194 protein-coding genes, 2 pseudogenes and 2 riboswitches (1 of these 198 running past the window's edge) are annotated in these 227,600 nt (G+C 70.9%); of the genes and pseudogenes, 109 read left to right on the plus strand and 87 right to left on the minus strand.

The window, feature by feature from the left end; translation table 11 throughout:
• Positions 1-142: 142 nt before the first annotated feature.
• Positions 143-1,021: a helix-turn-helix domain-containing protein gene (locus DEIMA_RS00625; protein WP_013555291.1), complete on the plus strand. Its 879-nt coding sequence runs from the start codon at positions 143-145 to the stop codon at positions 1,019-1,021.
• Between the two features lie 87 nt (positions 1,022-1,108).
• Positions 1,109-2,356, plus strand: a complete 1,248-nt coding sequence (locus tag DEIMA_RS00630; RefSeq protein WP_013555292.1) for a tetracycline resistance MFS efflux pump — start codon at positions 1,109-1,111, stop codon at positions 2,354-2,356.
• A gap of 167 nt (positions 2,357-2,523) precedes the next feature.
• On the opposite strand, the gene DEIMA_RS00635 is transcribed toward DEIMA_RS00630, so the two are convergent.
• From DEIMA_RS00635 to DEIMA_RS00645, 3 genes are all read right to left on the minus strand, one after another.
• Positions 2,524-2,934 (minus strand): VOC family protein, encoded by a 411-nt coding sequence (locus tag DEIMA_RS00635; RefSeq protein WP_013555293.1) that lies wholly within the window; start codon positions 2,932-2,934, stop codon positions 2,524-2,526.
• A 4-nt stretch (positions 2,935-2,938) separates the two neighbouring features.
• Positions 2,939-3,385: a helix-turn-helix transcriptional regulator gene (locus tag DEIMA_RS00640; RefSeq protein WP_013555294.1), complete on the minus strand. Its 447-nt coding sequence runs from the start codon at positions 3,383-3,385 to the stop codon at positions 2,939-2,941.
• A gap of 264 nt (positions 3,386-3,649) precedes the next feature.
• The gene (locus DEIMA_RS00645) at positions 3,650-5,275 is read right to left on the minus strand and encodes a long-chain-fatty-acid--CoA ligase (protein ID WP_013555295.1); all 1,626 of its coding nucleotides are present in this window, start codon (positions 5,273-5,275) and stop codon (positions 3,650-3,652) included.
• A gap of 185 nt (positions 5,276-5,460) precedes the next feature.
• Here DEIMA_RS00645 and DEIMA_RS00650 point away from each other — a divergent pair, with 185 nt between their 5' ends.
• From DEIMA_RS00650 to DEIMA_RS00660, 4 genes are all read left to right on the plus strand, one after another.
• Positions 5,461-6,279, plus strand: a complete 819-nt coding sequence (locus DEIMA_RS00650) for a DODA-type extradiol aromatic ring-opening family dioxygenase (protein ID WP_013555296.1) — start codon at positions 5,461-5,463, stop codon at positions 6,277-6,279.
• A 173-nt stretch (positions 6,280-6,452) separates the two neighbouring features.
• Positions 6,453-6,608: an Imm32 family immunity protein gene (locus DEIMA_RS18915; protein WP_425358170.1), complete on the plus strand. Its 156-nt coding sequence runs from the start codon at positions 6,453-6,455 to the stop codon at positions 6,606-6,608.
• Positions 6,609-6,900: 292 nt separating this feature from the next.
• A complete protein-coding gene (locus DEIMA_RS00655; RefSeq protein ID WP_013555297.1) occupies positions 6,901-7,602 on the plus strand; it encodes a hypothetical protein in 702 nt (233 codons plus the stop codon).
• A 212-nt stretch (positions 7,603-7,814) separates the two neighbouring features.
• The gene (locus DEIMA_RS00660) at positions 7,815-8,021 is read left to right on the plus strand and encodes a hypothetical protein (protein ID WP_013555298.1); all 207 of its coding nucleotides are present in this window, start codon (positions 7,815-7,817) and stop codon (positions 8,019-8,021) included.
• Positions 8,022-8,101: 80 nt separating this feature from the next.
• On the opposite strand, the gene DEIMA_RS18790 is transcribed toward DEIMA_RS00660, so the two are convergent.
• The 3 genes from DEIMA_RS18790 to DEIMA_RS18110 all read right to left on the minus strand — a co-directional run bounded on the left by DEIMA_RS18790 (position 8,102) and on the right by DEIMA_RS18110 (position 13,500).
• Positions 8,102-11,362 (minus strand): glycosyl hydrolase, encoded by a 3,261-nt coding sequence (locus DEIMA_RS18790; RefSeq protein ID WP_013555299.1) that lies wholly within the window; start codon positions 11,360-11,362, stop codon positions 8,102-8,104.
• 246 nt (positions 11,363-11,608) lie between these two features.
• Positions 11,609-13,009, minus strand: a complete 1,401-nt coding sequence (locus DEIMA_RS18795) for a sensor histidine kinase (protein ID WP_013555300.1) — start codon at positions 13,007-13,009, stop codon at positions 11,609-11,611.
• 89 nt (positions 13,010-13,098) lie between these two features.
• Positions 13,099-13,500 (minus strand): response regulator, encoded by a 402-nt coding sequence (locus tag DEIMA_RS18110; RefSeq protein ID WP_013555301.1) that lies wholly within the window; start codon positions 13,498-13,500, stop codon positions 13,099-13,101.
• 123 nt (positions 13,501-13,623) lie between these two features.
• Between DEIMA_RS18110 and DEIMA_RS18115 the strand changes: the two genes are divergently transcribed.
• Together DEIMA_RS18115 and DEIMA_RS00685 are read left to right on the plus strand one after the other, a co-directional pair.
• Positions 13,624-14,475 (plus strand): ribonuclease H family protein, encoded by an 852-nt coding sequence (locus DEIMA_RS18115; RefSeq protein WP_013555302.1) that lies wholly within the window; start codon positions 13,624-13,626, stop codon positions 14,473-14,475.
• 80 nt (positions 14,476-14,555) lie between these two features.
• Positions 14,556-14,987: a hypothetical protein gene (locus DEIMA_RS00685; protein ID WP_013555303.1), complete on the plus strand. Its 432-nt coding sequence runs from the start codon at positions 14,556-14,558 to the stop codon at positions 14,985-14,987.
• Between the two features lie 79 nt (positions 14,988-15,066).
• On the opposite strand, the gene DEIMA_RS00690 is transcribed toward DEIMA_RS00685, so the two are convergent.
• The 3 genes from DEIMA_RS00690 to DEIMA_RS00700 all read right to left on the minus strand — a co-directional run bounded on the left by DEIMA_RS00690 (position 15,067) and on the right by DEIMA_RS00700 (position 17,602).
• Positions 15,067-16,362, minus strand: a complete 1,296-nt coding sequence (locus DEIMA_RS00690) for a sensor histidine kinase (RefSeq protein WP_013555304.1) — start codon at positions 16,360-16,362, stop codon at positions 15,067-15,069.
• A gap of 208 nt (positions 16,363-16,570) precedes the next feature.
• A complete protein-coding gene (locus DEIMA_RS00695; protein WP_013555305.1) occupies positions 16,571-17,032 on the minus strand; it encodes a hypothetical protein in 462 nt (153 codons plus the stop codon).
• 138 nt (positions 17,033-17,170) lie between these two features.
• Positions 17,171-17,602, minus strand: coding sequence for an Ohr family peroxiredoxin (locus DEIMA_RS00700; protein ID WP_013555306.1), 432 nt, complete (start codon positions 17,600-17,602; stop codon positions 17,171-17,173).
• Between the two features lie 112 nt (positions 17,603-17,714).
• Here DEIMA_RS00700 and DEIMA_RS00705 point away from each other — a divergent pair, with 112 nt between their 5' ends.
• The 3 genes from DEIMA_RS00705 to DEIMA_RS00715 all read left to right on the plus strand — a co-directional run bounded on the left by DEIMA_RS00705 (position 17,715) and on the right by DEIMA_RS00715 (position 20,091).
• A complete protein-coding gene (locus DEIMA_RS00705; RefSeq protein WP_013555307.1) occupies positions 17,715-18,584 on the plus strand; it encodes a LysR substrate-binding domain-containing protein in 870 nt (289 codons plus the stop codon).
• 26 nt (positions 18,585-18,610) lie between these two features.
• The gene (locus DEIMA_RS00710; protein WP_013555308.1) at positions 18,611-19,051 is read left to right on the plus strand and encodes a hypothetical protein; all 441 of its coding nucleotides are present in this window, start codon (positions 18,611-18,613) and stop codon (positions 19,049-19,051) included.
• Between the two features lie 140 nt (positions 19,052-19,191).
• A complete protein-coding gene (locus tag DEIMA_RS00715; RefSeq protein WP_013555309.1) occupies positions 19,192-20,091 on the plus strand; it encodes a glycoside hydrolase family 43 protein in 900 nt (299 codons plus the stop codon).
• Between the two features lie 77 nt (positions 20,092-20,168).
• Here DEIMA_RS00715 and DEIMA_RS00720 read toward each other — a convergent pair whose 3' ends face one another.
• Together DEIMA_RS00720 and DEIMA_RS00725 are read right to left on the minus strand one after the other, a co-directional pair.
• Positions 20,169-20,411, minus strand: coding sequence for a hypothetical protein (locus DEIMA_RS00720; protein ID WP_043816323.1), 243 nt, complete (start codon positions 20,409-20,411; stop codon positions 20,169-20,171).
• 77 nt (positions 20,412-20,488) lie between these two features.
• Positions 20,489-21,673 carry a S8 family peptidase gene (locus tag DEIMA_RS00725; protein WP_013555311.1) on the minus strand — a complete coding sequence of 395 codons (1,185 nt, stop codon included), beginning with the start codon at positions 21,671-21,673 and terminating at the stop codon, positions 20,489-20,491.
• A 201-nt stretch (positions 21,674-21,874) separates the two neighbouring features.
• Between DEIMA_RS00725 and DEIMA_RS18120 the strand changes: the two genes are divergently transcribed.
• Positions 21,875-22,858, plus strand: a complete 984-nt coding sequence (locus DEIMA_RS18120) for a LysM peptidoglycan-binding domain-containing protein (RefSeq protein WP_013555312.1) — start codon at positions 21,875-21,877, stop codon at positions 22,856-22,858.
• Positions 22,859-22,912: 54 nt separating this feature from the next.
• Here DEIMA_RS18120 and DEIMA_RS00735 read toward each other — a convergent pair whose 3' ends face one another.
• Positions 22,913-24,703: a putative bifunctional diguanylate cyclase/phosphodiesterase gene (locus DEIMA_RS00735; RefSeq protein ID WP_013555313.1), complete on the minus strand. Its 1,791-nt coding sequence runs from the start codon at positions 24,701-24,703 to the stop codon at positions 22,913-22,915.
• A 32-nt stretch (positions 24,704-24,735) separates the two neighbouring features.
• Entirely contained in the window at positions 24,736-26,004 is a 1,269-nt protein-coding gene (locus DEIMA_RS00740) for a LacI family DNA-binding transcriptional regulator (protein ID WP_013555314.1), read from the minus strand.
• Positions 26,005-26,468: 464 nt separating this feature from the next.
• On the opposite strand from DEIMA_RS00740, the gene DEIMA_RS18800 reads away from it, so the two are divergent.
• The 6 genes from DEIMA_RS18800 to DEIMA_RS00770 all read left to right on the plus strand — a co-directional run bounded on the left by DEIMA_RS18800 (position 26,469) and on the right by DEIMA_RS00770 (position 34,954).
• A complete protein-coding gene (locus tag DEIMA_RS18800) occupies positions 26,469-28,124 on the plus strand; it encodes a polysaccharide biosynthesis tyrosine autokinase (RefSeq protein ID WP_013555315.1) in 1,656 nt (551 codons plus the stop codon).
• Positions 28,125-28,134: 10 nt separating this feature from the next.
• The gene (locus tag DEIMA_RS00750) at positions 28,135-29,391 is read left to right on the plus strand and encodes an oligosaccharide flippase family protein (RefSeq protein WP_013555316.1); all 1,257 of its coding nucleotides are present in this window, start codon (positions 28,135-28,137) and stop codon (positions 29,389-29,391) included.
• The gene (locus DEIMA_RS00755; protein WP_043816324.1) at positions 29,388-30,710 is read left to right on the plus strand and encodes an O-antigen ligase family protein; all 1,323 of its coding nucleotides are present in this window, start codon (positions 29,388-29,390) and stop codon (positions 30,708-30,710) included. The genes DEIMA_RS00750 and DEIMA_RS00755 overlap by 4 nt, the downstream gene beginning before the upstream one ends.
• Positions 30,703-31,623, plus strand: a complete 921-nt coding sequence (locus DEIMA_RS00760; RefSeq protein WP_013555318.1) for a glycosyltransferase family 2 protein — start codon at positions 30,703-30,705, stop codon at positions 31,621-31,623. The genes DEIMA_RS00755 and DEIMA_RS00760 overlap by 8 nt, the downstream gene beginning before the upstream one ends.
• Positions 31,620-32,354: a serine O-acetyltransferase gene (locus DEIMA_RS16595; RefSeq protein ID WP_013555319.1), complete on the plus strand. Its 735-nt coding sequence runs from the start codon at positions 31,620-31,622 to the stop codon at positions 32,352-32,354. Before DEIMA_RS00760 ends, DEIMA_RS16595 begins: the two co-directional genes overlap by 4 nt.
• A gap of 365 nt (positions 32,355-32,719) precedes the next feature.
• Entirely contained in the window at positions 32,720-34,954 is a 2,235-nt protein-coding gene (locus DEIMA_RS00770; protein ID WP_013555320.1) for an ATP-binding cassette domain-containing protein, read from the plus strand.
• 134 nt (positions 34,955-35,088) lie between these two features.
• Here DEIMA_RS00770 and DEIMA_RS00775 read toward each other — a convergent pair whose 3' ends face one another.
• The 4 genes from DEIMA_RS00775 to DEIMA_RS00790 form a co-directional block, all read right to left on the minus strand.
• Positions 35,089-37,023 carry a right-handed parallel beta-helix repeat-containing protein gene (locus DEIMA_RS00775; RefSeq protein ID WP_013555321.1) on the minus strand — a complete coding sequence of 645 codons (1,935 nt, stop codon included), beginning with the start codon at positions 37,021-37,023 and terminating at the stop codon, positions 35,089-35,091.
• Positions 37,024-37,381: 358 nt separating this feature from the next.
• Complete coding sequence (locus tag DEIMA_RS00780) at positions 37,382-38,815, minus strand: exopolysaccharide biosynthesis polyprenyl glycosylphosphotransferase (protein ID WP_013555322.1); 1,434 nt, start codon at positions 38,813-38,815, stop codon at positions 37,382-37,384.
• Positions 38,816-38,892: 77 nt separating this feature from the next.
• Positions 38,893-39,864 (minus strand): UDP-glucuronic acid decarboxylase family protein, encoded by a 972-nt coding sequence (locus DEIMA_RS00785; protein WP_013555323.1) that lies wholly within the window; start codon positions 39,862-39,864, stop codon positions 38,893-38,895.
• Positions 39,861-41,243, minus strand: a complete 1,383-nt coding sequence (locus DEIMA_RS00790) for a UDP-glucose dehydrogenase family protein (RefSeq protein ID WP_013555324.1) — start codon at positions 41,241-41,243, stop codon at positions 39,861-39,863. Before DEIMA_RS00790 ends, DEIMA_RS00785 begins: the two co-directional genes overlap by 4 nt.
• Before the next feature lie 454 nt (positions 41,244-41,697).
• Here DEIMA_RS00790 and DEIMA_RS16600 point away from each other — a divergent pair, with 454 nt between their 5' ends.
• The 5 genes from DEIMA_RS16600 to DEIMA_RS00815 are packed head-to-tail and all read left to right on the plus strand — an operon-like array spanning position 41,698 to position 48,529.
• A complete protein-coding gene (locus tag DEIMA_RS16600; RefSeq protein ID WP_013555325.1) occupies positions 41,698-42,897 on the plus strand; it encodes a glycosyltransferase in 1,200 nt (399 codons plus the stop codon).
• A gap of 22 nt (positions 42,898-42,919) precedes the next feature.
• Complete coding sequence (asnB, locus tag DEIMA_RS00800) at positions 42,920-44,737, plus strand: asparagine synthase (glutamine-hydrolyzing) (protein ID WP_043816325.1); 1,818 nt, start codon at positions 42,920-42,922, stop codon at positions 44,735-44,737.
• Positions 44,734-45,837: a glycosyltransferase family 4 protein gene (locus DEIMA_RS00805; protein ID WP_013555327.1), complete on the plus strand. Its 1,104-nt coding sequence runs from the start codon at positions 44,734-44,736 to the stop codon at positions 45,835-45,837. The genes asnB and DEIMA_RS00805 overlap by 4 nt, the downstream gene beginning before the upstream one ends.
• Positions 45,834-47,078: a glycosyltransferase family 4 protein gene (locus DEIMA_RS00810; protein WP_013555328.1), complete on the plus strand. Its 1,245-nt coding sequence runs from the start codon at positions 45,834-45,836 to the stop codon at positions 47,076-47,078. Before DEIMA_RS00805 ends, DEIMA_RS00810 begins: the two co-directional genes overlap by 4 nt.
• Positions 47,075-48,529, plus strand: coding sequence for a right-handed parallel beta-helix repeat-containing protein (locus tag DEIMA_RS00815; protein ID WP_013555329.1), 1,455 nt, complete (start codon positions 47,075-47,077; stop codon positions 48,527-48,529). The genes DEIMA_RS00810 and DEIMA_RS00815 overlap by 4 nt, the downstream gene beginning before the upstream one ends.
• Before the next feature lie 149 nt (positions 48,530-48,678).
• Here the strand turns inward: DEIMA_RS00815 and DEIMA_RS00820 are convergent, their stop codons facing one another.
• The 8 genes from DEIMA_RS00820 to DEIMA_RS00855 form a co-directional block, all read right to left on the minus strand.
• Positions 48,679-49,191 (minus strand): hypothetical protein, encoded by a 513-nt coding sequence (locus DEIMA_RS00820; protein WP_013555330.1) that lies wholly within the window; start codon positions 49,189-49,191, stop codon positions 48,679-48,681.
• 137 nt (positions 49,192-49,328) lie between these two features.
• Positions 49,329-50,951 carry a carbohydrate-binding domain-containing protein gene (locus tag DEIMA_RS00825; RefSeq protein ID WP_013555331.1) on the minus strand — a complete coding sequence of 541 codons (1,623 nt, stop codon included), beginning with the start codon at positions 50,949-50,951 and terminating at the stop codon, positions 49,329-49,331.
• 188 nt (positions 50,952-51,139) lie between these two features.
• A complete protein-coding gene (locus DEIMA_RS00830; protein ID WP_013555332.1) occupies positions 51,140-52,444 on the minus strand; it encodes an NAD(P)H-dependent oxidoreductase in 1,305 nt (434 codons plus the stop codon).
• Positions 52,441-52,998 carry a dTDP-4-dehydrorhamnose 3,5-epimerase gene (rfbC, locus tag DEIMA_RS00835; protein ID WP_013555333.1) on the minus strand — a complete coding sequence of 186 codons (558 nt, stop codon included), beginning with the start codon at positions 52,996-52,998 and terminating at the stop codon, positions 52,441-52,443. The genes DEIMA_RS00830 and rfbC overlap by 4 nt, the downstream gene beginning before the upstream one ends.
• Positions 52,995-54,068, minus strand: coding sequence for an NAD-dependent epimerase/dehydratase family protein (locus DEIMA_RS00840; protein WP_013555334.1), 1,074 nt, complete (start codon positions 54,066-54,068; stop codon positions 52,995-52,997). Before DEIMA_RS00840 ends, rfbC begins: the two co-directional genes overlap by 4 nt.
• Entirely contained in the window at positions 54,065-55,300 is a 1,236-nt protein-coding gene (lhgO, locus tag DEIMA_RS00845; RefSeq protein ID WP_013555335.1) for an L-2-hydroxyglutarate oxidase, read from the minus strand. Before lhgO ends, DEIMA_RS00840 begins: the two co-directional genes overlap by 4 nt.
• A gap of 4 nt (positions 55,301-55,304) precedes the next feature.
• Positions 55,305-56,075 carry a glucose-1-phosphate cytidylyltransferase gene (gene rfbF, locus DEIMA_RS00850; protein ID WP_043816327.1) on the minus strand — a complete coding sequence of 257 codons (771 nt, stop codon included), beginning with the start codon at positions 56,073-56,075 and terminating at the stop codon, positions 55,305-55,307.
• Positions 56,076-56,326: 251 nt separating this feature from the next.
• Positions 56,327-58,174: a putative bifunctional diguanylate cyclase/phosphodiesterase gene (locus tag DEIMA_RS00855; protein WP_013555337.1), complete on the minus strand. Its 1,848-nt coding sequence runs from the start codon at positions 58,172-58,174 to the stop codon at positions 56,327-56,329.
• A gap of 437 nt (positions 58,175-58,611) precedes the next feature.
• On the opposite strand from DEIMA_RS00855, the gene DEIMA_RS00860 reads away from it, so the two are divergent.
• Positions 58,612-59,082: a peroxiredoxin gene (locus tag DEIMA_RS00860; protein ID WP_013555338.1), complete on the plus strand. Its 471-nt coding sequence runs from the start codon at positions 58,612-58,614 to the stop codon at positions 59,080-59,082.
• A gap of 52 nt (positions 59,083-59,134) precedes the next feature.
• Here the strand turns inward: DEIMA_RS00860 and DEIMA_RS00865 are convergent, their stop codons facing one another.
• The gene (locus tag DEIMA_RS00865; protein ID WP_013555339.1) at positions 59,135-60,298 is read right to left on the minus strand and encodes a trans-sulfuration enzyme family protein; all 1,164 of its coding nucleotides are present in this window, start codon (positions 60,296-60,298) and stop codon (positions 59,135-59,137) included.
• A 171-nt stretch (positions 60,299-60,469) separates the two neighbouring features.
• Between DEIMA_RS00865 and DEIMA_RS00870 the strand changes: the two genes are divergently transcribed.
• The gene (locus DEIMA_RS00870) at positions 60,470-62,401 is read left to right on the plus strand and encodes a putative bifunctional diguanylate cyclase/phosphodiesterase (RefSeq protein ID WP_013555340.1); all 1,932 of its coding nucleotides are present in this window, start codon (positions 60,470-60,472) and stop codon (positions 62,399-62,401) included.
• Between the two features lie 622 nt (positions 62,402-63,023).
• On the opposite strand, the gene DEIMA_RS00875 is transcribed toward DEIMA_RS00870, so the two are convergent.
• From DEIMA_RS00875 to DEIMA_RS00910, 8 genes are all read right to left on the minus strand, one after another.
• Positions 63,024-63,896: a tyrosine-type recombinase/integrase gene (locus DEIMA_RS00875; RefSeq protein ID WP_013555341.1), complete on the minus strand. Its 873-nt coding sequence runs from the start codon at positions 63,894-63,896 to the stop codon at positions 63,024-63,026.
• 224 nt (positions 63,897-64,120) lie between these two features.
• A complete protein-coding gene (locus tag DEIMA_RS00880) occupies positions 64,121-64,888 on the minus strand; it encodes a sugar phosphate isomerase/epimerase family protein (RefSeq protein WP_013555342.1) in 768 nt (255 codons plus the stop codon).
• Positions 64,885-65,991: a Gfo/Idh/MocA family protein gene (locus DEIMA_RS00885; RefSeq protein ID WP_013555343.1), complete on the minus strand. Its 1,107-nt coding sequence runs from the start codon at positions 65,989-65,991 to the stop codon at positions 64,885-64,887. Before DEIMA_RS00885 ends, DEIMA_RS00880 begins: the two co-directional genes overlap by 4 nt.
• Positions 65,992-66,028: 37 nt before the next feature.
• Entirely contained in the window at positions 66,029-66,994 is a 966-nt protein-coding gene (locus DEIMA_RS00890; protein WP_013555344.1) for a sugar phosphate isomerase/epimerase family protein, read from the minus strand.
• Entirely contained in the window at positions 66,991-68,124 is a 1,134-nt protein-coding gene (locus DEIMA_RS00895) for a Gfo/Idh/MocA family protein (protein WP_013555345.1), read from the minus strand. The genes DEIMA_RS00890 and DEIMA_RS00895 overlap by 4 nt, the downstream gene beginning before the upstream one ends.
• A complete protein-coding gene (locus tag DEIMA_RS00900; protein ID WP_013555346.1) occupies positions 68,121-69,335 on the minus strand; it encodes an ROK family protein in 1,215 nt (404 codons plus the stop codon). The genes DEIMA_RS00895 and DEIMA_RS00900 overlap by 4 nt, the downstream gene beginning before the upstream one ends.
• 759 nt (positions 69,336-70,094) lie before the next feature.
• Positions 70,095-70,490 (minus strand): hypothetical protein, encoded by a 396-nt coding sequence (locus DEIMA_RS00905; protein WP_148234853.1) that lies wholly within the window; start codon positions 70,488-70,490, stop codon positions 70,095-70,097.
• An 82-nt stretch (positions 70,491-70,572) separates the two neighbouring features.
• On the minus strand, positions 70,573-70,818 hold the full coding sequence (locus tag DEIMA_RS00910; RefSeq protein WP_013555348.1) for a hypothetical protein: 246 nt from the start codon (positions 70,816-70,818) through the stop codon (positions 70,573-70,575).
• 102 nt (positions 70,819-70,920) lie between these two features.
• Between DEIMA_RS00910 and DEIMA_RS17650 the strand changes: the two genes are divergently transcribed.
• The 7 genes from DEIMA_RS17650 to DEIMA_RS00945 all read left to right on the plus strand — a co-directional run bounded on the left by DEIMA_RS17650 (position 70,921) and on the right by DEIMA_RS00945 (position 78,475).
• Complete coding sequence (locus DEIMA_RS17650; protein ID WP_013555349.1) at positions 70,921-71,601, plus strand: hypothetical protein; 681 nt, start codon at positions 70,921-70,923, stop codon at positions 71,599-71,601.
• Between the two features lie 111 nt (positions 71,602-71,712).
• Positions 71,713-72,906 carry an isochorismate synthase gene (locus DEIMA_RS00920; protein ID WP_013555350.1) on the plus strand — a complete coding sequence of 398 codons (1,194 nt, stop codon included), beginning with the start codon at positions 71,713-71,715 and terminating at the stop codon, positions 72,904-72,906.
• Complete coding sequence (locus DEIMA_RS00925) at positions 72,903-74,516, plus strand: (2,3-dihydroxybenzoyl)adenylate synthase (protein WP_013555351.1); 1,614 nt, start codon at positions 72,903-72,905, stop codon at positions 74,514-74,516. The genes DEIMA_RS00920 and DEIMA_RS00925 overlap by 4 nt, the downstream gene beginning before the upstream one ends.
• Positions 74,513-75,385, plus strand: coding sequence for an isochorismatase family protein (locus DEIMA_RS00930; protein WP_013555352.1), 873 nt, complete (start codon positions 74,513-74,515; stop codon positions 75,383-75,385). The genes DEIMA_RS00925 and DEIMA_RS00930 overlap by 4 nt, the downstream gene beginning before the upstream one ends.
• Complete coding sequence (locus DEIMA_RS00935) at positions 75,382-76,665, plus strand: condensation domain-containing protein (protein WP_013555353.1); 1,284 nt, start codon at positions 75,382-75,384, stop codon at positions 76,663-76,665. Before DEIMA_RS00930 ends, DEIMA_RS00935 begins: the two co-directional genes overlap by 4 nt.
• Positions 76,662-77,417 (plus strand): 2,3-dihydro-2,3-dihydroxybenzoate dehydrogenase, encoded by a 756-nt coding sequence (gene dhbA, locus DEIMA_RS00940; RefSeq protein WP_013555354.1) that lies wholly within the window; start codon positions 76,662-76,664, stop codon positions 77,415-77,417. Before DEIMA_RS00935 ends, dhbA begins: the two co-directional genes overlap by 4 nt.
• 2 nt (positions 77,418-77,419) lie before the next feature.
• Entirely contained in the window at positions 77,420-78,475 is a 1,056-nt protein-coding gene (locus DEIMA_RS00945) for a 3-deoxy-7-phosphoheptulonate synthase (protein ID WP_013555355.1), read from the plus strand.
• On the opposite strand, the gene DEIMA_RS00950 is transcribed toward DEIMA_RS00945, so the two are convergent.
• Complete coding sequence (locus DEIMA_RS00950; protein ID WP_043816332.1) at positions 78,459-78,725, minus strand: metal-sensitive transcriptional regulator; 267 nt, start codon at positions 78,723-78,725, stop codon at positions 78,459-78,461. The two genes, DEIMA_RS00945 and DEIMA_RS00950, sit on opposite strands and share 17 nt — an antisense overlap.
• A gap of 60 nt (positions 78,726-78,785) precedes the next feature.
• Here DEIMA_RS00950 and DEIMA_RS00955 point away from each other — a divergent pair, with 60 nt between their 5' ends.
• Both DEIMA_RS00955 and DEIMA_RS00960 read left to right on the plus strand, forming a co-directional pair.
• Positions 78,786-80,138, plus strand: a complete 1,353-nt coding sequence (locus DEIMA_RS00955; protein ID WP_013555357.1) for an MBL fold metallo-hydrolase — start codon at positions 78,786-78,788, stop codon at positions 80,136-80,138.
• Positions 80,135-80,902 carry a sulfite exporter TauE/SafE family protein gene (locus DEIMA_RS00960; protein WP_013555358.1) on the plus strand — a complete coding sequence of 256 codons (768 nt, stop codon included), beginning with the start codon at positions 80,135-80,137 and terminating at the stop codon, positions 80,900-80,902. The genes DEIMA_RS00955 and DEIMA_RS00960 overlap by 4 nt, the downstream gene beginning before the upstream one ends.
• Positions 80,903-80,943: 41 nt before the next feature.
• Here DEIMA_RS00960 and DEIMA_RS00965 read toward each other — a convergent pair whose 3' ends face one another.
• The gene (locus tag DEIMA_RS00965) at positions 80,944-83,481 is read right to left on the minus strand and encodes an excinuclease ABC subunit UvrA (RefSeq protein WP_013555359.1); all 2,538 of its coding nucleotides are present in this window, start codon (positions 83,479-83,481) and stop codon (positions 80,944-80,946) included.
• A gap of 223 nt (positions 83,482-83,704) precedes the next feature.
• Between DEIMA_RS00965 and acs the strand changes: the two genes are divergently transcribed.
• On the plus strand, positions 83,705-85,639 hold the full coding sequence (acs, locus tag DEIMA_RS00970) for an acetate--CoA ligase (RefSeq protein WP_013555360.1): 1,935 nt from the start codon (positions 83,705-83,707) through the stop codon (positions 85,637-85,639).
• A gap of 773 nt (positions 85,640-86,412) precedes the next feature.
• Here acs and DEIMA_RS17655 read toward each other — a convergent pair.
• On the minus strand, positions 86,413-86,763 hold the full coding sequence (locus DEIMA_RS17655) for a hypothetical protein (RefSeq protein WP_148234854.1): 351 nt from the start codon (positions 86,761-86,763) through the stop codon (positions 86,413-86,415).
• Between the two features lie 264 nt (positions 86,764-87,027).
• Between DEIMA_RS17655 and DEIMA_RS00980 the strand changes: the two genes are divergently transcribed.
• A complete protein-coding gene (locus DEIMA_RS00980; protein ID WP_013555362.1) occupies positions 87,028-87,570 on the plus strand; it encodes a dihydrofolate reductase family protein in 543 nt (180 codons plus the stop codon).
• A gap of 96 nt (positions 87,571-87,666) precedes the next feature.
• On the opposite strand, the gene DEIMA_RS00985 is transcribed toward DEIMA_RS00980, so the two are convergent.
• The 4 genes from DEIMA_RS00985 to DEIMA_RS01000 all read right to left on the minus strand — a co-directional run bounded on the left by DEIMA_RS00985 (position 87,667) and on the right by DEIMA_RS01000 (position 91,494).
• Positions 87,667-88,395 carry an ABC transporter ATP-binding protein gene (locus DEIMA_RS00985; RefSeq protein WP_013555363.1) on the minus strand — a complete coding sequence of 243 codons (729 nt, stop codon included), beginning with the start codon at positions 88,393-88,395 and terminating at the stop codon, positions 87,667-87,669.
• Complete coding sequence (locus DEIMA_RS00990; protein ID WP_013555364.1) at positions 88,392-89,282, minus strand: ABC transporter permease subunit; 891 nt, start codon at positions 89,280-89,282, stop codon at positions 88,392-88,394. The genes DEIMA_RS00985 and DEIMA_RS00990 overlap by 4 nt, the downstream gene beginning before the upstream one ends.
• The gene (locus DEIMA_RS00995) at positions 89,279-90,244 is read right to left on the minus strand and encodes an aliphatic sulfonate ABC transporter substrate-binding protein (RefSeq protein ID WP_013555365.1); all 966 of its coding nucleotides are present in this window, start codon (positions 90,242-90,244) and stop codon (positions 89,279-89,281) included. Before DEIMA_RS00995 ends, DEIMA_RS00990 begins: the two co-directional genes overlap by 4 nt.
• A 98-nt stretch (positions 90,245-90,342) precedes the next feature.
• A complete protein-coding gene (locus DEIMA_RS01000; RefSeq protein ID WP_013555366.1) occupies positions 90,343-91,494 on the minus strand; it encodes an LLM class flavin-dependent oxidoreductase in 1,152 nt (383 codons plus the stop codon).
• Between the two features lie 564 nt (positions 91,495-92,058).
• On the opposite strand from DEIMA_RS01000, the gene DEIMA_RS01005 reads away from it, so the two are divergent.
• The 14 genes from DEIMA_RS01005 to DEIMA_RS17660 all read left to right on the plus strand — a co-directional run bounded on the left by DEIMA_RS01005 (position 92,059) and on the right by DEIMA_RS17660 (position 109,073).
• The gene (locus DEIMA_RS01005) at positions 92,059-92,745 is read left to right on the plus strand and encodes an ArsR/SmtB family transcription factor (RefSeq protein WP_013555367.1); all 687 of its coding nucleotides are present in this window, start codon (positions 92,059-92,061) and stop codon (positions 92,743-92,745) included.
• A 254-nt stretch (positions 92,746-92,999) separates the two neighbouring features.
• Positions 93,000-93,140, plus strand: a riboswitch (cobalamin riboswitch).
• Between the two features lie 123 nt (positions 93,141-93,263).
• Positions 93,264-93,461: a hypothetical protein gene (locus DEIMA_RS01010; RefSeq protein ID WP_013555368.1), complete on the plus strand. Its 198-nt coding sequence runs from the start codon at positions 93,264-93,266 to the stop codon at positions 93,459-93,461.
• Complete coding sequence (locus tag DEIMA_RS01015; protein WP_013555369.1) at positions 93,461-94,141, plus strand: HoxN/HupN/NixA family nickel/cobalt transporter; 681 nt, start codon at positions 93,461-93,463, stop codon at positions 94,139-94,141. Before DEIMA_RS01010 ends, DEIMA_RS01015 begins: the two co-directional genes overlap by 1 nt.
• Positions 94,138-94,824 (plus strand): cobalt-precorrin-7 (C(5))-methyltransferase, encoded by a 687-nt coding sequence (locus tag DEIMA_RS01020; protein ID WP_013555370.1) that lies wholly within the window; start codon positions 94,138-94,140, stop codon positions 94,822-94,824. The genes DEIMA_RS01015 and DEIMA_RS01020 overlap by 4 nt, the downstream gene beginning before the upstream one ends.
• On the plus strand, positions 94,824-96,413 hold the full coding sequence (locus DEIMA_RS01025) for a precorrin-8X methylmutase (protein ID WP_013555371.1): 1,590 nt from the start codon (positions 94,824-94,826) through the stop codon (positions 96,411-96,413). Before DEIMA_RS01020 ends, DEIMA_RS01025 begins: the two co-directional genes overlap by 1 nt.
• On the plus strand, positions 96,410-97,540 hold the full coding sequence (gene cbiD / locus DEIMA_RS01030; RefSeq protein ID WP_013555372.1) for a cobalt-precorrin-5B (C(1))-methyltransferase CbiD: 1,131 nt from the start codon (positions 96,410-96,412) through the stop codon (positions 97,538-97,540). Before DEIMA_RS01025 ends, cbiD begins: the two co-directional genes overlap by 4 nt.
• Positions 97,537-98,289, plus strand: a complete 753-nt coding sequence (cobI, locus tag DEIMA_RS01035) for a precorrin-2 C(20)-methyltransferase (protein ID WP_013555373.1) — start codon at positions 97,537-97,539, stop codon at positions 98,287-98,289. The genes cbiD and cobI overlap by 4 nt, the downstream gene beginning before the upstream one ends.
• Positions 98,286-99,056 carry a precorrin-4 C(11)-methyltransferase gene (cobM, locus tag DEIMA_RS01040; RefSeq protein ID WP_013555374.1) on the plus strand — a complete coding sequence of 257 codons (771 nt, stop codon included), beginning with the start codon at positions 98,286-98,288 and terminating at the stop codon, positions 99,054-99,056. The genes cobI and cobM overlap by 4 nt, the downstream gene beginning before the upstream one ends.
• Complete coding sequence (locus DEIMA_RS01045) at positions 99,053-99,799, plus strand: cobalamin biosynthesis protein (RefSeq protein ID WP_013555375.1); 747 nt, start codon at positions 99,053-99,055, stop codon at positions 99,797-99,799. The genes cobM and DEIMA_RS01045 overlap by 4 nt, the downstream gene beginning before the upstream one ends.
• Positions 99,796-101,367, plus strand: coding sequence for a precorrin-3B C(17)-methyltransferase (cobJ, locus tag DEIMA_RS01050; RefSeq protein ID WP_013555376.1), 1,572 nt, complete (start codon positions 99,796-99,798; stop codon positions 101,365-101,367). Before DEIMA_RS01045 ends, cobJ begins: the two co-directional genes overlap by 4 nt.
• Positions 101,364-102,455: a CobW family GTP-binding protein gene (locus DEIMA_RS01055; RefSeq protein ID WP_013555377.1), complete on the plus strand. Its 1,092-nt coding sequence runs from the start codon at positions 101,364-101,366 to the stop codon at positions 102,453-102,455. The genes cobJ and DEIMA_RS01055 overlap by 4 nt, the downstream gene beginning before the upstream one ends.
• A 104-nt stretch (positions 102,456-102,559) precedes the next feature.
• Positions 102,560-106,900: a cobaltochelatase subunit CobN gene (gene cobN / locus DEIMA_RS01060; RefSeq protein WP_013555378.1), complete on the plus strand. Its 4,341-nt coding sequence runs from the start codon at positions 102,560-102,562 to the stop codon at positions 106,898-106,900.
• The gene (locus DEIMA_RS01065) at positions 106,897-108,729 is read left to right on the plus strand and encodes a VWA domain-containing protein (protein WP_013555379.1); all 1,833 of its coding nucleotides are present in this window, start codon (positions 106,897-106,899) and stop codon (positions 108,727-108,729) included. The genes cobN and DEIMA_RS01065 overlap by 4 nt, the downstream gene beginning before the upstream one ends.
• A gap of 104 nt (positions 108,730-108,833) precedes the next feature.
• Positions 108,834-109,073 carry a hypothetical protein gene (locus tag DEIMA_RS17660; RefSeq protein WP_013555380.1) on the plus strand — a complete coding sequence of 80 codons (240 nt, stop codon included), beginning with the start codon at positions 108,834-108,836 and terminating at the stop codon, positions 109,071-109,073.
• A gap of 59 nt (positions 109,074-109,132) precedes the next feature.
• On the opposite strand, the gene DEIMA_RS01070 is transcribed toward DEIMA_RS17660, so the two are convergent.
• Positions 109,133-109,603, minus strand: coding sequence for a universal stress protein (locus DEIMA_RS01070; RefSeq protein WP_013555381.1), 471 nt, complete (start codon positions 109,601-109,603; stop codon positions 109,133-109,135).
• Between the two features lie 84 nt (positions 109,604-109,687).
• Here DEIMA_RS01070 and DEIMA_RS16610 point away from each other — a divergent pair, with 84 nt between their 5' ends.
• Together DEIMA_RS16610 and DEIMA_RS01080 are read left to right on the plus strand one after the other, a co-directional pair.
• Complete coding sequence (locus tag DEIMA_RS16610; protein ID WP_013555382.1) at positions 109,688-110,134, plus strand: MarR family winged helix-turn-helix transcriptional regulator; 447 nt, start codon at positions 109,688-109,690, stop codon at positions 110,132-110,134.
• Complete coding sequence (locus DEIMA_RS01080) at positions 110,135-111,709, plus strand: MDR family MFS transporter (protein WP_013555383.1); 1,575 nt, start codon at positions 110,135-110,137, stop codon at positions 111,707-111,709.
• 58 nt (positions 111,710-111,767) lie between these two features.
• Here the strand turns inward: DEIMA_RS01080 and DEIMA_RS01085 are convergent, their stop codons facing one another.
• Positions 111,768-112,751: an AraC family transcriptional regulator gene (locus tag DEIMA_RS01085; RefSeq protein ID WP_013555384.1), complete on the minus strand. Its 984-nt coding sequence runs from the start codon at positions 112,749-112,751 to the stop codon at positions 111,768-111,770.
• Between the two features lie 160 nt (positions 112,752-112,911).
• Here DEIMA_RS01085 and DEIMA_RS01090 point away from each other — a divergent pair, with 160 nt between their 5' ends.
• From DEIMA_RS01090 to DEIMA_RS01120, 7 genes are all read left to right on the plus strand, one after another.
• Complete coding sequence (locus DEIMA_RS01090; RefSeq protein ID WP_043816934.1) at positions 112,912-114,330, plus strand: MFS transporter; 1,419 nt, start codon at positions 112,912-112,914, stop codon at positions 114,328-114,330.
• On the plus strand, positions 114,327-115,088 hold the full coding sequence (locus DEIMA_RS01095; RefSeq protein WP_013555386.1) for a c-type cytochrome: 762 nt from the start codon (positions 114,327-114,329) through the stop codon (positions 115,086-115,088). The genes DEIMA_RS01090 and DEIMA_RS01095 overlap by 4 nt, the downstream gene beginning before the upstream one ends.
• Positions 115,085-116,284 carry a monodechloroaminopyrrolnitrin synthase PrnB family protein gene (locus tag DEIMA_RS01100; RefSeq protein WP_218915636.1) on the plus strand — a complete coding sequence of 400 codons (1,200 nt, stop codon included), beginning with the start codon at positions 115,085-115,087 and terminating at the stop codon, positions 116,282-116,284. Before DEIMA_RS01095 ends, DEIMA_RS01100 begins: the two co-directional genes overlap by 4 nt.
• Complete coding sequence (locus DEIMA_RS01105) at positions 116,284-117,555, plus strand: FAD-dependent monooxygenase (RefSeq protein ID WP_013555388.1); 1,272 nt, start codon at positions 116,284-116,286, stop codon at positions 117,553-117,555. Before DEIMA_RS01100 ends, DEIMA_RS01105 begins: the two co-directional genes overlap by 1 nt.
• The gene (locus DEIMA_RS01110; RefSeq protein WP_013555389.1) at positions 117,552-119,027 is read left to right on the plus strand and encodes a 4-hydroxyphenylacetate 3-hydroxylase family protein; all 1,476 of its coding nucleotides are present in this window, start codon (positions 117,552-117,554) and stop codon (positions 119,025-119,027) included. The genes DEIMA_RS01105 and DEIMA_RS01110 overlap by 4 nt, the downstream gene beginning before the upstream one ends.
• 30 nt (positions 119,028-119,057) lie before the next feature.
• On the plus strand, positions 119,058-119,906 hold the full coding sequence (locus tag DEIMA_RS01115) for a Rossmann-fold NAD(P)-binding domain-containing protein (RefSeq protein ID WP_013555390.1): 849 nt from the start codon (positions 119,058-119,060) through the stop codon (positions 119,904-119,906).
• Between the two features lie 262 nt (positions 119,907-120,168).
• Positions 120,169-120,474 carry a WGxxGxxG family protein gene (locus DEIMA_RS01120; RefSeq protein ID WP_013555391.1) on the plus strand — a complete coding sequence of 102 codons (306 nt, stop codon included), beginning with the start codon at positions 120,169-120,171 and terminating at the stop codon, positions 120,472-120,474.
• Between the two features lie 218 nt (positions 120,475-120,692).
• Here the strand turns inward: DEIMA_RS01120 and DEIMA_RS01125 are convergent, their stop codons facing one another.
• The 3 genes from DEIMA_RS01125 to DEIMA_RS01135 all read right to left on the minus strand — a co-directional run bounded on the left by DEIMA_RS01125 (position 120,693) and on the right by DEIMA_RS01135 (position 123,259).
• Positions 120,693-121,133: a GNAT family N-acetyltransferase gene (locus DEIMA_RS01125; RefSeq protein WP_013555392.1), complete on the minus strand. Its 441-nt coding sequence runs from the start codon at positions 121,131-121,133 to the stop codon at positions 120,693-120,695.
• A 1,107-nt stretch (positions 121,134-122,240) separates the two neighbouring features.
• Entirely contained in the window at positions 122,241-122,576 is a 336-nt protein-coding gene (locus DEIMA_RS16615; RefSeq protein WP_052303263.1) for a Rossmann-fold NAD(P)-binding domain-containing protein, read from the minus strand.
• On the minus strand, positions 122,471-123,259 hold the full coding sequence (locus tag DEIMA_RS01135; protein WP_013555394.1) for an NAD-dependent epimerase/dehydratase family protein: 789 nt from the start codon (positions 123,257-123,259) through the stop codon (positions 122,471-122,473). Before DEIMA_RS01135 ends, DEIMA_RS16615 begins: the two co-directional genes overlap by 106 nt.
• A gap of 204 nt (positions 123,260-123,463) precedes the next feature.
• On the opposite strand from DEIMA_RS01135, the pseudogene DEIMA_RS18920 reads away from it, so the two are divergent.
• The 3 genes and pseudogenes from DEIMA_RS18920 to DEIMA_RS01140 form a co-directional block, all read left to right on the plus strand.
• Positions 123,464-124,486: pseudogene (locus DEIMA_RS18920) on the plus strand (flavin monoamine oxidase family protein); the annotation flags it as partial.
• 143 nt (positions 124,487-124,629) lie between these two features.
• Entirely contained in the window at positions 124,630-124,767 is a 138-nt protein-coding gene (locus DEIMA_RS18810) for an FAD-dependent oxidoreductase (protein WP_148234857.1), read from the plus strand.
• Between the two features lie 53 nt (positions 124,768-124,820).
• Positions 124,821-126,566, plus strand: a complete 1,746-nt coding sequence (locus tag DEIMA_RS01140) for an ABC transporter ATP-binding protein (RefSeq protein ID WP_013555395.1) — start codon at positions 124,821-124,823, stop codon at positions 126,564-126,566.
• Between the two features lie 278 nt (positions 126,567-126,844).
• Here DEIMA_RS01140 and DEIMA_RS01145 read toward each other — a convergent pair whose 3' ends face one another.
• From DEIMA_RS01145 to DEIMA_RS01160, 4 genes are all read right to left on the minus strand, one after another.
• The gene (locus DEIMA_RS01145) at positions 126,845-127,630 is read right to left on the minus strand and encodes an isocitrate lyase/PEP mutase family protein (RefSeq protein WP_013555396.1); all 786 of its coding nucleotides are present in this window, start codon (positions 127,628-127,630) and stop codon (positions 126,845-126,847) included.
• 23 nt (positions 127,631-127,653) lie between these two features.
• Positions 127,654-128,232: a TetR/AcrR family transcriptional regulator gene (locus DEIMA_RS01150; protein ID WP_013555397.1), complete on the minus strand. Its 579-nt coding sequence runs from the start codon at positions 128,230-128,232 to the stop codon at positions 127,654-127,656.
• A gap of 164 nt (positions 128,233-128,396) precedes the next feature.
• Positions 128,397-128,819 (minus strand): META domain-containing protein, encoded by a 423-nt coding sequence (locus DEIMA_RS01155; protein ID WP_148234858.1) that lies wholly within the window; start codon positions 128,817-128,819, stop codon positions 128,397-128,399.
• Positions 128,820-129,036: 217 nt separating this feature from the next.
• Positions 129,037-131,460: an EAL domain-containing protein gene (locus tag DEIMA_RS01160; protein ID WP_245528339.1), complete on the minus strand. Its 2,424-nt coding sequence runs from the start codon at positions 131,458-131,460 to the stop codon at positions 129,037-129,039.
• A gap of 166 nt (positions 131,461-131,626) precedes the next feature.
• Here DEIMA_RS01160 and DEIMA_RS01165 point away from each other — a divergent pair, with 166 nt between their 5' ends.
• From DEIMA_RS01165 to DEIMA_RS01210, 10 genes are all read left to right on the plus strand, one after another.
• Entirely contained in the window at positions 131,627-132,310 is a 684-nt protein-coding gene (locus DEIMA_RS01165) for a response regulator transcription factor (protein ID WP_013555400.1), read from the plus strand.
• Positions 132,307-133,695: a sensor histidine kinase gene (locus DEIMA_RS01170; RefSeq protein ID WP_013555401.1), complete on the plus strand. Its 1,389-nt coding sequence runs from the start codon at positions 132,307-132,309 to the stop codon at positions 133,693-133,695. Before DEIMA_RS01165 ends, DEIMA_RS01170 begins: the two co-directional genes overlap by 4 nt.
• A 163-nt stretch (positions 133,696-133,858) precedes the next feature.
• Positions 133,859-134,878 (plus strand): LacI family DNA-binding transcriptional regulator, encoded by a 1,020-nt coding sequence (locus tag DEIMA_RS01175; RefSeq protein WP_013555402.1) that lies wholly within the window; start codon positions 133,859-133,861, stop codon positions 134,876-134,878.
• A 161-nt stretch (positions 134,879-135,039) separates the two neighbouring features.
• Complete coding sequence (locus DEIMA_RS01180) at positions 135,040-136,926, plus strand: carbohydrate-binding protein (RefSeq protein ID WP_013555403.1); 1,887 nt, start codon at positions 135,040-135,042, stop codon at positions 136,924-136,926.
• A 31-nt stretch (positions 136,927-136,957) separates the two neighbouring features.
• Positions 136,958-138,598, plus strand: a complete 1,641-nt coding sequence (locus tag DEIMA_RS01185) for an ABC transporter substrate-binding protein (RefSeq protein ID WP_013555404.1) — start codon at positions 136,958-136,960, stop codon at positions 138,596-138,598.
• Positions 138,599-138,652: 54 nt separating this feature from the next.
• Positions 138,653-139,639, plus strand: coding sequence for an ABC transporter permease (locus DEIMA_RS01190; protein ID WP_013555405.1), 987 nt, complete (start codon positions 138,653-138,655; stop codon positions 139,637-139,639).
• Entirely contained in the window at positions 139,636-141,534 is a 1,899-nt protein-coding gene (locus DEIMA_RS01195) for a dipeptide/oligopeptide/nickel ABC transporter permease/ATP-binding protein (RefSeq protein ID WP_013555406.1), read from the plus strand. The genes DEIMA_RS01190 and DEIMA_RS01195 overlap by 4 nt, the downstream gene beginning before the upstream one ends.
• Positions 141,512-142,540 carry an ABC transporter ATP-binding protein gene (locus tag DEIMA_RS01200; protein WP_013555407.1) on the plus strand — a complete coding sequence of 343 codons (1,029 nt, stop codon included), beginning with the start codon at positions 141,512-141,514 and terminating at the stop codon, positions 142,538-142,540. The genes DEIMA_RS01195 and DEIMA_RS01200 overlap by 23 nt, the downstream gene beginning before the upstream one ends.
• A gap of 38 nt (positions 142,541-142,578) precedes the next feature.
• Positions 142,579-144,405: a glycoside hydrolase family 3 protein gene (locus DEIMA_RS01205; RefSeq protein WP_052303264.1), complete on the plus strand. Its 1,827-nt coding sequence runs from the start codon at positions 142,579-142,581 to the stop codon at positions 144,403-144,405.
• 76 nt (positions 144,406-144,481) lie between these two features.
• A complete protein-coding gene (locus tag DEIMA_RS01210) occupies positions 144,482-145,846 on the plus strand; it encodes a glycoside hydrolase family 30 protein (protein WP_013555409.1) in 1,365 nt (454 codons plus the stop codon).
• Between the two features lie 92 nt (positions 145,847-145,938).
• Here DEIMA_RS01210 and DEIMA_RS01215 read toward each other — a convergent pair whose 3' ends face one another.
• From DEIMA_RS01215 to DEIMA_RS16620, 3 genes are all read right to left on the minus strand, one after another.
• Positions 145,939-146,730 carry a heme ABC transporter ATP-binding protein gene (locus tag DEIMA_RS01215; protein ID WP_013555410.1) on the minus strand — a complete coding sequence of 264 codons (792 nt, stop codon included), beginning with the start codon at positions 146,728-146,730 and terminating at the stop codon, positions 145,939-145,941.
• Positions 146,727-147,803 carry a FecCD family ABC transporter permease gene (locus DEIMA_RS01220; RefSeq protein WP_169311913.1) on the minus strand — a complete coding sequence of 359 codons (1,077 nt, stop codon included), beginning with the start codon at positions 147,801-147,803 and terminating at the stop codon, positions 146,727-146,729. Before DEIMA_RS01220 ends, DEIMA_RS01215 begins: the two co-directional genes overlap by 4 nt.
• A gap of 68 nt (positions 147,804-147,871) precedes the next feature.
• Positions 147,872-148,867, minus strand: a complete 996-nt coding sequence (locus DEIMA_RS16620) for an SIP domain-containing protein (protein WP_013555412.1) — start codon at positions 148,865-148,867, stop codon at positions 147,872-147,874.
• Positions 148,868-149,002: 135 nt separating this feature from the next.
• On the opposite strand from DEIMA_RS16620, the gene DEIMA_RS01230 reads away from it, so the two are divergent.
• The 4 genes from DEIMA_RS01230 to DEIMA_RS01240 all read left to right on the plus strand — a co-directional run bounded on the left by DEIMA_RS01230 (position 149,003) and on the right by DEIMA_RS01240 (position 151,657).
• Positions 149,003-149,362 carry an antibiotic biosynthesis monooxygenase family protein gene (locus tag DEIMA_RS01230; RefSeq protein ID WP_013555413.1) on the plus strand — a complete coding sequence of 120 codons (360 nt, stop codon included), beginning with the start codon at positions 149,003-149,005 and terminating at the stop codon, positions 149,360-149,362.
• A 318-nt stretch (positions 149,363-149,680) separates the two neighbouring features.
• Positions 149,681-150,664 (plus strand): arabinan endo-1,5-alpha-L-arabinosidase, encoded by a 984-nt coding sequence (locus DEIMA_RS01235; protein WP_013555414.1) that lies wholly within the window; start codon positions 149,681-149,683, stop codon positions 150,662-150,664.
• A 128-nt stretch (positions 150,665-150,792) separates the two neighbouring features.
• Positions 150,793-151,110 carry a hypothetical protein gene (locus DEIMA_RS17675; RefSeq protein ID WP_148234859.1) on the plus strand — a complete coding sequence of 106 codons (318 nt, stop codon included), beginning with the start codon at positions 150,793-150,795 and terminating at the stop codon, positions 151,108-151,110.
• Entirely contained in the window at positions 151,103-151,657 is a 555-nt protein-coding gene (locus DEIMA_RS01240; protein WP_148234860.1) for a hypothetical protein, read from the plus strand. Before DEIMA_RS17675 ends, DEIMA_RS01240 begins: the two co-directional genes overlap by 8 nt.
• A gap of 47 nt (positions 151,658-151,704) precedes the next feature.
• On the opposite strand, the gene DEIMA_RS01245 is transcribed toward DEIMA_RS01240, so the two are convergent.
• Genes DEIMA_RS01245 through DEIMA_RS01265 form a run of 5 tightly spaced genes read right to left on the minus strand, consistent with a single transcriptional unit; the run spans position 151,705 to position 157,683 of the window.
• A complete protein-coding gene (locus DEIMA_RS01245; RefSeq protein WP_013555416.1) occupies positions 151,705-152,742 on the minus strand; it encodes a zinc-dependent alcohol dehydrogenase in 1,038 nt (345 codons plus the stop codon).
• Between the two features lies 1 nt (position 152,743).
• Positions 152,744-153,736: an arabinan endo-1,5-alpha-L-arabinosidase gene (locus DEIMA_RS01250; protein ID WP_013555417.1), complete on the minus strand. Its 993-nt coding sequence runs from the start codon at positions 153,734-153,736 to the stop codon at positions 152,744-152,746.
• A 4-nt stretch (positions 153,737-153,740) separates the two neighbouring features.
• Positions 153,741-155,288 carry an L-arabinose isomerase gene (araA, locus tag DEIMA_RS01255; RefSeq protein ID WP_013555418.1) on the minus strand — a complete coding sequence of 516 codons (1,548 nt, stop codon included), beginning with the start codon at positions 155,286-155,288 and terminating at the stop codon, positions 153,741-153,743.
• On the minus strand, positions 155,285-155,992 hold the full coding sequence (locus tag DEIMA_RS01260) for an L-ribulose-5-phosphate 4-epimerase (RefSeq protein WP_013555419.1): 708 nt from the start codon (positions 155,990-155,992) through the stop codon (positions 155,285-155,287). Before DEIMA_RS01260 ends, araA begins: the two co-directional genes overlap by 4 nt.
• Positions 155,989-157,683 (minus strand): ribulokinase, encoded by a 1,695-nt coding sequence (locus tag DEIMA_RS01265; protein WP_013555420.1) that lies wholly within the window; start codon positions 157,681-157,683, stop codon positions 155,989-155,991. Before DEIMA_RS01265 ends, DEIMA_RS01260 begins: the two co-directional genes overlap by 4 nt.
• A 647-nt stretch (positions 157,684-158,330) precedes the next feature.
• On the opposite strand from DEIMA_RS01265, the gene DEIMA_RS01270 reads away from it, so the two are divergent.
• The 9 genes from DEIMA_RS01270 (at position 158,331) to DEIMA_RS01310 (ending at position 169,166) form a co-directional block, all read left to right on the plus strand.
• The gene (locus DEIMA_RS01270; RefSeq protein WP_013555421.1) at positions 158,331-159,296 is read left to right on the plus strand and encodes an ABC transporter substrate-binding protein; all 966 of its coding nucleotides are present in this window, start codon (positions 158,331-158,333) and stop codon (positions 159,294-159,296) included.
• A gap of 128 nt (positions 159,297-159,424) precedes the next feature.
• A complete protein-coding gene (locus DEIMA_RS01275) occupies positions 159,425-160,966 on the plus strand; it encodes a sugar ABC transporter ATP-binding protein (protein WP_013555422.1) in 1,542 nt (513 codons plus the stop codon).
• The gene (locus DEIMA_RS01280) at positions 160,950-161,918 is read left to right on the plus strand and encodes an ABC transporter permease (protein ID WP_013555423.1); all 969 of its coding nucleotides are present in this window, start codon (positions 160,950-160,952) and stop codon (positions 161,916-161,918) included. Before DEIMA_RS01275 ends, DEIMA_RS01280 begins: the two co-directional genes overlap by 17 nt.
• Position 161,919: 1 nt before the next feature.
• The gene (locus DEIMA_RS01285) at positions 161,920-162,897 is read left to right on the plus strand and encodes an ABC transporter permease (RefSeq protein WP_013555424.1); all 978 of its coding nucleotides are present in this window, start codon (positions 161,920-161,922) and stop codon (positions 162,895-162,897) included.
• Positions 162,898-163,075: 178 nt separating this feature from the next.
• Positions 163,076-164,635: an alpha-N-arabinofuranosidase gene (locus DEIMA_RS01290; RefSeq protein ID WP_013555425.1), complete on the plus strand. Its 1,560-nt coding sequence runs from the start codon at positions 163,076-163,078 to the stop codon at positions 164,633-164,635.
• Between the two features lie 245 nt (positions 164,636-164,880).
• Positions 164,881-166,179, plus strand: a complete 1,299-nt coding sequence (locus tag DEIMA_RS01295) for an extracellular solute-binding protein (RefSeq protein WP_013555426.1) — start codon at positions 164,881-164,883, stop codon at positions 166,177-166,179.
• A gap of 77 nt (positions 166,180-166,256) precedes the next feature.
• Complete coding sequence (locus tag DEIMA_RS01300; protein ID WP_013555427.1) at positions 166,257-167,156, plus strand: carbohydrate ABC transporter permease; 900 nt, start codon at positions 166,257-166,259, stop codon at positions 167,154-167,156.
• Positions 167,153-167,995, plus strand: coding sequence for a carbohydrate ABC transporter permease (locus DEIMA_RS01305; protein ID WP_013555428.1), 843 nt, complete (start codon positions 167,153-167,155; stop codon positions 167,993-167,995). The genes DEIMA_RS01300 and DEIMA_RS01305 overlap by 4 nt, the downstream gene beginning before the upstream one ends.
• Before the next feature lie 154 nt (positions 167,996-168,149).
• Positions 168,150-169,166, plus strand: coding sequence for a LacI family DNA-binding transcriptional regulator (locus DEIMA_RS01310; protein WP_013555429.1), 1,017 nt, complete (start codon positions 168,150-168,152; stop codon positions 169,164-169,166).
• A gap of 57 nt (positions 169,167-169,223) precedes the next feature.
• Here the strand turns inward: DEIMA_RS01310 and DEIMA_RS01315 are convergent, their stop codons facing one another.
• Both DEIMA_RS01315 and DEIMA_RS01320 read right to left on the minus strand, forming a co-directional pair.
• Positions 169,224-169,487, minus strand: coding sequence for a metal-sensitive transcriptional regulator (locus DEIMA_RS01315; protein ID WP_043816948.1), 264 nt, complete (start codon positions 169,485-169,487; stop codon positions 169,224-169,226).
• 61 nt (positions 169,488-169,548) lie between these two features.
• On the minus strand, positions 169,549-169,752 hold the full coding sequence (locus tag DEIMA_RS01320) for a CopZ family metallochaperone (protein WP_013555431.1): 204 nt from the start codon (positions 169,750-169,752) through the stop codon (positions 169,549-169,551).
• A gap of 223 nt (positions 169,753-169,975) precedes the next feature.
• On the opposite strand from DEIMA_RS01320, the gene DEIMA_RS01325 reads away from it, so the two are divergent.
• From DEIMA_RS01325 to DEIMA_RS01335, 3 genes are all read left to right on the plus strand, one after another.
• Complete coding sequence (locus DEIMA_RS01325) at positions 169,976-172,492, plus strand: heavy metal translocating P-type ATPase (protein WP_013555432.1); 2,517 nt, start codon at positions 169,976-169,978, stop codon at positions 172,490-172,492.
• A 35-nt stretch (positions 172,493-172,527) separates the two neighbouring features.
• Positions 172,528-172,941, plus strand: coding sequence for a hypothetical protein (locus tag DEIMA_RS01330; RefSeq protein ID WP_013555433.1), 414 nt, complete (start codon positions 172,528-172,530; stop codon positions 172,939-172,941).
• Between the two features lie 468 nt (positions 172,942-173,409).
• The gene (locus tag DEIMA_RS01335) at positions 173,410-173,640 is read left to right on the plus strand and encodes a hypothetical protein (protein ID WP_013555434.1); all 231 of its coding nucleotides are present in this window, start codon (positions 173,410-173,412) and stop codon (positions 173,638-173,640) included.
• A gap of 98 nt (positions 173,641-173,738) precedes the next feature.
• Here the strand turns inward: DEIMA_RS01335 and DEIMA_RS17680 are convergent, their stop codons facing one another.
• The 4 genes from DEIMA_RS17680 to DEIMA_RS01355 form a co-directional block, all read right to left on the minus strand.
• Positions 173,739-174,383 (minus strand): hypothetical protein, encoded by a 645-nt coding sequence (locus DEIMA_RS17680; RefSeq protein WP_148234861.1) that lies wholly within the window; start codon positions 174,381-174,383, stop codon positions 173,739-173,741.
• Between the two features lie 557 nt (positions 174,384-174,940).
• Positions 174,941-176,116 carry an MFS transporter gene (locus DEIMA_RS01345; protein ID WP_013555435.1) on the minus strand — a complete coding sequence of 392 codons (1,176 nt, stop codon included), beginning with the start codon at positions 176,114-176,116 and terminating at the stop codon, positions 174,941-174,943.
• A gap of 91 nt (positions 176,117-176,207) precedes the next feature.
• Positions 176,208-177,545: an MFS transporter gene (locus tag DEIMA_RS01350; RefSeq protein ID WP_013555436.1), complete on the minus strand. Its 1,338-nt coding sequence runs from the start codon at positions 177,543-177,545 to the stop codon at positions 176,208-176,210.
• Positions 177,546-177,762: 217 nt separating this feature from the next.
• The gene (locus DEIMA_RS01355; protein ID WP_013555437.1) at positions 177,763-178,188 is read right to left on the minus strand and encodes a response regulator; all 426 of its coding nucleotides are present in this window, start codon (positions 178,186-178,188) and stop codon (positions 177,763-177,765) included.
• Between the two features lie 261 nt (positions 178,189-178,449).
• Positions 178,450-178,534: riboswitch (cyclic di-GMP riboswitch) on the plus strand.
• Positions 178,535-178,586: 52 nt separating this feature from the next.
• On the opposite strand from DEIMA_RS01355, the gene DEIMA_RS01360 reads away from it, so the two are divergent.
• The 3 genes from DEIMA_RS01360 (at position 178,587) to DEIMA_RS01370 (ending at position 182,458) form a co-directional block, all read left to right on the plus strand.
• Complete coding sequence (locus DEIMA_RS01360; protein ID WP_148234862.1) at positions 178,587-179,090, plus strand: hypothetical protein; 504 nt, start codon at positions 178,587-178,589, stop codon at positions 179,088-179,090.
• An 85-nt stretch (positions 179,091-179,175) separates the two neighbouring features.
• Positions 179,176-179,973, plus strand: coding sequence for a hypothetical protein (locus DEIMA_RS01365; protein ID WP_013555439.1), 798 nt, complete (start codon positions 179,176-179,178; stop codon positions 179,971-179,973).
• A gap of 7 nt (positions 179,974-179,980) precedes the next feature.
• Positions 179,981-182,458, plus strand: coding sequence for a carboxypeptidase-like regulatory domain-containing protein (locus DEIMA_RS01370; RefSeq protein ID WP_013555440.1), 2,478 nt, complete (start codon positions 179,981-179,983; stop codon positions 182,456-182,458).
• Between the two features lie 5 nt (positions 182,459-182,463).
• Here the strand turns inward: DEIMA_RS01370 and DEIMA_RS01375 are convergent, their stop codons facing one another.
• The 3 genes from DEIMA_RS01375 to DEIMA_RS01385 all read right to left on the minus strand — a co-directional run bounded on the left by DEIMA_RS01375 (position 182,464) and on the right by DEIMA_RS01385 (position 184,321).
• The gene (locus tag DEIMA_RS01375) at positions 182,464-182,847 is read right to left on the minus strand and encodes a potassium transporter TrkG (protein WP_043816349.1); all 384 of its coding nucleotides are present in this window, start codon (positions 182,845-182,847) and stop codon (positions 182,464-182,466) included.
• 155 nt (positions 182,848-183,002) lie between these two features.
• Positions 183,003-184,013, minus strand: coding sequence for a ribosome small subunit-dependent GTPase A (rsgA, locus tag DEIMA_RS01380; protein WP_013555441.1), 1,011 nt, complete (start codon positions 184,011-184,013; stop codon positions 183,003-183,005).
• A 71-nt stretch (positions 184,014-184,084) separates the two neighbouring features.
• Positions 184,085-184,321, minus strand: a complete 237-nt coding sequence (locus DEIMA_RS01385; RefSeq protein ID WP_013555442.1) for a hypothetical protein — start codon at positions 184,319-184,321, stop codon at positions 184,085-184,087.
• A 277-nt stretch (positions 184,322-184,598) separates the two neighbouring features.
• On the opposite strand from DEIMA_RS01385, the gene DEIMA_RS01390 reads away from it, so the two are divergent.
• Genes DEIMA_RS01390 through DEIMA_RS01400 form a run of 3 tightly spaced genes read left to right on the plus strand, consistent with a single transcriptional unit; the run spans position 184,599 to position 188,122 of the window.
• Complete coding sequence (locus DEIMA_RS01390) at positions 184,599-185,738, plus strand: HD-GYP domain-containing protein (protein ID WP_013555443.1); 1,140 nt, start codon at positions 184,599-184,601, stop codon at positions 185,736-185,738.
• 15 nt (positions 185,739-185,753) lie between these two features.
• Entirely contained in the window at positions 185,754-187,688 is a 1,935-nt protein-coding gene (locus DEIMA_RS16625) for a GGDEF domain-containing protein (protein WP_013555444.1), read from the plus strand.
• Between the two features lie 38 nt (positions 187,689-187,726).
• A complete protein-coding gene (locus tag DEIMA_RS01400; RefSeq protein WP_013555445.1) occupies positions 187,727-188,122 on the plus strand; it encodes a YbaY family lipoprotein in 396 nt (131 codons plus the stop codon).
• Positions 188,123-188,149: 27 nt separating this feature from the next.
• Here the strand turns inward: DEIMA_RS01400 and DEIMA_RS01405 are convergent, their stop codons facing one another.
• Positions 188,150-189,067 carry a metallophosphoesterase family protein gene (locus DEIMA_RS01405; RefSeq protein ID WP_076736831.1) on the minus strand — a complete coding sequence of 306 codons (918 nt, stop codon included), beginning with the start codon at positions 189,065-189,067 and terminating at the stop codon, positions 188,150-188,152.
• Between the two features lie 103 nt (positions 189,068-189,170).
• Complete coding sequence (locus DEIMA_RS01410; protein WP_148234863.1) at positions 189,171-190,820, minus strand: hypothetical protein; 1,650 nt, start codon at positions 190,818-190,820, stop codon at positions 189,171-189,173.
• Between the two features lie 205 nt (positions 190,821-191,025).
• On the opposite strand from DEIMA_RS01410, the gene DEIMA_RS01415 reads away from it, so the two are divergent.
• Both DEIMA_RS01415 and DEIMA_RS01420 read left to right on the plus strand, forming a co-directional pair.
• Positions 191,026-193,053 (plus strand): transglycosylase domain-containing protein, encoded by a 2,028-nt coding sequence (locus DEIMA_RS01415; protein ID WP_013555448.1) that lies wholly within the window; start codon positions 191,026-191,028, stop codon positions 193,051-193,053.
• A 188-nt stretch (positions 193,054-193,241) separates the two neighbouring features.
• Positions 193,242-193,841: an HD domain-containing protein gene (locus DEIMA_RS01420; protein ID WP_013555449.1), complete on the plus strand. Its 600-nt coding sequence runs from the start codon at positions 193,242-193,244 to the stop codon at positions 193,839-193,841.
• Between the two features lie 88 nt (positions 193,842-193,929).
• On the opposite strand, the pseudogene DEIMA_RS18925 reads toward DEIMA_RS01420, so the two are convergent.
• The 4 genes and pseudogenes from DEIMA_RS18925 to DEIMA_RS01435 all read right to left on the minus strand — a co-directional run.
• Positions 193,930-194,088: pseudogene (locus tag DEIMA_RS18925) on the minus strand (ATP-binding protein); the annotation flags it as partial.
• Complete coding sequence (locus tag DEIMA_RS01425) at positions 194,069-194,626, minus strand: sensor histidine kinase (RefSeq protein WP_052303268.1); 558 nt, start codon at positions 194,624-194,626, stop codon at positions 194,069-194,071. The pseudogene DEIMA_RS18925 and the gene DEIMA_RS01425, both read right to left, overlap by 20 nt.
• A 214-nt stretch (positions 194,627-194,840) precedes the next feature.
• Positions 194,841-195,086 (minus strand): hypothetical protein, encoded by a 246-nt coding sequence (locus DEIMA_RS01430; protein ID WP_043816351.1) that lies wholly within the window; start codon positions 195,084-195,086, stop codon positions 194,841-194,843.
• Between the two features lie 361 nt (positions 195,087-195,447).
• On the minus strand, positions 195,448-196,311 hold the full coding sequence (locus DEIMA_RS01435; protein ID WP_013555450.1) for a hypothetical protein: 864 nt from the start codon (positions 196,309-196,311) through the stop codon (positions 195,448-195,450).
• Positions 196,312-196,501: 190 nt separating this feature from the next.
• Here DEIMA_RS01435 and DEIMA_RS01440 point away from each other — a divergent pair, with 190 nt between their 5' ends.
• The 5 genes from DEIMA_RS01440 to DEIMA_RS01460 are packed head-to-tail and all read left to right on the plus strand — an operon-like array spanning position 196,502 to position 201,301.
• Complete coding sequence (locus tag DEIMA_RS01440; RefSeq protein ID WP_013555451.1) at positions 196,502-197,452, plus strand: sucrase ferredoxin; 951 nt, start codon at positions 196,502-196,504, stop codon at positions 197,450-197,452.
• A gap of 15 nt (positions 197,453-197,467) precedes the next feature.
• Complete coding sequence (locus DEIMA_RS01445) at positions 197,468-198,484, plus strand: FecCD family ABC transporter permease (protein ID WP_013555452.1); 1,017 nt, start codon at positions 197,468-197,470, stop codon at positions 198,482-198,484.
• Positions 198,485-198,492: 8 nt separating this feature from the next.
• On the plus strand, positions 198,493-199,422 hold the full coding sequence (locus tag DEIMA_RS01450) for an ABC transporter substrate-binding protein (protein WP_013555453.1): 930 nt from the start codon (positions 198,493-198,495) through the stop codon (positions 199,420-199,422).
• A gap of 11 nt (positions 199,423-199,433) precedes the next feature.
• A complete protein-coding gene (locus tag DEIMA_RS01455; RefSeq protein ID WP_043816964.1) occupies positions 199,434-200,450 on the plus strand; it encodes a FecCD family ABC transporter permease in 1,017 nt (338 codons plus the stop codon).
• Positions 200,447-201,301, plus strand: coding sequence for an ABC transporter ATP-binding protein (locus DEIMA_RS01460; protein ID WP_013555455.1), 855 nt, complete (start codon positions 200,447-200,449; stop codon positions 201,299-201,301). Before DEIMA_RS01455 ends, DEIMA_RS01460 begins: the two co-directional genes overlap by 4 nt.
• Before the next feature lie 54 nt (positions 201,302-201,355).
• On the opposite strand, the gene DEIMA_RS01465 is transcribed toward DEIMA_RS01460, so the two are convergent.
• Complete coding sequence (locus DEIMA_RS01465; protein ID WP_013555456.1) at positions 201,356-201,889, minus strand: hypothetical protein; 534 nt, start codon at positions 201,887-201,889, stop codon at positions 201,356-201,358.
• Between the two features lie 168 nt (positions 201,890-202,057).
• On the opposite strand from DEIMA_RS01465, the gene DEIMA_RS01470 reads away from it, so the two are divergent.
• Positions 202,058-204,631, plus strand: coding sequence for an ATP-binding protein (locus DEIMA_RS01470; protein WP_013555457.1), 2,574 nt, complete (start codon positions 202,058-202,060; stop codon positions 204,629-204,631).
• Positions 204,632-204,690: 59 nt separating this feature from the next.
• Here DEIMA_RS01470 and DEIMA_RS01475 read toward each other — a convergent pair whose 3' ends face one another.
• Together DEIMA_RS01475 and DEIMA_RS01480 are read right to left on the minus strand one after the other, a co-directional pair.
• The gene (locus DEIMA_RS01475; RefSeq protein ID WP_013555458.1) at positions 204,691-205,764 is read right to left on the minus strand and encodes an SGNH/GDSL hydrolase family protein; all 1,074 of its coding nucleotides are present in this window, start codon (positions 205,762-205,764) and stop codon (positions 204,691-204,693) included.
• 163 nt (positions 205,765-205,927) lie between these two features.
• Entirely contained in the window at positions 205,928-207,193 is a 1,266-nt protein-coding gene (locus DEIMA_RS01480; protein WP_013555459.1) for an AAA family ATPase, read from the minus strand.
• Positions 207,194-207,383: 190 nt separating this feature from the next.
• On the opposite strand from DEIMA_RS01480, the gene DEIMA_RS01485 reads away from it, so the two are divergent.
• The 4 genes from DEIMA_RS01485 to DEIMA_RS01500 all read left to right on the plus strand — a co-directional run bounded on the left by DEIMA_RS01485 (position 207,384) and on the right by DEIMA_RS01500 (position 211,824).
• Positions 207,384-208,157, plus strand: coding sequence for a hypothetical protein (locus tag DEIMA_RS01485; RefSeq protein ID WP_013555460.1), 774 nt, complete (start codon positions 207,384-207,386; stop codon positions 208,155-208,157).
• A 227-nt stretch (positions 208,158-208,384) separates the two neighbouring features.
• Positions 208,385-208,801, plus strand: a complete 417-nt coding sequence (locus DEIMA_RS01490; RefSeq protein ID WP_013555461.1) for an Rrf2 family transcriptional regulator — start codon at positions 208,385-208,387, stop codon at positions 208,799-208,801.
• Positions 208,802-208,864: 63 nt separating this feature from the next.
• Positions 208,865-209,725 carry an SDR family oxidoreductase gene (locus DEIMA_RS01495; protein ID WP_013555462.1) on the plus strand — a complete coding sequence of 287 codons (861 nt, stop codon included), beginning with the start codon at positions 208,865-208,867 and terminating at the stop codon, positions 209,723-209,725.
• Between the two features lie 188 nt (positions 209,726-209,913).
• Positions 209,914-211,824: an acetate--CoA ligase gene (locus tag DEIMA_RS01500; protein ID WP_013555463.1), complete on the plus strand. Its 1,911-nt coding sequence runs from the start codon at positions 209,914-209,916 to the stop codon at positions 211,822-211,824.
• Positions 211,825-211,861: 37 nt separating this feature from the next.
• Here DEIMA_RS01500 and DEIMA_RS01505 read toward each other — a convergent pair whose 3' ends face one another.
• The 5 genes from DEIMA_RS01505 to DEIMA_RS18125 all read right to left on the minus strand — a co-directional run bounded on the left by DEIMA_RS01505 (position 211,862) and on the right by DEIMA_RS18125 (position 214,587).
• Positions 211,862-212,434 (minus strand): peroxidase-related enzyme, encoded by a 573-nt coding sequence (locus DEIMA_RS01505; RefSeq protein ID WP_013555464.1) that lies wholly within the window; start codon positions 212,432-212,434, stop codon positions 211,862-211,864.
• A 29-nt stretch (positions 212,435-212,463) separates the two neighbouring features.
• On the minus strand, positions 212,464-212,709 hold the full coding sequence (locus tag DEIMA_RS01510) for a DUF2171 domain-containing protein (protein ID WP_013555465.1): 246 nt from the start codon (positions 212,707-212,709) through the stop codon (positions 212,464-212,466).
• 369 nt (positions 212,710-213,078) lie between these two features.
• The gene (locus DEIMA_RS01515) at positions 213,079-213,333 is read right to left on the minus strand and encodes a hypothetical protein (RefSeq protein WP_013555466.1); all 255 of its coding nucleotides are present in this window, start codon (positions 213,331-213,333) and stop codon (positions 213,079-213,081) included.
• 227 nt (positions 213,334-213,560) lie between these two features.
• Positions 213,561-214,346 (minus strand): hypothetical protein, encoded by a 786-nt coding sequence (locus DEIMA_RS01520; protein WP_013555467.1) that lies wholly within the window; start codon positions 214,344-214,346, stop codon positions 213,561-213,563.
• 82 nt (positions 214,347-214,428) lie between these two features.
• Complete coding sequence (locus DEIMA_RS18125; protein WP_169311914.1) at positions 214,429-214,587, minus strand: hypothetical protein; 159 nt, start codon at positions 214,585-214,587, stop codon at positions 214,429-214,431.
• A gap of 51 nt (positions 214,588-214,638) precedes the next feature.
• Between DEIMA_RS18125 and DEIMA_RS01525 the strand changes: the two genes are divergently transcribed.
• The 3 genes from DEIMA_RS01525 to DEIMA_RS01535 all read left to right on the plus strand — a co-directional run bounded on the left by DEIMA_RS01525 (position 214,639) and on the right by DEIMA_RS01535 (position 217,002).
• Positions 214,639-215,535, plus strand: coding sequence for a heme/hemin ABC transporter substrate-binding protein (locus DEIMA_RS01525; protein WP_013555468.1), 897 nt, complete (start codon positions 214,639-214,641; stop codon positions 215,533-215,535).
• A 61-nt stretch (positions 215,536-215,596) separates the two neighbouring features.
• Positions 215,597-216,421, plus strand: coding sequence for a siderophore-interacting protein (locus tag DEIMA_RS01530; protein WP_013555469.1), 825 nt, complete (start codon positions 215,597-215,599; stop codon positions 216,419-216,421).
• 131 nt (positions 216,422-216,552) lie between these two features.
• Complete coding sequence (locus DEIMA_RS01535) at positions 216,553-217,002, plus strand: hypothetical protein (protein WP_013555470.1); 450 nt, start codon at positions 216,553-216,555, stop codon at positions 217,000-217,002.
• A 96-nt stretch (positions 217,003-217,098) separates the two neighbouring features.
• On the opposite strand, the gene DEIMA_RS01540 is transcribed toward DEIMA_RS01535, so the two are convergent.
• From DEIMA_RS01540 to DEIMA_RS01565, 6 genes are all read right to left on the minus strand, one after another.
• A complete protein-coding gene (locus tag DEIMA_RS01540) occupies positions 217,099-220,161 on the minus strand; it encodes a PAS domain-containing protein (RefSeq protein ID WP_013555471.1) in 3,063 nt (1,020 codons plus the stop codon).
• A 627-nt stretch (positions 220,162-220,788) separates the two neighbouring features.
• Positions 220,789-221,007, minus strand: a complete 219-nt coding sequence (locus DEIMA_RS01545; RefSeq protein ID WP_013555472.1) for a hypothetical protein — start codon at positions 221,005-221,007, stop codon at positions 220,789-220,791.
• 256 nt (positions 221,008-221,263) lie between these two features.
• A complete protein-coding gene (locus tag DEIMA_RS01550) occupies positions 221,264-221,734 on the minus strand; it encodes a response regulator (protein ID WP_013555473.1) in 471 nt (156 codons plus the stop codon).
• 55 nt (positions 221,735-221,789) lie between these two features.
• Positions 221,790-224,702, minus strand: coding sequence for a PAS domain-containing protein (locus DEIMA_RS01555; protein WP_148234865.1), 2,913 nt, complete (start codon positions 224,700-224,702; stop codon positions 221,790-221,792).
• A 110-nt stretch (positions 224,703-224,812) separates the two neighbouring features.
• Positions 224,813-226,237: an amidase gene (locus tag DEIMA_RS01560; protein ID WP_013555475.1), complete on the minus strand. Its 1,425-nt coding sequence runs from the start codon at positions 226,235-226,237 to the stop codon at positions 224,813-224,815.
• A gap of 74 nt (positions 226,238-226,311) precedes the next feature.
• Positions 226,312-227,600 carry the 3' portion of a family 1 glycosylhydrolase gene (locus DEIMA_RS01565; RefSeq protein ID WP_013555476.1) on the minus strand. It continues 877 nt past the right edge of the window, so the window shows 1,289 of its 2,166 coding nt (coding positions 878-2,166); its start codon lies beyond the right edge, outside the window; the stop codon is at positions 226,312-226,314.

Genomic DNA, 227,600 nt, shown 5'->3' on the forward strand with positions numbered 1-227,600 from the left:
CCTGCGTGCGCTGAACCTCCACGGCCCGGACGATCACCCGCGCCGCCGTGACCTCCGCGTAGCGTTGTCTTGAAGAAAAGCGACATGCCCGCCGGAGTGGACAGCGGATGCGCGTCCGCCGCTAATCTGCCACAGTGAGGGCATGGCCCGCCGCCTGACCCTGCCCTCACCCGCGTTGAGGTCACTGGTGCAGGTCTACTGGCTGATGGACGAGGACCACCCGCAGGCTGAGCAGCACGTCTTCCTGCCGGAACAGCTGGCGCACCTGACCTTCTACGCCGGACGCTCGTGGACGATCGGCGTCAGTGGCGCGCTGACGCTCATGCCGCAGGCGACGCTGGAAGGTCTCGTCACGACGCCCGCGCATTTCTACTCGGAGGGGCCAGTGCGGGCCATCCGCGCTGAACTGTACCCGTGGGCGGCCCGGCAGCTGTTCGGGTGGACGTACCCGGACGCTGCACTGGACCTGCTGGCCGGGGACGCGGGCGACCGCGCGGCGCGCGCCGCCCACGCCATCCGCGCGGCCCTGACCGCCCACGACGATGAGACGGCGCTGGGTCTGCTGGATGACTGGCTGCTGGCGCTCGCCTCTGGTCGGCAGGCCGCGGGCCGAGCGGGGCGGGAGTGGACGGTCGGCACGGGCGTGCGGGCGGCCGTGCAGCTCTACCACAGCGGCGGGCAGCGGCGCATGGCGGACCTCGCCGAAGAACTCGACGTGAGCCCGCGCACGCTCGAACGGCAGTTCGTGCAGGAAGTCGGCATCGGCGCGAAGACCCTGGCGCGCCTCATCCGGTTCGAAACGGCGCACAACCTGATCACCATCGACCCACAAACGCCACTGGCCACCCTCGCGTACGACCTGGGCTTCTCCGATCAGGCGCACCTGACCCGTGAATTCCGCGCGCTGGGCGGCCTGACGCCCGGCACGTTCGCGCGCCTCAGCGAGCAGCGGCACCAAGGCGACTGGCTGGACGCCCTGCAGTACGACCCCCGCACGCTGCTGCCCGAATTGCCCGACTGACCCCACCCTCACGCGCCGCCCGGCCCCGCAGGGCGGCTGTCGCTTTTGTTCAATCGTTCTCCCGGCCTGCCCCTCTAGGCTGTGCGCATGACTGACCCTGCTGCACGCAACCCGTCTGCGCCGAAGCGCCCCCCCATCCTGTTTCTGCTGGCCACCGCCTTCCTCTTCTCCATGGGTATGTCCCTTGTGTTCCCGGTGCTGCCGTTCGTGGTTGCCAAGTACGTCCCCGACGTGCACCTGCAACCCACCGTGATCGGCTGGCTCGGCGCCATCTACGCGCTCCTCACGTTCTTCTCGTCGCCGGTGCTGGGCGCGCTCAGTGACGCGTACGGGCGCCGGCCCGTCCTGATGATTTCGCTGCTCGGCTCCGCCATCGGCTACGTGATCTTCGGCATTGGCGGCAGCCTCGCCATGCTGTTCCTCGGACGCGGCATTGACGGCCTCACCGCCGGCGGCCTCAGCGCCCTGTTCGGGTACGTGGCCGACACCACCCCGGAAGAGGACCGCGGGAAGGTGTTCGGGCAGATTGGCGCGACCGTCGGCGCGGGCTTCATCATCGGCCCGGCCATCGGCGGGCTCCTGTCGCACCTCGGCCTGAATGCGCCTTTCTACGCCGCCGCGATCGTGTGCGTCCTGAACCTCCTGTGGGGGTACTTCATCCTGCCGGAAAGCCTCAGCTCCGAGCGCCGCACCCGTCACTTCGACGCAGCGCACCTCAACCCCCTCAAGCAACTCCGCGGCGCCCTCGAACTGCCCGCCGTGCGCCGCCTCGTGACGGTCAGCGTGCTGTTCATCCTGCCGTTCTCGCTGATGCAGGTGGCGCTGTCCCTCATGGCCCGCGACACCCTCCACTGGGGGCCCGGAGAAGTCAGCACCGTCTTCATGGTGGTCGGCGTGTGCGACATCGTGGCGCAGGGCATGCTGCTGCCCATCTTGCTGAACCGCTTCGGGGACCGCCGCGTATCGCAGCTCGGCCTCACCATGGGCGTCATCGGCATGGCCCTGCTGGCGCTCGTCGCGGTGACCGGGCAGGCGGCCCTGCTGTACGCCGGCGTGATCCTGTTCGCCTCCGGCGAGGGCATCTTCAACGCCACGCTGGCCTCGCTGCTCTCGGCCTCCGCTTCCGAGGAGGCGCAGGGACGCGTGCAGGGCGGCGCGCAGGGCGTGCAGTCGCTCGCGAACGTGGCGGGACCGCTGGCGGGCGGCGCGATGTACTCCCGCCTGGGCGGCACCCCCACGTTCGCCGCGGGCGCCGTGGTGGTCGCGCTGGCACTCGCCGTCCTGACCGGCACCCGCACGCCCGGCGGGGAACTGCACCCAGAAGCGACCAGCTGAAGACCAGGCGGCGCAGCAGGCCGGGGCGAACGCTCCGGCCTGCTGCTGAATAACGCGCCAATCATGACGGCTCTGGAGCGCGCCGCGTGCTGGCCGCTCAGCGGAGCGGGGCGACGGGCTGGAACGCAGAAATCAAGGCGCGCGTTCGGCCGGGCGGCGCGGTCCGGTCAGCGGCGCTCCTGAATGCGGATCAGCGTCCCTGACGGGTCGCGGAACGCACAGTCCCGCACGCCGTACGGCTGCTGCGTCGGCTCCTGCACCAGTTCCACGTTCCGGCCCTGCAGACGCTCGAATGTCCCGTCCAGATCCGCGGTCGCCAGAATGAGCGTGGCGTAGCTGCCCTTAGCCATCAGTTCCTCGATGGTGCGGCGCTCGTCGGCCGTGAGGCCCGGCGTCGCGGCGGGCGGGTACAGCACGATGGACGTGCCGGGCTGATCGGCGGGCCCGACGGTGATCCAGCGCAGCCCGTGATAACCGACGTCGTTGCGGACCTCGAACCCGAGGGTGTCGCGGTAGAAGCTGAGGGCGGCGTCCGGGTCGTGGTGCGGGAGGAACGTCTGGTGAATGGTGAGGTCCATGCCGTCACTGTAGGCGCGCGGCCTCGGTGGTCGCTTCTCGATTCCTGACGGGCCGGGTGACCTGCTTCGCGATGCAGGCGGGCAGGCCGGCGGTGGCCGCGTCCATGCGGGCGCGGTAGACGCTGGGCGGCACGCCGACCAGTTCGGTGAAGCGCGTACTGAACGTCCCGAGGGACGCGCAGCCGACCGCGAAACAGACGTCCGTGACGCTCAGGTCGCCGCGCAGCAGCAGCGCCATGGCCCGCTCGATGCGGCGCGCCATCAGGTACGCGTAGGGGGACTCGCCGTACGCGCGCCGGAACTGGCGACTGAGGTGCCCGGCGGACATGTTCACGCTGCGGGCGAGCGCCTCGACGTCCAGCGGCTGGTCGTACTCCCAGTCCATGCGGTCACGGACGCGCCGGAGCCGCGCGAGGTCACGCAGGGGCAGCGGAGGAGCCTTCCGGGTCATAGCCTGATTGTGGCAGGTGCCGCGTGAAGCGCGCCACCCGGAGGGCATGGGGGCCGGTTGAGGTTCGCCTGCCCGCAGGCGTGCGCTGCGTGTCGCTGAGCGGGGCGCCACTTGCTGGGCCGCCCTGGAGCCGAGGCGCTCGCCGGAGAGCGCTGCCTTGCTTCAGCCTCTCGCTCAGCGGGCCGCGCTGCGCCTGCGCCTCACGCAGGTGTCGGGGGCGGCTCATGAGGGCCGGGCCGCACGGCGCGGTCCGGCCCTGACCGTTCAGGGGGCCTGCATCTGCGCGCGGGCCTGCTCCTGCAGCGCCCGCCAGTTCACCTTGCCGGTCCCGCCGATCGGCAGGGCGTCCACGAACTGCCAGTCACGCGGAATCTTGTACGCCGCGAGGTGCTCACGCGCCCACGCCTCGATCTCCTCCCCGGTGGCGCTCGCGCCGGCCTTCAGGACGATCAGCGCGCGGGCCCGTTCGCCCGTGCGGGCGTCCGGCACGCCAATCACGCACGCCTGCTGCACCGCCGGGTGCTGGAACAGCGCGCTCTCCACCTCTGCCGGCCACACCTTCATGCCGGACACGTTCACCATGCGTTTCAGGCGGTCCGTGAAGAAGTAGTACCCCTCGGCGTCCCGGTACCCCAGGTCGCCCGTACGGAAGTACCGCTGCCCCTCCCGCTCCAGGAAGGCCTCCGCGGTCGCGTCCGGCCGCTGCCAGTACCCCTGGAACACCTGCGGGCCGCTCACGACGATCTCGCCCGTCTGCCCGTCCGGCACGTCCTCCAGCGTGTCCGGGTTGAGGATGCGCGCGGACGTGCCGAACACCGGGATGCCCAGGCACTGCAGTTTCGGGCGGCCCGCGGGGTTCGTGTGCGTCTGCGCCATGGTTTCCGTCAGGCCGTACCCCTCCGCGTACCGCAGGCCCGTGAGGTTCTCGAGGTGCGCGCCCACCGCTGCTGGCAGGGCCGCGCCGCCACCCGTGATGAACCGCAGCGTGCGCAGCTGCTCCGGCCGCAGGTTCGGGTTGGCGAGCAGGTCAATGACCATCGTGGCCGTGTTCGTCCACAGCGTCACGCCGTACCGCTCCATCAGGTCCGCCGCGACCTGCCGGTCCCAGCGGTTCATGACGACCGCTGCGCTCCCCCCGTAGATGGGCGCGAGCATGCTGTTCACCATGCCGGTCACGTGGAAGTACGGCAGCGTGGCCAGCTGCACGTCACTGCTGGTGGCGTGCACCCACGCGCCGCCCGCGACGACGTTCGCTTGAACACTCCCGTGCGTGTGCATGCACCCTTTGGGGCGGCCCGTCGTGCCGCTCGTGTACGGGAGCACCGCCAGGTCCTCCGCGCCGACCGGCACCACCACGCCCGGCTCACCCGCGAGCGCGTCCGCCCACGTGACGTCGTCCCCTTCCGCCACGGCGGGGACAGCGAGCGCCGCAGGCGCGTCGGGAATTCCCTCGCCGTAACTGCCGACGACGATACGCCCCAGTCCCGCTGCGCGCGCCTTCGCGTACAGCTCCGCGCCGACCACGCCCACCGTGATGCCCGCATCCGCCAGGAAGAACCGCAGTTCGTCCGGCACGAGCATCGGGCTGAGCGGCACGACCACGCCGCCCGCGCGCCACACGGCGTGCGCGGCCACCACGAACTGCGGGCTGTTCTGGAACCACACGAGCACCCGGTCGCCGCGCCCCACCCCGGCGCGCTGCAGCTGCCCGCTCAGGCGCGCCGTCTGCTCCAGCAGCTCGCGGTACGTGACCTCCCGCCCATAAAAGTGCAGCGCGGTCTTCTCGGGGTACCGCGCGGCGCTCACATCGAGGTTGTGGTACAGGCTGGTGCGGGGAACGTCGAGGGTGCGGGGGAGGTTGGCGGGCCAGTAGGGGGCGGGGTTCGTCATGCGCACGTCCATTCAAGGGGAGGGCGATGGGCGCGCAGCGCGCCCGGGAACCAGCGGCGAACAGGGGAGAAGGGGCGCGCCGTTCAGGGCAGGTGAGCCTGGAAGGGCGTGCACGTCGAGTTGCGGACGCCTTGAGGGTAGCACTGACGACCACACGCGCGCCCGTATGCCATGCTGGGGCGCACATGACACAACTGGTGTTCGCCTGCATCGCCCCGCACGGGTCGGAAATCCTCGAGGAACTCAGCGGCGGGAACCTGTCCCTTATGGCGCGGACGCGGGCCAGCATGGTGGAACTCGGGCGGCGCATGACCAGCGCCGCCCCGGATGTGCTGGTGGTGCTCACCCCCCACGGGACGCGCGCGGAAGGCCAATTCGCGGTCGCCAACCCGGAACGCGTGCGCGGCGAGGTGCAGGACCACGGCGGAACCGTGACGCTCGAACGCCGCGTGGACCGCGCCCTCGCGCAGCGCATCGCGGCGGAAGCGGCCACGGACGGCGTGCCCGTCGCGCTCCTGAACTACGCCACCAGTGAAGGGCCGCTGAGCGTCATGCCGCTCGACTGGGGCGCCCTGATTCCCCTGTGGTTCATGCCGGACGTGCCCGTCGTCGTGATCAACCCGCCGCGCGGCATGGACTTCGCCGGGCACGTGCAGTTCGGACGGGCGCTCGCGCGGGCCGCGAGCGCCGCAGGGCGGCGCGTGGGCCTCATCGCGAGCGCCGACTGGTCGCACACGCACGCGGCGTCCGGACCGTACGGGTTCCACCCGACCGCCGCGCAGGTCGACGCGACGGTGGAGGCGTACGTGCGCGCCGGGGACCTGGAAGCCCTCGCGACACTGAGCGCCGACCTGGTGAAAAGCGCCAAACCGGATGGGCTGTGGCAGGTGCTGGTGCTGGCGGGCGCCCTGCCGCCCACGGAGCGGCAGGTGGAGCTGCTGTCGTACGAGGCGCCCACCTACTTCGGGCTGCTGTGCGCAGCGGTGACGCCCACGTGTGTTTAGAGCGTGTGTTGACGGGAGATAAAGGGCTATCCGTATGCGCGCTGTGATGAGCGACGAAGATCGACTGAGGCCGTGCCGAAGCTGACACTGGATGTGCCCGACTACACGCCTGTAAGCGGATTGCACGCCGCCTGGGACGCTGGTTTCAGCATCGTTGTCTTGAGCATGGCGAAGTGCACCTTCAAGCCAATAACGCAGGCCTGCGCTCACTCGTACGCCTCCTGGTCGGGCTAGGGGTACAGGAAGGGCATCATTGGCATCTGGAGGACCTGACCAACCTCGAAGAAGATTCAGGGCCGCTCACGATCTCGAAACTCCCAGACCTTTGATCATGCCCATAAGGACCGGCCATGATCGAAGGCTCGCTTTCCGGGGCGACCTTCACGGGTAAAGCGATGCTCAGGCCCCGACGCCCGGAGGGAGCCGTGGGCTTGAGGCGCGATCAGACAGCCCAGGGGGCGCCTCTGGACGAAGTGATTCACGCCGTCCGGCATCTTTTAGGCTGTAGGGTGCCACGGCACGAAGCGGCGCGGGCCGTTGCTCGCGCCCCTGACACGCCTTCCACCCGACCGGACACTCAAGGACGCTCCGCCACGTGGTGGGCGCTGCAAGGATGACCTCATGTTGAACAGAGAACAGATCATCGCCTGGAACGACCAGGTCATCGCCGCCGACCCGGAAGGTGACGGCGACTTCGAGCTCGTTTTCGCGGCGCCGGACGTCGTGGATGACGTCGCGCAGCTCGAAGCCCTCATCGGGGCGCCGCTCCCCGCTGACCTGCGGGCGTTGTACCTGCAGGTGGGCGCGTTCAAGCACGTGCATTATGCGCTTGCCTGGCAGACCCTGCGCATCGAGTCGGTCAGCACCCAGCTGCATTGGCTGACGAGGCCCGAGAACCGGGCGTTCAGCCGCCCGTACTCGCTGGGGCTGGTGGCTGCCATTCACGCCGCCTGGGGTGAACGCGAGGAGTTCAACGACGCTCTGGAGGCAGAGGCTGAGCAGCTCGTCAACGCGAACTACGTTGTGTTCGGCTCGCGGCATATCGACGATAACGTGATCGACTACTGGTATTTCGACCGGCAGGGCCTGTTCGGCAATTTCCGCTTCGATCAGGATGAAGCCGCGTACAACGTGGGGCGCATCGAGCAGCTGGCCGATATCCTGCCGCGGGCGAACGCCGACCTCAGCCCGGCAGAGCGGCGCGCGTACGTTTTGGCCGAGGCCGAATCGTACGGGACTGAGGACACCTTCCCGCGGTACACGCTGAACCAGTTGTTGCGGGCCCAGTTCGACGCCATTACGCTTCACCTTGCCGAACAGTGACGTCCGCGTGAGGTCCGTCCGCTGGGGACGGGGGAGACATCACTCCCCGTCCTGAGTGCTGACGGGTCAGTTCCCCGAGCTGCTCCGCGGGGCGGTGCGGGCGTCGGGAGGGCTGGGTATGGGTTGGTTTGCTGCTCCGTGGGCTCCGGGTCATGAGCTTCTGCTCACACTCTCCTCAGCTTGCGGAAGGTCCACCGCGTATCCTGCCCGGCATGGCGTTCCTCACCCTCACGGGCATTCGCGACAGTCGGTCCATCATCGTGAACTTCAACAGGGTGACTGATGTCCGCCACATTCCCGACCAGAACTTCCCGAGCGGCAGCCGCCTGTACCTGGATGTCCTCAACAGCCGCGATGAGCAGTTGTACATCGACGTGCGCGAAACCCTCGCCAGCATTCAGGAGCTCCTGCAGGCGTAGGCCGCGCGGGTTTGCCGCTGGCCGCGTCGGCAGAAGCAGGGAGGGCCGAGGGAAGCACCCCTCGACCCTCCCTGTTGCCTTCAGCGGCCGAACTGCAGCCAGTTGATGTTCGTGAAGTCGGCGGCCTGCCCGCTCTTGAAGTTGACGTACACGTCGTGCACGCCGGTCACGGCGGCGGTGTTGTACGGGATGGTGCGCCACGCGTCCCAGCCGCCGGTGTCACCAACGCTGGGGTTCGCGAGGACCGGGCCGGTGAGGCTGTCAATGCGCACCTCGACGATGCCGCTCACGGTGGCGCCCGCGCCGCTCGCGACGCGCAGGTTCACGGTGCGGGCGGGGGTGCTGCCGAAGTTCACGTTGCGGAACACCAGCCAGTCGCCGTTCGCGATGTACCCGACCGCTTCGCAGCCGGCGCCGTCCGAGCAGCTGACTTTCTGCGTGCCGCTCTGCGCGTCGGCGGTGGCGGCGCGGATGGTGGCGTACGCGTCGCGCGAGGTGACCGCGCCGGGGTTGGTGGTGACGCTTACGGCGTTGCTGTTCGCGGAGGCGTTCCCGGCGGCGTCGCGGGCGCGGACGGCAAAGGTGTACGCGGTGTTCGCGGTGAGGCCCGTGATGTTCGCGGTGAGGCCGCTGACGACGGCGACCTGCGCGCCGTTCTGCAGGACTTCGTACTGCTTCACGCCGACGTTGTCGCTGCTCGCGCCCCACGTGAGGGACACGCTGGTGTCGGTCCTGCCGTTGCTGACGAGGCCGGTGGGCGTGGTGGGCGCCTGCGTGTCGCCGGTGGTGCCGCCGATGTTCACGGTGACGGTGGCGTTGCCGCTGGTGGTGGACTGGCCGGCGGTGTCGTACGCGCGGGCGCTGTAGGTGTACGTGCCGTTCTGCCCGCTCGCGTAACTCTGCGTCGCGCTGTATGGCGCGGTGGTGTCGGTGGCGAACACGGCGCCGTTACGCAGGAACTCCACTTTCGTGACGCCTTTGTCGTCGCTGGCGCTGGCGTTCACGGTGACGGTGCCGGCGCTTGTGAGCGTGCTGGGCGTGGCGGTGACGCTGACGGTGGGCGGCGCGTCGGTGGGCGTGGTGCCCGGGCCGGAGGTGCCCACGGTGCGGGGCGCGACGCTCATGGTCTTGCCGTCCGTGAACGTGACCGTGATGGTGCTGCCGCTGGGGTTGTACGCCACGTACGTGCGCGTGCCGGCCTTGTTGAACACGACGGACGTGGGGATGTTGCCGGTGACGCCGGTGTCGAGGCGACCCATGGCGTTGAGGTTGTGAATCCAGTGGTACGTGTGCGCTTTGCTTTCCCCTTCTTCGGGGGTGTAGCTGCCGCTGCCGAATTTCGCGACGGCGCCGGCGGCGTCGTACAGGGCGTACATTTCCCAGAAGATGTCACGCCACGCCTGCGGTTCGCGGCCGAGGTGGTCGTAGTTCGCTTTGAGATAGTCGGGGTTGCGGCCGAGGTACAGGGAGCCGGCGCTGATGGGCAGGAAGTTGATGCCCTGGATCATTTCGGGCTCGCCGCTGAACCACGTGGCGTAGTCGGCGCCGTCGCCCCAGACCATGCCGACGGCGGGGTGCGTGTACCCGGCGGGGAAGGTCTGTTTGTTCACGTCGAACCAGTATTGTTCGATGGCGTTCGCTTCGTTGGTGTAGAGGTACACGCCGAGGTCGCGGGTGGCGGCGTCGCCGGTGACGCTGCCCCACAGGATGAGGGCGTTGGCGAAGTGCATGTCCTCGCTGCTGCTTTCCTGGTTGTTGCCGGCGGCGAAGCCGGCGTGGCCGGACGCCCAGGAGTGCCCGGCGTAAGCGTCGAAGCTGCGGAGGCGCGGGTAGCGTTTGTTGGCGTCGTCGGTGTTGGCGACGTCGCGGATGAGTTCGTTGATGGTGTTCTTCCAGTCGCCGCCGTTCGCGGTGAGCCACGCCGGGTCGTACTGCGCGACGATGGCGGCCGCCTGAATGAAGTACCCCCAGTGGAAGTGGTGGTCGTTGAGTTCCTCTTCGGACCCGAAGCCTTTGGGGTAGCCGATCAGGGTGCCCCAGGTGGGGTTGTAGTAGAAGTTGTTGGGGCTCTGGCCGTCGAGCCAGTCCTGCAGGTACGCTTTGAGGGCGTTCAGGAAGGCGTCGCGGGCGGCGGTGTCGCCGAGCTGCTCGGCGATGGGGATGACTTCCGCGAGGCGGCCCATGCTCTTGCCGGCCCAGTAGGAGTCGCCGCGGTAGGGGAGCAGGTCGGGGGCGTTGCGGACTTCGTTCACGTACGCGCGCAGCTGGTTCTTGTCGTACGTGCCTTTGTCGGGCAGCCAGGGGAGGGTGCCGTTGAACTTCATGGTGGTGCTGAAGCTGCTGCCGCGCACAACGCGCATCTCGCCGCGCGCGGAGGCGTACTTGTAGGTGGTGTTCACGCTGCTGCTGTTGAGCCACTGGTGGCGGTACAGGGCGCTGAGGGTGCCGGTGCCGGTGCCTTCTTTGGCGGTGGTGGTGAGGGTGTAGGTGGTGGTGACGTTGCCGGCGGCGGCGTTGTAGTTCCAGCTGACGCGCGTGCCGGTCACGAAGTTGAACGCGTACTGCTTGAAGTCGTTCAGGGTGGTGGTGGTGGCGTCGGGCAAGACGGCGACGCTGTAGTAGTCCTTGCCGCCGAGGGTGGACGTGAAGACGTTCCCGGCCTGCGTCCAGGTGGCGCCGGTGGGGGCGAACAGGGCGTAGTGGTGGCCGTTCACGGTGACGCCGAGGGCGTTGCCGCTGTTGCTCCAGACGTTGACGGGCGCGTTGAAGCGCAATTCGGCGTTCCCGCCGGTTTTGGTGGCGTACACGAAGGGGAGGCCGTGCCCGAAGGTGGTTTTGAGGCTGCGGGTGCCGTCGTTCCAGGCGGCGGTGGCGGTCCAGTCGCTCCAGTCGTCGGCGCGGGTGTCGGGGGCGTTGAGGCCGCTGACGCCGAGCGTGAAGTCGGGCGTGAAGGTGTACTCGTATTTGCTGGTGCCGCCGCCGCCCGTGAAGCGCGGGGTGTTCGGGTACCCGAGGCTGAGGCCGCTTGCGCCGGCCTTCATGGCGAAGGGGTGCGCGTACATGTTCTCGGAGTACATGCTGTTCGGCTTGTAGCGTTTGAACACCAGGGACGACCAGAATTTGTTGGTGGGGACGGCGCCTTTCGCCTGGGCGTTCGCGGTGACGTAGGGCGTGAGCAGTTCGCCGGTCTGGCTGATGGGGCCGCCGGCGGCGCCGGCAGGCACGGTGGTGCTGACGGCCTGGGTGTCCAGGGTGGGCGTGCTGGGGGCGGTGTTGGTGGGTGGGGCGCCGCAGCCGGCGAGCAGCAGGGCGGCGGACAGGAGCAGGTACCGTGGGTTCATGGGTGGCCTCCGTGGCGCCGCGTGCGCGGCGGGTGAGCGTTGGAGTACAGTAGGTCCTCTGAAAACGCTTTCAAAAGCTGGTCGCATCTGAAGACGACAGGGTGCCCCTAACACCAGCGCGAGTCGCGCAGCGCAGCGTCAACATGGCCGATGCTCCAGACAGATGAGGGCGAATTGGGGGAGGACGCGCTTACCGTACTTCCTCGGTGAAAGCGCTGTCAAGCGCGCGTCATGAGAGTTGCCCGTTCAGGCGCCCAGCGGCAACGTGAAAAAGAAGGTCGCCCCCTCGCCCGGACGCCCCTCCGCCCACACCCGCCCACCATGCCGCGCAATCACGCGCCGCACATTCGCCAGCCCCAACCCCGCCCCCTCGAACGTCTCGTTCAGACGCACGAACAGCCCGAACGCCTCCTCCGCCCGCTCCGGCGCGAACCCCACCCCGTTGTCCCGCACGCTCACGACCACCTCGTTCGGCCGCACGAGCGCCTGCACCGCAATGACGGCCTCCGGCTCGTCCTGCGTGAACTTGATCGCGTTATGCAGCAGGTTCGTGACCGCCAGGCGCAACAGCATCCAGTCGCCCGGCACCGTCGGCAACGCGTCAATCCGCCACGTGATGCGCCGGTTCACCATCAGCGGCGCCAGGTCGCTCCGCACCTGCATCACCAGCTGTCCCAGCGGCACGTCCTGCACCTGCATCTCGGCCTTGCCCGCGTGCGACAACGCCACCAGGTCCTCCACCAGCTGATTCAGCCGGCTCGTCTCATCCCGGATCACCTCGAAGTACCGCTCCGTGCGCTCGTCGGTCACGCCCGCCAGCCGCTTGCGCGCCAGCGTCAGGAACCCGTCGATGCGGCGCAGCGGCTCCCGCAGATCCCGCGACAACGACAGCCCGTACGCCGTCAGCTCCGCATTCAACTCCACGATGCGCGCCGTGCGCGCCTCCATGCGCCGCTCCAGCTGCGTGTACGCACGCCTCAGCGCGCGCGCCTGTTGCCGGTCCGTCCAGTCCGTGAGCGTCACCACCGCCGCGCGCACCGCCCCGTCCGTCCACAGCGGCGCCGCCGCCAGGCGCACATGCCGCGCCTCATCGCCCACCCACACCTGCACCTCCTGCGTGAGCCGCTCCCCGCGCAGGGCCCGCTGCACCGGCTGCGCGCCCGGCGGGAACACCTCGCCCGTGCGGGCGTCCCGGTACAGGGGCGGCGTCAGCACGTCGGCGGCCGCGCCGGTCGGTACGCCGAACAGCGTGCGCGCCGCCGCGTTCAGGCGCTGCACGCCGCTGCGCCCCTGAACGTACAGCGGGTCGGGCAGGCTGTCGAGCATGACGGCAAACGCGTCCCCGGACGGCGCCTCGCTCACCTCGCGGACCTGGACGCTGCGCCCGCCCGGCAGGGCCTGCGCGCGCCACTGCAGCACCTGCGCGCGGGCCGCGCAGAACCACACGCACCCGTCCTCCGGGTCGTGGGGCAGGTCGGCATGCCGCGCGAGCGTCTCGGTCAGCAGCGCACCCGGCGTGACTTCCGGGAACGCGCGCGCCGCGGCGCCGTTCATGTACGTGACGCGGTCGGCGGCGTCCAGCAGAAACAGCGCGTCGCTCAGCGCGTCCAGCGCCGCGTGCGCGAGAGCGGGAGACGGCGCGTCCACAGGTAAATCTTACGTGAAGGCCATAACAGCATCATGTCCTCAACGTTTCAAGCTTTCCTCACCTGTAACTCATCCGCCCAAAGACGAGGTCAGCTCGGCGACTCCACGCCCTCGCCGGCCACCAGCCCGGCGATCAGCAGCCGCAGCCCGTCATACGTCGCGGGCTTCTCCACGTACGTCTGCGCGCCCCGCTCCTGCGCTGCCCGCACGTCCATGGGGGCTCCCGACGTACTCCACACCACCACCCGCGCCGACGTGAACGCCGGGTCCGCCCGCAACGCCTCCAGCACCTGCAGCCCGGTCACACGCGGCATGTTCACGTCCAGAAGCACCAGGTCCGGCACGCGCCCCTCCCGCAACTGCAGCAACGCGTCCGCGCCGTCACGCACCACATCCAGGTGCACGTCAGGCGCCACGTCAGCCAGCACTTCACGCATCAGGAGAACGTCGGCCAGATTGTCTTCCACCAGCAGCAGGGTCCGTACGCTCACGCGAACCTGCCCAGGTGGGGGGGGATCAAGAACATTCCCTGAGTGTACCCTCAAGGTTCCACCCCTGCCTTCAGCGGACGTAAAGCGTCCCTGAACATCCCCGTCACCCCGTATGCTGCGCGCATGCCCGCCCGCCCCTGGCCCACCCCCCACGCGTACGTGGACGCCGCCACCTGCGGCGTGGCCCTCGGGTACGTCCTGGACGGGGCGCCCTACGCCCTCGCGCGGCCACCCGGCGTGCCCGACGCGCTGCTCATCGCGCGGCACGCCCACACCCTCGGCTACACGCACGTGCACCTGCGCGGCCTGCCAACCGAACCCCTCCCGCTCACCCTGCCGGCGCCCGTCACGTGGCTGCCCGGCCCCCCTGCGGACCGCGCCGCGCACCTCGCGCGCCTCGCGGACGCCCTCGCCACCATCGTGCACGGCCAGCCTCTCACACCCGAGCAGCACCACGCCCTCCAGGCCAGCCACACCCCCAGCGCGGACGGACGCACGCTCATCCATGTGGACGGCAGCTTCGCGCTCACCGACGACCTCACCGGCATCGGCTACACCCTGAACGGCGTTCCGTTCGCCATCACCGCTGCCCGCGCCGAGCACCCCAACGGCGCGCACGCCGAACGCGAAGCCATCCGCGTGGCCCTCATGCACGCCGCCACGCACCCCCACGCGACCCTGCACGTCCAGAGCGACCACGTCTTCCACGTCCGCCGGTACGCCGAGGACCTCGTGCACCGCGGACGCCGCAAATCTTCGTCCCTGGAGCGCCTCGACGCGCTCGCGGACGCCCTCAGGCCACGCCTGCACTTCATGTACGCGCCCACCCTGGACCTGCACGCCCCGCACCGCCTCGCCGTGCACGCCCGCGCCCTCGCCACCCTCGCGCGCGGCGCGCCCCTCACCCGCGCGCAGCAGGTCGCCGTGCGCCGCGTGCACTTCGCCCTGCGCTCCGCCACGCCCGTCCCGTACTGACCTGCGCCCCTGAGGCGCGCGTGAAGCGCCGCTCAGCCCCGCCCGCTGGACGCACGCGGCCACCCCCGCTAGCGTGAAGCATGCGGCCACCGAAGAAACCTTCCTTCCGACTGCCCGCGCACCTCGCGCACACCCGCCCGGCCCCCGCCCGCGCGGGCCGCCCCGAGCGCGACGCCCCCGACCCGGCTCGCCCAGCCCCGGCCGCGCAGGCCGAGCCGCCGGACCGCATCGGGCAGCTGCTCCCGGAATTGCTGCGCGCCATGGTTGGCATGGACACCGAACACACCTGGGCCCGGGAAGCCGGGACCATCGTGCTCGACCGCGCGCAGATCCTCGCGGCCCTCGCCCCGTACGACCGGCCGAACAGCCGCTTCAACCAGCTGGTCGTGCGCCGCCTCGTCGGGGAGGGATACCTCAAGCCGCGCGGCGGCCTGGAGAAACAGGGCCTGAGCGGGCAGTACGCCCTCACGCCCAGGGGCGAGCGGCTGCTCAACCTGCGCCGCAACAGCTGAACGCCCAGCAGCGACGGTCGCGCTGACGCGACCCGCGCCACCGGAGGGCGGCCACCGGGTGGGACGACCGCCCCCGGCGTCAGGTGCGCGTGCCGGGCTGACGCGGCAGGCTCAGCCAGAACGTGGCGCCTTGACCGGGTTTGCCTTCGGCCCAGACGCGCCCGCCGTGGCGAAGCACGATGCGGCGCACCAGCGCGAGGCCCATGCCCGTGCCCGCGTACTCGCGGGAGCTGTGCAGACGCTGGAACAGCCCGAACAGCCGGTCCTTCTGGCGCATGTTGAACCCCACGCCGTTGTCGCGGACGCACACCTGGTACTCGCGGTCGGTGGCGCGCACGCACACGTGAATGTGCGCGTCCTCGCGCGTGCGCGTGAACTTCAGGGCGTTCCCGATGAGGTGCGCGAACGCCAGCTGCAGCGCCTGACTGTCCCCGGTGACGCTGGGAAGGTCCTCCAGGTGGAACTGCACGTGGCGGCCCGTCAGGTCGGCGCGCAGGTCCTTGCGCACCTCGTGCAGCACGCGGTTGAGGTCCACGGTGCGGAATTGCAGGCGCTGCTGGCCGCTGCGGAAGAACGTGAGCAGCGCCTGCAGCAGCTGCTCCACGTGCGTGACGGCGTGCTCGACTTTCAGCGCGTGCTCGGCCTGCTCCGCCTGCGGGGCGCGGGCGAGGCGGGTGGTGAAGCCGCGGATGTGCCGCAAGGGCGTCTGCAGGTCATGCGTGACGGCCACCACGAACGATTCCAGTTCGTCGTTCAGGTCGCGGATGTGTTGCGTGCGGGCCTCGGCGCGTTCCTCCAGGGTGGCGTTCAGGCGGAGCACTTCGTCCTGCGCGAGCCGGTGCGCGGTGATGTCCGTGACGGTGCAGCGGCAGTGGGCGGGTTGCGCGTCGGAGGCGGGCACGAACGTCCCCTCTACCTGGACGACGAGGGCGTCGTCGTGGTGGGTACGCAGGCGCAGCTCCATGCTGCGTTTGCTGCTGCCCTCGAACACGCGCCGCAGGAACAGCGCGAAGCTGGTGGCGTCGGCTGCGTCCACGTAGGCGGAGAGGCGTTTGCGCTGCAGGGCCGGGCGGTTCACGCCGAGGGCGCGGGCGAGGGTGAGGTTCGCGCGCAGGATGACGCCGGACGCGTCGAGGGTCGCGTAGCCGACGGGCGCCTCGTCGAACAGTGCCTGCTCGTCCTGGTGGGCGCGCTCCAGGGCCGCGTTCGTTTGGAGGAGCTGCTCGTTGTGCAGCTGCAGTTCGATGTACCGCACCTGCAGTTCGCGGTGTTGGCGTTCCAGGTCGTCGGGGGTGGGGCGCGGCGCCGGGTGCTCGCGCAGGCGCCGCGCCGCAGGGTCGCGCAGGGGCGTCGTTTGGTGATCCGGGGCGTTCATCAGGCTTCCTCTCCGTTGGAACGTTGACTCCACATCAAGCTTTGTAAGAGGAATTACAACTGCCCCAGTGTACTCGAGAACGCTCCTGCACCCCTTCAGCAGGCCCTCAACGCCTCCCGCCCCACGCCACTCCCCGCGCGGACGACCGGCCGAGCGAATCCACAATGCGGGCGGGGCCGAGCATGCTCGGCCCAGCCCGCACGGACAATCAGTCCTGCGCGTCCGGCTGCGCGAGGCGGCGCATGGTCTTCATGGCGCGCTCGCCCAGGCCGTCCTCCATGGCCTTCAGAAGGTCCGCCGCCACTTCCCGCGCCAGCGGCGCGAGTTCCTCCGTCGGGAGCTTCAGCACGACCGCGTACAGGCTGCGGGCCTGCTCCGGCAGGCGCGCGCGCACCATCGGCGCGAGCTTCTCTGGCATGATGTCCAGCAGGTGCCGCGCCTGCGCCACCGTCGGCTCCTTGCTGTTCACGGCGTACAGGATCGCGGCGCCTGCCACCTGCAGCTTCCGGGAGTACGACGACTCCTCGCTGGGCGCCTCCTGCAGCTGCTCCGGGTACAACAGCAGGTTCGCGAGCAGCAGGGCCTGACGGCCGTCACGCTGGCCGAGCGTGGCCATCATCTGAATAGGGTCGTGGGCGGCGGGCGACGGGGCTTCATTGGGTTGCGACATGAATGTCCTTTCGGGCGTGGGAACGGCATGAACGAAGTGGTACTCCCGATGCTAGCGGTTCCGCCCCCCGGACCGTGTGGAAATTCCATGAAACGCGGGCGAGCGGACCATCACGGTCCGCTCGCTCCCGCTGACGATTCAGCTCAGGGGCGCGTCCGCAGCGACGAGCGTCACCTCAATGTTGCCGCGCACCGCGTGGCTGTACGGGCACACGGCGTGCGCCGCGCGCATCAGGTCGAGCGCCTCGTCGTGCGCCACGTCCGGGAGGTACACGTGCAGGGCCACGCTCAGGATGTACTCGCCGGCGTCCGTGACGTTGAGCGTCACCTGCCCGAGCGCCTGCGCGCCGCTCACGCGCACGCGCCGCGCGTCCGCGACCTCGTTGAGCGCGCTCAGGTAGCACGCGGCGTACCCCGCCGCGAACAGCTCTTCGGGGTCAGTGCCGGCGCGGCGCGTCCGTGCGGGCCGCAACGTGAGCGGCGTGCGGTCGCGGCCGAGCTGCAGATCGCCGCTGCGCCCGCCCGTCACGAGGCTGGTGGCCGTGAACAGCGGTTTCAGTTCCTGCGTCATGGGGTCCTCCTTGGGCGTCACGCGCCCTGAACGGACCGGAGCGTACCGCCAGCATCACCTCGCATCAAGATCAGGATTTGACTGAACCGGAACCAAAAGCGAACATGATCCCATGGAGTTCCGGCACCTGCGCGTCTTTCTGGCGGTCGCGGACGAACTGCACTTCGGGCGCGCCGCGGCGCGCCTCGGCATGGCGCAGCAGCACGTGGGGCGCGCCGTCCGGCAGCTCGAAGCGCACATCGGCACGCCCCTGTTCGAGCGCACGTCCCGCCGTGTGGCGCTCACGCCCGCCGGGCATGCCCTGCGCACCGACGCGGCGCGTCTCCTCGCGGACGCCGACCGCGCCGTCGACACGGCCCGCCGCACCGCCGCCGGGGAAGCCGGGGACCTGCGCGTCGCGTACGTCGGCGCCGCGCAGACGCGCCTGATGCCCGCCCTCACGCGCGCCTTCCGCGCCGCGCACCCCCGCGTGCACCTGCACCTGCGCGAGATGTGCACCGCCGATCAGGCGCGCGCCCTCGCGGACGGCACCCTCGACGTGGGCCTCGCGGTGCTGCCCGTCACGCACGCGGCCCTGCGGGTGCGCGCGCTGCACCAGGAGCCGCTGGTCGCTGCCCTGCCCGAGGATCACGCGCTCGCGCAGGCGCCGCAGGTGTCCGTCGCGGCCCTCGCGCGCGAGACGCTCATCACGTGCACGCCGCACGGTACGACGTTCCTGAGCGAGCAGGTCGCGCACCTGTGCCGCACGCACGGCGTCACCCCACGCCTCGTGCAGGCTGCCGGCTCCGATCAGGCGCTTATCGGGCTTGTGGCCGCCGGGATGGGCGTGGCCCTCGTGACGCGCGCGCAGGCGAACGCTGCGCAGGTCGGCGTGCGGTTCGTGCCGTTCGAGCAGGACGTGCATCTGCCTCTCGGCGCCCTCATGCGCGCGCACGGTGCGGCGCCCACCGCGCAGGCGTTCTGGGCGCTGCTGCCCTCCTGACACGCGGGCCGGTACACTGCGGCGACATGCGCCCTCTGCTCGTCTTGATTCTGCCCCTGGGCCTCGCTGCGTGCGCGCCCGCCACCCAGTCGTCCGGGACGCTCGGCACGCTGCAATGCACCGGCGAACGCCTCGGCACGCTCACGCGCGTTCCGTTCACGCTGAGCGCCAACCTCGACCATCCGAAACGCGAGGTGGCCGGCGTCCTGACGGAGCCGGGCGGCAAGGCGTTCTGGGTGTACGGGCGCTATACGCCCACCCCGGAGGGCACGCAGTTCATCCTGAGCGTCGAGAGTCACACGGAATCGTTCGCGGGCGTGGACCTGATCTTCAAGAAGGGCCGGGCGGGGTACTTCACGTCCTCCAGCAGTCTGCTGTCCGGCACCCTCCAGGGCGAACAGTTCGGGGGGCGCCAGAAGGCCGGCGTGAACAATTACACGGTGCGCATGACCTGCCGCCAGTCCTGAGCGCGCGTAAGAAACCGCACGCGGCCCAGCAGCTCCAGGGTCACCCGGCGCTCGCCCAGTCGGCCCGGGTGGCGCTGTGGCGCGCGCGAGGCGCTGTCAGAATCGTGTCATTTCCGTGAGCGCAAGATACGTCTATCCTTATGAAGACCTTCACGCTCGATCAGGGGGCGCCACTGCCGCTGAACCTCAGCGCAGAAGACCTGCCCGACCCCACAGTGCTCGTTGAACCCGGCGCGTACTACGTCTACGCGACCAACAACGCCCGCGCGAACGTCCCCGTCATCGCGTCCAGCGACCTGCACACCTTCACCTTCGTCGGCGACGCCCTCCCCACCCTGCCCGCCTGGGCGAGTGCGGGCTTCACCTGGGCCCCCGAAGTCATCCGCATCGGTGAAGAGTACGTCCTGTACTTCACCGCCCGCCTGGCCGACTCGCCCTGGCAGGTCATCGGCACCGCCACCGCCAGCCACCCCGAAGGGCCGTTCGAGGCGCAGGACGCGCCGCTCATCTGCATGCTCGACTTGGGCGGCGCCATCGACCCGGACGTCCTCACGACCGACACCGGCGAGCGCTACCTCTACTGGAAGAACGACGGGAACGCCGCGCACCTCCCCACCCGCCTGTGGGGCGCGCTCCTCACACCCGACGGCCTGGGCCTCGCCAGCGAACCCGTCGAACTGCTGAGTGCGAGCGAACCCTGGGAACGCGAACTGGTGGAAGCGCCGCAGGTCATCGAGGACAACGGCACCTTCCACCTCCTGTACTCCTGCGCGGACTTCGGGAACGAAACGTACGCCGTCGGCCACGCGCACGGCGAAGGTCCCCTCGGGCCGTTCGTGAAAACCATCGACGCGCCCCTGCTCGCCTCGTCGGACGTCATGGCCGGTCCCGGCCACAGCCACGCCTTCCGCGACGCGCGCGGCCAGTGGCGTCTCGCGTACCACGCGTGGTCCGTCGGAGCCGTCGGCTACCCCCTGGGCCGCCGCACCCTGCAGTTCTCCTCCCTGCACCTCACCGGCCGCATGGCGCAGGTGATCTGACCCTCCAGGAAGTGATCGTCGAGCGCCGGGCCTCCTGATTCAGGAGGCCCGGCTTGAGGCGGTGCTGGCCTGGCGCCCTACAGTGCGCGCTGCAGGCCGTCCACTTCGACGGCTTCGATGCCGGGCACGGATTGCAGCGCGGCCACGTCCTGAGCGCGCACGCAGCCGCTCAGGATGCCGTAGCGCGCCAGGCGTCGTTCGTTCACGTCCTCCAGCCCGACCAGTTCGCGGACGCAGGCCAGCGTCGCCTGCAGCGACTCCGGCGTGCGCCGCGCGTCCGGGCTGAGAACGATATGGACCTTGTGCATCTCGGCGATCACCTGATCCGAGTGTAGCGGTCCACGCGGCGCGGAACGTGACGTGGCCCGCAAGGCGACCGCGTCACGTTCCGCGCCGCTCAGGGCACCTGCACGACGCCGGAGCCCACGTCCGTGGCAGGGGCGTCCACGGGGCGCGCCCGTTCGGTCAGGCGCGCCCATAACGCCCGCCCGGTCAGGGCAGGGTCGCCTTCGGCGTACAACGCCGCGACGCCCGCCACGTGCGGCGTGGCCATGCTCGTTCCCGAGAGGCGCCGGTACCCCCCGCCGGGCCACGCGGAGTACACGGCCACGCCAGGCGCCGCGACGTCCACCTGACCGACGCCGTCCACGTCCGCGCTGCTGAACACGGCCACGCGGTCCCGGTCGTCCACGGCCGCGACGGCCAGCACCGACGGGCAGGCGGCGGGGTTCCCGACGGGCGCGATCCGCTGCGGGCGCAAGCTTTCGTTGCCGGCGGCAGCGACCAGCAGGACGCCCTGCTCCAGCAGGGTGGCCGCGACGCGTTCGTACGTGGCGCTGAACGGCTGGCCGGCGACCCGCTCGCTGCCCAGGCTCAACGAGATGATTTCGGCGCCCTGGTCTGCGGCCCAGTCGATGGCGTCCAGAATCTGGTCGTCGTAGCCCTGCCCGTACTTGTTGAGGGCCTTGCCGACCAGCAGTTGCGCGTCCGGCGCGACGCCGTACCGGAAGCCGCCGGTGGGGCGGGCGCGTCCGGCGATCACGCCTGCGCAGTGCGTGCCGTGCCCGTTCTCGTCCTGGGCGCTGGGTTCGGACGGCACGAAGCTCCGCGCGTTTTCCGGCAGCAGCGTCAGGTCCGGGTGGCTCAGGTCAATGCCGGTGTCGATAACGGCGACCTTCACGCCGCGTCCCGTGGCGGTCTGCGTGGCGGGGTCCAGGCCGATCTGCTGCAGCGCGCGGTTGAGGGGCGTGCCGGGCGGTTCGGGGGTGGGTTCTTCGGCGTCCACCTGGTAAGTGGGGAGGTGACGCCGCTGGTTGCGGGCGACGGCGACGACGTTGCCGAGCACTTCGAGCTCCTGCACCTGTTGTGGCGTGAGGTTCGCCACGGCGACGCCGAGGCGCATGTACACGCGGGCGTGCACGCCGTTGTGGCTGTCGAGGATGCGGCGGGAGCGGCGCGGTTCGGCGTCGGGGGGGCTGGCCGGCGCGACATTCAGCAGGCGCGCCAGGACGTCCGCGTTCTCGGGTGTGCTGTCGCTGAAAATGATGACGTACTGAGGGTTTTCCTGCAGCAGTGGTTCCATGGTGATCCCCTCCCCGGGATGACGCCATCATAACCGTCCACCTGCGTTCGGGCAGGTGCAGATTCACCCGTGCCCCTTGCTGGACCGCGGGCCCCGCGCGGTACGCTGAGGCGACGCGCTGCCGACGCCGGGATTCCGGGCCCTGGCGTGCATGCAGGAAATTTAGCGGATCTTCATCCGGTTCTTGGGTTATCTTTAGGTGTGAAGAAGTTCAGGGCCCTTCTGCTGACCCTGGCGGCCTGCACTGCGCAGGCTGCAACGGGCGGGACATACACAGTGCAGGTCGGCGACACGCTCTACAGCATCGCTCGCCGCCACGGCCTCACGCCGGACACCCTTATGCAGGCCAACGCGCTCAGCGGCACGGCCATTCAACTCGGGCAGGTGCTGACCCTGCCGGGCGACCCCACGCCCCCGCCCGCCACCACGCACACCGTGCAGCCCGGCGAGACGCTGTACAGCCTCGCGCGCCGCTACGGCGTCACCGTCGACTCGGTCCTCGCCGAGAACGGCCTGACCAGCCCCAACCTGAACGCCGGGCAGCTCCTGCGCCTGCCGGGCGGCGCCCGCGACCTCGGGCCGGTCGCGCCCCCCGCGTCGGCAGCGCCCGTGCGCGGTCCCGTGGCGTACAGCGGTGACAAGCACGTCACGCACACCAACGCGCAGCTCCTGCCGCTCACGACCGACACGGACGGCACCCGCCACGTCCTGCTGGACGGCCTCGCGTTTCAGCTGCAATCACGGAACAACTGCGGTCCGTCGGCCATTGCCGCGGTGCTCGGGTACTACGGCATCCGCGTGAACCCGGAGGCGCTGGGCCGTGAGCTCCGCCCGGACGGCGGGTACATGGCCGTGCAGGCCATTCCCGCCACCATGCGCAAGTACAACCTGGCCGCGTCGGTGGTGCGCGGAGCGACGCTCACGGACCTGAAGCGCCTCGTGAGCGCCGGCATTCCCGTGATCGTGCTGCAGTGGCAGGACACGCCCGGCAAGACGCCGCACTTCCGGACCGTGCGCGGCTTCGACGATGACGCCGGGCAGGTGCTCGTGAACGACAGCATGTACGGTCCGCTCGTGGCCATCAGCTACCGCGACTTCGATACGTTGTGGAACACGCAGGGCCGCCAGATGATCCCGGTGTTCCCGCAGGCCCTCGCGGCCACCGTCACCGCAATGCTCGACTGAGCTTCGGCCGCGGTCCGCGGGGCGGTGAGGGGAGACCTTCACCACCCCCGCGCGTCAGAGGCGCAGCGCCTCGGGCGGGGCAGGCGGGCCGAACAGGTAACCCTGACCGATCTCGCAGCCGAGCTCCAGCAGCGTATGCCGCTGCAATTCCGTTTCGACGCCCTCGCCGACGACGGCGGCGCTGAGCTGCCGCCCGAGCGAGATGACGGAGCTCATCATGCGCGCGGCCCGGTCCGCTTCGGGCACGGGCGCCATCAGGGTGGGCGTGACCTTCAGCTGGCTGAGGTGCACGTGCATCAGGCGGCTGAGGTTCGAGTAGCCCGTACCGAAGTCGTCGAGGGCGACGCGCACGCCGAGCGCCTCAATGGCGTTCAGGACGCTGCGCACGCCCGGCACGTCCCAGATCAGGACACTCTCGGTGACTTCGAGGATCAGGTGGCCAGGGGAGACGCCGCTCGTGGTGAGGGCATCACGGACGATGCTCATGAAGCCGGGCGCGCTCCACTGCTTCACGGAGACGTTCACGGACACGTGCCAGTCATGGTGCCCCTGCGCGTGCCAGAGCGCCAGCTGCGCGCACGCCTCGCGCAGCGCCCACGCGCCCAGCGGCACGATCAGGCCGGTCTCCTCGGCGAGGGGAATGAACTGCTGCGGCGGCACCCAGCTGCCGTCCGGCTGCGGCCAGCGCAGCAACGCCTCCATCCCGATGACGCGTCCGCTGCGCAGGTCCACCTGCGGCTGGTAATGCAGGCGCAGCTCACCGCTGGCGATGGCCGCCGTGAACCGTTGCCGGAAACGGAGCTTGTCGGTGGCGGCGCTGCTCATCGCTTCCGTGTGGAAGCAGACCTGCGCGCGGCCTTTGCGTTTCGCGCCGTACATGGCGGTGTCGGCAGCGCGCAGCAACTCCTCGAAGCTGCGGGCGTCCGTGGGGTACAGGGCGATGCCGACGCTCGCGTGCAGCTGCACCTCGTGGTCCTCGAAGTGCATGGGCGGCTCGATGGCGTCGAGGAGTTGCTGCGCGACGCGCGCGGCATTGAGCGGGTCGCGCAGTTCGCTGAGCAGCACGACGAACTCGTCCCCGCCGAACCGGGCGACGGTGTCCTCGGCCCGCAGGGCGTCCCGCAGGCGCTCGGCCGTGAGGCGCAGCACCTCGTCACCGACGAGATGCCCGTAGGTGTCGTTGATGGTCTTGAAGCCGTCCAAATCGACGACCAGCATGGCCGCGATGGTGCCGCGGCGGTGCGCGTGCCGGAACGCCAGATCCGCGCGGTCCTTGAGCAGCAGGCGGTTCGGAAGGCCGGTGAGGGCGTCGTGGTGTGCCTGGTGCGCGGTGCGCGCTTCGGCGCGCTGCCAGGTCAGGACGTTGCGGCGCAGTTCGAGTTCGTCCATGACGATGGCGGCCAGGTCGGCGAGCAGCGTCTGCTCCTCGGGCGTGAAGGTGCGCGGTTTGACGTCGTGCGCGCAGAGCGTCCCGATGGCGTACCCGTCGGGCGTAATGAGGGGCGCGCCGATGTACGCGCGCACCCCACTTTCCCGAATGAGCGGGTACTGCCGGAAGCGCGGGTCGGCGCGCAGGTCCGGGACGCTCAGGACGCCATGCGTGAGGATGGTGTACGCGCAGATGCTGTGGGCGCGCGGGATCTGCGTCAGTGTGAGGCCCTGCCGGGATTTAAACCAGCCGCGGTCGACGTCGATGAGGTTGATGGTGACGACGGGCGTGTTCAGGAGGCGCTGCGTGAGCCGGGTGATGCGGTCGAACTCTTCCTCGGGCAGGGAGTCGAGGATGTGGTAGCGCTGCAGCACGGCGAGGCGTTGGGCGTCGTTCAGGGGGGTGGGGTACGACATGGCGCCTTTCCTGGAACGGGGGTCACTCCGCGTCAGAGGGATTCGCGGACGATCATCTGGGCGGGCAGCAGGTCGAAGCTGGGCGGCGGCACGGCGCGGTCCAGGCCCGACTGGACGAGGTCGGCGACGCGGTCGGCAAGCTGGCGCATGTTGTACGCGACGGTCGTGAGGATCGGCGCGAGGTACGGGAGGAGCGGCTCGATGTTGTCGTAGCCGACGACGCCGATGTCCTCGCCGACGTGCCAGTCCGGATGCTGGTGCTGGAGGGTGTACAGCAGCTGCCGGGCGGCCATATCGGGCAGGCCGAACACGGCGACGCGTTCGCCGCGGGCGTGCAGCGCCTCAACGTCAGCGGTGATTTCCGTGATGGCGATGGTCTGGTTCAGGGCGGGGCGGCGTTCGAGCGCGCCGGGCGTGTGCAGCAGCTCGTCGAGCAGGTCGGCGGCGTCGTGCCGTCCGGATTGCGCGAGGTCGCGGGTGAGGCGCGGGAGGTTCAGGTCCGGCGCGACCCACAGGCGCAAGTTCGGGCGCGGGCCCTGGTGCTGGCGCAGGGCGCGCGCGACGCCTTCGAGGCGGGCGCTCGGGCCCCAGGCGTTTGCGTGGAGGTACCCGAGGTGCAGCGTGGTGTACTGGCGTTCCAGGGCGCGCTGCGTGAGGTGCGCGCACGCGCCGCTCCAGTCGGGCGCGACGCTGGGCAGCGCTTCGTGCCAGCCGATCATGACGGCGCGCCGCCCGGTCGCTTCGAGCATGGCGACCTGTTGCGCGGTGCGCTGCCCTTCCCACAGGACGACGGCGGTGGTCACGCCGGATTGCGCGAGTTCCGGCAGGGCTCGTTCGGGCGTGACGGGCGTGATGACGGGGTGCAGGCCGCGCCGCAGGACGGCTTCCATCAGGAAGCGCAGCATGGTGGCGTGGTACGGGTTGAAGAGGCGGTCGAGTTCGACGCACAGCGTGACGATGGGGCTGCCCTGGGTGCGGCGGGCCTGCGCGACGAGGTCGGGGGTGTAGCCGAGGCGGGCGGCTTCGGCCTCGATGGTGCGGAGCAGGTCGGGGCGCACGAGGTGGCGCGCTTCGGGCCGGTAGGCGCGGTTGACGGTGGCGACGGAGGTGTTGGCGGCCATGGCGACGCGGTCGCGGGCGGAGATGGTGTAGCGAAGGGCCTGGGCGCTGCGCATGACCCGGTCGCTGAGGTCCTGGGGAACGTCGCCTTTGAGGGCGAGGGCCTGGCGGACCTGCGTGGCGCTGAGGCCGGCGTGTTCAGCGATGCGTTCGACATCACGGTTGGAAATGGACTTCTTCATCGTGGTCCCTTCGGGCGCGGCGGGCAGTAGGAAGGTAAGCGTGCGGAGCGCCGGTGCGTGAGCGGACGATGACTGGCCGTATACCGAAAATTGAACTTATCTTAAAGGCCCTGCGTCATCTTTCATTCATCTGTACTTCATTAAAGAGAAACGCTCAGGAAACGTTTCCGTTTCAAATGATCAACGTTTGATCATTCCCGTTAACGTCCAGCCAAAAAGCGTTGGGCACATCAAAAAACCGCAAAAGCTGCCCATCTTCGAAAACCTCATCAATCTGCGCGAAATCCGCCCCGTTCAAGCACCTGAGCAACGGCTGTTCAGCGCATCACCTCGGCATGATGAGGCGCAGATGGCCGTTTCATCACTGCACGTTCAGAACCCCGCCGCCCCGGCCCCCACGCCCACGGCCCCCACTGAACGGACCGCCGCTTCCCTGACCCACGCGCGAAGCGCCAGGAGATGCCATGAACGACCTGCACACCCCAGACGTCATTGACCTCACCCGCTCCTGGCAGGCCCTCCAGCGATCCGCCTGGATCATGCTGCTGTGCGCCGCCGTCGTCGGCGGCGCCGTTTACGCCCTGTTCAAACAGCAGACGCCCATCTACGAAGCCAGCACCATCCTGCTGTCCGCCAGCAACCAGACCGGCAACCAGACCGTCAACTCCACCCTGGTGAGCGCCCCCCCGCTCCCGCCCGGCGCGCTCGAAGGGGCCCTCAGCAACATCAACGTCATCCGCGACATCAACGTCGGCGTGCGCAGCATCACCAGCCTCAGCCCCGCCGAACGCAACGAACTGCAACGCGACCTCGTCGCCGGCGCCACCGGCCAGGGCCACGTGATCCGCGTCACCGGCTCCACCGACATCTACGGCAACGGCACCTACACCCTCCAGGCGCGCCACCCGAACGCCCGCGTCGCCGCGCGCCTCGCCAACCTCGCCACCGACGCCCTCGTCGCCTGGGACGCCCAGCGCGGCCGCGAGAAGGTCACGTCCGCCCGCCGCGCCCTCGAAGCGCAACTGCGCGACCTCGAAACCCGCCTGCAACGCGAAGGGCCGCTCGGCGCCACCCTCACCCGCAACCAGCGCCTGCTGCTCGACCAGCGCGCCAACCGCACCGACGAACTCAACAACCTCCTCGCGCTCGAACGCGCCGTCGTCGGCTCCCTTGCCGTCGTGGCGCCCGCCGTGCCGCCCGTCACGCCGGTCGAACCGCGCCCCACCCGCAACGCCATCATCGCCGGCCTGTTCGCCCTGTTCGTGTCCGGCGCGTTCGTGCTCGCCCGCGCTGCCCTCACCCGCACCATCACCAGCGACGCTGACCTGCACGCCCTGAACCTTCGCCTGATCGGCGAGGTGCCGCGTCTGCGGCGCGCGCACCAGGGCCAGTCGCTGCTCGCCATGATGCACCGCGGCAAAGCCACCGACAGCGTCGCGTACCTCGCCAACGCCGTGCGCGCGCAACTCCCGGAGCGGCCCAACATCATCCTGATGACCTCGCTGCTTCCCGGCGACGGCAAATCCACCCTCAGCGCCGGCCTCGCCAGCAGCCTCGCCGCCAGCGGGCAGCGCACCCTGCTGCTCGAAGCGGACCTGCGCCACCCCACGCAACGCTCCCTGTGGGGCATCGCCGCGGACACCGCCGACTGGGTGAACATGCCCGGCGCCGCGCCCTTCCCCGGCGAGGAGGCCCGCGACCTGCAGGCCGCGCTGCTCAACCCGGCAGCCGCGCAGGCCATGAAACTCCGCGACAACCTGCACCTGATCGTCACGCCCACGCAACTGTCCTCCAGCGTTCGCCTGAACACCGATGCGTTCGCCGCGGCGCTGCGCATCTGGTCCCCCGCGTACGACGTCGTCGTGATCGACGCGCCGCCCGTCCTGGCCGTCGCCGATCCGCTCGCCATCGCCCCGCACGTCGGCGGCGTCCTGATCGTCCTCGAACCCGGCAAGGCGCCCGCGCGCGGCGTCCAGCGCCTCCTCGACGCGCTGGAACTCGCGAACGCCAACGTCCTCGGCGTCGCGTTCAACAAAATCAACCCCCGCCACGCCGGCAGCGCCTACGGGTACGGCTACGGGTACGGCGCGGACGCCCGACCCACCCGGCGAGGCGCCTGAGCGGCCGCGCATGACCGGCGTGCTCCGCAACATCATCGCGCTGTACGGCGTGCACCTCGTGACGTTCGTGCTGCCGCTGCTCACCGTCCCGTTCCTCGCGCGGGTTCTCGGGCCGGGCGCGTGGGGGGCCGTCGCGTTCGCGCAGGCGTTCGGTGCGCTGCTCGGCCTGCTCGTCGAGTACGGTTTCGACCTCGCCGGCGCCCGCGCCGTCGCCCGCGACCGCGACAACCCCGCACGCCTCGCCGCGCTGCTCGGGCAGATCACCGGCGCGAAACTGCTGCTCGGCGCCGCCGCCCTCGTCATCGCCGTCATCGCGCAGCAGGTCGTGCCGGCACTCGGCGCGCACCCCGCGCTGCTGTGGGCGAGCGTCGCCCTCGGCCTCGCGCAGGGCGCCAGCCCCCTGTGGTTCTACCAGGGCCTCGAACGCCTCCCGCGCGTGGCCGCCGTGGACGTCACCGCCAAGGCCGTCGGCACCGTCGCTCTGCTCACCCTCGTGCGCGGCCCCGCCGACGCGTGGCTGGTCCCCGCCCTCGCCGCCGCCGCCGCCACGTTCAGCGCCGCGTGGGGCTTCACGCAGGCCGTCCGCACCGTCGGCATCCGCACCCCCACCCCCGGCGGAATTCGGGACGCGTTGCGGCTCGGCTGGACGATGTTCGTGTTCCGTGGGTCCGCCGCGTTCTACAGCAGCGCCAGCACCTTCCTGCTCGGCCTGTTCGTCCCCGCCACGCTCGTCGGGTACTACGCGGGTGCCGAACGCCTCGCGCGCGCCGCGCAGGGCCTGCTGCAACCCCTCAGCCGCGCTCTGTACCCCCGCTACAGCCGCGCCGCGCAGGACGGCCCGCGCGCCCTCCAGGCCCTGCTGCCGCACGGCGCGCGCCTGATGCTCGCCGCGGGCGGCGCGCTCAGCGCCGCCCTGCTGCTCGGCGCGCCCCTGCTGGTCCGCATCCTGCTCGGCACGGACTTCGAGCCGGCCACGCCCGTCCTGCGCGTCCTCGCCGCCCTGCCCCTCCTGATCGGCGTGAACATCGTCCTCGGGCTGTTCTGGCTGGTGCCGCTCGGCCTGGACGGCACCTTCAACGGCACCGTCGCGCTCGGCGCGCTCCTCAACGCCGCTCTGATCGTCGCGCTCGTCCCGCACGCCGGGCCGCTCGGCATGGCCGTGGCCGTCATCGCCACCGAAGTGTGCGTGTTCGCCCTGCTCGCCCGCGCGTACCGCCGCACCCGCCGCACGCCGCCCCCACCCCACCCGGCCCCGCTGGAGGCGTGAACGTGTACGTGCGCCGCGACACCCTCGACATCTGGCTGCACGCCGCGCTGTTCAGCCTGTACCTGGGCACGCTCTCGGTCATCGGCACCGCCAGCCGCCTCGGCCTCGGCAGCGTCAGCATGCTCGGCCTGATCCTGCTCACGCTCACCCTCACCGCCAGCGCCGCCTGGCGCGCCCGCAGCGTCCCGCTGCTCGGCGTCACCCTGCTCGGCGCGCTGCCCTTCGCGCACCTCGCCGTCGGCGTGCTCGGCGGCGGCTCCACCGACGGCAGCTTCGTGTACCTGTACAAATTCAGCGGGTACCTGCTGATTCCGTACCTGTGGGTGTGGGCGTGCACCCGCACCGACGAACGCATCGAACGCACCCTGATGCTCATCGCCACGTTCATCGCCGTGCGCGCCCTCGCCACCTTCGTGCTGCCCGCCCTCGGCCGCGACCACGTGGGCCTCGCCGACGACTTCATCATCTGGGAACGTGTCGGGCCGCTCGCGCGCGTGTTCTTCCCCGGGCAGGGCCTCATGTTCCTCGGGCTGATGATCGCCCTGCGCGGCGTGTTTGTCGCGCGCGGCCAGGACCTCAAACGCGAAGGCCTGCGCGCCGCGCTGTTCATGGGCGCGCTCGGCGTCACGTTTTCCCGCGGGTCGCTGATTTTCGCGGCGCTGCTCGCTACGCTGTTCATCCTCGTCCGCTTCGCGCGGCAACGCGCGGCGAGCAGTCACAAGGCCCGCCTGGTCCTCGGCGCCCTCATGGCCCTGAACGCCGCCGGCGTTGCCGTGTTCCTCACGCCGCTCGCCACGCCCGCCGGGCAGTTCGTCACGCAGTTCCGCGGGCAGGAACGCTTCAGCCTCGACCCGCGCAACCTCGACTGGCGCGCCGAACAGGTCCGCGCCGCGCGCCTGCTGATCCGCACCGACGAGGACCGCGCGTTCGGCGTGGGCACCGCCACGCACATCCCCGAGGACGTCGCGCACCCCATTCCCGGGCAGGTCACGAACGAACTGCATTACTCGTACGCGTCCGTGCAATGGACGTTCGGGAACGTCGGCCTCGCCCTCCTCGCGGTGTTCGGCATCGCTCAGCCGCTGCTGCGCGCCGCCATCCGCCGACCCGCCACGCGCCTCGCGCTGCCCGCCGCGCTGACCCTCGCGTACATCGCGCTGTGCGGCGCGTACACCATCACGTTCACCAGCACCGACTGGAGCTTCATGCTCGCGCTGTGCGGCGCGTACCTCAACGCCCGCTCCAGCCGCCACGCCCCCCCCGCCGTGCCCGCCCCGCCCCGACCCGCCCGCTTCCCGAAAGGACTGTTGCATGACTGACCCTCACCGTCCGCGCGTCGCGATCATCCTCGTGAACTACAACAACGCCGCCCTCACCGACGCGTGCCTCGCGTCCCTGCAGACGCTCACCCATCCGCACGACGTGATCGTCGTCGATAACGGCTCCACCGACGACTCCCTCGCGCACCTGCGCGCCCGCCACCCGGACCTCCACCTCGTGCACTTCCCCGTGAACGTCGGGTTTACCGCCGCGAACAACGCCGGGTGCCGCGCCGCGCTCACGCAGCCCGTCGAGTACCTGTGGTTCCTGAACAACGACACTGTCGTCGCGCCCGACGCGCTCACTGAACTCGTCGCGGCCGCGCGGGCCGACCCGGCCCTCGGCGCCGTCAGCAGCCTGCTGTACGAGATGCGCGAACCCGAACGCCTGCAGAGCACCGGCGGCGGCCACGTGCGCCTGTGGCGCGGCACGGCTGAACTCCACACCCATGACGTCCCCGCGGGCGAACTGCACTTCGTGGCGGGCACCAGCCTGCTCGTGCGCCGCGCGGCCATCGACGCCGTCGGCCTACTCGACGAGGGCTTCTTCATGTACTGGGAGGACGCGGACTTCAGCTTCCGCCTGCGCCGCGCCGGCTGGACGATCGCCGTCGCGCCACGCGCGCGCGTCTGGCACCTCGGCTGCGCCAGCATGGGCCAGAGCACCCGCGAACACAAGAGCCTCGCGTGGGAACTGCACTTCACGCGCAGCGCCGTCCGCTTCTTCCGCAAGCACGCCCCGCTGCCGATCGCCCCACTGCTGCTCGGCCCCGGCCTGTACCTCGTGAAACGCGTCCTGCGCCGACAGTGGCCGCGCGCGCGCGCCGTCGCGAGCGGCGCCCTCCAGGGCCTGCGCGCCGCGCCCGCCCCGCGCCTCGCGCCCGCCACACTCGCGAAACGGGGCACGCCATGACCGTCCCGCAACCCCGCACCTGGCCGGAACTGCGGGCGTACATCCTCGCGGACCTCGCCCGGTACGAAGGCACCGTCCGCGGCGAGGAGTACACGCCGCCGCCCACGCCGGCCGCCGCGCTGCGCCTCGCGGCCCGCCATTTCTGGACGTCGCCTGGCTTCAAGTTCCTCGTGCACTACCGCACCGCGAAATTCCTCCGCGGGCGCGGCCTCGCGTACCGCCCGCTGTTCATCCTCGCGCGCCTTCTGCACGGCCGGTACTTCTTCAAGTACGGCATGGACATTCCGCTCAGCTGCAACCTCGGGCCGGGCGTGTACTTCGGGCACTTCGGGAACATCATCATCAGTCCGGACGCGGTCGTACACGGGCAGTGCAACATCGCTCAGGGCGTCACCATCGGCGTGACCCGGCGCGGCACGAACGTGGGCGCGCCCACCCTGCACGAGAACGTGTGGATCGGCGCGAACGCGGTCGTCGTGGGGAACGTCACGCTCGCGCCGGGCACGCTCGTCGCGCCGCTCAGTTACGTGACGCGCAGCACCGAGCCGGACGCGGTGCTGGTCGGCGTTCCTGCCCAGCCCATGAATCACCACGGCTCGGCCGGGTACGTGCTCGGGAAGCGCCCCGCGCGCCTGCCGGAAGCGGCTTTGTCGCGTCGCCCGCACCTGGCGGACGCGTTCGAGCCCGCCCGCCACGCGGAGGCACCGGGGCACCAAAGCGCCCTGGAGTAGGCGGAGGCAGGGCTTCAACGTCCAGGGCGTTCTGCGGGTCCGGTCTGCCGGTGCCCCCGGAGGCGTCACGGCTGCACGCACGGCCCGTCCAGGTGGGACGGTAAGCGTCCGTGTCTAGGGAGGCACGGGCGCTGATGGGGTGGGGAGTCGGGCACGGTGGGTGTCCTGACCAGCGGCACGCTTCACACAATCATGAAGATCAGATAAACAACTGACGTGGGGCAAGCTCACATCTTTCACAGGGACCATAGAGAAGCCAGCGCGCGCACCACGGCGACCCACCCCAGGCCAAGGAGAGCGGCCCCCTCCTGCCATTCACCGTCGTTGTCCGTCCCGTCCTCCTTGCCCACCCAGGAGCCAATCCCATGACCCACGCCCACATCGAAATTCGCGGTGCCCGAGAAAACAACCTGAAAAGCGTCAACCTCGACCTTCCCAAACACCAGATCACCGTGTTCACGGGCGTCTCCGGCTCCGGCAAATCCTCACTCGTCTTCGACACGGTCGCCGCCGAAGCGCAACGCCAGCTGAACGAAACCCTCACGGCCTTCGTACAGGGCTTCATGCCGCACTACGGCCAGCCGGACGTCGACCGCATCGCGCACCTCAACGCGCCGATCATCATCGACCAGAAACGTGTGGGCGGCGGCGCACGCTCCACCGTCGGCACGTACACCGACATCGCCGCCGTCCTGCGCGTCCTGTTCTCCAGGGCCGGGCAGCCCGCCGTCGGCCCGGCCTTCCACTTCTCGTTCAACACCCCGCAGGGCATGTGCCCGGAATGCGAAGGCCTCGGCCAGACCGTGCAACTCGACCTCGACCGCTTCCTCGACCAGCGCCGGTCCCTGAACGGCGGCGCGATCCTCCACCCGGACTACAAGGTCGGCAAGTGGATGTGGAAGACGTACGCGAACTCCGGCTTCTTCGACAACGACAAACCCCTTGAGCAGTACACCGACGAGGAAATGCACCGCCTGCTGTACGGCGCCGGCGGGCAGAAGGTCACGTTCGCGGACTTCAACCTCACGTACCTGGGCCTGATGGAACGCTTTACGCGCAAGGACGCCGCCAGCATGTCCGAACGCAGCCGCGCCGTGTTTGAGCAGTTCACGCGCGCGCAGGTCTGCCCGGTGTGCCACGGCGCGCGCCTGAAACAGGCGGCGCTGGCGTGCCGCATTCAGGACCGGAACATCGCGGAACTGTCCGACCTGGAAGTCACCGCCCTGATCGACTTCCTGCGCGCCCTGCCGGACGGCCCGGCCCGCCGCGTCGCCGACGAACTGACGGAGCGGCTCACGCACATGGTGGACATCGGCCTCGGGTACCTGAGCCTCGGGCGCGGCACCGCGACCCTGTCCGGCGGCGAGTCGCAGCGCCTCAAAATGATCCGCCACCTCGGCAACAGCCTCACGGACATGCTGTACATCCTCGACGAGCCGAGCGTCGGCCTGCACGCCCGCGACGTCGCCCGCCTGAACGGCCTGCTGCGGCAGCTGCGCGACAAGGGCAACACCGTGCTGGTCGTGGAGCACGACCCGGACGTCATGAGCATCGCTGACCACATCGTGGACATGGGTCCCGGCGCGGGCATGCACGGCGGCGAAGTGGTCTTCGAAGGCCAGTACGACGCACTGACCCGCTCCGACACGCTCACGGGACGGCACCTCCGCCAGCAGCTGCCCCTCAAGGCGGAGGTCCGCACGCCCACCGGCTGGATGCCCATCGAGCACGCCACGCGGCACAACCTGAAGGACGTGACCGTGCAGGTCCCCACAGGCGTGCTGACGGTCGTGACCGGCGTCGCCGGGTCCGGGAAGAGCACGCTCATCAACGACGTGTTCGTGGAGCGCCACCCGGACGCCGTGGTCATCGACCAGTCCCGCGTGGGCGCGAACAGCCGCTCGGCGCCCGCCACGTACACCGGCATCATGGACGACATCCGCAAGGCCTTCGCGAAGGCGAGCGGCGCGAACGCGTCCCTGTTCAGCTTCAACTCGGAGGGCAGCTGCCCGAACTGCAACGGCCTGGGCGTGGTGTACACCGACCTGGCGTTCATGGAGGGCGTCACGTCCACCTGCGAGGTCTGCGAGGGGCGGCGGTACACGCCGGACGTGCTCACGCACACCCTGCGCGGCCGGAACATCAGCGAGGTGCTGGAAATGACCGCGGAGGAAGCCCTCGGGTTCTTTACCGAGAAGAAAATCCGGGCGGTGCTGCAGGCCATGAACGACGTGGGCCTGCGGTACCTGAAGCTGGGGCAGCCGCTCAGCACCCTGTCGGGCGGCGAGGGCCAACGCCTGAAGCTCGCCACGGAACTGCACAAGCAGGGCAGCGTGTACGTCATGGACGAGCCGACCACGGGCCTGCACCTGTCCGACATCGGGTTGTTCATGGGCATCATCGACCGGCTGGTGGACGCCGGCAACAGCGTCATCCTGATCGAGCATCACCTGGACGTCATCCGGCAGGCCGACTGGATCATCGACCTCGGCCCGGAAGGCGGCCGGGCGGGCGGTGAGGTCCTGTACGCGGGCCCGCCCAGCGGGCTGCTGCACGCGCCGCGCTCCATCACGGGGCAGTACCTGGACGTGCGCGCCTGACGACCCACCCGGTATGCGCGCGGGCCAAGCGCACGCGCCCCCAAGCAGTCCCCAACGCTACCCACAGCAAGAACCCCACCCGTGCAGGTGGGGTTCTTGCTGTGCTGGTGCGAGAATCGTTCAGGTGGGTGGAGTTACTTGCAGTTGGTGGCGACGCCGCTGCCGGTGTTGCCGGTGCAGGTGTTGCCGCTGCCGGCGAAGGTGATGGCCTTCTGGACGCCCGTGCCGAACGTGTTGTTGCGGAAGTTGTTGTTGTTGTTGCCGCTGTTGGCCGCGTAGATGCCGTTCAGCATGCCGCTGAAGGTGTTGCCCTGGAAGGTCGTGCCGCTCACACCCAGGTCGAACAGGACGCCGAGCGTGACCTTGCCGGTGAAGGTGTTGCCGGTGAAGACGTTCCCGCTGGCGTTCTGGTTGAACACGACGGCCTGCTGGGTGCTGTTCTCGAAGGTGTTGTCCTGGATGGTGTTGTTGTTGCCCTGGACGCGGATGGCGACCATCTGATCGTAGATTTTGTTGCCGATGACCGTGATGTTGCTGCTGACGGGGCCGCTGCCGTGCGCCTGGAGGCGGATGCCGTCCTCGTAGCCGTTGGGGCTGTCGCCGGTCATGCCGTAGGCGGCGTTGTTCTTGACGCTGCCCCCGATGACGCTGCTGAGCTGGTAGGCGCTGCTGCCGAGGGCGTCGGCGCCGGTGTAGCCGCGGACGGTGTTGTTTTCGAGGTTGCCGTTCTTGACGCTGGTCACGCCGCCTTCCGGGTAGGGCATGATCTTGATGCCGTCGCGGGCGAAGCCGTTCACGGTGTTGCCGCTGAAGGTGACGTTGCTGGCCCCTTCGGTTTTCATGGCGGTGTTGCCGTAGTTGCTGGCGGTGTTGCCGCTGATGACGTACGTGTCGCCGAGCGTGCCGAGCAGGCCGATGCCGGGTTTGCCGCTGGTGGCGCCGTAGCCGGTGACGGTGTTGTTGGTCCAGGTCTGCTGCGTGGCCTTGTTGCCCCACACGCCGTGGTAGGCGACGGCGCTGACGGTGTTGTTGTTGACGACCGTGCGGGTAGCGTTCTCGACGGTGATGCCGTCGCCGCCGAGGTTGCGGATGGTGTTGCCGTCGATGGTGGCGTTGCTGCCGCCGGTGACGCGGATGCCGTCGATCCAGGCGCCGCTCTGGGTGGCGCCGATGACCGTGAAGCCGCGAACGGTGGTGCCGGTGGTGTTCTGGAGGTGCAGCAGGGCGGTGCCGGCGAAGCCGGAAGCGGCCTTGAGGGTGGCGCCCTGTGCGCTCACGGTGATGCCGTTGGTGCCGCTGAGCACCAGGGGGCGGCTGATCAGGTACGTGCCGGCGGGGAAGACGAGGTTCTGGCCGCTGCTGAGCGCTTTCTGCAGCGCGTTGGCGTCGTCGGTGACGCCGTCGCCTTTCGCGCCGAAGGTCTTCACGTCCACGCCGCCGGTGACGGGCGCAGGGGTCGGGGTGGGCGTGGGGGCGGGCGTCGGGGCGGGGGTGGGGGCCGGGGCGGGCGCGGTGCTGCTGGCGGTCAGGTCGAGGTAGTCGACGTAGGCGTTGCGGTCCTTGCCGGTCCCGCCCCAGATGTCGTTGGTGAACATCACTTCGATGGTGTCGCCGGGTTTGAGGGCGTAGTTGCCGAGCGCGTACGGGGCGTACGTGGTGCTGGTGATGTTGGCGGTGGTTTTCTGGGTGCCGTTGATGCGCAGGGCGACGATGGGCGCGCCGTTGTACTGGTCGCCGCGGGCCTGCACCTTGAGGGCGTAGGTGCCGCTGCTGAGGGTGCTGGGGACGCTGAGGCGGACGCTGTTGCCGTTGCTGAACAGCGCGACGGCTTTTCCACCCTGGGCGTTGGCGTCGTTGATGACGATGGCGCCGCTGGTGGCGCCCGGTTCGACGACGCTCTGCGGTTCGAGGGTCACGTCGGTGGTGGTGCCGTTTTCGGCCTGAAGGCTGGTGCTGAGTTCCGCGGGGGTGCTGCTGGCGGGCGTGGGCGCGCTGGTGGTGTTGCCGCAGGCGGCAAGCAGCAGGGGGAGGCTCAGGGCGATCAGGTGGGTGAGGGTGGGTTTACGCATGGGGGGCTCCTGGGTGCAGCATTGATGGCGTGCAGAGGGCTGCACGTTGGTGGTGGCGGGGGAGGGCTAGCCGACGCAGGGGGCGCACCGGCGGGGCGAGGGGGTCCTCGTCTCAGCCCGTTCAAGCTTAGGTAAAGCTTAATGGATGCTTGAGGGAAGCGTAATAAAGAAATTCACGTGGAAGACGTGGGCGCAAAAAGCGTCCACGTGGCGTGCATGATTTAACACATGTGAAGCATGAGCATAAGGTGGGAAAAATTGCTCATTAAAAACCTGAGAACAGCATAAAAAGAGCGCGCTTTGACCTTAGTCAAAGCGCGCTCGCGCAAGACACCACTTAAACACCTAGCTGAAAATCCTAGAACGCGCCGGAACCCGTAAGCACCACCCGCGCCGTCCGCGCCAGAATCACCAGATCCAACCAGATCGACCAGTTCTGCACGTAATACGGATCCCACCGCTCCATGCCCGCATTCCCCGCCAGCGACCGCCCGGACACCTGCCACAACCCCGTCAGACCCGGCTGCACCTGACTGCGCAGCATCCGCGCGCGCAGCACCAACTGCGCCTCGTGGTACGCCGGCAACGGCCGCGGCCCCACCAGGCTCATCTCCCCACGCAACACATTCAGCAACTGCGGCAGCTCATCCAGACTCGTCACGCGCAACCAGCGGCCCACCCGCGTCACCCGCGGATCCCGCTGCAGCTTGAAATGCGCCTCCCACTCCGCGCGCAACGCCGCGTCCTCCGCGAGTCGCTGCCGCAGCACCGCCTCCGCGTTCGGCACCATCGTGCGGAACTTCCACGTCGAGAACACCCGTCCGTGCTCCCCGAGCCGCTCCTGACGGAACACCGGATCCTGACGGTCCTCCAGCCAGATCAGCAGCGCCACCAGCGCGCACACCGGCACCCACACCGGCGCGGAACCGACCACCAGCAGCAGGTCGAACGCGCGCTTCAGGAACCGCGCCGTCGGGTCCAGCAGGTTCCGCGTCAACTCCAGCCCCAGCACGCCGCCCAGGTCCACGGACGTCGCCCACAGCGACGGCACCTCCGCCATCTCGGGCAGCACCACGACCTTCCGGTACGACCCGAGCGGCCCCTCCAGCAACGGCGCGAGCTCCGCGTGACGTAGCGCCGGCATAGCCACCACCGCGATCGGCGCGTCCCCGCTCACCTGCGCGGTCGAACCGAGCACCGGCACGCCCCGCACGGCGCCACGCCGCTCATCGTCGAACACGCCCACCGGCACGTACCCGAAGCTGGGCGTCTCCTGCAACGCCTGCACGACGCTCTCATGCGCGCCGTACACCACCGCCGGCACGCCCCACAGCCGCGCGCGAATCAGCACGTGCCGCACCCCGTACCGGGCAAGCAGCACCAGCGGCCACGCGAACAGCGCGCCCACCACCAGCGCCACGCGACTGCTGTCGGCACTCTGCCCCAGCAGGAAGATCGCCGCGACCGTCACGCCGAACGTGAGGGCCAGCATGCCCGTCACGCGCCGCAACTCCTCGGCGGCGCCCACCCCCCACGACGGCAGCAGCTTCAGCAGGAACGCCCCCAGCAGCCACGTGACGATCAGCACGCCACTCCACGACGGCAACATCGGCTGATTGAACAGCCAGGCGCGCAGCGCGCCAGCGGCGCTGAACGCCACCTCCAGGGCGATCACGTCGCCCAGGGCGAGCAGCGCGCCGTTCATGACGCGCCGACGCGTGAACAGCTGGGCTTTGGTGTGGGCGTGACGGACGTGCTCTCGGACCTGACCCTGCGCGGGAACTAAACTCACGGTGCGGCCTCCTGGGGCGGGCGCGGGGGGGAGCGCCTGAATGGCGCCACCAACGCGGCGCCGGGACGATGAAGGCTTCAGGACGTGTGGGCGAGCACAGGCGCGCCCGGGTGGCGGGCGTGCAGAATGGTGCGCGCGAGGCCGTCCGCCAGCGGCACGCGCGGCACCCAACCGAGCAACTGCTCGGCCTTGCGGATGTCCGGGCGGCGCTGACGTGGGTCGTCCTCCGCGGCGGGCGTGAAGTGAATCGGCAGGCGCGGGTCGATCAGGTCCCGCACCAGCTCCGCGAAGTGCAGGATGCTGTACTCATCCGGATTCCCGAGGTTCACGGGATCGTGATGCGTCACGGTCATCAACCGGAGCACGCCGTCAACGAGGTCCGTGACGTACTGAAAGCTGCGCGTCTGCTGCCCGTCGCCGTGCACGGTGAGCGGCTCGCCGCGCAACGCCTGATGAATCAGGTTCGTGACCACGCGGCCGTCATCGGCGCGCATGCGCGGACCGTACGTATTGAAAATGCGGATGATGCGCGTATCCACGCCGCGCGCGCGGTGGTACGCCATCGTGAGCGCCTCCGCGTAGCGTTTCGCCTCGTCGTAGCAGCTGCGCACGCCGTTCGGGTTCACGTGCCCCCAGTACCCCTCGGGTTGCGGGTGCACGTGCGGGTCCCCGTACACCTCCGACGTGGACGCGAGCAGGAACCGCGCGCCCTGACGCCACGCGAGGTCCAAGGCGTACTGCGTGCCCTGCGCGCCCACCATCAGCGTCTCGATGGGGTGTTGTTGGTAATGCGGCGGACTCGCCGGCGACGCGAAATGCAGCACCCAGTCCAGCGCGTCCACGCCCGGCGGGAGGTGCGCCTCGTGCAGCCCCAGGCTGACGTCCGCCTGCACGAAATGAAAGCGCGGGTGGGCACGCAGCGCCTCGGTGTTGCTCCGCTGCCCGCTCAGGTAGTTGTCAACGCCGACGACCGTGTGCCCCGCGTGCAGGAGGTGCTCGGCAAGGTGCGAGCCGACGAAGCCGGCACTGCCGGTCAGCAGGACGTTCATGCGCTCGCCTGCGCCATGGTGGGTGCCGGTCCGGCGTCCTTGCCGATCTGCTCCACGGTGGCCGCCACCGACAACGGCATGCGCAGCAGGTTGCGCGCGTCAATCACGACGCGGGTGCGCATGGTCAGCACCGCCGCGTCCCAGTCGAGCAGGCGGAACTCGTCCCACTCGGTGGCGATGATCACAGCGTCCGCGCCGGCCAGGGCGGCGCTCGCCGAACGCGCCTCGCTGTACTGCAGGTGCCCCCACTCCTGCCGGGCGCGCGGCATGGCGACCGGATCGTACGCCACGACGGACGCACCCAAGCTGGCGAGGCGCGCGATGAAGTCGTGCGCGGGCGCGTCCCGCAGGTCGTCGGTGTTCGGCTTGAAGGCCATACCGAGCACCGCCACGCGCTTGCCCTTCAGCAGGCGCAGGTGCCGCTGCAACTTCTCGATGACGAGGGTGCGCTGACGGCGGTTCACGTCAATGGCGGCGCGCAGGATGGGCATGTCGTACCCGTACTCCTCGCCGGTGCTCACGAGCGCGCTGGTGTCCTTCCCAAAGCAGCTGCCGCCCCACCCGGCGCCCGCCGCGAGGAAGCGCGTGCCGATGCGCGCGTCCAGGCCGATGCCGCCCGTCACCTCCTCGATGTCCGCACCGACGCACTCGCACAGGCCGGCCATCTCGTTCGCGTAACTGATCTTCAGGGCCAGGAACGCGTTCGCAGCGTACTTGATCATTTCCGCGCTGGTCAGCGTCGTGTTCACGACCGCCGGCCGGGTGTACCCGCTGGGGCGCGGCACGTGCGGAGGCGGCGTGAATGACTGCTCGATGAGCGGCGCGTACAGCTCATGCAGGCGCGCCACGGCCCACGGGCGCCCGCCGAGCACGATGCGGTCCGGGTACAGGCTGTCGCTGAGCGCCGTGCCCTCCCGCAGGAACTCCGGGTTCGAGACGATGTCGTAGCGGTTGGTGTGGTAGTGCACCGCGTGCTCTTCGAGGATGCGGGTCATCCAGTCGGCGGTCCCGATCGGCACCGTGCTCTTGTTCACGATGATCTGCGTCTTGCCGTCCAGGTTGCGCGCGACGCTGCGCGCCGCGCTCTCCAGGTACGTGAGGTTCGGCTGGCCGCTCGGCAGCGCGGGCGTGCCCACGCAGATGAAGATGATGTCCGCCTTTGGAATCGATTCCTCGTACGAGGTCGTCCACGTGAGGTTGCCCTGCGCCTGCCGCAGCAGCTCGTCCAGGCCCGGCTCATAGATGGGTAGGTCCCCGGCACGCAGCCGCTCAATCTTTTGAAGGTCAGTGTCGAGACCAGTCACGCGGTAGCCCAGGTAGGCGAGCATGATGGCCGTTCCGAGTCCAACGTACCCTGTACCGACGATGGTGATGTTCATGCTGTTCTCCGCAGCTTCGCGCCTCGCCGAAGCCGGCGAGGGAGGGGGGCTTGGCCTGATGTGTAGAGGGTAAGAGAACCCCGAACATGCACAACGGCTGTCCATTCCCTGATCAGCCGTTGTTCACCAGAGATCAACCGCGTCAACGCCGCTCTCCACCAGCACCTCCGCAGCCCAGCGGCACCAGAGCTGAAAACCAGGTTCATGCTCCTCAGGTCCCTCATTACGGGCACTCTAGGCGGCGATCCTGTTCCGCCCGTGAGGCACGCATTCGGGCCACCTTGAGTAACAGCTGGTCAGCACTGACCAGCTGTTACTCAAGATGTGCGGTCCCTCAAGCGTCGTTAAGCTTGGCGTTAACGGGCCACCGCACCTCACGCACCACGAAAGGACGACCCATGCGCCAGCGTTTCCCGCTCACACGCCGTCCGCGCGGACGAACAGCGCGCCCCGCATGACCGCCCCCACCTGCCGAGTCCTGGCAGTCCTGCCTGCCCTGCGCCCCGGCGGCGCAGAGGTGCAGCTTGCATACCTGCTGCGCCACCTCCCCCGCCCCCAGTTCGACTGCGAACTCGTCACACTATTCAGCGCCCCGCACGACGACGCCCTCAACGCCCGCCTGGACCTGGGCGACCTGCGCGTCCACGACCTCGCCGTTGCGCCCGTCACGGACGGCGGTCACGGCCTAATGCACGCCACCCGCAACCTTATCCGTGCACGCGCCCGGCTGGCGGAACGCATTCGCGCGTTCCAGCCGCACGTCGTGTACTCCCGCCTGTGGTACGCGGGCGTCACGGTCGGCACCCTGAACCGCCGCCGTCTGCCGTTCGCGCACGTCGCCAACGAGGAGAACACCCTCGACAACCTCGACGACGCCGGGCGACTCAAGCGCCTGCTGCGCCGCTGGGTGGTCGCGCAGGCTGACCATTGGGTGGCGCCCACGCAGGGCCTCCACGACCAGCTCGTCGCGGGCGGCGCGCCCCTGAACCGGGGGCACGTCATTCATAACGCCACGCCCCTGCCGCCCCCGCTGCCCACCCGCTCCGCGCGGCCCGGCGAGCCCGTGCGGTTCGCCGCGATGGGCCGCCTGGTGCCCGCCAAGGGATTCGCGCGGCTGCTGGACATCGCCGCGCGCGTCAAGGCCGAACAGGTGCCGTTCACCATCGACGTGGCCGGCGAGGGGCCGGAACGCGCCGCCCTTGAGGCGCGCGCCCGCGCGCTCGGCGTGGACGACACCGTCCGCTTCGTCGGGTACGTGCCCGACCCGATCGCGTTCTTGAGCGCGCACGACGCGTTCCTGCTCACCTCGCACACCGAAGGGTTCGCGAACGTGCTCGTGGAGGCGATGGCGTGCGCGCTGCCGACCGTCGCGTTCGACATTGATTTCGGCCCGAACGAGCTGATCGTCCCGGAGCAGACGGGCGCGCTCATCACGGACGGCGATCACGGCGAGTACGCGGACGCCATGCTCACGCTCGCCCGCGACGCGCAGGTGCGCGCCGCGTACGGCGCGGCGGGCCGCGAGCGCGCCGAGACGCTGTTCTCCATCCCGCGGATGGTTTCGCACTTCAGTGAAGTCTTTTCGGGCGCCGTGCCGCGCCCGCGTCAACAAGGAGGGAACGTCCATGTGCGGCATTCTTGGAAGCGTCTCTGACGCCCCCGCTCCGCTGGGCATCATGGCCCTGCATCACCGCGGCCCCGACGCGCAGGCGCAGACCCGTGTCGGCAGCGCGCAGCTCGGTCACGCGCGCCTCAGCATCGTGGACCTCGCCAGCGGCGCGCAGCCCATGACGGACACGACCGGCACCGTCACCATCGTGTTCAACGGCGAGATCTACAACCACCTCACCCTCCGCCGCGACCTGGAGGCGCGCGGTCAGCGCTTCGCCACGCGCAGTGACACCGAGGTGATTCTCGGCCTGTACCTCGCGCACGGCGTAGCCGGCTTCGCGCGCCTGCGCGGCATGTACGCCTTCGCCGTGCACGACGCCCGCGACGGCAGCACCACCGTCGCCCGCGACCCGTTCGGTATCAAGCCGCTGTTCTGGACGCGCACGCCGCGCGCCGTGCATTTCGCGTCCGAGCTGGGCGCGCTGCTGCACGAGGCGGGCGTCACGCCCACGCTCGACCTCACGTCCGTGCTGGAGACCCTCACGCACCGGTACGCGTTCGGAACGCACACGCTGTACGAGGGCGTGCACCGCCTGGAGCCCGGCACGGCCCTCGTGATCAGCGCGCACGCCGAGGTCCGCCATGTCCGCTTCACGAGCCTCGCGGAAGAGGTCGAGCGGCACCGCGCGCCCGGCGCGCCCGCCCCTACGGACGCCGAGGTGCGGGCGCGCTTCACGGACACCGTCGAGCACCACACCATGGCGGACGTGCCGCTCGGGTGCTTCCTGAGCGGCGGCCTGGATTCCAGCGTCGTCGCGCAGCGCCTCGCGCGCACGACGAGCGAACCGATCCGCGCGTACGCTGTCGGGTTCGAGGGCGCCACGTCCGAGGCGAGCGAACTGCCGTACGCGCGCGCCGTCGCGGACGTGATCGGCGCGCGCCTGCGCGAGGTGCAGGTGAGCGCCGCGGACTTCGCGGACCTCGCGCCCGTGCTGTCCGGCAGCCTGAACGGCCCGCTCGCCGACCCGGCCGACATCGCCATGCTCAAGCTGTCCCTCGCGGCCGGCACCGAGGTGAAGGTCGTCCTGTCCGGTGAGGGCGGCGACGAAGCCTTCGCCGGCTACCCGAAGTACGCCGCGGACCGCTACGCCCGCATTCTCGGGCCGGCCATGCGTTCGCTCGCGCCGCGCCTGGGGCGCCGCAGCCGCGTCGGCATCGCCGCTGACGCGCTCGCGCGGGCGCAACGCCCAGACCGCTGGCTCCGCTGGTTCGAGAACGACGCCGCCCCGGTCGCCCTCATGAGCACTCTCATGCGCGGCGGCGCGCAACCCGAACGCGCGCGCGCCTGGGTGGAGGACCGCCTGCGCGCCTACCCGCGCGCCTGGAGTGACCTGCAGCGCATGCAGGTCCTCGACCTCGAGTCGTGGCTGCCGAACAACCTCCTGCACCGCGGGGACTACACCACCATGCAGGCGTCCATCGAGCAGCGCGTGCCGCTGCTGGACCTGGAGCTCACGCCGTGGGCGGTGGCCCTGCCGGACCGCGTGAAACTCAGCGGCCTGCGCGGCAAGATGCCGGTGCGCCGCGCGTTCGCGTCCAACCTGCCCCGACAGGTCCTCACGCGCCCGAAGAGCGGCTTCCGCCTGCCGCTCGCCGAGTGGCTCCGCGAGGACCCGACCTTGCGCGGCATGGTGCACGATCACCTGCTCGCACCGAACGCCGGCCTGCGCGCGTGGCTGGACCGCGCCACCCTGGAGGGCCTGCTCAGCCCGGCCGCGCTCGCCAGCACCGGCGGCGCGAAGCTCGCGTGGACGGCGCTGTGCCTCGAGTTGTGGCTGCAGGCCGCGCACGCCCGCGCACCTCAGGCAGCGGTGCCCGCATGACCCGTCCGCCCGGCGCGGTGTGGGTGACGACGCGCGCGCGCGGCGGCATGGCCGGGTACGCCCGCGCGCTCGCCCGCACCACCCTGTTCCGTGACTGGCGCGTGCAGCACATCGTCACGCACGACGACGGCAGCCCCGCGCACCGCCTCGCGGTGTTCGCGCGCGGCACCGCGGCGCTGCTGTGGCGCTGCCTCGGCGACCGTCCGGCCGTGGTGCACCTGCATTCCGCCGCGTACGGCAGCTTCGCGCGCAAGGGCGTGCTGCTGTGGCTCACGCGGGGCGTCCTGCGCGTCCCCACCGTCCTGCACCTCCACGCGGGCGAGTTCGAGACGTTCTACCGCGAGTCGCGCCTGCCCGTGCGCGCGTTCATTCGCGCCACGCTGCGCCGCGCGGACCGCGTGATCACGCTCGCGCCGGACCTCGCGGACGCCGTGCGCCGCACCGAGCCGCGCGCGCGCGCACTCGTCGCCCAGAACGGTGTGGCCATCGCGCCCGCGCCGCGCACCATGACGGGCCACGCCCCGCAGGTGCTGTTCCTGGGCGTGCTCATTGACCGCAAGGACCCCGTGAGCCTGCTGCGCGCCTGGGCGGCCGCCCGCCGACCCGGCGAGGCGCGGCTGGTGTTCGCCGGCGACGGCCCGCTCCGCCCGGACCTGGAACGCCTCGCGCGGGACCTGGGCGTGCAGGACACCGTCACGTTCGCCGGCTGGGTGGACGCCGACCAGGCAGGCGCCCTGCTGGACGCCTCGGACCTGCTCGTCCTCCCGTCGCATCATGAGGGGCAGCCGCTGTCCATCCTGGAGGCCATGGCGCGCGGCCTCGCCATCATCGCCACGCGCGTCGGCGGCATCCCCGACCTGATCGAGGACGGCGTGAGCGGCCTGCTCGTTCCCCCTGGTGATCCCGACCGCTTGTGCGACGCCCTCAGCGCCCTGCTCGCTGCGCCCGCCGCCCGCCAGCCGCTCGGGCACGCCGCGTACGCCCGCGCCCGCCAGCAGTTCGACCTGCAGCGCACGGCCGCCACGCTCGACGCCGTGTACCGCGACGTGACCGCCACCCCCGCGCCGCGCCACCCCCGCGCCCCCCAGGAGCCCGCATGACCACCCCCGCACGCCCCCGCGCCCTGATCATCGTCGAGAACCTGCCTGTCCCCGTCGACCGCCGCGTCTGGATGGAAGCCACGACCCTGCAGCAGGCCGGGTACGACGTGAGCGTCATCAGCCCCATGGGCCGCGGCCACGACGCCGCGCATGAGGTGCTCGAAGGCGTCCACATCTACCGCCACCCCCTCCCGCCCGAAGGGGAGGGCGCCCTGACGTTCGTGCGCGAGTACCTCACGGCGCTGTGGCACGAGACGCGCCTCGCGTGGCGCGTGCGCCGCGAACGCGGCTTCGACGTCATCCACGCCTGCAACCCGCCAGACCTGCTGTTCCTCGTGGCCGCGCCGTTCAAGCTGCTGTTCGGCACGCGCTTCATCTTCGACCAGCACGACGCTGCCCTCGAGATGTACGAAGCGAAGTTCGGCCGCCGGGACCTCCCGTACCACGCGCTCAAACTCGCGGAGCGGCTCACGTACGCCCTCGCGGACGTCGTGATCGCCACGAACGAAAGCGTCCGCGGCCTCGCCCGCACGCGCGGCCGCAAACGCGACGCGGACATCTACACCGTTCGCAGCGGTCCGCGCCTGGACCGCTTCACGCCGCTGCCCGGTGGGGACGTGCACCGCGCCGGCTTCCAGTTCCTCGTCGGGTGGGTCGGCGTGCTCGGCTCGCAGGACGGCCTGGACGCCCTGCTGCGCATCGTCCGCACCGTCGTGCAGCGTGGACGCACCGACATCAAGTTCATGATCATCGGCGGGGGGCCATCCCTGGAACCCCTCAAGGCGCTCAGCCGCGAACTGCAGGTGGACGCGTACGTGGAATTCACCGGCATGCTCACCGACCAGACGGACCTGATCCGGCGCTTGAGCGCCTGCGACCTGTGCATCGCCACCGACCCGAAAACGCCGTACAGCGACGTCAGCACCATGAACAAGGTCCTGGAGTACATGGCGCTCGGCAAGGCCACCCTGCAGTTCGACCTCACCGAAGGCCGCCACTCCGCCGGCGACGCCGCCGAGTACGCCACCAGCGGCGACGAGGCGGACTTCGCGAATCGCCTGCTCGCGCTGCTCGCCGACCCGGAACGCCGCGCCCGCATGGGCCGCACCGGGCAGGCGCGCATGCGTGACGCGCTCGCCTGGGAGCACCAGGCGCCCACCCTGCTGGCCGCGTACGCGCGCGCCCTCCGGCCCGCCCGTCCTGCCGCCCGCACGACCCGTTCCTCTGGTGAGCCCGTATGACCTCAATTGCCCCGGACCGCGCTGCCCCCGCCGCTCGCACGACCCTGGCGGTCGTCACCACGACCGCGCTCCTGAGTGTCGGCCTCGTGACCGCTCCGCACGTCGACCCGCCCGCCCACCCGAGCCTCGCGGCGCTGGCGAGCCTCGCCGCGCCCGCGCGCACCGCGCCCGTGAACGTCCGCGATTACGGCGCGCGCGGCGACGGCACCACCGACGACACCGCCGCCCTGAACCGCGCCGCGCAGGCCGCCGCGGGCCGCCGCGACCTGCTGTTCCCGCCGGGCACGTACCTGACCCGCGGGCCCGTGCACCTGCAGAACTACCACGATCAGGCGATCCTCGGGGACGGCGCGACCCTGAAGGCCGGACGCGGGTACGCGCGCGGGAACCTCGACGGGATGCTGCACCTCACCCGCCCCGTGAACGTCACTGTGCGGGGGCTGCGTATCGTCGGGGAACGCGACCCGCGCGCCGACCCGTACCACGTGAACATCGACGGTGTGCGCGTCATGAACGGCCGCAACGTCACCGTCGTGGGCGTCACGGTCGTGCAGGCCCCCACGAACGGCGTCGCATTCATCGACTGTGATGGCGTCACCACGCGGCAGTCCACCTTCCAGAGCGCCGGCGGTGCCGGCGGCTGGGCGTCCCGCACCACGAACCAGCGCTGGCAGAACAACGCGTTCGTGGGCTTCGGCGCGCCGAACGGCAACCCGTCCGGCGGCCTCGGGCTGTTCGCCACGCTCGGCGAGTACTTCCTCGCGGAGGGGAACAGCTTCAAGAACCTCGCGAACACCGCCACCAAAACCGAGGGCCTCAGCCACGTCACGTACCGCGCGAACACCGTGGACGTATTCGGCAAGGACGGCATCAAGATCATGCCGTACGGCCCGACCGTCACGAGCGTCCGCGACGCGCTCATCGAGGGGAACACCGTCCGGCACCGTCAGCCGTGGGCGCCGGACGGGTCCGCGTACATCCTGCTGCACTCCGTCATCGGCGCGAAGGTCCTGAACAACACCATTGAGGGCAGTGGCGGCACGCCGCCCGTGTACGAGGAGGACGCCATCCGCGTGAACGCCTGGGCGGGCGGCCCGGGCGCGCGTGACGTGCTGATCGAGGGCAACCAGGCGCGCGGCACGCGGCGCGGCCTGCGCATCGAGTCGGACGGCATCATCGTCCGCAACAACACGGTCATGGGCGCCGCCCCATGGGCGCGCAGCGGCCTGATTGTCGGCGGGCACGGCCTGACCGTCAGCGGAAACACCTTCGACGGCCCGGTGATCGGCGTGCTGATCGAGCGCGGCATCACCCGCACCCGCATTGACCGCAACCGTTTCGCGCACGTCGGGACCGGCGTGTACGCCAATGAGAACAACACGGACACGGTCGTCACGCAGAACCAGTTCGCGGACGTGGAAACGCCCGTGGTCGGGCGCGTCAGCCAGTAACGCCAGCAGTGTGGGCGGCTCCCGGTCCCTGGGGGCCGCCCATGCTCCTGCCCGTCGCGCTCAACCGTCCAACGGCTCCTCGAACCGGACGCGCCAGAGGTGAGGCGCCAGCAGTCCTGCGGCGCGCGGCCCGGCTCGCCCGGGCCGCGTTACTTTGTGGCGGCCTTGAAGTCGTCGCTGAACGCCTTCAGGAACTTGTCGAGGTTCTCGTTGAGTTTCTGCTCGATGTCCGCTGCGGACGCCTTCGTGCGCTTGCCGCCCCACACGCCCTGCGACCAGATGGACGCGCTGGACAGGTCCACGTCCTCGTCGTACGCGTTGTAGGTGAATAACTCCATGTTGTCCGTGAACGCGGTGTAGCCGTCGGAGTTGTCCAGTTCGAACGTCAGCATCAGCACCCGCGCGCAGTCCTCCGCGTCGTCGTACTCGCTGGCGGGCAGCCCGAGTTTCTTGAGGGCCGCGGCCATGCGCGCCTCGGCTTTCTTCTCCAGCGCGGCGTTGGACTTGTCGTTCACGTACACCGCCGCGTCGTAGCACAGCGGCAGGTCGTCCTGCAGGACGCGCAGGTTCTTCGCTTCGCTGCTCACGGTCTGCGCGTGGGCCGCGCCGAACGCGCACGCGAGGGTCAGGGTCATCAGGGCGGGCATCTTCGTGTTGGGCATGGCACTCCTGTCTGCCGCGCGTCCGCGCAGCACGATGCGGTGGGCGGCGCGCCCCACGCGCCGCCCACCCACACCCCCTGGTTTATCAGACGCCACGCGCGCGAACACGCAAATCTGCGCGTCCGCGCGGGCGACGGTTACTGCACGGACACCAGCTTCTTCTCGACGTTTGACGCCACGCCCGTCTTGTCGATCGCCTGCGCCACCACCTCGTACAGGCCGCTCGGCGCGCCTGACCACGTCACGCGGTACGGCGCGGTCGTCGCCTCCCCGATCTTCGCGACGGGCGCGCCCGTCAGGGAGTACGCGTAGTACACGACGCGGTCCACGCGTCCGTCCGGGTCACTGGCGTCTGCCGTCAGCGGAATGGGCTGCCCCGCCGGGTACTCGCTCACCGGGTCGCCGGGCGGCGTGAAGTGCACGACCGGGCGCACATCGCCCGCCTGTGGGAGGCGCCACACCTCCAGCGCCGCGAACCGCTCTGCGCCCGCACCGGTGCCGGTCAGGTTCAGCGCGCCGTCGCGGACGGCGACCTCCCACGGCCCGAGCTTGTCCCAGCGGCCTGGCGTGTTCGGCGTGTAGTGCGCGACCGCGCGGCCCTCCGCGAGGACGTCTACCGCCCGGGCCCGGTCGTCCGCGAGGACGTACAGGTACACGCGGTACGTGCCGTTCGGGACGTTCACGCGCACGTCCAGCGGGCCGCGCCGCGACACCGCGCTGCGCACCAGCGCTTCCCGCCCGGGCGTCATGATAGGCGGCACGAGCGACGCGTCTGCTGCGTTCGCGCTCGCGTCGCCGTTCGTGGTGACGCCGGCGGGTGACGCGTCGTAGAACACGCCGTCCACCAGGGTGGCCGACCCGCCGAAGTTCACGGCCCGCAGCGGCTGCAGCGTCGGCCGGCTCGACGGGCCGACCACCACCGTCACGTCGTTCGACGTGGTGCTCGCCCCGTCGTTGTCCACCGCGCGGGCCGTGAGGGTCCGCGGGTACTTCGTTTCGAGCCCCACGTCCCGTTCAGTGCTGAGCACAAACGTGTACGGCGCCGTGCGGTCCGACCCGACGAGCGTGTCGCCGTCGTAGAAGTCCACGCGGTCCACGCGGCCGTCCTCGTCGTCGGCGCGCGCTTCGAGCGTCACGTGGTGGTTCGGTTCGAAGACGTTCCCGGCAGGCACGTCCCCGTTCGTTGCCGTGCGCAGCGTCACGCTCGGCGGTACGTTCGCGGCGCCGTGCGGCGTGAGCGTCAGGTAGTCCACGACGGCGTTGCGGTCCTGACCGGGGCCGCCGTGCGCGTCGTTCAAGTACGTGACCGTGAGGGTCTGCCCGGGCTGCACGTCCACCGCGCCGAAGTTCCGCATGGCGTACGAGTCATTGTCGAGCGTGGCCGTGCCGAGCGGCGTTCCGCCGCGCGACAGCGCCACGATGGGCGCGCCGTCGTACTGTTCGCCGCGCGCGCGGACGCGCACGTCGTACCGCCCCGCGCGGAGCGCGCGCGGCACCGTGAAGCGCACCTCGTCGCCCGTGCCGAGCAGCACGAGCGCCTGCCCGCCATTCGCGTCCTCATCCTGAATGACGCGCGCGCCCCTGCGGGGGTCCAGGACCTGCTGCGCCGAGAATCCGCCCACTTCGGCCTCCAACTGCGCGGCGGCGCTGCTGGTCGGCGGGGTGGGTGGCTGGCTGCAGGCGCCGAGCAGCACGCCGAGGGTCAGGGCAAGGTGAGGGACGCGCCGGCCGGGCAGGCGGCGGGAAGGGCGGTTCGGCATGCATTCACTCCTGTGACGGGGGCGAGGTTCAGGGCGCGTGCCGCGCAGGCGCGCGCTCAGGGGCAGCTCCGATGCGGGGTTTCCCCTATTCTGACGCCTGGCCAGTTGCGCACCTGTTGAGCATCCACGAGCGGCGGGCCGCCCGCGCCAGTCCGGCGCGGGCGGCCCGCCGCTCGTCCGGGCGCCTGTTACCCGAGCACTTCCACGGGCGCGAAGTGCCGGTCCTGCTGCGCGCGCAGCTGCGCGGCCAGGCGCCCCGCCGGGAGGTCCACGTCCGCGTACGTGAGCACGGTGTCCTTCGGAACGTCGCGCAGCACCCGGCACCCCTCCGCGAGGCCCATGGGCAGCAGGCGTTCCGCGCGGGTCACGTCGGCGTTCTCGCACTGCCCGTACGTCATGTACCCGCCGAGCCCGTCGATGACCTCGCCGGCCTTCAGGTCGCGTTTGGCGGTGGTGACGACGTCCACGACGGGCGCGCCGAGCGGCTGCAGGACCGCGTCGCGGAACAGCACGGCGCGCGCGGCGGACAGTGGCACCTCGAAGTGGCACAGGTGGTACGGCGTGTAGAAGCTGTACAGCGGCCCCTCGCCGAGCTTGTAGAGGTTCAGGTAGTGCTGCTGCTTCGGGTCGTCGTGTGTGGCGAACACGAACACGCCCGGGCCGGGTTTCGCGCCGACGACGTAATCGACGACGCCGCCGAGGCGGCGCAGCTCGTCCGCGTCGTACAGGGCCTTGAGGTCGTCGACGTGGCCGGGGAAGTCCAGGCCGCGCATGCCGCGCTGCGCGACGCGCATGCCGGTGCCGTTCGCGACGATGGCCTGCTCGAAGCTGATTTTCGTGCCGTCCGCGAAGCTCGTGACCATGTACGGGTTCTGGCCCCAGCGTTCCGCGAAGGCTTGTTGCGTGGTGGGCGTGCGGTACGGGTCCTGCAGGCCCTTGATGTTCCCGCACAGCACCGGCGTCAGGCCGATGCTGCGCACGAACCGGTACAGGTTCATCTGCACGCCCGGCTGGTCCCCGTCGGCAGCAGTGAAGATCACGCCCGCACGGTCCGCGAGGACCTTCAGCATGGGCCCGACGGTCGCGTCGAGTTCGGCGTTCATGGTGACCATGTGCCGCCCGTTCGCGATGGCGTCCATGGTGACGTGCGCGCCGAACTCCACGTCGCCGGTCACGTCGATCAGGCAGTCGATGCCCTGCGCGCGGCACAGCAGCAGGGCGTCCTCGGTGACGGCGGCGCGGCCCGCGCGGATGGCGTCCTCCAGCTCCTCGACGCTGCGCACCTCGCGGGCGTCCTCGACGCCCGCCTCGCGGTACGCGCGGTACGCCGTGTCGAGCGTGCGGTTCGACACGGCCACGAGGCGCATGCCGGGCACGCTGTTGATGATCTGGTTCGCCACGCCGCGGCCCATGAAGCCCGCCCCGATCATGGCGACGCGCACGGGATCCCCGGCGGCCTCGCGCGCCCGCAGCGCCGTATCCACGATGATCACGCGAGCACCCCCTCGGTGGTGCGTTCATCCGTCAGGAGCGGCCACGCGGCGTCCTTCGCGGAAATGACCGTGACGGGCAGCGGCCACTGCAGGCCGAGGCGCGGGTCGTCGTGCCGCAGGCCCCGCTCGTGCCCGGGCGTGTAGTACTCCCCGACCTGGTACACGACCTCCGCGCCGTCCGTGAGCGCCTGGTACCCGTGCGCGAACAGCTCCGGGACGTACAGCGCGCGGCGGTTCTCGGCGCTGAGTTCCACGGCGACGTGCTGCAGGTACGTGGGCGAGTCCGGGCGGAGGTCCACGATGACGTCGAGGATCGCGCCGCGCGTGCAGCGCACCAGTTTCGTCTCCGCGAACGGCGGCAACTGGAAGTGCATGCCGCGCAGCGTGCCGGCCTTGTGGTTGAAGCTGAGGTTCGCCTGCGCGACGTCCACCTTCAGGCCGTGCTCCGCGAACTCCCGGCCGCAGTACGTGCGCGCGAACCCGCCGCGTTCGTCCTCGCGGACGTCCACGTCGATGATGAACGCGCCGCGCAGGGGCGTTTCCGTGAAGATCACGCGAGGCTCCCTTCGAGCGCCTGCGGGCGCGCGGGTGCCTGGAACGGGTCCGTCCAGAAGAAGTCCTGGTCGATCTGCCCGGTGGCGATCAGGTGCTCGAGCATCTTCAGGCGCGTGTACCCGCGCGACTCGAACTCGGCGCGCGTGAGGTTGATGCGCTCGAACAGCGCGGCGAGCTGCGCGGCGCCGCGCTCCGCGTTCCACTCGCAGCGGAAGCCGGGCAGGCGCGTGTTGATCTTCTCGAACGACACGCGGTAGCTGCGGTTGTCGCTGCCGTTCTCGCCGAAGCTGAGCTGGCAGCCGGGGAACGCGCCCGCGATGATCTGCGCGATGTCGCGCACGCGGTAGTTCTGCGCGGTGTCACCCACGTTGAACACCTCGTTGTGAACCACCTCGAGTGGCGCCTGGAGGACGCACACGATGGCGCGCGCGATGTCGCTGGCGTGCACCAGTGGCCGCCACGGCGTCCCGTCGGACGTCATGCGGATCTCGCCGGTGGTGTACGCGAGGCCTGCCAGGTTGTTCAGGACGATGTCGAACCGCATGCGCGGCGACGCGCCGAACGCGGTGGCGTTGCGCAGGTAGGTGGGGGAGAAGGTGTCGTCCGCGAGTGCCCGCAGGTCGCGCTCCACGAGGACCTTGCAGTCCGCGTACGCCGTCTGCGGGTTCACGGCGCTCGTTTCGTCCACGTCGCTGCCTTCGGCGACGCCGTACACGCTGCACGACGACATGTACACGAAGCGGCGCACCCCCGCGGCCTTCGCCATGCGCGCGAGGCGCAGGCTGCCCAGGTGGTTGATGTCGTACGTGATGTTCGGCAGCAGCTGCCCGAGTGGGTCGTTCGACAGTTCCGCCATGTGCACGACGGCGTCCACGCCGCGCAGGTCGTCGGGCGTGATGTGCCGGATGTCCTTGAACTGCGTGGGCGCGCTCGCGTCCACGCCGTGGTACAGCCAGCCACCACGGTAGTAGCCGGTGTCGACGGCGCTCACGTGCATGCCGGCGCGCATCACGGCGGGCGCGACGATGCACCCGAGGTACCCTTCAGTGCCGGTGATCAGGACGTTCATGCGTACACTCCTTCGAGAGGGGGGCGAGCGGGCGTAAGGGGCGCGATGCCGGGCACGCGCGCCGCGATGACGCGGCCAATTTCCAGGCTGGACGTCGCGGCCGGGGAGGGGGCGTTGCAGACGTGCAGGGCGTTCGGGCCGTCCACGAGCAGGAAGTCGTCCACGAGTTTCCCGTCGTCCGCCATGGCCTGCGCGCGTACGCCCGCGCTGCACGGCACGATGTCGTCCGCGGTGACCTCCGGGATGAGCGCCTGGAGGCTGCGCACGAACGCCGCTTTCGACCAGGACCGCAGCATTTCCATGGCGCCTTCGCGCAGGTGCTTGCGGGCGAGCGTGTGGAAGCCGGGGTTGCGCAGGACTTCCGTGAGGTCATGGAGGTTCACGTCGGTTTTGCGGTACCCTTCGCGCTGGAACGCGAGGACGGCGTTCGGGCCGGCGTGGACGCTCCCGTCGATCATGCGCGTGAAGTGCACGCCCAGGAACGGAAAGTCCGGGTTCGGAACGGGGTAGATCAGGCCGCGCACGAGGTGCCGGCGGTCCTCGCGTAGCTCGAAGTACTCACCGCGGAATGGGACGATGCTGGCGCCCGGGTCGGTGCCGGCGAGGCGCGCGACGCGGTCGCTGTGCAGGCCCGCGCAGTTCACGAGGACGCGCGCCGTGAAGTCCCCGGCGGTCGTGCCGATGTCGTACCCGTGCGCGGTGGGTGTGAGGCGCTCCACGCGCGTGCCGAACCGCACGTCCGTGCCGCGTGCGCGCGCCAGGTCCACGAGGGTGAGGCTCACGTGCCGGTAGCTGACGATGCCGGTGGACGGCACGCGGATGCCCGCGATGGCCTGCACGTGCGGCTCGTACGCGCGGACCTCCTCGCTGGTGAGGCGCTGCACGTTCAGGCCGTTCTGCAGGCCCCGCTCGTACAAGCGCTCCAGTTGCGGCAGTTCCCGCGCGTGCGTGGCGACGATGACCTTCCCGCACTGCTCGTAGCGGATGCCGTACTCGTCGCAGAAGCGCATCATGGACTGCACGCCCGCCGCGCACAGGCGCGCTTTCAGGCTGCCGGGCGCGTAGTAGATGCCGGAGTGGAGGACGCCGGAATTGCGGCCCGTCTGGTGCCGCGCGGGGCCGTCCTCCTTTTCGAGCAGCAGGATGGACGCGTCCGGGAAGCGTTCCGCGAGGGCGTGCGCGGTGGCGAGGCCGACGATGCCGCCACCGACGATGGCGTAATCGAAGCGCACGCGCTCACCACACCTTCCAGGGAGCCTGCCGTTCCCGCCACATCTCCTCAAGGACGTGTTTGTCCCGCAGGGTGTCCATTGGTTGCCAGAACCCGGCGTGCCGGTACGCGCTGAGCTGCCCGTCGCGCGCGAGGTTACGGAGCGGCTCGGCCTCCCAGGTGGTGGTGTCCCCGTCGATGTAGTCGAGGACGTCGGGTTCCAGCACGAAGAACCCGCCGTTGATCCACGCGCCGTCCCCGTTGGGTTTTTCCTGGAAGCTGCGCACGCCGTGCCCCTCGTCGATGGCGACCGCGCCGAAACGGCCGGGGGGCTGGACGACCGTCATGGTCGCGAGTTTCCCCTCGCGGCGGTGGAAGTCGATGGTCGCGCGGATGTTCACGTTGCCGACGCCGTCGCCGTACGTGAGGCAGAACGTCTCGCCTTCGAGGTACTGCCGCGCGCGTTTCAGGCGTCCGCCGGTCATGGTGTCCTCGCCGGTGTCGACGAGCGTGACGCACCACGGCTCGGCGTGCGCGTGGTGAATGCGGGGCGTGTTGGTGCGCATGTCGAACGTCACGTCGGACATGTGCAGGAAGTAGTTCGCGAAGTACTCCTTGATCATGTACTGCTTGTAGCCGCACAGGACCACGAAGTCCGTGATGCCGTGGGACGCGTACGTCTTCATGATGTGCCACAGGATGGGCCGGCCGCCGATCTCGATCATCGGTTTCGGGCGGACGGTGCTTTCCTCGCTGATGCGCGTGCCTAAGCCTCCGGCGAAAATAACTGCTTTCATGGTCGGCACCTCGGGGGCGGGTGAGGCCGGTTGAGTCCAGACGACGAAACGACTCGCCGTTGCGGGCGGGCCTTCAGGCGCGTGGACGGGTTCCGGAAGCGGCGCGTGCGTGAGCATCACGCGGTGGCGGGTGGTCTTATAGGCAATGTAACCGTACACTCATCCGCCTGCCAGAGGGCGCGTCTGCAAAGGCCCTGAGCAACCGTCATGCATGGCGCATTTCGCCCCTGATCATCCGTTGTGCGCGGCCCTCACGACTCCAGTGGAGGCCCACCCGGCGCCGCGTGCGGGGCGTGGGCCGCGCCGCTCACGCGCGGCCTCAGAAACGTGCACGCCTGCGCCGGTTGCGGCGCGCCGAACCAGAAGCCCTGCCCCAGGTCACACCCGAGCGCCCGCAGCGCCTGCACCTGCGCTTTCGTCTCGACGCCCTTCGCGACGACGGGCACATGCAGCCCGTGCCCGAGCGCGATGATCGCCTCCGCGAGCGTCCCCGCGTGCGGCGCGCCGTCCAGCGGCGCCACGAACGCGCGGTCCATCTTCAACTGCCCGAACGGCAGCGCCTGCACCTGCGTGAGGTTCGACAGGCCCGACCCGAACCCGTCCAGCGCCACGCGCACCCCCGCCCGTACCAGCTGCTGCGCTGTGCGGAGGGCCGCGTCGGCAGCGCTCACGAGCGCCCCTTCCGGCAACTCCAGCACCAGACAGTGGGGCGGCAGGCCCGTGTCGTGCAGCAGCGCCTGTACCTGCGCCGGCAGGTCCGGGTGCTGCCACTGCCGCTCCGAGAGGTTCACGGACACGTAGACGTCCGGCTCGACCCGCCCGGTCGCGCGCCACGCCTGCAGCTGCGCGCACGCCTCGCGCAGCACCCACCGCCCGATGCGGTTGATGACGTCGTTCTCCTCCGCGACCGGCAGGAACGCCTGCGGCGCCAGCCACGACCCGTCCGCCTGCGGCCAGCGCAGGAACGCCTCGACGCCCACCACCTGCGTGGTGCCCAGATGCACGAGCGGCTGGTAGTGCAGGTGGAAGTGCGCGTGACCGAGGCGCGCTTTGAGCTGCTGGCGCGCGTGCGCCTGCCGGCGCATGTCCTCGTTGTACGTCCGGCAGCGGCCCCGTCCCGCCAGTTTCGCCTCGTACATGGCGATGTCTGCGGCGCGCAGCAGCGCCTCGGCGGTGGCGCCGTCCTCCGGGTAGAAGCTGATGCCGGCACTGAAATGCGCGTGCAGAACGTGCTCGTCGAGCGTGAAGGGCGTGGCGAGCGCGTCCATGAGCGTCTGCGCGAGCCGCTCAGCGTGCGCGGCGTCGTGCAGGTCCGGGAGGAGCAGCACGAACTCGTCCCCGGCGAAACGCGCGACGATGTCCTCAGCGCGCACCGCGTGACGCAGGCGCCCCGCGACGCCACGCAGCAGCTGATCGCCGACGCCGTGCCCGAGCGTATCGTTCACGAGCTTGAAGCGGTCCAGGTCGAGCAGCATGACCGCGAACGCCTCCCCGTGCCGCTCGGCGTGCGCGTGGGCGCGCGCGAGGTGCTCGGTGAGCAGCGCGCGGTTCGGGAGGCCTGTGAGCGGGTCGTGGAACGCGAGCGTCCGGATGTGCGCCCTGGCATCCTCCAATTCGAGAATGACGCAGCGACTGCGCAGCGCGTCCATGACGACCACCGCGAGGTCGCGCAGCAGTGCGCCTTCACGGTCACTGGACGCGCGGGGCTCAGGCGCGAGCACCGCGAGCGTCCCCAGGCACACCCCCTCGGGCGTGCAGAGCGGCGCGCCCGCGTAGAACCGCAGGTGGTCCTCGGTCACGAACGCGCTGCGGGCGGTGCGTTCGTCGAGGGTCATGTCCGGGAAGACCGTGAGCGCGCCGCGCTCGATGACGTGCGCGCACGGCAGGTCCCCGCGCTGCAGGGAGGTGCGGGGGGTGCCGTGGTGCGCTTTGAACCACCCGTGCCCGTCCGCCACCAGGTTGATGAGCACGACGGGCGCCCGCAACAGTCCCGCGGTGAGCTGCGCGAGCCGGTCGAGTTCCGCTTCCGGGGGCGTGCCGAGCACACGGAAGCGTGTGAGCGTCTCCAGGCGCGTCTGTTCCTGATGGGGCGTGGGCATGGGTCGTCCGGTTCCTTTCGGGGGCAGGACGAACGAGCAGGCCGTGAGTGGGGGAGAGGTCGTCCCTGACGGGGGTCTGACGCCCAGCATGCGCAGCGGCCCGACCGCAAAGCGCGTTTGCGTCGCAATGTAAACGCGAACTTTAAAAACCGTGGATGAGCCCTTAACAGCCCGCCGCCCTCGTGCTGGCCCGCCGCTGGTGCAGCTTCCCTGCGCCCCCGGCGGGCGTCATTCAGGACGTTTCCGCCCGTGGGCGGGTGGGCGCGCGCCCACCCGCCCCTCATGACGCGGACGAATGAGCAGCGTGCCAGCTCCCACCGTAGGCTGCGCGCGGCAGGCCGCCATGAACGACCCCTCAAGTCCTCCTGAACTTTTTGTGCGTTTGCTCCCGCGGTCGCGTGGCGTGTTCTTCACAGCCACCCGGTAGAGTGCGGCCTATGACGATTCAAGTTGGCGACCTGGCTCCGGACGTTCCTGACACCACCCCGCCGCTGGCGTTGTCCGCGTGGCGTGGGCAGTGGGTGGTGCTGTTCTTCTTCCCGCGGGCGCACGCGACGCACTGCCAGATGCAGGCGCGGCGGTTCCAGGCGCTGATGCCGGAATTCCAGGCGCTGGGCGCGAACATCGTGGGCGTGAGCAGCGACACGGGCGCGCAGCAGATGACGTTCCGGGACGTGTGCCGGGTGAGCTTCCCGCTGCTGTCCGACGCGGGGGAGCGGATCGGGGGGGTGTACGGGGTGCTGGAGGACGCGGTGGTGGAGGATGAGGAGACGCGGCGCCTGAAGCGGCAGACGTTCCTGATCGACCCGCAGGGCGTGGTGGTGGAGCACTGGACGGAGGTGGACCCGAACACGCACGCGGGCGAGGTCCTCGCGGCTCTGCGCCAGCATGAGGCCCCACTCGCCTGACCACGTGAGGCAGGCCGGGCCATCCGCCCGGCCTGCCCCGTTCACGCGAGGTTCAGACGTACTCGAGGGCCTGCGCGAGGTCCGCGATCAGGTCGTCGGCGTCCTCAATGCCGATGCTGAGGCGCACCAGGCCGTCTGTCACGCCGGCGCCCGCGCGGTGCTCGGCCTTCATGGCCGCGTGCGTCGTCGTGGCTGGATGGCACGCGAGGCTCTCCACATCGCCGAGCGACACGGCCTGCACGAACAGCTGCAGGTGATCCAGGAACCGCGCGGCCGCGCCCGCGTCCCCGCCGATGTCGATGGCCATCACGCCGCTGAACTGCGCGACCTGCGCCGCGAGGGTCGCGTGCCCCGGGTGGCTGCTCAGGCCCGGGTAGTACGTGCGTGTGACCTTCGGGTGTGCGCTCAGGTACTCCGCGACGGCAAGCGCGGCCTCGCTGTGCGCGTCCATCCGCAGCGGCAGCGTCTTGATGCCGCGCAGCAGCAGGTACGCCTCCTGCGGGCCGAGCGGCGCGCCCAGGTGCTTGAGGCCGATGGTACGAATGGGGGTGAGCAGCTCGCGCCGACCCGCGACGACGCCGGCAATCAGGTCGCCGTGGCCGCTGAGGTACTTCGTGGCGGAATGCATCACGAGGTCCACGCCGCGCTCCAGCGGCCGGAACAGGTACGGCGTCAGGAAGGTGTTGTCCGCGAGGGTGAGCGCGCCGACGCGCCGCGCGACGGCCACGACGGCGTCCGTGTCGATGACCGTCAACGTCGGGTTGGTGAGCGGCTCGAAGATGATCAGGCGCGTGTTCGGCTTGATGTTCTGCGCGAGGTCGTGCTCGTCGCGGTAGCGGGTGACGTGCATGCCGGCGCGGGGGAGGGTGTTTTGCAGGAATGCGTCGCTGCCGCCGTACAGCGGATCGATGAACGCGACCTCGTCGCCGTGGCTGAGCAGGCCGTACGCGACGCTGCTGAGCGCGGCCATGCCGCTGGCGACCGCCAGGGCGTCCTCGGCGCCTTCGAGCGCTGCGAGTTTCGCTTCGAGGGTGTGCGTGGTCGGGTTGCCCATGCGGCTGTAGAAGAACCCTGGGGTTTCACCGGCGAACCGCTGACGGCCCTGCTCGGCCGTGAAGTAGCTGAAGGTGCTGCTCTGGTAGACGGGCGTGGTGAGCGCGCCGGTTTGCGGGTCAGGGTGCTGGCCGGCGTGAACGCTGAGTGTACGGGGTTTCATGGTGAACCTTTCTGCACCCTCCAACGGGATGCTAGCAAACTGGTAAGTCAGTCAGAAAGCAGCACTGGATGTGCGCGTCCGACGCCCTGAAAGTATGCCCCGAACCCCCCACCCCCGAACAGTGAAAGGCGCCCGTAAGGGCCAGCCTGCTACAACAGGAGCAGAACCCCCGTGACCCCACCCCCCACCCCCACCCCCACCCCCGACGCGCACACCCACGCGCACGTCACGTCACGGGCCTTGCTGTTCACCCTCACCGCCATCGCCGTTGCGTTCGGCATCTCCATCCTGTTCGACCTCCAACGCGCCGACCACAACCCCTTCGACCGCGTCGCCTACCCCCTCATGCTCGCCGGCGTCGCCGCCCTCCTCGGCCTCCTCATCGCCCGCCCACGCACCCTCCCCATCGTCACCGTCACCACCGTCACCTGCAGCGGCCTGTTCTTCCTGAGCAAACTTATCTACCTCCTCAACAGCGGCAACCCGGACCTCATCAAGGACGAACTCGCCGAATCCTTCTTCTGGCTGCCCGGCGTCTACGTCCTGTCCTTCTTCGTCCCCTTCATCCGCGCCGCCCAGATCGGCAACATCATCTTCCTCGGCGGCGTCACCCTCACTGCCGCTGCCTACGCCTTCACCCACCACCGCACCCTCGACCTCGAACTCCTCAACGCCCTGATCCAACTCAGCCTCGCGAACCTCACCTTCTTCGGCCTCGCGCGCCTCTCCCACCGCCTCAGCGGCCACTACGCCCGCCTCGCCACGCACACCGAAACGCTCCAGCACCTCGCCAGCACCGACCCCCTCACCGGCCTCCCCAACCGCCTCCACCTCGAACGCGTCCTTCAGCGCGCCCTGCACCCTGACCCGCCCACCACCGACCCCGCCCCCTTCAGCGTCGTGTACATCGACCTCGACGGCTTCAAACTCATCAACGACACCCTCGGCCACGAAGCAGGCGACCACGTCCTCATCGACACCGCCAGCCGCCTCCGCAGCTGCTGCCGCGCGCACGACATCATCGCCCGCATCAGCGGCGACGAATTCGTCGCGTACCTCCCCGGCATCCACCAGGACATGGCCGAAATGGTCGCGTACCGCTTCCTCGCCGCCCTCGAACCCCCCTTCACCATCGACGGCCAGGTCACGCACCTCACCGCCAGCCTCGGCATCAGCGCCCACCCCGACCACGGCCACGACGCCGCCGCGCTGCTCCGCCACGCCGACAGCGCCATGTACCGCGTCAAAAGCGAAGGGCGCAACGGCGTCGGCGTCTACACGCCCGACAGCGGCGAACGCGAGGAGCACCACCGCCGCCTCGCCCGCGACCTGCGCGTCGCCCTCGACCGGCAGGAATTCACCCTCGCGTACCAGCCGATCGTGGACCTCCCCACCGGCCGCACCGTGAAGGTCGAGGCGCTGCTCCGCTGGACGCACCCCACGCACGGCCCCATCTCCCCAATGACGTTCATCCCGCTCGCCGAAGCGAACGGCAGCATCGTCCCGCTCGGCACCTGGGTCCTGAACGAAGCCTGCGCCAGCGCCCGCGCCTGGCAACGCGCCGGGTTCGACGTGAAAGTCTGCGTGAACGTCTCCGTGATTCAGTTCTCGCAGCCGGCCTTCGTGGCCACGGTTCTTCAGGCCCTCGCCACCCACGACCTGCCACCACACCTGCTCGAACTCGAATTGACGGAAGGCATCGTCATGAAGAACGTCGAAGGCGTCCGCGCCACCCTGGATGACCTGCGCGCTGCTGGCGTGGGCACCGCTGTGGATGATTTTGGCACCGGGTACAGCAGCCTGGCGTACCTGAGGGACCTGCCGATCGACACGCTGAAGATCGACCGGTCCTTTATCAAGGACCTCGTGACTGACGAAGGCCCGTCGACGCCCGCCATGACGCTCGTGGAAGCCATCATTCGCGTGGCGGACGTGTTCGGCATGACGGTGGTCGCTGAGGGCATCGAAACTGAGGCGCAGCGTGATGCGCTGCGGGCGCTCGGCGTGGGTTGCGGGCAGGGATATCATTTCGCCCGCCCTCTGCCTCTGGAGGGACTGCTGGCGTCATTGAAGCTGGACCAGCCTGCAGATTCAACACCCTGAGTTGGCGTGGATGCTCAAGCGAGAAAAGGCGCCTCTTGTAAATCAAGAATTTTATACGAAGACGTATGATGTCAGCCTGCAACCTTTCCACTGAATCTTTTTGGCGCTCAGCAACTGCCCAAGCAGTTGCTTCCGAGCCTCGCACCCCGAAAACAGCCACTCCACAATGTCGCCATCAATTGCTCCAGCTTTGTGGGCCTTATCGACCTCATAAGCTGACCTGCCAGTACCCGGGCACAAGCTGAGAGCCTACGCAACTGAGGTTGCCTTGAGTGAGAGCGGACTGATTCCGTTTTTCTAAGGCGTGGCTGGATCAGAGCGGAAAGCCTTGCACGCACGTTTTTCTTCTGACGGCATATTCTTCTTAGGTCGTTTAAGTATGTTTTTCTGTATGCCTTGCCAAGAGGCGGCAAATGCCGAGGCCTACCCGTATATGGGTAAGAGGAGCTAAGTTACCCCTGGTCAATATGTTGTTAGGCAAATTACTTTAAGCTAAAACTGCCCCGTACAGTTCAGCACTACCCGGTCGCAATATCGAAACCAGAAATTCCACTAATCATAGTTAGTGCTAAACACTCTCTAGTTCCGCAGTACACCCAAACTCAAGCCACGCCGAAGGCCTTCAGGTGCCTTCTTCGACTTTGCGCCGGTAAGGCTCCGTGAGTTGCAGCGTCACCAGCCCCAACTCCTGCCGTACCCGTTCCGCATTTCCAGTCAAGAGGTACAACCGCAGGCCCGCATAATGCCTGAGCGCCCGCCACGCCCGGTAAGACACGTTTGCCGCTTTACATAATCGGTACAACTGCGACCGCAACGCCGTTGGCCCCTCGATGTCAAAAACGCGCGCTTCACTCGTGAACAGGTCACCCACGCCCTGCGTCCGCGCGTACGCCCGTAACGCCTCCAGCAGCTCCTCGCTCGCGTGAACAGCGCGGCCATGCACGATCAGCTCTCCACGCTGCAACTGAATCTGAGACCAGTGCACGCTCAGCACCTCACTGGTCGTCAGCCCCCCGTGCGCGCCGAGCAGCACGAGGGCCCGCTGCTCGGTGGTTCCGTGAGCGAGCAGTCGCGTCAGCTCGTCGTTCGTGTAGTACTCCCGCGCCGCACCAGGCTGAACGGTGGGCCGCTCCAGCGCACTGAACGGGTCGAGGTTCCGGGGCACCAGCCCGAGCTTCCGCAGCACGCGGTACAACGCGCGCGCCTGCGACAAACGCGTCGTAAGGGTACTCGGTTTCCCCGCGTACCGGGCGTGCAGATGCGCGAGGTACGCCCCGCCCATTGCCTCACCGGGACGCAACAGCGCATGCCCCTGCGTTTGCGCCCAGCCGATAAACTCCTTCACGCCGCTCCGGTAGTTCCGTTGCGTCGCGGACCCCTCCACCCCAGGGAGGTACGGCGCCAGGTGGGGCCACACCTCATCAAGATCGAACGCCTCCAGCGCCTGCCGGAACTCGACCAGCGTCTCACTTGATAATGCTGCTTCCGTCCCCATTGATCGCATTCTACGGGCATGAGCAGGAACTGCTGAACTGTCGCGCGGCACTTTCTGTCTTGTGGCTCGCGCTGGAGCAGAGGCCTTTAAGCCACCAGTGATATTGAAGGGGTTGTTTCAGCGCTAAGCAGCCAGCTCAAGGACTCCAAAACGTCTTTGTATAAAATTTTTGTTCTAGTCGAAAGTGCAAGAGGGGAGCTTCAAGCTCCCCTCTTGCACCGCGCTCACGCCGGCTGACTGCCCAGATGCTCCTTCAACCACCCCAGGCTGGCCGTAACACTCTCCAGCGGGTCCCTCTGGCAGAAGTCCTGCTCGACAATCAGCCAACGGGCTCCGACTGTGGGCGCGGCCGCAATGGCGGCCGCGAGATTCACCTCCCCCTGATTCAGTTCCACGGTCACGAACTGCCCCTCCTCCACGCGGAGGTCCTTGAGGTGTACCAGAGGGGTACGGCCCGCGTACTTCGACAGATACTCGCGGGGCGTGACACCGCCCGCATGCGCCCAGGCGACGTCCAGTTCGACTTGTACGGTCGGTGCGCGGCCGAACAGCAGGTCGAACGCGTACGCCCCGTCATGCTGCGCGGCGAACTCGAAATCGTGGTTGTGGTACGCGAATGTCAACCCACGCGCGCGCGTCGCCTGCGCCCACGCCTCCAGCTCATCCGCGAACGCCAGCCAGGCGGGCAGGTCACGCGCGAGTTGCGGATCGATGTAGGGACACACGACGTACGCGGCCCCCAGTTCCTCCACCTGGGAGACGGCGCCGTCGAAGTCCGCGCGGAGCGCGGCGGCGCCCACGTGGCACGCGGCAGCGCGGAGGCCCACGTCATCCAGCACCGCGCGGGCTTCGCGGACGCTGAGGTTGCCGGTCCCGGCGAATTCCACGCCCGCGTACCCGATGCCTGCGAGGCGGCGCAGGACGCCCGCCATGTCGTGCGCCGTCTGGTCCCGCAGGGTGTAGAGCTGCACGCCAATGTGAATGTCGTTCATGCCAGAACCTCCTCGTCGTGCCCCTGGGGGAGGGCGTCAGGGCGCGGGGGGCGCGCGTGAATGTCGATGTGCCGGCCCAGGTCGGAGGCGCGCAGCGTGGCGTGCATGACTTCCAGGACGTGCAGGGCGAGTTCGCCGCTCGCGCGGTGCGCGCGGCCGGTGCGGAGCGCGGCGGCCAGGTCCGCGAGGCCGATGCCGCGGCTGTTCTCGGCGTACGGGTGCGTGAGGGGCAGGTCCGTCCATGCGTCCGACCCGGCGCGGCGGACGCGGACAGGCCCGCCGAAGGTGTTCGGGTCGGGCAGGCTGAGGGTCCCTTCGGTGCCGTAGATTTCGAGGCGGGGCACGTCGGCGGCCCACACGTCGAAGCTAGTGACGAGCGTGGCGATGGGGCCCGCCTCGAAGTCGAGGACGCTGGCAATGTGCGTGGGGGTGCGCACGGGGATGCGCCGCCCGGGAGCGTCGCCCGCCCCGGCGATGCGTTCCGCGAACGACGCGCGTGCGGAACTGCTGACGCGGCGGACGGGGCCGAGCATGTTCACGAGCGCGGTGAGGTAGTACGGGCCCATGTCGAACATCGGGCCGGCGCCGGGCTGGTAGAAGAAGTCGGGGTTGGGGTGCCAGCTTTCCGGGCCGTGGCCGAGCATGAAGGCCGTCGCGGCGACCGGCTCGCCGATCAGGCCGTCGTCGAGGGCTTTCCGGGCGGTCTGGAGGCCGCCGCCGAGGAACGTGTCGGGCGCGCAGCCGACGCGCACGCCGCGTTCGTGCGCGCGGGCGAGCAGCGTTCGCCCCGCTTCGAGGTCGATGGAGAGGGGCTTTTCGTTATACACGTGCTTCCCGGCCTCGACGGCGGCGAGCGCCACTTCGGCATGCGCCGCGGGAATGGTGAGGTTCAGGATGACGTCGACATCGTCGTCGCGGAGGAGGTCCCCGAGGGGGAGGGCGCGGGGCACGCCAAACTCGTCGGCGCGGGCACGCGCGCGCTCCAGGTCGAGGTCGCTCACGGCGGTGATGGTGAGGGCCGGGAAGGTCCGGGGGGCGCTGAGGTAGATGGGGCTGATGTTGCCGACGCCGACAACGCCGATCCGCAGGGGTGCTGCTGTCATGGGGGCCTCCGTGGGTGAGGTGAGGGGGCGGGTGGGGTTAGTCCAGCCACCACGCCTGGGCGGGCGCTTCGCGCAGGATCACGCGCTGCAGGGTGTCGACGGCGCGGTGCAGGCCCTCGTCGACGGACATGAGCGCGTCCTCGTGTTCGATGCTGATGGCGCCGTCGTACCCGGCGAGGCGCAGTTCCGCCATGATGCGGGACCAGTGCAGTTCGTCATGGCCGCTGCCGACGCTGCGGAACGTCCAGGACCGCTCGCTGATCCGGTCGTACGGCGTGAGGTCCAGCACGCCGTTACGCTCGATGTTCTGGCGGTGCAGTTGCGTGTCTTTCGCGTGGAAGTGGTGGATGGCGCCGCGCAGTTCGCGGATGGCGACGAGCGGGTCGATGCCCTGCCAGTACAGGTGGCTGGGGTCGAAGTTCACGCCGACGTTGTCGCCGGTGCCGGCGCGGAGTTTCAGGAGCGTGGCGGGGTTGTACGCCACGAACCCCGGGTGGAGTTCCAAGGCGACGCGCAGGCCCAGGGTGCGCAGGTGCGCGGATTCCGCACTCCAGTACGGGAGGACGCGTTCCTGCCACTGCCAGTCGAGCGCATCGAGGAATTCCGGAGGCCACGTCGCGGTGATCCAGTTCGGCGTGCGGTCGGCGGGCGAGCCGCCGGGGCAGCCGGAGAACGTCACGACCGTTTCGACGTTCAGGCGCGCCGCGAGCTCCAGGGCGCGTCGGTAGTCGTCGTGGTCCCGGCGGGCGCGGTCCTCGTCCGGGTGGAGGGGGTTGCCGTGCACGCTGACCGCGAGGACCTGCAGGTTGCGCGCTGCGAGTTCACGGCGGAACGCCTCGAGTTGCGCGGGGTCGGCGAGCAGCGCGGCGGGGTCCGCGTGGGCGGTGCCGGGGTAGCCGCCCGCAGCGAGCTCAAGGCCGTCCAGGCCGAGCGCGGCGACGCGGTCGAGCATGGCCGTGCGGGGCAGCGCGCCGTACACGGGCGTGAACACACCGAGTTTCATAGGGCCTCCTGGGGGGTGGCGGGGACGTTCACCCAGTCGCCGCGGGTGTGGCTGAGGTACGCGGCGTCCGTGAATTGCGCGGCGGCGAGGCCGTCCTCGAAGGTCGGGTAGGGTTGCGTTTCGCCGCGCAGCGTGGCGTAGAACGCGCGGATGACGTTCGTGATGGCGTCCGGGACGCCTTCCGGGTGACCGGGCGGGTAGTGCGTGAACGGGTGCGCGGGGTCCTTGAGGCGCAGGACGCGCTCGTCGCGGCGGCTACCGAGCAGGAGTTCCTCCGGGCGTTCCTGCCGCCAGCGCGCGGAGCCCTGCGTGCCGAACAGTTCGATTTCGAGGTCGTTCTTGTGCCCGGCGGCGACCTGGGACAGCTCGAAGGTGGCGCGCACGCCGCCCGCGCAGTCCACCCAGATGCTCGCCTGATCTTCGGTCTGCACGGGGTACGGCGTGCCTTCGCCGTCGCCCGCCGCGAACGTGACGGCGCCGTGCGCGGGACGCACGCGCGTGTCGTGCATGCGGCTGAAGCGCGCGAGCACGCGCTCCAGCGCTCGGCCCGTCACGTACCGCGTCAGGTCCGCGAGGTGCGAGCCGATGTCCGCCACGGCGCGCGTCTCCGCGGCGGGCGCTTCCGTGCGCCAGTTGTGGTCCGTGGGGAACAGCAGCCAGTCCTGCAGGTAATGCCCGCGCACGTACCGCAGTTCCCCAAGCGCGCCGGACTGCACGAGATCGCGCAGTTGCTGCACGGCCGCGTACCCGCGGTACGTGAAGTTCACGCCGTGCAGCCGGTTCGCGTCCTGCGCGGCGCGGAGTTGCGCGGCGCACTCGGCGGCGGTCACGCCAAGCGGCTTTTCGGACAGGACGTGCTTGCCGGCGCGCAGCGCGCGGACGTTCAGGTCCGCGTGCACGTCATTCGGGCCGCAGTCATGGATGACGTGCACGTCCGGGTCCGCGAGCAGTTCGTCGTAACTGCCGTACGCGCGCAGGCCGAGCGCCTGGGCGCGCGCGGCGGAGGGGCCAGCGTCACGGCCGAGCACGCCGGCGATGGGCACGCCGAGGCGTCGGAGCGCTTCGATGTGCGCCGCGCCGATGAAGCCGACGCCGACGACGGCGGCACGGTAAGGGTCAATTGGGTTCATGTGAGTTGTTCCTCCCGGATGGCCTGCATCATGCCGAGCGCCCACGTGCCGCGCTGCCCGGCACTGCGTTTGTCCGGCAGGTGGTCGATGGTGAGCTGGCGGGTGCTGAGCGGCAGCGAGTGGGCGTACACGTTCTGCCGGACGCTGCTGAGCAGCGACAGCCCGATGTCGGAGACGCCGCCGCCGAGGTACAGCGCGCGCGGGTTGAAGAAGTTCGTGAGGCCCGCGAGGACCTGGCCGACATGCGTGCCCGCCTGCCGGATGACGGTGTTCGCGGCGGCGTCTCCGGCGTGCGCCGCCGCCGCGATGTCCGGCGCCTGCAGGGCCCCACGGTCGCGGAGCGCCTCCGCGAGCAGCGGGCTCAGGCCCGTGCGCGCGGCCTGTTCGGCAGCGCGCACGAGTGCCGCCGCGCCGGCGACCGCTTCGAGGCAGCCGGTGTTGCCGCAGTGGCATGGCGGGCCGTGCGGCGCGACGATGATGTGCCCGATGTCGCCCGCGGCGCCGTCCGCGCCGCGGTGCAGGTCCCCGTGCGAGATGATACCCGCGCCGATGCCCGTGCCGAGCTTCACGACGATGAACGTCTCATCGCCGTGCCACGCGGCCGCGCCGCGCCGCTGCCGCTCCAGCTCCCCGAGCGCGAGAACGTTCACATCGTTGTCGACGTACACGGGCGCCCCGAGCGCCCGCTGCAAGGTGTCCCGCAGCGGGAAACCGTCCCAGGAGGGCATCAGCGGCGGGCTGATCAGGGCGCCCGCGCGCGCGTCCACCGGGCCCGGCACGCCCACGCCCACCGTCACGAGGGCGCCGCACTCCACGCGGCGCAACAGGTCACGGCACGCCCCGAGAATGGCCTGCGTGACGCCCTCCACGTCATCCAGCCGCTCGATGCGTTGCGTGCGCTGGTCGAGCGCGGCCCGGTTCAGGTCGGACAGCGTCACCACGAGGCTGGTGGCGCCCAGCGCCACGCCCAGCACGCAGCCCCGCCGCCCATTCAGCGTGAGGCTGCTCGCGCGGCGCCCCCCCGTGGACGCGAGCGGTTCACTCTCGGTCAGCCAGCGCGTCTCCAGCAACTCCGCGACGACCGACAGCACCTTCGTCTTGGACCAGCCGGTGATCTGCATCAGCTGCACGCGTGACGCGCGGCCCAGCCAGAACACCAGCTCCAGCACTTCCTCGCGGTCCTGCCGTACGCGTTTTGATAACAGTCGCATGCGCGCTCCGAACGAGAGGGGACGCCCGCCGCCACACGGGAGCGGCAGGGACGAAAGGCCAGGACTAGCAGTGCCCGGATTGTGGCACCGCGACTTTGCACCGTCAATGCCCACCTTCGGCCTCTTTTAGACCGAAGGTGGGCATCAAACGACCGCCGGGAACGGGCGAGCATGCACCCTGCTTCAAGCCAGGGACGCCTGGGCGAGCATGGGCTAGGGTTGAGCGGGAGGGAGGCGCTGATGCTGGTCCCGAGTGGCCTCAGAACACGGGGGGGCGCGCTGTGGAACGTCGTCTCCCCTTCAGCAGTGTGATGAAGTTCGACCCGACCACCACGAGCTGGCGCGTGTCCACATCACGCCTCCAGTGCGTGGCGGGCGCCGCCGGGAGAGGCTGTAGGGCGCCTGTGAGGCAGTGTCACTCAAGGCCAGCGGGGAACGCACCGCCCGCGCGGCGAAAGGCATCAGCATGGCCAGGTTCGCGGGGTCGTTCACCTGGCCGTCCAAGAGCGCTGAGACGCCGCCCGTGCCGCTGAACTGTGCGGACCTGCGCCACAGGCGTTACGCGCCTCCTTCAGCCACAGGGGAGCATCCTCAAGGTCGTGAATACTCTGGGTGAGCAGGCACAACCAGACTTCGAGCATACTGTCCGCCGACCAGAACCCGTACCGGGAACAGCCGATGACACTATGGGGACGCAGGCCCCTGAAGGAAACCCCCACACGCCGGCTGACGACGGCGCTTCAGCCGGCGTGTGGGGTATCAGCTGGTGGGGCCGCTGGCTTGCCGCCAGGCGCGCGCGAGGGCGCCGTACGCGCGGACCTGGGCGGGGGCGTCCAGGCTCGGCTGCCACTGCGTGACCTCCCGTTGGAACGCGAGGACCTGCAGGTACGTGAGGCGCGCTTCCGTGAGGGGCACCAGCTGGTCGGTGCGGTTGGCGGCGGTGGCGTTCAGCCGGAAGCCCGTGTCGCGCGCGTACTGCTGCCCGCCGTGGACGGTGTAGAGGTGCTCCTCGGCGGTTTCGATGCAGGTGAGACGCCAGGGGCGGCCGCGCCGTTCAATGACGGCGAAGGTGCCGGGGGTGCCCCAGGGGCTTTGGGCCGCGTTGTCGAGCAGGGCCGGGTCGAACACGTCCATCATCGCTCCTGTGGTATGCACGCGGTCGTCAATTGGATGAGCGGTTTGCCGGTGGCCGGGCGGGTTCACGCGGGACGAGGGTCGGCGTGGCGTGCGGGGTTCCTCAGGCGGCGTGCTCGTCGAGGACGGCCTCGACGGTCCAGGTGGGGGTGCCGGCTGGACGGGTGATGCGCAGGAGGCGGCCGTCGGCGAGACGCCAGGTTTCCACTTCGGTGGGGGGGCGGTGCGGCCACGCGAAGGGGCGGGCGGTGCGGGTGGTCGCGTTGAGGCGGACGACACCGAGACACATGCGGCCTTCTGCGTGCAGCACGGGGGTGCCCTGGAGCGTGAAGGAGACGCGGGCGTTCATGGGTTAAGACTACGGAGGGTCGTCTTACAGGAATCTCACGCTGTTGCTCACCTTCTCATGTGGTGGCTTGACGTGCGGGTGGGCGCGGCGGAGAGTGGGTAGGTGAGTGCGTGGGGAACGCCGCTGGACCCGTGGGGGTGGGAAGCGGTGCGGGCGGGCGTGCGCGTGGTGGCGGCGTCGGTGCCGCCGGGCGTGGTGGTGGCGGCGCAGTGGGATGACGTGCCGGACATGGTGCTGGTGGGGGCGCACTGGGGAGTGCGTGGGCAGCGTTCGGGCGCGCTGGTGGGTGTGCCGGCGTGGTTGGCGCGCGCGCCGGGCGCGCGGGTGCGGGCGTTTCGTGCGGGGCGGCGCTGCGCGGCGGTGGCAGTGGAGGCGCTGCGCGGCGGGCGGTGGGTGCCGGTGGACGGCGGGCGGCGGGGTCCGCGGTGGCCGGTGGGGCTGGGGGGGTCGGTGTCGCACAGTGGGGGGTTGACGGTGGCGCTGGTCGGGTCAGGCCGATTGGGGGTGGATGTGGAGGTGTCGGGGGAGGTGCCGGGGGCGTTCCTGACGGTGGGTGAGCGGGCGCTGCCGCGCCTGGGGTTGGGGGAGGTGGCGTGGCGGCGGGTGCTGTTTTCGGTGCGGGAGGCGGCGTTCAAGGCGGGGGTGGCGGGAGCCGGGGAGACGCTGTTGTCGGTGGAGGTGCGGAAGGTGGGGCCGGGGTGGGCGGTTGTGGCGGGAGCGGGTGGGGTGGTGCGGGTGCGCTGGGCGCTGGTGGGGTCGGGGGTGTGGTCATGGACCTTCTAAACTTGACAAAACCACTCGGATAAATTTACTTTAGCCGGGCATTCGTCGCAAGCCACGCGCGGCCTGGGAACCCCGCGCGGCGATCCTCACCCACCCGTCCAAGGAGCCTCCATGCCCGTCAGCCTCACTGCCGACGTTCCAGCCGGAACGCCGGACACCCCGTCATCGGCCACGCACCTCCTGCACGCCTACAACGACCACGCCAGCTTCTTCTACGCCTCGCCCACCCGCACCCTGCTCGGGCAGGGCGCCCTTGACCAGCGCGCCGTCCCCACCCCTGAACTGACCGCGCACGCCACCGACCTGCTCCGCCCCCGACCCGGACAGACGCGCCCCCTGCTGGTGGGCGCCGTCCCCTTCCACGCGGAGCAACCCGCGCTGCTGCTCCGCGCGCAGCGCACGCAGCAGGCCGGGCGCCTCCCCGCCCTCCCCCACCCCGGTACGCCCGCGCCCCGCACTGCCCGGCTCCAGCCGACGCCCACCCCGGACGCGTACGAAGCGCAGGTGCAGGCCGCACGCCGCGCCTGCCAGGACGGCACGCTGCGCAAGGTCGTGCTCGCGCGCACCCTGCACGTCACCCTCGACGACGTCATCGACCGCGCGGCGGTCCTGCGGCACCTCGCGCAGCGCAACCCGGACGGCTACACGTTCGCGCTGCGCACCGGCCCCGACACGCACCTGCTGGGCGCCAGCCCGGAACTGCTGCTCACCCGACACGGCCAGCAGGTGCACCTGCACCCCATGGCGGGCACCTGCGCGCGCGCCCACGACCCCGCTGAGGACGCCGAACGCGCCCACGCCCTCGCGCGCAGCGCCAAGGACCTCCACGAGCACGCCCTCGTCGTGGACGCCATCCGCAGCGCCCTCACGCCCCTGTGCGCCGAACTGCACGTTCCCGAGCAGCCCCGCGTGGTCCCAACCGCCACGCTCTGGCACCTCGCCACCCGCATCACCGGCACGCTCCGCGACCCGCGCACCAGCGCCCTCGACCTCGTGCGCCGCCTGCACCCGACGCCCGCCGTCTGCGGCGTCCCGCACGACGCCGCCCGCGCGTTCATCCGCCGTACGGAACCGTTCGAGCGGGACCTGTTCACGGGCGCCGTCGGATGGATGGACGCGGACGGCGACGGCGAATGGGCCGTCACGATCCGCTGCGCGGACGTGCGCGGGCGCGAGGCGCGCCTGTACGCGGGCGCGGGCATCGTCGGCGCGTCCGACCCGGCCGCCGAACGCCGCGAAACCGCCGCGAAATTCCGCACCATGCTGCACGCCCTCGGCGTGCACGCCGACGGGGAGGCCCTGTGAACGCCGACTTCACGCCCTGGCCACCCGACGTGGCCGCCGAGTACCGCCGACTCGGGTACTGGCGCGGCGAGACGTTCAGCGCGTGGCTGGACCGCACCAGCCGCCTGCACGCGCACCGCACCGCGCTGATTCACGGTGACGACACCGTCACGTACGCTGACCTGCACGCCCAGGCCGAGCGGTACGCGACGCTGTTCGCCCGCAGCGGCCTGCAGGCCGGGGACTGCGTGGTCGTGCAGCTCCCGAACCGGGCGGCGTTCTTCCCCGTATGCTTCGGCCTGATGCGTGTCGGCGCGGCGCCCATCATGGCGCTCCCCGCGCACCGCGAGCGCGAAATCACCTTCTTCTGCGCGCACACTGACGCGCGCGCGTACGTCACCGTCGACGAGCACGGCGGGTTCGACCACCGCCGCCTCGCGCGCGCCGCCGTCGCCGCCGCCCCCAGCCTCCGGCACGTGTTCATCCTCGGGGACGCCGCGGAATTCACGCCGCTGCGCGCCCCGGACGAGGCGGGCGACCTCCCCCCCACCCCGGTGGACGCCTCCACGGTGGCGCTCTACCAGCTGTCCGGCGGAAGCACCGGCACGCCAAAACTCATTCCGCGCACGCACGACGACTACCTGTACAGCGTCCGCGCCAGCGCGGACATCTGCGCGCTCGGCCCGGACACCGTGTACCTCGCGGCGCTGCCGCTCGCGCACAACTTCCCGCTCAGCTCCCCCGGCACGCTCGGCGTGCTCCACGCGGGCGGCACCGTCGTGATCGCCCCCGACCCGACGCCCACCACGACCTTCCCGCTCATCGAGCGGCACGGCGTGACCATGGCGGCGCTCGTGCCCGCGCTGCTGCTCGTGTGGCTGCAGCACGCCCGCACGCACGGCACGCCCGGCTGCCTGCAACTCCTGCAGGTGGGCGGCGCGCCCCTCGCCGCGGATGTCGCGCGGCAGGTGCCGGACGTGCTCGGCTGCGCCCTGCAGCAGGTGTTCGGCATGGCCGAAGGGCTCGTGAACTACACCCGTCCGGGCGACCCGGCGTCGCTCGTGTACCACACGCAGGGCCGCCCCATCAGCCTGCACGACGAGGTCCGCATCGTGAACGACGACGACGAGGACGTCCCCGCCGGCGTGCCCGGGCACCTGCTCACGCGCGGCCCCTACACGATCCGTGGGTACTTCCGCGCGGACGACCACAACCGCCGCGCGTTCACGCCCGAAGGGTACTACCGCACCGGCGACGTCGTCACCCGCCGCGCCGACGGGTACCTGGAAGTCACCGGGCGGCACAAGGACCAGATCAACCGCGCGGGCGAGAAGGTCGCCGCCGAGGAGATCGAGCACGTGCTGCTCACGCACCCGGCCGTGCACGACGTCGCCGTGGTCGGCCTCCCGGACGCGTGGCTCGGCGAACGCACCTGCGCGTTCGTGCAGCTCACAGGCGCGGCCACGCCGCGCCTCGCGCTGGACCTCAAGGCGCACGTGCGCGCCGCCGGCCTTGCCGACTACAAAACCCCCGACCTGATCGAATTCGTCGATGCCCTGCCCCGCACGGCGTTCGGCAAGACCAACAAGGTCGCCCTGCGCGCCCGCCTGAACGAACGGAGCCCCCAATGATTCCCCGCATCGCCACGTACCCCATGCCGACCGAAAGCGACCTCCCGCGGAGCCGCGTGCCCTGGACGCCGGACGCCGCGCGCACCGTGCTGCTCGTGCACGACCTGCAGCAGTACTTCCTGGACTTCTACGACGCGGCGCACGCCCCCATCCCGGAACTGTTCGCGCACGTGAACGCGCTGCTGGAACGGTGCCGCGCGCTCGGCATTCCCGTCGTGTACACCGCGCAGCCCGGCGATCAGGCTCCGGCGGACCGCGCGCTCCTCACAGACTTCTGGGGGCCGGGCCTGCGCGACGACCCCGCGCAGGTGCGCGTGCACCCGGCCGTCGCGCCGCAAGGCGGCGACACGGTCCTCACGAAATGGCGGTACAGCGCGTTCGTGCGCACGCCCCTGCGCGAGCAGCTGCGCGCGTGGGGCCGCGACCAGCTGCTCATCTGCGGCGTGTACGCGAACATTGGGTGCCTGCTCACCGCCGCGGACGCGTTCATGCACGACACGCAGGCGTTCCTGATCGGCGACGCCGTCGCGGACTTCACGCGCGCGCAGCACGATCAGGCGCTGACGTACGCCGCCGGACGCTGCGCGAGCGTCCTGAGCACCCGGCAGGTGCTGGACGCGCTGCCGGCGCCCGCTGCGGCGCTCTCCCCCGCCCGCGTCCGCGCGGACCTCGCCGCGCACGTCGGCCTGAGCGCGGACGACCTGCGCGACGACGACGATCTGCTGCTGCTCGGCCTGGACTCCATTCGCCTGATGCTGCTGGTGGAGGCCTGGACGGGCGCGGGCGCGACCATCACGTACGCGGACGTCGTCGCGGACCCCACCGTCGGCGGCGTCCTGCGGCGCCTGAGCGCGGGAGTGGGCGCATGACCCTGACTGGCACCCTGCCGCTCACGGCGGCGCAGCGCAGCCTGTGGGCCGAGCAGCAGGCGCACCCCGACCACACCCTTAACCACACCGCCGACTGCACCGAGGTGCGCGGCCCCCTGCAACGCGACGCGTTCGAGCGCGCGCTGCACCTCACGATGCTGGAAGCCGAAGCGTTGCGCGCACGCCTGGACGGCCCCGGCGAGCGCGGCGTGCAGCACCCGGGCGCGGCGGCGCCCACGCCGATGACGCTCGTGGACCTGCGCGGCACCCCGAACGCCGCCGCGCACGCCGAAACGCACCTGCGCGCGCACCTCGACGCGCCGTTCGACCTGACGCGCGGGCACCTCACAGACCATACGCTGTACGTCCTCGCAGACGACCACCACTGGTGGGTGATGCGCACGCACCACATCGCCCTCGACGGGTACGGCGTGGCGCTGTTCGGCGCGCGCGTCGCCGAACACTACCGCGCGCTCACGGGCGGTCCGGCCGTCGGCGCGCCGTTCGCGGCGTATGCGCCCGTCGTGGCGGAGGATGCCGCGTACGCGACCTCCGCCGCCCGTCAGGCGGACCGCGCGTACTGGATGAAGCTGTACGCGGACATCCCGCACACGCCCGCGCCGCTCCTCGACCTGGGCCTCGCGCGCGGCACGCGCGTCACCGGAGACCTGAGCGCCGAGGACGTGCGCGCCCTGCGCGCGTGCGCGGACGCGCTGCGCACCCCGTGGCCGAACCTGCTGTTCGCCGCGACCGCCGCGTACTGGCGGGCCCGCACGGGCGAGCGGCACGTGTTCCTCGCGGTGCCGAGCATGGCGCGGCTCGGGAGCGTCGCGGCGCGCGTCCCATGCCTCACCATGAACCTGCTGCCGCTGCGCGTGAACGCCGAGGACGGCGCGAGCCTCGCGGACCTTGCGGGGCAGGCCGACGCCGCCTACCGGGCCGCGCGTCCGCACGCGCGGTACCGTTACGAGGACTTGTGGGCGGACCTGAACGGGCACCGCCTGTTCGGCCCGGAAGTGAACGTCATCCCGTTCGCGGCGCCGCTGAACCTCGGCGCGGCCCTGCAGGTGCGCACGCGCAACGTGGCGTCCGGGCCGGTGGAGGACCTGGCGTTCGCGTTCACAGGGTGGGCGGAGCGCCTCACGTTCGCGCTCGACGGGCACCCCCGCCTGTACGACGCCGCGACCCTCCAAGCACACCACGCGGCGTTCCTCGCCGGCCTGATGGACGGCGTCCGCCACCCGCACCGGTCCCTGGTGTTCCCGGCGGTGCGCGCGTGACCGGCCCGCACGCGGCAGGCCCGGTGGCACTCGTGACCGGCGCGGCGGGCGGGATTGGCGCGGCCATCGTGGCGCACCTGGGGCAGCAGGCGTACCGGGTGGTCGCCACGGACCTCCACGCGCCCGCAGCCCCGCACGCGGCGCGCGCCGCGGCGCTCGACGTCACGGACGCGCGCCGCGTGGAGGAGCTGGTGGACGAGATCGAGCGGACGCTCGGGCCGATTGACGCGCTCGTGAACGCAGCCGGCATCCTGCGGCCCGGCGCGCTCACCACGTACAGCGACGAGGACTGGGCGCGGACGTTCGCCGTGAACACCACCGGGCCGTTCCTGACCGGGCGCGCAGTCGGGCGGCGCATGGCGCCGCGCGGGCGCGGCGCCATCGTGACGGTCACGTCGAATGCCGCGCACGTGGCCCGCGCGGGCATGGGCGCGTACGCGGCGTCCAAGGCGGCCACCGCGCACCTGACGCGTTGCCTTGGGCTGGAGCTCGCGCCGCACGGCGTGCGCTGCAACACCGTGTCGCCCGGCAGTACCGACACCCGCATGGGGCGGCAGTTGTGGACAGAGGCGCACGGCGCAGACGCCGTAATTCGCGGTTCGCTGGATGCGTACCGGCCGGGCATTCCGCTCGGGCGGATCGCGCAGCCGCAGGACGTGGCGGGCGTCGTCGCGTTCCTGCTGTCCGACGCGGCGCGGCACGTGACCCTTCAGGACGTCGTCGTGGACGGCGGCGCGACGCTGGGGGCCTGAGCGTGACCGCGACCCTCGACCGCCCCGACGTTCACGCGGACGTTCAGCTCGTCACGCCGCGGGAACTGAAGACGGTGCTGCCGCTGACGGCGCGCGCGGAACGCACGGTGCTCGCCGCGCGCGACGCCATCCGCGCGATCCTGCACGGCCACGACGACCGCCTGCTGCTGATCCTCGGACCGTGCAGCATCCACGACGAGCACGCCGCCCTCGACTACGCTCACCGCCTCGCGCACCTCCGCGAACGCACCCGTGACCGCCTTGAGCTCGTCATGCGCGTGTACGTCGAGAAGCCCCGCACCACCGTCGGCTGGCGCGGCTTCCTCACCGACCCTCACATGAACGGCGCCTACGACCTCAGCACCGGCCTGCACCGCACGCGCGCACTGATGGGCCGCATCAACGAACTGGGGCTGCCCGTCGCCACGGAACTGCTCGACCCGTTCGTGCCGCAGTACCTGTTCGACCTGCTCGCGTGGGGGTGCCTGGGGGCGCGCACCGTCGAGAGCCAGACGCACCGCGTCATGGCGAGCGCCGTGAGTGCCCCCATGGGCTTCAAGAACGGCACGGGCGGCAGCGTCAAGCTCGCGGTGGACGCCATCACCGCCGCGAAGCACCCGCACGCATTCTTCACCATCACCGAGGACGCCCGCGCGTGCATCGTGCACACCAGCGGCAACCCGGACGGGCACGTGATCCTGCGGGGCGGCACGCCGGGCCCCAACTTCGACGCCCACAGCGTCGCCGACACCGAAGCCCTGCTGCGCGCTGCCGGGCATCACCCCGCCATCCTCGTCGACTGCTCCCACGCCAACAGCCGCAGCGACCACACCCGCCAGGCCCACGTCTGGCGCGACGTCCTTCAGCAGCGCGCCCGTGGCACCACCAGCCTCAAGGGCCTCATGCTCGAAAGTCACCTCCACCCCGGCAAGCAGCCCCTCACCCCCGCCGGTCAACCCCTCCAGTACGGCGTCAGCGTCACCGACGCCTGCCTCGGCTGGACCGACACCGAAGCCCTCGTCTGGGCGGCGTATGCGGGGGTCAGCGGGCGAGTTTGAGGAGGCGCATGAGGTCGGTGGGGGTGTCGCCGCGCGCCTGGCAGAGGGTGAGGTAGGTTTCGAGGATGACGTCGCCGGTGGCGTCCAGGGCGCTTTTGGCGCTGGCGAGCTGCGTCATGACGTCCACGCAGTTCTTGTCGTCCTCGACCATTTTCTGCAGGCCGCGGATCTGACCTTCGAGGCGGCGCAGGCGGTTGAGGATGCGGGTTTTTTCGGCTTGGTGGTCGGCGACGGGCACGGGGGCACTCACCCCAAGAGTATACCCCCCCGGGGTACTTGACGCATAGGGGGAGGGGGTATACGGTGAGGCATGCTCCTCCACCGCCTCTACGACGACGACCTCGCCCAGGCCAGCTACCTGATCGGCTGCCCGGACGTCGGCGTCGCCCTCGTCGTCGATCCGCACCGCGACGTGCAGGCGTACCTCGACCTCGCGCGGCAGCACAGCCTGCGCATCACCCACGTCACCGAAACGCACCTCCACGCCGACCTGCTCAGCGGCGCCCGCGAACTCAGCGCCCGCGCGCACGCCGAACTGCACCTCAGCGCTGAAGGCGGCCCCGACTGGACCCCCACCTACCCGCACACCCCCCTGCACCACGGCGACACCCTGCACGTCGGGTACGTCCGCGTGCAGGCCCTCCACACACCCGGCCACACCCCCGAACACCTCAGCTTCCTGATCACCGACCGCCACGGCGACACCGCCCTGCTCACCGGGGACTTCGTGTTCGTCGGCGACGTCGGCCGGCCCGACCTGCTCGACGAGGCCGCCGGCGGCCACGACACCCGCTTCACCGGCGCGCGCCAGCTGTTCGGCGCGCTGCGCGACCACTTCCTCCCCCTGCCGCCCGGCACGCCCATCTGGCCCGGGCACGGCGCGGGCAGCGCCTGCGGCAAGGCCCTCGGGACGCAACCCTCCAGCACCGTCGGTGCGGAAACGCAGCGCGCGTGGTGGGCGCCCTACGTCGCGCGCAATGACGAGGACGGCTTCACGCGCACGCTGCTCGCCGACCAGCCGGACGCCCCCGCGTACTTCGCGCGCATGAAACGCGACAACCGCGCCGGCCCGCCCCTCACCCCCAGCACGCCCCTGCCCGCCCTCCCCGCGAGCGCCGTCCTCGACGGCCTGCTGATCGACACGCGCCCGCGCGGCGCCTACCACGCCGGCAGCCTCCCGAACGCCCTGCACCTCCCGGACGGTCCGCACCTCGAAACGTGGGCGGCGTGGCTGATCGACCCGGACGCCGACCCGCGCCCGCTCGTGCTGCTCGCCCGCGACGCCGCGCACGCGCACGCCCTGCGCGCCCGGCTGTGGCGCGTCGGCCTGGACCGCGTCGCCGGGTACGTCACGGACCTGCACGGCCTGCCCACCCGCCCTTATCCGCCCCTGCCCCCCGGGGCGCTCCCCCACGACGCGGCCCTGCTGGACGTCCGCACCACCGCCGAGCACGCCGCCGGGCACCTCCCGGGCGCGCTGCTGCGCCCTGCCGCGCACCTCACGCGCGACCTTCAGACCCTGCCGCGCGACACGCCCGTCACCGTGTACTGCCAGAGCGGCGCGCGCTCCGCCGCCGCCGCGAGCCTGCTGCGCACGCGCGGCTTTGCGGACGTGCGCGAACTGGCCGGCGGGTACGCCGCGTGGACCGCCGCGCACCCGTGACGCCCGAACGTGCCCTCACCGCCGCGCTGCTCGGCGTGCCCATTGGGCTCGCGCTCGGGCTGGTGGGCGGCGGTGGCAGCCTCCTGACCGTGCCGCTCCTCATCGGCGTGCTCGGTGTCCCCCCGAAACTCGCCACGGGTGCCAGCCTGATGATCGTCGCGGCGAACGCCACTGGCGCGCTCGGCGCGCACATCCGCGCGCGCCGCGTGCAGTACCGCATGGCCGCCCTCATCGTGCTCACCGGCACCCTCGGCACGGCCGCCGGGACGCTCGTGCACGCCCGCCTGAACGAACGCGCCCTCACGCTCGCCTTCGCGGCCCTGATGGTCCTGATCGCCGTGAACCTCCTGCGCGGCCGCACGCCCGAACCGCCCGCCGACGCGGGCGCGCACGTGCCCCGCCGCAAGGTGCTGCTGGCCGGCACGCTCGTGGGCCTCACGACCGGCGTGTTCGGCGTCGGCGGCGGCTTCGTGATCATCCCCGCACTGCTCGCCCTGGGCCTCGGCATGCGGCAGGCGGTGCCGACCAGCCTGCTGATCATCGCGCTGAACAGCGTCCTGGCGCTCGGCCTGCGCGCACTGAGCGGCGCGGCCGTGCCCGTCGGGGACGCCGTCCCCATGGGCCTGGGTGGGCTGGCGGGCAGCGCGCTCGCGGCGCGCATCGCCCCGCGGCTCGGGCACGCCGGGCTCACGCGGGCGTTCGCGCTGCTGGTGCTGGGGCTCGCGGGGGTTCTCGCGTGGAGCGCGCGCGGCGACGGCGCCTGAAGCGGCCTGGCCAGCGGGCAGGTCCGGGCAGCGCACGCGCCTCAGGGGCGCTCGCCGCCGAGGGTGCGCTGCAGGTACGGGGCGGTGCGGCTGCCCCGCGCCCGCGCGACGTCCGCGGGGCAGCCGGCGGCGACGATGCGGCCACCCTCGTCGCCCGCGCCGGGGCCGAGGTCAATGACCCAGTCGCTCGCGGCGATGACGCTCAGGTCGTGCTCCACGACGATCACAGTGTGCCCGGCGTCCACGAGGCCGTGCAGCTGCTGCGTGAGGCGTTCGGTGTCGGCGGGGTGCAGGCCGGTGGTGGGTTCGTCGAGGACGTACACGGTGTGGGTGCGCGCGGCGCGCTGCAGTTCCGTGGCGAGTTTCACGCGTTGCGCTTCGCCGCCGCTGAGTTCAGTGGCGGGCTGCCCGAGGCGCAGGTACCCGAGGCCGACGTCGCGCAGGGTCGTGAGGGCGCGCGCCACGGCCGGCTCCTCCGCGAAGAACGCGTGCGCGTCGTCGACGGTGAGGGCGAGGACGTCCGCGATGCTGCGTCCGGCGTACGCGACCTCCAGGGTTTCGGCGTTGTAGCGGGCGCCGTGGCACACCGGGCAGGGGGCGTACACGCTGGGGAGGAACAGCAGTTCGACCATCACGAAGCCTTCGCCAGCGCAGTGGTCGCAGCGGCCGCCGTTGACGTTGAAGCTGAACCGCCCGGCGTCGTACCCGCGTTCGCGGGCGAGGGGGGTGGCGGCGTAGAGTTTGCGGACGTGGTCGAACAGGCCCGTGTACGTGGCGAGGTTCGAGCGGGGCGTGCGGCCGATGGGTTTCTGGTCGACACGGACGAGGCGGCGCACGACCGTCGTGTCGCCGCCGAGCTGCCCGTGCGTTTCGGTGGGGGCGTCGGCGGGTTCGTCGGGGTCGGCGTCGTCCGTGTCGGCGGGGAGGGCCGCGCCGAGGTGCTGGGCGAGCAGGTCGACGAGCGCGCCGGTCACGAGGCTGCTCTTGCCGGAACCGGACACGCCCGTGACGCTGGTGAACACGCCGAGGGGCAGGCGCGCGTCGAGGTCGCGCAGGTTGTGGCGGGTGACGCCCGTCAGTTCCAGCCAGTGGGTGGGGGTGCGGGGCGTGCGGGGCGGTGCGGGCGGCGCGAACAGGTACCGGGCGGTGTGGGAGGCGCGCACGTCGCGGAGGCCTTCGGGCGGGCCGCTGTACAGAATGTCGCCGCCGCGTTCGCCGGCGTCCGGGCCGACATCGACGATCCAGTCGGCGTGGCGGATGACGCTCAGGTCGTGCTCTACGACGAACAGGGAGTTCCCGGCGGCTTTGAGGTCGTCGAGCGCGCCGAGCAGCGCTTCGGTGTCGGCGGGGTGCAGGCCGGCGGAAGGCTCGTCGAGGACGTACGCGACGCCGAACAGGTTCGAGTACAGCTGCGTGGCGAGGCGCAGGCGTTGCAGCTCCCCGGGGGACAGGGTGGGGGTGGAGCGGTCCAGGGTGAGGTAGCCGAGGCCCAGGTCGAGGAGCACGTCGAGGCGCTGCACGAGGTCGGCGGTGAGGCGCAGGCGCGCTTCGGCCTGTTCGGGGTGCGCGGCGTCGCCGGGCTGGGGGGCCTGCCCGGTGGCGTGCGGGTGCAGCAGGGCGCGCAGGCGCGTGAGGGGGAGGCGCGCGAGCTCGCTGATGTCGAGGCCCTCGAAGGTGACGCCCAGGGATTCCGGGCGGAGGCGTTTGCCGTGGCAGGTGGGGCACGCCTGGCTCACGAGGTACTGCGCGGCACGTTTCTTCATGCTGGCGCTCGGGGAGTTCGCGAAGGTGTGCAGGACGTGCCGGCGCGCGCTCGTGAAGGTGCCCATGTAGCTGGGTTCCTGGTTGCGTTTGAGGGCGCGTTGCGTTTCGGCGGGCGTGAGGCCGGCGTACACGGGCACGACGGGCTGCTCGTCGGTGAAGAGAATCCAGTCGCGCTGTTCGCGGGGGAGGTCGCGCCAGGGGCGGTCCACGTCGATGCCGAGCGTGACGAGGATGTCGCGTTGGTTCTGCCCGGCCCACGCGGTCGGCCACGCGGCGACGGCGCGTTCGCGGATGGTGAGGGTGTCGTCGGGGACCATGCTGCGTTCGGTGACGTCGTACGTGCGGCCCAGGCCATGGCAGGTGGGGCAGGCGCCTTCGGGGGTGTTGGGGGAGAACCCTTCGGCGTAGATGATGGGCTGGCCGGGGGGGTACGTGCCGGCGCGGGAGTACAGCATGCGGGCGAGGTTTGCGAGGGTGGTGACGCTGCCGACGGAGGAGCGGGTGGTGGGGGCGCCGCGCGTCTGCTGGAGGGCGACGGCGGGCGGGAGGCCGTCGACGGCGTCCACGTCGGGGGTGGTGAGCTGGTGGAACAGGCGCCGGGCGTACGGGGAGACGCTTTCGAGGTAGCGGCGCTGCGCTTCGGCGTACAGGGTGCCGAACGCGAGGCTGCTTTTGCCGGATCCGGACACGCCGGTGAAGACGACGAGGGCGTCGCGGGGGAATTCGACGTGGAGGTTCTTGAGGTTGTGTTCGCGGGCGCCGCGCACCTGCACGAAGCCGGGACGGGCGGTGTGGGGTCGGGGGCGGCGGGGCATGCGGTGATTATTTCGTGGTGGTGCGCGCGGGCGGGGAAGTCCACAGGTTTGCGTAAGGTCGCGTGTGGACTGTCTAGGTGTACGGTGGCGCGCGGGGTGGGGTGGGTTGATGTGGACACCCCGAACATGGAAAAATTATTTTCATACTTTTCAACGCGTTTGACCGTGCATTGCCATGTGCGCGGGTCGGCCCCGCCTCTCCCCTCCTCGCAAAGGACCACCCATGACCCAGTCCATCGAGAACGTCCTGCACGAACACCGCCGCTACGCCCCGCCCGCCGAGTACGCCGCGCGCGTCCGCTGGACCCGCGACGCGTACGACCGCGCGTACGCCCGCTCCCTGCAGGACCCCGACGGCTTCTGGAGTGACATCGCCCGCGAACTCCACTGGTTCCGCGCGCCCACCCAGGCCCTCGACTGGCAACCGCCGCACGCACAGTGGTTCGCGGACGGCACCACGAACATCGCGTACAACGCCCTCGACCGGCACCTCCCCACCCGCGGCGACGCCCGCGCGATCGTCTGGGAAGGCGAGGACGGCACCCAACGCACCCTCACGTACCACGAACTGCACGCGCAGGTCTGCCAGCTCGCGAACGCCCTCACGCGCCTCGGCGTGCACGCCGGCGACCGCGTCACCCTCTACCTCCCACTGATTCCCGAGGCGGCCATCGCCATGCTCGCCTGCGCCCGCATCGGCGCCGTGCACAGCGTCGTGTTCGGCGGGTTCAGCGCCAGCGCCCTGTGCGAACGCATCAAGGACGCCGGCAGCAAGGTCCTCATCACTGCCGACGGCGGCCTCCGCCGCGGCAGCACCGTGAACCTCAAAGCCAGCGCCGACGAGGCCCTGAAGGGCACGCCGGACATCGAGCACGTCATCGTCGTGAACCGCACCGGGCAGGCCGTGCCCATGCAGGCCGGCCGCGACCTCTGGTGGGACGACCTCCTCAGGGACGCCAGCGCCGAGCACGCCCCCGCCGAACTGAACAGCGAACACCCGCTGTTCATCCTGTACACCAGCGGCAGTACCGGCAAACCCAAAGGCGTCCTGCATACCACCGGCGGGTACATGGTCGGCACGTACCTCACCACCCAGGCGGTCTTTGAACTCGGCCCGGACGACCTGTACTGGTGCACCGCCGACGTCGGCTGGGTCACCGGCCACAGCTACGTCGTGTACGGCCCGCTGCTGAACGGCGCGTCCGTGTTCCTGTACGAAGGCGCCCCAAACCACCCGGACTGGAGCCGCTTCTGGGCCATGATCGAACGGCACCGCGTGACCGTGCTGTACACCGCGCCCACCGCCATCCGCTCATTCATGCGCGCCGGCGACGCGTTCGTGCAGCGACACGACCTGAGCAGCCTGCGCCTGCTGGGGTCCGTCGGGGAACCCATCAACCCGGAAGCGTGGGTGTGGTACCACGACGTCGTCGGCGGCGGCCACTGCCCCGTCGTGGACACCTGGTGGCAGACCGAAACCGGCGGCATCATGCTCACCACCCTGCCCGGCGCGCACGACGCGAAACCCGGCAGTGCCGGCCTCCCCATGTTCGGCGTGGACCCCGCCATCATGACCCGCACCGGGCAAGAACTCGGCCCGGACGAGGGCGGCTTCCTGGTCCTCAAACGCCCCTGGCCGAGCATGCTCCGCACCGTATACGGCGACGACGACCGCTACCAGCAGAGCTACTGGTCGGAAATTCCCGGCGTGTACTTCGCGGGGGACGGCGCGCGCCGCGACGCCGAAGGGTACGTGACCGTCATCGGCCGCATCGACGACGTACTGAACGTCAGCGGGCACCGCCTCGGCACCATGGAACTGGAGAGCGCGCTCGTGGCGCACCCGAGCGTCGCGGAGGCCGCCGTCGTCGGCCGCCCGGACGACGTGAAGGGAGAAGGGATCGTCGCGTTCGTGACGCTGCAGTCCGGCGCCACGGCCACCGCTGACGACGTGCGCGCGCACGTCGCGCGCGAGATCGGCGCGATCGCCCGCCCGGACGAGATCCGCTTCGCGGACGCCCTGCCGAAAACGCGCAGCGGCAAGATCATGCGGCGCTTCCTGCGGCAGATCGCGGCGGGGCAGGCCATCAGCGGCGACACCAGCACCCTCGAAGACCCGGCGGTGCTGGAGCGCCTGCAACAGGCGCCCGCGCAGTAAACACCCCCGCAGAGGCCAGCCCCCGCAGGACGTCCCCTGCGGGGGCTGGTGTGATTGACCCTCAGATTCACCGGCGACCAGGGCGGCGCTCTACCCAACGTACGCTCGGCCTGGACAGAGCAGCCCAGTGCGACGTATGACCCGGATACGCAGCTTTGCCTGAGCTTGATGACGTGGGGCATCGCCTGCGCTGAGGGGCGGACGGGCTTCACCGTCCCGAATGTCCTCCACGCGCGCGGCGCAACCATCACGCCACAAGCCGGCGTGCAGTCCTTCGATCCGGCGGCGTTCGTCCGGGCAGCTGTTCCGTTCGCACAGGCGCAGACGCCACACCCGCTGGTGCGGGAACGGACCTGGTTGCCGGGGCGCGCGACGCTCAAGGTCCAGGGGAACCTGGCTGACACCCCCTGGGCCACCGAACATGCTGCAGCTCGTGGCCGGCAACCGCAACCGGCAGATCCGGACATGGGTGGCTGCTCAGGGTCGGCCAGGCATGACCGAGCTCACCGGGCTTCGTGCGTGCTGGCATGATGGACGCCCCTGAGACCTCCCCGACCTTCACTCTGGAGTGTTGGCTGGCGCTGAAACCCGGCCTGGCCGTGTTCCCCACCGCGCGCGGGAACGTCAGCCTGCTCATCACCTTACTTGGGAGAGGGCGCCACCCGAATGGGCACGCTGAGGAGGCGCTCAGCCTGGAAGTGCGTTGTTCGCCGGAAGCATCCGGCCCGCTCTGCTGCGCAGCCTGTTTCGCCGGGGTTAATCGCTGTTCGTGGTCAGTAGTTGTAGTTGTAGCTCAGCCAGTAATGGTACCGGTCGTTGGGCGGACGGTAGCAGCTGGAGATGTCACTGACCATCGGCTCGCGCTGAAGCTGAAGGCGGCGGTTCTCGCAGGACGTGAGGTCGTTGTATTGAATGGTCACCGGTTGTTTGGACGCGAGCGCTGCGCCTCCCAGAGCCACCGCGAAGCATACAGAAGCCGCGATCTTGTTCAGCGTGTTGTGCATGTTGGTTCCCCTTTCGGGGTTGACGCTATCAGGGGCGTTCATGGCGGGCGTGAGCCGCGGCCAAACGGCCCGCGCCGCCGTTCTGGCCACAGGAGAAACCTCCTCTGCCGCTTGGGCCATGCAGAATCTCCCGCCAGCGTTGCGGGCGCGCCACCTCCCCAGACCCGGCAAACACCGATGGGCACGCCCCGCCGCCCGGAGGACCGTCCTGCAGGCTGGCGCGCCGGCACACCCACCGGTTCCCGCCCGAGCCAGGGCGAGCATGAGTGGCTTCTGACCTCAGGCTCAAGAGGCCCCCTCGGGCGACGTTCTGGCCTGTGCTTGCGCCCGTGGCCCGCCCGGTGTGCGCACTGCCCTGCCGGGCTGTGGGCACATACTGAGGGCATGGCTTCCTCACCCCGCGTCACGGTCTTCCTCGGCATCAGCCTCGACGGGTACCTCGCGCGCGACGACCACAGCCTCGACTGGCTGAACGTCGTCCAGACCGACCCGCCCGAGGACACCGGGTACGCCGACCTGATGGCTTCCGCCGACGTGCTCGTCATGGGCCGCGCCACCTACGACGTCGTCACGGCCTTCCCGGAGTGGCCGTTCACCGGGAAGCGCGTGGTGGTGCTGACGCACCGCCCGCTCGACGGTCAGCACCACGAGGAGGGCTTCCAGGGCGCCCTGGTGGACCTTGTGGAGCGCCTCGCGCGGGAAGGTCACCGCCACATCTACCTGGACGGTGGCGACGCGGTGCGTCAGGCGCTGCGCGCGGGCCTCGTCACCGACATGACGCTCTCGTGGGTGCCGGTGGTGCTGGGGTCCGGCATCGCCCTGTTCGGGCGTGACCTGCCGGAGCGACGCTGGCGTCTGGTGAGCAGCCGCGCCTTCCCGAGCGGGCTGGTGCAGGCGACGTACGCCGCGCACACCGAAGGCGACTGATTGACTGTGGGTGGGCGCGGGCCGTGGCGTTGACCGTTCCGGGTGCAGCGTCAGGGGCACGGGAATCCCGCGGGATTCCCGTGCCCCTGTGGACGCTCAGGCGTGGCCGAGGTGCTGCTCGAGGTGCTGCCTCAGGCTTTCCACGTCCGTGCGCTGGCGCGGGCGCGCGTGCGGTACGCGGACGTCCTCGGCGACGCGGCCGTCGCGCAGGAGGAGCACGCGGTCCGCGAGTTTCAGGGCTTCGTCGAGGTCGTGAGTGATCAGCAGGGTGGTGGCGCCCGTGTCATCGAGCAGCGTTTCGAGCAGGGTGTGCATGCTGGCGCGGGTGAGGGCGTCGAGCGCGCCGAAGGGCTCGTCGAGGAGCAGCAGGCCGGGACGGTGCGCGAGGGCGCGGGCGAGGGCGACGCGTTGCCGCTGCCCGCCGCTGAGTTCATGCGGGTACGCGTCGGCGCGGGCGCCGAGGCCCACGCCGTGCAGGGCGGCGAGGGCGTGCGGGCGGGCGGTGCGGGGCAGGCCGAGGGCGACGTTGTCGAGGGCGCGCAGCCACGGCAGCAGGCGGTCCTCCTGGAACATCACGCGGACGCGGGGGGCGGCGCCGTCCGCCTGGGCGACCTGCACGCGCCCGTGCGAGGGAGGCGTGAGGCCCGCGAGGACGCGCAGCAGGGTGGTTTTGCCGCCGCCGCTCGCGCCGACCACGGCGACGCGCTCACCGGGGGCGATGTGCAGGTGCAGGTCGTGCAGGACGGCGTTCGCGCCGAAGTGGACGTGCAGGCCGTCGACGGTGACGTGCGCGCCGGGGGCGGGCAGGGTGGGCGCGGCGGTCATGCGCGCCCCCGCCACGGGAGAAGGCGCTGCTCGAGGACGCGGACGAGGCCGTCGGCGGCCTTGCCGATCAGGGCGTAGATGACGATGGCGAGGACGATCACGTCGGTGCGGAAGAACTCGCGGGCGTCCATGGCGAGGAAGCCGATGCCGCGGCTCGCGCCGAACGATTCGCTGACGACGAGGGCCAGCCAGGAAATGCCGAGCGCGTAGCGGACGCCGACGAGGACGCCGGGGAGCGCGCCGGGCAGGGTGACGCGCCGGAACGTCTCGGCGGGGCTGAGGCCGTACACGCGCGCCATTTCCTTGAGGCGGCCATCGATGCCGTGGACGCCGTGCACGGTGTTGAGGTACACGGGGAAGTACGTGGCGAGCGCGATGAGGAACACCTTGCCGGTTTCGCCGATGCCGAACCACACGATGACGAGCGGGATCAGCGCGAGGTTCGGGATGGTGCGGAGCATCTGGAAGGTGCTGTCGAGCAGGAGGTGCGCGGCGCGGCTCGCGCCGGTCAGGATGCCGAGCAGGAACCCGAGGGTCCCGCCGATCAGGACGCCGACGCCGGCGCGCTGCAGGCTGGCGAGGAAGTGCGTCCACAGTTCGCCGCTGCGCGCGAGGTCGATCAGGGCGGTCACGACGGCGCTCGGGGCGGGCAGCACGCGCGCGTTGAGGTGGCCGGTACTGGCCGCCCACTGCCACGCGACGAGCAGGGCGACGGGGACGGCCCAGCGGGCGGCGGTGTGCGCAATGGCCAGGCCGGCGGCCCGGGCGCGCGCTGCTCGCGGGCGGCGCGCGCCCGGCGCGGGGCGGACGTTGCCGGTCCCGGCGGGGACGTCGAAGGTGGGCGCATCGAGATCGGCGGTGAGTGCGCGGAGTTCGCCGGGCGTCATTTGACCCCCAGGGCGCGCAGCGCGGCGCTGAAGTTGGGCAGGGTCACGTACGACGCGGCGTTCAGCTTGAGGGCGCGGGGGAGCACGCCCACGTCCCGGAAGGTGTCCGCGAGGCCCTGCAGCGGGCGGATGTCGGTGCTGCGGAACGGGCGGATGTTGAACGGAACTTCCTTGCGGACAGTGACGTTCAGGACGCTCTGCGGAATGCCGAGTTCGTCGCTGAACTGACGGATGACGTCGTCTTGGTGGGTGTTCGCCCACGCGGCGGTCGCTTCGAGTTCCGCGAGGACGATCTGCAGCGCGCGTTTCTTGTCGGCGTCCTTGAGCACCGCGGAGGGCGCGAGGTAATAGCTGTTGCTGCGTGGGAGGCCGCGGTGGTCGCGCAGGACGCGCGCGCCGGTGGCCTGCAGGGCGGTGGTGAGGTACGGGTCCCATACGGCCCACGCGTCGATGGCGCCGCTCTCGAAGGCCGCGCGGGCGTCCGGCGGGAGCAGGGGCACGAGGGTGATGTCGCCCAGGCCGAGTTTGGCGGTCTTGAGGGCGTTCTGCAGGAACGCGTGGGCGCTGGAGCCGCGCGCCACGCCGACGCGTTTGCCGCGCAGGTCCGCGACGGTCTTCAGGGTGGAGGTGCGCGGCACGATGATGGCTTCGCTGTCGAGGCTCTTGCGGTCGGACACGGCGACGTACTGCAGGGCCGCGCCGCCCGCAAGGGCGAACACGCCGGGCGCGTCGCCGACGCTGCCGAAGTCCACGGCGCCGGCGTTCGCGGCTTCCAGCAGGGGCGGCCCGGCGGTGAACAGCGACCAGCGGAAGTCGATGCCCTGTTTGGCGTATGCGTCGAGGGTGCCGCGCGCTTTGAGGAGGTTCGGCAGGCCGCCTTTCTGGTAACCGATGGTGAACGTAACGGCGCTGGCGGTGCTGGCGAGGGTGGCGGTGAGCGTGAGAAGCAGGGTGCGGCGCATGGTTCGGGTCCTTTGTGGGGTGTGGGTGGCCGCCCGGGCGCGTGGGTGCGACCGGTGGCGGCGGGCGTGGTGGTGGGTGCGGTGAGCGCGCGGGGCGTTTAGATGCTGCGGAAGCGGCCGGTGTACTCGGCGGCGCGTTCCGTTTCGGCGGTGCTGGGGGTCGCCTGCTGCGCGGCGTACACCGGGCTGGTGCGGCCCAGCGCGGGGAACAGCAGTTCGGCGGTGCGGTACGCTTCTTCGAGGTGCGGGTAGCCGCTGAGGATGAAGGTGTCCACGCCGAGCGCGGTGTATTCGCGCAGGGCGGCGGCGACGTTCTCGGGGTTGCCGACGAAGGCGGTGCCGGCTCCGCCGCGCACGAGGCCGACGCCGGCCCACAGGTTCGGGCCGACGCGCAGGGACGCGCGGGTGCCGCCGTTCAGGGCGCTCTGGCGGCGCTGCCCTTCGGAGTGGCTGTTCAGGAACGCGTGGTGCGCGCGGGCGATTTCCTCGTCGGAGATGTTGGCGATGAGGGCGTCCGCGGCGGCCCAGGCGGCCTCTTCGGTTTCGCGGACGATGACGTGCGCGCGCAGCCCGAAGCGGACGGTGCGGCCGTGGCGGGCGGCGTGGGCGCGCACGCGGTCGAATTTCTCCGCGACCTGCTCGGGCCGCTCACCCCAGGTGAGGTAGACGTCCACGTGTTCGCCGGCGACGTCGAGGGCGGGTTCGCTGCTGCCGCCGAAGTAGATGGGCGGGTAGGGTCGCTGGACGGGCGGGAGGGGGCTGCGGCCGTCGTGGATCTGGAGGTGCGTGCCGTCGTGGTGGACGGTTTCGCCGCGCAGCAGGTCGCGGAACGCGCCGAGCCATTCGTTGGTGAGGGCGTAGCGTTCGGCCTGCGTGAGGTTCAGCCCCTCGAAGTCGAAGTTGCCGCTGCCGGAGACGATGTTGAGGTTGACGCGCCCGCCGGTGATGCGGTCGAGGGAGGCGGTGAGGCGCGCGGCGAGCACCGGGGAGAGCAGGCCGGGGCGCAGGGCGACCAGGAAGCGCAGCTGCCGCGTGAGGGTGCTGAGGGCGCTGGCGAGGATCAGGGTGTCCTCGTTGGTGCCGCCGGTGGGGAGCAGGACACCGTCGTAGCCGAGAACGTCGGCGGCCTGCGCGACCTGGCTGAGGTACGCGAACGAGGCGGGGCGGGTGGGCTGGCCGAGTTGGCGGCCGTCGCCGCCGGAGGGGATGAACCAGTAGAGGTTGGGGGTAGGCAGGTTCGGGGTGGTCATGTGGGCCTCGCTCTGGGTGTGGGTGAGGGCGCCGTCCGGGGTGCGGGCGGGCGGGTGGTGGGGGTGCGCGGCGGTTCAGCTGGCGGCGCGGGGGCGGTCAGCGGTCAGGGGCGACATCGCGCGTGGGCGTGTGGCTCTCGCATTCGGTTGTCCTTTGGGTCGGCGCCGGGTGGCGGCGGTCCTATCGGTCCCGGGTGGGCGGGCAGGCGTGAAGCACCGTGGGGCTTGGAGGGGTCGCGGGCGTCGGGTCCGCCGGGTTGGGCGGGTGTGGGTGACGCGCTTCCGTGGGGCTGAAGGGGGGGCCCTTCAGCCGCTGACGCGGGTGGTCAGCGACAACAGGGGCCCAGCGGGGTGGGCGTGTTGGTGGGGTGGAAGGTGCGGTTGCTCATGGGGCTCCTGGTTGCTGCAGCGTCATGGGGCCTGTTCCCTCGGCTGCTCTGGATAAGTTCGGCCCAGGTCTGGGTTGGCTGTACCGTAAACCAGTTGATAAAACTTGTCAACTTAGGTTGTGGGTCCCATCATCCCTCTCATGGCCGCGTCGCCGCCTCACGCTATCCTCACGCCATGCACCCCCCACGTGACGGCGTCGCGCCCTTTCACGTCAACACCCCCGAAATCGCGGACGTCTTCCGGAACGTCCTCGCCTTCAAAATGCTGCTGCACTTCATGCGCCCCGACGGCGCCACCGTCAGCACCCTCGCCGACACGCACGGCCTCACCCTCAACGCCGCGTACCGCAAAGTCAAACGCCTCGAACGGCTCGGCCTGCTGCGCGTCCTGCGCGAAGAACAACGCGCCGGGCGGGCGGTGCGCGTGTACGTCGCCCCGCACCGCGCGTACTTCATCCCCCGCACGCTCGTGTCCCTCGAAGAACAGATGCGCGAAACGTTCGAGCCCTACCAGGAGCTCATGCGGCAGCACCTCGCGCGCGTCTCCGCGAACGGTCACAACCCCGTCGGCGGCCTGCTGTTCCGCGCCGAAGCGGACGGCCTGTGGCTGATCCCCGCCACTGCCACCGGCGAAAAATGGCGCCCGGACGTGCCCGGCACGCCCGCCTACTACCACGGCAGCGGCCCCCTGTACCTCGACTACGCGCAGGCCAAAGCCCTGGAACGCGAACTGTACGCCCTGTTCGACCGCTACCGTCAACAGCGTGGCCCGCACCAGTACCTGATGCACGCCTTCCTCACGCCGGTCGACAACCTCCCGAACTTCGCGTTCCCGCACGCCGGCTACACCGACCTCGTCTGAAACCGGCACGCCAACAACAGCGACCCCACCGGAAACGCTGGTGGGGTCGCCGCGGCGCCCAGGCACAGGACGCCGCTGGTGCTCCCTCCCGGGCACCGCGCATCACCAACTGTTCTGGGTCCCCTCAGTGTACGGCACCGGACGTGCAGCAGAGCGGACCTGCCGCCGACGCGCCCGCCCCAAAGCGCGCGTGCTGAACGGCGCGCGTGGGTAGGCGCCTTTCCGCGACCCTCGCGCGGGCGAGGGACGCGTCTGCTAAGATCGGGCGACCTGGTGCCCGGCGCGTTTAGCCCGAGCTTAAAGTGGGGAAGTCCGGTGAGAATCCGGCGCTGTTGCGCAGCGGTATGAGGCCTTGAGCCTTGAGCCCGAATGCCTGCCAGGGACGTCACGAACGTGACACCTCTCGACGAAAGGGGCGCCCTGTGCACGCGGATTTTGCTTGTTCATTTTGCGGCTCCGTTCCCGAGAGGAACGGAGCCCGTCGTTTTTTCCGCCCGATTCGACCCGTAAGGAGACCCATGCTCGCCCGAACCACGCCGCCCGCCCGCCCGCCCGCCGCCACCACCACCAGCGCGCCCGCCCTTTCCGCACTGGACGCCCTGGTCGCCCGCAACTGGGGGCAGGCCCGCGCGGCCATGCAGCCGGGCGAGTGGGACGCCGTGCAGGCGGAACTGCTGTGCGGCGCGGACCTGCCCACCCTGAACGGGAGGCGCTGATGGACCTCGCGGTGCTGCCGCTGGTGTTCGCGCTCGGCCTGCGGCACGGCTTGGACGCCGACCACCTGGCGGTCATCGACGGGTTCGCGCGCCTGCGGCCCAGCCCGTGGAACGGCGTCCTGTTCGCGCTCGGGCACGGCGGCGTGGTCACGCTGCTGGCCGTCGGGGTGCATCAGCTGATCGGGCACCTGGACCTGTCCAGGCTCTCGCCGTACCTGTTCCTGGGGCTCGCCGCCGTGAACCTCTGGCGTCTCCTGAAGCCCGGCCCGCACACGCACGCGACCACAGCGCGCTGGGTGACGCTGGGACCGTTCACGCTGGGCGTGCTGCTCGCCATCGGGTTCGAGACGGTCACGCAGCTGTCCGCGCTGGCGCTCGCGCAGCACACCACGCCGCTGTGGCTGGGGCTGGCGTTCACGCTCGGCATGATGTTCACCGACGGCGTGAACGGGCTGCTCGCGTCGCGCCTGCAATCCACGCACGGGCCGCGCGCGCACCGCGCGTCGCGCCTGATGGGGTGGCTGGTCGTGCTGGTGTCCGCGTCGTTCGGCGCGGCGGACCTCGCGGGCCTGGATGTCGGCGCGGTCGCCACGCCGCTGGGCGCGGCAGCGTTCGCGGCGCTGATCGGCCTGCGCATCTGGAGCGCCCGCGACCCGCACGCCGGGGCGGCCCCCGCATGATTACGTGCGTCGGCGCCGGCCCGGGCCACCTGGACTTCCTGACGCGCGGCGGCGCGCAGCGCATCGCGGACGCGGACGTCGTCGCGGGGTTCACGTACGTCGTGGACCTCGTGCGGCCCCTCATCCGCCCGGACGCGACCGTCATCACCATGGGCTACCGCGACCAGACGGAAAAGCTGGAGGAGACGGCCGCGCTGCACCACGCCGGGAAATCGTGCGCGGTGGTGTTCATGGGGGACATTCACTTCAGCGGCTTTCAGTTCCTCGAGCGGGTCGAGAAGGCGTGCGGGCACCGCGTGGAGACCTTCCCGGGCATCAGCAGCGCGCAGGTGCTCGCGTCGCGCACGCGCGTGTGCTTCGACGAGACGACGTTCGTGACGTTCCACCGGCGCGGGGACCTCACGCCGTTCAAGACGCACCTCGTGCACGCCCTGCAGGACGGCCGGAACGCCATCGTGATTCCGCGCCCGTGGGACTTCATGCCCAAGGACGTCGCCGCGTACCTGATCGCGCACCGCATCCGCCCGGAGCAGCCGGTGGAGGTCTGGGAGCACCTCACGAGCGTGGACGCGCAGTGGACGGGCACGCTCGGGAACCTCACGGCGGACTTCTCGGACATCAGCATCATGCTGATCCGCACCATGACGCCGTTCGCGACCGGGCTGGAAGGAGAGCAGTTCTGATGACCCAGTACGGCATTGTGCTCGCCGGTCACGGCAGCCGTGATCCGGACGGCCTCGCGCAGTTCGAGGCGCTCGCGCAGCTGATGCGCGAGCGCCTGCCGGACGATCAGGTGTTCACGCACGGTTACCTGGAGTTCGCGGCCCCCACCATCGACGAGGCCGTCCGCGAGAACATCCGCCGGGGCGCGCGCGAGGTCGTGCTCGTGCCCGGCGTGCTGCTCGCCGCGACGCACGCGAAAAACGACATGCCGAGCGAACTGCTCGCGCTCGCCCGTGAGCACCCGGACGTGACGTTCCACTACGCCGCCGCGATGGACCTCCACCCGAAGCTGCTGCAGCTGTGCCGCGAGCGCCTCATGCAGGCCGAGGCGGGCAGCGCAGCGCTCGTGCGGCGCGACGAGACCTGCCTCGTCGTCGTGGGGCGCGGGACCACGGACCCGGACGCGAACAGCGAGGTCAGCAAACTCGCGCGCATGCTCGAAGAGGGCCTCGGGTACGGCGCGTCGTTCGTGTGCTACAGCGGCACCGCGAACCCCGGCCTCACGGACGGCCTGCGCCTCGCCGCGAAACTCGGCTTCCGCCGCCTGATCGTCCTCCCGTACTTCCTGTTCGACGGCGTACTCGTGAAACGCGTGAACGCCGCCGCCGAGGCGCTCGCGCAGCGCCACCCGGAACTTGAGGTGCTGCGCGCCGCGCACCTCGGCGTGCACCCGCACGTCGCGGACGTGTTCATCGAGCGTGCCCGCGAGGGCCGCGAGGGCCGCGCGCACATGAACTGCAGCCTCTGCAAGTACCGCATTCAGATCGTCGGGTTCGAGGAACAGGTCGGACAGCCGCAGGTCGGGCATCACGCGCACGTGCGCGGCCTTCTCGCCCGCGAGGGTGCCCCGGCGCGCAAGGTGTGGACGCCGTACGAACCGCACCCCATCGAAGCGGAAAGCTTCGAGATCATCAGCCGCGAACGCGACTGGTCGGACGTGCCCGCCGCGCACCTCGGCGTCATGCAGCGCCTCGTGCACACCAGCGGCGCGTACGACATCGTCGAGGACGTGTTCATCTCGGGCGGCGCGGTCGAGGCGGGCGTGCGCGCCCTGCTGCTCGGTCGGCGCGTCGTCACGGACGTCACCATGGTCCAGACCGGCCTGAAACGCGCCCTGCTCGAGGAACTGCAGATCGACACGTGGTGCGGCGTGCACGACCCGGAAACGCACCTGCTGTCCCAGGAGGCGGGCATCACCCGCAGCGCCGCCGGGATTCGCCGCGCGTGGCAGAAGTTCGGGAACGACGTGATCCTCGCCATTGGGGACGCACCCACCGCCATCACGGAGACGCTGCGCCTGATCCGCGAGCACAACTGGCGTCCGCACCTCGTGATCGGCCTGCCCGTGGGGTTCGTGGGCACCCGCGAAAGCAAGGACGCGCTGCGCCGCACCCTGCAGGTCCCGCGCATCACCAACCGCGGCACGCGCGGCGGGAGCCCGTGGGCCGCCGCCGCCGTGAACGCCATGCTGATCGAGGCGAAAAACCGGCTCGTGACCCTGCAGGCGCTGACGGAAGAAAGCTCGGTCGAGGGAGTGCCGGGCGCGTGACGGCCCGTCGGCCCCTCGACCTGAGCGTCCTCGCCGAGAATGGCCTGCGGCGCGGGCGCACTACGGGCACCTGCGCGACGGCCGCCGTGAAGGCCGCGCTGACGCTGCTGCTGCACGGCCGCGCCGTGACGGACGTGGACGTGAGCCTCCCGGACGGCGAGCACGTGCTCAACGTGCCGGTGGAGCGCGCGCTGCACCTGCCGGACGGGCGGGTGCGCGCGGAGGTGCTGAAGGACGGCGGAGACGACCCGGACGCCACGCACGGCGCGACCATCCACGCGACCGTGTGCGTGAACGGCAGCGGCGAGGTGCGCTTCCTGGCCGGGGAGGGCGTCGGGACGGTTACGCAGCGCGGCATTCGCGTGCCCGTCGGGGAGCCCGCCATCAACCCCGTGCCGCGCGCCATGATGCGCGAGGCCGTCGCGGAGGTGCTCGCAGGCACCGAGAACCCCGGCTTCGACCTGGAGATCGGCTGCGTCGGCGGGGAGGACATCGCGCGGCGCACCTTCAACCCGCGCCTCGGGATTCTGGGCGGCATCAGCATCCTCGGCACGACCGGCATCGTCGAACCCATGTCGCAGGAGGCGTACATGGCGAGCATCGAGGTGTACGTGCGCGTCGCGCTCGGCGACCACCCGGACGCCGTTGTGTACACCCCCGGGAAGCTGGGGCGGGATTTCGCGCGCGCGCACCTGAACCTGGACGGCAAACGCATCGTGCAGATCTCGAACTTCGTCGGCTTCGCGCTCGACGCGACGCAAGGCGCACTCGCGGAGGAAGGCGTGCGGCTCGGCACCCTGTGGCTCGCCGGGCACCCCGGCAAACTCGCCAAGACCCTCGACGGCGTGTGGGACACGCACAGCAAACGCAGCGGCATGGCCATGGGCGCCGTCGCCCGCGTCGCCCGCATCGCCGGACTGAACGAGGACCTCGCGCGGCAGCTTGACGCCGCGAACACCGTGGAGGACACCATCGAATACCTGAAAACCAGCCCGTTCGGGCGCGCCGTGTGGCTGGCTGTGGAGGCCGCCATCGCGCGCACCTGCCATGCCCGCGTTCCGAATGCCGATCAGGTGCAGGTGCGCCTGTTCGCGCTCGACGGCACGCCCCTCGGAGCGGCCGCATGACGCCTGAACCCACCAGGCTCGGGACCTTCTACGGCGTGGGCGTCGGCCCCGGCCCGCACGCGCTGCTGCCCGTCGCGGCGCTGCGGGCCCTGCAGGGCGCGGGCGTCATCTACACTCCGCGCGCTGCCATCAGCGAGGACAGCGTCGCCCGGCACTGCCTGCGCGACCTGGACCTCCCCGAGGACCGCTACCGCGAGGTGGAGTTCCAGATGCGCACCGACCCCGCCGACCTCGCGCGGCAGTACGCGGCACTCGCGGCGGAAATCGCCGTGGACCTGCGCGCCGGGCGGGACGTGGCGTACCTGACGATCGGGGACAGCATGACGTACAGCACGTACGGCTACACGCTCGCGGCGATCCGCGAGCTGCTGCCCGACGCGCCGCGCGTCACGTTCCCCGGCGTCACCAGTTACGCCGCCGCCGCGAGCGCCCTGGAGTTTCCGCTCGGCGAGGGCAAAGAGCGCGTACTGATCCTCCCCTGCCCAGACGACATGGACGCGCTGCGCGCGGACATCCTCACGCACGACATCGTCGTGCTGATGAAGATCGGGCACCGCTTCCCGCAGGTGCTCGCGCTGCTGCACGACCTGAACATCGCGCAGCACTGCGCGCTCGCGGCGCGCATCGGCCTGCCCGGCGAGACGCTCCAGCGCGACGTGACGGGCCTGCAGGGCGAACGGCTCGGGTACCTCAGCACCCTGCTGATCCGCCGCGCGCCGCGTGCCGAGCGGGGCGGGGAGGCCGCATGAAGGTCGCCTTCGTGGGCGCCGGCCCCGGCGCCGCCGATCTGATCACCCTGCGCGGCGCGCGGCTGCTGGCCGAGGCCCGCATCGTCATGTACGCCGGGTCGCTCGTGCCGCCCGCCGTGCTCGAACACTGCCATGCGGACGCCGAACGTATTGACACCAGCAAACTCAACCTCGACGAGCAGCAGGCGGTGTACGAACGCGCGCAGGCTGCGGGCGTGAACGTGGTGCGACTGCACTCCGGCGATCCGGCCATCTACGGCGCGACCGCCGAGCAGATGCGCCGCCTTGAGAAGCTCGGCATTCCGTACGAGGTCGTGCCCGGCGTGAGCAGCTTCACGGCCGCCGCCGCGACCATCACGGCGGAACTCACGAAGCCGGAGGTGTCGCAGACGATCATCCTCACGCGCGTGTCCGGCCGCGCGAGCCCCGTGCCGGAGAAGGAGGCGCTCGCACGCCTCGCGGCGCACCGCGCGACGCTGTGCATCTTCCTGTCCGGCCCGCAGCTGCCGAGCATCGTCGCGGACCTGCTCGGGCACTACCCGCCCGGCACGCCTATCGCACTCGTGCAGCGCGCCACCTGGCCGGACGAGCGGGTGCACCGCAGCACGCTGGAGCGCGTGCTGGACGAGGTGCGCGTGAGCGAGTGGCAGCTGACGACCATGCTGCTCGTCGGCGAGGCGCTGTCGCGCGAGGACGGCGTGGAGTCCCGCCTGTACGCGGCCGGGTACGCGCACCGCTTCCGCAAGGCCGCGAAGGACGAGGCGTGACGACCGGCGTGTGGCTGGTCCGCCCGGAAGCGGAAGCGCTCGGCGTGCACCTCGCGCGGGCGCTCGGTGCGGACGTCGTGCGGCCCTGGCTCACGGACGAGCGCCCGCGCGCGCAGTTCGCGCGCGCCTTCCACGAACGGCGCGCGTGGGTGCTCGTCATGACGACCGGCATCGCCACCCGCTACCTGGAGGGTCTCCCGGTGGACAAACGCACCGACCCGGCAGTGGTCGTGCTCGACGAGGCCGCGCGCTACGCCGTGAGCCTGCTGAGCGGCCACGAGGGCGGCGCGAACGCCCTCGCGTACACCGTCGCGAACGCCACCGGGGCCACGCCCGTCATCACGACCGCCACCGAAGCCACGAAGCCCCTCGTGCTCGGCATCGGCTGCCGGAAGGGCGTCCCGGCGGACACCATCGAGGAGGCCGTGCAGCTCGCGCTGGGCGCGCGTGACCTCCGCGAGGTGCGCGAGGTCGGCACCATTGACCTCAAGGCGCGCGAACCAGGCCTGCTGGACTTCTGCGCCCGCCACGCCCTGCCGCTGCGCGTGTACCGCGCCGCCGACCTCACCGCGCGCCCGTGGGTCACGGCCCCCAGCGCGTGGGTGCAGCGCACGACCGGCGCGGTCGGCGTGTGCGAACCGTGCGCGCTGCTGGGCAGCCCCCGCGCGCGCCTCATCACCCCGAAGACCACACTCAACGGCGTGGCCGTGGCCGTCGCCACGGACGCCTGGGAGGCCGCATGACCACCGAACCACGCCCGCACCCACGCGGGAAGCTGTACCTCGTGTCCGTCGGGCCCGGCGACGCGAGCCTGATTCCGCCGCTCGCGCAGCAGGCCCTCGCGGACAGTGACGCCATCGTCGGGTACGAACTGTACCTGCGCTGGATCGCCGACACCATAGAGGGCAAGGAGATTCACGCGCCGCCCCTCACGAAGGAGCGCGAGCGAGCGCAGCTCGCCCTCGATCTCGCTCGCCAGGGGCGCCGCGTGTCCCTCGTGAGCAGCGGCGACATCGGCGTGTACGCCATGGCCGCCCTCGCGTTCGAGGAGCTCCGCGAGGACGACCCGCTCGACGTGCAGGTCATTCCCGGCATCACCGCCGCGAACGCCTGCGCGAGCCTGCTCGGCTCGCCGCTCTCGCACGACTTCGCGACGCTCAGCCTCAGCGACCTGCTGTGCCCGTGGGAATGGATCGAAACGCGCGCCGAGCACATCGCCCGCGCGGACCTCGCGTGCGTCCTGTACAACGTGCAGAGCCAGGGGCGCCGCGAAGGCGTGTACAAGGTCCTGCGCACCATGCTGGCGCACAAACGCCCGGACACGGTGTGCGGCATCGTCCGCAACGCGTACCGCCCGGATCAGACGGTGGAGATCACGACGCTGGGCGACCTGCTGACGCGGGAGTTCGACATGCTCACCAGCCTGGTGATCGGCAACCGCTTCACGCGCCGCAAGGAGAACTGGATGTTCACGCCGCGCGGCTACAACGACTGGACCGGCGACGAGGCGCAGGACCCCACGGACCTGCCGCGCGGGGCCGTGTGGGTGTTCGCGGGCACGAGCGACGGGAACGCCCTCGCGGCGGACCTCGCGGCGCGCGGGCATGAGGTCGTCGTGTCCGTCGCCACCGAGTACGGCCGGGAGCGCGCGCAGGAGCGGATTCCCGGCGTGCACGTCGTGGCGGGTCGCATGGGCGTGGAGGCGCGCCGCCGCCTGCTGCGCGACACGCACGCGCGCGCCCTCGTGGACGCCACGCACCCGTACGCCACCCTCATCACCGCGCAACTGCGCGACCTCGCCGGGGAACTGAGCCTCCCGTACCTGCGGTACGAGCGGCCCAGCACCCTGCCGCAAGGCGCGCCCGGTGTGACGCGCGCCGCCAGCATGGAGGACGCCGCGCGCCTCGCCGCGCGCCTGGGCCGACGGGTCTTCCTCGCGACGGGCAGCAAGGACCTCGCCACCTTCCTGAACGTCCCCGGCGACGCGGCGTGGTTCGCGCGCGTCACGCCGCAGGCGGACGTCATCGACGCGGCCGTGCGCGCTGGCATCCCGCGCGCGAACCTGCTCGCCATGCAGGGCCCGTTCACGCGGGACTTCAACGAGAGCCTGTGGCGCGCCTGGAACATCGACGTGGTCGTCACGAAGGATTCCGGCGAGGCGGGCGGCTTCCCCGAGAAGTACGACGCCGCGCGCGCCCTCGGCCTGCCCCTCATCGTCGTGGACCGTCCGCGCCATGACGCCGCGCACCTGCACCCGACCTTCGATCAGCTCGCGGGCGCCCTCGCCCACCTCACCCAGGAGACCGCATGAACCCCATTCCCGTTACCGTCGTCACCGGCTTCCTCGGCTCCGGCAAGACCACCCTGCTGTCCAACCTCCTGCGGGACGTGCATGACCGCCGCCTCGCGGTGATCGTGAACGAGTTCGGGGAGGTCAGCATCGACGGCGCGCTGCTGCGCGAGCGTCCGCACGGCGAGCACGTCGCGTTCTTCGACCTGCCCGGCGGCCTCGTCGCGTACGGCGAGCAGGACGCGTTCGCGCCCACCCTGCGCGCCCTGATGGAGCGACGCCACAGCATCGACCACGTGCTGATCGAGACGAGCGGCCTCGCGGTGCCCACCGCCGTGTTCGTCGTGCTGGAGAGCGAGGAGTTCCGCGACCACTTCACGCTCGACGCGACCCTCGCCGTCGTGGACACGCCGCTGCTGCTCAGCGGCGACCTGACCGGCACCGAGGAGGGCGTGCGCGCGGGCGTGGCGAGCGTGTTCCGGCAGCAGCTGGAGTTCGCGGACGTCGTCGTGCTGAACAAGATCGACGGCCTCGACGACGACGTGCTGCTGAGCACCGAGGAGACGCTGCGCGCCCTCGCCCCGAACGTCCGCTTCGTCGAGACGGCGTACGAGGCGAAGCTCGACACGAAACTCACGCTCGGCCTGCACCTGCACGCGAACACCCGCGTGGCCGCGCACGCGCACAGCCCCGCCAGCAGCGCGCCGGGCGTGAATGACGCGCCGCTCGCGGACCAGCGCGCCCTCGACGGGCACAGCCACGGCGACCTCGGCATGCACGTCCACTCCCTGAGCACGCACGAGCACTTCCACCAGCACGACCCGGCGTGGCAGTCGTTCCGGCTGCGCAGCGACGACGTGCAGGACGCCCGCACGCTGCACGGCGCGATCCGCACGGTGTCGCAGGAGTTCCCGCTGCTGCGCGCCAAGGGCTTCGCGCGCCTCGGTGCGGGCCGCGTGACCATCCAGGCGGTGCGCACGCGCGTGGACGCCCGCGAGGACGACAGCCACGTGCACGGCCCGTCCGAGCTGATCTTCATCGGGTACCATCCGCGCCGCAAGCAGGTCGCGGCGCGCCTGACGGAGTTGACCGGCACCGCGTGGGCCTGAGCGATAATGCCGGGGACCCCCTGGGGACCTCAGGCCAGCAGTGAACAGAGCGGCGGGTTCCCCTTCAGGAACCCGCGCGCGTCCGTAACCGGACAGGGAGCAGCATGAAACGGCAACGCGTGACCCGCGCCGACGGGAAAACCATCAACCTCGTGCAGAAACGCGGGCACCTCAGCTACTGCTACCACGGCTGCTGCTGCGGCCGCACGGACCGCGGGTACGCCGCCGTGCCCGTGGACGTCTACAAGGACGAGTGGGTTCGCCGGAAGCTCCGCAACCACGTGCACCTCACGAAGGGCGGCTGCCTCGGGCCGTGCACGCTCGCGAACGTCACGCAGCTGCTGTTCGACGGGCGCAGCGTATGGTTCCACAGCGTGAACGACGAATGGCAGGTGCGCGCCATCTACGACTACATCGAGGGGATGCTGCGCGCGGACCGCTTCCTGCCGCCCCCGCCGGAGCTGCTGGAGTACACCTTCAACTACTACAGCTGGGACGGCGCGCCGAATGAACTGCCGCTCGCGCTCCCCACCCCGGACGCGCCTGCGGACACCGGCGCGCTGAGCGGCGTGGCGTTCCTGACGCACGCGGACACGGACCTGCTGTGCCTCCCCGCCGCGCTGGAGACCCTGCCGGACGATTACGGCCCGGTGCATGGCGTGAGCCTCGGGACGATCCGCAGCGACGCGCAGATGAGTCAGCTGCTCGCCGGAGACGTAGGCCGCGCGGAGATCCTGCTGGTCCGCATTCACGGTCGCCTCGCGAACGTACCCGGGTACGGCCTGCTGCTCGACCACGCCCGCAAGGCCGGGCAGCACCTACTGCTGTTGAGCGGCACGGGCGAACCCGACCCGGAGTTCGCGGCGGGCAGCACCGTCCCGCCGCGCGTGCTGGAGGACGCCCTCGCGTACCTGCAGGCGGGCGGCTGGGGGAACATCCGTGAGCTGCTGCTTGCCGTGTCGGACGCGCTGCGCCTCACCGGGTACGGCTTCGAGCGGCCCGCGCCCATGCCGGAGCACGGCCTGTACCACCCGGACCTCCCCGAGAACCCCACCCTGGACGACTGGACGCGCCACATGCGCGAAGATCGGCCCACGGTGGGCCTCACCTTCTACCGCGCGCACGCGCTGTCCGGGAACACGGACTTCATCGACGCGCTCGTGCGCGCCCTCGACGACGCGGGCGTGAACGCCCTGCCGGTGTTCACCAGCAGCCTGAAAGCCCTGGACGCCGGGGAGCCCGCCGTGTTCCGGCTGTTCCGTGGGGCGGACGGCGCGCCGCGCGTGGACGCCCTCATCAACACGCTGTCGTTCGCGATGGGTGAGGTGAACGTTGGGGGCGTCACGAATGCCGGCTGGGCGGTGGGCGCGCTGGAGCGTCTGGGCGTGCCGGTGCTGCAGGCGATCACGAGCGGGCACGCGCGCGGCCCGTGGGAGACGAGCGCGCGCGGCCTGAATCCGCTCGACACTGCCATGAACGTGGCCCTCCCGGAGTTCGACGGGCGGATCATTACGGTGCCGGTGTCGTTCAAGGAACGCGATCAGGACGGCGCGCGGTTCGTGCCGGACCTGGAACGCTGCGCGCGCGTGGCGGGCCTCGCGGCGCGGTTCGCGCGGCTGCGGCACCTGCGCAACGACCAGAAGCGCATCGCGTTCGTGTTCACGAACTCTGCCAGCAAGGCCAGCCAGGTCGGGAACGCGGTGGGCCTGGACGCGCCCGCGAGTCTGCTGGGCATCCTGCACGCGATGCAGGCGGACGGGTACACGCTCGGTGAGCTGCCCGAATCCAGCGACGCGCTGATTCACGACCTCATTGACCGCTGCTCGTACGACACGACCCTCCTCACGCCGGAGCAGTTGCGGCGCGCAGTGGGCCGCGTGAGCGCCGCGCAGTACGAACGGTGGTTCGCGGACCTCCCCGAAAGCCTGCGCCGCAAGATGGTCAAGCAGTGGGGCGTGGCGCCCGGCGAGGCGTACGTGCAGGACGGGCACCTCGCGCTCGCCGGCATCGAGCTGGGGAACGCGTTCGTGGCGCTGCAGCCGCCGCGCGGGTACGGCATGGACCCGGACGCGATCTACCACACGCCGGACCTCGCGCCCACGCACCACTACTACGCGCTGTACCGCTGGCTGCGCGAACCCGTGGAGCGCGGCGGGTGGGGCGCGGACGCCATCGTGCACGTCGGCAAGCACGGCACGCTCGAATGGCTGCCCGGCAAGGGCGTGGGCCTGAGCGCGAACTGCTTCCCGGACGCGTTCCTCGGCGACGTGCCGCTGTTCTACCCGTTCATCCTGAGCGACCCGGGCGAGGGCACGCAGGCGAAACGCCGCGCGCACGCGGTCGTCATTGACCACCTGCCGCCGCCGCTCACGCGCGCGGACACGTACGGGCCACTCGCGGAACTCGCGGCGCTCGTGGACGAGTACTACCAGCTGGAACTGCTCGACCCCAGCAAGCTGCCGCTGCTGCAGGGGCAGATCTGGGACCTTGTGCAGCGCACGAACCTCGGCACGGACCTCGGCGCGATGCTGAAACGCGACCACGGCGACCACGTGCACGAGTGGGATGACGAGTTCACCCCGGACGGCGTGCCCGTCAGCCTCGCGGAGATGCGCGGCGACGAGGTCGCGCATCTCATCGAGGACATCGACGGGTACCTGTGCGAGATTGGCGCGGCGCAGATCCGCGACGGCCTGCACGTCCTCGGGCAGGTGCCGAGCGGGGAGGGCCTGCCGGAGATGCTGCGCGCCCTCACGCGCCTCGCGAACCTGGACGTGCCGGGCCTGCACGCGGGCATCGCGGGCGTGCTGGGGCTGGACCTCGCGGCGCTGCTCGACGCGCCCGGTCAGCGCTTCGCGGAGGTGTCGGTGGACCTGAATAACCTCGCGGGGCAGCCGGTGTTCACGCACGCCGACGCGCTGGAACTGATTGACGAACTGGCGCTGCACCTGTACCAGCTGCTCGCGCGCGAGGCGTTCGAGGTGGGGCGCGTCCCGCAGGTGCTCGCGGAGACCTTCGGGGCACGCCCGGAGTACGGCACGCTGCCCGCCACGCTCACGTTCGTGTGCGCGCAGCTCAAACCCAACCTGGACCGCAGCACGGACGAGATCACGCACCTGCTGCGGGGCCTGTCCGGCGCCTACGTGCCCGCCGGGCCGAGCGGCGCGCCGTCGCGCGGCATGGCGCACATCCTGCCGACCGGGCGGAACTTCTACGCGGTGGACCCGCGCGCGCTGCCGTCGCAGGCGGCGTGGCGCGTGGGCGAGAACCTCGCGCGGGAGGTGCTGGACCGTTACGTCCGCGAGTCCGGTGCGTACCCGGAGAGCGTCAGCATCAGCGTGTGGGGCACGTCCGCCATGCGCACGCAGGGTGACGACGTCGCCGAGATTCTCGCGCTCATGGGCGTGCGGCCCACCTGGCACCCGCAGAGCCGCCGCGTGGACGGCGTGGCCCTCATCCCGCTCGCGGAGCTGGGGCGACCGCGCATCGACGTGACGGCGCGCATCAGCGGCTTCTTCCGCGACGCGTTCCCGCACCTGATCGCCCTGATCGACGAGGCGGTGCAGCTCGTCACGCACGCCGACGAGCCCACCGACATGAACTACCCCCGCAAGCACTACCTGGAGGACCTCGCCACGCGCCTCGCGGACCTGCCGCCCGAGGAGGCCGAGGCGCGCGCCACGTACCGCGTGTTCGGCAGCGCGCCCGGCACGTACGGCGCCGGCATCCTCCCGCTCATCCAGGAAGGGAACTGGACGGGCGACGAGGACTTCACGCGCGCGTTCGTGAACTGGGGCGGGTACGCGTACACCGCCGGGGAGAGCGGCGCGGACGCCCGCGACGACTTCCGCGAGCGGCTCGCGCGCACCGAGGTGGCGCTGCACAACCAGGACAACCGCGAGCACGACATCTTCGACAGCGACGACTACCTGCAGTTCTTCGGCGGGATGATCGCCTCGATCCGCAGCCTCAGCGGGCAGCAGCCCCGGCAGTACTTCGGGGACACCCAGAACCCGGAGCGGGCGCGCGTGCGTGACCTGAAGGAGGAGGCGCTGCGCGTGTACCGCTCGCGCGTCGTGAACCCCAAATGGATTGACGGCATGAAGCGGCACGGGTACAAGGGCGGCCTGGAACTCACCGCGACGGTGGATTACCTGTTCGGGTTCGACGCGACCGCGCAGTTCGCGGAGGACTTCATGTACGAGGGCGTCGCGGGCGCGTACGCGCTCGACCCGGCCACGCAGGCGTTCCTGCGGGACGCGAACCCGTGGGCGCTGAACGCCATCACGGACCGCCTGCTGGAAGCGCACGCGCGCGGCATGTGGACGCCCGAACCCGACACGCTGCGCGCCCTGCAGGACCTGCACCTGGACAGCGAGGCGTGGCTGGAAGTGCGCGGCGAGGCGGGCCGCCACGCGCCCGTGCACAGCGGAGGTGAGCGGTGAGCTACCCGTTTTGCGCCATCGTCGGGCAGGACGACCTGAAGCTGGCCCTGACGCTGCTCGCCGTCACGCCCGCCATCGGGGGCGTGCTGGTGCAGGGCGACAAGGGCAGCGCGAAAAGCACCACGGCGCGCGCCCTTGCGGAGCTGCTGCCCCCAACCGGGAGTGGCGCGCCCGCGCCCTTCGTGACCCTGCCGCTCGGCGCGACCGAGGACCGCGTGATCGGCACGCTCGACCTCGAGAAGGCCCTGCGGGGCGAGAAGGCGCTGCAGAGCGGCCTGATTCGCGCGGCGCACGAGGGCGTGCTGTACATCGACGAGGTGAACCTCCTCGCCGATCACCTCGTGGACGTGCTGCTGGACGTGGCCGCGATGGGCGTGAACCGCGTGGAGCGCGAGGGCCTCGCGGAGGAGCACGCGGCGGTGTTCGCGCTGATCGGCACCATGAACCCCGAGGAGGGCACCCTCCGCCCACAGTTCCTGGACCGGTTCGGGTTGTGCGTGGACGTGGGCGCGCCGGGCGAGGCGCGCGCGCGGGCGGAGATCGTGCGGCGCCGCATGCGGTACGAAGCGGACCCGGCGGGTTTCAGTGCCGCGTGGGCGGACGCGCAGGCGGCGCTGCGCGCGCAGGTGCGGGGTGCGCGCGCGCGGTACCCGGAGGTGCAGGTGTCGGACGCGCTGCTGGAGGCCATCAGTGAGCTGTGCCAGGCGTACGGCGTGCGCAGCCTGCGCGCGGACCTCGTGCTGCACCGCGCGGCCCGCGCGCTCGCGGCCCTTGACGGCCGCCGCGAGGCGACACTGGAGGACGTGAAGCGCGTTGCGCCGCTCGTCCTGACGCACCGCAAGCGCCAGCATCCGACGTCCCCGCAGGGGGGTGAGCCGGACCTGGAGCAGCTGATGGAGCAGCTGCAACCGCCGGAGCGCGCCCCCGACGACGCGGCGGGGTCAGCGCCCGACGACGAACCGGCGGAGGCGCACCCGGACCCGGGCCCTCCGGAGGACGAACCGGCGCCCGCCGAGACGACCTTCCGGGCGCGGCCGCCCGCCGCGTCGCCGGTGATTGACGTGCGGGGGCTGCCGGCCACGCACGCCGGGCGGCGCGGCACCGCAGAGGAGGCTGCGCGGGGCCGCACGGTGCGCACGCGACCGTCCCCGTCCCCATCGAGCCTCGCGTTGCCGGCGACGCTCGTGAGCGCCGCGGGACGCGCCGCGCTGGACGGCCAGGCGTTCCAGGTGACGCGCGCGGACCTGCACGAGCGCGTTCGGGAGGGCCGCGTGGGGTCGCGCGTGCTGTTCGTGGTGGACGCGAGCGGCAGCATGGGCGCGCGCGCGCGCATGGAGGCCGTGAAGGGCGCGGCGCTGGCGTTGCTCGCGGACGCGTACGCGCGCCGCGACGAGGTGGGCGTCATCACGTTCCGGGGGATTGCCGCAGAGGTCGCGTTGCCGTTCACGCGGGACGTGGACGTCGCGCGCGCCGCGCTGGACGGCCTGCCGACCGGGGGTCGCACGCCGCTCGCGCACGCGCTCACGCTCGCGCGGGACGTGGTGCGGCGCGCGGACGCGGACGGGCGCGTCCTGCTGGTGCTGCTCACGGACGGGCGCGGGAACGTGCCGCTGCCCGGCGGTGGAGACGCGTGGGCGCAGGCGTTGGACGCCGCCGCGCAGTTGCAGGGGACGCCCGCGCTGGTGCTGGACACCGAGGCGGGCGTGGTGCGCGCGGGCCGCGCCGCGGAGATCGCGGGGGCGCTCGGCGCGGAGTGCCTGACGCTGGAAGCCCTGAGCGCGGAGGGCCTGACGCTCACCCTGCGGGGCCGGACGCTCACGCGCGCCTGAGACGCGCCGGAGCGCGGGCCACGGGCGCGCCCCCCATGTGGGGGGCGCGCCCGTTTCGTGAAATTCATCCGGTTGTGGCGCGTGGCGGACCGCCATACTGGCGCATGCCACAACACACGGAGAGGTGCGTGCCGGACGGTCCGCTGTTCGCGGTGTTTCGTTGGTTGGATGGGCGGGGTCGGGCGTCGGCGATGCTGCAGCCCGGCGCGCCGACGCCGCCGGTCGGGTCGGTGCTGCTGTGGGAGGACGCGCGCCTGCAGGTGCTGAAGGTCATGTGGCCGGCGCAGGGCGCGTGGGGGTCCATGCTGCTGCTGGCGCGCATGCCCGGCGACGTGGGCGCCTGACGCGCCAGCGGTGACACCCAGGCCCGGGGGCGGAACTGCGCGCGCCCGGGCCTGATGGGTTAGCGGGCGATCAGGACGTCGATGGGGGCGGCGTGGCTAACGGCGTCGCCGGTGCTGCCGGCCATGGCGGCGCTGAGAGCGGTGGTGTGGCGGCGGCCGAGGACGATCAGGTCGGCGCCGGTGTCGCGGGCGACGCTGAGGATGGCGTCGGCGGGTTTGGCGGCCTGGATGAGGTGCGCGTGGACGGTGAGGCCCTGCTGGCGGGCGAGTGCGCTGACCTGCTGGAGGTGCGCTTCGCGGACGTCGCGGTCGTTTTGGACGCGCTGGGCTTCGAGGACTTCGCTGCCGGGGAGGCCGGCGGCCATGTTGAGCAGGGCGTTGCCGGCGGTGGGGATGACGGCGACGACGTCAAGGGTGGCGCCGAAGTGCGTGGCGAGCGCCAGGGCGCGTTCTACGGCTTTTTCGGAGTGGGGGGCGCCGCCGGTGGCAACGAGGATGCGGCGGTAGAGGTGAGGTTCGGCGCTGGTCATGCTTCAGGGTAACACCGGTGCTTCCAGAAGGAATAGTTCCGGTGGGAATAGTTCCGAATGAAACGACCGGGTAGAGTGCGCAGGATGGACACGACCACGGACGTAGACCCCCTCACGCTGATGCGGCGCTTCGGGCGGCTGTACCGCCTGCTGCACGCCACCGCGCAACCCCACCTGGAGCAGGCGGTCGGGCTGCACACCAAGGAACTGCAGGTGCTGAGCGCCATCAGCGCCGGGCAGACCTCACCGTCGCAGATCAGCGCGCGCGTCGGCACGCCGCCCCCCTCCACCAGCCGCCTCATCGACACGCTCGTGAGCGCCGGGCACGTCGAGCGGCGCGGCGACCCCAACGACCTGCGCCGCTTCCAGCTCACCCTGACCGAACAGGGCGCCCGGACGCTCACCGAAGCGCGCGCCGTCATCCGCACTGCCCTCGCGGACCTGTTCGCGGGCGTGCCCGCCGACGACCTGCGCGACGTGGACCAGAGCATCACCCGCCTTCAGACGCAGCTCGGCCTCCAGGAGGACTGAATGACCCACCGTGACAAAATGCTCGCCTTCGCCGGGGTCCTCGTGGTCCTGTTCCTCTCCTCGCTCAGCGGCACCGTGGTCGGCACCGCCCTGCCGCGCATCATCGCGGAACTCGGCGGCCTGAACCTGTACACCTGGGCGTTCACGGCGTTCACGCTCGCGCAGACCGTCAGCATCCCCATCTACGGGAAGCTCAGCGACATGTACGGCCGTAAACCCATCCTGCTGATCGGCATCGTGCTGTTCTCGCTCGGGTCGGTGCTGTGCGGCTTCAGCCAGAGCATGGGCGAACTCATCGCGTTCCGTGCGCTGCAGGGCCTGGGCGGCGGCGCGCTCATGAGCATGGCGTTCGCCACCATCGGCGACATCTTCACGCCGCTGGAACGCGGCAAGTACCAGGGCCTCACGGGCGGCGTGTTCGGCGTGTCCAGCGTCGTCGGGCCGCTCGTGGGAGGCCTGCTCACCGACCACCTGTCGTGGCGGTCGGTGTTCTTCGTGAACATTCCGTTCGCGATCATCGCGTTCGCGTTCATCACCCGCTATCTGCGCACGGGCGCGCCCGGCCGTCAGGCGCGCGTGGATTACCTGGGCGCGCTGCTGCTCATCGCCACGACCGTGCCGCTGATGATCGCGCTCACCTGGGCGGGCACCACGTACGCGTGGTCGTCCACGCAGGTTGTCGGGCTGCTCGTCGGCGCGGCCGTGATGCTGGCCCTGTTCATCCTGCGGCAGGCGAAATCCAGCAGCCCCATCCTGGAACTCGGGATGTTCCGCAACGCGACCTTCACCGTGTCGAACATCGCGGGGTTCCTCAGCATGGCGGGCATGTACGGCGCGATCCTGTACCTGCCGCTGTACATGCAGGGCGTGAAGGGCGTCAGCGCCACGAACTCCGGCCTGGCGCTCTCGCCGCTGATGGTCGGCCTGATCGCCACGAGCACCGCCGCGGGCCTCGCGGTGTCCCGCACCGGGCGGTACAAGCCGTTCATTCTGGGCGGCCTGATCATCATGACGGTCGCGCTGTTCCTCGGACACCTGATCACGCCGACCACGCCGGCCCTGCTGGTGTCCGGCCTGATGGTGCTGCTGGGCCTGGGCCTCGGCCCGACGAACAGCCTGTTCACCCTCGCCGTGCAGAACGCCACGCCGCGCGAGAAACTGGGCGTGGCGACGTCCGTGAACCAGTTCTTCCGGAACATGGGCATGACCATCGGCGCGGCCGTGTTCGGCACGATCCAGAGTGCCAACCTGCACCACATTCAGCTGCCCGCTGCGGCGCGCGCGTTCCCGCCGCAGCTCACGGACGCCGTGTCGAACCCGAACGTGCTGAGCAGCCCGACCGCGCTTGAGAAGGTGCAGGCAGTCGTCACGAAGGTGGCGGGCGCGCAGACCTTCAGCGAGATTCTCGCGGCGCTGCGCGGCGCGCTCACGAACGCCGTCACGGAGGTGTTCCTGGTCGCGTCGGTGCTGGCCGCCGTCGGGCTGCTGGTGACGCTGATGCTCCCGAACGTGAACCTGAAGCCGGTGCCCGCGCCGGTCGCCGGGGACGCCGAGGCCCGCGAGCAGCGCGCCTGACCCAGGGATCCATCATTAGAAGAGCGGGCGCCTGGGTCAGGCGCCCGCTCCTCCTGGTTCAGGCGCTCGACGCGTCGAGCGCGCGGGGGGCGCTGCGCACCTCGCCGGGCGTAACGTTCAGGACGGACCGGAACGCGAGGTACAGGCCGACAGCGCTCTCGTACCCGACCGCGTCGGCGATCTCGTCGTGCGTGAGCGTGGTGGTGAGCAGCAGCCGCCGCGCCTCCATGACGCGGCGGCGCATCAGGTGCCGCCCTGGGGACTCGCCGAGCAGCGCGCGGAATTTCGCGCAGAACGACGAGCGGGACATGCCGGCGCGTTCCGCGAGGCTGGTGACGTTCCAGCGCTGCGCGTACTCGCGGTAGATGGCGATCAGCGCGCGGGAAAGGCCCGCGTGGTGGGTGAGCTGGTTGATGGGGCTGGACGCCGGGGCGTTCTTGAGGCTGTGGCGCAGGCCCGCGAGGTACACCAGCTCGAACCCGCGCAGCAGGATCAGCCCGCGGCCCTCCTGACGCGCGATGGCTTCCTGCGTGAGGTTCTGCAGGAGCGCGTGCAGCAGCGGGTCCTGCTGGATGTGCGCGCGGCGGAGCGTGAGCAGGTCCGGGAGCAGCTCGTACAGCGGGAGGATCCCTTCGGTTTCGTAGTGCAGGCCGACGCAGAGCATCTCGGCGTCCGCGTCGGGCGTGGCGGGGCCGAGCCGCAGGGTGCTGACGCCGCCCACGGAACGGTCCGGGAGGGCCGCGTGCAGGGGTAGGGGCGTGAGGCAGTGGGGCGCGCCAATGGCGTGCGGTTCGCCCAGGGGGAACAGCGCGAGGTCGCCGGCGTGCAGGGTGGTGCGTCCGGCCGGGCCGAGGTCGATGGTGGCCTCGCCGCGCAGCATGTAGTGGATGAGCGCGCACGGTTCGCGCTCGCCGTACACGCCCCACGCGCCGCTCATCTGCCAGTGGCTGACGAACACCCCCTGCAGGCGCAGCGGCGTGAGAATTTCGCTGAGGAGGTCGTCCGAGGCGGGGGTGTGCTGCACCGGGGTTGGATGATCCATAACGTCCCTCGGATCATCTTTTATTGTTATTCCGCGCACAAGCCCCTACGCTCTTCATCGGCCCGTCATGCACGCTCATCCGGACACCCGGCTGGGCGGCGCGCACGCGCCGGCCGCACCACCACTCACCGTCATGTTCACGAAGGGTCTGGGGGGACCGATGAACAGAAACGACATCATGTGGCTGATCGCCGCCACGAACCTGCTGCTCCTGATCGACACGTCGATCATCAACGTCGTCATTCCGTCGGTCGCGCGGGACCTGCACTTCAGCGCCGTGGACCAGTCGTGGATCATCAACGGCTACCTCGTGGCGTTCGGCGGGTCCATCCTGATGTTCGGGCGCGTCGCGGACTTCGCGGGCCGCGTGAACGTCCTGCGCGCCGGGCTGATCGTCCTGCTGGGCGGCTCCGTGCTGGGCGCACTCGCGGACCACGCGGGCGTGCTGGTCGCCGCGCGCGTCGTGCAGGGCCTCGGCGCGGCCATGGCGGGCGCCGCCAGCTTCGCACTGATCCTCGCGCTGTTCCAGGGCGGTGCGCGCCAGCGCGCGCTGGGGCTGGTGGCCGCCATGGCCGGCGCCGGCGGCGCCATCGGCACCGTCCTCGGCGGCGTCCTCACCGAGGGCTTCGGGTGGCGGTCCACCTTCTGGGTGAGCGCGCTCGCCGCCGCCCTCCTGATGGTGGGCGTGCAGCGCCTGCTCGCGCGCGTCCGGGAGGCACGTGACCCTCGCCCGCTCGACGGCCCCAGCGCCGCCCTGCTGCTCCTCGGGCAGACGCTGCTGATTTCCAGCCTGACCTCGCTCGGCAACGCGCAACTGAGCATCTGGCAGCAGGCGGGCCTGCTCGGGGCCGCGGCCGTGCTGCTCGCGGCCTTCCAGGTGCGGCAGTGGCGCGCGTCCGCACCGCTCGTCCCGGCGGGCACGTGGCGCAAGGCCCCGCTGGTAGGCGCGTTGTCCCTCGCGGCGCTCGGGCAGTTCGTGCTGTTTCCGATGTTCCTGCTGGTGAACCTGTACCTGCAGCGCGTACTGCACGTCACGCCGCTCCTGTCGGGGTTGTCGCTGCTGCCGCTGTGCTTCGTGGTGATCTTTACCGCCGGGACGGTCGGCGCGCTGCTGCGCCGCGTCGGCGTGCACGGCACCATGACGCTCGGCTTCACCCTCATCACGGGCGGGCTGGCGTGGCTGGCGTGCCTGAACGTGACAGGCAGCTACCTCACGGACGTGCTCGGGCCGACGCTGCTGCTCGGCGCCGGCCTGCCGCTCGTGGCGATCACCACGAACATCGTGGCGGGCGCGCAGACCGACGCGGGCGAGGAGGGCCTGATCGCGGGCCTGCTGAACACCGCGCAGCAGCTCGGCGCGTCCGCCGGCACCGCCGCGCTCGTGGCCCTCGCGGCCGCGCACGCCTCGACGTTCGCGCAGCCCGGCGCGCCCAGCGCTCTGGCGGGCGGGTACGCGCGGGCGCTGCTGCTGTCCGCCCTGATTGCCGCGGCGTGCACGATCGCCAGCGCCGCGTGGACGCGCGCCGCGCGGCGCGGCGCCCCGGAACGCCCCCTCGAAGCCGACTCGAGCGCCGCATGACGCCCGCCCCGCACCAGACCCCACCTACGGCGCTGAGCGTCGCGGCGGGCGTCCTGCTGCTGGTTCTCGGCGCCTGCGCCCCCAAAGGCCAGAGCCAGACGAACGGCGGCACCACGCCGCGCAGCGCCGCCGCCCACCCGGCCACGACCACGCCCGCCAGGATGCCGCCCGTCGACCTGGACGCCCTGGAACTGCGCGCGAACGCACCGGACGCCGCGCGTGGCGCGCAGCTGAGCACGGCGTGCGCCGGCTGCCACGGGACCCGCGGCGTCAGTCGGCGCCCGGACGTCCCCGGCCTCGCCGGGCAGCGCGCCCACTACACGCAGCTGGAACTGGTGGTGTTCCGCAACGGCGTGCGCCCCAGCGACGTCATGGCGCCCATCGCGCGGCGCCTCAGCGACCAGGACGTCGCGGACCTCGCCGCGTACTACGCTCGGCAGCCGCTCGGCCCGGCGTGGCCCACCAACGCCGCTGACCGGGAGCGTGGCCGCGCCCTGTTCACGCGCGGCGACCCGAACCGCAACCTGATGGCGTGCGCCGTGTGCCACGGCGCGGACGGACGCGGCACCGAGGGGGGCGTGGCCAGCATCGCGCGCCTGCCCGCCGCGTACGCGCAGAAGGCCATGGGGGTATTCCGGGACCTGCCCGGCTTCGGCGGCATCCCGCACGCCGAGGCGATGCGCATCGCCCTGCACCCGCTCACCGACACGGAACTTCAGCAGCTCGCGGCGTACGTCAGCAGCATGGACGCCCCATGAACCCGACCGCCACCCCACCGACCCGCCCGGACCGTACCCCGCACGAGGAGGTAAGCATGACGGCCACCGCCACCCCGACCGCCCGCTGCGACCGCAGCTTCTTCAACGCCCAGGCCATCCAGGCGCTGGACCCGTTCGGCCTCGACGACGCCCTCGCGGACCTGCCGGCCCTGAATGCCCGCGCGGACGTGCCCGCCCTCACGGCCCTGCTGCAGCACATGACCGCGCAGTACAAGCACCTCACCCTGCTGGACGCCGAAAGCACCCACGCGACCATGCGGGACTTCGGGATCGTCCTCGGGTCCCTGAAGCGGCACGGCGTGGAACCACTGAGCGTCGTCCCGCACCTGGAGCCGATCCTGCTGGACCTCGGAGGTCAGCACGACATGGTCCCGCGCGACACGGTCCTGCACTACACCGTCTGGAACCCGGACGGCGAGCGCCGACGCCTGTACACCGGCGACCCGCAGGAACGCGAACTGCAGGACGCCGTCACGAACGTCTTCCCGCACCTGAGTGCGTCGCTGGCGCTCAGCGATTCGCTCGCGGACCTCGACCCGCGCGACGTGCGGTTCGCGCCGCTCGCCATGCACCTCGCGCGCACCAGCGAGGTCATGGTGGACACCATCGACCGCGTCACGCAGCACGTCTCCCCCATCTTCTTCGCGCAGACCATGCGGCCGTACTTCGAGGAGATCCACGTGAACGGCCGCGCGTACCTCGGGCCGGCCGCCGCGCAGGTCCCGCTGTGGCTGATCGACATCACCTTGTGGGCGTCCGACCGCAGCCACCCCGCGTACGAGCACTTCCTGCAGGAGTCCCTGCAGTACAGTCCCCCGTCGTGGCGGGCGTTCTACGCGGCGCACAGCGCCCGCCCGTCGCTCGTGACGAAGGTGAGTGCGCTGCTCGCGTCCGACGCGCACCAGCACGACCGGAACTTGCTGCGCAGCGCCGACGCGCTCACGGCGCTGCTGCGCACGCTGAAGGTCTTCCGGGGGCGGCACCTGGGCATCGCGCGGCGCGCGTACGCGGAGGACGTGCGCCTGTACGAGCACGGCAGCGGCGGCGCGCCCATCGAGCTGCTCAAGACCATCACGCAGCTCACGAAGGAGAACGAAGCGGCAGTCCGCGCGCGCGTGGGGGGCCGGCCCGGCGGGCACGCGCCCGCGCGCGGCGAAGTGGGGAGCGGCGCCTGATGCGCACCCTGATCATCGGCGCGGGCCTCGCGGGCCTCACCGCCGCGCTCGCCCTGCATCACCTCGGCGTCGAGGACATCGTGATTCTCGAGAAGGCCCGGGCGCTCCGCCCCCTCGGGTCCGGCATCAACGTCCTGCCGCTCGCCGTGCGTGAACTGGACGCGCTCGGCGTGCTGGATGACCTCGTGCGCGACAGCGTGCAGCTGCGCGAACTGCAGTACCTCACGCCGCGCGGGCAGGGCATCTGGGCGGAGCAGCGCGGCGTGCACGCGGGCTTCCGCTGGCCGCAGCTGTCCATCAGCCGCGGGGTGCTGCAGCAGCACCTGCTGCGGCACGTCACCGCGCGGCTCGGCGCGGGCGCCGTCCGCACCGGCGCCGAAGTGCACGCCCTGGAGCCGCGCGCGCGCGGGCGTCGCGTGGTGTGCCGCGACGGGCGCACCTTCGACGCGGACCTCGTGATCGGCGCGGACGGCATCCGCTCCGCCACCCGGCAGGCGGCCTTCCCGGAAGCGGGCGGGCTGCAACGCAACGGCCTGATCATCTACCGCGGCGCCGTGTGGGACGCGCCGTTCCTGGACGGACGCACCATGTACATCGCCGGGGACACCGCGCGGAAGTTCGTGCTGTACCCCATGCAGGAACGGCAGAACGGCCGCGAGGCGCTGCAGAACTGGGCGGTCGCGCTGCCCGCCCCCGCCGGGGACGACACCGCGCGCGGCCACTGGAACGTGCCGGTCAACCCCGAGGCGTTCGTGGACGCCTTCCGCGGCTGGACGCTGCCAGGCGTGAACGTCCACGACCTGATCGGGCGCACGCCCGACGTGTACGCCTACCCGATGGTCGACATCGACCCGCTCCCCACCTGGACGGACGGCGACCACCTTGTCCTGATCGGCGACGCCGCGCACGCCATGTATCCCATCGGCTCGAACGGCGGCACGCAGTCCATCGTGGACGCCGCCGCGCTCGCCGCGCACCTCGCGCGCGCCGCCACGCCCGCCGAGGCGCTGCGCGCGTTCGACGCGGACCGCCGCCCGAAAATGCACCGCCTGCAGGCCGCGAACCGCCACAAAGGCCCGGAAGTCGTCATTGACCTCGCCAGCGCCCGCCGCCCGCACGGGTTCGGGCACATCGACGAGGTGTTCAGCCCGCAGGAACTGCAGGACATCGCCGACCGCTACGCGCAGGACGCCGCCATGAGCCTGCACGCCGTGAACGCCACCCCACGCCTCCTCGACCCCGCCACTCGCCCCGCCCTGAGGACCCCATGACCCGCACCGGACACGCCTACCTGCACAGCCTGAACGACGGAAGAACCATCTGGTTCGGTGACCGTCAGGTCAAGAACGTCGCCACCGACCCGGCCTTCTGCCGCGCCGCGCACGCCATCGCCCGCCTGTACGACCTCGCCGCCGCCGAACATACCCCCGGCACGTTCCACGACGTCGACCCGGACACCGGGCGGCTCACGCTGCGCGCGTTCCTGCAACCCCGCACGCCCGACGACCTGCGCGCCAAACGCGACATGCACAGGGCCTGGGCGGACGTGAGCCACGGCTTCCTCGGCCGCTCCCCCGACTACATGGCCAGCGGCCTCGCGGGCTTCATGACCGGCCGCGCCCTGTTTCACAGCGACGGCCCCGGCGGCCTCGACGCCCTGGAGCGCCTGTACGAGCGCGCCAAACGCGACGCGCTGTACCTGGCGTTCGCCATCACGAACATCAAGGTGGACCGCACCAAAACGCTCAGTCAGCACGAGGGCCGCGCCGACATCGGCGTGCGCGTCACGCGCGAGACGGCCCGCGGCGTGTACGTGTCCGGCGTGAAAGGCATCGGCACGGGCGCCATCTTCGCGGACGAAATCATCGTCGGCAGCATCGACCCGCTCGCGCCGACCGACGCGGCGTACGCCGTGACGTTCGTCGTCGCCGCCAGCACGCCCGGCCTGAGCTTCCTCTCCCGCGCGTCCTACGCCACCGCCGGGCACGAGGACGACTACCCGCTCTCCACGCACTACGACGAGAACGACGCCCTGCTGGTGTTCGACGACGTGTTCATCCCCTGGGACCGCGTGCTCGTGAACCAGGACGTCCGCCGGAACTTCGCCATCTGGTGGGAAACGCCCGCGTACACCAACATGGCGCAGCAGGCGTCCGTGCGGTTCTGGACGAAACTGGAGTTCATGGCGGGCGTCGCCGGCCTCGTCGCGCGCAGCAGCGGCCTCGACGGCACGCCGGCCGTGCGCGAACGCCTCGGGCAGCTGCTCGCGCACGTCCAGACGGCGCGCGCCATGGTCCTCGCCGCCGAAGCCGCCGCCCGCCCCGGCCCGCACGGCATCCTCGAACTCGACCGGGACCTCGTGTACGCCCAGCGCGCCTTCGCCGGCGACGTGTACCCGAAATTCATGCATGAACTGCGCATGCTGTGCGGCAGCACCCTCATCCAGCTGCCCCCGTCCGTGCACGACCTGCACCACCCCGCGTACGGCGACGTCCTGCAGCGCACCCTCGGCACGCCCCACCAGGCTGCGCCGGAACGCGCGCGCCTCATGCGCCTCGTGTGGGACCTCACCAGCTCCGAATTCGCCAGCCGCCACGCGCACTACGAGCAGTTCTACCAGGGCCCACCGCACGTGTACCTGTTCCAGATGACCGTCACCGGCACCTTCGAGCGCCTCATCCAGCGCGTCACGCGGGCACTCGACGGCACCGAGCGCGTCACCGCAGCGGCGCTGCAACCGTAACCCCGACACCCACCCCACCCAGGAGCCCCCATGAACAGCACCGACACCCACCCCCGCCCGTCCCTCGTCCTCGGCAGCACCGGTAAGACCGGGCAGCGCGTCGCCCGGAAGCTCCAGCAGGCGAACATGCCCGTGCGCGGCTGCGCGCGCAGCACCCCCATCCCGTTCCACTGGGATGACGAACGCACCTGGCTGCCCGCCGTGCGCGGCACCGAAGCGGCGTACATCGCGTACGCGCCGGACCTCGCGCTCCCGCAGGCCGCCGAGCAGATCGCGTCGTTCGCGCAGGTCGCGCGCAATGAGGGCGTCGCGCGGCTCGTGCTGCTCTCCAGCCGCGGCGAACCGAACGGCGTCCGCTGCGAGGAGGCCGTGCAGGCCAGCGGCGTGGACTGGACGATCCTGCGGTGCAGCTGGTTCGCGCAGAACTTCACCGAAGGGGCGTTCGCGGACAGCCTCCGCCACGGCACGCTCGCCCTGCCCGTCGGGGGCATCCCGGAGCCGTTCATTGACGCCGACGACATCGCTGAGGTCGCCGCCGCCGCCCTGAGGGGCGGGCACGCCGGGCAGGTGTACGAACTGACCGGCCCGCGCGCCCTGACGTTCGCGCAGGCCGTCCATGAAATCGCCGACGCCACCCAGCGGCCCCTCCAGTACCACCACATCAGCCTGACGGACTTCACGGGCACCCTCGCGCGCCACGGCACCCCGCAGCACGTGACTGACCTGCTCGCGCACCTGTTCACGGAACTCCTTGACGGCCGCAACAGCGCCACTGCCGACGGCGTGCAGCGCGCCCTCGGGCGGCCCGCGCGTGACTTCCGTGCGTTCGCGCGCGAGTCCGCCGCGCAGGGCGTCTGGGCGCCCGTTCTGGCCGGTTGAGGTGCCCGCTGAGGTGCGGCATTCAGCGCCGAACCTCAGGTCAGAGGGCGCCCACGGGGAGGCTGAAGCATGAAGGGGTCTTCATGTCACTCAGGTGTGGTGCATCATCTGCCTGAAGCGCAGGCCACGACTTGCGTAAGGTCAGCTTTGGGTCACCTGAAGGTCACTTCAGTCGCGTCTCCTGAAACACCCTGTGTGCTCGGACACACTGAGGCTGTTCAACCGGCCCCCGGGCCAGACGTTCACCTCAGGAGGAACCACCATGACTCGGAACCCGAAAACCGCCCTGCTCGTTCTGACCCTCGCCCTCGCGCCGCTGCCCGCCCTGGCGCAGGACACCAGCACCGACACCACGACCACCGACACGACCACGTCGGGCACGACGGACACCGCCACCTCGGGCACCACCGACACGGCCACCGCCGGCACCAACGACACGAACGACAATGACAATGACGGCTTCGACTGGGGCTGGCTGGGCCTGCTCGGCCTCGCCGGTCTCGCCGGCCTGCGCCGCAAAGAACCGACCGTGGTCGTCCCCGACCGCACCACCACCACGACGCGCTGAACCGTCCAGGAAAGGGGCGGCCTCCTGGGAGGCCGCCCCTTTCCCGTGGCCCCCAGGGAGAGCTGACAGAGCAAACTGGCCCCCGTTGCGTCCGTTCCTCGCGAACGCTGTGTAGCAGGCACCGAACTGCACCGCGCGCTGGAGGGCTCAGGGGGAGCCGTAGCGCCCGGCATGGTCCTTCGTTCAGGGAAGTTCCCGGAGGCAGGGTACCTCCGGGGTCAGAAGCGCGTGAAGTACGCGGTCGCATCGGTGCGCAGGCCGCTTTTCGTGTACAGGCGGTGGACTTCCGGCGCCTGACGTCCTGTGATCAGCATGACCTTGTAGGCGCCCAGGGTGCGTGCGAGATCCAGGGCGTGCGTCATCAGGGCTGTGCCGACACCCTGGCCGCGGGCGTCTTCGCGGGTGACGACGTTCTCGATCAGCGCGTAGGGGCGCGCGCCCTGCGTCAGGTTGGGCACGACGACCAGGGTGACGGTGCCCAGCACGTCACCTCGTTCTGCAACGAGTACGTGGATTTTGGGGTCGGTCAGCAGGGCCTGCCAGGTTGCCTGCGCGGCGTGCTGGTCAAGTGCCGGTGAGGACGGGCTCAATTGTCGGTAGAGGGTCGTGAGGGCGGGCAGGTCATCAGGGTGTGCCAGGCGTACGTGCAGCGCGGACATGGCGGAAGTGTACGTGCAGAAGGCCCGGAGAGGCAGGCGTGGGTCTGCCGAGCGCCCGGGCGGCGGTCAGCGGGGGCCATGAGGGTGCCCTTCAGCACCACCTGCCGGGCGAGGCGGTGCAGCAGTTTCCGCGCGAGCCGTGGCGTGCTGTCCGGTGTGCCGAGCGTGACGTGCAGGGCGGCGCGGTCCCCGGCGAGGCGGCGCTGGAAGGTGCCTGCGCGCGCCGTGGGTTGCGAGGAGGGCGTTGCGTGCACGCTTCGTAGGCCGCGGTTGCTCCGGCCTGTGGGCGCAGGAGCCTGATGCCTGGAGGTCCGCGGGGCCTTCCCAAACGGCGAGATCCGTAAACCATGGGTCGTGGACGATGGGTCGTCCGAAGGCGCGGCGGTGCGTGGCCCACGCTGGAGCTTCGTCGAGTGAGCGGCGTTGCGTGCCGGCGGCGTTGTGCACGCGGCTGGACGTGAGGACTTCCATCATGAGGGGGTACGGGCGGGGAGGGGCGATTTCAGCCGCTTTGGCGCCAAGCAGGTCGACTTCGCCGGTGGGGAGGCCCGGCGTGCCGAGTTTCTCCTTGAGGCGCCGCACGCGGGAGTGGTTTATGGTGCCGTCTGGGAGGTGGCTGGGGACGAGGTACGGGGCAGCGGACCCGGCGTGCCCGCCGGCGGGGCGGGCGGTGGCGACGGCGAGGCCGCCGCTGGCGTTGCTGGTGCACCAGTTCAGGCCGCAGTGCTCGCCGTGCAGCCTGGCTTCGGTGGTGGCGCCGTGCAGTTCCGTGGCTTACGTGCCGCCGGTTTTCGCGTGGCCGTCTATGCGGGTAACGTCGGGGAGGTGGTGGGGAGTGGAGGCTGATGTCCGCCTGGGAGAGCAGGGAGCCCATCGTGAAGCTCAGGAGGTGCGGGGCGCCGTCGTGATCGGAGCGGCCGATTCGTAGGCGGCGACGATGCGGTTCACGACGTGGCCGTCGTGGTCGGTGGTGTTCGCCTGGGCGTCGACTTCGGTGCGGACCCAGGTGTGGAACGCGCGGAGGGCGTCGCGGGAGTAGCGAATTCAGGCACGCGCGTTTCGAGGTGGGTCGTCAGGTACGGGTCGTATGGGGGCGCGGCCGGGGGGTCACGTGCCGCTCACGGCTGTGAGGGCGTCCTGGGCGGTGGGGGGCTGGAGCAGTCCGGCCTGGTCGAACCACGCGACGGTGTCGCGGATCATGTCGTTGAGGGGGCGGGGGGCGTACCCGAGTTCGCGGGCGGCGCGGGCGTGGCTGACGCGCTGGTTGCTGGTGACGGTGGCGAGCGTCGCGCGGGTGAGTTGCGGGGTGGCGCCGGTGCGGGCGGCGCGGCGTTCTTCTAGGCGGGCGACGCCGTGCGCGAGCCATAGTGGGAGCGTGCCGCGGGGGGGCGGGCGCCGGTGAGGGCGGCGGCGCGGCGGGCGACGTCGAGCGTGCTGGCCCACGTGCCGCTCAGGATGAAGTCCGCGCCGCGGGGCGCGCGCGTTTCGGCGCGCAGGGCGCCGTCGGCGACGTCGCGGACGTCCACGAAGTCGAACCCGCCGGGCAGCGCGACGGGCATTTCACCGAGGGCGGCGCGGCGCACGAGTTGCGTGGTGGAGCCGACGCGGTGGTCGTACGGCCCGAGGATCGCGGTGGGCCGCACGATGACGGCGTCCAGGCCAGCGTCCAGGCCGCGCTGGACTTCCTGTTCGGCGAGGGCCTTGGAGTACCCGTACGGGAAGGGGTGCGGGGAGGACACGAGCGGGCGGGCCTCATCGACGGGCGTGGCGTGGGGTTTGCCGACGAGCGCGGCGACGGAGCTGACGTGCACGAGGCGGCGCACGCCGGCGGCGAGGCAGGCGTTCACGACGTTGCGGGTGCCGTGCACGTTCACGGCGTGCAGGGTGGGCCACGCGTCGTGGCCGAGGGCGATGTGCGCGGCGACGTGGTACACGACGTCGCCGCCCTCGAAGGCGCGTCGCAGCGCGCGTTCGTCGTGCAGGTCGCCGGGCGCGCATTCGACGTCCAGTCCTTCGAGGGCGCGGCGGTCCTGGCGGATCAGCGCGCGGACGGGCCGCTCCTGGGCGCGCAGCGCGCGGATGAGGGCGGCACCCAGGTGCCCGGTCGCTCCGGTGACGATCACCATGTTGTTCCGTTTCCTTTCGGCAGGAGTAGAGGGGCGCGCCGGGGGCGCGCGGGTCTGCAGGGGTGGGTTGCCTGAATGGTAGCACTGCCCGTGTGGGGCGCAGGGTGGATGTTGAGCGCGGCAGTGGCGCACGCGCCGGACCGTGAAGGCCTCTTCAGTGGAGGTTGCGCCTGGTACGGAGGAGGCGGTGGGTACGCTTGGGGCATGACGGACGTCATCGTGATCGGGGCAGGTCTTGCGGGGTTGATGGCGGCGCGGACGCTGGACCGCGTGGGCCTGGACGTGCAGGTCGTGGAGGCGCGGGACCGCGTGGGGGGGCGGGTGTGGTCGGCGCTGCTGGAGGGCCTGCCGCAGCCGGTGGAGTACGGCGCGGAGTTCATTGAGGGGCCGGACAGCCTGAGCTGGCGGGTGCTGCGGGAGGCGGGGGCAGCGGTGATGCGCGCGGATGGGGAGTCGTGGTGCGCGCGTGGCGGGCAGCTGACGCCGGGCGATCCGGTGCGGGAGGCGGTGGACGCTGCGCTTCCGCGCCTGCAGGGGCGCGCGGTGGACGCGCCCCTGGCGGTGGCGGTGGAGGAAGCGCTGCCCGGCGCGGTGCACGCGGACGCACGCGCGCTCGTGCGCCGGTACGTGGAGGGGTTCGATGCGGCGCCCGTGGACCGCGCGAGCCTGCACTGGTTCCTGGAGGTGGAGGCGGGCGCGCCGGGGGGGCGCATCGTCGGGCAGTACCACACGCTCGGCGGGAATGACCGCCTGCCCGTGCACCTCGCCGGTCAGTTGACGGTGCCGGTGGCGGTGGGCGAGGCGGTCCATGAGGTCCGCTGGTCGCCCGGTCACGTGGAGGTGGTGACGGCGGGCGGGGTGCGGTCAGCGCGCGCGGCGGTCATCACGTGGCCGGTGGGGGTGTGGCAGGTGCACGCCGGGGAGGGCGCGGTGCGGTTCGTGCCGGACCTGCCGGAGCACCGTGCGGCCGCGGGGGCGCTCGCCATGGGCGACGTGATGAAGATGACGGTTCAGTTCAGTGACCGGTTCTGGGAGGACGTGCGCGCGGGCGACGCGTCGCTGCTGAACCTGAAGTACCTGCAGACGGACGAGGACGTGCCGACTTTCTGGACGCACCTGCCGGCGCACGCGCCGCTGCTGGTCGCCTGGGCGGGCGGCACGTGGGCGCAGCGGCTGCTGACGCACTCCGCGTCGGCGCTGCGTGAGGCAGTGATCGGCAGCCTCGCGCGGGCGCTGGGGCGCGCCGGCGGACGTGAACGCGCACGTGGTCGCGTGGCACCACCACGACTGGCGCGAGGACCCGTACGCGCGCGGCGCGTACAGTTACGTGCCGGCAGGGGCGCTGTGGGCGCGCGAAGAACAGCGCGCCCGTGGCGGGCACGCTGTTCTTCGCGGGGGAGGCGACCGCGCGCGACGGGCACACCGCAACCATGGAAGGGGCGCTGCAGAGCGGCGAGCGGGCGGCGCAGGAGCTGCTGGACGCCTGGGCGACCCTCGCCACCCCCTGACGGGCGGTCTTGGGTGCGGGCGGTCCTCATGCGCCCGCCGGTATCCTCCGGGCATGCCGCCTGCCCCGTCCGCGTCTGTGGTTCGCCGCCTGTACGGCCTGCTGCGCCCCTACCGCCGCGTCGTGAGTGTCGGCCTGCTGTGCCTGATCGGCAGCGTCGCCGCGGAACTGTACCCGCCGCTGGTGTGGGGGCGGGTGGTGGACGTCGGCCTGGCCCGGCAGGACTGGGGGTACATTGCCGGGCAGCTGGGCGTGCTGGTGGTGGTGTTCGCCGCGCAGCAGGTCCTGGGGGCGTGGCGGGGCGTGCTGCTGGAACGCGCCGGGCAGCAGCTAACGCTGGACGTGCGGCTGCAGCTGTACAACAAGCTCGCGCGGCAGTCCGCGTCGTACTTCGAGGCGCAGCGCACCGGGGACCTGCTGTCCCGCGTGACGGCGGACGTGGACGGCATTCAGGACGTCCTGCTGCGCGGCACGGACGCGGTGCTCGGCAACGCGCTGCGCGTGCTGGGCGTGGTCGTCATCTTCATTTCGCTGCAGCCGCTGCTGGGCGTCCTCGTGACCCTCCCGATGGTGGCGGTCGCGGCGCTGCTCGCGCGGTACAACGGCGCGGTGCGGCCCGCGTACCGCGCGGCGCGCACCCGCCTGGGGGACCTGTCGGCGCTGATCAACGACCGCCTGACGGGCATCCGTGTCGTGCAGGGGTTCGCGCGTGAGGGGCACGAGGCGGCGCGCATCGCGGACCTCGGGCGGCAACTGTACGACGAGGGCCTGAAGGCCATCACGATTCGCAACCGCGTGTTCCCGGTCGTGCGGTTCGTGTCGAACTTCGGGAACATCCTGATGCTCGGCGGGGGCGTGTGGCTGATCACGCAGGGGCGGTTCACGCTCGGCGGGCTTCTCGCGTACCGCGGGTACGGCCGGTACTTCTACGGGCCCATTGACGACCTCGTGAACATCAACGACCTGCTGCAGCGCGCGGAGGCCAGCGGGCGGCGCATTTTCGAGGTACTGGACGCGCCGGAACCCATTACGGAACGCCCGGACGCGCGACCGCTGCCCCTACCGGCGCGTGGCGAGGTGGCGTTCGAGGACGTCACGTTCGGGTACGACCCGGCGCGGCCCGTGCTGCAGAACGTGAGTCTGCGCGTCCGCGCGGGGGAACGCGTGGCGGTGCTCGGCGCGAGCGGCGCGGGGAAAAGCACCCTGATTGGCCTGCTGACGCGCACGCACGACCCGGACGGCGGGCGCGTCACGCTGGACGGCGTGGACGTCCGTGACCTGACGCTCCCGTCCCTGCGGCGCGCCGCGGCGCTGATGCAGCAGGACACCTTCCTGTTCCACGACACGGTCCTCGCGAACGTGCGGTACGCGCGCCCGGACGCCAGCGAGGATGACGTGCGCCGCGCTCTTGACGTGGCCGGCGCGACCGCCTTCGTGGACGCCCTGCCGGAGGGCCTGCTGACGATGGTCGGGGAGCGCGGCGTGCGCCTGTCTGGCGGGCAGCGGCAGCGCCTCGCCATTGCGCGGGTGCTGCTGGCGGAACCGGCCGTGCTGCTGCTCGACGAGCCCACCAGCGCCGTCGACGCGGAATCCGAGGCGCAGATCGTGAGCGCCCTCGAACGCCTGATGCGTGACCGGACGGCCCTGATCGTCACGCACCGCCTGTCCCTGGCCCGCGCCGCGGACCGCGTGATCGTGCTAGAGGGCGGCACCATTGTGGAGGAGGGCTCGCCCGACGCATTGCGGCGGCAGCGGGGGCGGTACGCGGCGCTGGAACGCGCCGCGCGGGCCGGCGAGTGAGGGCGCCGGTCCCTCTTCCCCACCGGGCAACCGCTGGGGCGCACGTGGGCGCGGCCAGTCGGCGTGCCGGACGGCGTTCGGGTTGCCACTGGGGGGATGGTGGCGCTCGGCGTCGCGCGGTTCGCGTCCGCCCGCGATGCATGCGGATCTTGGCTGGTCGTCCACGCCGTCCGGCAGGCTGAGCGCCGCGAATGCGGCGCGGTCCCGGCTGGGCGCGGCGCGGGCATCACCGGAGGGGCGCCCACTGCGGTTGCAGTGGGCGCCCCTCCGGTGGGTGTTCAGTTGAGGGCGCGGGTGCTGGCGGGCAGCGTACCGCCGGCGAGGAGTTCCGTGGTGGCGTCCTGCAGGGCGGTCAGGGCGACGCGCTGCGTGAACGGGCCGGTGGAGAGGCGGGCCACGCCGAGTGCTTCGAGGTCACGGGCGGGGAGGCTCACGCCGGGCACGCTGATGAGCGTGAGCTTCTGCGGGCCGAACGCGTCGGCGACCTCCGCGATTTCCTGGCGGTCGGTGAGGCCCGGCACGAACACCACGGGGGCGCCGGCGTCGAGGAATGCGCGGCCACGGCGGATGACTTCCGCGAGCACGTCGGCGCGGGCGGTGCCGGGCGCGGCGCGCAGGGCGGCGTCCGTGCGGGCGTTCAGGACGAAGGTGATGCCGGCCTCGCGGCCTGCGGCCATGACGGCTTCGACGGCCGTGACGGCTTCGTTCAGGGGTTTCATCTGGTCTTCGAGGTTCCCGCCGACCACGCCGATCTCGATGGCGCGGCGCGCGGTGTCGCCGGCGTGGCCGTATCCGGCTTCCATGTCCATGCTGACGGGGACGTTCACGGCCTGGACGATGCGGCGGACCATGTCGAGGTGCAGGTCGAGGGGGATGCGTTCGCCGTCGGGGTAGCCGAAGGTGGAGGCGATGGAGTGGCTGGCGGTGGCGAGGGCGCGCGTGCCGGGCGTGGCCGCGACGACCTGCGCGGAGACGACGTCCCAGACGTTGGCGAGTACGAGGAGTTCCGGGGCGGTGTGGAGGTCGAGGAGGGTGCGGGCGTGCGTGGCGAGGTCGGTGGTCATGGTCGTCTCCTTCTGGGGATGGGTCAGGTGGGCTGGAGGGCGTTCAGAAACCGCTGGGCGGCCTTTTCGAACTGCGCGGGGTCGCCGAGTGCGCGGGCGAGCAGCATGGCGCCGTCCAGGGTGGACAGGAACGCGAGGGCGAGGTCGTCCGGGGTGCCCGTGAAGTGCAGTTCGCCGGTCTGCTGTCCGGCGTCGAGCACGCGGGTGAGCCAGGCGCGGTTGAGGTCGAAGAAGGCGCGCACTTCGGTCTGCATGCCGTCCGGCAGGGTGAGGAATTCCCCCGCGAGGGCGACGCACAGGCAGATGCGTCCGTCCGGGTGGACGACGTCGCGGTAGGCGCTCAGGTAGCGGTGCAGCAGGGTGGTGGCGGGGGCGGAGGTGGCGGGCAGGTCGTCTAGGGCGCGTTCCAGGCGCTGGCGGTAGCGTTGGACGAGGGCGGCGCCGAGGTCTGCCTTGTTGGGGAAGTAGTAGTGGATGCTGGCGTTGCGGATGCCGAGGGGTCGACTGATGTCGGCGTAGCTGAAGGCGTTATACCCGCGTTCCTGAACGAGGCGTTGTGCGGTGTCGAGGATGAGTTCGAGGGTTTCGCCTTTCGCGGACATGTCGCCATTGTCTACCTACATGTAGGTAAAGTCAAGCGAGCGATGACAAGTCACTGCCACCAACGCGTCAATCAGAGACGGCCCAGAATGGCCGCCAATCAACACGGAGGGCCCGCGCAGCTGCGCGGGCCCTCCGTGGCGGCTGTCCCTTGTGGGTGGTGGGCTCAGCCGCCCTTGTTCGCCGGGGTCACGTACCCGATGCGCGTAAACGTGAACCGGGCCTTCTTGCTGTACAGCAGCAGGTGCTTCGTATCGGCGCTGATCAGGTAATGGGTGGTGCCGTTCAGGGCGCTCAGGAACGGCTCCGGCAGCGCATACAGGCACCGCACGCGCGGGTCTGGAGCGTCCGGCGTCAGCGACAGGCGCAGGACGCCCGCGCCCGCCTCGATGGACCCCTGGAAGGTGCCGCAGCCGACCTGGCCGCGTACGCTGTTGGCGATCACCAGCTGCCCTTTGGGGAGTTCCGGCGTGGGACGGGTGCTGGCCGTCGCGCCGGTCAGTTGCCAGATGCCCATGAGGGGCGCGGGAACGGCAGCATGCGCGCTGCCCATCAGGGCCGCTACGGAAAGCAGGGGAAGAAGACGCATGCGTCACTGTAGGCGCCGGCTGCTGATGGGTCGCTGACCGGCCGCCACATGCACCTCAGGAACCGGCACCTGGCTGCGTGTGTTCGGTCCGGCATGAAATTTTTCTCAGTTGATCTCGTACACCCTCGCGGACGTCGCGGGCGACACCGCCGTCCCCCTGCTGCAGGTGACCTGAGGGGCGCCCGCACCGTCCTGCGGGCGCCCCTGTGCGCCGGGCTCAGCGGGCGTGCCGCTCCAGCCACACTTCCAGCTCCTCGGGCGGGGCGGGACGCGCCACGAAGTACCCCTGCACGCGGTCGCACTGCCACGCGCGCAGCGTCTGCAGCTGCTCCTCGTGCTCCACGCCTTCCGCGACGACCTGCAGGCCGGATTCGCGCGCGAACGTGATCAGGGACCGCACGATGGGCCGCGACGACCGGTGGCCCTCGCGGGGCGCGACGAGGTCCGTGATCAGCGACCGGTCGATCTTCAGGACCTGCGCGGGCAGCTGGAACAGGCGGCTCATGCTGGAGTACCCGGTGCCGAAGTCGTCAATGGCGAGGTGCAGGCCCGCGCGCAGGAGCGCCTCGTACTGCGGCATGCCGTGGTCGTCCATGACTGCACTTTCCGTCACCTCCAGTTCGAGCGCGCCCGCGTCGAGGTCGTGCGCCGCGAGGGTCCGCTCGACGAACGCCGCGAAGTCCGGCTGCGCGAACTGCCGCGGGGCGACGTTCACGCTGACGCGCAGGTCCGGCCAGCGCGCGCGCCACACCTGCAGCTGACGGCACGCGGCGCGCAGCACCCACTCGCCGACGCCCACCATCAGGTCGCTTTCCTCCGCGACGGGCACGAACCGCCCGGGCGGCAGCAGGCCCAGGGTGGGGTGCTGCCAGCGCACGAGGGCCTCCACGGCGACGGGCGCCAGCGTGTCCGACGCGACGATCGGCTGGTAGTGCAGGCGCAGCTCGTCGCGGTCCAGGGCGGCGCGGAGGTCTTGTTCCAGTTCGAGGCGCGCGAGCGCGGCGTCCCCGAGGACCGGCTGGAAGCGGCGGACGCTGCGCCGGTCGCGTTTGGCGTGGTACATGGCGAGGTCTGCGTGCTTCTGGAGGGTCGTGACGTCCGTGCCGTCGTGCGGGAACAGCGCGATGCCGATGGACGCCGTGACGACCAGCGCGCGCCCCACGAGGTCCATGGGGGCGCTGAGCGCGTCGAGGATGCGCTGCGCGGCCGCCTCGACGTCCGCGTGCGCCTGCACGTTGCGGAGCAGCACCGTGAATTCGTCACCGCCCTGGCGGGCGACGAGGTCGCCGTCGCGGACGCAGACGCTCAGGCGCTCCGCGACCTGTATGAGCAGCGCGTCGCCCACCGGGTGCCCGAGCGTGTCGTTCACCTGCTTGAAGTGGTCGAGGTCGATGAACAGCACGCCCAGCGTGGTGTCCGGGCCCTGCACGGCCGCCTGCAGCGCCCCCTCGAACGCGGCGCGGTTCAGCAGGCCGGTGAGGGCGTCATGCTGCGCCTGGTACGCGAGGCGTTCCTGCGCGAGCTGCAGCGCCGCATTCGCCTGCGCGAGCTCCTGGTTGCGGAGACGCTCCTCGGCGGCGCGGTGCTCGAGGCGTTCCACCTGCAGTTGCGCGGCCAGCACCTGGGATTTGTGCAGCAGCACGTCCGCGGTGAGCTGCTGGCTGATGCGGTCGTGCGTGCGCGCGTGGTGCAGCGCGGCCGCGTACGCTCCCTGCGCCTCCAGCACGAGCGAGAGGTGCTCGTGCGCGGCGTCCACGCGGGGGATGATGTTCAGGGTTTCGGCGAGGTGCAGTGCGCGTTCCAGGGCGGCGTGTGCCTCGGGCAGGCGCCCCTGATGCCGCAGGACGCGGCCCATGGTGACGAGGCTGTCGCAGAGGTTCTCCTGATCGCCGAGCTCCTCGGACAGCGCGATGGCGGCCTGCGCGGAGCGGAGGGCCTCGTCGGCCCGGCCGAGGCCGAGCAGGTTCGCGGCGATGTTCGCGAGGAGCAGGCACTCGTGCTGCCGCAGGTCGCCGTCGCGGGCGCGTTGCAGGCTGCGTTCATTGAGGCGCAGCGCCTCGTCGTACTGTTCGAGGTCGTGGTAGTCGATGGCGGCGTTGATGGACGCGCTCGAAATCATGATGGGGTGCGCGATGCGCGTGGCGATGTCGAGCGCGTCGAGGTGGTACTTCAGGGCCCGTTCGTGTTCCTTGAGGTTGATGTAGAGGTTGCCGATGTTGTTCAGACTGCGGCACTGCCCGAGGTCGTCGTGCATGGACTGCACGAGGCGCAGGCACGCGAGGTGCCGCTCGAGGCCGCGGCCGAACTGCCCGGTCTGCACGTCCGTGATGGCGAGGCCGTTGAGGCTGCGCGCCTCGAGGGCCCGGAGGCCGAGCGCGGCGGCGCGTTCGAGGCTGCCCTCGAAGTCGGTGCGGGCGTCCTCGAAGCGCCCGAGGAAGTAGTGGCCGTACCCGCGCAGCATGCCGGCGCGGGCGGCCCCGGCCGCGTACCCGCTGCTCACGGCGAGGGTGTAGGCTTCGTGGGCGAGTTCCTGCGCGCGGAGCATGGACGACATGAGGACCGCGTCGGCCTCGTCGTTGAGGGCGTCGACGCGGCGCCAGTCCTCGGGGGGGTTGGGGGTGCCGGGCGCGGGATGGGGCATGCTGAACATCGGTCTCCTGGGGCCCGTGGGGCCCTGATGGCGGCAAGGTCCCCTGATCTTACGGGCCTGCATCTGACAGTTTCCTGAACCCGGCGGCGCGCGGAGCTACACAACTTCTGAACATCTTCTGCATCAGCCGTGAAGGGCCGCGTGGCAGCCTGAGGCGATGAAGACGATTCTGGTGGTGGAGGACAACGCGGGCATCCGGGAGATGGTGCGCGAGTACCTCGCCGAGCACGGCTACCGCGTGCGCGTCGCGTCGAACGGCGTGGAGGGCCTGCTGGAGACGCGGCACCACCCGCCGGACCTGATTCTGCTGGACGTCATGATGCCGGGCATGGACGGCTTGGAGTTCCTGCGCAAGTACCGCGCGGACGCCGGCACGCCCGTGATGTTCCTGACCGCGCGCGACGCGGAACTCGACAAGGTGCTGGGCCTGGAGCTCGGCGCGGACGATTACCTCACGAAGCCGTTCTCGATGGCGGAACTGCTCGCGCGCATCCGCGCGCTGCTGCGCCGCGCCGGCGAGAAGCCCACCGGCGGGCCTGTGCGGGTGGGCGTGCTGGAGCTCGACGCTGCGTCGCGGACGTTCGTGGTGCGCGGGCAGCGGGTGGACCTGACCCGCTCGGAGTTCGAGCTGATGGACCTGTTCATGCGGCACCCGCAGCGGGTGTTCACGCGCGTGGAGCTGCTGGAGCACCTGCAGGAGGACTCGGTCGGGTCCGAGCGGACCATGGACGTGCACGTGCGCAACATCCGCGCGAAAATCGAGGAGGAGCCGGGCAAGCCCCGCCTGATCGAAACGGTGTTCGGTGTCGGGTACCGCCTGAATCCTGGCGGCGCGCCGTGAGCGCGGCGGCGCGCCCATTCTGGCGGACGCTGCCGTGGCGGCTGACGCTGGCGTTCGTGCTGGTGAGCGCGCTCGCGCTCGGCATTGTCGGGCTGGCGTCCTACGCGTCGACGCGCGCGGAATTCAACACGCTGCTGGGCGCGCAGGCGCGCGAGCAGCTCGCGTCGGAGGTGCAGACGTACGTGAGCGCCCACGGGACCGTGCAGGGGTTCCGGCCGGCGCCGCCTCTGCAGGACGCGGCGCCCGGCGGGGTCGGCGGGCCGTTTCGCGGCGGGCCGGGCGGGGATGGACGGCGGCACGGGCCGTTCGTGGTGCTCGACACGGCCCGCCGGGCACTGTACTCCACGCCGGAAGTGACGGGCGGGCAGGCCGTGCAGGGGGGCCCGCTGACGCCCGTGCGCGTGAACGGGCAGCTCGTGGCGTACCTGGCGCCGTCGGGCGCGCGGCCCCGCCCGGACGCGCGCAGCGCTGAGTTCCTGGCGCGCACGACGCGCGCCATCGCGTGGGCGATGCTGGGCGCGGTGGGCCTCGCCGTCCTGACGGGCATGCTGCTGGCGCGGTCGTTCCTGCAGCCCCTGCAGCAGCTGCTGGTTGGCATTCACGCGCTGCAGCGCGGTGAGACGCCCACGGCGCTCGCCAGCCGCCGCGCGGACGAGTTCGGGGAGGTGCTGAGTGCGTTTGACGACATGCATGCGAGCGTCACCCGGAACCAGCGGGCGCGGCAGCAGCTCACGGCGAACATTGCGCATGACCTGAACACGCCGCTCGCGGTGGTGTCCGGCACGCTGGAAGGCATGCTCGACGGGACGTTCCGGGTGACGCCCGAACGGCTGGGGCGCCTGCACCGTGAAACGGCGCACATCGCGCAGCTCGTGAACGACCTGCGGTTCCTGTCGCTCGCGGACGCCGGCGAGTTGAAGATGCAGCGCCGCCCCACGGACCTCCTGCCGCTGCTGGAGGACGCGGTGGGGACGTTCCGCGAGCGTGCCGAGGCGGCGGGCGTGACGCTCGGCGTGGACGGTCCGGCGGACCTACCGACTGTCGCGGTGGACGGCGTGCGCCTGACGCAGGTGATGCAGAACCTGCTGAGCAACGCCCTCACGTACACGCCGTCCGGGGGGCGCGTGCAGGTGCGGGTGGAGCGCGCGGGCGAGGCGGTGCGCGTGACCGTGCAGGACAGCGGGGTGGGCCTGGCACCCGGGGCGGTCCCGCATGTGTTCGACCGGTTATACCGCGCGGACGGGGCGCGCTCCTCGGGCGGGAGTGGACTGGGCCTGAGCATCTGCCGTTCGATTGTGGAGGCGCATGGTGGGCACATTGCGCTCAGCAGCGTTGAGGGACAGGGGACGACGGTCGTGTTCGAGCTTCCGCTGGCTGTGGGTTAGGGCGCGCGTGAGGAGGGAGGGGCACCGGGGCGGCTGGTGCTCCTCCCTCCGGGTGCGTGGCGCAGAAGAATTTGTGCAGCTGGCGCTCGTTATAGGTGCTTGACTTGGTGCTGACAAGCAGACTACTTTATCGGTAAAGCTACAGAGAAAGGACTGGTATGCCGTGTCGGACCCACCCCTGACCGTCACCCTGCAGGACGTCGCGCGGCACGCCGGCGTCTCCAAAATGACGGTCTCCAACGTCATCAACAACAAGCCCGGCATGTCCCCTGCCACCCGCGAGCGCGTCCAGCGCGCCATCGACGAAACCGGCTACGTCGTCAACGCCGCCGCCCGCGTCCTCGCCGGCGGGCGCATGAACCTGCTGGGCGTCATCACGCCGCGCATCAACTGGCCGTTCGTCACCGAAATCCTGCACGGCGCCAGCAGCGTCGTCGAGAATGCCGGGTTGGACCTCGCGATCTTCACCACCGCCGACAACCCCCGCGTGGAGCGCGAGCGCGCCACGCTGCTGCGCACCCTTGCGGACGGCGTGCTGCTCATCATCCCCGCCGCCGACGAACATCAGGTGTTCGGCCCCACCCCCGTGGTCACCATCGCCGGAGACGGCCCGTACACCGTCAGCGTCGACGATGAGCAGGGCGGCCGCCTCGCCGCGCAGCACCTGCTGAGCCTCGGGCACACCCGCATCGCGCACATTCGCGGGGCCATCACCACTTCCCGTCACGACGCCCGCGACCGCGAACGCGGGTTCCGCACGGCCCTGCAGGACGCCGGCGTGGACCTGCCCGACCACCTCGTCCGCGACGGGCAGTACACCGAGGACGGCGGCGAGCGGGCCGCGCGGGCACTCCTGACCCTGCCGGAACCGCCCACCGCCATCTTCGCCGCGAACGACCGGTCCGCCATCGGCGCGCTCCATGCCGCCGAGGCGCTCGGCGTACGCGTCCCCGAACAGCTGTCCATCGTCGGGTACGACGACGTGCAGATCGCGTCGCTCGCCCGGCCCGCCCTCACCACCATCCGGCAGCCCCTGCAGGCCATGGGGGAACGCGCGGCACTCACCCTGCTCGACCTGACCCGCGGCGTCACCCCGGCCCAGGCGCATACGCGCTTCCCGGCGGCGCTCGTCGTCCGGGATTCGACCGCCCCGCCGGTCCGGGAGGTCACCGTGAGCCCGTGACCACCTCCTGAACCCCTGAAGCACTCCTCACGTCCGTTCCGTTCCCGCTCGCCGGGCACGGCAGCCCCGTCCTGCGCTCCCGCGGCCCGCCAAGCCGCGCGCCAGGCCGGACGGGCCGTCATCCCGCCTCTCGTTCACGCTCACTTCCGAAGGGAGTCCTGATGGTCACCCGAACGTCGCGGCGCGCCGCCGCGCCCCTCACGCTCGCGCTTCTGCTCGCCGCGTGCACCCCCGCCCCGCCGCCCACGGCGCCCACGGCGCCCACCACGCCCGCCGCGAGCGCCGTCCACGTCCTCATGACGACCGGCGACGCCCACAAACGCCTGAGCGCCGAGCCGGACCTCGCGTTCGCCCGCGACGGCGGGGAGCTGTTCCCCACCATCACCGTGGATGCCGGGCGCACGTACCAGCGCATGGAGGGCGTCGGCGCGGCCCTCACCGAAAGCAGCGCGTGGCTGATCCAGCACAAACTCAGCGCCGCCGGGCGCGACGCGCTCCTCCACGACCTGTTCGACGCGCAGCGCGGCGCCGGGTTCGACTACGTACGCCTGCCCATGGGCGCGTCCGACTTCGCGCGCAGCCACTACACGTACGACGACGTGCCCGCCGGCAGCAGCGACGCGACCCTCGCACACTTCAGCGTCGACCATGACCGCGCGGACGTCCTGCCGGTCGCCGTCGCCGCGCGCACCATCAACCCGAACCTGCAGTTCATGGCGTCCCCGTGGAGCGCGCCCGCCTGGATGAAAACCAGCGGCAGCCTGATCGGCGGCCAATTGAAGCCCGAGGCGTACAGCGTGTACGCGCAGTACTTCCGGAAGTTCGTGGACGCGTACCGCGACGCGGGCGTGCCCATCAGCGCCGTCACCGTCCAGAACGAACCGCATCATGAGCCCGGCGACTACCCCGGCATGCGCATGGAGCCGGACGCGCAGGCCGCGTTCATCGGCGCGCACCTCGCGCCCGCCCTGAAGGGCAGCGGCACGAAAATCCTCGCATGGGACCACAACTGGGACGAGTGGGACTACCCCCTGAAGGTCCTCGCGGACAAGGCCGCGTACGCCGCCGTGGACGGCACGGGCTTCCACTGCTACGGCGGCGACGTGAGCGCCCAGAGTCAGGTGCACGACACGTACCCCGGCAAGGACGTGTACTTCACCGAATGCTCCGGCGGCGCGTGGGCGGACAACTACGCCGACAACCTCCGCTGGAACACCCGCACACTCCTGATCGGCGCGACCCGCAACTGGGCGAAAACGGTGCTGCTGTGGAACCTCGCGCTTGACGAGACGCACGGCCCGCACACGGGCGGCTGCGGCGACTGCCGCGGCGTCGTCACCATCAACGGCGCGGACGGCACCGTGCAGCACAACGTCGAGTACGACGTGCTCGGCCAGTACGGGAAGGCCGTTCGGCCCGGCGCGGTCCGCATCGACAGCAGCACGTACAACACGGACGCCGGGGCGCTGCAGAGCGTCGCGTTCCGCAACCCGGACGGCCGCAAGGCCTTGATCGTCCTGAACGACACGGACGCGCCCACGACATTCAAGGTGAAGGAAGCCGGCGCCTCCTTCTACGCGACGCTGCCTGCCGCGTCCGTCGCCACGTACACCTGGACGGGCGCCGGGTCCGACGCGCCCGCCCCGGACGCGCCCGCCGTGGACGCGTCTGCCCGCATCGAAGCCGAGGCGTACAGCCGCGCGCAGGGCGTGCAGACCGAAGCGACCACCGACGAGGGCGGCGGCCGGAACGTCGGCCACACCGACGACGGCGACTACCTGGTGTTCGACCGCGTGAAGTTCGGCGCGCCCGCCACCGGCGTGCAGCTGCGCGTCGCGAGCGGCTCGTCCGGCGGCACGGTGGAATTCCGCACGGGCAGCGTCACCGGGCCGGTCGTCGCCACCGCGAACGTCCCCGGCACCGGCGGGTGGCAGGCCTGGACGACCCTCACGGTGCCCGCCAGCGTTCCCGCCGGCACGCACGCGCTGTACGTCGTGTTCCCGAAAAGCCAGGGCATCAACCTGAACTGGCTGCAATTCACGAAGTGACCCCGCACCCCCACTCCCCCGAGGTGAAGGAATGAAACGTTCGATGCTCTCCCTGACCGCCCTGCTGACCGCCGCTCTCACCGGTGCCGCGCTCGCGCAGCAGCCCGCCAGCACCTTCACGGTCGTCCGCCCGACCCAGTGGGGCGCGTACAACCTCAACCCGTTCGCGCCCGGCGACCAGCACCTGCTGCCCACCAACAGCGTCATCTACGAATCGCTGTTCTACGTGAGCACCCTGAACGGCAAGGTCACGCCCGTGCTCGGCACGAAGTACGCCTGGAGCAAGGACAACAAGACCCTGACCGTCACGACGCGCGGCGGCGTGACTTGGCACGACGGCAAGCCGTTCAGCGCGAACGATGTGGCGTTCACGTTCAACTACCTCAAGCAGTTCCCGGCGCTCGACACGTCCGGCCTGTGGAAGAACGGCCTCACGAGCGTGAAGGCCACGAACGCGAACACCGTCACGTTCAACTTCAACAAGGCGAATACGCCGATCTTCCAGTACGTCGCCGGGCAGATGATCGTCCCGCAACACATCTGGGCGAACGTGAAGGACCCCGTCACGGACACGAACCAGAAGGCCGTCGGCACCGGCCCGTTCACGTTCGACAGTTACAGCCAGCAGGCGCTGCGCGTCCTGAAGAACCCGAACTACTGGATGAAGGGGCAGCCGTACGTGGACGCCGTCGTGTGGCTCGCCACGAACAGCAACGACGCGGCGCTGTTGAAGCTCCTCAAAGGCGAGGCGGACTACGGGTACGTGGGCGTTTCCGACCCGAAAGGCATGTACGCCAGCAAAGGCCCGAACAACCAGTACTGGTGGCCGGTCACGGGCGACAACTACCTGTACTTCAACACCACCAAGGCGCCGTTCAATGACGCTGCGTTCCGCCGGGCCGTGTCGCAGGCGATCAACACCGCCGACGTCGCGCAAAAGGCGTACGCGGGCGTCGCGAAGCCCTCGCACCCGAGCGGCATCATTCCCGCGCAGCAGGCGCAGTGGCTGCCCGCCAACGCCAGCAGCCTCGCCGTGAAGTTCAACGCCGCCGCCGCGGACGCCGCGCTCACCAAGGCCGGGTACCGCAAGAACGCGCAGGGCGCGCGCCTCGGCAAGGACGGCAAGGCGCTCCCCGCCTTCAAGATCCTGGTGGGCGCCGGCTGGACGGACTTCATCACGATGGCGCAGGTCATCAGCGAGAACCTCAAGAAGGTCGGCATCAACACGCAAATCGACCAGCAGGCGTGGAGCAGCTACTCCGGCGGACTGCAGACGGCGAACTACGACATGGGCATCAGCTGGGGCTGGGGCGGCGGGCCCACCCCGTACTACCTGTACTACCAGAGCTTCTCGCCGGAATTCAGCGCCGCCGTCGGGAAGACCGCCCCGTCGAACCTCGCGCACTACAGCAGCCCGGCCATCACGCAGGCGCTCGCGCAGTACCGCGCCACCAGCGACGCCGCCGCGCAGAAGAAAGCCATCGGCACCATCGCCACGACCGTCATGCGCGACATGCCGTGGCTGCCCCTCACGGACCGCAGTGAGTTCTCGCTGTACAGCACCGCGCGCTTCACCGGGTTCCCGAACGCGCAGAACCCGTACAACGCCGGCACCGCCGACGACACGCCCGGCGCGCGCCTGATGTACCTGAACGTCAAACCCAAGAAGTAACCCACACCCCCGGAGGCCGCGCCACGCGCCCGGCCTCCACCCCGGGAGGACCGCGTGCCGTACCTGCTCCGAAAATTCTTCCTGCTGCTGTTCACGCTGTGGGTGGCGGTCACCCTCAACTTCATCCTGCCGCGCCTCGTGCCCGGCGACCCCATCGGCGCGATGATCGCCAAGTACCAGGGCCGCCTGGACCCGACCGCCGTGGACGCCCTCAAGCTCGCGTACGGCCTGAACGACCAGGGCGGGCCGCTCACGCAGTACGTCTCGTACCTCGGGCGGCTGCTGCACGGTGACTTCGGGCGGTCCATCGCGCAGTTCCCGACGCCCGTCAGCGACGTGATCCGTCAGGCGGCGCCGTGGACGATCGGGCTGGTCGGCGTGTGCACGATCCTCGCGTTCCTGATCGGCAGCGCGCTCGGGCTGTACAGCGCGTGGCGGCGCGGGCGGCCCCTCGCGGACGCCCTGCCGCCCGTGGCGCTCTTCCTGAACAGCATGCCGTACTTCTGGTTCGCGCTGCTGCTGCTGTACGTGCTGGCGTTCAAGAACAACGTCTTCCCGCTCGGCGGGAACCTCGACCCGTTCGTGAAGACGTTCACGCCCGAGTGGTGGTCGAGCATGCTGCGCCACGCGGTCCTGCCGGCCCTCACCATCGTCGTCACCGCGGCGGGCGGGTGGCTGATCACCATGCGCAACAACGTCATGAGCGTCATGGGTGAGGACTACATCGCGTTCGCGCGCGCCAAGGGCCTCACCGAGCGGCACCTGCTGAACCGCTACGTGCTGCGCAACGCCCTGCTGCCGAGCTTCACGGCGTTCGGCATGGCGCTCGGCTTCGTGGTGGGCGGCAGCATCCTCACCGAAACGGTGTTCAGCTACCCCGGCCTGGGCCTGCAGCTCTACACCGCCGTGACCGGCCTCGACTACCCGCTCATGCAGGCGATCTTCCTGTTCATTGCGCTCGCGGTGCTCATCGCGAACTTCCTGGTGGACGCGCTGTACGCCGTGCTCGACCCGCGCGTGCGCGATGGGAGCGGCGCGTGAACGGCGTCCTGACCATCCTGCGGCGCTCCCCGCGCGCCGCTGTCGGCGCGGCCCTGCTGCTCCTGATGGTGCTCCTGGCGGTCGGCGCGCCGCTGCTCACGCACGTCAGCCCCACGTCGCAGGACTTCGGCACGTGGCTCAAGCCCGGCGGCGCGCACCCGCTCGGCACGACCGCGCTCGGGCAGGACATCCTCGCGCAGCTGCTGTACGGCGCGCGCCTCACGCTGCTGATCGGCTTCACCGCCGGGCTGATCGCCACGTTCATCGCCACGGCCGTCGGCCTGACCGCCGCGTACTTCGGCGGTCGCACCGACGAGATCATCAACGTCCTCATCAACGTGTTCCTGGTGCTGCCGGGGCTGCCGCTCCTGATCATCGCGTCCGCGTTCCTGCGCGGCGGCGGCGTCCTCGCGATCATCGTCGTGATCGGCCTGACCGGCTGGGCGTGGGGCGCGCGCGTGCTGCGCTCGCAGGCGCTCGCGCTGCGCGGCCGCGACTTCGTGCAGGCGGCCGTCGCCACCGGCGAGGGCGCGGGCCGCGTGATCTTCGCGGAAATGCTCCCGAACCTCGCGGGCCTGATTGCCGCGAGCTTCTTCAGCACCGCGCTGTACGCGGTGCTCAGCGAAGCGAGCCTCGCGTTCATCGGCATCGGCGACGTGTCGCAGGTGACGTGGGGCACCATGCTGTACTGGGCGCAGGCGCGCGGCGCGCTGCTGCAGGGCGCGTGGTGGTGGATCGCCGCGCCCGGCCTGGCCATCGCGCTGCTCGGCACGGCGTTCGCGCTGATCAACTTCGGCATTGACGAGGTCACGAACCCGAAAGTCATTCATGCGACGAAGGCCACGCGCGTGCTCCGCCGGGGCGGCCAGGCCCCGGCGGAACCGGCGAGCGGGCCGGAGCCCCTGCTGGCGCTGCGGCACCTCGACGCCGGGTACGTCACGCCGGGTGGGCAGGTCCGCGCCGTGCGGGACGTGAGCCTCGATGTGGCGCCCGGTGAGTTCCTGGGCCTCGCCGGCGAGTCCGGCTGCGGGAAGAGCACGCTGGCGTTCGCCGCGACGCGCCTGCTCGAAGCGCCCGGCGCGGTGTTCGGCGGGGAGGCGCGCCTGGGGGGGCGCGACCTGCTGGCCCTCACGCCTGAGGAGCTGCGCCGCGTGCGCTGGCGCGACTACAGCCTGGTGTTTCAGGCGAGCATGAACGTCCTGAACCCGGTGCTGCGCGTGCGCGAGCAGGTGTACGACGCCATGCAGGCGCACGGCGTGCGGGACCGGGCGGCCCTGGAAGCGCGCGCGCGGGAGCTGTTCCAGCTGGTGGGCCTTCGGGCCGACGACCTGAGCGCCTACCCGCACCAGCTGTCCGGCGGCATGAAGCAGCGCGTCGTGATTGCCATTGCGCTCGCGCTCGAACCGAAACTCGTGATCATGGACGAACCCACCACCGCGCTTGACGTGGTCGTGCAGCGGCAGATCCTGCAGGAGATCGATGACGTGCGCCGCCGCCTCGGCATCGCCGTGGTGTTCATCACGCACGACCTGAGCCTGCTCGTCGAGATGAGCGACCGCATCGCCATCATGTACGCCGGCGAGGTCGTCGAGGAAGCGCCCGCCGCGCAGCTGTACGCGCACCCCAAGCACCCGTACACGCGGCAGCTGATGAGTGCGTTTCCGCCGCTGGACGGCCCGCGCGAACGCCGCGAGGGCATCCCCGGTCGGCCCCCGGCGCTCAACGCGGACATCCCGTACTGCCCGTTCTTCGCGCGCTGCCCCGCCCGTATGCCCGGCCTGTGCGACGCGCACAAGCCGGCGAACGTGGAGGTCAGCGCCGCGCACCGCGTCGCGTGCTTCCTGCACTCGCCCGCCACCAAGGAGGAACCGCATGCTGCGCTCGCCAGCGACTGAAGCGTCCACGCCGCCTGCCCTGGACCTCCAGGGCCTCACGAAGGTCTTCCGGGTGGGCCGCGCCGGGCAGGCCGTCACCGCCGTGAACGACGTGACGCTCAGCATCCGCCACGGCGAGGTGCTCGGCCTGGTCGGCGAGTCCGGCAGCGGCAAGAGCACCATCGCGCGCCTCATCGCGCGGCTGCACGAACCCACCGGCGGGCACATGCGCCTGAACGGCGCGGACGTGCCGCGCCGCCTGGGCGGGCGGCCCCTGCGCCGCTTCCGGCGCGACGTGCAGATGATCTTCCAGGACCCCTTCGCGAGCCTGAACCCGCTGCACACGGTCGGGTACATCCTGTCGCGCCCGCTGCGCATTCACGGCCTCGCGCGCGGCCGGGACGTGGGCGCGCAGGTGAATGCCCTGCTCGACCGGGTAGGCCTGTCGCCCGGCGCGAGCTACGCCGCGAAACGCCCGCACGAACTCAGCGGCGGCCAGCGGCAGCGGGTGGTCATCGCCCGCGCGCTGGCGGCCCGCCCGAGCCTGATTCTCGCGGACGAACCCACCAGCGCCCTCGACGTGTCCATCCGGCTCGACATCATGAACCTGCTGCTTGACCTGCGCGACGGCGAAGGGCTGAGCATGCTGTTCATCACGCACGACCTGGCGGGCGCGCGCTACATGGCGGACCGCATCGCCGTGATGTACGCCGGGCACGTCGTCGAGGTCGGCCCAGCCGAACGCGTCATCGGCAACCCGCAGATGCCGTACACGCAGCTGCTCAAGGCGGCCGCGCCGAACCCTGACGGGCCGCAGGGCCGCATCGAGGCGCGCGGCGAGGTGCCGGACCTGAAGAACCTCCCGCCCGGCTGCCCGTTCGAGCCGCGCTGCCCGCACGCCCGCCCCGCCTGCCGCGAAGGCCTCCCGAAGCTGTACGCCGTCGGCGTGGACCACGCCGCGCGCTGCATCCTGCACGACCCAGCCCTCGCGGCGCAGCCGCCTCTGCGGCCCGCCACGCCCGCGTGACCCTCGCCCTCTCGCTTTCCACCCACACGGAGCCGCACATGACGCACCCCCTCACCCCGCAAGGCCAGCAGTTCGTGGAGGACCTGCTGGCCCAGATGACCCTCGACGAAAAGATCGGGCAGATGACCCAGCCTGAGAAGAACAGCGTGAAGGGCGGCGACGTGGCCCGCCTCGCGCTCGGCTCCCTGCTGAGCGGCGGCGGCGGCAACCCCGAGCCGAACACGCCGGAAACCTGGCGGGACATGGTCCTCGGTTTCGCCCGCGAGGCCCGCACGTCCCGGCTCGGCATTCCGCTGCTGTACGGCGTGGACGCCGTGCACGGCCACAACAACGTTGTCGGCGCGACGATCTTCCCGCACAACATCGGCCTGGGCGCCACGCGCGATGCGGACCTCGTGCGGCGCATCGGGCGCGCCACCGCGCGCGAAGTGAGCGCCACTGGCGTCCGCTGGGACTTCGCGCCGGCGGTGAGCATCCCTCAGGACGTCCGCTGGGGCCGTACGTACGAGGGCTACAGTCAGGACACCGGCGTGGTGAGCGAACTCGCGACCGCGTTCATCGAGGGTCTGCGCGGCGACGCGTGGAACACGCCCACCAGCGTCCTGCCGAGCGTGAAGCACTTCGTCGCGGACGCCGCCACGAACTGGGGGTCGTCCACGCGCGTGAACCGTGACACCCTGAACGTGGACCGCACGCTCGCCATCGCGCAGATGGGCGAGAGCTTCGTGGACCTCCTCGATAAGGGCGCGTGGCAGATCGACCAGGGTGACACCACCATTGACGAGGCGACGCTGCGCGCCGTGCACCTCCCGCCGTACGCGGCGGCGATCCGCGCGGGCGCGCTGAACGTCATGGCGTCGTACAGCAGCTGGCAGGGCCTGAAACTCCACGCGCACCGGTACCTGCTCACGGACGTCCTCAAAGGTGAGCTGGGCTTCGCGGGGTTCGTGGTGAGCGACTGGGAAGCCCTCGACCAGCTCGACGCGGACTACCGCGCGTGCGTCGTGCAGGCCATCAACGCCGGCATCGACATGGTGATGGTGCCGTTCGATTACGAGCGGTTCATCCGCTGCCTGCGTGACGCCGTGCAGACCGGCGACGTACCCGAGGCGCGCGTGGACGACGCCGTGCGGCGCATCCTGAACGCCAAGTACGCGCTCGGGCTGTTCGGGCAGTCGGACGAGCCGGCCCTGCCGCTGGACGTGCTGGGCTGCGAAGAGCACCGCGCGCTCGCGCGTGAGGCCGTGCGGAAATCCCTCGTGCTGCTCAAGAACGAGCGGGACGCCCTGCCGCTCGCGGCGGGCGCGGACGTGCTGGTGATCGGCGAGGCGGCGGACGATGTCGGCGCGCAGTGCGGCGGGTGGACCATCACGTGGATGGGCGGGCACGGCCCGACGACGCCCGGCACGACCCTGCTGGCGGGCCTGCGCGCCGCGCTGGGCGGACGCGTGCAGTACGCGCCGGACGGGCGAGCGGACGGACGGTACGGCACGGCGATCGTGGTGCTCGCGGAGGAACCCTACGCGGAAGGCATGGGGGACCGCGCGGACCTGACGCTGAGCGCCGCGCAGACGGAACTGCTCGCGCGCGCGCGCGCCGTGAGTGACCGCGTGGTGCTGGTGCTGCTGTCAGGCCGCCCGCTGATCGTCACGGAGCAGGTCGCGGGCGTGGACGCGTTCGTGGCCGCGTGGCTGCCCGGCACCGAGGGGGACGGCGTGGCCGACGTGCTGACCGGCGCGCACCCGTTCACGGGCCGCCTGGAGTACAGCTGGCCGAGCCGCCTGGACGACCTGCGCGACCCGCAGGCGCCGCTGTTCGCGCGGGGCGCTGGCCTGAGCGCGCAGGTCGTCCCGCAACTCACCTGAGTGCTCGTCAACGGGCGCCGGGCCGGCGCCCGGCGTCCCCAGGCCCTGCTCTCCTCCCCCCGGATAAGAACAGGTCATGCTTCAGGCACTCAAGCTCTCGCTGCTTTCCGCCCTGCTGCTCGCCGCGTGCACGCAGAGCCCCGCGCCCACCACCGCCGACGCGCCGCGCGTCCACCCGGGCATGGGGCTGCGCGCCGCGTCCGTGGACCGCAGCCGCCTGATCAGCTGGGACGGCGCCCGCACCTTCGACTTCAACGGCGCCGTCGACGCGAGCACCATCACCGTCAACGAGAACGAGGTGCTGCAGGAAATCGACGGGTTCGGCGCGGCGCTCACGGACAGCAGCGCTTGGCTGATTCAGAACAAACTCAGCGCCGCGCAACGCAACGCCGTTATGCAGGCGCTGTTTGGCTTCAACGACGGGAACGCCAGCATCAGCTACCTGCGGCTCCCGCTGGGCGGGCCGGACTTCGCGCTCAGCCACTACACCTTCGACGACTCCTGCTGCGACCTGAACGGCTTCAGCATCGACCACGACCGCGCGTACATCATCCCGCTCGCGCGGCAGGCGAAAAGCATCGACGGCAGCCTGAACTTCATGGCGACGCCGTGGAGCGCACCCGCCTGGATGAAGACGAGCGGGCAGCTGGGGACCGGGAAGCTGAACCCGGCTTCTTATCCGGCCTACGCGACCTACCTGCGCCGCGCGTACGACGACTACCGCGCCGCCGGCGTGACGTTCGACGCCATGACCATCCAGAACGAACCGCAGTTCGAGCCGGGCAGCTACCCCGGCATGAAGTACGAGTGGTACGACGAGCTGAACTTCGTTCGGGATCACCTCGCGCCGCGCATGAGCGGCACCGGCGTGAAGCTGCTGACGTTCGACCACAACTGGGGCATGGCCTGGTACCCGCGCGCCGTCCTGAACGAGGGAGGCGCGCTGTACGCGGGGTCCGCGTGGCACTGCTATGGCGGGAACGTGAGCGCCATGACGGACGTGCACAACGCGTACCCGAACGAGGGCATCTACCTGACGGAGTGCTCCGGCACGCACGGGAACGGCACGTTCGCCGGCAACCTCACGTGGAACATGCAGCACCTGTTCATCGGCGGCGTGCGCAACTGGGCGAAGACGGTGCTGCTGTGGAACCTCGCGCTCGACCCGAGCGGGAACCCGCACACCGGCGGGTGCAGCACCTGCCGGGGCGTCATCACCATCAACCCGTCGAGTGGGCAGGTGACGTACAACGAGGCGTTCTACGCGATCGCGCGGTTCGTATGGCCGGGCGCGCGCCGCATCGGCAGCAGCAACAGCCGCGACGGGCGCTTCATCAGCGCGGCGTTCCGCAACACGAACGGCCGCAAGGCCGTCGTCGTGCTGAACCAGAGTGCGGGCACCGGCACCTTCCGCGTGGTGGCGGGCGGTCCGTGGCGGTGACGCTGCCGGCGTCATCGGTGGCGACGATCTTCTGGTGGACGCCACGTGGGCGGGGCGGGGGCAGCCCAGGCTGCCCCGCCCTGCCGCGCCGGTCAGGACGCGCTGATGATCAGCGGGCACTGCAGGCACGGGTGCGGCGTGACCAGCACTGGGTGCCCGAACGCCGCCTGAATGTGCGCGGGCGTGAGCACGTCGTGCGGGGTGCCCCAGGCGCGCACGCGACCCGCGTCGAGCATCAGCACGCGCCGCGCGTACTGCGCGGCGAGGTTCAGGTCGTGCAGCACGGCGATCACGGCGACGCCCTCGTCGCACAGGCTCAGGGCGGTGCGGAGCGCGGCGTGCTGATGCGCGAGGTCGAGGGCGCTGGTGGGCTCGTCGAGCAGCAGCGCGCGCGGGCCGGGCGTGCCGTGCAGCTGCGCGAGGACCCGCGCGAGGTGCACGCGCTGCTGCTCCCCGCCGGACAGCGTGAGGATGTTGCGGCCCTCGAAGCCGCTCAGGCCCACGCGGTCCAGGCACGCGCGGGCGATGTCGCGGTCGGCGGGCGTCTCGCCGCGCCCGTGCGGCAGGCGGCCCAGCAGCACGACGTCCAGCACGTCATACGCGAACGTGAGGGGCGTGTTCTGCGGGAGGACGGCGCGCTGCCGGGCGAGGCGAGCGGGCGCGTGGCGCTCCAGCGGCAACCCGAACAGCTGCACGCCGCGCGCGCGAAGCTCCCCCGTGAGGTGCTTGAGCAGGGTGCTTTTCCCCGCACCGTTGCGGCCGACGATGGCGAGCAGCTCGCCTGCCTGGACGCTGAAGGTGATGTCTTCCAGCAACGTGCGGCCCGCGATGGTGGCGTGCAGGGCGTGCACGTCGATGCTGGGCGTGGCGTGCGCGGGCGTCATGCGGCGCTCCGCCCGCGTCCGGCGCGGATCAGGAACAGGAAGAACGGCGCGCCGAGAAACGCGGTGACGATGCCGATGGGCAGTTCGGCGGGGGTGACGATGGTGCGCGCGAGCAGGTCCGCGAGGACCAGCAGGGTCGCGCCGAGCAGCGCGCTGGCGGGCAGGAGCGTGCGGTGGTTCGGGCCGACGAGCAGCCGGATGAGGTGCGGGACGACGAGGCCGACGAAGCCGATCGCGCCGGCCGCGGCGACGCCCGCACCGACGCTGAGGGCGACGAGGCCCACGACGGTCCATTTGACGGCGCTGACGGGCACGCCGAGGTGCGCGGCGCCGCTCTCGCCGAGCATCAGGGCGTTCAGGGCGCGGGCGAGCAGCGGGAGCAGCAGCACGCCGCTCAGGATGAACGGCGCGGCGCTCAGCACGGCCGGCCAGGTGGCGCCGCCGAGCGACCCGAGCTGCCAGAAGGTGATGCTGCGCAGCTGCTCGTCGGTGGCGAGGAACGTCATGAGGCCGGTGCCGGCGCCGCACAGGGCGTTCACGGCAATGCCGCTCAGCAGCATGGTGGGGACGCTGAGGCGCCCGCGTTCCTGCGCGAGCAGGTAGATGGCGGCGGTGGCGAGCAGGCTGCCGACGAACGCGGCAACGGGCAGGGTGTACGCGCCGAACACGTGCACGCCGAGGACGATGCTGAGGGCAGCCGCGAGGCTGGCGCCGCTGCTGATGCCGAGCAGGCCCGGGTCGGCGAGTGGGTTGCGGAACAACCCCTGCATGGCCGCGCCTGCCACGGCGAGGCCCGCGCCGATCAGCGCGCCGAGCACCACGCGTGGCAGGCGGATGACGTTCAGGACGGCGGCCTGCTGCTCGTCGTACGGGGCGAGGGCGGGCACGCCGAGCGGGTCGAGCAGGACGGACAGGACCTGCAGCGGCGCGAGGTGCACGGCGCCCGTGCCGACCGACAGGACGACGCTGGCGAGCAGCAGCGCGGGCAGGGCGATCAGTGCGAGCGTGCGCCGCAGCGCGGGCACGGACCGGGCGGGCCGGGTGGCGTGTGGAGCGTCCGTTCGGGGTGTCACGGGCTGCGGGGGGCGCCGGGGGCGCGGCGGGCGAGACGGGCGGGCATGGGGCTCCTTCGGTGAGGCGGTCAGGCGCGCGCGGCGCGTTTCCAGTAGGCGGTGACGTTCAGGGCGGTGCGCGGCAGGCCGCGTTCGTCCTGCAGGTGAGCGCGCAGCGCGCGGGCGGCGCGCGTCTCGGCCGCCGCCCACACGCCGGTCGGGGCGTGCGGGAGGGCGCGGACGGCGTCGGGCAGGGCGAGGCCGCCGTCTGCGTCTGGCATGACCCAGTGGATGAACGTGCCGTCCGGGCGGGCGACGCCGTGCAGGTACGCGCGGTCGGCGGGGTCCTGGAGTTCGAGCAGGACGGTGGGGGCGTATGGGTGCGTCCAGCGTTCCAGCAGCGCGGCGATGGTGGGCAGGGCCGTTTCGTCGCCGGCGAGCAGCGGGCGTTCGCCCCAGGCGGGGAGCGTTTCGGCGCGGGTGCCGTAGAACGCGACGGCGTCGCCGGGGTGCAGGGCGCGCACCCAGCGGGAGCCGGGCGTGTCGTCGTGGTGGTACACGTCGAAGGTGATTTCGGCGGCGTCGGCGTTCGCGGCGCGCAGGGTGTACGGGCGGGTGTAGCCGAGGTCGTGCTGGGCGTTCAGGGCGACGCGGGCGGCGTCGCCGGGCTGCCACGTGAGGGCCGCGCGGTCGGGCGTGACGTGCCGCAGGGTGACGCGGCGCAGGTGCAGGGTGACGTCCGTGGCGGCGTGAACGCGCCCGTCGAACCAGATGGGCGTGGTGGGCGCTTCGGTGCCGTCGCGCGCGGCGCGGCGTTCGCGGGCGACGCCGACGGCGGCGCGGAGGCGTTCGTGCGCGGCGCCATCCGGGGTGGGGTACGGAATGAAGAGCTGCTCGTGGCGTTCGTCGGCGCGCAGCGCCAGCCGGAAGCCTTCTTCGTAGAGGGCGTCGAGGAGGGCGTCGTGCGCCCAGGTGGCGCCGCCGAGTTCGTGGGCGGTGAGGAGCAGTTCAGGGCGGTGGTCCTCGTTGACGTGGTCGAGGGTGCTTTGTTGCTGTTCGTGGGGGATGGGGGTCAGGGTGGTCAAGGGGACCTTTCGGGGGTGGGGGTGAGGTGGTCACTTGGGCAGCGTGAACGGCAGCATCTTTGCTAATCCGATCAAGTAAGTCAAGTTTTGGGGCTCGGTGGCCTGGCGCGGTACGCTGCGCGGCAGGAGGCCCCGATGATCACCGTCATGAACCGCATTGCCGTGAACCCCGACTACGCCCAGCAGTTCGAAGCGCGCTTCCGCGACCGCGCGCGCCTTGTGGACGGGATGCCCGGCTTCATCAGCAACCAGGTGCTCCGCCCCGTCAACCCCGGCGACCCGTACATCGTGCTGACCCTCTGGGAGAGCCGCGCGCACTTCGAGGCGTGGACGCGCTCCGACGCGTTCGCGCAGGGCCACGCCCGCAGCGGCAGCCTGCCCAAAGAAGCCTTCGCCGGACCCAGCCGACTGGAAGTCCACGAGGTCTTCCAGGATTCGACGCGCCCGGACCTCGCGGACGAGCCCCGCAGCGGCCCGTTCAACCCGCACGGCTGAAGCGCCATGGCGCAAGAGGAAGCCACCGCAGGCCTGGAGGAGCGAAAAGGCCGTCCAGATGAGGACGAACGGACGCTGACCATGCCCGCCTCGCGGAACGCTTTTTGACCGTCCAGAACGAGAACTTTCAAAAGCGACTCTGAGTGCGCAATCGCTCTTGGAGCCTGACCGCAGGAGGGTCCACGCGCGTGGCGTGGACCCTCCTGCGTTGGGTGCGTCCTTCGTTCAGGGTTGACGGGTCACGGGTTTGCCCTTACGCTGTGACCGTTCACAAAAACCCATGACGGGCCACCAGCCCCACACCCCGGAGGACCACCCATGCACCGCGCACCCCTGCTCCTGCCCACCCTCGCCCTCCTGCTCGGCGCCTGCACCCAGACCCAGACGCCCACCACCCTGCAACCCCAGACGCTCATCAGCACGAGCGGCGACCTCGGCGCACACGACCCGACCATCATCAAAGCCGGAACCACGTACTACGCCTACACCACCGGCATCGAACGCACCACCAGCAACCCCGGCGGCATCATCGTCCACGTCTCCGACGGCGGCATCGGTGGCCCCTGGCGCACCCTCGGCGAAATCCCCGCCCCCACCTGGACCCGCACCTACAGCCCTAAAAACGTCTGGGCGCCCGAAATCGTCCAGAACGGCAGCACCTACTACCTCTACTACGCCGTCTCCCAATTCGGCACGAACACCTCCGCCATCGGCGTCGCCACCACCACCACGCCCGGCAACCCCGCCAGCTGGCGCGACCACGGCGCGCCCGTCGTCACCTCCGGCAGTGGCACCACCCATAACGCCATCGACCCCGCCGTCTTCAACGACAACGGCACCTGGTGGATGTCCTTCGGGTCCTTCTTCAGCGGCATCAAACTGCAACGCCTGGCCAGCATGACCCAGGTCACCGGTCCGATCACCACCCTCGCCACGCGCCCCGCCGTGCAGCACAACCCCGTCGAGGCGCCCAGCCTCATGAAACGCGGCGGGTACTACTACCTCTTCACCTCCTGGGACAACTGCTGCCGCGGCCTGAGCAGCACCTACAACATCCGCGTCGGCCGCGCCACCAGCATCACCGGCCCGTACACCGACAAGAACGGCGTCCGCCTCGACCAGGGCGGCGGCAGCCTCGTCCTGGAATCCCGCCTGAACCAGACCGGCCCCGGCGGGCAGGACATCCAAACGGACGGCACCACCTTCAACCTCGTGTACCACTACTACGACACCAACGCGAACGGCGCCCCGAAACTCGCCGTGCGGCAACTCGGCTGGAACGCCGACTGGCCCGTCCCGTAAGCGCGAATGCGTCCGGCCGTCTTTGAAGAGCGCTCGTATGCGCGCGGCTCAAGGGGGCTATCAGGTCTGATAGCCCCCTTGCCGCATTGAGGGCACGTCACCACCGAAAGATCGGTAGGCTGTGCTTGATGCCCGTGTTTCATGGTTCAGCCACGGTGAACCACGTTTTCCTGCTGCCAACACGTGGTTGGATTCTTGAGCTGGCGCAACTCAGTGGCATGATCAACCCAGGTGATTGGCTGAGCGCGTTCCAAGGCCCATATCAAGAGCGCTCGCTGTGCGTTTCAGCAGTCGAATATATAGACCGAAATCTGCATACAAAGCCCCTTCAAACAGCTATTGCCGTGGTCATTGCCGATTTGACAACTGATGTTCCTACAGAACTTCAGGGATCTCGCGTGTTTTTTGCATCTTCCGCATCAGCAGCGAAGCGTCCGCATGATTGAGGATGCACGAGTTCGTCTCGTCCGAGAGTTGCGCCGAGAGGCGCAGCATGGCGTGTCAAGTACCCAGATCGCCAGGGCACTCCTTGCGCGTGAGGATATCGGCCGGATGGATATCTACGGCTTGGTCATGGATGCGTTTCGGATGGGGTTACGAGAAGCTCGCGAATGCGAATGGCTTCTTGCCGACGCTGCGAGTGAAGTCAACGGCAACATTGAACGCGTGGGGTCCCCGTTCCTCCGCGACCCCACACGCTGGCCGAAAAGAACCGTCTGGGTCGAACAGGAGCACGCTCAGCTTGTGGTCACTCTGCGCCTGTTCGAGTATCAGGACGCCCAGGACCATGAGGTGATCGTGGCCTGGGGCGATGAAGGGCGTGTCACCACGACGACGTCCAGCCTTCCGCTCTCGCATGTGTATGCGCAGGCTGGAACGTATGCGTTTCACTGCATCGTTGGTCAGGGGCAGTGGGTGTTGAACACCACGCTCCAGTTGGCACACCGTCCCGAAGGGGGCAAACACATATGGATTCTCCGCAACCCCTGGTAACGGCGCTCGGGGAGCGGATATGTCCGCTCCCCTCTCCCCTGTCGGCTTCAGGCTTCGTCGTTGAGGTGCACCATGACTTTCACGACGCCGGGGGCGTAGCTGGCGTGGCGCGCGAACGCGGCCTGCACCTGCTCCAGGGGGTACACGTCGCTGACGAGGGCTTTGAGGTCGACCATGCCGCGCGCGGCGAGGGCGATGGCCTGCGGGTAGGTGTGTTTCATGCGGCGCGCGAACAGCAACGTGAGGCCTTTGCGGCGCGCGAGGGCGTGTTGGACGGTGCAGCGGTCGTCACCGGGGATGCCGACGAGGACGACGCGCGCGCCGGGCCGGGCGAGCAGCGCGGACGTCTGGACGCTCTGGTCCGCCCAGCCGGCTTCGAAGACGACGTCCATGCCGCTGTCGTGCTGCGGGTCGTACTGCGGTGTGGCGGAGGTTGCGCCGAAGTGCAGGGCGAGGTCGCGGCGCCACGCGAGCGGTTCGATGACGTGGAGTTCGGTGACGCCGGCCTGCCGGAGGAGCTGCACGAGGAGCAGGCCGATGGGGCCGGCGCCGACGACGGCGGCGCGGTCGCCGACGTTAACGTGGCCGAGGCGGAGGGCGTGCAGGGCCACGCCGAGCGGTTCGAGCAGTGCGCCTTCGTCGTCCGTGAGGGTGTCCGGGAGCACGAAGCAGTTGTGGGTGGGGGCGGTGATGGCGCTTTGGAGGGCGCCGTCGAGGGGATAGACGCCCATGAAGGTATGGTGCGGGCAGAGGTTGGGGTGGCCTTCGCGGCAGGCGCGGCAGTGGCCGCAGGCGATGTGGGGTTCGACGGCCACGCGGTCGCCGGGGTGCAGGGGGCGTCCGTCGCCGTCGAGGGCGCCGTCGGGGGCGCTCGTGACGACGCCCATGAACTCGTGCCCGAGCACGAGGGGGCGTTCGATGACCGTGTCGCCGATGCGGCCATCTTCGTACATGTGGATGTCGGAGCCGCACACGCCGACGGAGCGGACGCGGATGGTGACGTCGCCGGCGTTGGGGGTGGGGGCGTCGCGGGTGGTGAGTTCGAACTCTCGGGGGGCGCGCAGGACGGCGGCGACGTGCGGCATGTCAGGAACCTCCGGGGTGGGGGTCGAGGGTGGGCCAGCCGTCTGCGCCCCAGCGGAGCGTGGCGGTCTGGAGTTTGCTGAGGCCGGCGTCGTCCGCGTCGTAGTAGTGGTACGCGAGGGTGTCGCGCGCACCGTCGTGGAAGGCTTCCTGCCCGCCGGGGCCGATGTAGCGTCCGGCGCTGGTGAGCAGGGGCGTGCCGCCGCCGTCGGTGAGGGGCCGCCCGGTGCGGTCGGTGTACGGGCCGGTGACGGTGCGGGCGCGGCCCATCATGATGCGGTAGGTGCTGTTCACGCCGGCGCAGCAGCGGTCCCAGGAGGTGAACAGGTAGTAGTACCCGCCGTGCTGGAGGATGCTGGGCGCTTCGATGCCCTGGCCGCCGCGGGAGGCGAGGCGGTAGAGCGTCTTGTTGCGGGTCTTGAGTTTGCCGCTCGCCGGGTCGAGTTCGCGCAGCTTGATGCCGTCCCACCAGGAGCCGAAGGCGAGCCAGGCGCGGCCGTCGGGCGTGTCGATGCGGGCGGCGTCGATGGCGTTGAAGTTGTCGCCAGGGCCGCTGCGCACGACGATGCCGAGGTCCGTCCAGCCGCGCGTGGGGTGGTTCGGGTCGAAGGTCTTATTGGTGGTGAGGCCGATGGCGCTGGTGTTTTTGCCGAACTGCGACGCGGCGTAGTACAGGTAGGCGGTGCCGCCGTGCAGGGTGATGTTCGGCGCCCAGAGGTTCGGGGGGTTCGTGCCGAGCGCGCCGTTCACCCAGGCGGGTTGCGTCTGGGTGAGGGTGCCGGCGTCCGTCCAGGTGACGCCGTCCGGGGAGGTTTTCACGCGGAGGGTGCCGTCGTCGATGTATTCGTGGCCGGTGCCGAACGCGACGTACGCGCCGTTCACGCGCAGGACGGTGGGGTCGTGGATCTGCACGTCGCCGCGCAGGATCGGTTGCGTGGGGCTCGCGGCGCCCCCGAGGGCGACGCCGGCGAGCAGCAGCAGGGGGGCTGGCCGCACAGTCTTACGCGCGCAGGCCCTGCGCGAGGGCGTAGTACAGGTCGCTGAGGCGCAGGCTCTGGCGGAGGTCGCGCAGGTTGGTGCCCTCGTCGATGGTGACGAGCTCGATGCCAGCGATGGCGGCGAAGTCCTCGAGGTGTTCGGGCGTGAGAACATCGCTGTAGCCGGTGTGGTGCGCGCCGCCCGCGTAGATCCACGCGGCGCACGCGGTCTTGAAGTCGGGTTGGGGTTCCCACACGGCGCGCGCGACGGGGAGGTTCGGGAGGTCCGGGTGCTCGACGGACTGCACGGTGTTCACGATCAGGCGGAAGCGTCCGCCGAGGTCCACGAGGGAGGCGTTGAGGGCCGCGCCGGGGCGCGCGTCGAACACGAGGCGCACGGGGTCGTCCTTGCCGCCGATGCCGAGGGGGTGGACTTCCACGCGGGGTTTGCCGTGGGCGATGCTGGGGCAGATTTCCAGCATGTGCGCGCCGAGCACCTGGTGCCGTCCGGGTTCGAGGTGGTAGGTGTAGTCCTCCATGAAGGACGTGCCGCCGCCCAGGCCGTGCGCCATGACTTTCATGGCGCGCACGAGCGCGGCGGTTTTCCAGTCGCCTTCGCCGCCGAAGCCGTACCCGTCGTTCATCAGGCGTTGCGTGGCGATGCCGGGGAGTTGCTTGAGGCCGTGCAGGTCCTCGAAGTTGTCCGTGAAGCCCACGAAGCCGCCTTCGTCGAGGAAGGCGCGCAGGCCGAGTTCGATGCGGGCGGCGTCGCGCAGGGACGCGTGGCGGTCCGCGCCCGGCAGGAGGTCCGGGGCGACGTCGTACTCGTCGAGGTACGTCTGGATGAGGGCGTCCACGTCCGCGTTGGTCACGAGGTTCACGCGTTCGACGAGGTCGCCGACGGCGTGCGCGTTCGTGGCGAACCCAAAGCGCATCTCGGCGGCAACCTTGTCGCCCTCCGTCACGGCGACGTTGCGCATGTTGTCGCCGAAGCGGGCGATCTTCGCGCCCTGCAGGTCGTGCCACGCCCACGCGGCGCGCGCCCAGACGCCCAGGCGGGCCTGCACTTCGGGGTCCGTCCAGTGGCCGACGATGACCTTGCGTTCCAGGCGCATGCGGGTGTGCAGGAAGCCCGCTTCGCGGTCGCCGTGCGCGGCCTGGTGGAGGTTCATGAAGTCCATGTCGATATCGGCCCAGGGGAGGTCGCGGCCGTGCTGCGTGTGGAGGTGCGCGATGGGTTTCGTGAGGGCGCTCAGGCCGCCGATCCACATCTTCGCGGGTGAGAAGGTGTGCATCCACAGCACCAGCCCGGCGCAGCGCGGGTCGGCGTTCGCCTGCAGGCAGAGCGCGCGGATGTCGGCGCTGGTGGTCATGACGCCCTTGAACACGACGCCGACGGGGACGCTGTCGCTGGCGTGCAGGCCGCGCGCGATCTCCTCGGCGTTGCGGGCGACGTGTTCGAGCGTTTCCGGGCCGTAAAGGTGCTGCGAGCCGCACACGAACCACAGTTCGGCGGGCGCGAGGTGGGCGGGCGCGTGGGCGCGGGGGGTGCTGGCGGTGAGGGTGGTCATGCGTTTCCTTTTCCGGCGGGGGTGCCGCGCTGGCCGTACACGCCCTGGTAGCGGGCGTAAAGCTGGTCGATGTGGTCCTGGCGGATCGGTTGGACGTTCCCGAGCTGGCAGGCGAGGAGGACGGTGCGGGCGACGTCCTCGCACATCACGGCGGCTTTCAGGGCGGCTTTGGGGGTGGGGCCGATGGTGAACACGCCGTGGTTGCGCAGGATCAGGGCGGGGCTGCGGTGGCCGCGCAGGACGCGCACGACTTCCGCGCCGATCTCCTCGCCGCCGATGAGGGCGAAGTCGCCGCAGGGGATGGGCCCGCCGAATTCGTCGGCCATGGCGGTGAGGACGCAAGGGATCTCGCGGGCGTTCGCGGCCCACGCGGTCGCGTACGGGCTGTGGGTGTGGACGATGCCGCCGACGTGCGGAAGGTGCCGGTAGATGTACGCGTGCGTGGCGGTGTCCGAGGAGGGGCTGAGGTGACCTTCGAGGACGTTCGCGTGGGGGTCCGTGAGGACCATGCTTTCGGGCGTGAGGTCCTCAAAGGTGACGCCGCTGGGTTTGATGAGCAGGCCTTCGGGCACGCGGGCGCTGATGTTCCCGCTGGTCCAGGTGACGAGGCCGTTGCGGGGGAGTTCGCGGTGCAGGTCCACGAGGGCGCGGCGCTGGGATTCGTGCGTCAGGGGGCGCGCCGGTTCGGGGGCGGGGCGGGTCATGCGCTCACCTCCGCAACGGCGCGCTCCAGGGTGTCGGCACCGGGCATGGCGGCTTCCTTGAGGGCGAGGAGGCGGTGCATGACGTCGTTCGCGCCGCGCCCGAAGTGGTCGTGGAGGGTGCGGTACTCGGCGTACAGGCGGTCGTAGACGCGTTGGTGCTCGGGGATCGGCGTGTACGCGCGGGTCTGGACTTTCCCCATGGCGCGGGCGGCCGCGAAGATGTCGGGGTGCGCGCCGCCCGCCACGGCGGCGTGCATGGCGCTGCCGAGCGCGGGGCCCTGCTCGACGTCGAGCAGGCTGAGTGGCCGGCCGGTGACGTCGGCGTAGATCTGCATGAGCAGGCGGTTGCGTTTCAGGCCGCCGGCGATGACGAGTTCGTGCACGGGCACGCCGCTGGCCTCGAAGGTTTCGATGATGAGGCGCGTGCCGTACGCGGTCGCTTCGATGAGGGCGCGGTAGATGTCGGGCGCGCGGGTGTGGAGGGTGAGGCCGAGGATCAGGCCGCTGAGGTGCGCGTCCACGAGGACGCTGCGGTTGCCGTTGAGCCAGTCGAGGGCGATCAGGCCGTGCGCGCCGGGGTGCTGGGTGGCCGCTTCGCGTTCGAGCAGGGCGTGGAGGCTGAGGCCTTCGCGGCGCGCCTGCTCGTGGTATTCGGGAGGCACGCCGTGCTTCACGAACCACGCGAAGAGGTCGCCGACGCCGCTCTGGCCGGCTTCGTAGCCGTACAGGCCGGGGATGATGCCGTCCGGGACGACGCCGCACATGCCGGGGACGTCGCGGAGGTGCTCGCCGAGGAGCATGTGGCAGGTGCTGGTGCCCATGATGGCGACCATGCGGCCGGGTTCGGTGACGCCGGCGGCGGGCACGGCGACGTGCGCGTCGACGTTGGCGACGGCGACGGGCGTGCCGGGGTTCAGGCCGGTCCAGGTGGCGGCCTGCGCGGTGAGCGTGCCGGCCTGGGCGCCGAGGGGCGCGAGGGTGATGCTCATGCGGGTCTGGACGATGTCCGCGAAGTCGGGGTGCAGGGCCGCGAAGAAGTCAGTGGTGGGGAACTGGCCGTCCTGGTGGATGGCTTTGTACCCGGCGGTGCAGGCGTTGCGGGTTTCCACGCCGGTGAGCTGCCACACGACCCAGTCGGCCGCTTCGAGGAGGCGGTCGCTGGCGGCGTACGTGCTGGGGTCTTCTTCGAGGATCTGGAGGGCCTTGGCGAAGAACCATTCGCTGGACTGCTTGCCGCCGTAGCGGGCGAGCCAGGGTTCGCCGCGCGTTTCGGCGAGGGCGTTGATGCGGTCGGCCTGGGGTTGCGCGGCGTGGTGCTTCCAGAGTTTTACCCAGGCGTGCGGGCGGCGCGCATACTCGGGCAAGAAGCACAGGGGCGTGCCGTCGGCGCGGGTGGGGAGCATGGTGCAGGCGGTGAAGTCGATGCCGAGGCCGATCACCTGGTCGGGGTGGACGCCGCTGGCGTTGAGGGCGGCGGGGACGGCCTGTTGGAGGACGTCGAGGTAGTCCTGGGGGTGTTGGAGGGCCCAGGCGTGGCCGAGGCGTTCGCCGGTGGGGAGGTGGTGGTCCATGACGGCGTGGGCGTAGGGGGTGACGGCTTCGCCGACGATGGTGCCGTCGTGGGTGCGGACGATGACGGCGCGGCCGGATTCGCTGCCGAAGTCGACGCCGACGGCGTAGCGGTCAGTCATGTGGGGCTCCTGTGGGTGAGTGGGGGCGCGACAGTGGAGTAATACCAGATTATCTGTGAACGCTCACATCGTAGGATGCGTCGCTCCGCGTGTCAACGCTCGGCACTCCCGCACGGCGCCCGCCCCGGCTCGGGCCCTCACGAGTCCGAGCCCCGGAAAGTGCAAGGCAGGGCCTGGCGACTTTCGGAGCCGTGGACCGAGCGTTCTCGCCTGAACGTCAGGCTCTGGACCGAGCAGCCGCACATGCACAACGGTTGAGCTCCAGGTGTGCCCCAGCACCGGCCTGGAGCGACACTTTCTCGGACAGGCGATCAGGCACGGGGTGCCCAGGCGGGAGTTCGGCTTGGGCGGCGAGGGCGCTGAAGTTCATGTGGAACACCCGAACCTTAAACGATTCAGGTGTGCAGCAAGACACCGCTCAATACGTATAGGTTTTCGCCGGTCTGCTCGATGGTCCGGCAGGAAGAACCAAAGCGCCGACGGGTGATTGACTTCGGGGACAGGGATACCGTAATCTGTGACCGTTCACATACAATTCCCGCTTGAAGCCCCTCAGCCCAAAGCCCACCTCACCCTGCACCTCGGCTGATCGCACCGCGCCTCACCGCGGCGCTCAGCCCGGCCACTGCCGTGCCTTAGGAGGCCCTATGAACATCAAACCCGTACTGCTGTCCGCCGTCGCCGCCACCCTCACCCTCGCCGCCGCACAGGCCGCCCTCCCCAAACTGGCCGTCAAACCCAAATACCGCGTGTGCTTCAACCAATCCGAAATGGACAACCCCTGGCGCCTCGCCCAGACGAAATCCATGCAGGACGAAGCCAAACGCCTCGGCTGGACGCTCGTCTTCACGAACGCCAACGGCTCCGCCGCCAAACAGGCCGCCGACGTCCGCTCCTGCATCGCGCAGCGCGTCGACGCCATCTTCCTCACCCCCCGCGAGGAAAAACCCCTCACGCCCGTCGTCCTCGAAGCCAAACGCGCCGGCATCCCCCTGTTCGTCATCGACCGCAAAGTCGACGAGGCCGTCGCCAAACCCGGCCGTGACTTCGTCGCGTTCATCGGCAGCGACTTCTACGACGAAGGCCGCCGCGCCGCCGAATGGCTCGTCAAACAAACCGGCGGCAAAGCGAAAATCATCGAGCTCAAAGGCTCCACCGGCTCCTCCCCCGCCATCGACCGCGAAAAGGGCTTCGGCGACTACATCAAGAAGTACCCGGGCATTAAGATCATCGCGTCGCAAACGGGGAACTTCACCCGCGACGAAGGCCGCAAGGTCATGGAAACGCTCATTCAGGCGCACCCCGAGGCGACCGCCGTGTACGCCCACAACGACGAGATGGCCCTCGGCGCCATCACGGCACTCGAAACGGCCGGCCGCAAACCCGGCAAGGACATCACCATCGTCAGCATCGACGGGCAACGTTCCGCCCTCGACGCGATCATCGCCGGGAAGCTCGGCGCGACCGTGGAATGCAACCCGCGTTTCGGCGTGAAGGCCTTCCAGACGCTCAAGGACTACGCCGCCGGCAAGCAGATCGCCGGGCGCCTCGTGAACGAGGACCGCTTCTTCGACATCACCAACGCCAAGCAGAACCTGGCCAGCGCCTTCTGAGCCGGGCATGGGCGGCCAGGGCCGGCCGGGCGCCCCGGCGCCCCTGAGGCTCCGTCCGTCCCACTCCAGGGTCAGGTGCACGCCAACGCACCTGACCCTGCGCCCTGTCATCCACCCCGCGAGGACCCATGACCCAAGACGCCCTGCTTCACATGACCGACATTCACAAGACCTTCGGTGGTGTGCCTGCCCTGCGCGGCGCGCACCTGCACGTCGGGCGCGGCGAGGTGCACGCCCTGATCGGCCAGAACGGCGCCGGCAAATCCACCCTGCTCAAGATCCTGACGGGCGCGTACCGCAAAGACCACGGCGAAGTGCACTTCGGCGGGCGCCCCGCCGACTTCGCCACCCCGAAGCGCGCGCAGGAGGCCGGGATCGCCACCATCTACCAGGAGGTGAACCTCGTGCGCCTCCAGACGGTCTCCGAGAACGTGCTGCTCGGGCACGAACCGCGCCGATTCGGCCTGATCGACTGGCGCGCCACGCACGCCCGCACCCGCGAGCTCCTTGGCGGCATCGGCGTGAACGTGGACGTCACCCGGCCCCTGGAGCACTACAGCATTGCCGTGCAGCAGATGGTCGCCATTGCCCGCGCGCTGGCCCTCAACGCGCGCCTCGTCGTGATGGATGAACCCACCTCGTCCCTGGATGACCGCGAAGTCGAAACGCTCTTCCGCGTGATCCGTCAACTGCGCGACGCGGGCGTGTCGGTGATCTTCGTGTCGCACCGCCTGGATGAGCTGTACTCGATCTGCAGCCACATCACCGTCATGCGGGACGGCCTGACGGTGTACCAGGGGCCGCTGCCGCAGCTCAGCAAACTGCAGCTCGTCTCGAGCATGCTCGGCCGGAACGCGCAGGAGGTCGTGCGCGAGGGGCAGACCGGCTTCGCGCGGACGGAGCGCGGGGCCGAAACGGTCCTGGACGCCGCGCGCCTGCACCGCGAGCCGCGCGTGCAGGGCGTGGACCTGCAGGTGCGCCGCAAGGAGGTCGTGGGCCTCGCGGGCCTGCTCGGGTCGGGCCGCACCGAAACCGCGCGGACGCTGTTCGCGGCCGAGCCACCCCGCTCCGGCGAGGTTCACTTCAAAGGCCGCCGCGTGCACTGGCGCACCCCGCACGACGCCATCCGTGACGGCGTCGCGTTCTGCGGCGAGGACCGCAAGCACGACGGGATCATCCCCGACTGGTCCGTGCGCGAGAACCTCACGCTGGCGCTCCTGCCGCGCCTGACCCGCGCGGGCATCGTGAACCGCGCCGAGCAGCAGCGGGTCGTGGAGACCTTCGCGGGGCGGCTCGGCGTGCGCTGCGCCAGCTTCGAGCAGCCGATCCGCGAGCTGTCCGGCGGGAATCAGCAGAAGGTGCTGCTCGCCCGGTGGCTGTGCATGAACCCGGACCTGCTGATCCTCGACGAGCCCACGCGCGGCATTGACGTGGGCGCCAAAGCGGAAATCCAGCGGCTCATCAGCGAACTCGCCGAGGACGGCCTGGGCGTGCTGATGATCTCCTCGGACCTGGAGGAACTCATCGAGGGGTGCCACCGCGTCACGGTCCTGCGCGACGGGCGACCCGTGCAGCACCTGAGCGAAGGTGAACTCAGCGAGGACAACATGCTGGCGGCCATGGCGCACGACGCCGCCGATGGAGGACGTGCACATGCTGGCCACCACTAAGACGCCCGCGCGGCGTCCCGCCGTGAACGTCGCGCAGTTCAGCGCGCTGATCGCCCTGCTCGGGCTGGTGCTGTTCAATGTCGTCACCACCCCGAACTTCCTGACGCTCAACACGCTGAACATCAACATGACGCAGACGGCGACCATCCTGATCGTCGCAGTGGGCATGACGTACGTGATCGCCACGGGCGGCATTGACCTGTCGGTCGGGTCGATCATGGCGATCAGCGGCGCCATCGCGCCCTTGCTGTTCCTGAACGCGCACCTCTCGCCCGGCGTGGCCCTCGGGCTGGCGGTGCTGCTGCCGCTCACGGCGGCGGGCCTGTGCGGCGTGTTCAATGGCCTGCTGGTCACGCGCTTTCACGTGCAGCCGATTATTGCGACGCTGGTGCTGTTCATTGCCGGGCGCGGCATCGCGCAGGTCATCAGCGGCGGCGCCCTCGTGAACTTCCCGCCGTCCACCTTTACGTTCCTCGGCACCGCGCGCTTTTTCGGCGTGAACATTCAGGTGTTCCTGATGCTGCTGATCCTCGCGGTGGCGACGTGGGTGCTGCGCTCCACGCTGTTCGGCCGGCACGTCGTCGCGGTCGGTGGGAACGCCCAGGCGGCGTGGCTGTCCGGCGTGCCGGTCGCGCGCACCCGCGTGGCGGTGTACGCCATCAGTGGGATGCTCGCGGGCCTCGCGGGCCTGATCACCATTGCGGTGAACAACTCCTCGGACGCGAACCTAGTCGGGCAGAACATGGAGCTCGACGCGATCGCGGCGGTCGCGGTGGGCGGCACGGCTCTCAGCGGCGGGAAGGTAACGCTGTTCGGGACGCTCGTCGGCGCGCTGTTCATTCAGCTGCTGCGGTACACGCTGCTGGTTAAGGGCATGCCAGACGCCGCGGCCCTGATCGTGAAGGCGGCCATCATCATTGCGGCGGTCGCGCTGCAGTACAGGAGGAAATGACATGGCCCTGAACATGCCTGCCGCGCGGGCGTTCCCGTTGCGCTTCCTGGGTGGTCAGGGGGCCCTGATCGCCCTGGTGCTGCTGGTCGGTTTCGCGGCCCTGCGCTACGACGGGTTCCTGAGCGCGTACAACATCAGCAGTTTCTTCCGGTACAACGCGATGTTCATGCTGATCGCCATTGGGATGACGTTCGTGATCGTTACGGGCGGCATTGACCTGTCGGTGGGGAGCGTCGCGGCCATGGCGAGCGTGATGGCGGCGCTGGCCAGTCCGTTCGGGCCGCTGGCGGGCCTGCTGGCGGGGGTGGTGGCGGGGGCGCTCGTGGGCCTGCTGAACGGTATCGTCATCACGCGCTTGCGGGTGGAGCCGTTCATTGCGACGCTCGGGACGTTCCTGGGGGCGCGCGGCGTGGCGCAGCTGGCGTCGAACCAGTCGGCGGTGAGTGTGGACGCGAACGGTACATTCGTGCGGATCGGTCAGGGTGACTGGTGGGGCGTGCCCATTCCGGTGGTCCTGACGCTCGCGGTGTTCCTGGTGGGGTTCGTGCTGCTGCGTTCCACGCGGTTTGGCCGCTCGGCGCTGAGCATCGGTGACAACGAGGATGCCGCGCGCCTGATGGGTTTCAACGTGGGGCGCGTGAAGCTGCTCGTGTACGTGATTTCCGGCACGCTCGCCGGGCTGGCCGGGGTGATTCTGGCGTCGCAGTTCGGGGCGGGGCAGCCCACGGAAGGGGTGGGCTGGGAGCTCACGGCGATTGCGGGCGTCGTGGTGGGCGGCACGCTGCTGACCGGGGGGCGCGGTTCGCTGTTCAACACGGTGGTGGGCGTGACGCTGCTGGGCCTGATTTTCAACGTCCTGAACTTCGAGAACGGGAAGGGCATTATCTCGATTGATGTGTTCTGGCAGAACGTGATTCGTGGGGTGTTCCTGCTGGTGGTCGTGGTGGTGCAGTCGAGCGCGAGTCGCCGCCGGGTCTGACGGACGCGGTGGGGGTGGGGCGGGAGGTCTTTCCGCCCCGCTGTCGTGGTGATGCGGCGCAGCACAGTGAATGTCTGCTCGAAGGGACTTGACTGTGATCGTTCACATCGTATGCTGGAATAGTCAACAGCAACGCTCGTTCATGGCACCTCCTGGTCCACCTCGGAGGCCAGCGCCCATGACGCGCGGAAAGGACCTCCACGTGAACCACACGCACGCCAAGGTTTCCCTCAACACCCACCGCACCATCGCGGACATCTCGCCCCTGATCTTCGGCGGCTTCGCCGAACACATGGGCCGCTGCATCTACGAGGGCATCTACGACCCCGCCTCCCCGCACGCCGACGAGCGCGGCCTGCGCCGCGACGTCATCCAGGCGCTCAAGGAAACGAACTACACAATCATGCGCTACCCCGGCGGGAACTTCGTGTCCGGTTACCGCTGGACGGACGGCATCGGCCCGAAAGCGGACCGCCCGCGCCGCCGCGCCCTCGCCTGGCGCAGCATCGAAACCAATCAGTTCGGCCCGCACGAATTCATGGAATTCGCCCGCGAAATCGGAACGGAACCCATGTGGGCCGTGAACCTCGGCACCGGCAGCATCCAGGACGCCGCTGACCTCGTGGAGTACATGAACCTCCCCGTCGGCACGCTCTACAGCGACCTGCGCGCCCAGAACGGCCACGCTGAACCGTTCGGCGTGAAGTACTGGTGCCTCGGCAACGAAATGGACGGCCCCTGGCAGATCGGGCAGATGGACGCCGTCAGCTACGCCGACAAGGCTGTGCAGGCCGCCAAGCTGATGCGCTGGATGGACCCCACCATCAAGACCATCGCGTGCGGGTCGTCCGCGACGTCCATGCCCGGCTACCCGGACTGGGACCTGACCGTCCTGGACCGCGCGTACGACCACATCGACTACTTCTCGATGCACCACTACGCCGCGAACCCGTACCCGACCATCTCCAACACCGAGGGCCTACCGCGCGACACCGACTCGTACCTCGCGAGCAGCATCCTGTTCGAGGAGCACGCCGACACGCTCGCCGCGGCGATCCGCGTGGCGAAGGCCAAGAACCGCTCGAAAAAGGACGTGCACCTGTGCTGGGACGAGTGGAACGTCTGGTACCGCGCGAAGGGCGGCGACGGCGAGTGGAGTGAAGCGCCGCACATCCTGGAGGAGCAGTACAACCTGGAGGACGCGCTGGTCGTGGCGACGTGGCTGAACACGTTCCTGCGCAAGGCGGACGTCGTGAAGATCGCGTGCATCGCGCAGATCGTGAACGTGATCGCGCCGATCATGACGAACCGCGACGGGCTGTTCAAGCAGACGATCTTCTACCCGCTGACGCTGTTCAGCAACCACGCGCGCGGGTACGCGCTAGACGCGCTGGTGCAGGCGCCACTGCAGGAGACGTCGCGGTACGGGGACGTGCCGCAGCTGGACGCGTCGGCGAGTTACGACCCGACGACGGGCGAGGGGGCGGTGTTCCTGGTGAACCGCTCGCAGACAGAGCCGCTGACGGTGAGCGTGTGCTGGGAGGATGTGGCGCCGGGCGCGATCACGCGCGCGTGGCAGATGGCGGGCGAGGATCCGCTCGCGGCGAACAGCTTCGAGCAGCCGGACAACGTAGTGGCGTACGAGTTGACGGCGCCGCGTGTGGACGGGCGGGGGGTGACGGTGACGTTGCCGCCGCTGTCGTTCACGACGTACCTGACGCAGCATGCGGTGAACTGAGCGGGCGGGTGGCGCGCTCCTAACGGGGCCCGGGTGGGGCGCCGTTGGGGGCGTGTTGTCGTGGTGGCAGCGCGGCCAGGCGGGGCGGACGGGTGCGGCGCCGAGACAGGACGGTCTTGACTTTGGACGAGATTCACTCCTAAGCTGTGATCGTTCACATAACGGAATTGGTTGCCCAGGCCCCCGGCCAGGGGCAGCCCACACATGACCCCCAACCGCCCTACGCACGACCTTCAGGAGGAGTTATGAGTCACCCCCGCACGCTGCTCGCCCTCGCCGTCGCCCTCAGCACCACCGCCACCGCCCAGACCACCGTGACCTTCTGGGACTTCTTCGCCGGCGGCGACGGCGCCCGCATGAAACAGATCGTCGACGACTTCAACAAATCCCAGAAGGACATCGTCGTGCAGCGCACCACCCTCACCTGGGGCGCCCCGTTCTATACCAAGATCCACACCGCCGTCGTTGCCGGCCAGACGCCCGATGTCATGACCTACCACCTCTCCCACCTGCCCGCCGGCCTCGCGCAGAAAGACCTGCGCCCCATCACCACCGCCGAACTCAGCGCCGCCGGCCTCAACCCCAAGGACTTCCAGGCGAACCTCGTCCAGACCATGACCGGCGACGCCCGCACGCAAACCGGCCAGGCCGCGTGGTACGGCGTCCCCCTCGACACCCACACCTTCACCGTCTACTACAACAAGGACCTCCTCAAAAAAGCCGGGCTGCTCGGCGCCGATGGCAAACCCGCCGCCATGAACACCGTCGCGGACCTCACCAGGGCCCTCCAGACCATCAAGCAGAAAACCGGCGTCGTGCCCATCGCGCTCGGCAGCAACCAGGACCCCGCCTCCGTGTGGCGCCTGTGGTACACCCTGTTCCTGCAGCAGGGCGGCACGCTCGACAAGAACGGCAAACTCAACCTCGCGGACCTCGACACCAAAGGCAAGGCCGCACTGCAGGTCATGGCCGACTGGAGCCGCGACGGGCTGCTCAGCAAGAACACCACCTACCCCGCCACCGTCGCGCTGTTCACCTCCGGCCGCACCGCCATGATGCTCAACGGCAACTGGGAAGTGCCCACCATGGTCGACGCGAAAACCAAAGGGCAGCTGCGCTTCGACTACGGCATCACCAGCTTCCCGAAACTGTACGGCGCCACCAGCACCTGGGCGGACTCGCACATGCTCGCCATCCCCGCCAACGCCAAGAAACCCATGAGCGCCGAGAAACTCAACGCCGCGCTGAAATTCATCGCGTACGCCAACAAGCAGGGCGGCCTCACCTGGGCGGGCGGCGGGCACATCCCCGCGTACCTCCCCACGCAGAACAACGCGAAATTCAAGACCCTGCAACCCAACGTGCAGTTCAGCGCCACCGCCGCGAAAAACGCCAAGCTCGAGCCGACCATCACGATGTTCGGCGTGGGCGGCCCCGTGTACGACGCGGTCGGTAACGCCTTCACGCCCGTACTGCTCGGCCAGCTGCCCGTCGACCAGGGCATCGCGAAGTTCAAGACGGCGCTGCAGGGCTTCAACAAGTGACCGGCGCGGGCGGCGGCCCCTGAGGCCGCCGCCCTGTGCGTTCCGGCCTGGACGGCCGGAGGGAAAGAGGGCCTCCCATGCTCAACACCACCCGGCAGCGCCACACCGAGCGCGCACCGCTGCGCCGCGCCCGCCGACCCTGGCTGACCGCGGCGCTGCTGGTCGCGCCGTTCCTCGTGGCGTACCTGCTGTTCCTGATCTACCCGACGCTGCGCGTTATCCAGCTTAGCTTCACGAACGCCGACCTTGCCGGTCAGGGCCACTACGTCGGCCTGCGCAACTACGCGGAGCTGTTCAGCAACCCCACCTTCTGGACGGCCCTCAAGAACACCGCGCTCTTCATCCTGCTGACCGTCATTCCGAACACGGCGCTCGGCCTGATCTTCGCCATGCTGGTCCTGCGCCTCCGGTGGCTCAAGAACGTCGTGCTCGCGGCGTTCTTTCTGCCGTACGTCCTGCCGGTGAGCGTCGTCACGAACATCTGGAACTGGGTGCTCGACTCGAATTTCGGCCTCGTCAACTACCTCACCAAAAGTTCCGTGACGTGGTTCCAGGACCCCGTGTGGGCGCTGCCCGCCGTGGCGTTCGTGACGATCTGGTGGACGGTCGGGTTCAACATCCTGCTGTTCATCGCCGGCCTACAGAGCATCCCGCGCGAAACGTACGAGGCCGCCGCGCTCGACGGCGCGAACAGCTGGCAGCTCTTCCGGCACATCACCTGGCCGGGCCTGTGGGGCGTCACGAGCCTCGTGCTGCTGCTGCAGCTCATCGCGCAGTTCAAGATCTTCGACCAGGTGTACCTCCTCACCGGCGGCGGGCCGTTCGACAAGACGCTCGTCATGCTGCTGTACGCGTACCGCGAGGGCTTCCAGCAGCAGCACGGCGGGTACGCGAGCACCATCGGCGTCGTCCTGATGGTCATCATCCTGGCCGTCTCCGCCCTGCAAGCCCGTTTCCTGAACCGAGGTCGCGCATGATCGGTACCCGCCGCACCCCGTCCGCCCGCCTGCTCGGCGGCGTCGCCACGCTCCTCACGGTCCTGGTGGCCGCCGCGTGGGTGTTCCCGCTGTACTGGACGGTCGCCACGTCCCTGAAGCCCGAGAACGACACCATCGCCCTGCCGCCCACCCTGTGGCCACACGTGGTCGACACGAGCGCGTACACCTACATCTTCCAGAACAGCCCGCTGATCCGCTGGTACCTGAACAGCGTCCTCACGAGCGTCGTCATCACGGTGCTGGTGCTGCTGCTGTCCATGCTGTGCGCGTACGCGCTGTCGCAGCTGCAGTTCCGCGGGCGCAAGGGCCTGTACTGGCTGGTCCTCGCGGGGTTCATGCTGCCGTTCCAGGCGAGCCTGGTGCCGCTGTTCATGTTCCTGAACGACCTCGGCCTCGTGAACAGCTACGCGGGCCTGATCCTGCCGCAGCTCGCTGCGCCCGTCGCGGTGATCATCTACAAGCAGTTCTTCGACCAGATCCCCCCGGAACTCGGCGACGCGGCCCGCATGGACGGCGCGAGCGAGTGGCGGGTGCTGTGGAGCGTGTTCCTGCCGCTCAACTGGAACATCACCGTATCGCTCGCCATCGTGACGTTCATTGCCGCGTGGAACAACTTCCTGCTGCCGTTCATCGTCATCAACGACACGCCGAAGCTCACCATTCCGGTCGGCATCACGCAGGTGCAGTCCGCGTACGGCGTCGCGTACGCCAAGACCATGGCGACCGCCGTCACCGCCGCGCTCCCCACCGTCATCGCGTACCTGATTTTCCAGCGGCGCGTGACCGAAGGCGTCATGGCCACCTCCGGCCTGAAGTGACCCTGGCACACCAAGCGGGCAACGCCGGGGGCGCCTGGCGTTGCCCGCCTCACGCCCACCCCCGCAGCGTCAGGGTACGATGCCCTACACCCGTGACCGGGTCACGAGGGCCAGCGTGACGTTCACGATCCCACCCCGCCGAAAGAGGCCCTGCATGTCCAAAGCGATCACGCGAAACGCCACCATCACCGACGTCGCCAAACTGGCCGGCGTCTCGTATCAGACCGTGTCGCGCGTCATCAACGACCACCCGAGCGTCGCCCCGGCCACGCGCGAACGCGTTCAGAACGCCATCGACGCCCTCAACTACCGCCCGAGCCTGGTGGCCAAAAGCCTCGTGACGCGCCGCACGCAACTCATCGGCGTCGTCGCGTACGGTACGGACCAGTACGGTCCGGCGCAGATCGTGCAGAACGTCGAGCGGGCCGCGCGGGAGTACGGGTACGAGATCCTCCTCACGACGCTGCACGCGTTCGCCACCGCGGAAATGCAGGCGAACGTGCAGCGCCTGATGCAGTTCGGCGTGGACGGCGTGGTGCTGCTCACGCCGTTCCAGCCGCAGATGGCCGTGGACGCTGTAGGGGGGTCCCTACCGTACATCCTGATCGACGCGAACGAGAAGGTGGAGGGCAGCAGCGTCATCATCGATCAGTTCGAGGGGGCGTGCCAGGCGACGACGCACCTGCTGGACCTCGGGCACGAACGCATCCTGCACGTGAGCGGCCCGGTCGAGTGGAGTGACGCGGAACTCCGCCATCAGGGGTACGTGCACGCGCTGGAACGCGCGCGGCTGGAGCCGCTTCCCCGGTTGATCGGCGACTGGAGCGCGCGCAGCGGCCATGAGGCCGTGCAGCGCGCCCTGCAGGACGGCCTGCCCTTCACGGCGGTGTTCGCGGGGAACGACCAGATGGCGCTCGGCGCGATCGCGGCGCTGCACGCGAGCGGGCGGCGCGTGCCGGAGGACGTGTCGGTGGTGGGGTTCGACAACACGCCGGAATCCGCGTTCTTCAGTCCGGCGCTCACGACGGTGCACCAGAACTTCGCGGCGCTCGGCCGCAAGAGCATGGACAACCTGATGCGCGTCATGCGCGACCCGGAGCGGCCGGCGCGGCAGTACATCCTGCAGCCGCAGCTGATCGTGCGGCAGTCCACCGGTCCGGCCCCGCGCTGAGCGCACCCAACAATGAAGGGCGGGGCACGGTCGCGTGCCCCGCCCTTCATTGTTGGGTCAGGTGTACTTGAGGGCTTCCATGAGTTCTTCGACGATCTCGACAGTGTCGCCGCGCTCATGGGCGGTGGCGACGTGCGCCTCCAGGTGGCCGCGCAGGACCACCTCGCCCGCGCCGCTCAGGGCGCCCTGCACGGCCTTGATCTGCCGCAGGACGTCCACGCAGTACGCGTCCGGGTTGTCGAGCATGCGGATGATGCCCTCCAGGTGCCCGCGCGCGATGGCGAGGCGGCGGGCGGCGCGTTTGCGAGCGTCCTCGGGCATGCAGAGGTGCCCGGGCGTGGTGTGGCAGTGTTCGTCCTGCGCGTCGGTGCGGGTCACGGGGTTACTGGCGGATCTGCGCGCCGTAGCCTTCCTCGACGACGGCCGCGATGAGCGCCTGCGCGCTGGCGTCGCCCTCGACGGTGGCGGAACCGTCCTGGAGGTTCACTTCGGCGTTCTGGACGCCGGGGACGTCTTTGAGGGCCTTGGTGACGGCGGCCTGGCAGTGGCCGCAGGTCATGCCGCTGATGCTCAGTTCGGTTTTCATGCCTTCACTTTACCCCCTCCCCCAGGGGGTGTCAAGAACAAGCCCTCAACAGTGTTCTGCGGATGGGGCAGTGCAGGCCACCTCGGCGCTGCCCTACAGCGCAGTTATCTTTGTGTAGCCGCTGTACTCGCGCGAATGCAGCACACAAGAAGCCCCCCTTGCGCATCCCCCCCCGGGGGATTATCCTCAGACATACCCCCTCCCAGGGGATAAAGGAGGAGCGATGCCCACCAGCATTGACATCGGCGTCACCGGTATGACCTGCGCCAGCTGCACGGCCCGCGTTGAACGCGGCCTCAAGAAGGTCGAGGGCGTACAGGACGCCAACGTGAACCTCGCCACCGAACGCGCCACCGTCACGTACGACCCGGCCCTCACCACCCCACAGGCGCTGCTCGATAAGGTCCGCGACACCGGCTACGAACCCGTCACCGCCACCGCTGACCTCGGCGTCACCGGCATGACCTGCGCGAACTGCAGCGCCCGCGTGGAACGCGCCCTCAAAAAAGTTCCAGGCGTCCTGAGCGCCAGCGTGAACCTCGCCACCGAACGCGCCACCGTCACGTACCTGCCCAGCGCCACCCGCCCCGCGCAGCTCAAAGTGGCCATCCGGGACGCCGGCTACGACATCCTCGAGGTACAGGCCGGGCAGGACCGCACCGACCTCGAACGCGAGCGCCGCGAGCAGGAAGTCCGCGACCTGCGCCGCGCCGTCACGTTCAGCGCCGTGTTCGCCGCACCCCTGCTGCTGCTCGCCATGGTGCCCATGCTGGTCCCTGCCGTGAACGACTGGCTGATGACCACCTTCGGGCACAGCGTCATGACCACCCTGAACTGGGTGATGCTCGCGCTCGCGCTGCCGGTGCAGTTCGGCCCGGGCCGCCGCTTCTACCGCCTCGGCTGGAAGAGCCTGCGGGGCCGCTCACCCGACATGAACGCCCTCGTCATGATCGGCACGACCGCCGCGTTCCTGTACTCGCTCGTCGCCACGGTCGCGCCCGGCATCTTCCCCGAAGGCACCGCGCACGTGTACTACGAAGCGTCCGCTGTCGTCATCACGCTCATCCTGCTCGGCAAATACTTCGAGGCCATCGCGAAAGGCCGCAGCAGCGAAGCCATGAAGGCCCTGCTGAGCCTGCAGGCGAAAACGGCGCGCGTCGTGCGCGGCGGCCAGGAACTCGACCTGCCCGTCGACGAGGTCCTCACCGGCGACGTCTTGCAGGTCCGCCCCGGCGAGAAGATCCCCGTGGACGGCGAGGTCACGAGCGGGCATAGCTTCGTGGACGAAAGCATGATCACCGGCGAGCCCGTCCCCGTGAACAAAACAGCCGGCAGCAGCGTGGTGGGCGGCACCCTCAACGGGCACGGCGCGTTCCAGTTCCGTGCCACGAAGGTCGGCGCGGACACCGCCCTCGCGCAGATCATCCGCCTCGTCGAAACGGCGCAGGGCAGCAAGCCCCCCATCCAGGGCCTCGCGGACCGCGTCGTCGCGGTGTTCGTGCCGGTGGTGCTGGGCATCGCGGCCCTGACGTTCCTGATCTGGCTCCTTGTGGGCGGCGCGAGCGCGCTGTCGTTCGCGCTCGTCACGACCGTCGCGGTGCTGATCATCGCGTGCCCGTGCGCCATGGGCCTCGCCACGCCCACCAGCATCATGGTTGGCACCGGCAAGGCCGCGGAACTCGGCGTGCTGTTCCGCAGTGGCGCCGCCCTGGAGGGCCTGCAGGGCGTGCAGGTCGTCGCGCTCGACAAGACCGGCACGCTCACCAAGGGCCGCCCGGAACTCACCGACCTGCACGCGACCGACGCGTTCGACCCCGACACGGTGCTGCGCCTCGTGGCCGCCGCCGAGGCGAGCAGCGAGCACCCCATCGCGCGCGCCATCGTGGACGCCGCGCACGCCCGGGGCCTCGCCGTCCCCGCCGCGGAGCAGTTCGAGGCGGTGCCCGGATTCGGGCTGGAAGCGCGCGTGCAGGGGCGCCCCGTGCAGGTCGGCGCGGACCGCTACATGCGCCGCCTCGGCCTGAACCCGGACGCGTTCCGCGCGGACGCCGAACGCCTCGGCGACGAGGGCCGCACGCCGCTGTACGCCGCCATCGACGGGCAGCTCGCCGCGATCATCGCGGTCGCCGACCCCATCAAGGACGGCAGCGCCGACGCCGTCCGCGCGCTGCACGCGCAGGGCCTGCAGGTCGCGATGATCACCGGCGACCACGCGCGCACCGCGAACGCCATCGCGCGGCAGCTCGGCATCGACACGGTGCTCGCGGAGGTCCTGCCGGGCGGCAAGAGTGACGCCGTGCGCGACCTGCAGGCGCGCGGGCAGCGGGTCGCGTTCGTTGGGGACGGCATCAACGACGCGCCCGCACTTGCGCAGGCGGACGTAGGCCTCGCCATCGGCACGGGCACAGACGTCGCCGTCGAAACCGCCGACGTCATCCTGATGAGTGGCGACCTGCGCGGCGTCCCGAACGCCGTCGCACTCAGCCGCGCGACGCTGCGCAACATCCGCCTGAACCTGTTCTGGGCGTTCGCGTACAACATCATCCTGATTCCCGTGGCGGCCGGCGCGCTGTACCCCGCGTTCGGGCTGCTGCTCAGCCCGGTCCTCGCGGCCGCCGCAATGGGGTTCAGCAGCGTGTTCGTGCTCAGCAACGCCCTGAGGCTGCGCCGCTTCCGCGCACCGGCCGCCACGGCGGCCGCGCCGTCGACCATGACGCAGCGCACGCTCACGCGCGCCTGACCCGCCCCCTCTCCCCCGCCCTGAAGGAGCACCTCATGAGCAAATTGACCGTCGGCCCCTGGGTGGCCGCCCAGAAACTCCCCAGCAAGGACCTCGCCCGGAACCGCACCGCTTTTCTGGAGCGCACGCGCACGCGCCGCGAAACGCCGGTCGTGGCGGGCCTGCCGCTGGTCGGGCTGGGCGGCAGCTGCGGGAAGCCCTGCTTCGCCCTGCCGTACGTGCTCACGTGGACGGACGAGAACACGCGCGCGCTGGAACGCGTCGCGGAGGCGTTCGCCTGCTTCGTGGAGTACGGTGCGTACCCGCACCTAAAACTGCACGACGGCGGCCTAGAGGTCGCGGCCGTGCAGGACTGGACGACGTTCGGCATGGTGTACCTGCGCCCCGGGTACGAGCGCGCCGAGGAGCTGCTCGTGCGCCTGAACGAGACGCTGGCGCCGGCGCACTGACGCCAGCCAGTCCGGTGGGCGGATGGGCGGTGAAACCCACCCGCCCACCGGTGCTGGAGGGTGGCGCGACCGGCCGTGCGCGGCGCTGGTTGTAAGGAAGCCGTCATAAAAACGTGGGGCACCGCAATATTTCCATGTGAAACGTTGCCGCGGCATCCGGACGTCGGGGCCATCAGCGTCTTGCCCCGACCCGCCTGCCGCAGGCCCGTGACCTTCAGGTTCCGGCCTGAAAAGGGCCACCCCCAGCGCACGCGCATTCCAAGACCGCGCACGGGGTCCAGCCCCGCCCAGACGGGCAGCACCCTGAAAACGGAGGGCTTCGGCCTGCCGACGCCGCCCGTGTGGTCCCCAGGTTCCCGAAAGCCGCACCCGCCTGCCCGCGCCGCTCGTCCCGGGCCCGTTCCAGGGGTGCCGGCCGTCCTGCACCCCTGTCAGAGCGGTGAGAGTGACTATTCGTCAGAATGCGGTATGGCCTACGACTTCCCCGAAGCAGCAGTTCTCCAGGTGCGCTGGCTGGACGCGTACCTGGCGAGCGCGTTACTGCACGGCGAAGGGCCGGACCCCCAGCAGGGCGACACCGTGCAGGTCGAAGCCGAGACGCTGCGGGTATGCCGGGTGCTGTGGACCGCGGCCGGCCACTGCCGCGGCGCCGTCCTGCTGGAGCGCCCGCTGCCCACCGAGTACCTCACCCCCGCCTGAACGCCCAGCCAACCGCGGCCTCCTGACAGCGCCTCCCCACCCCCATGACGTTCATCATGGGGGTTACGTTCGTCGTGAACGGCGGTGGTCGGGACCATTTACGGTGCAGCCATGCGACGCGCCCTGACGGCCCTGCTCCTCGCCTCCCCGGCCCTCGCGGGCGGCGGACCCCCCCCGCCGTTCAGGCGGCCACCGCCGACGCGCAGGCCCGGCGCGCCCGGACGCTGCTGCGCGCCGCAGATCTGGCCTACGTCGCGGGGCAGCCCCTGCGCGCCCTCACGCTGACCGAGCAGGCCATGACGGGCGCGCAGGGACTGCCGGACCTCCAGAACTACGCGCGGCCGACGCTCGCGGCGCTCCAGGCGACCGTCAGCGAGGACCTGCGGGACCGGCAGGTCGTGATCCTGAACGAGGCGCACCACGTGCCGCAGAGCCGGGAATTCGCGCGGCGCCTCGCGCTGGCCCTGCGCGTGCAACGCTTCACGTACTTCGCCGCGGAAACGTTCGAGCCGAACCTCTTCGCGGCCACCGCACGGGGGTACATCACGCGCGGCGCCGGGTACTACACGAACGAGCCGGTGTTCGCGCAGCTGGTCCGCAGCGCCGTGCAGGCCGGGTACACGCTCGTGCCGTACGAAGCGCAGACGTTCCGTCCGGAATTGAGCATGACGGCGCAGATCAACGACCGGGAGCGGCAGCAGGCGGAGAACCTGATGGCGCGCATTTTCGAGCGTGACCCGCACGCGCGCGTGTTCGTGTACGCGGGGTACTCGCCCAACGCTGAGGTGCCGCAGGGTGGCAGCGAGGACACGATCCTGTGGATGGCGACGCGCCTGCGGACGCTGAGCGGCCTCGATCCGCTCACGGTGGACCAGACGGCCAGCCTCTCTACAGGCCGCGCCGACCTTGACGACCCGTGGCGGCGCGCCGTTATGGAGGCGCACCGCCCGCGCGTCCCCTCGGTGCTGGAGGACGCATCGGGCGCGCCACTGCAGGCCTCCCTGCAGGTGAACGACCTGAAGGTGGTTCACCCGGACCCGGGCGTCCGCGCGGGCCGGCCGGACTGGCTGTTCAGCGCGGACCGCGTGGCGGCCCGCGTCACCGTTCCCGCCTGGGCGGGTGGAGGGCGGCGCCTGCTGCAGGCGTTCCCGGCGGACAGCGCGGCGGACGCCGTGGCGGTCGATCAGGTGCTCGTGCAGACGCCCGGGCCGGTCTCGCTGCTGCTGACCGGCTCGCCGTGCAGGACGAGCAGGGACGCACCGCGTCCCTGGGGCGGCTGGTCGTGCGCTGAGTGGGCCGCTCAGCGCCGCGCGCGGCCCGCGAAGGTGCTGAGCGCGAGCACGACCGCGAGCACGACCGCGAACACCGCGCCCCACAGGAACCCGCGCGCCTCATGCCCGGCGGGCGCGGCGAACACCAGCGGGCTCAGGAACTGCCCGAGGAACACGGCGCTGCTCATGCCGGCCGTGATGCGTCCGCGCCATGCGGGCGGCGTGAAGTCCGCCAGCCACGTGTACAGGTTCGGGAAGACCAGGCCGCCGCCGAGCCCCGCGAGGACCAGCCCGACGAGCGCGGCGGGCAGCGTCGGCGCCTGGGACACCACGACCCACCCGCCACCCAGCAGGGCCATGCCGAGCGCGGCGGCGCGGCGCGGATCGAAGCGCCCCACGAACCGCGAGTACGTCAGGGACGTGACGGCGCCGACGAGCGTGAACGTGCCGAGCAGCAGGCCCGCCATGGACGGCGCCGCGCCGAGGCCCGAGAGCACGAACGGCCCCTGCGTCGGCATCAGGTAGAAGGCGGCCATGTACGCGAGCGCCAGGCCGTAGATCACGGCGATGACCGGCCAGCGCGGCGCGCCCGCCGCCTGGCCGTGCGCGTGCCCGGCAGGCACGCCGCGCGGCAGGCGCAGCACCAGCGGGATCAGCAGCAGCGAGATCAGGTAGATGCCGAACGGCGCGCGCCACGACACTGCGGCGAGCGCCCCACCGAGCGGCAGCAGAACCGCCCCGCCGAAACTCGTGAACGCCGCCTGCTGACTCAGGAACCGCCCTCGGTCCGCGCCGTGGAACAGGTCGTTCACGAGCGCGCCCGTGGCCGTCATGGTGGCGCCCACCGCGAGGCCGAGAACGACGCGGCCCACGAGGATGGTGGCGAGCGTCGGCGCGAACAGGCCGCTGGCGCCACCCACCGCGTACAGCAGCAGCGCGCCGAGCAGCACCGGGCGGCGACCGAAACGGTCCACGAGCACGCCGCTGATGGGTGCGGTGATGGCAATCACGAGGCCCAAGATGGTGAGCGAGAGTTTCACGAGCAGTGCCGCGTCGGGCGTGCCCGCGAAGTGCGCCTGCATCGCCGGGAGGGCCGGCGCGATGGTCGCGCCGGACATGATGGTGAGGGCGGCGAGCAGCAGGATGGTCACGCGGGTGGTGAGGTCAGGCGCAGGGGCCTGGGCGGAGGTGGCGGACAACGTCATACGCGCAGTGATACCAAGTTGCCGCGCCCGCAAAAGAGAGCCCGCCGGAATCCCGGCGGGCCTGAGCGTCAATGGCGCCCCGCGTGGACGCTCAGCGCCGCAACCGCGCGGCAGCGACCCAGGTGAGCAGCGACCCGATAATCAGGGCCGCGAACGCCCCCAGAAACGCATGCGGCAGCGGCGTGACGCGCGCGATCAGCGCGCCCGCGAGGCCCGCGCTGATCGCGCTCATCAGCACCTCGATGTTCGCGAGCTGCCCGCTGAGCGTGCCCGCCTGACGGTCATCGACGCTCGACAGCGCCAGCAGGCTGTTGCTGTTGTACCCGACCCCCATGCCCAGGCCCGACAGCAGCCACCCCACGTACGCGGCGCTCACCGGGAGCGGGCCGAGCACGCCGAGCGTCGTGATGACGAGCGCGACCGTCACGAGACCCATGCCGGCGCGAATGCGCAGTGGACGGCTCGGCGCGCCGAACCGCGCCTCCAGCCGGGACTGCACGAGCGACCCCAGCGACCACGTCACGCCCCCGACGCTCAGCAGCCACCCGGCCTGCGTGAGCGTCAGGCCGCGCAGCTCATGCAGCGCGAGCGGCAGGGTGGCGTTCGCGCCGAGCACCGCGAACGCCGCGAACCCGCGCACCATCAGCGCCGCCGGCAGGCCCGGCGCGAACCGCCACAGCCCACGCGGGAACAGGTGCCGCGTGGCGACCAGCACGCCGACCGCGCCGAGTGCCAGGAGCGCCCATGCGTACGCGCCGGGCGTGCGCAGGCCCTCGATGAGCGCGCCCGCGCCCACCACGAGGAGCAGCGCCATGCCCACCCCCGCACCGCTCGCCCCCCGGTCCGCGTCCGGCACCGTCCCACGCAGCGGCAGGACGCACAGCGGCCCGACCAGCAGCATGACGGGCGCGAGCCCCCAAAACACCGCGCGCCACGTCAGGGTGTCCGCCAGGAGGCTCGCGAGGAGCGGCCCCACCAGGGCCGGCAGCAGCCACGCGCTCGACACGGCCGCGAGCATCCGCGCGCGCGCCTGCTCGGGGTACCGCGCGCGAATCACCGCGAACGGCAGGGCGCCCAGCCCCCCCGCGCCGAGGCCCTGCACAGCGCGGCCCAGCACGAACACCGCCATGCTGGGCGCGAACCCTGCGACGACCAGTCCGGCGGTGAACACCAGCACGCCCGCACCCGCCGCGACCGCCGGCCCGCGCCGATCCGTGAGCGTCCCCGAGATGACGGCCCCGAACAGGCTGGTGAGCAGGAACGCGCCGGACGCCCAGCCGTACAACGCGAGCCCGTGCAAGTCGTCGGCGACGCGTGGCAGGACGGTGGCGACCGCCATGGACTCGAACGCGACCGCCACGATGGTCAGCAGCAACCCGACGGTCAGGGTGCGGGGCGGCGCAGAGGTGGACGAAGGCAGTGCGGTCACGCGCTTATGCTGCCACGCGCACGGTCACGGCGGGACGCCGAAGGCTACGGGAACCTCACGCTGCTCCTGGAGAACAGCCCGGCCGAGGCCCACACCCGCGACGCGTCGGGCGCGGCGGCGCCTCTGCCCCGACGCTCAGGCCACCCATCGCGGGCGTGGCCCCCACAAGCGCCACACCAGTGGGAGGCTACGCCTCCGACAGCCTCCAGCCGGGCACTCAGACGCTGGCGAGGGCGCGGGGCAGCGTGACGGTGTGGCACCAGTACGTGCAGAGGTGCCGGACGAACATGGTGAGTTCCTCGGGCGTGCTGGGCTTCACGGCGTACGCGTTCGCCTGCAGGTCATAGGCCCGCTGAATATCCGCAGGCTCCTCCGACGCGGCGAACACGATGACCGGCATCAGGCGCCACAGTGGGTGCGTCTTGAGGTGCTCGAGCACTTCGAAACCGTCGAAACCGGGCACGTTGAGGTTCAGCAGAATCAAGTGGGGCGCCTCGCCCGGCATGGCATGCTGGCGGATGTACGCCAGCGCCTCGGCCCCATCAGGAACGGCGTCCATGCTCACGGCAATGCCTGACTGATTAAACGCCTCCTGAAGAAGCGCAACGTCGGCAGGATGGTCCTCGATCACGAGGACACGCATGGGGCTGTGCACCCCTTCATTGTTGCACAGCCGATCATCATCACCGCCAAACGAGGGTCGGTGTCCCCCACCTGGGGGCAACGCCTGGCCCGCACGCCAGAAATGCCCAAAACCACACACGCGGGCGCGAATTCAGCGGCCTCCCTGGGTGCGTGGAAGGGCCTGATTTCGGTTTTTCGTGGCCAGCACACCGGCGGGCGTTCTGTCAGGTTTTTGTAGGAGCCGCCCGGTAAACTTAACTCAGTTCTGCTCAGACAACCTCTGGCGAACAGATGCAAAGATCCTCGTCCCGTAATTCGGGCACCTCAGGCGAGGGGAGCAAGTGGTGCGACCGGCTCTTCGTTTCCAGTCTTCTTTCCAGGAATGCCGCCTTTATGGCGAGCATCAAGGGGTTTCTCATGCGTAAATTCACCACGGTTCTGACGGCACTGGTTCTGGCTTCCTGCACGGGCGCGCTCGCCGCCGCCACCGGCACCAGCTCGGTCACCGCGATCAACAGCGCCAGCGACGAACTGAGCGTCAACGGCAACATGAATGTCAACTTCACGAACGGTGACTTCGGCGTGACGTACAAGAATGCGGGATTTTCGACGCTCACGTACAGCACCCACGACAACAGCAGTACCGGAAACCGCCTCATCACTGTGGGCCTTGCGGTTAACGACGCTTCGGCACTTCCGGAGGGCGTCACCCTTAAACTGACCCCTACCGTACCCGATGGCAACGGCGTTGGCACCCCGGTCAATTTCAGCGGCAGCAACGGCACCGCGGTCTCGCTGATCACGGACATCCCGCAGTTCCTCGCAGGCGCTACGGCGAACGTCGCCTACTCGATGGCCGCCACCAAAGGCTTCAACAACTTCAGCGGCACGCTGACGTACACCATCGGCCTGAGCTTCTAAGCCACGTTATCTTCCCGTCCGTCCCGGACGTTCATTCCCGCACAGGTGAGGCACGCCTCGCCTGTGCGCCCTGTTGAGGTGAGCCATGCGTAACGCCCTTCGGTTCGTTCTGCCCGCCCTGCTGCTGACCCTGCCGTGCGCCGCGCGCGCGCAGGTGCAGGTGGCGGGCGCGCTCGTTCAGGAATACACGGTCACGCCCGGCCAGAACACGCTGGAAGGCGTACTGACGCTCAGCAACGCGGGCGACGCGCCCGAACGGGTGAGCGTGACCCTCAGTGATGTCCGTTCCGACCCGCAGGCGGGCGTGGTGTACCCGAAGGCGGGGACGCTGCCGCGCAGCGTCGCGGCGTGGGTGGAGTTGCCGGGCAGCGCCGTGACGGTGCCGGCGCACGGGAAACTGGCGGTGCCGTACCGCGTGAAGGTCCCGCAGAACGTCGGCCCTGGGACGTACTGGAGTGCATTCCTCGTGCGGCCCGCGACCACGTCTGCCGCGCCGGTGGCGGGCGCGGGCGGGTCGGTGCGGTTGCAGCAGGTGACGCAGTACGCCGTGCAGGTCGTCGTGAACGTGCCGGGCGGTGCGGTGCACCTGAAGTTCCTGAACCCGGCGCTGGCGCGCGCTGCGGGTGGGGCCGTGCTGAACGTCGACCTCACGAACACCGGGGAGCGGCTGTCGACGCCAGTGACGCGCGCGGAGGTGTACGACGCGTCAGGCGCGCTCGTGCTGAAACTGGCCGGGCGTGAACGGCGCGTGTTTCCCGGCCTGAGCGTGCGCGAGACATACCAGATCAGCGGCCTGAAGCCCGGGCGGTACCAGGTGCTGGTGATCGCGGATGACGGGAACAATGACGTGGTGGGCGCGCGGTACAACATCACGGTGGAGTGAGGTGCGGGTGCGCCTCCTGACCCTGAGTGGCCTGCTGCTGATGTCCGGCGCGGGCGCTCTTGGCGTGCACGCGCCCGCGGCGCCCGTGAGTGCGGACGCGCGGGTGCCGGTAACAGTGCCAGTCACGCTCACGAACGCGGCGGACGCGCCGGACACGGACGCGCTGACGCTCAGCCTTCCGGACGGGTGGCGGTTGCTGGCGGGCGAGACGACGTTCAGGCTCGCGCCGCACGAGTCGCACGTGGAGCTGCTGACGCTGCTGCCGCCGTCGACGCTGCCAGCGGGGGACGCGCAGGTGCTGGTTCGTACGCGGGACGCCGCCGCGACGCTGCGCTTCACGGTGGCGCCCACCCGCCGGGTCCGCGCCGTGACGACGACCGCGCCGACGTTCGACGTGCGCGGCGCGTATGACGTGCAGTGGCGCGTCACGAACGGCGGGAACGTCACCGAGGCGTTGCAGTTCGCGGCGCGCGCGGACGTGGACGCGGACGTGCAGGTGACGCCGGCGGCGGCCACCCTGAGGGCCGGAGAGACGCTGGAGGTGCGCGCGCACGTGACGCCGCGTCACGTGGTGCGCCTGCAGGATGCCGGGGTGCGCTTGGAGGTGCGGGCGGACGGCCTGGCCCCGGCGCGCGCGACGGCGACGACCACGCTCATCCCGACGGTAACGCCGCTGGATCAGCAGTATCACGTGTTCCCGTTGACCCTCACGGTCGGTGGGGCGCTGGGCACGTCGGGCTCCGCGGCGGACTTCACGTTGCATGGGCGGGGCGCGCCGGTGCAGGGCGACCCGGGCACCCTGGACGTGCTGGCGACCCGGCAGGGGTTCACGGTGACGTACGTCCGCCCGGAGATGACGTGGGCGGCCGGGCAGGTGACGGGCGGCGCGGCGCCGCTCGATACGGTGAGCGCCGTGGGCGTGAAGGCCGCGCTGCACCGCGCGGCGCTGGACGTGGAGGGCCTGGCGGGTCTCACGGCGCGCGGGGAGGCGGCGGCGGCGCTGAGCGCGACGCTGCCGTTCGCGCAGGGGAACGTGCAGTTCGGCGTGTCGCGCGTGGGCGAACGTACCGTGGTGGGCGGCGGCGGGCGGTGGGCCGGGCAGGCGGACGGCTGGGCCGCGCAGCTGGAGGCGGGCGCGGCCGTGAACGTCACGGGCGGCGGGGCGACCGTGCGCGCGAACGGCCGCGTGAGCGTCGGGGCGACGGAGTTCACGGGGGCGTTCGCGCGCACCACGCCCGGCTGGCGAGACACGCCGCGGACGACCCAGAGCGCCGCGCTGAGCGTGAGCGGGAAGGTCGGCGACGCCTTCACGTACACCGTGGGGGGCGCCGTGAGTGGCGAGACGTGGCAGCGGTACAACGTGCGCGCCGCGGCGACGCTCAAGCAGCCGTTCGGGACGTTGGGCGCGCAGATGCAGGCGACGAACACCACGCGGTCCGTGACGGGCACGCTCACGCAGAAAGCGTTCGGCTGGCCGCTCACGCACCGGGTGAACTGGACGGCAGACTTGGGGACGGGCGCGACGAGCGCGCAGTACGCGCTGAGCACGCAGGTGCGGGCGGGCGGGCAGCTGCTGCAGCCGTCCGTGGGGTTGGGGTTGCAGTCCGGGACGCTCACGTGGTCGGCGGGCGTGAACGGCAGCGCGGCGCTCGCGCCGGGCACGCTGCTGACGTATCAGGTGGCGAGTGCGAACGTGGCGCGCGGGGACGTGAACGCGAGCGTGAATGTCACGCGGGCCCTGAGCGGTACGCAGTCCCTCGCGGTGGCGGGCACGGTCGCGCGCGCGGACGGGCGTTGGGCGGCGGGCGTGCGGGTCAGCACGACGCTCAGCATGGACGTGCCGGTGCATGCGCGGCGGGACGTGGCGCGCGTGGAGGGCCGCGTGACCGACGCGACCGGCGCGGGCCGCGCGAACCTGATCGTGCGCGCGGGCGGCCTGGCGGCCATCACGGACGCGGCGGGCCGCTTCGTGTTCCCGGCGGTGCCGGCGGGGGACGTGACGGTCACGGTCCTGTCGTCGGACGGGCCGGGTGACGTTGCGTTCATGCCGGCGCTGCCGCTGACGCTGCACGTCCGTGCTGGGGAGACGCGCACGCTGGAGGTGCGCGCCGTGACGCTCGCGCGCGTGAGCGGGCAGGTGACGCTGGTGGTCCCGTCGGAGGACACGTTGCGCGCGGGTGGCCTGATGCCGGAGGTGCCGCGCCTGGCGGACCTGGTGCTGCAGCTGAACGGCGCGGACGGCACGGTGCGGACGGTCAGCCCGAATGCCGACGGTACGTTCGTGTTCCCTGGGGTCACGCCGGGAGCGTATACGGTAACGTTCGCGGCGGCGACGGCGGCGCGCCTCGCGGCGCACGACGTGACCCTGCCGGCACCGTTGACGGTCGCGGCGGGCGCGCAGGTGGACGCGCCGGTCCGCGTGCAGCTGCGACCGCGCGTGGTGCGGTTCGAGGATGCCGAGGACCTGACGCCTACGACGCCCTGAGGGGCTCAGCCGACCATCAGGCTGGCTTTCTCCGGGTGGCGGACGCGCGCGGTGTGGCGGTGCGCGAACGCGAGCAGCCGCGGTAGGAACCCGACGCGGCCCAGGAACATCAACGTCGTCACGACGACCAGCCCGGCCGGGCTGAGGCGCGGCGTGCTGTTGACGCTGAAGCCTGCCGTACCGAACGCAGACACGGCCTTGAACACCAGGGGCAACGGCGGCAGGGCGGGGTCGGTGATGAGCAGTACGAGGCTGCCAAGCGCGACGACCACGAGGGCCAGCATGAGGACCATCACGGCCCGCTGGAGCGTGACGAGCGCCACGCGCCACCCAAACACAGTGGTGGTCTTGATGCCGCCGATGAAGGTGGGGTGGGTGCCCACGAACATCAGCAGATCAGTACGAGCAGGCCGAACGGATTGAAGACGGGGGCGACATTCACGATGCTCAGGCCGGTGCGTGACGGGCGCCCACAGCAGCGTCCCTGCCAGCACTGCCGCGAGGCGCGTGCTGCACGGGTCGGCGCCACTTCAGCGGGACGGCGTCAGCGGCGCCGGGCGCGGCGGGTGGTCTGCTGCTCCCGGTACGCGTCCAGGCGGTCCGGGTCGAGGCGGCCCGCACGCACGGCAGCCTGGACGGCACAGCCCGGCTCGGTGGTGTGCGTGCACTTGCGGAAGCGGCACTGGGCGGCGAGCGCCTCAATCTCCTCGAACGCGGCGAGGTTCGGGTCCCACACGGCAATCTCGCGCAGGCCCGGGTTGTCGATGAGCAGCCCGCCGCCCGGCACGACGTACAGCGTGCGGGAGGTGGTCGTGTGCCGCCCCTGACGGTCGGCCGCGCGGACCTCGCCGGTGAGGGCGGCGTCGCGGCCCAGAAGGGCGTTCGTGAGCGTGGACTTGCCGACGCCGGACGAGCCGATCAGGGCCACGGTCACGCCCGGACGCAGGTACGCGCGCAGGGCGTCCTGACCGCCGGGGGCGTCCGCGCGGATGGCGTGCACGGGCACGTCCTCCGACACGGCGCGGGCCGCCTCGAGGAACGGCAGGACGTCCGGCACGAGGTCGGTTTTGTTCAGGAGGATGACGGGTTGCGCGCCGCTCGCCCGCACGGCTGTGACGTACCGCCCAAGGCGCGGCGGGTTGAAGTCTTCATCGAGCGCCGTGACGATCAGGATGACGTCGACGTTCGCGGCGATGACCTGCTCGGATACGGCGCGGCGGGGGCCGCCGGCGTTCACGGCGCGCGAGAAGGTCGTCTTGCGGGGCAGGACGTGCACGATGCGGTAGCGGTCCTCGCCCTCAATGGGGCGCGCGACGACCCAGTCGCCAATGGCGGGCGCGACGCGCGCGCCGTCCGGGGCGTGCTGCAGCGTGCCGGCCAGCAGCGCCTCGGACGGGCCGTGCTCGGTGCGCAGCTGGTACGCGGCGCGTTCCACGCCGACGACGCGGGCGGGCACGCTGACGCCCGCGTCGTCGGCGCTGAGGGTGTCGAGGTACGCGTCGTAGGGCTGCGCGAAGGTGTCGTCCCAGCCGAGGGCCGTCAGGGCTTCAGACATGCGTGCGGGAGCTTTCGTGCGGGTGCGGTACGCCGTTCACGCGCCGAGTATACGGCGGTGTGCGGCGCCCTTCAGTCACGGGTGGCCAGCAGGTCATCGAGGGTGCTGGCGCCGCCCGCGGGCTCGGAGGGGGCCGTTTCGGCCTGGTCGCGGGCGTTACGCAGGCAGGTGTAGGCGCTCATCAGCTGCTGGTACGCCGCGTCGATGCATGCGACGCGCGCGGCGGTCATGGGCGCGCCGCCGAGCGCCTGCACCTCGTGCTCAATGGCGCGCAGGAACACCCGGAGTTGTGCTTGCTCACTGGCCACGCCCTCACGGTACGGGACGCGCCCGAGAGGGGCATGGCCGCTCGGTGAATCGGCGTTAAGGCGGCCGTGCACGGCGCGCTCACGTGCGCCTGTTAGGGCGCGTTGGTCAAGGGCGGCTCAACGCGTCGTGCCGAACGCCGTACAGAACCTGAGGTGTTCGTGCGGGACAATGGCGGTAGCCGTTTCCCTGTCACACCGAGGTGGTCCTCATTTACGCTGAAGAGAAGCATGTGCCCTCATCCTGCCGACTGCTGCCCCCCTCACCGCCGGAGGACCCATGCCGCCCCATGATCAGCCTGACCCTCTTCCGCTCGCCTCATCGCCGCTGGACCGCCTGCGGCAGCTGGAGGCCCTCGCGAGCGTCAGCGTCGCCCTGCGTGACGCGCGCCACCCGCACGAGGTGGAATCCCTGCTGATCGGGCAGGCGCATAACCTCGTGCACACGCCGCACGCGGCGTTCGTGCAGTACGACGCGGACGAGGACCGCCTCGTCTGCACGGCCGGGGCGGGCCACTACCTCAGCGACGTCGGCTTCGAGGTGCCGCGCGACGCGGGGCTCGCGTGGGTGGCGGTGCGGGAGCGGCGCCTCGTGCACGCGCCGGACATTCAGCAGGAGCCGCGCGCGCACGCGCGCGGCCGTGATCGGCACGCGTCCGTGGTGATGGTGCCCCTTCAGGCGTCGACCGGGGCGGTGTTCGGGGTGCTGCTGCTGTTGCGCGACGAGCTGCACGCCTTCACGGACCTGGACGTGCGCGTCGCGCAGACCATTGCGGGCGTCGGCGCCGCCGCGCTGGAGCGCATGCACGCCACCGAAACCATCCGGCAGAAGGTGCTGGAGCTGCAGGCCACGCGCGAGGGGGCGCTGCGGGCGCTGGGCCTCGCGCTGGAGTTGCGGGACTTCGAGACGACGGGGCACACGGCGCGCGTCGTCTCGCTCGCCGCGCAACTCGGCGAGGCCCTCAACCTCAGCGACGAGGAGCGGCAGACGCTGCGGGACGGCGCGTACCTGCACGACATCGGCAAGCTCGCCGTGCCCGACACGGTCCTGCTTAAGCCCGGCTCGCTCGACGCGAACGAGTGGGCGGTCATGCAGGCGCACGTGACGCACGGGTTCACGCTGTCCGGGTACATCCCGTCGCTGCGCGAGGGCGTGCGGGACGTCGTGCGTTCGCACCATGAACGCTGGGACGGCACGGGGTACCCGGACGGCCTGGCGGGCGAGGCCATTCCGTGGCTGGCGCGGATCTTCGCGGTGTGTGACGTGTACGATGCGTTGACGAGTGAGCGGCCGTACAAGCGCGCCTGGACGCCCGAGGCGGCCCTCGCGGAGATTCGCGCGCAGGCCGGGCGGCATTTCGACCCGCGCGTCGTGGAGGCGTTCGTGACGCTGCTTGCGTTCGCGACGCCGGAGGCCTGAGCGGTGGAGGAGCGCATGCCGGTACTGAACGACGACGCCCGCAGGCCCCTGGATGCGCGGATCGAGCGCGTCGCCGCGCTGCTGGGCGCGCTCGTCGGGGTGGTGGGTGTGGTCGTGCTGCTCGGCTGGGCGCTGGCCGTACCGGCCCTGATGGGCAGCATGAATCCGGTGTCGGCGCTGGTGTTCGCGCTGGCGGGCGCGGCGCTCTGGCAGGTGCCGCACGGGCCACGCCGGGCGCCCGTGATCGCGGGCCTGGGCGGCCTCGTCGGCGTGATCGGCGTGCTGAAGCTGATCGGCGCGGCCCTGCACACCCCCATGGGCGTGGACGGCCTGCTGTTTCCCGCACGCGTCGCGGCTCTCGGCAGCGGCATGACGCTCACGACGGCGGCGGCGTTCACGCTGCTGGGCGTGGTCGTGGTGCTGCAGCACGGCCGCGCGCGCGGCGGGCTGCCGCCCCTGCTGCCGCTGCTGCTCGCGCTGCTGCTCTTGAGCGGCCTGCCGCTGCTGGGCGCGCTGTACGGCGCGCCGCCCCTGCAGAGCCTCGGGGAAGCGGCGCCCATGACGGCGCTCACGGCGGCCCTGCTGGTGCTGCTCGGCACGGCACTGATCGCGTCGCGGCCCGAACGGCGCCTGATGCAGGTCCTCACCGGGGCCGGGCCGGGCGGAGGGCTCGCGCGGCGTCTGCTGCCCTTCGCGGTGCTGGTGCCGCTGATCCTGGGCGCCCTCGCCCTGAACGCGGAGGCGCGCGGCCTGGTGTCCAGCCCGCTCGGCGCGGGCCTGCTGGTGGCCGGCACCATCGCGGGCGTCGGGGGGGCGCTGCTGCGCAGCGCGTTCGTGCTGCACGACGCGCACCTCGCGCGGCGCCGCGCGGATACCAGCGCGACCGAACAGGCCCGCGAGGCCGCGAGCGTCGAGTCGTACACGCAGGCGATCCGCGACGTCGCGCAGCTGCTGCAGGCGGACCTCGACCCGGATGAAGTGGCCGAGCGTACCGTCGCCACACTGTGCCGCGTCACGGACGTCGACTGGGGCGGGCTGGTGCGCATCGAGGGCCGGCACAGTCAGGCGGAGTGGGCGGTGCCCACGACCATCTGGAAGACCGGCGCGGTCACGGCTGAGGCGGAGCAGGTGATCTCGCAGGGCGTGCCGCGCGGTCAAGGGCTGGTGTGGCTGGTGATCGATCGGCCGCAGGCGCAGGCGCTGTACGTGGACGAGTACGCACGGCAGGCGATCACCGCGCCGTCGTACGTGCACGTGGGCGTGCGGTCGGCGGCGTACGTGCCGCTGAGCCTCCACCCCGGTCAGGTGCTGATGTTCGTTGCGTTCCGCCTGCACGCGCCGCGCCCATGGACGGCACTGGACCGCGAGCTGTTCGCGGCGGCGGCGCGGTTCGTGGCGGTGGCGCTGGAGCGGCGCGAGCACCTGCAGTACATGCGGGAGGCAGCCCTCAAGGACGGCCTGACCGGCCTCGGGAATCGCCGCGCGTTCGACGATGACCTCGACAAGGAGCTCGCGCGCGCGCAGCGGCACGGGCACGCCGTCGGCGTCCTGATGATGGACCTCGACGGGCTGAAGGCCATCAACGACACCTGGGGGCACGAGCGCGGCGACGCGCTGCTGCTTTCGTTCGCGCGGGCGCTCGCGACGACGTTCCGGCGCGGGGACCGCCTGTACCGCCTGGGCGGCGACGAGTACGCGGCGCTGCTCACGCACGCCGGCCCGGAGCACCGCGACATCGTGCTGAGCCGCGTGCGGCACGCCATCGAGATCGTCCGCACCGAGGGGTTCCCGGAAGCGGACGTGAGCGCCGGCATCTCGTTCAGCCCCGCGGAGGCCACGCGCGCGCACGATCTGGTGCGCCGCGCGGACGCCCGCATGTACGACGAGAAGCGCGCGCGCCGCGCCGCGCGGCACGCCCGCTGGCAGAGCGGCAGTGACCCCACGATCTGACTTCATGTTTCGTCAGGGGCGCATGTCAGGATGCCGGCATGAGAACCGCTGCTCTGCTTTTCCTGTCGGCCGTGCTGCTGCCCGCCTGTAACCAGTTCATGCCGACCCAGAGCGTGTCCGGCGCCGTGACGGCGCCGTCCGGCGCGGTGTTCCCCGCAGGCGCCACCGTGACGGTGGAAGTGCGGGACGTGTCGCTGCAGGACGCGCCCTCGACGCTGATCGGGCAGGTGCGCATCACGGACGCGCGCGCGTTTCCCGTGAAGTTCCGCGTGCCGTTCGACCCGGCGAGGATTCAGGCGCGCAACACGTACGCGGTGTCCGCGCGGGTGGAACGCGACGGGCAGCTGTTGTTCATCAGCGACACGCGCACGGACGTCCTCACGGGCGGCGCGGGCACCACCGCCGACGTGAACGTCGTGCCCGTGCAGCGCTGAGCGCGCCCTCACCTGGCCGGGGGGACGTCAGGGCACGCACGGGGCCGTGCCCGCGTCCGTCCAGGTCTGGCCGTCCTCGGGCAGGTACTGCCACGCGTACGCGCCGTTCCCGAGGGTCAGTTTCAGGACGCCGTACCCGGCGCCGTACCGGGCGGCGCTGTTCGGCTGCACGGCGCGCAGGCCGTACAGGCCGCCGCCGCCCGTGCCGACCACGAACTGCCGCACGCCGTCCGCGCGGGGCTGCCCGTCATGGTTCTGCGGCGCGAAGCGTTCGTAGTGGTGGTCGTGGCCGTTCAGGACGATCTCGGCGTGCGCGTCGTCCAGCGCGCGGTACAGGTCGCGGACGGCGGGGTTGTTGCCGTGCCACCCGGACGAGAAGAGCGGGTGGTGCCAGTACGCGAGCGTGCAGGCGCCCGGGTGCGCGCGCAGGTCCGCGCGCAGCCACTGTTCCTGCGCGGACCCGGCGCGGCACCCGCCGACGGCGTCGCAGTTGCTGTTCAGTGCGATCACGTGCCAGGAGCCCAGGTCGTAGCTGTAGTACCCGCGGACGGGGTCGCCGGCGCGCGCGCCGAAGTACGCGTAGTACGGGGCGGCGCCGCGCGTGGCGTATTCGTGGTTGCCGGGAACGGGCCGGGTACGGTTCAGGAAGGCGCCCCAGGTGGGGGCGTAGCAGTCGCGGAACTCGGCGGCGCTGCCCGTCTCGTATGCGAGGTCGCCGAGCGCGGCGACGGTCGCGTCCGGGTCGTCGTGCAGGGCCCGCCCGATGAGGGCTGCGGTGCGAGCCGCTCCGGGGAGGCCGCAGCGGGCGATGTCCCCGGCGGCGAGCAACGTGGGGCCGCTCAGGGTCGGCAGGGTGGATGGCGTGGTGGGCGTGGTCTGCAGCGCCGTGGATGGCACGCAGGCGGCCAGCAGGAGGGCGAGCGGGAGCAGGCGCAGGTGGGGCATGCCCTGACCGTACCCGCCGGGGGCGCCGGAGCGGATCACTGGACGATGAAGGCCACGAGGAGGCGCCCCCGGACCGAACCCGGGGGCGCCTGAGGGGACGGCGTTACCAGCGGTACGTGATGTTCGTTTTGCTGAGCACGACCGTCCCGTCGACGGTGGTGTGGGTGCTGCTGCCGCCGTAGCGGTTGAGCAGGTCGGCGAGGGCGCTGGACATCGGAGCGGTGAGGCCCTGGGCGTCGTCCTCCATGAACGCCGCGGCGGGCGAGGCGGCGAGTTCCTTCTCGAGGGCGCGGCGGATGTCGGCGGGTGCGTACGGCGTGGCGGGCGCAGGCTGATACACGAAGCCGGCGCCGGCCCCGGTGAGGTTCAGCGCGCGGAACGCCGGCTCGTCCGCGAGGGCGCGCGGGGCGCGCAGGGCGGCGTCGAGCGCGCGGCGGTTCAGGGCGCTCACGAGGTACCCGTCACGGAAGTCGTACACGTACTCGACGTCCCCGAGTTTCGCGTCGTCGAGCAGCGAGGTGAGTTCACTCAGGCTCGCCGCCTGCTCCGTGCCGAGGGCTTTGAGGCGCGCCTGCGCGTCGTTCAGGGCCTGCCGGCCGCTCTGCACGGCCTGGCGGATCGTGGTGTTCACGAGCGGCGCGAATTCCGCCATGTGGGCGCGCGCGGCGGCTTCGTCGCGGACCTTCTGGTACGACACCATGTACGCGAGGCTGCCGAGGGGGTTGGTGTCGGTGAGGCTCGCGCGGCCCGCGCCCGCAAGCGTGACCTGCGCGCACTCGTCGGCGAGGTAGCTGCTCTGGCGTTCGAGGTGGTGCGCGAGCTGCGTGTCCGTCAGGAGGCCGGTCGGGTCGAACAGGTCGAGGCGCGTGAGCCAGTGCGCGGTGTACTGCGCGGTGAGCGGGTCGCAGGCGCGGACGCTCACGGCTTCCGCGTCGGCAGGAATGACGCGCGGCACGTCGAAGCCAGGCGTGGTGTGCGTGAGGATCTGGCGCAGCGGCGTGTCGCGGCCGTCCGGGTTCACGACGTGCGCGCTCACGGCGCTCAGGCCGGTGCTGGTGGTGCTGACGCCCGCCGCGACCTGCCCGAGGGTGTCGACGGCGTCCACGATGGGCGAGAGCAGGCGCGGCAGCATCACGGCCTGCAGGGCGCTGCGGGCGACCTTCGCGATGCCGGAGAAGTTCACGAACAGCCGCAGTTCCTGCGCGCCGACCTGCGTGGTGGGCGTGGCGTACGCGGGGGCGGCGGCGAGGGTGGGGGCGGCCTTGCCGTTCAGGCGGCTGAGGTAGTTCATGAGCAGCGTCTTGTTGGTGGACGCGTACACGAGCGTGCTGGTCATGCCGATGAACAGGTCGTCCTGCCGCACGAAGGTGTACTTGCCGATGGTGGCTTTGCCGTTGCGGGTGGACAGCTTGGGCAGGAGCGCGCGGGCGTCGGCGTTGAGTTTCGACACGGCGAGCAGGTGCGGTTCGAAGATGCCGCGGCCGTTGCCGACGGCGAAGACGCCCAGGACGCCTTCGTCGCCGATGGAGCCTTCGACGGCGGGCGTGAACATGGAGAGCAGCTCCGCAGCGTCGCGGGCGTTTCCGCCGAAGTGTTCGGCGACGCCCCCGACGAGGCCCTCGAAGCGCTGGAGGGCGCCGCCGAGGTGGCGCGTTTCGAAGGTGGCGAGGGCGCCGGCGGGGAGGTGCGCGGTCAGGCTGTTGGCGCTGGCCGTGGCGCTCAGGCAGAGGCTCAAGATGAGAATCTTCTTCACGCGGCCCAGCATAGCGGCCCGTTCGGGCCGCGCGTGCCGAGGATGACCACCGCGCCGCGCCGCAGTCCAGAGATTCATCACGTGAGGAAAACGCCGTGCTGATCGTCTAATCGGAGCAGGGCCGCCGGTGCGTGCCCGAATCGTTGAGCATACGCGCTCCTCACAATTGCCTGCCACATGATGAAAATTTTCTTAAACTGGACCTATGCGGCGCGCGCTGACCATCCAAGCCCTGCTTCTCGCGGGCATCGCGCTCGCCACGCAGGCCGTCCGCAGCGCCGCCCATCACCTCCCCAACCCCGAGCAGCTCGCCGCGTGGATGCCCGCTGGCCCGAACCGCGTGTACGACCGCGCCGGCCACCTGATCGGCACCGTCACCGCCTTCCCCACGGACGCCACACCCCACCAGGCCCTCCCCCTGAACGACGTGAGCCCCTTCCTGGTGGACGCCGTCATCACCAGCGAGGACCGCCGGTTCTTCGAACACGGCGCCGTGGACCTGGGCGGCCTCGGGCGCGCCCTGCTCAGCAGCGCCACCGGCCGCGTCCAGGGCGGCAGCACCCTCACGCAGCAACTCGTGAAGAACACCCTGCTGCGACACCTACAGGGCGCGCGCACCATCGAACGCAAACTCAAGGAGGCGCTGCTCGCCCAGCAGGTCGAGGCCCGCTACACCAAACGCGAGATTCTCAGCGCGTACCTGAACATCGTGTACTGGGGGTCCGGCGGGCCCGCGGACCTGATCGGCCCGCAGGACGCCGCCCGCGCGTACTTCGGCAAGGACGCCGCGAACCTCACGCTCGCCGAAAGCGTGTACCTCGCGACGCTCGTGCCCTCCCCACGCCGGTACTTCGAGTACCGTACGTACCGCCCCCTGATGCGCAGCCTCCTCGCCCGCATGGTCGAGGACGGCCGCATCACGGCCGCGCAGGCCGCCGCCGCGTGGCGCGCGCCCCTGCAGCCCGCCGGCTGGCGCGTCCGCTACGACGCGAACGGTAACGTCACGTCCGCGACGCTCATGAACCAGCACGCGAAACGGCGCAACTTCGTCGCGGCGCGCGCCGCACCGCACCCGCACTTCCTGCAGGCCGTGCAGCGCGAGGCGCTGCGCCGCGTGGGCCGCGACGCGCTCGCGCGCGGAGGCCTGAACGTGTACACCACGCTCGACCCGCAGGCGCAGGCGGCGTCCGAACGCGCCAGCCGCCTCGCGGACATCCCGGACGGCGCGACCCTCGGGCTGGCCCTCGTGGACCCCGCCACCGGGCAGGTGCTCGCGCTCGTCGGCCAGAAACTCACGGACGCCCCCCCCGCCGACTGGGACAACGCCACACGCGCGCGCCGCCAGGTGGGCAGCAGCGCCAAACCCTTCCTGTACACCCTCGCTCTGGAACGCGGGTTCACGCAGGTGGACCGCGTGCTCGACGCGCCCCTCAGCGGCCCGTACCAGCCGCAGAACTACGACCGGCACTTCCTGAACGAACCCGTGACGTTGCGGTACGCGCTCAACCACAGCCTGAACCTGCCCACCGTCCGGCTCGCGCAGCAGGTGGGCGTGCCCGCCCTGCGCGCGAAACTGCAGACGCTCGGGCTGCGCACCCCGCCCGGCGCGGGCTTGTCGTTGGCAATCGGCACGGTCGAAGCGAGCCCCCTGCAACTCGCGAGCGCGTACGCGACGTTCGCGAACGGCGGCGTGTGGACCGAACCGACCTTCATTGCGCGCGTCACGAACGTGCACGGGCAGACGCTCCCCCTGCCCGCCCCGGCCCAGCGCCGCGTCTGGAGCGCGCAGACGGCGTTTCTCGGCCTGGACATGCTGCGCGGCGTGGTGAACGACCTGGGTGCCGACGGCGGCGGCCTCGCGTGGCGCGCGCGCATCCTCGGGTGGGACGTGGCCGGCAAGACCGGCACCACCAACGACGTGCGGGACCTGTGGTTCGCGGGCGTCACGCCGGGCGTCGCGGGCGCCGTGTGGGTCGGGCGGCAGGCGGGCGGGTCCCTGCCGCAGAACGCCTACAGCGGCGACGTGGCCACGCCCATCTGGCAGTCGGCCGTGGCAGGAACGGTGGCGGGACGCCCGCCGCTCATGTTCGAGGCGCCGCGCGGGGCCGTGCAGGTCTGGGCGCAGGGGCACCCCGTCGGGTTCCTAGCGGACGGGGACGACCTCCACCCGGTTGGCGCGCCGGTCGCGCACGTCCGTCCCGCGTCGCATGAGGACCGCCCCGCAGGCCATTGACGCCCCCGGCACGAGCGGCCACCGACGGGAGCAGGCTGCGCTGGTGGGCTTTTCGCCGTGAGCCTCTCAGGCGTCGTGGGGGGCCTCCGCCGAACCGCTCGCATTCGGCGGAGGCCCCCCTTCCCCACGGAGCGGGTTTGGCGTCGGCCGGGGCTGGTCGGGTGACTTTCAGGCGTTACGCTGGCGGGGTGCTGCCCGACCGGATGACCGCCCTGCGCCTCCTGCATGAAGCGGAGGCCCTGAACCCCGGCCCGTGGGTGCCGCATTCCCTGAATGTGGCGCGCGCAGCCGAGGCCATTGCCGCGCACCACCCGCGGCTGGACGCGGAGCGCGCGTTCGTGCTGGGCGCCCTGCATGACCTGGGGCGCCGCACCGGCCCGAACCGCGACCGGCACATCCTGGACGGGTACGACGCGCTGCGCGCGCTCGGGTTCGAGGACGCGGCGCGCATTGCGCTGACACATTCGTTCCCGCTGCAGGAGCTCGGGGAACTGCAGGGGGAGTGGGACGGGACGGCGCAGGAGCACGCGCGGCTGGGGGCGTTGCTGGCGGACGTGACGTACACGCTGGAGGACCGGCTGGTGCAGGTGTGCGACATGCTGGCGCTGCCGGACGGATGCTGCATTCTGGAGAAGCGGTTCGTGGATGTCACGTTGCGGTACGGGTTCGGACCGGCGACCGCGCGGAAGTGGCGGGCGCTGTTGGACCTGAAGCGCACCTTCGACGCGCAGGTGGGCGGGAGCGTGTACGCGCTGCTGCCGGGCATCGTGGAAACGACGCTGACCTGAACCGTAGGCCTTCAGGGCGTGTGGTGGGGGGCGCGGGGAGCGTGAAGTGGAAGGTGCTGCCCTGCCCGGGGGCGTTGTCCACCCAGATGCGCCCGCCGTGCGCCTCGCCGATGGTCTTCACGATGGCGAGGCCCACGCCGGTGCCGCTGTACTGCTCGCGGGTGTGAAAGCGCTGGGACACCCCGCAGACGCGTTCGGCGGCGGCATCGGGCACGCCGATGCCGTTGTCAGTCACGGTGAGGTGCACGTCGTCGCCTTCGGTGCGGCCGGTGAGGTGAACGTCCGGGCGGCTGGAATTTCAGGGCGTTGCCGATGAGGTTCTGCAGCACCTGCCGGACCTGGGTTTCGTCACCGCACACGTCGGGCAGCGGGCCGACGTGGATGCGCGTGCCGCATTCGTCAATGGCGACGTGGAGCGCGCCGAGCATGTCCTGCGCGACCTGGGCGGTGTGGACGGTGGCGGCGCGGCGTTCGCGGCCGACGCGGGCGTAGGCGAGGACGTCTTCGATCAGGACGTGCATGCGATTGATGGCGTCGACAGTGAAGTGGATGTACTGGTCGGCCTTGTCGTCGAGGCGACCGGCGTAGCGGCGGTGCAGCAGCTGCACGTAGCTGGCGATGGTGCGCAGCGGCGCTTTCAGGTCGTGGCTGGCGGCGTACGCGAAGCGTTCCAGGTCGGCGTTGCTGCGCAGGAGCTGTTCGGTGCGTTCCGCGACGCGCGCTCCGAGGGTTTCGGCGAGGTGGCGTTCCTCGGTGATGTCGGTGTTCGTGCCGAACCATTTCACGACGCCTCCGCGGTCGTTGCGGCTGGGGCGGGCGCGTCAGGAACCAGCGGAACTCGCCGGTCCGGCTGCGCAGCAGGTACGTGCCCTCCCAGGGTCGACCGGCAGCCCATTTGCCTGCGACGCTTCTGGGGGCGTCGTCGACGTGGTCGGGGTGGTGGACGGTGCGCCAGCCCCAGCCCTGCATCCCTTCGAGGGTGGTGCCGGTGTAGTCGTACTAGCGTTGGTTGTACCCGTGGGTCCAGCCGTTCGCGTCGGCCATCCACGCGAGTTGCGGGATGGGGTCCGCGAGGGTGCGCAGCTCCTGTTCGAGTTCGGCGAGCGCCTCGGTGCCGGCGGCGTTCTCGATGCTGACGGCGGCGAGTTGCGCGAGCGGCACGCGGAGGTCTTCGTCGGCGGTGAAGTCACCGGTGGTTTTGTCGCTGAGGTGAATGACGCCGAGGTTCTGGCTGGCGCGGCCCACCAGGGGTGCGGCGGCGTGCGGCGCACCGTCCTACCCGTGGGGGTGGTCCGTGCGGGCGAGGCGTACGGAGGCGGTCAGGCGCGCCGCGAGGGCGTGGATGGTCGGGAGTGATGGACCCGCCGGGTGAGGTGGCGCTGAGGGATAGCGTGGTGTGGTGCGCTGTGAGGTGGACGGTGCCGTGCTGTGCGCCGATGACGTGAGTACGACGTGGTCCTGGGGCTCCATGAGGGGTGCGTTCAGGCGAGAGGGGGGTGAGGGCGTGCGTGATCCAAAGATGTTTGGGGTTCCGGGCGCGCGCGTGGGGGTGAATGCGGCGCGCCGCGCACCCTCCGGGGGTGCGCGGCGCGCTGTGACTGCGGGGTTATTTCAGGCCGTGGCTGAGGATTTCGGCGAGCTGGCGGGTGGTGGTTTTCTGGAGGACGTCGAGCTGCTCGACGCCTTCGCGGAGCATGGTCTTCCAGTGGTCGAAGTCGCGGGCGTCGCGGCCGGTGGCGCGCAGGACGGTGCTGCGGATGGTGAAGTGCGCTTCGGGGAGCGCTTCGAGGGCGCGGCCGGCGCCGCTGTGGCGGGCGGCGAGCAGGGCGCCGAGCATGCCGACGCTGTTGCTGCGTTCCATGAGCTGGCGTTGCAGGGGGCGGTCCTTGATGGAGGTGATGACGTCCCAGGCGGCGTCGGCCAGGGCGGTGACGGGGGAGGCGGGGCGGTGCACTTCGATGGCGAGGGTGTCGCCGTCGCGCCAGGTGCGGCTGTAGGCGCCGCCGCGTTCGGCGTTCCAGTGGGTTTCGAAGTCGCGGGCGTCTTCGATCAGGACGCGGAGCTGGCCGGTGCCGCCTTTGAGGGTGACGCGGTGCCCTTCGGGCAGGACGCCCCATTCGCTGAGGTTGTCGGCGTTGAGGGCGCGCATGCTTTCGTAGGTGGCGCTGATGGCGGCGGGGCCGTCGCTGAGGCGGGCGATTTCGCGGCCGTCGGCGAGGAGGACGACGTCGAGGGTGTCGGTGTCGCGGCGAAGGCGCGCTTCGTGGCGGTGGTGGAGCAGGCCGAGGCCCCAGCGGTCGTGGGCGAGGTTGAGGGCGCGGGTGAGTTCGGTGTCGAGGGTGGTGGCGTCGGCGGTGTTGGCCAGCGGGGCGAGCTGGTGTTCGACGTCGGCGGTGGCGGTGAGGGTGTCGAAGGCTTTGAGGATGGCGTTGGGGGTGGTGTCGGCGGGTTTCTTGCTGGTTTTGGTCATGGGGGCCTCCGTGGGAAGTTCTGAAGTATATTCTGCTATAAACAGAGCGATAACATTGGCATTCTGCCACACAGAACAGGCGCGGGACCAGCGTGCCCGAACCCGTGCTTTGCGCATGAGGTTTCTTGACACTGTGCCGGATGGTCCTCTAGCTTTGAATTCCGAGCGTTCTGCTCGGTTTAGGAGAAACGTGTCCGGAAGCCCCACCCCCCTGCTGCTCTGCTCCGCCGCCTCCCAAGACCTCGGCGAGGAACTGATCGGCACCGCCCCCACCTGGCACCAGGCGTTCGCCCTGGACCTGCCGCTGCGCACCTGGGACCACTTCCGCGACAGCGCCACCTGGACCGCCCGCCGCCACGACCTGTTCGCCCGACTCGGCGAGCACGTCCGCGCCACCCGCACCGGCTACGGCCTGCTGCTCTACTCCTCCGGCGAGGACACCGGCCACGTCCGCCACTACACCCGCACGGACGACCACGCCGCCTTCACGCGCACCGACTACCAGCTCAGCGCCGACGGCACCCTCGACCTCCTCGAAGCGGCCCTGCTCCACCCCGAGCGCCTCCCCGACCTGCAACCGCACCGCCGCCCCACCCCCACGCTCGGCACCGACCTGCACGTGTGCACGCACGGCACCGTCGACGCCGCCTGCGGCAAACTCGGCTACCCCCTGCTCGCCGAACTGCAGGCCGCGCACGGCGGCGCGCGCGTCTGGCGGACCGGGCACTTCGGCGGGCACCGCTTCGCGCCCACCCTCGTGGAACTCCCCGCCGGGCGCTTCTGGGGCCGTGTCACCCCGGACGTCGCGCGCGCCATCGCCACCCAGACGGGCGACCCTGCCGCACTCGCGCCGCACCTGCGCGGCTGGGCCGGCCTCGACGCCTGGGGACAGGTCGTGGACCGCGAACTGTTCGCCCGCGAAGGCTGGGCGTGGCTCAACCGCCCCCGGCAGGCGCGCACCCTGCACGCCGACGCGACCGGCGCGGACGTGCAGGTCACCGCGCGCCACCCGGACGGCCACACCGACACGTACACCGCCCGCGTGGACGTGACCCACACCCTGCACGTCCCCGGCGGCAGCCACAAACCCAACCTGACCGCCGCCCCCCAGTACCGCGTGCAGGCTCTGCACCACGCCTGAACGCCAAGGACCCCCGTGAAGACCCTCACCTCGCCTGCCGGGCACGCCCGGACCACCACCCGGACGCTGGCCTTCGCGGGCGCCATCGCGCTGCTGGCGCTGGGCCTGCTTGCCTCGCTCGCGTTCGGCGCGGCGAACCTGCCGCTCGCGCACGTCGCGGACCTGCTGTTCCACCCGCAGGACACCAGTGACAGCCTGATCGTCCACACCCTGCGCCTCCCCCGCGCCCTCACGGCCATGCTCGCCGGCGCGGGCCTCGGCGTGGCCGGCGCGCTGCTGCAGGGCGTCACCCGCAACCCCCTCGCGGACCCCGGCATTCTGGGCGTCGAAGCGGGCGCGGCACTCGCGCTGCTCGTCACGCTGGTGTTCTTCCCGGGCCTGCCCGCGTGGGCGTTCGTGCCGCTCGCGTTCGCGGGCGGCGCGGGCGCGGCCGCGCTCGCGCTCGGCATCGCTTCCGGCGTGGGCCTCACGCCGCTGCGCCTCGCACTCGCGGGCGTCGCCGTGAGCGCCACCGCCGCGAGCGCCAGCAGCGCTCTGCGCATCCTGTTCGAGGATCGCGCGCAGGCCGCCGCGTTCAACCTCGCGGGCAGCGTCGTCGGCGCCAGCGCGGCCCTCGCTGCGCAACTCGCCGCGTGGACCGTGCCGGGCCTGATCGTGGCGTTGCTGCTCGCGCACCGCGTGAACCTGCTCGCGCTCGGCGCGGACGTCGCCCGCAGCCTCGGCGCGCACGCCGCGCGCGACACCCTGCTCATCACCGCGCTGGGCGTGCTGCTCGCCGCGTCCGCCGTGAGCGTCGTCGGGCCCATCGGGTTCGTCGGCCTGATCGTTCCGCACATCGCGCGGGCGCTCGTCGGGCACGACCACCGCCTGAGCCTGCCGCTGTCCGCGCTGCTCGGCGCGGCACTGCTGGTGTGGGCGGACGTCGCCGCGCGCCTCGTTGACCGTCCGGCAGAAACGCCCGTTGGCATCCTCATCACCGCTCTGGGCGCGCCGTTCTTCGTGATGCTCGCGCGCCGCCTCCGAAAGGCCTGACCCCCGACATGAAACACCTCCTGACCCTCGCTCTGGCCCTCACCCTCCCCGCCGCGTCCGCCGTGAGCATCAAGCACGAACGCGGCACCCTCACCCTTCCCGCCCCCGCCAAACGCGTGATCGCGCTGGAGTACAGCTTCCTCGACACGCTCATCGCGCTCGGCGTCCAGCCGGTCGGCGGGGCGCTCGGCCTGCAGGGCGGCGACCGCGGCGCGCCCACGTACCTCAAGGCGCTCACGCGCGCCGTGCCCGCCGTCGGTTCCCGCGCCCAGCCGAACCTCGAAGCGATGCTCGCCCTGAAACCCGACCTGATCCTCTCGGACGCGTTCGTGCACACGTCGCTGTACCCGAACCTCGCGCGCCTCGCGCCCACCGCGGCGTTCCAGAGCCGCCGCGGCAGCTACGAGTACCTGCAGCAACAGGTCCTGGATATCGGCGCGCTCGTCGGCCGGAGTGACGTCGCGCGCCGCCTCGTGGACGACCAGGCGCGCCTCGTACAAAAAGCGCGCGCGTTCGCGAACAAGAAGGCGCCGCCGGTCGTCATGGCCGTCGCCACCGAGCAGACGCTCACGCTGCACTCCTCGGAGAGCTTCGTGGGCAGCCTGATCGAGAAGCTCGGGCGCAAGAACGCCGTGAAGCCCCAGGGCACCACCACGCAGTACGAGGTGGGCCTCGAAGCGCTCGTCGCGCTGAACCCCGCTACGCTCGTCGTGTTCACCGGCGCGGACGAGAAACCCATCGTGCGCGAGTGGGCGAAAAACCCGCTGTGGAACAAGATCAGCGCCGTGCAGCGCGGCCGCGTGTTCGAGTTCGACCGTGACCTGTGGACGCGTGCGCGCGGTCCTATCGCGCTCAAGACCATGCTCGCGCAGACCATCGACTCCGGCCTGCTCGCCGACAAGGCGCCCAGCGCCGCGTTCGCGTTCAAGAAGAACTGACGTTCGTGAACCTGACCGCCTCGCCTGACCGTGCGCCCGCGCCGCGCCGCCGCGTGGCCGTGCTGCTGCCGCTGCTGCTCGCGGCGTTGCTGCTGCTCGCCGTGGTCGCCCTCGGTCTGGGGGCCGTGCGCACCCCTCCCGCCGACGTGCTCCGCGCCCTGACCGGTGCCGGCGACGAGCTGACCAGCCGCATCCTGCTGGAACTGCGCCTGCCGCGCGTGCTCGTCGCGGCGCTCACCGGCGCGATGTTCGCGGCGTCCGGCGTGATCCTGCAGGGCGTCGTCCGCAACCCGCTCGCGTCCCCGGACCTCGTGGGCGTCGGCGCGGGCGCCGGGCTGGCCGCGACGGTGCTGCTGCTCGCCGCGCCCGCCGCGCCCGCGTGGGCGCTGCCGGTCGGGGCGTTCGTGGGCGCGTGGCTGGGCTTCGCGGCAGTGTACCTGCTGTCGCGCGGGCCGGGCGGCCTGAGCCCCGCGCGGCTCGCGCTGATCGGCATTGCCGTCGGGTCGGCGCTCGGCGCGATGCAGCAGCTGGTCATCGTCCGCGCGCCCGACGGCGTCGCGTCCGCGCTCGCGTTCCTGGTCGGCACGGTGTACGGCGCCGACTGGCCGCGCGTGACGCGCGTGCTGCCGTGGGCGGCGCTGCTGCCCGCTTCGATGCTGCTCGCCCGCCGACTGGACGTCCTGTCGTTCGGCGAGGACATCGCCACGGCCCTCGGCACGCGCGTGAACGTCGCGCGCGGTGTCGCCCTGAGCGTCGCCGTGGGCCTCGCCGCTGCTGCCGTCACCGGCAGTGGCATTCTGGGGTTCGTGGGGCTGATCGCGCCGCACCTCGCGCGGCTGCTCGTCGGCGGGCTGCACGCGCGGCTGCTGCCGCTCGCCATGCTGCTCGGCGCGCTGCTCGCGCTCGGCGCGGACACCGTCGGGCGCGCCCTGCTCCCCCCGCTGGAAATCCCGGCGGGGATCGTCACGACACTGATCGGCGCGCCGTACTTCCTGTGGTTGCTGCGCCGTCAAGGAGGGAAGGCATGACCCCCACCACCCCCACACCTGCGCCCACGCCCGGCAAGCTCGCCACGCGCGACCTGCGCCTCGGGTACGGCGCGCGGCCCGTCATCGACGGGCTGAACCTGACGCTGCGCGCCGGCGCGGTCACGACCATCATCGGCGCGAACGGCAGCGGCAAAAGCACGCTGCTGCGGTCCCTGTCGCGCCTGCTGCACCCGTCGGGCGGGCAGGTGCTGCTGGACGGCGCGGACCTGCACCGCCTGCCCGGCAAGGTCGTCGCGCAGCACCTCGCGATTCTCCCGCAAGGCCCCACCGCGCCCGAAGGGCTGAGCGTCGAGGACCTCGTGTGGTTCGGGCGGCACCCGCACGGCGGGCCGTTCGGGCGCCGAACGGCCGAGGACCGCCGCGTGGTCGAGTGGGCGCTCGACCAGACCGGGATGCGCGTGTTCGCCGCGCGTCCGCTCGATCAGCTGTCCGGCGGGCAGCGGCAGCGCGCGTGGATCGCCATGAGTCTCGCGCAGGGCACGGACACGCTGCTGCTCGACGAGCCGACCACGTACCTCGACCTGAGTCACCAGCTGGAGGTGCTGCATCTCGTGCGGCGCCTCAACGACCAGGAAGGCAAGACGATCGTGATGGTCCTCCATGACCTGAACCAGGCCGTGCGGTACTCCGACGAGGTCGTCGCGGTGCTGGGCGGTCAGGTATACGCGCAGGGCGACCCGGGCGAGGTGATGACGCCCGCGCTGCTGCGCGACGTGTTTGGCCTGGAAGCGCACCTGTTGCGCGACCCCGACACCGGACGCCCGCACGTGATTCCGTACGGCATTGCGCGCCGCGCGGACGCGCCCGCGCCCGGCGCGCCACACCCCTGACCGCGCACAGCGAAGGGGGCGCCTGTTCAGGCGCCCCCTCTCTGCCCCAGCGGCTCAGCGGCTGCGGTTGACGTCGTCTGCGGCGCGCTGCACGCCCATGCGGGCGTCCTGGCGCACGTCGTCGACCTTCGCGCGGACCTTGTCGGCGGCCTTTTCCGCGCCGCGGCTCGCCTCACCGACAGCGGCCTTCACGTTCGCGGTCGGGTCCTCGCCTTTGCTCAGGTCGTCGATGGTGCCGCGCACCGCGTCACCCGCGCGGGCCACGTTGCCTTCCACGCCGGGGTTCAGGCGCTGCATCAGGCCCTGCACCTGCCCCTGCAGTTGCGTGCGCGTGTCCGGGTTGCGCCACAGGTAGTACCCGGCAGCGCCGAGAATCAGCAGCTCCCACGGGAAGCCGCCGCTCTTCTGGCGACCCTGGGTGCGGCGCAGCACCTTGAGTTGCGCGTCGGCGATCTGCAGCGCGCGCTCCTGCGCGTCAATGCGGCGCGTCAGCTTGGTGTTCAGGGCCTCCAAGTGGTGGTCCTCGCGGTGCTGCATGGCGGTCTGGGCGACGTCAGCGATCTTCTGCAGTTTGCGTTGTCCGATCATGTGGTTCCTCCTGTCAGCAGTCCGGGGTGATGATGCGTGGACGAACTTCATGTGACGCCACGAACCCACGAGAAGGTTGAGTTTCCGGCCAAGACCACGCCTTCCCCGCCGGGTGCGGCGTCCATCTTGTCTTCATGCGGGCGCCCGCGGCAGGGTATCGTGAGGAGGATGCCTGAACCGTTCGGGGCGAGCGCCCTCAGTGACGTGCTGCTCAGCGCCGCCGAGTCGCTCGCGGAGGCCGGCAGCACGCACCAGGTGGCCGACACGCTCCTGAATGCCGCGCTGCACGCCACACCCGGACGCAGCGGCGCCACCCTGCTGCTCGGCGACACGCTGAGCGTCGCGGGCGTCACAGGCACGCCCGTCGTGATGGAGCACGCCCTGCCGCCCGGCGCGGCCCCGCTCGCCCGCGCCGCGCTCGACACGCGCGAAGCACAGTTCGCGACGCTGCACGGCCCGGCCGCGCCCGGCACGCCCGCGTCCCACGCGGCGTTCCCGCTGATGGCCGGCGGGCGCACGCTCGGCGTGCTGCGCGTGGACCTGCTGGACCTTCACGTCTTCACGTCCGCCGAGCAGGCGTTCCTGCGCACGCTCGCGCGGCACGGCGCGCTCGCCCTGGACCGCGCCAACGCCCGGACGGCCCTCGAAGCGCGCGTCACGCAGCGCACCCAGGAACTACAGACGCAGAACGCCGCGCAGGACGCCTTCGTGACGTTCATGGAAGCGGCCGCCGAGGCGACCGACGTGACCGAGCTGGCCGAGCGGGCCGTAGCGGTCCTACACGTGACGCTCGGCGTCGCCGCCGCGTTCTACGACCTGCGTGGCGGAGCGTGGCACCTGCAGGCCGCCTCGCCGGACGTGCACGCCGACACCGTCGCGCTCGGGCGGCTCGGCGTGCCGCCGGACACGCCCGGGTTCGCGCAGGCCGAACCGGGCGCCGCGCCCGTGATCGTGGAGGGCGCCCGGCCGAACGCTGAGGGAGCGTGGCCGTACCACGCGGCGGCCTTCGCGGCGTACGCGCGCGGCGGCCAGACGTGGGGGCTGTTGTCGCTCGGCACGTCACGCGCGCCGCAGTGGACGGCGCGGGAGCAGGCGGTGTTCCGCGCTGTCGCGCGCAGCCTCGACCTCGCGTTGGAGCGGCAGGCGACGACCGAGCGGCTGCGCGTGCAGAACACGGAACTGGACGTGCGCGCCCGCGCGCTGGAAGCGTTCGTGCGCCTCACGCAGGACCTCACGCTGCGCGGCGACCCGGTGGCGCTCGTGCAGCGCGCGCAGGCGGCCGTGCTGTCGCTGCTGCCCGGCGGGTACGCGCGGTACTGGACGCGCGACGCGGACACCTGGCGCGTGCAGGCGCACGCCGGCGACGCGCCCGGCGCGGGCGCGCACGTCCTGACGCACGAGGACCTGCCGGTGGGTGCCGCTGGCCCCCTCGACGAGGTGTGGGCGTCCCGCACGGCGCTGTACCAGGACGCGCCCGGGCAGGGCGCGCGCGTGAGCGCCACCCTGCCGGTCCTCGTGAATGACGAGGTGGCGGGCGTGCTGTGCATCGAGCTGCGCGCGCAGCGGCACTGGACGCAGACAGACCGCGTGGTCCTGGACGTCGTCACCCGCAGCCTCAGCCTCGCGCTGGAGGGCCTGGAAGCGCAACGCACACTGGCGTCCACGCAGCGGTACCTGAAGACCGTCGCGGACCACGCCCCCCTTGTGCTGTTCGCCACGGACGCGCGCGGCGTGTTCACGCTGCTGGAAGGGCAGCTGCTGCCGACCCTGGGCCTGCAGCCTGGCCAGGGCGTGGGGCGTCCCGCCATGTCGCTGTTCGCGCACGAGCCGGAGCTGCGGCAGAGGGTGCGCCTTCACCAGGCCCTCAACGGGGAGCTCACGCACGACCTGCTGGCGTTCCGGTCCGGGCGGGTGCTGGAAACGTGGCTGGTGCCCGTCCACGGTCCGGACGGCACGGTCAACAACGTGGTGGGCGTCGCGCTGGACGCCACGGAGCGCCTGCAGGCCCTGCGTGAAGCGGAACGCACGAACGAGGAGTTGCGGCGCAGCAACGCGGAACTGGAGCAGTTCGCGTACGTCGCCAGCCACGACCTGCAGGAGCCACTGCGGACCGTCACGAGCTTCGCGCAGCGGCTCGTGACGCGGTACGCACCCGCGGACGACGAGCGGGCCACGCAGTACGCGCGCTTCATTCTCGAGGGGACGGCGCGCATGAGCCAGCTGATTCAGGACCTGCTGGCATTCTCCCGCGTGACCCGCAACCCGGACGGCCCGCAGCGCGTGCCCATGGACGACCTGATGCTGCAGGTGCAGCAGGACCTGCGCGCGCAGATCGAGGCGTGTGACGCGGACATTCACGTGGGGGCGCTGCCGGACGTACACGGCGACGCCACACAACTGCGGCAGCTGCTGCAGAACCTTGTCGGAAACGCCCTGAAGTTTCGCGCGCACGACCGACGCCCGGAAGTGCACGTGCACGCGCAGCCCGCCGGGTCCATGTGGCGCTTCACGGTCCGCGACAACGGCATCGGCATCGAGGAGGTGTACTTCCAGCGGATCTTCGAGATCTTCCAGCGTCTGCATCACCGCGAGCAGTACCCGGGCAGCGGGATCGGGCTGTCCATCGCGCGGAAGATCGTGGAGCGGCACGGCGGGGACATTACGCTGACGTCCCGGCTCGGCGTGGGCACGACGTTCGCGTTCACGTTGCCGCTCGCCCCTGCCGACCACGACCACGCATGAATGCTGGAGGACCACCCCTGCGTGGTCCCCCAGCGTGCTGAACTGCGCGCGGCGCCCGGTCAGGGCGCGCGCACGTCGAGGTCCGTCCCGAACTGCTCATTCATGAACACCGCGAGCGCCTGCGCGAACCGCGCGTGCGCGAAGCTGCTCGGGTGCACGCCGTCCCGGCTGAAGGACCGCCCAAACGGCGACGCCGCCGTCGGCAGCAGCGGTCGGCCCGGCAGCCTGTCCAGAACGGCGTTCACGTCGAACACCGGCACCTGGAATTCTGCAGCCACCTCGCGGATCACGGCGTTGTACTGCGCGACCGTCGCCTGCGCCTGCGCGAATTCTGCAGCGGTGAGGGCCTCGCTGGACGCGCACGAGAGCGGCTGCGCCGCCGTGGCCCGGCCCACCACGACCGACCCGAAGTACACGTCCTGCCCGTCACAGTCGCGCGCGACGACGCCCGCGAGGCGCAGGAGCCGCACCGGAATCAGGGCGGGTACGCGCGTGACGTCCGGGACGGTCATCACGACGATGTGCGGCACGCCGGACACGCGCAGCCGCTCGATGAGCGTGCGGTAATCCGCGCGGAACGGCGCCACGGGCGTGCTCGTGTCCGGGCGGCCACGCAGGGTCGGGAGGAGCACGTCGTTGTTGCCGATCCAGACGGTCACGAACTGCGGCTTCTGCGCGAGCGCCGCGCCAAGCTGCGTGGTGCCCGTCCCGAGAATCACGCGGTACAGGTCCGCGTCGTAGAGTTGCGGGTCCGGGTCGGCCACCTGGCGGTCCGTGCTGCGCAGCACGTCACCGACCTTCGCGCCGGGTATCGCCACGACGGGCGAGCGGACGGCCGGGTCGCGGCGCGTGCAGTTCTTCTCGCCGGTCACGCCGATGGGCGGCGGGCAGCCGGGGTCGTTCACTTCCGGCATGGGAACGTCCAGCCCGCCGCGCGCGCCGAGCAGCCGCGGGTAGGCGTCGCGCTGCGACGCGGCCGTCAGCCCGCCGGACTGGAAGCCGGCGGTGATGCTGTCCCCGATGGCGACGTACTGCGTGAACGGCGTCGCGCCCGGTCGGGCGCGGTGCGCCTGCGTGGGCGCGCAGGCGGCGAGCAGCGTGGCGCTGAGAGCGAGGGGAACGAGGCGTCTCATAGCGCGAGTGTACGAACCGCGTCCAGGCGGCGCAACGCGCGCACCTGGAAAAGCAGGGAAGGTCTGTAGGGCACGCCACACCCGGCCATGCCGACGTCGCCGCTCGTTTTGCAGCTCCGGGGCCGACCACCCGCGCGGCCCTTCAGCACTGCGGGGTGGCCCTTCAGGGGCGCGGCGGGCGGCTGAAGCCGGAATGGTCGAGCGTTTCCCCGTACTCCCCGATGACCCGCGTGCGGTGCGCTTCCGGGCGGTATGGGAACTCCAGCAGGTCCACCTGCGCGGCCACCACGTGCGCGGGGACGGCGTGCGTGCGCGCCGGGTTGCGCTCGAAAACGGTGCTGAGCGGCGGCTGGAACACCGCGAGGGTCGTGAGCGCGCCGTACTCGAAGCCAAGCCGCAGCGGCACGCCGCGGAAGTCACGGCGGGTGTTCGTGGCGTCCCACACGACGGGCCGGCGGGCGCGCAGCGCCACCCGCAGCTGTTCCTTGGCGGCCTGCAGGACGCGGCCGTTCACGCTCTGGTCGGCGCGCCGCCCGGCCAGTTCGTCACGGAGCGCGTCGAGGGACACGACAGCGTGGTCCGGGTAGTGTGCTGCCACCCAGGCGCTCTTGCCGGCGCCGCTCGGCCCGACCGTGACAGTGAGGTCCGGGAAGCCGGCGCGGGCTGCGTACGCCCGCGCGACCGCCTCGTGCGGGGTGCTGATCAGGCCCGCTTCATGGTCGAGGATGCCCGATTCGAGCGTCAGGTCCACGTACGCGTCCGGGAAGCCGCGCAACTGCGCCTGGATGTCCGCGCGCCACTCGGCGTACGGGTCCGTGGCGTCCCACACGCCGTACTCCTGCGCGCCCAGGCGGAACAATTCGAGGTCCTCGAGTTTGCTGTCGCGGTCCGCGGATACGCGACCGCGCGTGTCCGCCACTTCCAGCAGGTACAGCGCCTGCAGGTCCACCTGCCGTGCCAGGCGGCGGTACGCGCGCAGGGAACCGTCCGTGAGGGTGCGGGCGAGGTCGTGGTGGTGCCCGACGAGCGCCATGACGTCCCGCGTGACGGCGTGCGGGAGGTCCAGTTCGGGCAGGCGGTACGCGAGGTACGATCGGCCCCGGTCGGCGTGGCGGGGCGACACGATGCGCGGCGTTCCGCGGCTGTCGTCGCGGCGCGTGACGAGCGGCTTGCCGAGATCGTGGAGCGCGGCGGCGAGCACGAGCGTGAGGCGCGCGTCGCCGCTCAGGGCGTGCGTGTCCGCGAGGTGGTACGTTTCCTGCAGCACCAGGTCGGTGTGCGTGCCGACGTCCCCTTCGCCGTGCCATTCGGGGTCCTGGGGCGTGCGTGGGAGTTCGGCGAGGAGCGGGAGGGCCGCGCCGAGTTCCCGCGTGAATGCCGCGAGGTCCGGCTGGTCGCCCGCGCGCAGGCCGTTCAGGAAAGCGTTCATGCGTACCCGGGCGTGCGTCGGGTGAGGGTGCAGGGGGTGGGGGCGCGGTGCGTCATCGAGGATCACTGCGCAGCCTACTGCGCCCGCACGCGGCGCGGCAGCCGAAAATGGCGGGGTGGGGGCAGGCCATCGTGCGGAGGGCGCCGAGGGAGCGGCGCCCTCCGCACGCGGGAAGTACAGTGGACGCCTGATGCCCAGTCCAGCTCATCTGCTCGCCCGTCTGGAGGCTGTGGCCTCGTCGCTCCGTACTCGCCCGGACGCGCTGGCGCTCCTGGCGCTCGGCTCGGTCGGTCTGGAAACGGACCGGCTGGACGAACACTCGGACCTCGACTTCTTTGTCATCGTGGCGCCGGGTGCCCGGGCGGCGTACCTGGAGGACCTCGGCTGGCTTGAGCGGGCGCATCCGGTGGCGTTCAGCTTCGCGAACACCCCGGATGGCCGCAAGGTCCTGTTTGGGGACGGGGTGTTCGCCGAGTACGCCGTGTTCGAGATGGAGGCACTGCGGGGCGTGCCATACGCGGCGGGGCGCCTGGTGTGGAAACGCGAAGGCGTCCCGGACGCACTGGCCGCGCCCGCTGCCCCGGCGGTCGGAGCGCCTCGTTCAGCGGCGTGGCAGACGAACGAGGCGCTCACCAACCTGTTCGTGGGGTTGCACCGTGAGGCGCGCGGGGAACGCCTGAGCGCCACGCGGTTCATTCAGCAGTACGCGGTGGACCGCGTGCTGGACCTGGCGACGCTGCAGGGGACCGCGCGCGCGGGGCACGCGGACGCGTTCATGGCGGAGCGGCGTTTCGAGCAGCGCTTTCCGGAGGTGGCGGCGGCCCTGCCGGGCATGGTGCAGGGCTACGCGCGCAATGGCCCGTCGGCCCTGTGCATTCTGGCGTGGCTGGAGGCGCACAGCTGCGTGGACTCGCGGATGGCGGTGGAAATTCGGCGGCTGGCGGAGCGGGTGGGGGCACCCTGAGCGTCGGTGAGGGTCGTGGGTGCAGGGCCGGGGTCCGGGCGGGCCCGGTGAGTCCGCGACCTGCGTGACGCTTTCCTCTAGCCGAGGGGGGGAGTTGGTGATGCTGGCGTCCGCTGTGGGTTGTGGAGTGGGAGGTTGCTCGTGGGGGTGCGGGGAGAGTGCAGGCTGCTTGACACCGCCCAAAGATGTATGTAATTTGGTTACATGTTGGTTGGAGGTGAACGCTCGTGAACAGTCAATATGCCGTGGCCGTGCACGTGCTGGCCCTGATCAGCATGCACCCGGACCATGCCCGCACTTCCGAAGCCATTGCCGGCAGCGTGGGCACCAACCCGGTCGTCGTCCGCAACATCATCGGGCTGCTGCGCCGTGCGGGCCTTCTGCGCACGCAACGCGGCGTGGCGGGAGCCGTGCTGACGCGCACGCCGGACGCCGTCACGCTGCTCGACGTGTACCGCGCCGTGAATCCGCCGGAGCATCTGTTCAGGCTGCATGAGCAGCCGAACCCGCAGTGCCCCGTCGGCAGTCACATCCAGGACACCCTGGAAGTGGTGTTCGGCACTGCGCAGCGCGCGCTGGAGGAGCGGCTCGGGCAGGTCACGCTCGTGGACGTCATGGCGGACCTGGCGCAGCGGGCCAGCTGATTTTTTTTCACCAACATGTAACCGACACACATACACGAAGCCTCTCACTCAAAGGAGCCCACCATGATTGCCATCACCGGCGCCACCGGCCACCTCGGCCGCCTCACCGTCCAGGCCCTCCTCGCACGCGGCGTGCCCGCCAGCGACCTCGTCGCCCTCGTCCGCGACCCGGCCAAAGCCGCCGACCTCGCCGCGCAGGGCGTCCAGGTCCGCCACGCCGACTACCACCAGCCCGACACGCTCCGCACCGCCCTGCAAGGCGTCCAGCGCCTCCTGCTGATCTCCAGCAACGACTTCAACGACCGCGTCGGCCAGCACCGCCACGTCATCCAGGCCGCCCGCGACGCCGGCGTCACCCTGCTCGCGTACACCAGCATCCTCAACGCCGACACCACCCCCATGCTGCTCGCCGGCGACCACCAGGCCACCGAAACGCTCATCCGCGAATCCGGCCTGCCCTTCGTGTTCCTCCGCAACGGCTGGTACATCGAGAACTACACCGACAGCCTCGCGCAGACGCTCGCGCAGGGCGGCATGATCGGCAGCGCCGGCGAGGGCCGCCTCACGCCCGCCGCCCGCCAGGACTACGCCGAAGCCGCCGCCGCCGTCCTCAGCACCGCCGGCCACGAAGGGCAGGCGTACGAACTGGGCGGCGACCAGGCGCTCACGCTCAGCGACCTCGCCGCGGACATCAGCCGCGTAAGCGGCCAGCCCGTCACGTACACCAACATGCCCGTCGACGAGTACACCCGCACCCTCATGGGCTTCGGCCTGCCCGAAGGGACCGCCACCGTCTTCGCGGACGCGGACGCCGGCATCGAACGCGGCGACCTCGCCACGAACAGCGGCGACCTGCGCCGCCTGATCGCCCGCCCCTCCACGCCCGCCGCGGACGTCATCCGCGCCGCCCTCGGCGCGCAGTAACCCCAGCACCCCTGGAAGGAGGAGCCCGACACGGGCTCCTCCTTCCAGCATTCCGGCGCCCCGCGGGTGCGCCCAGCCGCGCCCTTATACTGGCCGGGACATCGACATTCGTGAGCTGCACCCGGCGTCCCGCCGGGCCCCCCGCTCGGCCCGCGCCAGGCCGGACGGCCGGAACAAGAGGTTGACCTGTGGAGAAACCGTTGCTGGAGCACCCCCTCGTCCATCCGCCCGCACCGCTGAGCGCCGCCGCGCCCGTCACGCCCGACGAGGCCGCGCGCCTGCTCGCCCTCGACCCGCCCGCGTACTGGCTGGACATCGCGCGGGAACTCACGTGGACCACGCCGCCGGACACCGCCCTGGACGGCACCCTCGGCGACTTCCGCTACTACCCGGGCGCCACCGGGAACGTCAGCGTCAACTGCCTCGACCGCCACCCGTCCGAACGCACCGCGCTGCTCTACGAACGCGAGGACGGCCACCGCGAAACATGGACGTACGGCGCCCTCACCGACGCCACCGCGCGCTTCGCCGCGGCCCTGCAGGACCTCGGCGTCACGAAAGGCGACCGGGTCGCCATCTACCTCGGGAACGTCCCCGAGGCGTTCATCGCCATTCACGCCTGCTACCGCATCGGCGCGATCTACTCCGTCATCTTCGCGGGCTTCAGCGCCTCCGCCGTCCGCGACCGCCTCGTCGACGCCCAGCCGAAGGTCGTCGTCTGCACCGACGCGACCCTGCGCCGTGGCAAGGCCGTGCCCCTCAAAGCCACGCTCGACGAGGCCCTCCGCGGTCTCCACGTACCGCACGTGATCGTCGCGCGCCGCGTGGACCCCGCCGCGTCCCTGCGTGAGGGCGAGCACGACTTCCACGCGCTCCTGCAGGCCACCACGCGCCGCGCCGACCCCGTCCCCATGGAGGCGAACGAGCCGGGCTTCATCATCTATACGTCCGGCACGACCTCCAAACCCAAAGGCCTCGTGCACGCCGGCCTCGGGTTCCTCGCCGGCGCGTACGCGAACGTGAAATGGGCCCTGAACCTCCAGCCGAGCGACGTGTACTGGTGCACCGCCGACGTCGGCTGGCTGACCTTCCCGATCTTCGCGCTCGTCGGCGGGCTCGCGCACGGCGCGACGCACGTCATCTACGAGGGCGGCATCGACACGCCCACCCCCGCCCGGCCGTACGCCCTGATCGAGCGGTACGGCGTGAACAAGGTCTTCACCGCCCCCACCGCCCTGCGGATGCTGCGCCGCGCCGGCGACGCCGCCCTCGCCCCCCACGACCTCAGCCGCCTCGACCTGATCAGCCTCGTCGGCGAACCGCTCGACCCGGAAACGTGGCACTGGACGCAAGGCACGCTCGGCGCCGGGCGCGTGTTCGTGAACAACACGTATGGCCAGACGGAAACCGGCACGGCGTGGGCGAGCAGCATGGTGGGCCTCACCCCCACCCGGCCCGGCAGTTGCGGCCACCCCCTGCCCGGCTACCGCGCCCGCATCGTCCGCGACGACGGTCAGGAAGCCGCGCCCGGCGAACTGGGCGCGCTCACGCTCACCGAACCGTTCCCATGCCTCGCCCGCACCGTCTGGGGCGACCACGACCGGTACGTGCAGACGTACCTCACGGACCACCCGGGCGCGTACGCCGCGTCGGACGCCGCGCTCATCGACGCGGACGGGCAACTGTGGGTCACCGGCCGCCTCGACGACGTCATGAACGTCGCCGGGCACCGCATCGGCACCATGGAGATGGAAGCCGCGCTGATCACCCACCCGGCCGTCAGCGAAGCGGCCGTCGTCGCGCAACCTGACGACCTCAAGGGCGCCGTGCCGGTGGCGTTCGTGGTGCTTCGCGGCGACGCCGCCACGCACGACGGCTTCGCCGGGGAACTCGCGGAAGCCATCGTGCAGGGTGTCGGCCCCATCGCGCGCCCGGCGCGCGTCATCGTCACGCCGACCGTGCCGCGCACCCGCAGCGGCAAGATCATGCGCCGCCTCCTGCGCGATCTGCTCGTGACCGGCGACGTCAGCGGCGACCTCACCAGCCTCGACAACCCCGACGCCATCGAGGTCGTGAAAGGCCGCATCGCCCAGGCCTGAAGGAGAGCGGCCACCCGCAGGCCGCTCTCCCCTGCTGTTACTGCCCCGTCCGGCCGAGGTGGAAGTACTCCTCGTTCGGCTGGAACCCCAGCGCACTGCTGATGCGGTTCGTGGCGTTGAACATGCCGACCACCTGCGTGAGCTCCAGAATCGCGTGGTCATCCAGGCCCGCGTCGCGCAGCGGCGTCAGATCGTCCCGGCTGGCGCGGTCCGGGTGGCGCGTCAGGTGCGCGGCGTAATCCAGGATCGCGCGCTGCCGCGCCGTCAGGTCCGCCTGACGGTAGTCGATGGCAAGCGTGTCCGCCAGGCGGACATCGCCGCTCAGGACACGCACGGCGGACGCGTGCGACACCAGGCAGTACACGCAGCGGTTCAGGCTGCTCACGACCGTGGCGACCATCTCCCGCTCCAGCGGCGGCAGGTGCCCTTCCTTGTTCATGAGCAGGTCGTAGTATTTCCACCACGCCCAGAACTGCGCCGGGTTGAGCGCCTGCGCGCGGAACACGTTCGGCGTGAACCCGAGCGCGCCATGCGCCTTCCGCCACAACGTGGCGATTTCCGGCGTGACTTCCGCTTCGGTCGGAACAGGCAGAAACGACAGGGACGGCATGCCCACCAGTATGGCCGACCGAGCGTGCGTTACTGGCGGTGCTCCGGGTGCGGGTCCTGGCTGAGCAGATGCGACGCGACCTCCTCGTGCCGCAGGTTCAGGTGCACATGCTCGTCTACGTGATCGACAGTGCTGAGCGGCAGCCAGTGGTGCTGCCCCTGCGCGTCGCGGGTGAGTTTCAGGTACTCGCCGTCCAGGTGATCCACCTGACCGTGATGATGCCCATCTGCGCAGATGACGTCCATATGCTCGCGGATGTTCTGGGACAGGGTCATGGCAACCTCCTGACCGCACGGGGAATGTGCGCGTTCCCGAAGGGAGGGCGGCGCCGTGCGTTCGACCCTCACCGTACGGCCCGCGCACCGCAGACGCATGACGCGGGCATGAATGAAGGTTCAGGGGCCGCGCACCCCGGCGCGGCGGGCGGACGCCGACCTTCAGCTTCGCCTGCCCGAGCATGCGGCGCTGGCCCTGCCCCCTCGGCCAGTGCTCTGGACGCTATCGCCTTCCAGGTCCACAGGGAATGGCCGTTCAGAACCCGCTGGCGATTCGGGCGCAGGCGGGGACATCTCGGCGGTGGCAGGCGCGCGGCGCGGACGTGGCAACCTCGCTGCTGCACGCTCCGGCCCGCGCGGTGTGGAGCGTCAGGTGTCCGTTGACGCCAGCGCCCACAATTCCGCGCGGGCCGTGCTGAGCTGAGGCGCCCCGCTCGGCTCGGCAGGCGACGCCGTGAGGGTACTGCGCGTGTCGTGCAGGTCGCTGTACACGCGGATGAGTTGCTGGTGCGTCGTTTGAAGCAGGTGATCGCGTGCTGGGCTGGCAGGCATGGCACACAGGTGCCGGAGTTCCTCCTCAATGCCGTCCAGGAACGCTTGAATGACAGTCACGTCCGGGTGCATGCGCGCAGAGTAACGAGTGTTCAGGAGGGGGCCATGGCGCGACCTTCAAGGGCCATTCATGTCGAGTGGACAGCGCCCCCGCGAAGGCTGCGCGTGTGAATCCCGCTCGCGCGGAGGTCCGCTTCGTCTGGGCGTTCTGGGTCTGGGGGGCTTGGAGAGGCGTTGTGGGGGCCCTGCCGGACGTGGGTGAGGCGCGCCCCCTGAGCGTCAGAGGGCGCGTGGGGGGGTTAGCGGGGCGCGCCGGGCTGGGTGGTGAGGTTGACGATGACGGTTTCGCCGTTGCGTTCGATCACGGCGTATTTCGCTTTGCTGCTGGCCTGGGTGATGGCCTGTTGCTGCTGCGCGGTGGGCGTGGCGCTGAGGTTGATGGTGTGTTGCGCCTGCCCGCCGGTGAGCGGGTCGGTGGCGTAGAAGGTGACGCTGCTGGCGTCGCGCAGGCCGGGGAGGCGCAGGCCTGCGCCGCTCTGGTCGGCGGAGCGGTTGCCGCGGTCCACGCGGTCGTTCGGGGCGCCGCGGTCGCCGGGACGGTCCTGGCCGTTCGGGGGCGTGGGGCGGTCGCCTCGGCCCGGGGTGCCGTTCGGGGTGCCGTTCGGGGTGCCGGGGGCGCCACGCTGGCCGTCGCGGTGGTCGCCGTCGCGTCCGGGTTGGCCGGGGTGGTCGCCGAACGGGGCGGCCTGGGCGGCTTTGAGGGTGGTGATGCGCGTTCCGAACGGCGTGCTGATGGCGACGTACGTGGCGTTTGTGGGGGCGTTCGCGAAGGGCGAGGCGGGGGTGTCGCGGTCCGCTCGGGTGGGCGGCTGGAGGGTGGTGGTCAGGAGGAGCTTGCCGCCTTTGAGGGGGTGGCCGCTGTAGTACTTGATGGTCATGGCGGCGCGGTCGGGGCGGTCACTGCGTTGCTGTTGCGGGCGGGGTGACGTTGGGGTGCTGGTCGGCTGGGTTTGCGCGCTGGCGAGGGTGCTGCCGATGAGCAGGGTGGCGAGGATGGGGGTCAGGCGTTTCTTGGCAGTGGTCATGGGGGTTCTCCTTGGGGTGGTTGGGTGGTTCCACCTGCCGTGATTTTGCGCAGTGGTCATTCAAGGGCCGTGTAGGGGGTGTTCAGAAGTTGTGTAGGGCTGGAGGGTGCAGGGTGGTCACGCCGCAGCAGGGGGCGTCGGGTGCGTGTGGGACGACGGTGTTGAGGGTCAGGCTGTTGTGCCGGTTGGCTTTGAGGCAGCGTCGGTGCGTGCGCTCGGTGGGCGGGTCCGGCTGGGGCACCGCATTTCTAAAATTGACTAATTCAGTCGGAATAGTCTAAAAAGGGGCGAGATGAAGACGAACCTAACCATCAAGGCCCTCACCGCCACGCTGCTCACCGCCACGTCCCTCGCCGGCGCCGCCACCGTCAAGGGCGCCGACGGCGTGAGCGTCACCGTCACCAACCCCAAACGCGTCGTCGCGCTGAACGGCACCACCGTCGAACTCATCTACAAACTCGGCAAGCAGGGCACCATCGTCGGCACCGACGTTACCGGCACGTACCCCGCCAACAAGATCCCCAGCGTCGGCCACTGGGCGCAACTCCCCGCCGAAGGCATCATCTCGCTCAAACCCGACCTCGTCATCGGCACCGCCGACAATTTCACTGTCGGCAACAACGCCACCGTCGTCACGCAACTCCGCAGCGCCGGCATCAAGGTCCTCGTGCTGCCCGCCAGCGACACCGGCGGCCTCGACGGCGTCAAAACCCGCCTGAACATGCTCGCCGACGTGTACAACGTCCCTTCCGCCGCGCAGGCGCTCACCAAGAGCTTCACCACCCAGCTCGCCGCCCTCAAGATCAACCAGCCCACCCGGACGCCGCGCGTACTGTTCCTGTACGCCCACGGCCCTGGCGACGCCAGCATCTACGGCACCGACGGCGGCGCGAACACCCTTATCGAAATGGCCGGCGGCCGGAACATCGCGCCCTTCCGCGACACCAAACCCCTCACCGCCGAAGCCATGGTCGCCCTCGCCCCCGACGCCATCATCATGCTCAACCGCGGTTACGACGCCGTCGGCAAACTCGACGGCGCCCTGAAGCTCCCCGGCGTCGCCCAGACGCCCGCCGGGCGTAACAAACGCATCTACACCGTGGACGACTCCATCCGCTGGATCGGCCCGCGCCTGCCCGAATTCGCGCTGAACCTCGCGCGCCAGTGGAAGGCCGACTTCCGCAACTAACCCCCGAGCGGCGGCGCCTGTGCGGCGCCGCCGCTCACGTTCACGCCCCGGAGGCACCCTCATGACCCCACGCATCACCCGCGTCGGCCCGCACCCCGTCCAACTCCGCCTGCTCGACGTGAAAGCCGTCCAGGACCTCACACCCCGCCTGCGCCGCGTCACCCTTACCGGCGACGCCCTCGACGGGTTCCGTAGCGAAGGCGCCGACGACCACGTCAAGCTCTTCTTCCCTGCCCCCGGCGAACGCACGCCGCACCTCCCCACGTTCGGCCCGACCGGCCCCACCTTCCCGGAGGGCGTCACGCCTCCCGCGCGGCGTGACTACACCCCCCGCCAGTACCGGCCAGACGTCCATGAACTGGACATCGACTTCGTGCTGCACGGCGACGGCCCCGGCGCGACCTGGGCGGCGAACGCGCAGCCCGGCGACCGCCTCGGCGTGGGCGGCCCACGCGGCTCCACCCTCGTCACGTACGACTTCGACTGGTACCTGCTCGCCGGCGACGAAGCGGCGCTGCCCGCCATCGCCCGCCGCCTCGAGGAACTTCCCGCCGGCGCGCACGCCACCGTGCTCCTCGAAGTGCACGACGCCACCGACGAACTGCCCCTCACCACCTCCGCAGACGCGCGCGTCCGCTGGCTGCACCGCGCCCCCGCCGCGCCCGGCACGACGACCCTGCTGCTCGACGCGCTCCGCGACCTGCACCTCCCCGACGGTGACGGATTCGTGTGGGTCGGCACTGAAACCACCCAGGCGACCGCCATCCGCCACCACCTCACCGACGAACGCGGCCTCCCGAGCGACTGGGTGCGCGCCGTCGGCTACTGGACACTCGCCCGCAGCGAACCCCAGGGGCCCACGCGCGCCACCCCCACTGCACGCTGACCCCTCACCCCGCGTTGCAGGGCGTACTTCAGTTCTTCACAGGTCGTACGCAGATGTTTTACACGGGCCCGTCAAGCTCAGGGCATCAAGGGCGGTCACCCGGTGACCCGCCCGCCCTGAGGAGGGACCCCATGAACAACATCATCCTGACCTTCGCCCTGCTGACCACCACCTTCGCCGGCGCCGCCAGCACCCCCGTGAACATCCTCAAAGTGCAGGACAACGGCCGCATCCTCGCGTACAACGAACTGTACACCGAAGCGTCATGGCAGGTGCTCACGCTCGACGCCGCCCGCGTCGACCTGACCGGCGCGAACGGCGACGACGTCACCAGCGACCTCATCCTCACCGACAACGCCAGCGACGTGAACGTCACCCTGGACGCCGCCACCCTCGACGGCGGCCGCGTGAGGCTCAACGTCACGCTCGACCGTGACGACGAGAGCACCACCGTGAACAAACCCGTGACGTTCACGCTCACGAACACCCGCACGGGCGCCACCACCACCTTCACCGCGCCCGTCGTGGGCGCCGCGCACACCGACCCGGCCAGCATCCAGACCTTCTGGGGTGACGAGTAACTTCCGCCGTTCCCGCAAGGCGCGCCCGCTCTTCCTGGCGGGCGCGCCTCACTGCTGGGCCTGCTGAGCCGTGCAGGTGCGCCGAGGCGTCGGTGTTCAGGCGGGCGGCGCCGCCTCGGGGAAGTGGACGGTGAAGGTCGTGCCCGCGCCCAGCGTCGTGGTGACGTGAATGTCACCGCCGAAATGCCCGGTGACGATGTCGTGGATGATGCTCAACCCCAGACCCGTGCCCTGGCCGACGTCCTTGGTCGTGAACATCGGCTCGAAAATGCGCGGGAGGACGTCCGGCGCGATGCCGCTCCCGGTGTCCTGCACCTCCACGGTCGGCACGCCCTCGTGCGTGCCGAAGCGGACGGTGACGCTCGCGCCTGAGCTGCACGCGTGAATGGCGTTCACGACGAGGTTCGTGATCACCTGCGTGAACCGCCCCGGTTCGCCCGTGAGCTGCACGGCGTCGCGCGGCTGCTCGAACAGCAGGCTGACGTTCGCGCTGCGCGCCTCGTGGGCGAGCATCGTCAGGGTGTCGTTCACGCTCTTCACGGCGTCGAACGTCTGCCGGCCGGTGACGGTGTCGCGGGTGTGGCTTCGCATCTTGCGGATGAAGTCGCCGATGCGGGTGGTGTTGCGCGTCGCGGCGTCCACCGCCGCCGCGAGTTCCGACGCGATCTCGCGGTGGTCGTCGTCGTTCACGCCGGGCGCGCCGATGGAGTCGCGGTACTCCTGCGCGAGCCGCGCCGCTTCGTGCAGTTCGTTCAGGGTGCTGGCGAGCGGCGTGTTGATTTCGTGCGCGAGGCCCGCCGTGAGCCGCCCGAGGCCCGCGAGTTTCTCGCTGGCGAGCAGGCGCGCCTGACTCGCGCGGAGGGCCGCGTCGGTCGCGCGGCGTTCGGTGATGTCACGCTCGACGCTGAGCAGCATCTCGCGCCCGCCGAGGTTGAGCAGCACGAGGTGAATGTCCACCGGGAAGATACTGCCGTCCTTGCGGACGAGGTCCGACTCGAAGTGCAGGCGGCCTTCCGCGCGCACCTGCGCGCGGAAGGCGTCGTTCGCGTGAGGGTCCGCGAGGAGTTCGTCGCGGTTCGGCAGGGCGATGTACGTGCTCTGCCCGATAAGTTCCTCGCGCGCGTAGCCTTTCATGCGCGCGGCCACCTCGTTGCAGTTCACGATGGGCATGTCGCCGTCGAACGCGACGAGCATGATCGAGTCCGGGGATTCATCGAACAGCACCTCGAACGTGCGGCGGCTCTCCTCAAGCGCGTCCTCGATGGCTTTGCGTTCGCTGACGTCGCGGGTGTTCATGACGACGCCGCGCACGTCCGGGTCGTGCAGGTGGTTCGTGGCCACCCACTCCATCCAGCGGTACGTGCCGTTGTCGTGCAGGAAGCGGTTGGTCATGCGGGCGGTCGTGCCCGGCCCGCCCTCGACGACGCGCGTGAACGCGCTGCGGATCTCGTCATGTTCGTCGGGGTGCATGAACTCCAGCACGTCGGTGCCGATCATCCACGAGCCGACGTGGCCCAGCAGCGTCTCCACCGGCGGGCTGATGTACGTCACGTACCCGCCGCGGTTCACGATGGTGACAATGTCGCTGCTGTTCTGCACGAGCGTGCGGAACCGCCGCTCGCTGGCCCGCAGTGCCGCCTCGGCTTCGAGACGGGCGGTCACGTCGCGGGAGTTCATGACGATGCCGCGCACGTCCGGGTTGTCGACGTGGTTGGTGATTTCCCACTCCACCGAGCGGTACGTGCCGTCGGCATGCAGGAACCGGTTGGTGTTGCGGGCGGTCGCGCCGGCCCCGCCCGCCACGACCTGCGCGAACACCGCGCGGATCTCGTCGTGCTCGTCGGGATGCATGAAGTCCAGCACCTTCGCGCCCACGTCCCACGGGCCTCCCTGACCGAGCAGCGCGTGCACGGACGGGCTGGTGTACGTGATGAACCCGCCCCGGTTGATGATGGTGATGATGTCACTGCTGTTGTGCACGAGCGTGCGGAACCGCCGCTCGCTGGCCTTCACGGCCTCCTCGGCAGCCATGCGCGCGGTCACGTCGCGGGAATTCATGACGATGCCGCCCACGTGCGGGTCGAGGATGTGGTTGGTGGCGACCCACTCCATCCAGCAGTACTCGCCGTTCCGCTGCCGGTACCGGCTCGCGTGCTGCCCCGTGGCGCCCGTCTCCCCTTCCGCCACGGGCATGAATGCCGTCCGCGCAGCCGCCTGATCGTCCGGGTGGATGAACTCCATGACGTTGCGGCCGATCAGGGCGTCCTGCTCGTAGCCGAGCAGCGTCTGCAGGGACGGGCTCGCGTACTTGAGGTACCCGCCGCGCGTCACGATGGTCAGCAGGTCGCTGCTGTGCTGCACCATCGCCCGGAACCGCTGCTCGTTGGCCTGCGCGGCCGCCTCGGCGCGTCTGCGTTCCGTGACGTCCTGCGTGAGGATCAGGATGACTTCCTCGCCTTCCAGTTCCAGCGCCTCCGTAGACATCAGCACGTCCCGCGCTTCGCCTGTCGGGACGTGCCGCAGGCGCGCCTCGAACTCCCGCACCGGGCCCGCCTGAATGGCGCGGACCAGCCGCTCACGGTCACTCAGGTCCATCCACGGGTTCAGGGTGTCGTTGGTGCTGCCCACGAACGCGTCGCGCGGCAGGCCGATGATGTCGAGGAACGCGTCGTTGGCGTCCATCACGCGGCCGCTGTACAAGCCGGTCAGGGCAATCCCGACGGGGCTGGCGGCGAACACCTTCTCGAAGCGGTCCCGCGCGGCCCGCAGGCCCGCTTCGGCCTGCTTCTGCGCCGTGATGTCCAGCATCACTCCGCCCAGCGCGACCAGCCGCCCATCCTCGACGAGCGGAGTGGTCACGTCCCGCAGCCACACGACCCGCCCGTCCGCACGGCACGCGCGGTACTCCAGCGCGAACGGCTCACCGGTCCGCGTGAAGCGCTCCAGGTCCGCGAGCGTCTGCGCGCGGTCGTCCGGGTGGATGCTGCTCTCCCAGAAGTGCGGGTTGCTCATCCACTGCTGCGGCGTGTACCCCAGGAGCGCCGTAATCTTCTCGGACACGTACGTGCTGCTGCCCGTCGCCGGATCGCCCTGCCACACGACCCCGTCGATCATGAGGGACAGCCGGTCCAGCGCGGCCTTCTCGAAAAGGACGCTCACACGGCCCCCGACCGCACCGGGTGCGCGCGCGAGGCGCCCCCGCGCGAGGGAGGGGTCGGCGCGCGCATGACTGGGCCGGGCTGGGCGTTCAGGGTCGTTACCCGCGCCATACCCGGCGCGTCCAGCAGTGACGAGAGTCCAAAGGGAGCATGCCCTCAGTGTAGGGACAGCGCTCTCGCAGAGTTCTTTCGTTCGGACAACGACCATGATGGTCGGCTGCACGTAGCTCGCAAGGCAGTGAGCGCTGTGCGAAGAAGGCGCTCACTGCCCGATCAAGCGTGCCTTCATCGCAGGGGGCCACCAGAAATGGACGAAGGAAGCCCTTCTGCCTTGAGTGCCTTGATGTTCACCGCGAACGGACCGCGTTCTGGGCGGCGTCCTGCTGGCTGGCGGCGTAGCTGCGAGGTCGCTCGCCGAGCAGGCTGGAGGCTTTCGCCCCGAGGTTCGTGCAGCCCCTTTGGGGCCTACGGCCGCCGCGCAGCGGACTCCGGGCGGTTAGTTCCTGCTCGCTCATGCGCTTGTCGGACCACGGCCCTCACGGGTTTGCGGCCCTGGTGGCGTGCGCCTTGCCGCATGCAGGGGCGTGCCGGTCCGTGCGGCGGGTGCAGGCGCAGTCGGCCAAGGGGCTCAGTCCACGGTCCAGGGTGCCGCCTGCCTTCGCTGCTGGACTGCGCGGATGTGGTCAGAGAGCAGCGTGTAGTCCTGGTCCTCCAGGGAGCGCCCGTGCAGGGCGAGGAAGTGGCGTTTCAGGGCCTGCGAGGCCGCTTCGAGCCGGGGGTGCGGGTGCTGCTCCACGTCGAGCAGCAGTTCCGCTAGAGCCCGCACGGCCGTGTCATACGCGTTCATTCACATTACATGTGAGCGCCTGGAGGCTGACCACGGTGGTGGTGTTCCTGAAGGGGGCTTCACGGGAACAGCAGCTGGCTGCTAAAGCGCCTGAAGGGCGGATGAATGCGCGGCCCCGCGTGGTGAATCGCTCACGCGGCGAGGTGAAAAGGCTCCGCCGGGCAGCACTGGGTGACTTGGCGCATCACCTCTGGGCGCCCGCAGCGCAGGGACCGGGCCGCGCTTCAGGGTCAGGCCGGGCCTCAGGGGCTGCGGGTCAGTCGCCCAGCCAGGGTTCCGGGGAGGACAGGCCGGGCACGTCGTCCTGTCCGTGCTGGAGGCGCTGCACGAACGCGATCAGTTCCGAGAAGGTCCTCGGCTTCACCTGGTACGCTTCCGCTTCGCGGGCGTACGCGCCTTCGATGTCCACGCGGGCATTTGAGGTGCTGAGCACCACCACCGGAATGGAACGCGTCTCCGCGTCCGCTTTGATGACCTCCAGCACGGACAGCCCGCCGACCCGGGGGAGGTTGAGGTCCAGCAGCATCAGGTCCGGGGTGGGCGCGGCCGTGAACGGCGCGGCGCGGCGCACGAACGCGAGGGCTTCCTCGCCGTCCCGCACGACATGCAGCGTGACGGTCACGCCGGCCTCTTCGAACGCCGCCTGCAGCAGGAACGCGTCACTGGCGTGGTCCTCGACCAACAGCACCTGCGGCACCCGGGGGGGTTGGGGTTTCCAGTCCTGCATCACTTCACCCTGCTCTCTGCACTGACGTGGGCCATGATAATGCGCTCAGGGGCCTTCACGTTCCTGCGGGGAGTTCGACGGTCACGACGGTTCCGGCGCCCACGCGGCTTTGCGCCCACACGCGTCCGCCGTGCCGCTGGATGATGCGGCGTACGTTGGCGAGGCCGAGCGGCGCGGCGTCCGTGAGGGGGCGGGCGCGCACGTCGAAGAGCGCCTCGACGTTCTCGGCGTTCATGCCGACGCCGTTGTCCTGAATGTGCAGGCGCACGGCGTCCCCGACGGTTTCGGCGCGCACGTGCACTTCGGGGGGCGTGGCGCTCGCGGCGACCTGCACGGCGTTCCATAGGAGGCTGGTGAGCGCTTCGCGGAGCATCAGCGTGTCGCCGCGCACCACGGGGAGGTGCTGGACGTCCCAGGTGAGCTGCTGCACCTGCAGTTTCGGTTCGAGGTCCGAGCGGACCTGCGCGACGAGTACGTCCAGCGGGACCGTTTCGAGCCGCAGGGGGCGCTGCTCGACGCCTGCGAGGTGCACGAGGTCCTGCACCAGTTCGCGCGCGCGGGTGGCTTCGGCCTTGAGCAGCGTGAAGTACTGCGCGCCGCGGTCGTCGAGGTGCGGGCCGAGGCGGCGTTGCAGCAGTTCCAGGAAGCTGCCGATGCGGCGTGTCGGCTCGAACAGCTCCTGCGAGATAGCGCGCGTGTACGACTGCAGTTCCGTGTGGAGCGCCTGCAGGTCCTGCGTGCGCCGCTCCACGAGTCCTTCGAGCTGCGCGTTGACGCGGTGCATCTGGGCCTGCGCGGTTTTGAGGTCCGTGATGTCCTGCGAGATGAGCAGGCCCGCCAGGACGGCGCCGTCCTCATCGCGGACGGGCGCCACGCGGCACAGGTAGATTCTGGTGCCGTACCGGAATTCCAGCGTGTGCCGTTCCCCCTGAAGGGCGCCCCGGTACGGGCCTTCCAGCTGATCGGCGACGTCCCGGGGGAACAGCTCGCGCAGGGTGCGGCCTTCCATGGCGCGCGGGTCAAGGCCGATGTCCGTGAGGCCGACGCCGCCGACCAGCACGTAGCGGAGGTCGTGGTCGAACAGGATGGCCGCGCCGCCGGGGAAGTTGTCGATCAGGCTGCGGTACTGCGCGGCGCTGGCGCGCACCTGCTGTTCGGCGCGGATGAGGGTGGTCGTTTCGGTGACGAGGGCGCCCAGGCCGATCAGGTCGCCGTTCGGGAGGCGCACCGGGTAGTAGTGGCCGCGCCAGTGCCGCGTCTGGCCGGGCGCGTCGGGGGTCTGGCTGGTCAGGGGGACGTCCAGTATGGGCGCGTTGTGGGCGAGGACCTGCTCGAGCAGGCCCCTGATCTGCGGTGCCAGGTCGGGGATGATGTCGTGGACGGTGCGGCCCAGGTGGGCGTCCACGGCGAGGCCGTTGAACGCGGCCATGGCGGGGTTGATGTTCAGGTAGCGCAGGTCCGTGTCGAGCAGCGCGAAGCCGACGGGCGCGCGGTCCAGGGAGGTGTGGAGCAGCGCGGCCGCCCGCTCGAACGCCTGGCGGGCGGCGCGTTCGGCGTCGGCGGCGCGTACGCGCACGAGCGCCTGCGCGCACTGCGCCGCCACCGACTGCAGGAAATCCACCCGGCGGGCGTCGAGTACGCGGGTGCCGAGGAAGTCGATGTGCAGGACGCCGAGCGTCTCCGCGCCCAGGACGAGCGGCAGGCGCACGTCTGTCACGTGCCGCTCCGGGTCCGCCTTGGGGGGGTGCGCTGGCGCGTCCGGGTGCAGGTGGAGGGTCGCGTGGACGCCGCCTGTACGGCCGTTCACGCGGATGACCTCGTGGACGGCGTCGATGGTGTGCGCCGCAGCCAGGTCGAGGGCGAGGTCCCGCAGGAGCTGGTTGCGTTTCTCGGCGACCCAGCGGTCGTGGATGTCCAGCGCTGTGCCCACCCAGCGGACGGGGGAGCCCGCCATGGGGGGGGTGGGCGTCACCTGGCAGTGGTGCCAGCGGTACGCGCCGTCCCGGGTGCGGAAGCGCACGTCCACCTGGTACGCCTGCTGCTGCGCGAACCCTTCGCGGCGCGCGGCGGCGGCGGCGGCCTGGTCGTCCGGGTGGAGGGCTTCCATCCAGCTGAGGCCGTCCGGGTGGACGTTCAGGCCGGTACGTTCGGCCCAGCGGGCGTTGAAGTGGAGGACCGCGCCGTGCTCGTCGAGCACCCATACGATCTGCGGGAGCGACTCGAACAGTCGGCGCGCGTGGTCGGCGGTGGCGGCGAGGCGCTCCCGGGCGCGGACCTTTTCGGTCACGTCGTAGAAGAGCGTGACGGCGACGCGGGCGACGCCGTCACTGTCAAGGACGCGCGCGGAGCTGACGCGCAGGTGAATGAGCTGCCCGTCCGGTCGGCGGTACCGGAGCGGCTCGTCCCGGACGGCTTCAGCGTGCTGCACGGCGCGCGCACTGGGGTACTCGTGCGCGCGGTACGGCGTGCCGTCGGCGTGCACAGCGCCGTACAGGCTGTAGGCGTCCACGCCGTCGCCCGGGAGGACCGGGTGGCCCAGGATGGCTTCCGCCTGCGCGTTGTAGTGCAGGACCCGCCCGGACGGCACGTCCAGCAGAATGAACCCGACGGGCGCCTGTTCCATCACTTCCGCGAACACCGCCTGATCCTGCGTGTTCCGCTGGGGGTGCAGCGTGAGCACCCAACCGTCAGGGAGAGGCTGCAGGTGCGCGCGGAACGGCAGGCGCGTGAGCCGCGCGCTGGTGGGGCCGTCCGGCCACTGCACCCACCAGTGCTGCACGTGCGGGTCCTGCAGGACCGCCGGCGCCCGGTCCCCCACGTCCACGGTCAGGCCGAGCGCGCGGAGGTGCGTGCGCGCGGCGGCATTCAGGTGGGTGATCGTCCCGTCGGGTTCGCCCGCAAGGACGGGCACATCCACCGCGTCCAGAATGGCGTGCGTTGACGGCGATGATGGAGGTGTGGGGGGCACATTCCTTATTTAAGCACTGGCCTGAGGTGCGTGGTCCGCGCGGGCGCCGTCCACGCCGCCCGGAGGATGGTTCCCGGGGCTGTTCGGCGCTTCCGGCAGCGCCCGTGCGCTCAGCCTGGCGGGCCGCTCTGCTCGTAGGCGTACGCCAGGCGCAGCAGCGCCGCCTCGGTCCGCGCCCGGCCCACCCACACGAGCGCGAACGGTGCACCGCTCGCGTGCGCGCCGGCTGGGGCGGTCACGGCCGGCCAGCCCGCAATATTCACTTCGGAGACGGTCGTCGCCTCGATGTCCGCCTCCCCGTTCAGGGGGGGGAGGTCCGCGGTGCGCTGCGGGAACACCAGCGCGTCCAGGGCGTGCGCGTCCATCACGGCCCCCATGACGCGCACGTACGCGGCGCGCGCAGCCCGGAAGGCCGTGAGGTCCGGCGGGGCGTCCGGGTCCGCGAGGGACGCGGCGACCCGGTCGTGTAGGTCTTCCAGCACGCCGCCCGGCCCGAACGGGTCCCCGAGCCGACGCAGGGCAGGCAGGGAACGGACGGGCGCGCCCGGGCCGTACCGCGCGAGGTACCGGTGCAGGTCGGCTGCGACCGATTCGAACCCGACTGTGGTGGGGTACGTGCGCCCGAGGTCCACGAGGCCCGAGCCGCGGAACGGGTCGGGGACCAGTACCGCCCCGAGGGTCCGCAGGTGGTCCTGCGCGCGGGCGTACAGGCGCTGCGTTTCCTCGCTGAGCGGGGCGGCCTTCCAGCCGGGGCCGTACAGCCCCAGCCGGCGCCCGCGCAGGCCGCCGAGCGCGAGGGTCTGCGCGGCGTGCGGCGCGCCCATGAGGACGTCGAGGGCGGTGGCGGCGTCGCGGACGGTGCGGGCGTGCGGGCCGACCACATCGCGGGTGCTGCCCGCCAGGGGGACGACGCCCTCGCCCGGCACGCGCCCGAACGTGGGTTTCACGCCGACGAGCGCCTGCGCGCCGGCCGGGTTCAGGATCGACCCGGCTGTTTCCTCCGCCAGGCCGAGCAGCGCGAACCCGGCGGCGACGGCGGTGGCTGTGCCTGCGCTGCTCGCGCCCGGCGCGAGGTGCGGCTGCACGGCGTTGCGCGTCCGTCCGGCCCAGCTGGTGTCCGTCCGGGTCGGGTCGTACGCGAACGCGGGCACGTTCGTCTTGCCCAGCACGATGGCGCCCGCCGCGCGCAGCCGCGCGACGACCGGAGCGTCCACGTCCGGCACGAGCGCCACGCCGCCGGCCGGCGCGCTGAGCGGCGCCCACCCCATGGTGGTCGGCAGGCCGGCCACGTCGATGGTGTCCTTGATGACGACGGGCACGCCCTCCAGGAGCCGCAACTGCGCGCCGCCCGTCCGGCGCGCGTCCACGGCGTGGGCGTCGTCGAGGGCGCGGTCGTTCAGGGCCACCACGGCGTTCAGGTGGCCGTTCAGGCGGGCCAGGCGTTCGAGGTGCGCCTGGACGACCTGCACGGCCGTGACCTGCCGCGCCGTCAGGGCCGCGTGCAGGGCGGAAACCGTGAAGGTGGTGGGGTCCATGCGTCATTGTTCCGTACGCGTCGGTGTGGGGCGCCCTCGTCTTCCTTCATGTGGGGAGGGCGCCTCCGCGTGGGTCAGTCGCTGGCGTTGGCGAGGTAGCGTTCCAGCGCGTGGCTGAGTTTCGGCATCAGGTTGCCGCGCCCGCTGCTCATGGCGCTGTAGCGTGGCCGGGGCGCCACCCACCCGAGCTGCTCGGTCGGGACGGCCTGAACCGCGTCGGCGGGCGCGCCCGTCGCGTCGGCGAGCATGCGCGTCAGGTCCGCCCAGCTGGTCTCGCCCGCGTTCGTCAGGTGCCACGTGCCGCGCTCCCCGTCGATCAGCAGGTCCAGGCTGGTGTGCACGAGGTCCGGCAGGTACGTCGGCGAGAAGCGGTGCTGGTCGTCCATGAACAGCGTCCCGCCGGCGCGCAGGGTGCGCAGGGCCATGCCGAGCAGGTCCTGACGTCCGCTCGCGCCGAACAGCGCGGCGCTGCTGCGCACCACCAGCGTGCCCGGGTGGTACGCGAGCACCTGCCATTCCGCTTCCCTGCGGGCGCGCCCGTAGCGGTTCACGGGGTGCGCGGCGTCGTGCTCCTGGTAGGGGCTGGTGCGGTCCCCGCCGAACACCTGGTCGGACGAGAACGTCAGCAGGTGCACGCCGTTCGCCTCGCACGCGCGGGCGAGGACGGCGAGGCCCACGGCGGTGTGCCGCCAGAACGCCTCGTGGTGCACTTCCGCCTCGTCGATGCCGCCGTACCCGGCGGCGTTCACGACCGCCCACGGGCGCAGGTCCGTCAGGAGGTGCTGCACGGCCGACGCGTCGGCGAGGTCCACGTCGCTGCTGCGCAGCAGGCGCGCGCTCAGGCCGCGCTCCGCGCAGAGGCGCTGCACCGTCCGCCCGAGGCGGCCGCCCCCGAGGATCAGGAGGGGGCGCGCCGTTCCCGCTGGGCGCGTGGTGGCGGGGGCGTCACCGACGGGCGGGTAGAAGAAGCGGTCCGCGCGCTCCCAGAATCCGGGCGCGTTCAGGACGGGATGCTCGGGTTCGGTGTTCGCGGCGCGGGCCTGCAGGACCCGCGCGAGGGCGGTGGGGCGGGGCGTGCAGGAGCGCACGTCGAACGCGCCCGGCTCGTAGTAGCCCTTCAGGTCGGTGTGCAGGGTGTTCCAGTCGAAGCTGCCCAGAATCGCCCAGGACGTGACGGCGCGGATGTCGGCCCCTTCGGCGCGGACCTGCTGCGCGGCCTTCCAGAACTGCTCGAACCAGCGCATCTGCTCCTCGCGGGTGCTGCCAAGGTGCGCTTCGGTGATCGCCACGGGCAGTTCGTAGCGGGCCCACACCTCGCGCAGCAACTGCTCGATGCCGGCGGTGTTGTGGTACACGCGGACGG

Origin of the sequence: Deinococcus maricopensis DSM 21211 (assembly GCF_000186385.1) — a bacterium.
GTDB classification, from domain to species: domain Bacteria; phylum Deinococcota; class Deinococci; order Deinococcales; family Deinococcaceae; genus Deinococcus_B; species Deinococcus_B maricopensis.

What these genes read in the sequence shown, in the direction of transcription:
- DEIMA_RS01375 (WP_043816349.1), bottom strand. Translation starts at nt 182,847, where the DNA reads ATGTTCGTGGGCACCCACCCCACCTTCATCGGCGGCATCAAGACCACC.
- DEIMA_RS01545 (WP_013555472.1), bottom strand. Translation starts at nt 221,007, where the DNA reads ATGAACGCGTATGACACGGCCGTGCGGGCTCTAGCGGAACTGCTGCTC.
- DEIMA_RS01125 (WP_013555392.1), bottom strand. Translation starts at nt 121,133, where the DNA reads ATGTCCGCGCTGCACGTACGCCTGGCACACCCTGATGACCTGCCCGCC.
- DEIMA_RS01270 (WP_013555421.1), top strand. Translation starts at nt 158,331, where the DNA reads ATGAACATCAAACCCGTACTGCTGTCCGCCGTCGCCGCCACCCTCACC.
- DEIMA_RS00655 (WP_013555297.1), top strand. Translation starts at nt 6,901, where the DNA reads ATGTTGAACAGAGAACAGATCATCGCCTGGAACGACCAGGTCATCGCC.
- cobM (WP_013555374.1), top strand. Translation starts at nt 98,286, where the DNA reads ATGAAGGTCGCCTTCGTGGGCGCCGGCCCCGGCGCCGCCGATCTGATC.
- DEIMA_RS00990 (WP_013555364.1), bottom strand. Translation starts at nt 89,282, where the DNA reads ATGACGCCCGGCGAACTCCGCGCACTCACCGCCGATCTCGATGCGCCC.
- DEIMA_RS01180 (WP_013555403.1), top strand. Translation starts at nt 135,040, where the DNA reads ATGGTCACCCGAACGTCGCGGCGCGCCGCCGCGCCCCTCACGCTCGCG.
- DEIMA_RS01505 (WP_013555464.1), bottom strand. Translation starts at nt 212,434, where the DNA reads ATGCCGTCCCTGTCGTTTCTGCCTGTTCCGACCGAAGCGGAAGTCACG.
- DEIMA_RS01450 (WP_013555453.1), top strand. Translation starts at nt 198,493, where the DNA reads ATGAAACACCTCCTGACCCTCGCTCTGGCCCTCACCCTCCCCGCCGCG.
- DEIMA_RS01070 (WP_013555381.1), bottom strand. Translation starts at nt 109,603, where the DNA reads ATGACCAGCGCCGAACCTCACCTCTACCGCCGCATCCTCGTTGCCACC.
- DEIMA_RS01055 (WP_013555377.1), top strand. Translation starts at nt 101,364, where the DNA reads ATGAACCCCATTCCCGTTACCGTCGTCACCGGCTTCCTCGGCTCCGGC.
- DEIMA_RS00760 (WP_013555318.1), top strand. Translation starts at nt 30,703, where the DNA reads ATGACTGACCCTCACCGTCCGCGCGTCGCGATCATCCTCGTGAACTAC.
- DEIMA_RS00820 (WP_013555330.1), bottom strand. Translation starts at nt 49,191, where the DNA reads ATGCCCAACACGAAGATGCCCGCCCTGATGACCCTGACCCTCGCGTGC.
- DEIMA_RS01400 (WP_013555445.1), top strand. Translation starts at nt 187,727, where the DNA reads ATGAGAACCGCTGCTCTGCTTTTCCTGTCGGCCGTGCTGCTGCCCGCC.
- DEIMA_RS00645 (WP_013555295.1), bottom strand. Translation starts at nt 5,275, where the DNA reads ATGACGAACCCCGCCCCCTACTGGCCCGCCAACCTCCCCCGCACCCTC.
- DEIMA_RS00930 (WP_013555352.1), top strand. Translation starts at nt 74,513, where the DNA reads ATGATTCCCCGCATCGCCACGTACCCCATGCCGACCGAAAGCGACCTC.
- DEIMA_RS00935 (WP_013555353.1), top strand. Translation starts at nt 75,382, where the DNA reads ATGACCCTGACTGGCACCCTGCCGCTCACGGCGGCGCAGCGCAGCCTG.
- DEIMA_RS01460 (WP_013555455.1), top strand. Translation starts at nt 200,447, where the DNA reads ATGACCCCCACCACCCCCACACCTGCGCCCACGCCCGGCAAGCTCGCC.
- asnB (WP_043816325.1), top strand. Translation starts at nt 42,920, where the DNA reads ATGGCCCTGCATCACCGCGGCCCCGACGCGCAGGCGCAGACCCGTGTC.
- DEIMA_RS01295 (WP_013555426.1), top strand. Translation starts at nt 164,881, where the DNA reads ATGAGTCACCCCCGCACGCTGCTCGCCCTCGCCGTCGCCCTCAGCACC.
- DEIMA_RS00895 (WP_013555345.1), bottom strand. Translation starts at nt 68,124, where the DNA reads ATGAACCCAATTGACCCTTACCGTGCCGCCGTCGTCGGCGTCGGCTTC.
- DEIMA_RS01115 (WP_013555390.1), top strand. Translation starts at nt 119,058, where the DNA reads ATGAACAGCACCGACACCCACCCCCGCCCGTCCCTCGTCCTCGGCAGC.
- DEIMA_RS01515 (WP_013555466.1), bottom strand. Translation starts at nt 213,333, where the DNA reads ATGCACCCGGACGTGACTGTCATTCAAGCGTTCCTGGACGGCATTGAG.
- DEIMA_RS00910 (WP_013555348.1), bottom strand. Translation starts at nt 70,818, where the DNA reads ATGAACGCCCGCGTCTCCTTCACGCTCCAGGGCACCCCCGTGCTGCAC.
- DEIMA_RS00900 (WP_013555346.1), bottom strand. Translation starts at nt 69,335, where the DNA reads ATGCGACTGTTATCAAAACGCGTACGGCAGGACCGCGAGGAAGTGCTG.
- DEIMA_RS01185 (WP_013555404.1), top strand. Translation starts at nt 136,958, where the DNA reads ATGAAACGTTCGATGCTCTCCCTGACCGCCCTGCTGACCGCCGCTCTC.
- DEIMA_RS01080 (WP_013555383.1), top strand. Translation starts at nt 110,135, where the DNA reads ATGACCCACCGTGACAAAATGCTCGCCTTCGCCGGGGTCCTCGTGGTC.
- DEIMA_RS01435 (WP_013555450.1), bottom strand. Translation starts at nt 196,311, where the DNA reads ATGACCAAAACCAGCAAGAAACCCGCCGACACCACCCCCAACGCCATC.
- DEIMA_RS01230 (WP_013555413.1), top strand. Translation starts at nt 149,003, where the DNA reads ATGATCACCGTCATGAACCGCATTGCCGTGAACCCCGACTACGCCCAG.
- DEIMA_RS01240 (WP_148234860.1), top strand. Translation starts at nt 151,103, where the DNA reads ATGATTGAGGATGCACGAGTTCGTCTCGTCCGAGAGTTGCGCCGAGAG.
- rfbF (WP_043816327.1), bottom strand. Translation starts at nt 56,075, where the DNA reads ATGAAAGCAGTTATTTTCGCCGGAGGCTTAGGCACGCGCATCAGCGAG.
- DEIMA_RS18115 (WP_013555302.1), top strand. Translation starts at nt 13,624, where the DNA reads ATGCCCGCCCGCCCCTGGCCCACCCCCCACGCGTACGTGGACGCCGCC.
- DEIMA_RS16610 (WP_013555382.1), top strand. Translation starts at nt 109,688, where the DNA reads ATGGACACGACCACGGACGTAGACCCCCTCACGCTGATGCGGCGCTTC.
- DEIMA_RS01145 (WP_013555396.1), bottom strand. Translation starts at nt 127,630, where the DNA reads ATGACCACCGACCTCGCCACGCACGCCCGCACCCTCCTCGACCTCCAC.
- DEIMA_RS01150 (WP_013555397.1), bottom strand. Translation starts at nt 128,232, where the DNA reads ATGTCCGCGAAAGGCGAAACCCTCGAACTCATCCTCGACACCGCACAA.
- DEIMA_RS00625 (WP_013555291.1), top strand. Translation starts at nt 143, where the DNA reads ATGGCCCGCCGCCTGACCCTGCCCTCACCCGCGTTGAGGTCACTGGTG.
- DEIMA_RS16600 (WP_013555325.1), top strand. Translation starts at nt 41,698, where the DNA reads ATGACCGCCCCCACCTGCCGAGTCCTGGCAGTCCTGCCTGCCCTGCGC.
- DEIMA_RS00640 (WP_013555294.1), bottom strand. Translation starts at nt 3,385, where the DNA reads ATGACCCGGAAGGCTCCTCCGCTGCCCCTGCGTGACCTCGCGCGGCTC.
- DEIMA_RS16625 (WP_013555444.1), top strand. Translation starts at nt 185,754, where the DNA reads ATGCCGGTACTGAACGACGACGCCCGCAGGCCCCTGGATGCGCGGATC.
- cobI (WP_013555373.1), top strand. Translation starts at nt 97,537, where the DNA reads ATGACGCCTGAACCCACCAGGCTCGGGACCTTCTACGGCGTGGGCGTC.
- DEIMA_RS00650 (WP_013555296.1), top strand. Translation starts at nt 5,461, where the DNA reads ATGACACAACTGGTGTTCGCCTGCATCGCCCCGCACGGGTCGGAAATC.
- DEIMA_RS01135 (WP_013555394.1), bottom strand. Translation starts at nt 123,259, where the DNA reads ATGGTGATCGTCACCGGAGCGACCGGGCACCTGGGTGCCGCCCTCATC.
- DEIMA_RS01010 (WP_013555368.1), top strand. Translation starts at nt 93,264, where the DNA reads ATGCTCGCCCGAACCACGCCGCCCGCCCGCCCGCCCGCCGCCACCACC.
- DEIMA_RS01210 (WP_013555409.1), top strand. Translation starts at nt 144,482, where the DNA reads ATGCTTCAGGCACTCAAGCTCTCGCTGCTTTCCGCCCTGCTGCTCGCC.
- DEIMA_RS01485 (WP_013555460.1), top strand. Translation starts at nt 207,384, where the DNA reads ATGCCCAGTCCAGCTCATCTGCTCGCCCGTCTGGAGGCTGTGGCCTCG.
- DEIMA_RS01290 (WP_013555425.1), top strand. Translation starts at nt 163,076, where the DNA reads ATGACGCGCGGAAAGGACCTCCACGTGAACCACACGCACGCCAAGGTT.
- DEIMA_RS01345 (WP_013555435.1), bottom strand. Translation starts at nt 176,116, where the DNA reads ATGACGTTGTCCGCCACCTCCGCCCAGGCCCCTGCGCCTGACCTCACC.
- DEIMA_RS00965 (WP_013555359.1), bottom strand. Translation starts at nt 83,481, where the DNA reads ATGCCCCGCCGCCCCCGACCCCACACCGCCCGTCCCGGCTTCGTGCAG.
- DEIMA_RS01120 (WP_013555391.1), top strand. Translation starts at nt 120,169, where the DNA reads ATGACTCGGAACCCGAAAACCGCCCTGCTCGTTCTGACCCTCGCCCTC.
- DEIMA_RS01140 (WP_013555395.1), top strand. Translation starts at nt 124,821, where the DNA reads ATGCCGCCTGCCCCGTCCGCGTCTGTGGTTCGCCGCCTGTACGGCCTG.
- DEIMA_RS01310 (WP_013555429.1), top strand. Translation starts at nt 168,150, where the DNA reads ATGTCCAAAGCGATCACGCGAAACGCCACCATCACCGACGTCGCCAAA.
- DEIMA_RS00770 (WP_013555320.1), top strand. Translation starts at nt 32,720, where the DNA reads ATGACCCACGCCCACATCGAAATTCGCGGTGCCCGAGAAAACAACCTG.
- DEIMA_RS01330 (WP_013555433.1), top strand. Translation starts at nt 172,528, where the DNA reads ATGAGCAAATTGACCGTCGGCCCCTGGGTGGCCGCCCAGAAACTCCCC.
- DEIMA_RS01105 (WP_013555388.1), top strand. Translation starts at nt 116,284, where the DNA reads ATGCGCACCCTGATCATCGGCGCGGGCCTCGCGGGCCTCACCGCCGCG.
- DEIMA_RS00890 (WP_013555344.1), bottom strand. Translation starts at nt 66,994, where the DNA reads ATGAAACTCGGTGTGTTCACGCCCGTGTACGGCGCGCTGCCCCGCACG.
- rsgA (WP_013555441.1), bottom strand. Translation starts at nt 184,013, where the DNA reads ATGTCTGAAGCCCTGACGGCCCTCGGCTGGGACGACACCTTCGCGCAG.
- DEIMA_RS00775 (WP_013555321.1), bottom strand. Translation starts at nt 37,023, where the DNA reads ATGCGTAAACCCACCCTCACCCACCTGATCGCCCTGAGCCTCCCCCTG.
- DEIMA_RS01300 (WP_013555427.1), top strand. Translation starts at nt 166,257, where the DNA reads ATGCTCAACACCACCCGGCAGCGCCACACCGAGCGCGCACCGCTGCGC.
- DEIMA_RS00700 (WP_013555306.1), bottom strand. Translation starts at nt 17,602, where the DNA reads ATGACGCAGGAACTGAAACCGCTGTTCACGGCCACCAGCCTCGTGACG.
- DEIMA_RS00995 (WP_013555365.1), bottom strand. Translation starts at nt 90,244, where the DNA reads ATGCGCCGCACCCTGCTTCTCACGCTCACCGCCACCCTCGCCAGCACC.
- DEIMA_RS01200 (WP_013555407.1), top strand. Translation starts at nt 141,512, where the DNA reads ATGCTGCGCTCGCCAGCGACTGAAGCGTCCACGCCGCCTGCCCTGGAC.
- DEIMA_RS01360 (WP_148234862.1), top strand. Translation starts at nt 178,587, where the DNA reads ATGCGTAAATTCACCACGGTTCTGACGGCACTGGTTCTGGCTTCCTGC.
- DEIMA_RS00740 (WP_013555314.1), bottom strand. Translation starts at nt 26,004, where the DNA reads ATGAAGAAGTCCATTTCCAACCGTGATGTCGAACGCATCGCTGAACAC.
- DEIMA_RS01085 (WP_013555384.1), bottom strand. Translation starts at nt 112,751, where the DNA reads ATGGATCATCCAACCCCGGTGCAGCACACCCCCGCCTCGGACGACCTC.
- DEIMA_RS01530 (WP_013555469.1), top strand. Translation starts at nt 215,597, where the DNA reads ATGACCCCACGCATCACCCGCGTCGGCCCGCACCCCGTCCAACTCCGC.
- DEIMA_RS01465 (WP_013555456.1), bottom strand. Translation starts at nt 201,889, where the DNA reads ATGATCGGACAACGCAAACTGCAGAAGATCGCTGACGTCGCCCAGACC.
- DEIMA_RS01095 (WP_013555386.1), top strand. Translation starts at nt 114,327, where the DNA reads ATGACGCCCGCCCCGCACCAGACCCCACCTACGGCGCTGAGCGTCGCG.
- DEIMA_RS01275 (WP_013555422.1), top strand. Translation starts at nt 159,425, where the DNA reads ATGACCCAAGACGCCCTGCTTCACATGACCGACATTCACAAGACCTTC.
- DEIMA_RS00685 (WP_013555303.1), top strand. Translation starts at nt 14,556, where the DNA reads ATGCGGCCACCGAAGAAACCTTCCTTCCGACTGCCCGCGCACCTCGCG.
- DEIMA_RS01525 (WP_013555468.1), top strand. Translation starts at nt 214,639, where the DNA reads ATGAAGACGAACCTAACCATCAAGGCCCTCACCGCCACGCTGCTCACC.
- DEIMA_RS01280 (WP_013555423.1), top strand. Translation starts at nt 160,950, where the DNA reads ATGCTGGCCACCACTAAGACGCCCGCGCGGCGTCCCGCCGTGAACGTC.
- DEIMA_RS00840 (WP_013555334.1), bottom strand. Translation starts at nt 54,068, where the DNA reads ATGAACGTCCTGATCACCGGCACTGAAGGGTACCTCGGGTGCATCGTC.
- DEIMA_RS00705 (WP_013555307.1), top strand. Translation starts at nt 17,715, where the DNA reads ATGGAGTTCCGGCACCTGCGCGTCTTTCTGGCGGTCGCGGACGAACTG.
- DEIMA_RS01265 (WP_013555420.1), bottom strand. Translation starts at nt 157,683, where the DNA reads ATGACTGACCGCTACGCCGTCGGCGTCGACTTCGGCAGCGAATCCGGC.
- DEIMA_RS01020 (WP_013555370.1), top strand. Translation starts at nt 94,138, where the DNA reads ATGATTACGTGCGTCGGCGCCGGCCCGGGCCACCTGGACTTCCTGACG.
- DEIMA_RS00750 (WP_013555316.1), top strand. Translation starts at nt 28,135, where the DNA reads ATGACCGGCGTGCTCCGCAACATCATCGCGCTGTACGGCGTGCACCTC.
- DEIMA_RS00880 (WP_013555342.1), bottom strand. Translation starts at nt 64,888, where the DNA reads ATGAACGACATTCACATTGGCGTGCAGCTCTACACCCTGCGGGACCAG.
- DEIMA_RS01165 (WP_013555400.1), top strand. Translation starts at nt 131,627, where the DNA reads ATGAAGACGATTCTGGTGGTGGAGGACAACGCGGGCATCCGGGAGATG.
- DEIMA_RS00715 (WP_013555309.1), top strand. Translation starts at nt 19,192, where the DNA reads ATGAAGACCTTCACGCTCGATCAGGGGGCGCCACTGCCGCTGAACCTC.
- DEIMA_RS01235 (WP_013555414.1), top strand. Translation starts at nt 149,681, where the DNA reads ATGCACCGCGCACCCCTGCTCCTGCCCACCCTCGCCCTCCTGCTCGGC.
- DEIMA_RS01535 (WP_013555470.1), top strand. Translation starts at nt 216,553, where the DNA reads ATGAACAACATCATCCTGACCTTCGCCCTGCTGACCACCACCTTCGCC.
- DEIMA_RS01110 (WP_013555389.1), top strand. Translation starts at nt 117,552, where the DNA reads ATGACCCGCACCGGACACGCCTACCTGCACAGCCTGAACGACGGAAGA.
- DEIMA_RS16595 (WP_013555319.1), top strand. Translation starts at nt 31,620, where the DNA reads ATGACCGTCCCGCAACCCCGCACCTGGCCGGAACTGCGGGCGTACATC.
- DEIMA_RS00690 (WP_013555304.1), bottom strand. Translation starts at nt 16,362, where the DNA reads ATGAACGCCCCGGATCACCAAACGACGCCCCTGCGCGACCCTGCGGCG.
- DEIMA_RS01550 (WP_013555473.1), bottom strand. Translation starts at nt 221,734, where the DNA reads ATGCAGGACTGGAAACCCCAACCCCCCCGGGTGCCGCAGGTGCTGTTG.
- DEIMA_RS01355 (WP_013555437.1), bottom strand. Translation starts at nt 178,188, where the DNA reads ATGCGTGTCCTCGTGATCGAGGACCATCCTGCCGACGTTGCGCTTCTT.
- DEIMA_RS00630 (WP_013555292.1), top strand. Translation starts at nt 1,109, where the DNA reads ATGACTGACCCTGCTGCACGCAACCCGTCTGCGCCGAAGCGCCCCCCC.
- DEIMA_RS18800 (WP_013555315.1), top strand. Translation starts at nt 26,469, where the DNA reads ATGAACGACCTGCACACCCCAGACGTCATTGACCTCACCCGCTCCTGG.
- DEIMA_RS01470 (WP_013555457.1), top strand. Translation starts at nt 202,058, where the DNA reads ATGCCTGAACCGTTCGGGGCGAGCGCCCTCAGTGACGTGCTGCTCAGC.
- DEIMA_RS00855 (WP_013555337.1), bottom strand. Translation starts at nt 58,174, where the DNA reads ATGCCCACGCCCCATCAGGAACAGACGCGCCTGGAGACGCTCACACGC.
- DEIMA_RS01315 (WP_043816948.1), bottom strand. Translation starts at nt 169,487, where the DNA reads ATGCCCGAGGACGCTCGCAAACGCGCCGCCCGCCGCCTCGCCATCGCG.
- DEIMA_RS00635 (WP_013555293.1), bottom strand. Translation starts at nt 2,934, where the DNA reads ATGGACCTCACCATTCACCAGACGTTCCTCCCGCACCACGACCCGGAC.
- DEIMA_RS00875 (WP_013555341.1), bottom strand. Translation starts at nt 63,896, where the DNA reads ATGGGGACGGAAGCAGCATTATCAAGTGAGACGCTGGTCGAGTTCCGG.
- DEIMA_RS01090 (WP_043816934.1), top strand. Translation starts at nt 112,912, where the DNA reads ATGAACAGAAACGACATCATGTGGCTGATCGCCGCCACGAACCTGCTG.
- cobJ (WP_013555376.1), top strand. Translation starts at nt 99,796, where the DNA reads ATGACCACCGAACCACGCCCGCACCCACGCGGGAAGCTGTACCTCGTG.
- DEIMA_RS00805 (WP_013555327.1), top strand. Translation starts at nt 44,734, where the DNA reads ATGACCCGTCCGCCCGGCGCGGTGTGGGTGACGACGCGCGCGCGCGGC.
- DEIMA_RS18790 (WP_013555299.1), bottom strand. Translation starts at nt 11,362, where the DNA reads ATGAACCCACGGTACCTGCTCCTGTCCGCCGCCCTGCTGCTCGCCGGC.
- DEIMA_RS01480 (WP_013555459.1), bottom strand. Translation starts at nt 207,193, where the DNA reads ATGAACGCTTTCCTGAACGGCCTGCGCGCGGGCGACCAGCCGGACCTC.
- DEIMA_RS17660 (WP_013555380.1), top strand. Translation starts at nt 108,834, where the DNA reads ATGCCACAACACACGGAGAGGTGCGTGCCGGACGGTCCGCTGTTCGCG.
- DEIMA_RS01335 (WP_013555434.1), top strand. Translation starts at nt 173,410, where the DNA reads ATGGCCTACGACTTCCCCGAAGCAGCAGTTCTCCAGGTGCGCTGGCTG.
- DEIMA_RS01285 (WP_013555424.1), top strand. Translation starts at nt 161,920, where the DNA reads ATGGCCCTGAACATGCCTGCCGCGCGGGCGTTCCCGTTGCGCTTCCTG.
- DEIMA_RS00695 (WP_013555305.1), bottom strand. Translation starts at nt 17,032, where the DNA reads ATGTCGCAACCCAATGAAGCCCCGTCGCCCGCCGCCCACGACCCTATT.
- cobN (WP_013555378.1), top strand. Translation starts at nt 102,560, where the DNA reads ATGAAACGGCAACGCGTGACCCGCGCCGACGGGAAAACCATCAACCTC.
- DEIMA_RS00955 (WP_013555357.1), top strand. Translation starts at nt 78,786, where the DNA reads ATGCTCCTCCACCGCCTCTACGACGACGACCTCGCCCAGGCCAGCTAC.
- DEIMA_RS00815 (WP_013555329.1), top strand. Translation starts at nt 47,075, where the DNA reads ATGACCTCAATTGCCCCGGACCGCGCTGCCCCCGCCGCTCGCACGACC.
- DEIMA_RS01215 (WP_013555410.1), bottom strand. Translation starts at nt 146,730, where the DNA reads ATGACGCCCGCGCACGCCACGCCCAGCATCGACGTGCACGCCCTGCAC.
- DEIMA_RS01325 (WP_013555432.1), top strand. Translation starts at nt 169,976, where the DNA reads ATGCCCACCAGCATTGACATCGGCGTCACCGGTATGACCTGCGCCAGC.
- DEIMA_RS01160 (WP_245528339.1), bottom strand. Translation starts at nt 131,460, where the DNA reads ATGCCCCATCCCGCGCCCGGCACCCCCAACCCCCCCGAGGACTGGCGC.
- DEIMA_RS01015 (WP_013555369.1), top strand. Translation starts at nt 93,461, where the DNA reads ATGGACCTCGCGGTGCTGCCGCTGGTGTTCGCGCTCGGCCTGCGGCAC.
- DEIMA_RS17675 (WP_148234859.1), top strand. Translation starts at nt 150,793, where the DNA reads ATGCCCGTGTTTCATGGTTCAGCCACGGTGAACCACGTTTTCCTGCTG.
- DEIMA_RS00885 (WP_013555343.1), bottom strand. Translation starts at nt 65,991, where the DNA reads ATGACAGCAGCACCCCTGCGGATCGGCGTTGTCGGCGTCGGCAACATC.
- DEIMA_RS01405 (WP_076736831.1), bottom strand. Translation starts at nt 189,067, where the DNA reads ATGCCCCACCTGCGCCTGCTCCCGCTCGCCCTCCTGCTGGCCGCCTGC.
- DEIMA_RS00825 (WP_013555331.1), bottom strand. Translation starts at nt 50,951, where the DNA reads ATGCCGAACCGCCCTTCCCGCCGCCTGCCCGGCCGGCGCGTCCCTCAC.
- DEIMA_RS01205 (WP_052303264.1), top strand. Translation starts at nt 142,579, where the DNA reads ATGACGCACCCCCTCACCCCGCAAGGCCAGCAGTTCGTGGAGGACCTG.
- DEIMA_RS01100 (WP_218915636.1), top strand. Translation starts at nt 115,085, where the DNA reads ATGAACCCGACCGCCACCCCACCGACCCGCCCGGACCGTACCCCGCAC.
- DEIMA_RS00920 (WP_013555350.1), top strand. Translation starts at nt 71,713, where the DNA reads ATGCCCGTCAGCCTCACTGCCGACGTTCCAGCCGGAACGCCGGACACC.
- DEIMA_RS00785 (WP_013555323.1), bottom strand. Translation starts at nt 39,864, where the DNA reads ATGAACGTCCTGCTGACCGGCAGTGCCGGCTTCGTCGGCTCGCACCTT.
- DEIMA_RS00790 (WP_013555324.1), bottom strand. Translation starts at nt 41,243, where the DNA reads ATGAACATCACCATCGTCGGTACAGGGTACGTTGGACTCGGAACGGCC.
- DEIMA_RS00710 (WP_013555308.1), top strand. Translation starts at nt 18,611, where the DNA reads ATGCGCCCTCTGCTCGTCTTGATTCTGCCCCTGGGCCTCGCTGCGTGC.
- DEIMA_RS00860 (WP_013555338.1), top strand. Translation starts at nt 58,612, where the DNA reads ATGACGATTCAAGTTGGCGACCTGGCTCCGGACGTTCCTGACACCACC.
- DEIMA_RS01005 (WP_013555367.1), top strand. Translation starts at nt 92,059, where the DNA reads ATGCACCCCCCACGTGACGGCGTCGCGCCCTTTCACGTCAACACCCCC.
- DEIMA_RS01025 (WP_013555371.1), top strand. Translation starts at nt 94,824, where the DNA reads ATGACCCAGTACGGCATTGTGCTCGCCGGTCACGGCAGCCGTGATCCG.
- DEIMA_RS01320 (WP_013555431.1), bottom strand. Translation starts at nt 169,752, where the DNA reads ATGAAAACCGAACTGAGCATCAGCGGCATGACCTGCGGCCACTGCCAG.
- DEIMA_RS01000 (WP_013555366.1), bottom strand. Translation starts at nt 91,494, where the DNA reads ATGACCACCCCGAACCTGCCTACCCCCAACCTCTACTGGTTCATCCCC.
- DEIMA_RS17655 (WP_148234854.1), bottom strand. Translation starts at nt 86,763, where the DNA reads ATGGCCCAAGCGGCAGAGGAGGTTTCTCCTGTGGCCAGAACGGCGGCG.
- DEIMA_RS01560 (WP_013555475.1), bottom strand. Translation starts at nt 226,237, where the DNA reads ATGGACCCCACCACCTTCACGGTTTCCGCCCTGCACGCGGCCCTGACG.
- DEIMA_RS00735 (WP_013555313.1), bottom strand. Translation starts at nt 24,703, where the DNA reads ATGTCGTACCCCACCCCCCTGAACGACGCCCAACGCCTCGCCGTGCTG.
- DEIMA_RS01495 (WP_013555462.1), top strand. Translation starts at nt 208,865, where the DNA reads ATGATTGCCATCACCGGCGCCACCGGCCACCTCGGCCGCCTCACCGTC.
- DEIMA_RS01415 (WP_013555448.1), top strand. Translation starts at nt 191,026, where the DNA reads ATGCGGCGCGCGCTGACCATCCAAGCCCTGCTTCTCGCGGGCATCGCG.
- DEIMA_RS01365 (WP_013555439.1), top strand. Translation starts at nt 179,176, where the DNA reads ATGCGTAACGCCCTTCGGTTCGTTCTGCCCGCCCTGCTGCTGACCCTG.
- DEIMA_RS01475 (WP_013555458.1), bottom strand. Translation starts at nt 205,764, where the DNA reads ATGAGACGCCTCGTTCCCCTCGCTCTCAGCGCCACGCTGCTCGCCGCC.
- DEIMA_RS00980 (WP_013555362.1), top strand. Translation starts at nt 87,028, where the DNA reads ATGGCTTCCTCACCCCGCGTCACGGTCTTCCTCGGCATCAGCCTCGAC.
- DEIMA_RS01305 (WP_013555428.1), top strand. Translation starts at nt 167,153, where the DNA reads ATGATCGGTACCCGCCGCACCCCGTCCGCCCGCCTGCTCGGCGGCGTC.
- DEIMA_RS00985 (WP_013555363.1), bottom strand. Translation starts at nt 88,395, where the DNA reads ATGACCGCCGCGCCCACCCTGCCCGCCCCCGGCGCGCACGTCACCGTC.
- DEIMA_RS00810 (WP_013555328.1), top strand. Translation starts at nt 45,834, where the DNA reads ATGACCACCCCCGCACGCCCCCGCGCCCTGATCATCGTCGAGAACCTG.
- DEIMA_RS00660 (WP_013555298.1), top strand. Translation starts at nt 7,815, where the DNA reads ATGGCGTTCCTCACCCTCACGGGCATTCGCGACAGTCGGTCCATCATC.
- acs (WP_013555360.1), top strand. Translation starts at nt 83,705, where the DNA reads ATGACCCAGTCCATCGAGAACGTCCTGCACGAACACCGCCGCTACGCC.
- DEIMA_RS00865 (WP_013555339.1), bottom strand. Translation starts at nt 60,298, where the DNA reads ATGAAACCCCGTACACTCAGCGTTCACGCCGGCCAGCACCCTGACCCG.
- DEIMA_RS01245 (WP_013555416.1), bottom strand. Translation starts at nt 152,742, where the DNA reads ATGCCGCACGTCGCCGCCGTCCTGCGCGCCCCCCGAGAGTTCGAACTC.
- araA (WP_013555418.1), bottom strand. Translation starts at nt 155,288, where the DNA reads ATGACCACCCTCACCGCCAGCACCCCCCGCGCCCACGCGCCCGCCCAC.
- DEIMA_RS00725 (WP_013555311.1), bottom strand. Translation starts at nt 21,673, where the DNA reads ATGGAACCACTGCTGCAGGAAAACCCTCAGTACGTCATCATTTTCAGC.
- DEIMA_RS01155 (WP_148234858.1), bottom strand. Translation starts at nt 128,819, where the DNA reads ATGCGTCTTCTTCCCCTGCTTTCCGTAGCGGCCCTGATGGGCAGCGCG.
- DEIMA_RS01390 (WP_013555443.1), top strand. Translation starts at nt 184,599, where the DNA reads ATGCCGCCCCATGATCAGCCTGACCCTCTTCCGCTCGCCTCATCGCCG.
- DEIMA_RS01520 (WP_013555467.1), bottom strand. Translation starts at nt 214,346, where the DNA reads ATGACCACTGCCAAGAAACGCCTGACCCCCATCCTCGCCACCCTGCTC.
- DEIMA_RS01510 (WP_013555465.1), bottom strand. Translation starts at nt 212,709, where the DNA reads ATGACCCTGTCCCAGAACATCCGCGAGCATATGGACGTCATCTGCGCA.
- DEIMA_RS01260 (WP_013555419.1), bottom strand. Translation starts at nt 155,992, where the DNA reads ATGACCCGCCCCGCCCCCGAACCGGCGCGCCCCCTGACGCACGAATCC.